Source organism: Pseudomonas sp. TE21435 (assembly GCF_056279265.1).
The window spans coordinates 393252-615830 of the sequence record NZ_JBWBQZ010000001.1 but is presented as its reverse complement, the minus strand read 5'-3'; the positions used below and the strand labels follow the sequence as shown (position 1 = coordinate 615830).

The following is a 222579-nucleotide window of genomic DNA, read 5'->3' as shown; positions in this document are numbered from 1 at the left end:
CGCCACTGTCCCGTTGTGCTGATGCTGTGGCAGCCTGGCCGCGCTCCACAGATCGGCCGTGCTGGTAGACTAGCCAGTACGAACCGACCATAGCCAGCAGCGCAATCACGCGCACGCCCCAGGTGTTCATGCCAGCGCCCTTCGTAAACCCTCAGCGAAAACCGTCGTGGGATACTCGTAGTTTGCGTTCTCGTGCTTGATGATCGCGTGCACCAGGCCGCTTAGGACCTGCTGGTTCTTGATATCCTTGATCGGCTCGCTCGAGGCAAGACCACAACGCTGCGCCACGGTGCGGATGTAGACATCGGTGTCGTTCTCTACCTCCGGTGCCCAGCGTTTGATGATCGCCGCCACAGTGCGCAGGCGGTGCTTGTTGTAGTAGGTCTGCAACAGCTTGCCGAGCGCACGAATGCCATTCTCCGGCGTGTCGAAGATGCAGAATCGGCCGCCGGGCTCTTTACCGATCTGGCCAACCCAGTTGTTGGAGGGGTTGAAATCGATGTTTCCCGGGTTGCGATTGCGCACGCCACGGGGAAGCAATTGAGTCATAGTTTTCTCCAGGCAAGAAAAAGCCCCGTCAGTGCGGGGCTTTATTGGATGAGGCTTGGCAGCCAGCTAGGTGTAGGGGGCCGATGCTCAGCGGTTGGGAAAGCGTCAGCAGCTGGCCAGTCGCGCAGCGCCCGGCGGTAGGCCTGCAACTCGGCGTACTGGTCCGGCGTGATGGAAGTCGCAGCCCCCTGCTCCACTTCGTCGCGGTGCCGGGCCACTACCCACTCATAGCGCGACAGCTCGGCGGTGCGCCAGGCTCGCTCCTGTTCGATTACAAACTCAGGGGATGGCTGTTGCCGCTCGCTCAGCGTGGGAGCGCCTTCGCCGTCGGGCGCAATCGCCTTGCCAGAGGCCTCGGCCGCCAGTAGCTCGGCATGCCGCTTGCGGGAAATCTTGGTGCCGCCGTTATCGCTGAGGTCGAACGAAAACCGGCCATCGGCCTCGACCCATTTAGCCCAAATGTCCATAACTGCCCTCAATAGCCAATGGCAATCCAGCGGATGTACGCGGTGCCGGAAAATGACGAACTGTTGATGACGTCTTCACGTCGAGATTGAAAGCCTGTCTCAGTGAGCAAGCGTGCCTGGGGGACCACCGTCGATTGGGTCATGGCACCATCATGCGTAAAGCCGCTGATGCACGCGGGAATGATGCTGAAGCTCAGGGGAAACGTAACGGTTGTCTCCGCGTCTGCCGCGTTGGCAATGTGAACGCCCCACTGGATCTTCAGTCCGCCCAACCAGGTTGGAAACACGATGGCGTTGTTTGCCCCGCCCCCACCCTTGATGAATGAAAAACCCCAGCGCAGCTTGAGCGGCGTCACCACGTTGGTATCGGTGCTGCCGTTATCGACTTCGGCCTGACTGGCAATGGCCCCGGCCAGCAGCGGCTGCCCGTTCCATTTCAACTTGCCGATGGAATCCATCACCAGCTTGCCGGCCACCTGCCCCAACCAGTGGAAGCCGATACCCGGCGCGAAAATTTCTCGGCCATCCGTAGCGCCCACCTCCAGCGCCTCGCGGATGATCAGGGCGCCAGAGCCATACTCCGACCCCGATGCAGGGGATGAAAGCACCGGCTGTTGCCGGCTGACGGCCCCCACCGTCAACCTGGCGGCCAAAGCGGTGTCGACCTCACCTTTCGTGTAGGCATCGGTGATGCCGTAGCCGCCGAGGGTAATAGCCCAGTTGGCCTTTTTGGATAAGAGCCCGTCGACCTGGGGGCGGGTGTAGTAACCCGCCGGATCAAAGTTGCCGCTGTGCCACAGGGTGCGTGTCTTGCCCCACTGCCCCGAGGTCTTGGCAGAGCGGGCCGCGATGATCGGTTCGTCGCCCGAATACATGAAGCCGATCTGGGCCGCGTAATCGTCCGTAATGTAAGGGATGTTCAACACCGAAGCGTAATTGCCGAAGGTCGTTTGCCCATCCGTGAACGAATAGAAACCGCCGTCCAGCCCGATGGTATCGATCGCTCCCGCCGGGGCGACCTTCCCGCCTAGCCCGAGGTGCCCTTTTTTCAGTCCATCGGTGATGCCATGCCCGGCCAGGGTCGTGGGGTTGCTGCCGCCGGTGACCCGCCCCCACGCGTCCACGCTCACTTGGTTGTAACTGCCGGCGGCCACACCGGTTTTACCCAGCAGCATCGCGAACGTCAGCGCCGTGGCGCCTACCTGCGGGGGCGTCGTGTTCGTCAGTTGCCACAGCGAACCGGCGTAACTCGCACCGGACTGGACGATGACCAGGTGGCCCGGTGTGCATTCGGCGTTCTCGTTCGCGTCCAGTGCACGCGACCATGCATTGGCCGAAGCCGTGTAGATCCAGTTTTGCGCGGCGTTGGCCTGATCCTTCACCAGCACCCGGTCACCGGCCAGCAGTGCCACGCCGTCAATCGTCTGCAGGCCAGACAGGGCAATCGGTCCCGTGGTGGTCACACGCACAGCGCGCTTGACGTCGCCTGCAGCGAGGCCCTGGATCGCCTGCAGCAGCTGGCTGGTGTCGTCTTCGCTCGGCGTGAAGCCGGCGGCCTCGATCACCGCCAACAGTTCATCGGTGACCGCGTTGCCCCATGCGGCCGGGATCAGCGAACCCGGCTGGCCGGTGCTGGGGTTTTCATCCGCGAACCTGCCGCCGATCAAGCCGACATTGGGGATGCGTTTCGGGTAGTCCATATCGCGTTATCCGTAGTTGATTGATTCAAGGGTGTGCGCCGGCGCGGCGCGGCTGACCAGGCATTCCAGCGCGCCGTTGGCGGCACCGCCGAAGGTCTGCCCCCAATGGCTGAAACCGAAGCGACTGCCCTGGGCCAGGCGCGGCCCCGTCTCCAGGGTCCACATGAATTGCGCGCCCCAGGTGCCGAAGCGGGCCGAGCCGAAGCGTGACCGGCCGAAGCGCGGCGCCCGGTGCTCGATCACGCGGGCATTGCGGTAGCCCAGCGAGAAAGCCAGCTCCACGAAGTAGGCCGGCGTCTGCCCGCCCACCTCCAGCAGCCGGCGGCGCACGGCCAATTGCCGGTCGGCGAACGCCGGCGACTCACCCATACAAGGGTCGGGCAGGTGCATAACCCGCTCCCAGTCGGGAACCAGCTCGCGCACCGTGGCGGGCTCACTCTCGGCCAGCAGGTCGGCGGCGCGGCGGTCCTCGGTGGCCAGCTCCTGGGCCGCCGCCTGCAGCACCTGGTCGACGCCTGGGTTGAACTCACGATCCCAGGCCGGCCCCGGCGGCAGCAGCGTGCACAAGTGGGCGTAGTAGTCCCGCTCCGTCCTCACAACCACAGCACACCCCCGTAGGTCAGCAGCTCATTGGGCGCGGCCTGCACATCGCCCACCGGGCTGACGACCTTGTGATCGCGCTCGCCCGTGGCACCGCTGATAGCTTCGGCAATGTGGGTGGCCAGCAGCGTGGCGCCCAGCTCCGATTCACGGTTGTGCAGGTCCACCAGGGCGGCTTCCACGGCGCGCCGTACCGCGCTGCTGTCCGGGGTGACTGATAGCTGGTACTGCACCGGCTTCTCTGCCGGCGGCAGCACGTACACCTCGGCCGTGACGGGCCGCTCCTGCTCGATGTAGGCGGCCACGGCGGCGATGGCCTCGGCGTTCGGAATGATGTCGATGTCGCCATCGCGCACGAAGAACACCCCCACCGTGCCCGGCCCCACCCAGCGCCGCACGACCCAGGCCCGGGTCACCCCGGCGACCTCCAGCGCCCAGGTCTCGTAATCGCTCTTGCTGCCACCGTGGGCAACAACGCGGTACGAGCGGATCACCCGCGCGCGCAGCGCCTCGATACTCTCCTGCTCGGTGCCGCCGGTCAGGCCCGGTGCCGTCACAGTGAACGTGTCATTGACGCCCAGCACCGGCGACACCAGGCGCAGCTGCGTGCCGGCGGGCGTATTGCCCAGCTCACCCGGCTCCAGGGCCTCGAGCTGGGCGACGCCGTCGGTGCCGGTCAGCTTGACCGAGGCCCGCACCCTGAACATCACCTGGTCATCGCGCTGCAGCAGCGTGCCGGCATCGAGCAGCGCCGAGACGGCGCCGGTGAAGCTGGCCGCCCCGCTCGCCTTCACGGCCTCCAGGCGCCCCCGCTTAAGCCGCGCCTGGGCCATGCGTAGCAGGGTTTCGTCGTCGGCCGTGTCGGGCAGGATCTGGTCGGCAATGTAGCGCTGATGGCCGTAGCGGCCGGACGACGCCGCGCCGAGCACGCGGGCCAGCACCTCGGCGTCAGAACGGACCAGGGAGCTCCCTCCGGCCAAGTCGGCCTGTGCCCTCGCCACCAGGGCGGGCAGTGTTGGGATTTCAAACGGCATTGATCACCTGCCACAGATTGTCTAGTTGAACATCGATCACTGGGCCGTCGCGCAGGCCCACCCGCACCTGCATGTCGAGGCGGTCGACCTTGCGCGACGCCGTTACCGTAACGGCGCTCACCCGGTCGTCATCCACCGCCCACTGCAGGGCCTCCCGGGCGAACGCCTCGGCCGTGCGCACCGTGTCGTCGGTCAGCGTGCGCCGGCGCAGCTGCCACAGGCGGGAGCCAATCCGGTCATTGGCAAGGGTCGGGAACGTGTCGCCCCACCAGCCGTAACGCTGGTCGTCGTCCAGCAGGTCGCCGGCCTCGGCACGCCGCCAGGTCAACAGGCTGATCACCACGGCGCGCTGCCAGGCGCGTTCGGACTCGGCATCAAGCAGCGTCATGCCGTCACCACCGGCTTACCGCTCTGCTGGGTACCCACTGTCACGCCGGTGTGCGGGTGGTTGACCTGGCTGACGCCGGCGGCGATCTGGTCGCCCTGCGACACGATCTGGCCCGTGGTGCGAATCACTGGCGTGTCGAACTCCACGGCCGTGTCGGCCTTGACCTTGAGCGTCAGCGTCTCGATCTCGATCACGCGGCCGCGCTTGAAGTGCAGGCGGTCGCCCTCGTCGGTGTAAATAGCCACCTCACCACTCTTGAGCGCCTGCAGGCGAAAGCGCCGGTCGGCGACGCAGACGACCACCCCATGGGAGCGATCGCCGCCCAGGAACGCCGCCAGGGCCTCGGCGCCGGGCAGCGGGTTGGACGTAAAGCCGTAGGGCTCGAAGTGCTCCATGCCGTCTTTCACTTCGTCGGCGGTCAGGCGCATCTGCAGGCCCTGCAGCTTGCGGCCAGCATCGACCAGGGCGACCACGCCTCGGGCGAGAAAATTTCTCATGGGTTTCATTGGCCAGGCTTCCAGTCGGCGGGGATCAGGTATTCGAAGTTGTCGGCCTTGCCGCCCTTCTTGAGCTTGCGCGACTTGTGCGGGTCTTTCGGCTCGGGGTCGAAGCCATCCGGCGGCCCTACCACGATGTTGGCCACGGTGCCGGCGTCATCGAGCACGTACTCGATTTCGCTGATGAGCATGTCGCGGTCGATGCCGATCAGCGGGTCGACCACGCGCACGATCATGTTCGGCACCCACAGGGCGCCGGTGGACTGCCGCCAACCCTGGATTTTGTAACGCAGGGTCAGCGCCTTACCCATCCGGCTGCCGCGCTCCCAGTTGGCCCGCGCCTGGGCCAGCTCCGGGGTCATCTGGCCGCTTTCGTGAATCAGCAGCACCCGGCGCCGTGAGGCACGCGGATCAGTGACGCCGGCCTTCACCTCGCTGGCCTTCTCGCCGTAGTCGGTGTCGGTGCCCGAGCGCTGGCCGGTGACGCGGTACTCGGAAAACACCCCCGAGAAATCCAGCTCGGCGCTACCGGTCAGCAGGTTCTGCCCCAGCTCCAGGCGGTCGACGGCGCGGCCGGCACTGCCCGGCTTGATGATCACCACCCGCCCCCGGGCGTCATCGGTCGACAGCAGCCGCGACAGCGTCAGCAGGCGGTCGATGGACTCGAAGGCGGTTTCGCCGGGCTCTATCTGGTGGTCGGCCAGCTTGGTGGTTTCCGCCACCTCGCTCAGCACCCGCACCCCGTAGGGCTCGGCCAGGGCCTGCACGATCTTCTGCACACTCTGCCCGCGCCATTGGCCGGGCTTGTTCACCGCCGAGCAGTCCACCAGGTCGGCAGTCAGCGAGCGGCCGGCGACCGACCGTTCGACGCTGCGGGCGTCGTAGCTGATCGGCGTGCCGAATACCCAGCCGGTCAGCACCAGGTCGGCGCCGATGCGCACTTCGCAGCGGTCGCCTTGGCGCACCGGGATTTCCTGCACCTGGCCCGGCCAGCTCCAGGTTACGCCCAGGCGGAAATCCCGGGCCTGGCGTTCGATGCCGGCACTGATGCTGACTTTCTTCCAGCCGCGATAATCCAGGCCGTTCACGCTCAGCGTGACAGCATTTTGGTTGTCCATGGGTTCACTCTCGAGCGATGGTCAGCGCCCCCACGGGCAGGAAGCCCGGGTGCTGCACCTTGTTACGCGTAACGATTTCCTCGGCGCGGGTCGCATCGCCGTAGCGCTGGTAAGCCAGCACCACCGCCGGCAGACTTTCCCGCGTGATTACCTCGCTCAGCCGCACGCCGGCGCGGGCCACTTCGGTCAGGTGCGCACGCACCTGGCTACGCACCGCCTCCAGCTGCTCGACGTGCTCGACGGGAGACGCCAGGGCGGCCAGCCACAGGGCGTCGCTGATGGCGTCACGCAGCGCGACCACGTCGGCCGTCACCGGCACCTCGGGGCGCTGGATCGGCGCCACTACCTGTTGTTCCAGGGTGGCGAAGCCGGTCAACGGTTCGGGCGCCTGCACCACCGGCATGGCCACCGCCTCGCGCACGGCCAGCACGATCAGCGCATCGCGCACCAGCTCGCGGGCAGCGGTGACCACGGCGGCGGTGTCGGTACCACCGGCCGGCGTCGGCGCGCTGGCCAACTGGCGGGCCTGCTCCACCTGGCCGGTGATGGCCCGGCCAGACTCCGCGAAGCTGGCAAACTCCGGCGTGGCCTCGGGCAGCGCCGCGACGGTGCGGGCAAACTCCGGGTCGGCCTCCAGGTTCGCCGACTCGCCGCCACTGGACGGCCCCCAGCGATAGCCCGACGACCGTGAACTGCCGCCGACACTGGCGAACTGCCCCCGGATCATTGCCGCGAAGTTGCCCGGGGCGTTAATCAGCATGTCGGCCAGCGCCTCCACCGAGCTGACCAAACCGGTCAGCTGGCGAAGCTCTGAGGCAATGGCCATCTGCACCCCGGCAATGCCATTTTGCAGCGCGGCCACCGCCAAGCGCGCCCGGTTGACAACCGCCATAGCGGCCTTATACCGGGCAATCGCCGACTCCAGCAGGCTTTCCGATGAGTCCTCCAGCTGCCGCGCCGTGTTCGGCACGCCGGCAGGGAAACCCTTCTCGCCGTCCTCCACGAACACCAGGTCAAAGCGGACCATGCCGCCCTCGCGGCGCTCATGGCTGACGCTACAGACCGTCGCGGTGGCCGTCAGCCGGCCATACCAGGGGTGGACCAGCTCCCCCGCCCCGGGCTTGTCCAGAGCATTGAGCAGGTTGTCACGCTGGAAATAGCAGTCCTCCCCGATCACGAAGGCGGCCAGCTTGATTTCCCGCGTGACGCGGCCCAGGTCTTCAACCAGGGGCTTGTCCCGCTGCGGGTATTCATGCGTCTGTGTACGCCGTCCCGCCGGCATGCTGTCGCTGTCGACATGGAACGGCACGCCCCGGAATGAGGCCGGGTGCAGCTGATCCCGCCAGGTACTCATGATGCCCTCCCCAAGGATCGGTAACCCACTTGTGGGCTGACCTGCAGCCCGGGTTGATTGGTGTCGGCCTGCTCCACCCGCATGCCGGGCGGGGCATTGTCGAAGCGCACGACCATTTGCCCTTCCAGCTGGGCTTTACTGGCCTGGGCCGCCTGCTGCACCAGGGAGCCCCGCGACGCAGCCAGGGCACCCGCTGCAGGTGCTGCCAGGCTGTTCTGCCCAGGCAGGCCCATTTCAGCGCGTTTCATCGCTTCACCCGGGGTCAGCCCCTTGGCCAGGCTTTCCTGCGCATGCTCGGCCATCTGCGAGGCCGACAGCGGCATCGCCGCCCATGGTCCTGGCTGGTCCGGCGCACGCATCAGGCTGGCCACGCTGGTGGCCTCGGGCATCAGTTGCACCGGCTGCGCCATCGGCTTGACCAGCGCCCCCCGCACCGGCTCGCCGGCGGCGTTGCGCGCCTTCTGCTGCTCGGCCCAGTCGTTGACCTTGGCCGTCGCCGCGCTGATCACGCCGTCACCGCTTGACTCGCTGTCGAAGCCCAGGAATTTCATCATGGGCTCGATGATGGGTCGCAGCTTGTCCCAGATCCCTTTGAAAAAGCCGGTGATGGGCTCCCAGTGCTTGATGATCAAGCCCAGCGGCGACCAGTCAAAGACCGCCTTGAGGAAGTCAAAGAACGGCACCGACAGGGCTTTGACCAGCTCCCACAGCGCGCCAAAGAACGCCGTCAGCGGCTCCCAGTTGGCGACGATCTGGCCCAGCGGCGACCAGGCGAAAGCGGTTTTCATCCACTCCCACACGGCCATCGCCGGGGCCTTGATCTTCTCCCATACCGCTTGGAAGTACGGCGCCACGGTCGACCAGTTACCGATCAGGATGCCGGCCGCGATGGCGATGCCACGGACGATCATGCCGACCGGGCTCATGCTCGCCACAGCGTTGACCAGCGTAAGCTTGGCCGCCGCACCTGCAGCAGCCAGACGCAGCACGGTGAAGCCCACCGCCGCACCCAGCAGCCCTTTGATCAGCCAGGGATGCGCCCCGGCCAAGTTGGTCACGCTGCTGATGATCGGCCCCACCGTCGCCATGAAGTCGTTGAGCGGCGGCAACAGCATGCTGCCGACCGTGATACCCAGTCGGGTCACTCGGTTCTGCAGCAGCTGCATGGCGTTCTGCGTGGTCGCGGCCCGTGCGGCATACTCGTTGTTCATCGACCCGGCATACTGACTTTCGTCGCCGACCGATTTGAAGTTCTTCTGCAGCGTGCCCAGGCTGGTCAGCAATGGCGCGATAGCCCCTACCGACTCCTTGCCAAACAGGTTGGTGAGTACCGCCGCCTGCTTGCTTTTCTCGACCTTGGCCAGCGTCTCCAGAACGCGGTTGATCGTCCCTTCACTGTCGGTCTGCATACCCTTGGCCAGCTCGTTGGCATCCAGGCGCAACGCCTTGTAGGCATCCTTCTGCGCCTTGGTAGCCGCCGTGCCAGCGGTCAGGCTCAGCATGAAGTTTTTGATGCCCGTGGCGGCCACATCCTGGGCGATGCCCACGCCGGCCAGGGTCGAGCCCATCGCGGCCAACTGCGCCGCGCTGACGCCCGCCACCTCACCCAGCGGACCGATGGCCGTCAGGATCGAGGAGATCTGCCCGGTGCTGGCCGCGCCGGTGTTGCCCAGGTAGTTGATCTGGTCGGCCAGCGTGACCACTTCGTCCTGGTTCATCTTGAAGGCCGTGCGCCACTTGGCCATCATCGAGCCCGACTCGGCGGCCGTCTGGTCGAAGGCAACTCCCATTTTCACGGCGTCTTCTGCGAAGCGGTTCAGCTCTTCCCGGGCAATACCGGACTGGCCGCCGGCGGCGACAATCTGCGCGATGCCCTCGGCCGCCATGGGCAGACGCTCGGACAAGCCCAGCACGTCGTCACTCATCGCCTTGAACTGCGCCGGCGACTCGAAGTTGACCACCTTCTTGACGTCGGCCATGGCGCTCTCAAAGCCCATAGCCGCTTTCACGCCCATGACGAACGGGGCGGCAATCGCCCCACCCTGCAGGGCCTCACCGAACGTGATCTTGCCCAGGCCCGAGCTGTTCAGCTGCTTGCGCAGCACCGCGGCGTTCTTGCGAACACCGTTAAGCACTGGCGACAGCTTGTCGACGCCGGTGATCAGCGCCTTGAGTTGGAATTTATCCGCCACCGCCTCCCCCATTTAGCGCATTGATGCGCCACGCGTTTTCCTCACTCTCGAACAGCGTGTCGAGGGTCCAGCCCAGCACCTCGCCCGGGGTGGCTTTCCACCACCAGGCAAGGTCGTAGGCCAGCTCGGTCAGGCCGCCGACTGCTTCGAATCTTGGGGCATGAAAAAACCGACGACGATCCAGGCCAGGGTGTTCAGGTCCGACAGCTCCAGCTGGTTGACCGAGCTGGCTGGAATCGCGGCGCACACGGCGATGTATTTGGCCGCCGCTTCAAGGTCGACCACCGGGTAACCGTCGCCGCCGAGGTTGTACGGCAGCACCTTGATCGCCCGGCACTCCTGCACGGTCGGGCGGCGCAAGTTCAGTTCTTTGACTTCCTCACCGTGGGCCTGGATCGGGGTTGCGAGTTCGTGGGTTGCGGTAGTCATTACTGCCAGTCTCCTTGGATGCCTTCGAATTTGAGCGAGACCTTGGCGTCATCGCCGGTCACTTTGGACTCATCCACTTGGTACGCGCCGCTCAGCACATACACCGAACCGTCGGCCAGCTCGGCGGTGATGGTCATATTGGTTCCGTTGGCCAGCTTGGCCCGGGGGAAGTTGGCGGTTTTCACCGCGTCGACCACCACATAGGGGATCAGGTCCTCTTCCTTGAAGTAGCCCCGCGTGATCGTTTCGCGTTTTGTGTCCGACAGCGGGCATTCCACGCCGCCGGTGATCACCAGCTGATCGCCGTCGACCTTCACAAAGCAGGTGCCCGCGACTTTCTGACCCATAAAGGGCACTCCCATAAAAAAGCCCGCACTGGGCGGGCTGGGGTTGAACGATGAGGGTTACGCCGCGTCCGGGTACTGCAGGCGGAACTGGTACAGCAGCGCGAACACGCGCAGCTGGTTCACCAGGTCCGGCGGGAACAGCACACTCAGGCGGTTCGGATTCTTCGGATCGCGCTCGACGATCAGGTACTGATTGAACGCCTCGGCGTTCTCGACAATGCCCTCACGCTCAAGCGCGCCATAAGCGGCGATCAGCTCGCCGCGAATCACCTTCGGCGTGACGATGGCCTGGCCGGGGCCAAAGCGCGTGCCGTCGTTGGCAAGTTTGTGGCGGCCGTACTTGCTGGTGATGATGCTGCGCAGATAGCGGATCACGTAGGCCGACTGGTGTAGCGTCTCGCTGTCCAGGTAGGAGTCATCCGGCTGGCCATAGGCGTTACGCTGGTAGGTCGTAACAGCCCGCTCGATGCGGTAGCTGCCGCCGTTGTAGACGGCGGTGGCCACGCCACTGGTCAGCAGCGATTGCCGCTCGGTCAGGGTGAAACGGTCACTCGCCTGCGCCGGGTCGATGCCAGTCAGCGCGCCGGTCTGCGTCGGTCGCGCCGGGTCGGCGCTGATGAACACGGCGGTACGTGCCGCCCAGGCCGCCGCCACTTCCCACGCCGGCTGCGGCACGCCGCGTTCGAAGCCATGCACGGAGACATGCGGGTCGTTGCGCAGGCGCCCGGCGGCGACCAGCTGGCCCAACGTGCCGCGCTGCGCGCTGTACACATGGCCGTAGAGCTGCTTCGCCCAGGACCAGCGCCCGGCACTGTCGTCCATGGCAGTTTTCCAAGCGCCCAGCGTGTCGGCATCGGTCCAGGGCTGGGCGATGAACTCGAATTCTTCGTCGCCCAGTGCAGCCAGCGCCGCCGACACGGCCGGGGTGCCGGCGCCGTTGGTCATGGCCGTGGCCACGACCGTCAGGCCGGCCGGCGTGGTTTCGCCATTGGCGCGCCCCAGGCGGTTCAGTTGCACTTGGATATCGTTGCCCAGCTCGCCCTTGAACTTGGCCTGCAGGGTGACCACGCCGGCGGCGGCGGTGGCCGTCACCGGCAGGTCAATGGCGGCATTGATGGCAGCCGCCAAGCTGGCCGTCACGGCCTCGGCCGAGGCGCCGACCACGGCATCGGCGCGCACGCGCTGGCCAGCCACGTACAGATTGACCAGGCCGGCGGTGGCGACGCTGCCCGTTACGGTAACGGTGGCCGTCGCGGCCGCGCCGGTGGCCACCTTGAGCGGCAGGCACCAGACCTCGCCGGCCACGTCGATGGCCCGCCAGCGTGCATGCATGGCGGCCAGCATCGAGCCGGTACCGCCGATGTCCATGGCGTCGCTGGTCTTCGACACCAGCACCAGGCGGCCGACTTCGTCGCTGTCGGCGTCGTCGTTGACCTGGCCGACGATCAGCCGGCGCAGGCTGGACCCGCCGCTGTTGGCCATGGAGTTGTCGACTTCGGCATAGAACAGCGGCACGCGAATGTCGCTCGGGATGTTGCTGAAACTGACGCTCATCGCGCTTTGCTCCCCCGGGTGGTGGTCTTCTGTTCCAGGGCGTCGCCGTCAAGTAGGCGGCGCTCCCAGTAGGCGTCACGAGGCACTGCGGCGCCCTCGGCGGGCAGGTACTGGCCCGGCTGGCTTGGCATCGGGCAATCGCGCCCCGGGGCCGGTTTGAGGTGAATGGTGGTCATGGGTTCAAGTCCTCGCGGGTAATGAATTCGACCTTCCCGTCTGGCCCCGAGGCCGTGACGTTGGGGTCCTTCAGGGGGTTGAGGAAATCCAAACGGGTGTCGATGCCTTCCAGGGCCGGCAGTCCGGCCAGCTGCCATTCCTGCCAGGTCTGCGGTTTGCCCTCGCCGGTTTGCTCCCAGCGGCCGAGCTGGAAATCGGCATAGAACCGATAGCGGTAGACCATGCGGTCGCGGTCGAGCAGCAGCAGCTGACCACCGTCGTACAGCAGCGGCCCCGACTCGTCGTCCGGTTCGAAGCCCACCAGGGCGCGCCACAGCTGGGCGCGCACGTCGTGCAGCACGTCGGCTACCGACTGCCCGCGTTCATCGTCGGTCGGCAGCACGACACACACGTCGATGACGTCGCGCACGGCCTGGGTGTAAACGTTCTGCGCTTGCGGCTCGTCGGCCGAGTCGCCAACCGCGATCACATAGGCCGCCGGCGGCTCCATCTTGGCGCTGTCGGCGGTCGGGTCCCAATCCAGACCGCCGGCCACGCGCCCTTCGAAGCCAGGCGCATAGGCGCGCAGCTGCTCGATCACAGGCGTGATTTTCATTTCAGGTACTCAGTTGAGCAGCGCGGCGGCAAAGGCCTGCTGCAGGATGCGTTGCACCTCGGCGCGGCTGTCGACCAGGGCGTCGGTCATGTAGTTGTCGCGGGGCTTGATCCGCCACCCGCCCCCACTCTTGCGGCGCACGCCGTAGTGCAGGTAAGCGGGATAAAAGGCCCTCATGCTCGCGGTCTTGCTGGGTGCGACACGCACCAGAAAGCCCGAGCGCGACACCTTGTAGCCGATGGAATCGGTGGTGGCCCCGCTGCGGTTGACTGGGTAGCCGTCCTGGCCACCGCCGAGCGCCAGATTCATCTGCGCCCGGCCGGTGATCAGCTGGCCAACCTTGCGCATGCCGGCGCGAATCTTTCGCTTGTTGAAGGCCTCTTGGTCGAACTTGTCGAAGCCCTCGACATGCAGGTAGCCGTCAATTGAAACGGAGTTGGCCACGGCCACCTCCCGCCGGCGCATTCGCCGCCTGCAGCTCCTCGACCTCAATCACCGACCACACCTGCCGCCCGCGCATCCCGGTAGCCCGCTTGACGCGAAACACCCGGCCGCCAGCGACCAGCTCATGCCGCGTGTCCAGGTCACGCACGAACCGGCAATAGATCCGATGCGTGATGGTCGTGCCAGTCTGCACCGACCCGGTGTAGGTGGCCGTGCCTAACGGCTCGATCTTGCACCAGCGTTTGGCTACCGGCTCGAAATTTGACTCAAGGCCTGCAGAGCCTTTTGGCGTGTCGCTGCGGATGCGCACCACCGCCCGGGTGCGCAGTTCGCCCGCTTCCGGCTCCCTCACAGCGTGAACCAGCGGTAAGGCTGCACCAGGGCGTCATAGGCCAGCGGTAGCGCCTTGGTGCCGTTGCTGGTCGACTCGGTGACCGGCTCGCGGTTGCGGTGCCAGTGGGCGACCAACAGCAGCATGGCCAGCTCTACGTCATCCGTTACGGGTAACGCGTTCTCCGGCGCATCGAGCGGCAACAGCCCACGCAGGTAGACTTCATCGCCGGTCGCGTCTGCCGGCGCGTCGGCCGGCAGCGTGACCCAGTACAACCGCCGGCCGCTGTCCTTCTCTACCTGGCGACGCGCTGCGCGGGCGTAGGCCTGCAGCAGCGTGTCTTCATCGGTTTCGTCCAGCTCCAGCTTGCAATGGCTCTTGATCTGCTCAAGCGTCAGCATGGGCAACCCTCCCGTCAGGCGGTCTTGCCCACCAGGTGCTTGATAGCGGCCGTGTCCTGCAGCACCAGGCCGAAGCGCACGAACGCCAGGAAGCCGACCTGGCCGTACTCGGCGTAACGCTCCACCAAGCGCTTGAGGGTCAGGCTACGCACCGCGCGCAGCACCAGTTCGTTGAAGTCGCCGGCATACATGAATTTCTTGCCGGCGCCGATATCGGCGATGGCCTGGTCGATCACGTACTGATGCTTGAGGATGGTGGCCGGACGGTCGCTGTCGATGCCGGGCAGCCACAGCGGGCGATTGTTGGCGTCCACCATTTCTTCCATCGCCTGCAGCGTCTTGTCGTTGAACGCCAAGCGGAACTTGGCGGCCGCACGATACGCCGGGTCAATGGAGTGAATCAGACTGTTGACCTCCTGCCAGGTGAAGGCGGTGGCCTTGGCGGTCATAGCTCCTTGCGGGGTCGAGTATTCCAGGCCTTTCGGCTGCGCCGGTGCATCGGCGGTTTCACCGGTACCGGTGCCCTGGACGATCAGGCGGTTACGGGTACGCGACACGCGCTTACCGATGCGGCCGGCCAGGTAGCCCTCCATATCAATGCCCGAGTCCTGCAGCAGCTGTTCAGAGACGCGGATGATCTTCGAGCTGATGGTGTGCGACCCCATGGTGCCCATCCCGAACTCGACATCCTTTTCGCCGGCGGCCTTGTTCTCGCCGATCAACTCGCCTTCTTCCTCGCCGCCGTTGCTGGTGGCCCAGGCGATGGGCGCGCCGTTGTCGGTCTGCAGCAGTTGGCACACCGAAGCAATACCGCCGTAGGTCACCAGCGATTCGATCACCTTGGCCTGCAGGGTGGTCGGCACGGTGAAACCGCCCGCTTCGTTCGGATTGGTACCCTGAGCACGCATTTCCAGGACCACGGAACGCTGCTCGGGAGTCAGATACTCCAGGCCGCGACGCACCCAGTTATCCCAGGCGCTGCGCTGCTCGGCCTCCGCCTCGTTCTTCGGTGCGCCGGCCGGACGCTCACGGTCCAGACCTTCGACAAAGCTTTGATCTTGGGCGCGCAGTTCTTCTTCACGCTCGATCTTCTCGCGCAGCCCCTTGAGGTCGGCTTTCATGCCTTCCCACTTGCTGCGGACTTCACCGGTCCAGCCGTCGTCCGGGGTGGTTTCGTGCAGCGAGCGCATTTCGGCCGACAGCTTGTTATAGGCTTCTTTCAGTTGTTGCAGGGTCATAGCTCCCCCTTGGGATCACAGTTCAGTTAGGTCAAGCAGGCGCTCGCGGGCCTCGCGCTCGAAATGTGCGCGGGCTTCGTCGCCTTCGGTTTGCGCCTGCTTCCAGGCAGTCAGGGAGCGCTGGGCAGCGCTGGAGTCGGGGTAAGCCGGGAACGCCACCGGCCCTACGTCGCGTAGCTCGGCGATCTTGAAGATCGTGCGCACGATCAGGCCGTCTTTCTCCTCGTGCCAGGTATCGCCGCCCTTGGCCACGCGCATGGCGAAGCTGCTGCCGCTCATGTCGCCACGGCGCAGCGGCTCGACCACCAGGTCGCGGATGGTCTGCGTGTTGGGCGTGTCGATTTCGTACGACAGGCCGCGCTCATCCACGGTCAGACGCAACGTGCCGCTGGCCGTGCGGCCCAGCAGATAGGTCGGGTCATGGTTGAACAGCGCCCGGGTGTCCTGATTCAGCACGTCATCGAACGCGCCCGGGGCGATGATCTCCACGAAGGTGCCGCCCAGCAGGTCGCTACGCTGGTTGAAGACAGCGGCATAGCCGGCGATCTTCGGCGCGCTGCCCTGCTCATCCGGCTGGACAGCACGAAGCTCGCAATGCTGCGCCTGCAGCATGCGTTGTTCGAATTCACTCATGGGTTATTCCTGCTTCGTTACGGGTAACGGCTTGCCGTCGGCGCCAAGCAACTGCGTGTTGACGTTGAGCAACATCGAGTCGAGGCCTTCCAGCTGGTTGAGGTCTTCCAGCACACGCACTTCGTTGCGGCTCATCCAGCCGTCTTGAATGGCGATGCGATAGAACTCGGCGCGCTCTTTCGGGGTACCGCGCAACAGGCCGGCCAGGTTGAACTTGACGTAGTAGCCGGCCATGCGCTCGGCGCGGGTGAAGACGCGGCGGTTAACTTCTTCCTCCCAGTTCTTCACCCACGGCATGACCGTGTGGCGCACGAACTGGATGGCCTGCTCGCTAATGTTGGAAAACGTGGCCTTTTCCAGGTCGTTGATCATGTGCGCCGGCACGTTGAAGATGCTGGCAATCTCGCTGCGGGTCAGCTTGCGAGTCTCGAGAAATTGCGCATCCTCGGGCGCGATGGTCAGCGCCTTGTAATCGAGGTCAGCGGGCAACAGCAGCGTCTTGTTGTCCGAACGCTTGAGCCGTTCCACGGCGGCGCGCCAGACCGTTTTCAAGCGCTCCCAGCTGGTGTTATCCAGCTTCCCGTCCTTGACGGTGACCAGGCCCGTAGGCCGGCCGCCGCCCTCGAAAAACTCCTTGCCGTAGCGCACCGTGGCCATGCCCAGGCCGATGGTGTCGGCGTTCTGCCGGATGGGGCTGATGCCCATGCGCCGGTGCGAGCCGATGGCGCGCAGGTGAATCATGTCCTCAGGCGACACCGCCAGCGGCGCGCCGTCTTCATCCTGGGTCGAATACACCCAGCGATTGCCGTTCTTCACCAGCTCGGTGTGTTGCGGCTCGTGCATTTCCAGCGACAGCAGTTCACCGCGCCGGCTGCGCACCGTGCGCGTGTAGCCGTTGCCCCAGCCGAGCACATGGGCTTGCTTGGTTTCCCGCCAGCGGTAGGAGGTCTGCCAGGTGTTCGGCTCATCGTGCAGCAGGTAATGGGCAGGATGGTCGGTGGCCACCTCGATCCGCCCGTTGACCTTGCGCAGCACGCTCAGCGGCAGCTGGGCCATGGAACTGGACAGCACGTAGATGCACGCATACACCGCCGTCAGACGCATGGCCGAAGCCGGGCTGACGCTGATCCCCTGTCCTTCAAACAGGTATTCGGTCAGTTCCTTGCTGTTCATCGGCGTGCTGGGCGCCTCCAGGCTGCTGCGCTGCTCGAACATCGCGCCCAGGATCATCGCCACACCGCCTTGGCGGCGCCGGCCACCAGCAGGCCGCCACCGACCATCAGGGCCATCCCCGCCCCGAACTGGACGTAGAGGCCCGCGACGAACAGGCAAAAGCCTGCCGTCCCGATAGATTCAGGAAGCCATTTCATCGTAGGGGCTCACATAGCTAATAGGTCGTCTTCGGTCAGGCTGGCCAACAGCCCTTCCGGCTCAAATTCGCTGACCATGGCGCGGTTCATCGCCATCAGCGCGGCGACAATGCCGTCGATTTTGCGCATGTCGGTCTTGCCTTCGTCGGCCTTCATCGGCGTGATGCAGCCCTTGAACGGACGCACTACGACGTTGCCGGCCTGCCAGGCCAATACCGGGTCACTGCAGTGGCGCACACGGCCAGACAGCAGCGCCGCTTCCAGCTCGCGCATGGGCAGGTTCATGCTGGCCACGCCGCCGCCCATTTCGACTACCTCGGCGCCGTCCTTCTGCAGCTGGTGGGCCAGCTGGGTGGCGCGCCATTTGTCGTAGGCCACTTCCTGCACGTCGAACATGCCAGCGAATTCGCCCACCATGTCGCGCACCAGGTCGAAGTCCATTTCCTCGCCGTCGCACACCTCCAGCAACCCAGCGTTGGCCCAGGCCTCGTATGCGGCCTTGTTCGGCCCGCCCCGCTCTATCGCGCCTTCAGGCAAGAATGACTTGCAGAAGATCGTCCAGCGGTTGACCCACTTACCGCTGCCCGAGACCAGCTCCACTTTGTCCAGGAACACCAGCGACACCGCGCAGATATCCGATTTGCTGGCCAGGTCAATGCCGATCCAACAGCGCTGGCCCAGGAACTGGTCCAGGGTCAGCGTAGGGTCGCCGCACGCCTCCCAGTCGGCCATGTTCAGCCAGGCCTCTTTGGCGCTGACCCAGATGTTGAGGTGCTTGGTCTTGAACGCGTTTTGCCGTGACGGGTAACGCGTCGCGTCGGCCTGGCGTTTCAGCAGGTACTCAGCCCCGACCGAGACGCCGTAGTTGGGGTTAGCCTTGCGCAGGACCGCCGGGTCTTTCCAGTCGTCGTCCTCGTCAATTGTGTAGATGATCCCGAACAACTCGTCGTTCGGTACCGTCCCTTCCAGCTTGTCGATCACCTGGGCGCGCTGCAGATAGCACGGCCCGGCGATGTTGTAGCCCGCCGTGGTGATGGCGAACATCATCGGCTGATCACGGGCGCCCATGCCGGTCAGCATGGTTTCGTAGAGCGCGGCCGAGGTGTGTTCGTGGAACTCGTCCACGATGGCGCAGCTCGGTGACTGGCCGTCGCCGGGGTCGCCGATCAGGGGTTCGAACTTGCTTTCGTCGCCGATCACCGACAGGTTTTTCGCCGCGACCTGGATGCCGAAGGCCTCGACCAGCTCGGGGGTGCGTCGCACCATCTGCCGCGCCGGCTTGAACACCTCCCAGGCCTGCCGCTCGGTGGTCGCACCGCAATACACCTCAGCGCCGAACTCTCCGTCCATGACCAGCATGTACAGGCCGACGCCGGCGGCCAGCACGCTCTTGCCGTTCTTGCGCGGCACCTCGATGTAAACCTCGCGGTACCGCCGGCGGCGGGTCTTCTTGTCGACCCAACCGAAGATGCTGCAGAAGATGAACAGCTGCCACGGCTCAAGCTTGATCAGCTCGCGCAGCGCCGCCCATTTGCCCTTGGCGTGCGGCAGCAGCTGGATGAACACCGCCACCTGCTCGGCCGTGTCGCGGTCGAAGGCCCAGCGAAAGCCGCGCTTCTTCGACTTGGCCAGGTCATCCAGGTGAAGCCGGCAGGCACGACGCACGTACTTGCATGCTGGGATCTTGCCGGCCACCACGTCGCGGGCGTACTTGTTCGCCGCGTTTACGTTCGGGTAGCTGGCCATGTCCTAACTCACTTCGAGGCCCGCCCTCCTTTGAGCACGATGAACGGGTTTTCTGGTTTCTCCGGCCCGCCACTGCCCATGAGACGCGCACGGCTGGCCGGGTCCAGCCCGAGGGCTGCCCCGAAGCTGGCCACCTGGCGTAGCGCCTCGTTGATCACGGTGCAGGCGGGGTTCTTCTTGAGCACACCTTTGGCGTCCACGACGGTGATGCCATTGCTGGCCACTTCTGCCTCAGCCAACCGCCACCGCTCATAGGCGGCGCAGAAGACCGCCAGGTTGTGGGTATCGGTGCGGGTCATGATCCCGGTCTGGGTCAACCAGGGCGAAATGGTGTCCCACATTTCAATGGCCCATTCCCCCAGCCACTCCGGGGCGTTTGGGGTTTCCGCCAGCGGCGCCGGCGCGGGGCCGTCCTTCTTGAGTTTTCGCTTGCCGGGGTTGCCCTGCAGCAGCTTGAGGGCGGTAGGTTTCGCGGGTCGCCCCATCGTTCAGGCCTCCCGATTTTCTGGAATGCGATTTTTTTTAATTTCGCGGGTGTGTGAAAAAGGCTGGGCGATCGGTGGAGAGAGACGAAAGCTGTAGAAATATTGCCCCACCCCCTCAATTGGCCGATTTTTGACCACTTTTCGCTAATTTTGCCCGCAGACTCTCGCCATCGATAAAGGCAGCCAGATGAGGAAACGGACGCTCTGGCACACCGTCAGCGGCATGCATGTATGCGTCAATTGCTGCCACTAACTCATGCAGAACACGCGAAATCAGCTCTGGAATTCCAAGCTTATGAATGTTTTTCCAGGAGTACAGCGCTCGATCCAGGTGCCAGTCACCATGGCGGATCAGCTCGGTACTTCGGCTGCGCTTAATCGCTTTTTCGCGCAAACGCATAGCTTCACGCGCCAGGCGAACGGCCTGACCGCGCCCGCGCCGACTCTGCCGCCGTTTTGAACTTGTGGCAGTTTTCATTGATGGCAAACAGGTTGGATGAGTCATTTCTTCCCCCTTCAAACTTGGGTGTGCGATGGTCAACCTCTGTAGCCGGCAGGCGCCGACCATTGCATTCAGGGCACTGGCACAGATAACGGTCACGTTTGAGCACTGCCTTAGCTAGCTTGCGCCATGCCCAGTCATAGCCGCGCTGCTCAGCAGTGCCACGACCCGGGTTGCTCCAACCAACTGCCAGCGAGGCATGCGCGCCGCAGTAACCATTGCTATCACTGGTTTTACCGGGACACATAGGTACACGACAAGGACGCTTGGCTTTCGGTGGCATGACATCAGCCGCCAATCTGTCGGGCGGCCACGCGATCATAGTAGCCGCGCACTTTCTCGACACCCAGGAAGCCCACAGCGCCACCGGCGAATGTGGCCATACTCTGCGGCAGGCCAAGCCATTCCAATAGCGGGACAAACGACAGCGTCACCAGTCCACACAAAGCGCCCTCCAGGTACATTTGACGGCGGCTACCACCGCCATACATAACACGCAGTACGGCGATACCAACGGACAAGCCTGCTGCATAAAGCTGTGGCTGATGTGCGATCAACCATGCGAGCACAGCGGCCCACAGGCCTGGGTCCTTTTCTGGCATGTTCGGCATCTCGATTCCTCCCGTTTCGGGGAGCTAAAATGAAAAAGGCCCGCCAATTGGCGAGCCTCTCGAAGGGTTCAATGCAAATTTCAAGCTTATGCGATCAGTACTAAGCAAGCTAATGCAATGAAAAAATACTTTATGCTACCGATCCATCTGCATTGAGGAAGTCCCACGAAACATGGCACTTATTAGTATACGAAGTCGTAAGTAGGAAATAAACTCCATTACCAGCCGGAACGAAGTAGTCGTCAAACTTAACGCAATCCGCCAAAAACCTAACGCAAGTAGTATCGTTTCGACCCAGTGGTTTGACTGGACCATAAACATAAGCGTAGTCGTAGATAGGATTATGCAAAGATCTAATCACTAGACCATGCAAATTCTGCTCCGGGGCAACGATAGTATGCACCTGATTTACGCTACCATTTACGTCTTCGTTCTTGAAATTTTTACCGAGAGTGCGAACTGTCATAGATTTACCTTAGAAAATGATTGAATAGATTCATTAGGCAGTATTAGCGCCTAACCACTATCGCTCGAGACTCAAAGGCCTTCTCTAGAAAAACCCAACATGCGCATTGCGCGCACCGCGTGGATCTGACAATGGAGCAGTCGTATTATCTCACCCGAATACTGTACATGCAACCAGTATTTTGACCTTGATTGATCCTACTCCCTGCAGTTACAGGGCACCGACTTACTTGAAATGGAGATTTGGAGGGTGGCGGGAATCGTGACCCTGTCAGGCCGCAGTTTTGGCGCCTCCCCCAGTCGCCACGCAGACTGTTACCCCTTCACGCGTCTACCGGGCTTTAAACATCTCCTGAAACGACAAAGCCCGACACACTGGCCGGGCTTTTGTTGAACAGTCCTAAACACATGCAGGAATGACAGGATGGCGATAATTTCTCTCACTCTATCACTGATGTCAACAGGCAATTACGCAGCATCCTTGATCAGCAGCCCTTCCGCCTCAAGGATGGTGCGCACCTCAACCAAAGCGTCGTCAATCATTCCGTCGAGCTTGTCCTTGATGCCGGCCCGCCAGCGGTACCGCGTCGGTTCGGGAGTAGCATCGGTATCCCAGGTGTTCATGTCGTAGAAGCTGGCCGGCAGGACGATCAGGTCCTCGGCCAGCGCCTCGGCCTTGGACCGCTCAGCCTGGCCAGCGGCGAGGGCCGCGTTGACCAGCCGCTCGCGTCTCCACTCTGGCGCATCCAGGGGGATGTCCACGACCACCGACCGCGGACCTTGGCGACGAGTGCCCTTGAGCTTCGGCACGGCCCAGGCAGTCACGGCCTTGTAGATGAACAGCTGCGGCGCTGGACTGGCGATCAGTGGCGCGATGCCTGAGATCCCGTGAAGCCGCTTGGCCTTGTTGGTGGCGTACTTGGCGTTGAGCGCGTTCCAGTGGCGCGGGATCAGCAAGTGGTGCAGCCGCGCTGACAGCCAGTAATCCACCTGAGCGCGGTCACAGCCGCCGCTGCTGCCGCCAAGTGAGGCGAGGCACCCACCCTCTTCTTCTGCCGACTTATAGAGCTTCTGCCATGCCTGGCCCTTAGCAGCACCCTTTTCTCCTGCCGCCAGAGCGGCAACTACTGCACCCGATACGCTGCTGTAGATCATTCCTTTCCCCTCAATCCCCGGTGTAGTTGGTGCCGCCGGCGCCGCGGCGATTGTTCTCGTGATACTGCCGCTCCGGCCCCTGCGAACTGCCCGCCCCAAGCAGTTCCCTGGCCTTTGCAATCTCGGCCAGAGCGTCCCTGAGACGACTGTTGAGCACCGGAACGATGTCGCTCGCCGCAAGAGGCTTGAGTGAGTGTCCGCAAAGCCATCCAGCCCCCAAGCAGTGCGGACAATCCATCTGATGGAACACACCAATGAAGAGTCCGCTTCCGCCGCAGGTGGTGCACTCGATGATGAACTTGAGCTCTCGCCGGAGAGATGGTCCATGGCGCTTCCCTGTCATTTCGAATCCTCGCTAGTAACAAATTCGGTAAGGTCGCTCGAAGCCGCGCCATTAGCGGGCTGAGCGCCGTTATGAGAAATCTCGGATAAGGCCTCTGTAAGGCCGTGAATGGCACCGAAGCCAATGCCGTCTAACCAGGTGTGCCACTTCTCCAGGGCTGCCCGGCGCTGCTGCATGGCCTGGGTGTGGATGTAGGTGCTGGCGATCTTGCCCAGCGAGTGATTCAGCAGCATCTCGCCGATGTGGCCGTCGATGCCGAGGTCGGTCCAGGTGCTGCGGGACACCTTGCGTAGGTCGTGACTGGTCCAGGCGCCCTGCCCCAACCGGGTGAACACGGCACTGGCCTGCGTCTCGCTCAGCGGCAGCCCGCGTCGACTCGGGAACAGGTAGGCGCCCTGATAACCCTGAGCCTGCTGAATCGCCCGGTACCGGGTCAGCATTGCTTGCAGTTGGGCGGTCAGAGGCAAGCGGTGCTCGGTGCGAGTCTTGGTGTTCGCCGCTGGGATGAACCACTCGGCCGCCGCCAACGAGACATCAGCCCACCGCGCCATACGGGTCTCGCCAATTCGGGTGCCGTGGGCCAGCATCATCAGGGCCAGCATCGCGTCACTGGGGGTCGAGTCGAAGGCGTGAGCCAGTTGCTGCATCAGCTCGGGTAGCTGCACGTCACGCAGGCGCGCCGCCTTCGGCAAGATCTTGGCCTTGGTGAAGTCATTGAAGCGCATCCCGGCCATGGGGTTCCCGTCGATCAGGCCCAGCTTCAGAGCCTGCCGGAAGGCGGTCAGCAACAAGGCGAACATCTGCCTCAGGTACGAGAGCGACACATCGGCCTGAGCCGGCCACATCATTTGCTTGTCGAGAGAGTCGGCACTCACTTCCGCTAGGGCCAGATCCGCCAAGCGTGGCTTTAGGTGCTGAGCGATGGCAGACCGTGCACCTGCCTTGCGCTTCGCCGACAACGAGCGGTCGCGGGTCATCCGATCGCCGTACCAGTCCAGCAGCTGGCCCACAGTACTCATGCCGGACGCCACGGGCGCGGTGGCCGGATTGCGCAACAGGCGCCGACGCAGCGCGGGCAGCTCGGCAATCACCGCTGCAACACCCAGCTCAGGCCAACGTGCGACCGGCACCCACTTCTTGCCACGCACGAGGTGCCACGTGCCGCGCTCGCGGGTAATCCAGAAGCGTAGGTACAGGCCTGGGTGACGAGGGTCGCGCAGGTCGCGTACGGCCTTGTCGGCAGCCTGCCGGCGAACTTCGGCCTCGCTGAACTTCACTTCCCGAGTCGCACTCATGCGGTCAGCACCCCCTCAAGGAGCAAGGTAGTTTGGGTGCGCATCACTCCCTCGGCGTGGTACTGCCGCGCTGTATCGCGGTCGATATCGCGACGACGGCCATCACAGACATCATGGCAGGCGCTGCACGCCCAAGCGCCCTGCATGTCGTGTGGCTTAAAGCCCACGCCGCAGGTGCCCGCCATACGGTAATGCGCAAGCACGGTAGTTTCTGGATTGCCGTTGCACACCCCGGGAATGCGCACTTGGCACTCCCGGCCGCGTGCGGCCTTGGTCAGCTTCGATTGCCGCATGGGCTGTCTTCTCCATGAAGGTCGATGACGGTGAAAGCGCTCGGCCACATGAGTTGGCCATGGGCGATGGCCACCGCCTCGTCGCGGTAGAGCGCAATGGGTGGATGCGAGGTACTGGAGAGCCCGAACAGGTCGGAGCGGCAGTACAGCGCGTATCGGTATTCAGTAAGGTCAGGTGCAGGAAGCTCGATCATCGGCCGAGCATCCTGGATCGGATCGCCGCCAGAGCTTCATTTCCAACTTTCGGCGTGCGCTGGCCTGGCACCTCTGCAGGGAGTGCCAACGGCATTTTCTGCAGCGGTTCACCTGCAACCAGGCGCCGAACGGCAATCGTGTAGTTGCGCTCGAACAGCTTGGCGCTCACGTCAGTAGCCAGCTTGTTCAGGTTCTCGAAACCACTTTCCTTGGCGGCGTGCCAGACCGCGTCGTGGGTCCACTTGCCCTTCCCTGCCATGGCGGGATGCGCGTTACGGCAAGCCTCGCGGAAGGCAGTAGCCAGCGGGGGAAGGCCCAGCATTTCCGGCGAAGGCTGGCACCACTCGATGAACGTCCCGGGGGCTGGGATGAATTCACGGCCGGACTGCCTGCAGCGCATCAAACCGAACTGCAGTTGCTCCGGAGTGTTGATACCGGCCTCGAGAAACGCAGTCAGCCATTGCTGCTTTGCGGCCTTGTACGTTGCTTCGTCGGGCCACGCTCGCTGCCAGGCGCTGCAGATCGTCCGCAGATCACGGAACAGGTCGTTGATCACCGCCGCAGTTTTGCGATTGAGCTCGGCCTTCACCTCGGCAGGCAACGAGTAATCCGAGGGCACGTATTGGCCAGCCTGGACCTTTGCCCACAAGCCATGGGCCACGGTTGCAACCTGATTCATTGGCCGCCCCCTTCCCCGATCCACGACGTGTCATCGTCATCGAAGCTGGAGCGCTGCGATCCGCCGGTCCGAACAACGGGCGAGCGGGCAGCACGGGCGAGATCGGATTTGACCCAGCTGACCAGAGCGGCCAGCCACTGCTTTTCGGTTTGGGCCAGGCCCTTGGCATCGTGGTGGAGTACAAAGCCGGATATGGCAACCGCGTTGAACTGATCCAGGGTCAGACCTGCCCGACGGGCGTAGGCTTTCAGCAGTTCCGGATTCGGTTCCCATTCGAGGGACATTGCGAACGGCTCGCGCTGAGAGAGAGTAGATTGGTTCAATGACGGATTGGGTGCAGCTCCTGCACCCCGTTCGGTCGTGAGCTGCACCCCGTTCTGCTGTGAGCTGCACCCCGTGCGGTTTCCTGCACCCCGTTCAGGACGAGGTGCAGCAGATGCACCCCGCTTAATCAGCAGGTCGTAAACGACGGGGCGACGGTCGCGGCGATCGATATGGGCAGCAGCAATTGCCTGGTTTCCCTCAGCGATCCAACCGGCCTGGGCGAGCTCATCTAGCTTCAGCCGTACTGTTCGCTCAGAAAGGCCGGTGTCGTCAGAGAGAGTCCCGGCAGAAGGGAATGCCCCTCTTCCATCGCTGCCTGCGTAGTTGGCGAGGCAGAGCAGGACATGACGGGCTGCAGGATTCTCAAGTGCAGCTTTGGGAATGGCGAGTGCCCAGGTCATAGCTTGTACGCTCACGCTTGCCACCGTTGCGATGTACATAGAGCGACAGGCGCAGCATTGCGCGCATCATTGGAGAAATGCATAATTGATCCCGATTCAGAAGTTGAGAAAGCCGGGCTGCCACCCGGTTTTTTTATGCCCGCGATTTGGGTACTGGATGAATTAGCAGGTGTTTTGGCCATCTACTCGCACAAGGCTGGCTAGATCAGAATCTGCACCACTTGGCGTCAGACCTCCGGCTGAAACAGGGAAAACATCATCCAGGGCGCAAGTCGCTCCAAGTTGATTTAGGGCCGAGACGATCCGTCTTGCCTCTTCCAGCCCTGGGGCCCTCCGCCCCGCCTCATAATTTGCGAGCCGTGATTGGTTCCAATCGAGCTTTCGCCGGAGACTGGCCTGACTGATACCCGCCCCCTTTCGGATCTGTCGAACGTGGTTCATAGGGGTTCCTCTTGACTGGGCCTCAGGATAAACACGTAACGTGTTATTTTCAATCACGAAGAGTGAAAGCGAGCTATTTCGTAACGTGATTACAATCACGGCTATGAAAGAGACCCTCGGACAACGCATCAAACGCCACCGCAAGGCTGCCGGGCTCTCCCAGGCCGCGCTGGCGACTGCCTGCGGCTGGAAATCCCAATCACGGGTGGGCAACTACGAAACTGATACGCGGGAGCCATCTCTCGCGGATCTGCGCCTAATCGCAAATGCGATTGGTGTGGATGAATCGGAAATCATCTTGGATTACAAACCGAGCGCCCCGGAAGCGGGCGCTGAGGCTGTCGAATCAAACGCGACGATGATTGGCCCATTTGATGTGTGGGATGACGAAACGCCATTGGATGGAGATGAGGTATACGTGCCCTACCTGAAAGAGGTCGAGCTTTCAGCAGGCCGAGGCCGCACGGTTGTTGAGCAATCACATACGCGCAAATTGCGGTTCGGCAAAATCACCCTTCGCCGACAGAACGTGCAACCCAGCGAAGCAGTTTGTGTGACCGTTGGCGGCAATAGCATGGAGCCCGTGCTACCCGATGGAAGTACAGTAGGCGTTGATCAGGGCGCCACTACCGTAATCGATGGCAAGATGTACGCAATCAACCATGGCGGCCAGCTGCGGGTGAAAACCCTATACCGCTTGCCTGGTGGTGGGATCAGGATGCGCAGCTTCAACCGTGATGAGCATCCTGACGAGGAATACAGCGCAGAAGAGATGGTCGCTAAAGAGATCGTCATTCTAGGGAAAGTCTTCTGGTCGTCGGTCCTCTGGTAACACTCCTTTCGCCAACCAAGCCCGGCTGAATGCCGGGCTTTTTGTTGCTCACCTGAAAAATAATCACGTTTCGTGTTGACATCAATTAACACAATACGTGATATTTGCCTTCGCCGGATCGACACCGGCCAGCAACGAAGGCAGCGATGAACAGGCCTCAACTGTTCAGAGGGGTGGCAACTGCCCTGGGCGTGCAGCGTAAAGCGCCAAATCAGTTTTCCAGCGGGCAAGCGCCGCGGCTGGAGACATCAACAGATTTCACTGACTGGCCTTCGACGTTGAGGGCCAAATAGGAAATCATCTTATGAGAGGCCCTATGAGCACCGACGACGTATTGATGAGAGATCTGCGCACTAGCTGCGCAGAAGAACAGAAAGCCGTTCAGCTAGTAGAGGATCTGGAAAATCGCCTCAAAACTGCGAGGGCGTGGCTGACGGCCAAAAGAGCTGAAGTCCACTTCGGGCTCGAAGCGTTGCGAGAGGCGGCAATGGGCGGGGCAAAGAATGAATAATCGAAAATCGTTAAGCAGGTCTTCTCTTCCTGCTCCCCTGACTATTGCAAAGCCCGTCACCTGGCATTGGTGAACAGCCGGGGCTGACCGGCTCCCTTCCCTTGACTGCCAGGAACAGACTGGCCCGATCACCTGGTCTTCCCCAGCACCAGGCTGCATCGGAGAGCCCTTCCCGACCCTACATCAACATGTTCAGGGAGACAGGCGGGATTGGCTCTCCAATGCAGCCCACCAAGGACCACTCATGGAAACGATCACCTGCGGTACATGGACAGGCCACCTTGGTAAGGGGCTGGCTCCACGCGAGCTAGAGGCCCTGCTCGGCGTCGCCCAGGGCATGACCGCCAAACAAATTGCCCAACAGATGCAGATCACTCCGGGCACAGTCGCCAACCGTATTGAAAACGCGATGTTCAAACTCGGCGTAGCGCGTCGAGCCGCCGCCGTGGCCGAAGCCATGCGACGGCAGATCATCAGCCCGTTGTGCATCGCTCTCGCCGGGCTGATCGCTATGCATGCGGTCATCGATAACAGCGATCCACTGCGCCGCGACCGGAGAGCGCCCGAGCGGCGCACTGCTCAGATTCGAATCGTTCGCAAGGCCGAGGCCTTCGAGCACTACGCCTGAATCCCCAGAGGATCATCTCATGCACCACTCCATGCAACAGCGCGTGGACGGCCTGGCCGCCCTGCGTGCACGCTCTCTCATGGCTACTGCCGAGTTCTACGAGCTGATTGGCCGCCCTGCCCCGACGCCCGAACCTCTATTCCAGGCAGTCGCCAAGGGCAAGGCTTGGCACATCATCGAGATTGCCACCGGCAAGACCAAAGGCTTCCGCTTCAGCCATCGGGCAGCCCTAAGCCACCTTGACGTCATGGAAGCAGTTGCAACGAGGTAGTGTCTGTCGACTACAGCTTCTCGAAAATTTGCACTACCAAGCCGTAGCTTGAATCTGCTTCATTTTATCAATCTCTTCCAAAGTAGGTTTTCTCTCTGCACTGGTCACATAACCAAATATATGCCTGAAATAATCCGTGATATTTATCAACTGGTCCTTTCCGTTGTCGTTACCCATCTTTCTAGACCTGACCAATATTTGCACTTCAGCTCCGGTCTTTTCATCACTAAACAAGAAATTCTTTTTTTGAGGAACAGGACTCTCTAAAACAAGAAACATCTCATCTTTTGATCTCTCAGCATAATCAAGCAACAAAAGCGCATTAGTAGTACGCCCCATCCAGCCTATATCCGCCGCCTCATACTTAAGCTGCCGACGAGTTGCAACATCATTATAAATGCACAGTATATCCGTAACAAATGACATCTCTTGCTTATCGGACGTCTGCACTATCACATAATTAACAAAGTAGTCATCCCCATGCATGCCATAATCGACAGACCAATCAAGATTCCCTTCAGCACTTTCAAGACGACTTTGATCTACATTTGAAAATTGCGCCACCGACTCAAGCAATGTATGCATGCCAGAATCGAAATCCGTTCGAAAGTCAGCGTACATCTTATCTCGCAAAAACATTGGTATCTTACAGTCTTCCAGCAAGACAGGAATTGTCACGACTCGCCGCTCTTCAAGTTCTCTCAGCAGGCCCGCAGTCAACTCTTTTTTACACCATTCCGACTCAACAGAAGCCTTAGATAGCATTATTAACAGCGCACTCGATCCTTCGACAGCTTCTTGAACTCTATTAATTATAGAATCACCCGCCCTTAGTTCCCACCTATCAATCCAAACGCTGGCCCGCTTTCTAAGCAAGTGCCCCGCTATCAGATCAATTTTATCTTTATCTGCATGAGAATAACTTACAAAAATTGGCATCACGACTCCTTTCTAGAATAGATCTGGTAGATCCGCTGCATTTATAGATAGCTGATCCATACACAAATTGCCACCATGCCGCCACCAACGCACCGGGTGGAGCATGCCCAGGAGATACGCCATGCAACTCGACATCAACATCGAAGGAATCGTAGCCGACTCGGTAGCCGCCGCACTGAGCCCGGAAAAGCTACAGCCCATCATCGACAAGAACGTTGAAAGCGCGGTCACGAGCGCGATCAAGGAGCAGTTCAGCTACAACTCGCCATTCAAGAAGCTGCTGGAAGAGAGCTTGGCGGGCGCCATGCCTACCAAGATTGCGGGCCTGGGCCGCTACGGGGATCTGGTGCTCAAGACAGTCTCCGCGATGGTCAATGACTACCAGGAACAGGCGCTACGCCAGACCATCACGGAAAAGCTCGCCAAGGTGCTTGAGCCACTGCCAGCGCGAATCAAGCTCTCGGAGCTGATCGACCAGCTGACCAGGGCCTTCGAAGACAGCCACCTCCGTGACAAGCACGGCAGCGAGGCCCCGACTTTCATTATCGAGAAAGGCACGGCCTACTCGTCCACCTCCGAATACTGGCATCTCTATGCTGATGCTAACGAGGGGGTGGACAAGTATTCCTGTCAGGTGCAGATGGCGTTCACCGGTGAGGGTGAATGCTACTCCCTACGAGTAGGTGAAACTGACATGAAGAAGTCGCTGATTCTGAGTAGCGCCTACGGCACTGAAGCGTTGGTATTGAACCTGTACGCTGGCGGCATCAAGGTCGAATACGAGCAGGTGTATGTAGGCGACATCCGCTACTGCCAATGAGACGATCCTGACCCGCCAGCGGCCTCCCCCCTCGGCTGGTGCCCTACCCTGTCGCTCGAAACTTTGCTCCAAGTATACTTCTTGAAATTAAATTCATTTCTTGCCAATTATAACAGGAAGATATTTTAATATCTCAGCAGAGCTTTTGTGCTCAAGCTTATGTTTTTCGAGCTCAATCGTAGTCTGCCCTTTATTCAGCACGTGATTCCTTTCCACAGCCAAAAGAGCTTTGCTAGCATCGCTGATCGACTCCCCTTCGCCTGAAATCACAGCAGATATCACACCAAGATATTTAGCTTCTAAATTGGTAAGCTCATTCTGAAAATATTTGATCTCTGACAACCCTGAACGATACAGGCGCAAGAAGAACAGAGAGAACACCTGGATAAAAATAGCGAGTGAAAGCTTCGGCACCAAAATCAATGCAAGCGCAAGCCCTTTTATTGAACCATCGGCAGAGACAAGCTTGTAGCTATTAAGATTTACGCTATCTAATGCCAGCGTCAGCAATATCCCCAGAGCCGCTAGGGTAGTGAGAACTCCAAAAATCAGATTGATAGTCCCCCGACGCCCAAGAGCCTCAACCTCATTCAAAAGCCTTTCTCGAGAGTTCTCATAAGCACTATTAATAGGGGAAATCGCCCTATCTCTTGAAGAAACCTCAGAAGATATCTCCTTTAGTTCTTGCCAGATTTTATCGTGGGCCTTTTGCTTAATCGCATTAGCAACTTCATCCACCACCGCCTCATTTACGGGCTTTAAGGTCTCAAGCTTGTCATCAAGGGCTAATAGGCTCTCTTCTACGCTGCCTAACCTAGCGGCTACAGCAGCCAAATCAGCATCCAGAGCATCATTTGGCTGCCGTATCTTATAACTCTCGATAAAGGGTTCGCCCTGGACGTAGAAATAGATCAATAATCCTACAACCACGAGCGCGAAAGATGCCGCTGCCAAATAGGAAAATACATCCGGAAAAAGAATTATTCCCAGGAAGCGATTAACCCCTAACTCAGCAGAAGCAAAAAACAGTCCAAATCCTAAGAGAGACAGAAAGAGCATCGCTTGGCGAGTCCGCGTGCGCTTGGCTTCTTCTCGCGATTCGCGAGACAGCTCCCCAACCACATTTTTTGAAGCGTCCGCCAGCAAATCAAAAAACCTCATGCCGCCCACTCCAGAATAGCTAATAAACGCAAAATAATGGCAAACCGCCCTAGATCTCTCACAACTAAAATTACGCACTATCCGACCAAAACAAGCCTCGCCCAAATCAAAAATTATAATTTGAGCTAACCCCGCGCAGGGTAGGCGCGTACATTTTTAGCCCAAGGCGGGCATAGCAACGGGATGTCTTTGTACAATTCAATCCTCCAAAATTTCCTCCTCCATCTTTGGTACAACATCGAATGTGCTACAGAACTCTCGACGATCTTCAGTGGATAGATAGTTCCACAGAGGCTCATCGTCGCCATCTTCGAAAACCCAGTCGTGAGGGACCCGATCATAGAACCCGCGCCAGTCTTTGATCAACATCCAATCTCTAACCAGGCCGTAAATTGTCGGTTCTTTGGACACATAAACATGATAGTCATCCGGCACGATAGCCATGAGCTGCTTCAGTGTGCGAACACCAAATAAATCCAACTCCTCAATAAGATCCTCATAACCAGCTTTTACATGCCCCAGGATAAGATCATGCGTGTCCGCCCAATCCTCTACGAAACGTACTAGACTTACCGAGTCGATTTCGACATCAAGTACCCCGGAGCTAATGTCCTTCTGCACCTTCTCGATATGAGCGTCCATCTCTCTCGAAAGCTCATCCAGTCCTTTGTCCGCAAGTTCCAGCATGCCCGCATAGAGATAAAGTTTCCTCTCGGCATCAGCAGGCAACTTTCCAGAGAATTTGTAGTTTCTATCATGCGCAAGCTCAGCCCAAGCATGCTGCAAAACCGTCCTAATTTGAAGCTCAAACCTTAAGCCAGCCAAGCTCTTATATTCGGGCAGAGAGTTTCTATCGACCCCCATATCACAAACATAATGCAAGGACCTATAGCCAGTCTGATTAACCGACATCTGCTTCATTTTATCGCTTGAGTTTTCACCATCAATCTCAAACGAGCGCTCTACAATTTCAGCGACACGGTGCAAATCGGACTCGAAAAACACTATTACCCGGATGCCGCCAAGATCAGTAATCTCAACTGCAGGGTTTTTGTATTTTTTTCGCTTAATTTTCTCAAGCACACTTGCCTCAGATTTTACTCTTGAGGTAATAGCGAGATAATCAATTTCATTCTCCCTTAGTAAATTACCAAGGATCGACTCAACCATAATGGTTAACGATTTATACTTAGGAAGTACCAAGCCCAGCCACTCTTCGGTTGTATGATGGTCCATTCATCACCCCAAAAAAATTTACACGTGAAGCCCGACAATGGCTCTGCGATCCTTTAATGCCGAACGCCCTGTTTCTTACAGACGATGATCTCTCAAGCGTAGCTATCGCGCTATCCCTTTGTGAAGTCAATCCTATTTCGAATTTTCGATATGACGCCCCTACCGAAGCTTGAGACCCGCCTGCGGGCGCATATGCGGCCAGGTCAATGATCGAACTGTCATCTATGCCGAAGTGAATGTGGTTCAGTACAACGGACCATCAGTGGCCCCTGGGCACCACTACCCGCGTGTACCGATGGGCAAGTTTCTTGAGTGGGTCGGCCATGACGTGACCGACGAGCTGCCGCCAGGGGAATACGTTCCTGGCCACCCGGCAAGCGCACCACACATGGAGAGCCGCCCAGCCAGGTTCACGTCGGTCTTGGACCCAAGACGACTGACTGAGCGACCAAACAAATCATGACGAACGCGCTGGGCGGGGTCTGTAGGAAAAGGCTGATCCCCACTAAGCCCGCTGGCGACTCGACCTATAGCCCGCACCGAGCAACAACAAGCCAGGCACCAGGAGCCCAACTGCGGTGTAGCCGAAGGCTTCCTGCCCCGACGCGCCTACAGCGGCAAAGGCGGCACCAATCGCAACGAGCGGTGCGCCCGCGAAGTAGAACAGTTTATTGGCTGTCTTGCCCATATCGATCCTCCTGATTGAGGCCCCATTTAATCACACCTGCCGCCACCAGCGGCGTGGAGACCATCCCATGCAAACCGAGATCCTTTCGGACGAAGAGCTGGCCGATCTAACCGGCTACAAAGCCAGGGGCTGGCAGCGCCGCTGGCTCAATGATCGCTCCTGGCATTTCGTCGAGAGCCGTGGCGGCCGCCCATTGGTGGGACGCCAGTACGCCCGGATGAAGTTGGGCGTAACCCTTGAAGTGGCGGCCCTCACTCCACCACCCCGACCACCGGCCGCCGCGTGGTCACCAGATTTTTCGAAAGTGAGATGACATGCGCCCGCGCAAGACTGAAAACCGCCACCTCCCGCCACGACTGTACGAACGAAAGCGCAAGCGCAAAAGTGGGAAGGTCTGGGTCAGCTACTACTACCTAGACAGATCGGGAAAAGAGATCACCCTAGGCGCCGACCTGAACATCGCCCGAATAAAATGGGCTGAGCTGGAAGCGAAAGACAAGCCTCTTGATCTGTTGCTGATGAAAGCGATCTTCGATAGGTACCAACGCGACGTAATCCCCAAGAAGGCAGAGCGAACACAAAAGGACAATCTGGCGGAGCTCCGCCAGCTTCGCCCCTTCTTCGACGAGGCGCCGATTGACGCAATAACGCCGGCTCTAGTCGCACAGTACCGGGATGCCAGATCAGCGCCCGTGAGGGCAAACCGGGAGATCGCGCTTCTGTCCCACGTATACAACCTGGCCCGAGAGTGGGGCTTCACCACGAAGGAGAACCCTTGCCAAGGTGTGCGTAAAAACAAGGAGACGCCGCGAGATTTCTACGCCAATGACGCGGTCTGGAGTGCGGTCTATGCGAAAGCGGTTGATGATTTGAGAGTCGCCATGGACTTGGCGTATTTGACAGGCCAGCGTCCTGCGGATGTGCTGGTGATGAGGAAAGATGACATCGAGGACAAAGCCCTCGGCGTCAAACAGAAGAAGACCCACAAGAAGCTGCGGATCATGCTGGAGGTGGACGGATTGGCCAGCGGTCTGGGCGTCTTGATCGAAAAGATCTTGAAACGCAATGAGGCTCACGGCTCGCCCTACTTGATACTCACCGAGGCGGGCAAACGGGTCACAGCCGCGATGCTACGACACCGCTGGGACGATGCACGAGAGCAAGCGGTGAAGGAAGCTGTAGCAGCCGGGGACCAGGTCCTAGCGGGCCGGATCAGCCAATTCCAGTTCCGCGACATTCGCCCGAAGGCAGCTTCGGAAATCACCGATGTCGACCATGCCAGCCTACTGCTTGGCCATACGAAAGGAGACATAACCGAGAGGGTTTATCGACGCGTCGGGGCACTCGCCAAGCCGACCAAATGAGCAAAGTATTAGGACGCGTCCTAATTCAAAGTACCTGGAGCCATTCCCAAGGGTGTTCCCATGGGCGGTTTTACTATGCCCCAAAAACGCAAAAAGCCCTGAAAAATCAGGGCTTTGAATGTGGCGGAAGCGTAGAGATTCGAACTCTAGGATAGTTGCCCATCGACGGTTTTCAAGACCGTTGCCTTAAACCACTCGGCCACGCTTCCAGCTGTTTTGCGGCGGCAATAATACCTTAATGTAACAAGCTGTCAAACTCTCTGTGTCGCGGCTTGCGACAGCTCTGATATGCTCTGCACCATACGTTCCATTACCGCAGGTCCCGGACCGCGGTCTCACCCCAAAGGAGTGCGCCATGCGCGAACAGGATTACGCCGTCCAACACGGCCAGCAGGTCGAGCAGCAGGAGGTCAGCAAGGTCCTGCGCAACACGTACAGCCTGCTGGCCCTCACCCTCGCCTTCAGCGGCATCATGGCCTTCGTCGCCCAGCAGATGCGTGTCGGCTACCCGAACATCTTCGTGGTGCTGATCGGCTTCTACGGCCTGTTCTTCCTCACCAACAAGCTGCGTGACTCGGCCTGGGGCCTGGTATCCACCTTCGCCCTCACCGGCTTCATGGGCTTCATCCTCGGCCCGATCCTCAACCGCTACCTGGGCATGGCCGGTGGCGCCGAGGTGGTCAGTTCGGCCTTCGCCATGACCGCCCTGGTGTTCGGCGGCCTGTCGGCCTACGTGCTGATCACCCGCAAGGACATGAGCTTCCTCAGCGGCTTCATCACCGCCGGCTTCTTCGTCCTGCTGGGTGCCGTGGTGGCTAGCTTCTTCTTCCAGATCAGCGGCCTGCAACTGGCGATCAGCGCTGGCTTCGTGCTGTTCTCGTCGGTCTGCATCCTGTTCCAGACCAGCGCCATCATCCATGGCGGCGAGCGCAACTACATCATGGCTACCATCAGCCTGTACGTGTCGATCTACAACCTGTTCGTCAGCCTGCTGCAGCTGTTCGGCATCATGGGCCGCGACGACTGATCGAATCGGTTGCCAGCGCTTAAGGAAAAGCCCGCTTCGGCGGGCTTTTTCATGCCCGTTGAACAGCGCCGGGAACCTCACAAACATTGACTTAAAAGTCAGCTTATTAGCACCTTCCTCCGCGATTGTGCACCCATCGTGCTTGCCTCTACCGCAATGGCCGTTCTGCCCGTAGAATGCGCTCCTTTTTTCTTCCGGGGCGGCATTTTCCCATGAGTTCACACGAACACGGCCCAGGCGCGGCGGCGCCTGCCAATGAACTGGTCCTTGGCCTCGAGGACAAGCCTCGCCTGCTGATCGGCCTGCTGGCGGCACTGCAGCACTTGCTGGCGATCATCGTGCCGATCGTCACGCCGGGTTTGCTGATCTGCCAGGCGCTGGGCGTGTCGGCGCGTGATACCAACCTGATCGTGTCGATGTCGCTGGTGATCTCGGGCATCGCCACCTTTGTCCAGTGCAAGCGCTTTGGGCCGTTCGGCGCCGGGCTGCTGATCGTGCAGGGCACCAGCTTCAACTTCGTTGGCCCGCTCATCGCCGGCGGCGCGCTGATGGTCAAGCAGGGCACGCCAGTTGAAGGCGTGATGGCGGCGATCTTCGGCGTGGTCATCGCCGGTTCGTTCGTGGAAATGGGCGTGTCGCGCATCCTGCCCTTCGTCAAGCGCCTGATCACCCCGCTGGTGACCGGCATCGTCGTGCTGATGATCGGCCTGACCTTGATCAAGGTCGGCCTGATCAGCATGGGCGGCGGCTTCGGCGCCATGGCCAACGGCACCTTCGCCGATGGCGAGAACCTGCTGCTGTCGGGCGTGGTGCTGGCGATCATCGTCATCCTCAACCGTGTCCCGGTGGTATGGATGCGCAGCTGCGCCATCGTCATCGCCCTGGCTGTGGGCTACGCCCTGGCCGGCTACCTGGGCCGCCTGGACTTCACTGGCATGCACCAGGCCGCACTGTTCCAGGTGCCGACGCCGTTGCACTTCGGCCTGGGCTTCTCCTGGTCGCTGTTCATCCCGATGCTGGTGATCTACCTGGTCACCTCGCTGGAGGCCATCGGTGACGTGACTGCGACCAGCAAGGTTTCACGCCAGCCGGTCGAAGGCCCGGTGTGGATGCAGCGGATCAAGGGTGGGGTGCTGGTCAACGGCGCCAACTCGCTGCTGGCCGGGCTGTTCAACACCTTCCCCAGCTCGATCTTCGCCCAGAACAACGGCGTGATTCAGCTGACCGGCATCGCCAGCCGCCATATCGGTATCTGGATCGCCGCCATGCTGGTCCTGCTGGGCCTGTTCCCGTCGGTTGCCGGGGTGATTCAGGCAGTGCCGGAGCCGGTGCTTGGCGGCGCGGCCATGGTGATGTTCGGCGCCGTCGCGGCCTCGGGTATCAATATCCTCGCCAGCACCCGCCTCGACCGCCGCGCCCTGCTGATCATCGCCGTGTCGCTGTCGCTGGGCCTGGGCGTGGCCCAGGTGCCGGAGTTCCTCGCGCATATGCCGTCGGCGCTGCGCAACGTACTGGAGTCGGGGGTTGCCACCGGCGGCATCTGTGCCCTGGTGCTCAACTGGTTCCTGCCAGAAAGCAAAGACCAGGCCTGAGCCCCGCCAGCCAGAGCAGAAGCCCGTGCCCACCCGCACGGGATTTTTGCTTTATCATGGCCGCATTCATTTGCTCGAGCCTTACATGAAATTCGCCATTGCGGTCTTTTCCCCGGCCCATGCGCCCTCCTCCCGCCGCGCCTTGCGCTTTGCCGAGGCGGTGCTGGCCGGCGGGCATGAAATTGCCCGGCTGTTCTTCTACCAGGACGGGGTACACAGCGCCTCGGCCAATATCGTCACGCCCCAGGATGAGCTGGACGTGGCCGCGCAGTGGCGCGCTTTCGTCAGCGATCACCGGCTCGACGCCGTGGTGTGCATTGCCGCCGCCCTGCGCCGGGGTGTGCTCGACGACACCGAGGCCAATCGCTACCAGCGCCCGGCGGTGAACCTGCCGATGCCGTGGGAGCTGTCCGGCCTGGGCCAGCTGCACGAAGCCGCGCAACTTGCCGACCGCCTGGTCTGCTTCGGGGGTGATTGAAATGGCCAAGTCCTTGCTGATCATCAGCCGCCAGGCGCCATGGAGCGGCCCGTCCGCTCGCGAGGCGCTGGACATCGCCCTGGCCGGTGGCGCCTTCGATTTGCCGATGGGCATGCTGTTCCTCGATGACGGTGTGTTCCAGCTCGCCGCCGCACAGCAGCCAGACGCCGTGCAACAGAAGAACCTGGCCGCCAACCTCCAGGCCCTGCCGATGTTCGGTGTCGAGGAGCTTTTCGCCTGTGGTCACAGCCTCGCCCGCCGAGGGCTGGACAACGACGCCCTGTCACTGCCGGTGGAAGTGCTCGATGACGCCGCGCTGACCGCGCTGATTGCCCGTTTCGACCAGGTAGTGACGCTCTGATGACGACCCTTCATGTAATCGCCCATTCGCCCTTCGGTGACGAGCGCCTGGCCAGTTGCCTGCGCCTGCTGGGCCCACAAGACGCATTGCTGCTGTGCGGTGACGCCACCTACGCGCTCAAGGCCGGCACCGAGCCCTTCGCTGCCCTGCAGGCCGCCAATCTCGGCGAGCGCCTGTTCGCCCTCGCCGAAGACCTGCAGGCCCGCGCCCTCGACAGCCAATTGGCCAAGGCAGTGGACTACCCTGCGTTCGTCGAGCTCACCCTGCACCACGACAAGGTCAACAGCTGGCTATGAGTACCCTGACTGTCGGCGAGCGCAGCATCGCCCTGGACAAGGACGGCTTTCTGGTCGAGCTGCAGGACTGGTCCCGCGAAGTTGCCGAAGCCCTCGCCGCCCGCGAGAGCATCATCCTGAGTGCGGACCACTGGGAAATCCTCGAATTGCTGCGTCAGTTCTACCAGGAGTACCAGCTGTCGCCGGCCACGCGCCCGCTGATCAAGTACACCGCGCTCAAGCTCGGTGCCGAGAAAGGCAACAGCCCGCACCTCAATCGCCTGTTCAACGGCACCCCCGCCAAACTCGCCGCCAAACTGGCGGGCCTGCCCAAGCCGACCAATTGCATATGACCGAGTCCCTGCTGAACGAAGCACGCCCACTAACCCTGCAAACCCCGGCCGAACACCCGTTCGCCGAGTTCGTGCGCATCCTCGGCAAGGGCAAGCGTGGCGCCCGCGGCCTGACCCGCGAGGAAGCCCGCGCCGCGATGACCCTGCTGCTCGAGGGCAAGGTCGAGGACACCCAGCTGGGCGCCTTCCTGATGCTGCTGCGGCACAAGGAAGAAAGCGCCGAGGAGCTGGCCGGCTTCACCGAGGCCCTGCGTACCCACCTGCACGCCCCCCGCATCGCCGTCGACCTCGACTGGCCCAGCTACGCCGGCAAGAAGCGCCACCTGCCGTGGTACCTGCTGGCGGCCACGTGCCTGGCGGGCAACGGCGTGCGTATCTTGATGCACGGCGGCGGTGCCCATACGGCGGGCAGGCTGTACACCGAGCAACTGCTCGACCTGCTGGGCATTCCGCTGTGTCGCAACTGGACGGCCGTGGAGCAAGCCCTGTCCAGCCATCGGCTGGCCTTCTTCCCGCTGCAGGACTGGGCGCCGCAGCTTCAACGCATGATCGACCTGCGCAACACCCTGGGCCTGCGCTCGCCCATCCACTCCCTCGCCCGGGTGCTCAACCCTCTCGGCGCCCGCTGCGGCCTGCAGAGCATCTTCCACCCTGGCTACCAGGCGGTGCACCGCGAGGCCAGCCGCCTGCTCGGCGACCACGCCGTGGTGATCAAGGGCGACGGTGGCGAGATCGAGGTCAACCCGGATGTCATCAGCCACCTGTATGGCACTTCGTCCGGCGAGGCCTGGGACGAGGAGTGGCCGGCCCTCAGCCCTCAGCGCCATGTGAAGCCAGCCAGCCTGCAGCCCGAGCACCTGCTGGCGGTATGGCGTGGCGAGGCACAGGACAGCTATGGCGAGCTGGCCGTGGTCGCCACTATGGCCCTCGCCCTGCGCGGGCTGGGCCAGGGCCGCGAGCAGGCGTTCAGCTGCGCTCGCGACTACTGGGCCAACCGTAGAAGCATCGATTAAGCCGATAGATACGACGCGGTCTTTGCGCTATTTATTCGAACGCTTTTCACTAGACTGAGCTCCAACGACAAACGACTTTGTTCCGAGGAGCTTTGCAATGGGCCTTTTGATCGATGGCCATTGGCATGACCAGTGGTACCAGACCAGCCAGGATGGCGCATTCAAGCGCGAGAACGCCCAGCGCCGCAATCAACTGCCCGCCGCCGAGGCCGACCGCTATCATCTGTATGTGTCGCTGGCCTGCCCCTGGGCGCATCGCACCCTGATCTTCCGCGCCATCAAGGGCCTGGAACCACTGATCGACGTCTCCGTGGTCAGCTGGCTGATGGGCGAGCACGGCTGGACCTTCGACCAGCAGCAGGGTTCGAGCGGCGATCATCTGGACGCATTGCAGTACCTGCACCAACGCTACACCCAGGACGATCCGCACTACACCGGGCGCGTAACCGTGCCGGTGCTGTGGGACAAGCAGGAGAAGCGCATCGTCAACAATGAGTCGGCCGAGATCATCCGCATCTTCAACAGCGCGTTCAACGAACTGACCGACAACACCCTGGACCTGTACCCCGAGCCGCTGCGCGCGACCATCGATGCGCTCAACGAACGTATCTACCCGGCCGTGAACAACGGCGTGTACCGCGCAGGCTTTGCCACCGCGCAAGAGGCTTACGAGGCCGCCTTCGACGATGTCTTCAACGAACTGGACCGCTTAGAGGCGCTACTGGGCCGCCAGCGTTACCTGGCCGGTGAGTACCTGACCGAAGCCGATGTGCGTCTGTTCACCACGCTGGTGCGTTTCGACGCGGTGTACCATGGGCACTTCAAGTGCAACCTGCGCCGCTTGAGCGACTACCCGAACCTGTCCAACTGGCTGCGTGAGCTGTATCAATGGCCGGGCGTGGCGGACACAGTGAACATGGAGCACATCCAGAAGCACTATTACATGAGCCACAAGACCATCAACCCGAACGGGATCGTGCCCAAGGGGCCGCTGCAGGATTTCGGCTTGCCGCATGATCGGGAGCGGTTAATGGGAAAAGGGATCTGGAAGGCTTGATAAAGCTGGGGCTGCTTTGCAGCCCATCGCCGCGGTTCGTCGCCACGGCAAGCCGGCTCCCACAGGGGCTTGTATGATCCTATGCGAGCCGGCTTATCGTGGCGATGGGCCGCAAGGCGGCCCCAGTCATTTCAGACGTCTTGCGAGCCTTCGAACCACGCCAGTTTCTCGCGCAACTGCACCACTTCCCCGACGATCACCAGGGTCGGCGCATGCACTTCGTGGCGTGCCACCAGCGCCGGCAGGTCGGCCAGGGTGCCGGTGAACACCCGCTGGTTGCGAGTGGTCCCCTGCTGCACCAGCGCGGCCGGCGTACTCGCCGCACGGCCATGGCGGATCAACTCGGCGCAGATGGTCGGCAAGCCGACCAGACCCATATAGAACACCAGGGTCTGGGCCGGAGCCACCAGGTCATTCCAGGGCAGGTTGCTGGTGCCATCCTTCAGGTGGCCAGTAACGAAGCGCACCGACTGGGCATAGTCCCGGTGGGTCAGCGGAATCCCGCCATAGGCCGAACAACCACTGGCTGCCGTGATGCCCGGTACCACCTGGAACGGAATACCCTCGTCGGCCAGCTCTTCGATCTCCTCGCCTCCCCGGCCAAAGATGAACGGATCGCCACCTTTGAGCCGTAGCACGCGCTTGCCCTGGCGAGCCAGGTCGACCAGCAGGCGGTTGATCTTATCCTGCGGCACGGCATGATCGGCGCGGCGCTTGCCGACATAGATGCGTTCGGCGTCACGCCGGCACATCTCGATGATGGCCGGGGCCACCAGACGGTCGTAAAGCACCACATCGGCTTGCTGCATCAGGCGCAGGGCGCGGAAGGTCAGCAGGTCCGGATCGCCCGGCCCCGCGCCCACCAGGTACACCTCGCCGCCCTGCTGCACCGGCGCGCCGTCGACCATCGCCTGCAACAGACGCTCGGCCTCGGCGCCCTGCCCGGCCAGCTGACGCTCGGCGATCGGGCCCTGGAACACGGTTTCCCAGAAGCCGCGACGCTGGTTGACGTCCGGATACAAGGCCTTGACCCGCTCACGGAAACGCGCGGCCAGGCCGGCGAGTTCGCCATAGGCGGATGGAATCCAGGCTTCCAGCTTGGCGCGGATCAGCCGCGCCAGCACCGGGGCGTCGCCACCGCTGGAAACCGCCACCACCAGTGGTGAACGGTCGACGATGGCCGGGAAGATCACCGTGCACAGGGCCGGGGCGTCCACCACGTTGACCGGCAGGCTGCGCGCCTGGGCCTCGGTCGAGACCTGGGCATTTAGCGCCGAGTCGTCGGTCGCCGCGATCACCAGCCGGCAGCCGTCCAGGTCCGAGGCCTGGTAGCCACGCACCAGGACCTCGCCCCCGCCCTCACGGGCCAGCGTGGCGAGCTGGCCGTCGACCTCAGGCGCCACCACCCGCAGCGCGGCGCCGGCGTCGGCCAGCAGGCGCGCCTTGCGCAAGGCGATCTCGCCGCCGCCGACGACCAGCACACGGCCACCCTGCAGCTTGTGGAACAGCGGCAGGTAGTCCATTCAGCGAATGACCTCGACGCCACCCATGTACGGCTTGAGCACTTCAGGCACACGGATCGAACCGTCAGCCTGCTGGTAGTTCTCCAGCACGGCGACCAAGGTACGGCCAACGGCCAGGCCCGACCCGTTGAGGGTGTGCACCAGCTCCGGCTTGCCGGTTTCCGGGTTGCGCCAGCGGGCTTGCATGCGACGTGCCTGGAAGTCACCGCAGTTGGAGCAGGAGCTGATTTCGCGGTACTTGTTCTGGCTTGGCACCCAGACTTCCAGGTCGTAGGTCTTCACCGCGCCGAAGCCCATGTCGCCGGTGCACAGCGCCAGTACGCGGTACGGCAGTTCAAGCAACTGGAGCACGCGCTCGGCGTTGGCGGTCAGGCCTTCCAGGGCTTCCATGGATTTCGCGGGTTCGACTACCTGGACCATCTCGACCTTGTCGAACTGGTGCTGGCGGATCATGCCGCGGGTATCACGGCCCGAGGCGCCGGCCTCGCTGCGGAAGCACGGGGTGTGGGCGACCAGCTTCAGCGGCAGCTGCTTGGCGTCGAGGATTTCACCCGCCACCAGGTTGGTCAGCGACACTTCGGCGGTCGGGATCAGGTAGAAATCGGCCTCGCCTTCGCGGGTGATCTTGAACAGGTCTTCCTCGAACTTCGGCAGCTGGCCGGTGCCCTGAAGGGCCGGGGCCTGCACCAGGTACGGGGTGTAGTGCTCCTCGTAGCCGTGCTCGCCGGTGTGCAGGTTGATCATGAACTGCGCCAGGGCGCGGTGCAGGCGGGCCACCGGGCCACGCAGCACGGCAAAGCGGGCGCCGGACAGCTTGGCCGCGGCCTCGAAGTCCAGGCCACCGCTGACCTCGCCCAGGGCGACGTGGTCCTTGATCTCGAAGTCGAAGGCCTTCGGCGTTCCCCAGCGGCGCACTTCGACGTTGTCGTCTTCGCTGGCGCCGACCGGCACGCTGGCGTCGGGCAGGTTGGGGATGGTTAGCAGGATGCCGTCCAGTTCCGCCTGGATGCCGTCCAGCTCGGTCTTGCCGGCGGCCAGCTCGTTGGCCATGCGCTCGACGTCGGCCATCAGCGGGGCGATGTCCTCACCCTTGGCCTTGGCCTGGCCGATGGACTTGGAGCGGGCGTTACGCTCAGCCTGCAGTTGCTCGGTGCGGGTCTGCACCGCCTTGCGGCGCTCTTCCAGCGATTCGATGCGCGCGACATCCAGGCTGAAGCCACGGGAGGCCAGGCGGTCAGCCACTTCCTGAAGTTGGCCGCGTAACAGTTTGGAATCGAGCATATCGTTCTCTCGTTATAAGTAGGTGTTGGTTCAGAATCGGGTCAGGGACAGGCCGGCCCAGGTCGCGAGCAGGCCGCCCACCACGCTGATAATGGTATAGCCCAAGGCCAGCGGGACCTGCCCGCTTTCCATCAGGCGCACGGTATCGAGCGAGAAGGAGGAAAAGGTGGTCAGGCCGCCGAGAAAGCCGACGATCAGCCCGGCGCGCAGCTCGACCGGCACCAGCGGCTTGTGCAGGAACAGCCCGTACAACAGGCCGATCAGCAGGCAGCCGACCAGATTGACCGCCAGCGTACCGGCATAGAAGTGCCGTGGCCAGTGGGCCGCGACCCAGTTGGCGGTGGCGAAGCGCAACAGCGTGCCGGCGATGCCGCCGGCGCTGACTGCGGCAATCAGTGCAATCACGGTTTTCTCCGCTGGCGCGGGCTGGCGCGATCGAGTTCGGCCAGGTGCTTGAGCTTCTCGCCGATCTTCAGTTCCAGGCCCCGGGGCACTGGCTGATAGTACTGGCGCGGTTCGAGCTGCTCGGGGAAATAGTCCTCACCGGCGGCATAGGCGTCCGGCTCGTCGTGGGCATAGCGGTACTCATCGCCATAGCCCAGTTGCTTCATCAGTTTAGTCGGCGCGTTGCGCAGGTGCAGCGGCACTTCCAGCGAGCCGTGCTCGGCCGCCTCGCGCATCGCCGCCTTGAAGCCCATGTACACCGCGTTGCTTTTTGGCGCGCAGGCGATGTAGGTGATGGCCTGGGCCACCGCCAGCTCGCCTTCTGGGCTGCCCAGGCGCTCCTGCACGTCCCAGGCTGCCAGGCACAGGCTCAGGGCGCGGGGGTCGGCGTTGCCGATGTCCTCGCTGGCCATGCGCACCACCCGCCGGGCGATGTACAACGGGTCGCAGCCACCGTCGAGCATACGTGCATACCAGTACAGCGCACCGTCCGGGTTGGAGCCGCGCACCGACTTGTGCAGCGCCGAGATCTGGTCATAGAACGCCTCGCCACCCTTGTCGAAGCGGCGGCGGCTGTCACCGAGCAGGCTCTGCAGCAGCTCGACGCCGATCTCGCCGCCATCTTCAGCCAGGTCCGAGGCGTTCTCGAGGAAGTTGAGCATGCGCCGGCCATCGCCGTCGGCGGCGGCCATGAGCATCTTGAAGGCTTCGTCACCCACCCGCAGGTTGCGCTTGCCCAGGCCGCGTTCCTCGCTCAGGGCGCGATCGACCAGTTTGCGCAGCGCGGCCTCGTCCAGGCTCTTGAGTACATAGACCCGCGCCCGCGACAGCAGCGCGTTGTTCAGTTCGAAGGACGGGTTCTCGGTAGTCGCGCCGATGAAGATCAGCGTGCCGTCTTCCACGTAGGGCAGGAAAGCGTCCTGTTGCGACTTGTTGAAACGATGCACTTCATCAACGAACAGGATGGTGCGCCGACCATACTGGCCGGCCTGCTGCTTGGCCACCTCGACGGCTTGGCGGATCTCCTTGACCCCGGCCAGCACCGCCGAGACCGTTTCGAAGTGGGCGTCGCAAAACTGCGCCAGCAGCCGCGCCAGGGTGGTCTTGCCCACCCCGGGCGGGCCCCCAGAAGATCATCGAGTGCAGCGCACCCTGCTCCAGCGCCTCGCGCAGCGGCTTGCCGCGCGCCAGCAGGTGCTCCTGGCCGACATACTCGTCCAGGTTCGACGGGCGCAGGCGGGCGGCCAGGGGCTGGGCGACGGGTTCGCTTCGAAACAGGTCCATCACAGGCTCCGCTTACTCCTTGATGACGTCCGCGCCTTTGGGGATGTCGAACTTGAACTTGCTGTCCGGCACCGCCTGGTTGGCCTTGACGCCATTGAACAGGATGTTGGTGCGCTGGCCGACGCTGTCGATCAGCTGCATGTCATTGATCAACCCCCGGCGGAACGACACGCGCAGCGAGTCGAACAGGGTGTCCTTGGTCTTGGGTTTCAAGGTGAAGTCCATGACCTCGCCCTGCTCCTTGGAGGTGATGTCGAAGCTCTGGCTGATCTTCGAGACGTCACCGGACAGCAGCAGCGCCGGCGTCTGGTTCAGGCGCACGTCGAGCTTCTTGACGGTGGCCTGCTCCAGGTCCGGGTCCCACAGGGTGACGTTCTTGCCGTCGGACACCACCACTTGCTCCTGGGGCGCGTCGGTATGCCAGTAGAACAGGCCCGGACGCTTGACGGTCATCTTGCCGCTGGTCTCCTGCAGACTGGTGCCACCAGCATCCAGGGTCAACTGGGAGAAATTGGCCTCGATGGTCTGCGACTTCTCCAGCAATTGCGTCAGGCGCTGGACGTCCTGTTCGCCGGCGTGGGCCGACAGGCTGGCCGTGGCCAGGGCAGAAACCAACAGCATGCGAATCGCGCGCATGGAAATCCTCATTGCACAGTGAAGGGGCCGGGCGCCGTCTATGGCGTCCGACAGGTTGTTCATCAATCGCGTGGGCCGCCCGGAGCAATCACTTCCCGCGAGCCGTTGCTGTTCATGGGGGTAACCACACCGGCCATCTCCATCGCCTCGATCATGCGCGCGGCGCGGTTGTAGCCGATCTTGAGCTTGCGCTGCACCGCCGAGATCGATGCCCGGCGGCTTTCCAGCACGAACTGCACCGCTTCGTCGTACAGGGCATCGCTTTCCGAGTCTTCGCCATCGCCGCCACCACCACCGCCGTCGAAGCCGCTGCCGGCCTCTTCGACACCATTGAGGATGTCGTCGTTGTAGTCCGGCGCGCCACGCAGCTTCCACGCTTCGACGGTGCGGTGCACTTCGTCGTCGGAGACGAAGGCGCCATGCACGCGGATCGGCAGGCTGGTGCCCGGCGGCATGTAGAGCATGTCACCGTGGCCCAGCAGCTGTTCGGCGCCGCCCTGATCGATGATGGTCCGCGAGTCGATCTTGCTCGACACCTGGAACGCCATGCGCGTGGGGATGTTGGCCTTGATCAGGCCGGTGATCACGTCCACCGATGGGCGCTGGGTGGCGAGGATCAGATGGATGCCGGCGGCACGGGCTTTTTGGGCGATACGGGCGATCAGCTCTTCGACCTTCTTGCCGACGATCATCATCATGTCGGCGAATTCGTCGACCACCACCACGATGGTCGGCAGGGTCTTCAGCGTCGGCGGCTCGTCGTCCATGCTCTCGCGACGGTACAGCGGGTCGTGGATGACTTCGCCAGCTTCCTGGGCATCCTTGATCTTGCGGTTGAAGCCCGCCAGGTTGCGCACGCCCATGGCCGCCATCAGCTTGTAGCGCCGCTCCATTTCGGCGACGCTCCAGCGCAGGGCGTTGGCGGCATCCTTCATGTCGGTGACCACCGGGCACAGCAGGTGCGGGATGCCTTCGTAGATCGACAGTTCGAGCATCTTCGGGTCGATCATGATCAGCCGCGCGTCTTCCGGGCCGGACTTGAACAGGATCGACAGGATCATCGCGTTCACACCCACCGACTTACCGGAGCCGGTGGTACCGGCCACCAGCAGGTGGGGCATCTTGGCCAGGTCGGTGATCACCGGCTTGCCGCCGATGTCATGGCCCAGGGCCAGGGTGACCGGCGACTTGTTCTCGTCGAACTGCGGCGACGACAACACCTCGGAGAAGCGCACCATCTGGCGGTTCTCGTTGGGGATCTCGATGCCCACGGTGGTCTTGCCGGGTATCACTTCGACCACGCGCACGCTGGTCACCGCCAGCGAACGCGCCAGGTCCTTGGCCAGGTTGGCGATGCGGCTGACCTTCACGCCTGCGGCCGGCTGGATTTCGTAACGGGTGATCACCGGCCCCGGATGGATCGAGTCCACCGCGACTTCCACGCCGAATTCCTTGAGCTTGATCTCCAGCAACTGACCGACACCGGCCAGGGACTCAGGCGAGTACTCGATCTTCTTCTGCTCGGCCGGGTCGAGGATGGAAATGGACGGCAATGTACCTTCCACCGCGCTGTCGATGAACAGCGGCGCCTGTTTTTCCTTCATGACCCGCTTGCTCGGTTCCGGCGCCTTGTCCGCGGTCGGCGGGATGATCACCGGGGCCGCGGGCTGGGTGCGAGCTACCACGGTTTCGCGCGGCACGACCGATTCGCGGGCCACGGCCACTTCGCGCGGCACCACTGGGCGGGCCGGCGGCTCGTCGCGCGTCATCACAGGCTCGGCGCGCTCGCGCAGCTGCGCCTTGGCCGGCTCGCGCCTGTCGCCTTTGCCGCCCAGGTCAAAGACCGGGTCGTCGACTTCACGCAGCTGGGCTTCCAGGCGCTTGCGCTCGTTGCGCGCCTCCCACCAGCGGCTGGCTGCGCCTTGCACCAGTTCGAACAGGTCGAGGGTGATCTTGCCCGTCAGGTCCATCACCTTGAACCAGGACAGGTCGGTGAACACCGTCAGGCCGAACAGGAACAGGGCAATGAACATCAGCGTGCTGCCCTGCACGTTCAGCAGGTTGCGCGCCAGATCGCCCAGGCTTTCGCCCAGTGCGCCGCCGGCGGAGAACGGGATGTTCGCCGAGGGATGGAAGTGGATATGCGCCAGCGCCGCGCCCGACAGCACCAGGAACACCAGGCCGATCAGACGCCAGGAGAACAGCCAGCCGCTCCACTGCCAGGGCTGATGCCGCTCGCGGAAGATCTGCCAGGTCTTGATTGCCAGCAGCAGCGGGAAGATGTAGGCGAAGTAGCCGAGCACCATGAACAGGATGTCGGCGAAATAGGCCCCGGCACGGCCAGCGGCGTTCTGTACCTGCTCGGCGTTGCTGGTGTGGCTGAAGCCCGGGTCAGCGGTGTCGTAGGTGACCAGTGCCATCCACAGGTACAGGCACAGGGCGCCAACGGCAATCAGCGCACCTTCCTTCAGGCGGTAGTGCAGCTGCTGCCGCCATAGGGGCACTGGCAAGGGGGCTGGAGTTGCGGTGGATTTCTTCAAAACGCGTCTATTCCTGCGCGTGCTGCGCGTCCAGTAGTGATTGGCCGGTCACCGGCCAATGAACCACTACTTTTAACATTACTGCCCACCCGCCGCCATGGCGGCACGCTGTATGGCGCGTGAACGGGGCGACTTTCATATGGATGCAATTTGAGCATGCATTTTCTTTTGTGACAAAGGCTTATGCCGTGTTTTTGCACAGGTGTGACAGCAAATGTGCCAGATGGTGCCGATGGCGGTGTGAATGCGTGAACTATCGGCAGTCGATTTTGCCTGGGCAGCCCCGTCGCTGGGCATGCCCCGAGATGACGGTCGTTGACCTCATCCACTAGCCACGCCATGCTGGGAGCTCTCCCCTCCCCCGCCGCCCAAGAACACCATGCTCACCTGGCTGACCCGCGACTCACTGACCTTCCCGCCTCTGGAAAAGGCCCTGCACGACCCCAACGGCCTGCTTGCCGCCGGCGGCGACCTGACCCCGGATCGCCTGGTCGCAGCCTACCGCCACGGCTGCTTCCCCTGGTATCAGGACGGCCAGCCGATCCTCTGGTGGTCGCCCGACCCGCGCACCGTTCTGCTTCCGGACGAACTGCATGTCTCGCGCTCGCTGGCCAAGCTGATCCGCCAAGGCCGCTACCAGGTGAGCTTCGACAGCGACTTCGCGGCGGTGATTGCCGCCTGCGCCGCGCCCCGGGATTACGCCGATGGCACCTGGATCACCGACACCATGCGCGCCGCCTACTGCGAGCTGCATCGGCGCGGCATCGCCCATTCGGTCGAGGTACGCCGGGAGGGTGAACTGGTCGGCGGCCTGTATGGCCTGGCCATGGGCCAGCTGTTCTTTGGCGAATCGATGTTCAGCCGCGCCGACAATGCCTCCAAGGTGGGATTCGTGACACTGGTCGAGCACCTGAAGCAGGCAGGCTTCGTGCTGATCGACTGCCAGATGCCGACCGACCATCTGCACAGCCTGGGTGCCCGCGCCATCAGCCGGGCCAGCTTCGCCGATTACCTGGCGCGCCATCTGGACCAGCCCAGTGCGGCCAGCTGGGTTGCCTAGGCGAGTTCCCGGAGCTGGCTTACACTTAGATACAACGTCTCACCTAAGGGGTTGATCATGACAGAGCTGGCGCGGTTGAAGTTCTATGCCACTCAACCCCACTCCTGCAGCTACCTGCCGGATGAGCAGGCGACCACACTGTTTCTCGACCCCAGCCAGCCGATGGATGTGCACGTCTACGCCGACCTGTCGGAAATGGGCTTTCGTCGCAGCGGTGACCACCTCTATCGCCCGCATTGCCAGCAGTGCAACGCCTGCGTGCCGGCGCGCATCCCCGCCGCGCGGTTCATTCCCAACCGCCAGCAGCGGCGCATCCTCAAGCGCAACGCCGACTTGACCGTCAGCGCCGCCCGCCCGGCGTACAAGGAAGAGTACTTCGACCTGTACCGGCGCTATATCGAACAGCGTCACGCCGACGGCGACATGTACCCGCCAAGCCGCGACCAGTTCTCCACCTTCCTGGTGCGCGACCTGCCGTTCTGCTGGTTCTACGAGTTCCGCCTGGAAGGCCGGCTGCTGGCCGTGGCGGTGTGCGACCTGCTGCCCAACGGCCTGTCGGCCGTCTACACCTTCTACGAGCCCGAGGAAGAGCGCCGCAGCCTTGGCCGCTACGCGATCCTCTGGCAGATCACCGAAGCCTTGCGCCAGAACCTCGAGGCCGTTTACCTCGGCTACTGGATCAAGAACTGCAAGAAGATGAACTACAAGACCCAGTACCGCCCCATCGAATTGCTGATCAACCAGCGCTGGGTCACCCTCAACTGAAAGGCATTGGCTTGAAACACAATTTTCGGGCATAATCCACGCCACTTTTTTGCCCGGTGCAGTTGCGCGTCGGGCCATCACTGGATACCGAGGGCTTTACTGCATGTCGAAAGAAGACAGCTTCGAAATGGAAGGCACTGTCGTCGACACCCTGCCCAACACCATGTTCCGCGTGGAGTTGGAAAACGGGCACGTCGTTACCGCGCACATCTCTGGCAAGATGCGCAAGAACTACATCCGTATTCTCACTGGCGACAAGGTCCGCGTCGAACTGACGCCGTACGACCTGAGCAAGGGCCGCATCACCTACCGTGCGCGCTAAGCTCAAGCCATGAAAAAGCCCGGCCATTGTGCCGGGCTTTTTTGTGCCTGGTGAAACGCATCGCGGCTAAAGCCGCTCCTACAGGCACCACGTATCCCTGTAGGAGCGGCTTTAGCCACGATGGGCCGCAAAGCGGCCCCAGCCTTACGCAACCTCAGCCGTGGTCTCGTAATCGAACACCAGCTCATCATCACGCAGGTCGATGTGCACCACACCGCCATGCTCGGCCAGCTCACCGAACAGGATCTCTTCGGCCAACGGCCGCTTGATCTTGTCCTGGATCAGCCGCGCCATTGGCCGCGCACCCATCTGCACGTCGTAGCCCGAGGCCGCCAGCCAGCCGCGCGCGGCGTCGGTGACCTCCAGCAGCACACGCTTGTCTTCCAGCTGCGCCTGCAGTTCGATAAGGAACTTGTCGACAATGCTCTTGATCGTCTCGTGGGACAGGCGGCCGAACTGGATGATGGTGTCCAGGCGGTTGCGGAACTCCGGCGTGAAGCTCTTGCGGATGACCTCCATGGCGTCGGAGGAGTGGTCCTGGTGGGTGAAGCCGATCGAGGCGCGCGCGGCGGTTTCTGCACCAGCGTTGGTGGTCATGATCAGGATCACGTTGCGAAAATCCGCCTTGCGCCCGTTGTTGTCGGTCAGGGTACCGTGGTCCATAACCTGCAACAGCAGGTTGAAGACTTCCGGGTGAGCCTTCTCGATTTCATCGAGCAACAACACGCAGTGCGGCTGCTTGGTGATGGCCTCGGTCAGCAGGCCACCCTGGTCGAACCCAACGTAGCCGGGCGGCGCACCGATCAACCGCGACACGGTGTGCCGCTCCATGTACTCGGACATGTCGAAGCGCACCAACTCGACACCCAAGGCCTTGGCCAGCTGGCGAGCCGCCTCGGTCTTGCCCACGCCGGTGGGGCCGGCGAACAGGAACGAGCCCACCGGCTTGTCCGGCGCCTTGAGGCCGGCACGGGACAGCTTGATGGCGGTGGCCAGCGAGTCGATCGCCGCATCCTGGCCGAACACGGTCAGCTTCAGGTCACGCTCGAGGTTGCGCAGCAGCTCCTTGTCGGAACTGGTGACGTGCTTCGGCGGGATCCGCGCGATCTTGGCGACGATATCCTCGACCTGCGGCACGTCGATACGCTTGACGCGATTGGCTTCAGGCTGCAGGCGCTGGTAGGCGCCGGCCTCGTCGATCACGTCGATGGCCTTGTCCGGCATGTGCCGGTCATTGATGTAGCGCGACGCCAGTTCGGCGGCGGCGCGCAGGGCCTCGTCGCTGTACTCGATGTTGTGGTGGCTTTCAAAGCGCCCTTTCAGGCCACGCAGGATGCCCACGGTGTCTTCCACCGACGGTTCGGTGACATCGACCTTCTGGAAGCGACGCGCCAGCGCACGATCCTTCTCGAAGATGCCGCGGAACTCCTGGAACGTGGTTGAGCCGATGCAGCGGATCTCACCAGACGACAACAGCGGCTTGAGCAGGTTGGACGCATCCATCACGCCACCCGAAGCCGCGCCGGCGCCGATGATGGTGTGAATCTCGTCGATGAACAGGATCGCCTGCGGGCGTTTGCGCAGCTCGCCGAGCAGCGCCTTGAAGCGCTTCTCGAAGTCGCCACGGTACTTGGTGCCGGCCAGCAGCGCGCCGAGGTCCAGGGAATAGACCACGCTCTGTGCCAGCAGGTCGGGCACCTGACCATCGACGATGCGCTTGGCCAGGCCTTCGGCGATGGCAGTCTTGCCCACGCCGGCCTCGCCGACCAGCAACGGGTTGTTCTTGCGCCGACGGGCAAGGATCTGTGCGACGCGCTCGACCTCCTGCTCCCGGCCAACCAGCGGATCGATACGACCGGCACGGGCCAGTTCGTTGAGGTTGCTGGCGTAGGCGTCCAGCGGGTTGCTGGAAGAGGAAGCCTCGCCGCCCTCCTCATCCTGCATGTCCTGGTCGCTGTCGGTGTTCGGACCATGGCCCGGCACCTTGCTGATGCCATGGGCGATGTAGTTGACGACGTCGATACGCGCCACGCTCTGCTGCTTGAGCAGGAACACCGCCTGGCTTTCCTGTTCGCTGAAGATCGCCACCAGCACGTTGGCGCCGGTCACTTCGCGCTTGCCGGAGCTCTGCACGTGGAACACGGCACGCTGCAGCACGCGCTGGAAGCCCAGCGTCGGTTGCGTCTCGCGGTCCTCGTCATGCACGGGGATCAGCGGGGTGGTGGAATCGATGAACTCCTGCAGGTCGTGCTTGAGCTTGTCGAGATTGGCGCCACAGGCGCGCAGAACGGTCGCGGCAGCCTCATTGTCAAGGAGTGCCAGCAGCAGGTGTTCGACGGTCATGAACTCATGACGTTTCGAACGGGCCTCCTTGAAGGCCAGATTGAGGGTGACTTCGAGCTCGCGGTTTAACATAGCTTCACCTCATACCCAAGTGGTCGGCGATTAACCGTCCTTCTCGATTTCACAGAGTAGCGGATGCTGGCTTTCCCTGGCGTATTGGTTGACCTGCATGGCCTTTGTCTCGGCGATGTCACGGGTAAACAATCCGCACACTGCCCGCCCTTCGGTATGGACGGTCAGCATGATCTTGGTCGCCAGCTCGCGGTTCAGATTGAAGAACGTCTCGAGCACTTCGACGACGAAATCCATTGGCGTGTAGTCATCGTTGAACAAAACCACCTTGTACATCGGTGGCGCCTGCAGGATCGGCTTGGCCTCCTGGACGGCAAGGCCCGCGCCATCGTCCTCATGCCCGTCCTCATGTGACTGCGGGCGATCCTGATTGAATGTTAGTCGAATCTCACTGAGTACATGCATGGAAAGAATTTCATCATGATCGACAGGTTAAGGTTGTGGGTTGACTGCGCAGGCCCCTCCCGGCGCGGGCGCCGGCTGACCTTGACTATCGGCAAAACGGTGTTACAACCAATAAGAACCCACCGTGGTCGATAAAGATCCGCGCAGTCAACCAGATTTTCTCGCAAGGTTCGTATGCGGATGAAGTGGATGATACTCCAGTGATGGAGTCCTTTGCAGAGGGACATAGGGATGGCAAGCGGTAAAGTCAAGTGGTTCAACAATGCCAAGGGCTACGGATTCATCAACGAGGACGGTAAGACCGATGATCTGTTCGCCCACTATTCAGCGATCCAGATGGACGGTTACAAGACGCTGAAAGCCGGCCAAACCGTGAACTTCGAGATCATCCAGGGCCCCAAAGGGCTGCATGCGACCGACATCAGAAGCGCCACCAGCAACGTCCAGGCCAGCGCCACGAACCCAGGCAGCACCGTCGAAGCCTGACCTCTGGCCTGTCTGCCGGTAAACGAAAAAACCGGTCGCTCCTTTAATTAAAGAGGCGACCGGTTTTTTTGCCACGCTTACATGTGCTTGATCAACGCCTCGCCAAAGCCCGAGCTGCCGACCAGGGTCGCGCCATCCATCAGGCGCTCGAAGTCGTAGGTCACGGTCTTGGCCGCAATGGCGCCATTGGTGCCCTTGATGATCAGGTCCGCCGCCTCGGTCCAGCCCATGTGCCGCAGCATCATCTCGGCCGACAGGATCACCGACCCTGGGTTGACCTGATCCTTGCCTGCGTACTTCGGCGCGGTACCGTGAGTGGCCTCGAACATGGCCACGGTGTCCGACAGGTTGGCCCCCGGCGCGATGCCGATACCGCCCACCTCCGCCGCCAGGGCGTCGGACAGGTAGTCACCATTGAGGTTGAGCGTGGCGATTACATCGTACTCAGCCGGGCGCAGCAGGATCTGCTGGAGCATGGCGTCGGCGATGGCATCCTTGACGATCACCTCGCGGCCGGTGCGCGGGTTCTTGAACTTCATCCACGGACCGCCATCGAGCAGTTCGGCGCCGAACTCGTCGCGGGCCACCTCATAGCCCCAGTCCTTGAAGGCACCTTCGGTGAACTTCATGATGTTGCCCTTGTGCACCAGGGTCAGCGACTTGCGGTCGTTATCCACGACATATTGCAGGGCCTTGCGCACCAGGCGCTTGGTGCCTTCCTTCGATACCGGCTTGACGCCGATGCCGCAGTCCTGGTCGAAGCGGATCTTGGTGACGCCCATCTCCTCCTTGAGAAACTTGATCACTTTGTTCGCCTCGGGCGAGCCGGCCTTCCACTCGATGCCGGCATAGATGTCCTCGGAGTTCTCGCGGAAGATCACCATGTCGACGTCGCCTGGCTTTTTCACCGGGCTCGGCACGCCCTGGAACCACACCACCGGACGCAGGCACACATACAGGTCGAGTTGCTGGCGCAACGCCACGTTGAGCGAACGGATGCCGCCACCGACCGGCGTGGTCAGCGGCCCCTTGATCGACACCACATAGTCTTTCACCGCATCCAGGGTTTCCTGGGGCAGCCAGGTGTCCTGGTCATAGACCTGGGTGGCCTTCTCGCCAGCGTACACCTCCATCCAGGCGATCTTGCGCTTGCCGCCATAGGCCTTCTCCACAGCGGCATCCACCACCTTGATCATCACCGGCGAGACGTCCACGCCGATGCCGTCGCCTTCGATGTAGGGAATGATGGGGTTGTCGGGAACATTGAGCGAATGGTCTGCATTGACGGTGATCTTGGCACCATCGGTCGGAACCTTGATTTTCTGGTATCCCATGCTGCACTACTCCGCTTTTCCTGGGTGATTGGAAATCGTGCGATCCACTGAGCCTAAACCACATCCGCCGACCTGCAAGGCAGGAGCCCGCCAACACCGGCAAACAGCTGGCAAATGCCTGCGGCAACACGCCACATTGCCCCTACGTCTTTGGTCTTATAAATGCGCTGATACCACTTCGCCTTGCTGATTAGCCCAAAGGGTTTGATATACTCCGGCGCGACCATAGGGTCATCGGGGCGAACCCTAGGAAAATGCGGCTCGCCCTTGGTCATGAATGGCCACAAAGCCTGGGTCGTTACCGCGGCCCAGCACTTGACGCTCGACTGATGCATCCACCATCACCGCTCGCAGCCTCTCGACTTTCCGCTCATGGCGTCGCCAGGGCGAAGCGCCTACCCTGCGCACCTCGAGACTCGAGTACGCTCAGCACATAGAGAGTTAACCCGCATGCCCACCCGTTCCAAGATCATCTACACCTTCACCGACGAAGCCCCCGCCCTCGCCACCTACTCGCTGCTGCCGATCGTCGAGGCGTTCACTGCCTCCGCCGACATCGCCGTCGAAACCCGCGACATCTCCCTGGCCGGCCGTATTCTCGCCGCCTTCCCGGAGCAACTGGGCGCCGAGAAGCAGGTAGGCGATCACCTGGCGGAACTGGGCCAGCTGGCCACCACCCCTGAAGCCAACATCATCAAGCTGCCGAATATTTCCGCTTCGGTTCCACAGCTGAAGGCCGCGATCAAGGAGCTGCAAGCCAAGGGCTTCAACATCCCCGACTACGCCGACGAGCCGGCCAGCGCCGAAGAGAAAGAATCGCGCGCCCGCTACGACCGCATCAAGGGCAGCGCCGTGAACCCGGTCCTGCGCGAAGGCAACTCTGACCGCCGCGCGCCGCTGTCGGTCAAGAACTACGCCCGTAAGCACCCACACAAGATGGGCGCCTGGGCCGCCGACTCCAAGTCGCACGTTGCCCACATGACCCAGGGCGACTTCTACGGCAGCGAGAAGGCCGCGCTGATCGAGGCTGACGACAGCCTGCGCATCGAGCTGGTCGGCAAGGACGGCAGCACCACCGTGCTGAAAGAAAAGACCGCCGTCAAAGCGGCCGAAGTGATCGACTGCGCGACCATGAGCCGCAAGGCCCTCAAAGCCTTCATCGCCGAGCAGATCGCCGATGCCAAGGCCTCCGGCGTGCTGCTGTCGGTGCACCTGAAAGCCACCATGATGAAGGTTTCCGACCCGATCATGTTCGGCGTGATCGTCGAAGAGTTCTACAACGACGTGCTCGCCAAGCACGCCGCCGCGCTGGCCGAAGTGGGCTTCAACGCCAACAACGGCATCGGCGACCTGTACGCCCGCATCAAGGACCTGCCTGCTGAAAAGCAAGCCGAGATCGAAGCCGACATCCAGGCCCTGTACGCCGTTCGCCCGGCCCTGGCCATGGTCAACTCGGACAAGGGCATCACCAACCTGCACGTACCGAGCGACGTCATCGTCGACGCCTCGATGCCGGCAATGATCCGCGACTCGGGCAAGATGTGGAACACCGCAGGTGAGCTGCAGGACGCCAAGGCCGTGATCCCGGACCGCTGCTACGCCGGCATCTACCAGGCTACCATCGAAGACTGCAAGGCCAACGGCGCCTTCGACCCGACCACCATGGGCAGCGTGCCGAACGTTGGCCTGATGGCGCAGAAAGCCGAAGAGTACGGCTCCCACGACAAGACCTTCCAGATCAAGGCCGACGGCGTCGTGCGTGTGGTTGACGGCAAGGGCAAGGTCGTCCTGGAGCAGAACGTCGAAGCCGGTGACATCTTCCGCATGTGCCAGACCAAGGACGCGCCGATCCAGGACTGGGTCAAGCTGGCCGTCAACCGTGCCCGCCTGAGCAACACCCCGGCGGTGTTCTGGCTGGACCCGGCCCGCGCCCACGACGGCGTGATGATCGAGAAGGTGCAGCAGTACCTGAAGGATCACGACACCGCCGGCCTGGATATCCGCATCCTGGCCCCGGTCGACGCCATCAAGTTCTCCCTGGCCCGCATCCGCGAAGGCAAGGACACCATCTCGGTGACCGGCAACGTGCTGCGCGACTACCTGACCGACCTGTTCCCGATCATGGAGCTGGGCACCAGCGCCAAGATGCTGTCGATCGTGCCGCTGATGAACGGCGGTGGCCTGTTCGAAACTGGCGCCGGTGGTTCGGCACCGAAGCACGTGCAGCAGCTGGTTGAAGAGAACTTCCTGCGTTGGGACTCGCTGGGTGAATTCCTGGCCCTGGCCGCTTCCCTGGAGCACCTGGGCAACACCTACGACAACCCGCGCGCCAAGGTCCTGGCCAACACCCTGGACCAGGCCACCGGCAAGTTCCTCGACACCAACAAGTCGCCTTCGCGCAAGGTTGGCGGTATCGACAACCGTGGCAGCCACTTCTACCTGACCCTGTACTGGGCAGAAGCACTGGCCGCCCAGTCCGACGACGCCGCCCTGCAGGCGCGCTTCGCCCCGCTGGCCAAGACCCTGAGCGAGAACGAAGCGACCATCGTCGCCGAGCTCAACGCTGTCCAGGGCAAGCCGGCCGACATCGGTGGCTACTACGCCCCGGATGCCGAGCTGACCGCCAAGGTGATGCGCCCAAGCCAGACCCTGAACAGCGCCATCGCCGCACTGTAAGGCTCGCTTGACGTAACAACACAAACCCCGGCCACGCACCGGGGTTTGTGCTTTCTGGGACTGGGACTGCTGCGCATCCCCCGCATGCAAAAGGACAACCCCAATGACCTGGCAACCCCACATCACTGTCGCCACCGTCGTCGAACACGAGGGCAAGTTCCTCTTCGTCGAGGAATTCAAGGCCGGCCAGCATGTCTTCAACCAGCCCGCCGGCCACCTCGAAGCCAATGAAACCATCACCCAGGCCGCCCTGCGCGAAACCCTCGAGGAAACCGCCTGGGAAGTCGAGCTCACCGGCGTGGTCGGGATCTACCTGTACACCGCCCCCAGCAACGGCGTCACCTACCAGCGCATCTGCTTCGCCGCCCGCCCCGTGCGCCACCAGCAGGACCGCGACCTGGACAGCGACATCGTCCGCGCCGTATGGCTGACCCGCGACGAACTGCTGGCCGAGCCGTCGCGCTGGCGCAGCGAGTTGGTGCCACGCTGCCTCGACGACTACCTCAAAGGCCCACTGCACAGCCTTGACCTGCTGCGCGACTGACGCCGGTTTGATAGAATCGGCGTTTTTCCCCTCTGATACACATCGGTAGCCATGACCAGCCCAGCACTCAAAGACCCCGCCAAGACCCGCGTCATCGTCGGCATGTCCGGCGGCGTGGACTCTTCCGTCTCCGCCCTTCTGCTCATGGAGCAGGGCTACCAGGTGGAAGGTCTGTTCATGAAGAACTGGGAAGAGGACGACGGCACCGAATACTGCACCGCCCGCGAAGACCTGGCCGACGCCCAGGCCGTGTGCGACCGCATCGGCATCAAGCTGCACACCGCCAACTTCGCCGCCGAGTACTGGGACAACGTGTTCGAGCACTTCCTCGAGGAGTACAAGGCCGGCCGCACGCCGAACCCGGATATCCTCTGCAACCGCGAAATCAAGTTCAAGGCCTTCCTCGACTACGCCCTGTCCCTGGGCGCCGACCTGATCGCCACCGGCCACTATGTGCGCCGCCGCGACACTGGCGAGCTGACCGAGCTGCTCAAGGGCCTGGACCCGAACAAGGACCAGAGCTACTTCCTGCACGCCGTCGGCGGCAAGGAAATCGCCCGCACCCTGTTCCCGGTAGGCGAACTGGAGAAACCCGAGGTACGCGCCATCGCCGAGAAACACGGCCTGGCCACGGCCAAGAAGAAGGACTCCACCGGTATCTGCTTCATCGGCGAGCGCCGTTTCAGCGACTTCCTCAAGCAGTACCTGCCGGCCCAGCCGGGCGAGATCCAGACCACCGAGGGTGAAGTGATCGGCCAGCACCACGGCCTGATGTACCACACCATCGGCCAGCGCCAGGGCCTGGGCATCGGCGGCCTGAAGGACGCCAGCGACGAGCCGTGGTACGTGCTGGAAAAAGACCTCACGCGCAATGTGCTGGTGGTCGGCCAGGGCAACGAGCATCCGTGGCTGTTCTCCCGCGCCCTGCTGGCCTCGGAAATTTTCTGGGTAAACCCGATCGACCTGTCCAGCCCGCGCAAGCTCACCGCCAAGGTGCGCTACCGCCAGGGCGACCAGCAGTGCACGCTGGAGCAGACCGCCAGCGGCTACCGCGCAGTGTTCGACGAGCCGCAGCGCGCTGTCACCCCGGGCCAGTCGGTGGTGTTCTACGACGGCGAGGTATGCCTGGGCGGCGGCGTGATCGAAATCGCCGAGCCATGGAGCCCGCGCCCATGAACAACCTCCAGGAGCAACTGATTGCCCTGGGCGGCGTGTTCCAGGCCGCCGTGCTGGTGGACCGCATCGCCCGCACCGGCCAGGCCAGTGAAGCCAATATCGGCTGCATGCTCGGCAGCCTGCTGGTGGTCGACCCCAAGGACACCCTGGAAGTGTTCGGCGGCGACGACCTCAACCTGCGCGACGGTTACCGGGCACTGGTCGGCGCCCTGGAGCGCGACCCCAGCAGCCTGCAACGCGAGCCGCTGCGCTACGCCCTGTCGATGCTGGGCCTTGAGCGCCAACTGAACAAGCGTGGCGACCTGCTCGACACAATCGGCAACCGCCTGCCGCAGATCCAGTCCCAGGCCGAGCATTTCGGCCTGGTTCATGAAAACGTCATCGCCTCCAGCGGCGCCTTGTACCAGGACACCCTGAGCACCCTGCGCCAACGTATCCAGGTGCATGGCGACATGCGCTTCCTGCAGCAGGCCAGCAACGCCTCGAAGATCCGCGCCCTGCTGCTGGCCGGCATCCGCGCCGCACGCCTGTGGCGCCAGCTGGGCGGACATCGCTGGCAGCTGGTGTTCAGCCGGCGCAAGCTGCTCAACGAGCTGTACGGCATGATGCGTACCGCCGATTGAAATGAACCGCGGGAGCGGCGGTGCGCCGCCGCTCCCGCGCCAGCCACCACACGCTTCGAAATGGCCCGACCTTTGGTCAGCCACCCGACCCGGGCGCGTTTTTCATGTATGATATGCGCCCTTCCAAAAGCCTGACTGTCCGAGAACACCCCATGCAGCTCTCCTCGCTCACTGCGGTTTCCCCTGTAGACGGCCGTTATGCCGGCAAAACCCAGGCCCTGCGCCCCATTTTCAGCGAATTCGGCCTGATCCGTTTTCGCGCCCTGGTCGAAGTGCGCTGGCTGCAGCGCCTGGCCGCCCACCCGCAGATCGGCGAAGTGCCGGCGTTCTCCGCCGAAGCCAACGCCGTGCTGGACAGCCTGGCCACCGACTTCAAGCTCGAGCACGCCGAACGCGTCAAGGAAATCGAGCGCACCACCAACCACGACGTCAAGGCCATCGAGTACCTGCTCAAGGAGCAGGCCGCGCAGTTGCCTGAGTTGGCCAAGGTCAGCGAGTTCATCCACTTCGCCTGCACCAGCGAGGACATCAACAACCTGTCCCACGCCCTGATGCTGCGCGCCGGCCGTGACGAAGTGCTGCTGCCACTGATGCGTCAGATCGCCGAAGCGATCCGCACCCTGGCCCACACCCACGCCGCCGTGCCGATGCTCTCGCGCACCCATGGCCAGCCAGCCTCGCCGACCACCCTGGGCAAGGAACTGGCCAACGTCGTCTACCGCCTGGAGCGCCAGATCGCGCAAGTGGCCGCCGTGCCGCTGCTGGGCAAGATCAACGGCGCCGTGGGCAACTACAACGCCCACCTGTCGGCCTACTCGCAGATCGACTGGGAAGCCAACGCCCGCGCCTTCATCGAAGACGAGCTGGGCCTGGTGTTCAACCCCTACACCACCCAGATCGAGCCGCACGACTACATTGCCGAGCTGTTCGACGCCATCGCCCGCTTCAACACCATCCTCATCGACTTCGACCGCGACGTCTGGGGCTACATCTCGCTGGGCTACTTCAAGCAGAAGACCGTTGCCGGCGAAATCGGCTCCTCGACCATGCCGCACAAGGTCAACCCGATCGACTTCGAGAACTCCGAAGGCAACCTGGGTATCGCCAATGCGCTGTTCCAGCACCTGGCCAGCAAGCTGCCGATCTCGCGCTGGCAGCGTGACCTGACCGACTCTACCGTGCTGCGCAACCTGGGCGTGGGCTTCGCCCACAGCGTCATCGCCTACGAGGCCAGCCTCAAGGGCATCGGCAAGCTGGAAGTCAACGAAGCCCGTATCGCCGCTGACCTGGACGCCTGCTGGGAAGTCCTGGCCGAGCCGATCCAGACCGTGATGCGCCGCTTCAACATCGAGAACCCCTACGAGAAGCTCAAGGAGCTGACCCGTGGCAAGGGCATCACCCCTGACGCGCTGCTGACCTTCATCGACGGCCTGGACATGCCGGCCGAAGCCAAGGCCGAGCTCAAGCAACTGACCCCGGCGACCTACATCGGCAACGCGGTGGCCCAGGCAAAACGCATCTAAGCTGACCGTCGCGTGCAACGCCCGGCCTGGCCGGGCGTTTTTATTCCCGTACGAAAATTACGTTTTTTCAATAGGTTGAACATGAATTCTGATACTCCACTGCAACTGTTGGGCGGCCTCACGGCCCGTGAATTCCTGCGCGACTACTGGCAGAAGAAGCCGCTGCTGGTACGTCAGGCCTTCCCTGACTTCGTCAGCCCCATCGACGCCGACGAGTTGGCCGGCCTGGCCCTGGAAGAAGAAGTCGAGTCGCGCCTGGTGCTCGAGCACGGCGAGCGCCCGTGGGAGCTGCGCCGCGGCCCGTTCGCCGAGGACGCTTTCAGCGACCTGCCCGAGCGTGACTGGACCCTGTTGGTGCAGGCCGTGGACCAATTCGTGCCGGAAGTGGCCGAGCTGCTGGAAGAGTTCCGCTTCCTGCCGAGCTGGCGCATCGACGACGTGATGATCAGCTATGCCGCGCCCGGCGGCAGCGTCGGCCCGCACTTCGACAACTACGATGTGTTCCTGCTGCAAGGCGACGGCACGCGCAACTGGAAAGTCGGGCAGATGTGCAACAGCGACAGTGCGCTGATCGACCACGCAGACCTGCGCATCCTCGCTGATTTCGAGCAGAGCGACGAGTGGACCCTGGAACCCGGCGACATGCTCTACCTGCCGCCGCGCCTGGCCCACTACGGCGTCGCCGAGAGCGAGTGCCTGACTTACTCGGTCGGTTTCCGCGCCCCGAGCGCCGCCGAAGTGCTGACCCACTTCACCGACTTCCTCGGCCAGTTCCTGCCGGATGAAGAGCGCTACAGCGATGCCGACGCCCAGCCGGTCAGCGACCCGCACCAGATCCAGCACGATGCCCTCGACCGCCTCAAGGCGCTGATCGACAAGCATATGTCCGACAAGGACCTGCTGCTGACCTGGTTCGGCCAGTTCATGACCGAGCCTCGCTATCCTGAGCAGGTGGTGGGCGAAGAGCTCAGCGAACAGGAGCTGCTCGACTATCTCGGCCAGGGCGCCATCCTGATTCGCAACCCGAGCGCACGCCTGGCCTGGTCGGAGTTCGGTGACGACCTGCTGCTGTTCGCCAGCGGTCGCAGCTGCCCGCTGCCAGGCAAACTGCGCGAACTGCTGAAGCTGATCTGCTCCGCCGACGCCCTGCACAGCGAAAACCTGGGGCAGTGGCTGCAGGACGAAGACGGCCTGATGCTGGTACAACAGCTGGTCATGCAAGGCAGCCTGGGATTTGCCGATGAATAAGATCAGTGTTCGACTGGCCGACTGGTACAAGGACAATGCCGACATCCACCGCATCCGCAGCGCCGTGTTCGTTGCCGAGCAGCACGTGCCGCCAGAGCTGGAGTTCGACGCCGAAGACCCAACCGCCGTGCACTTCCTGGCCATGGAGGGCGACTACCCGATCGGTACTGCCCGCCTGCTGCCTGACGGCACCATCGGCCGGGTTTCGGTGCTCAAGGACTGGCGTGGCTTGCACGTGGGCGATGCGCTGATGCGCGCGGTGATCATCGAGGCGCAGAACCGTGACCTCAGCCAGCAGATGCTCAGCGCCCAGGTGCATGCAACGCCGTTCTACGAGCGCCTGGGGTTCCGCGTGGTCAGCGAGGAATTCCTCGAGGCCGGCATCCCGCATGTGGACATGGTTCGGGATTCGCGCGAGATCGCCTGAGCAACGGGCCGGCTAGCGCCAGCCATCGCCGGCAAGCCGGCTCCCACACCGACCGCGCCGCTCTCAAGCCAAGCGCCGTCCCTGTGGGAGCTGGCTTGCCAGCGATGAGGCCCTTACAAACAGCACAAGACAATTGCTCCCACGCACAGCGCTTTGCCTGAGTGAGCCAGCTTGTCGTGCCGACGAACAGCAGCCCCAGGATCAGGCAATCACGATCTGCCCATCCCCAACGCCCTGCCCCGCAATCCCCACCAGCGTCACGCTGTCCCCGCCGAACTTCAGCACCAGGTCATCCCCCACCTGGCTGGCATGGGCACGCCAGTCCGGCGCGGCGGTGCCGCCGTCCACGCCAATGAACACCAGCCGGTCCTGGCCGGTGAAGTCCAGCACCCGGTCCTGGCCGAAATGGCCGCTGAACAGGAAGGTGTCGCGCCCCCCGCCACCCATCAGCACATCGTTGCCCGTGCCGCCGACCAGCACGTCATTGCCGGCGCCGCCCTGCAGTCGGTCGTCACCGCCCAGGCCGAACAGCCACTGCCCCTGATTACCCGCCACCAGCTGGTCGCCTGCCTGGGTGCCGTTGAGCGAGGACGCGTAGGGGGTGATCTTGCCGCTTTCGAACAACCCCTGCGCCGCCACCGCGTGACTGACTTCCTTGCTGAAGATCAGCAGGCTCGACTCTTTGCTCACCAAGCTCTCGACATTGCGCACCAGGCTGATGCCGCCCTCGGCGTCGCGCACGTACAGCGTGCCTTCGCCATCCCGGACGATGCTCAGGTTGGCCAAGGCATCCTGCAGCTTCAGGGTGTCATGGCCGGCGCCACCGTCGATCAGGTTGAAACCGCCGTCATCGCGGAAGGTATCGTTGCCGGCCCGGCCTTCGAGGTAGTCGTTGCCGCGCCCGCCATGGATCAGGTCGTCCTTGTCCGAGCCGATAATGAACGTGCTGCCCTTGTGCGGCTCCGCATTGCGGTTGAGGTCCTCGACCCAGGTCGAGCCACGGGTCACGTCCGACAGGTTGCTGACCAGGATGGTCGAGTCGCGGCTGGTCCACTGATAGAAGGACGAATCCAGCACACGCCCAAGGCCATCGGTGTAGGCCGTCGGCAGGTGCGACAGCCAGGTGGCGATGTTGCCGATGGAGAACGGCAGCAGGTTCCAGGCGTCGGACGCGTAGTGGTCATTGAAGTTGACGATATTGTTGGTGGCCGAGGCCTTGGCGCCGTCGTGCACGCCCAGGGTGCCCCAGGTCGCCGAGGTGCCATCGAGCGCGCGGAACACCGGGTCGTTCTCGTAGCCGATATTGAGCACCTTGTTGGCGTCGGCAGCCTGGGTCGGTGAGGCGAAGGCGACGTAGCGCGCATCCTGGTAGAAGCCGCCCCAGCGCGAACCGCTCAGGTCGGCCAGGCTGTTGACCGCCAGGCCACCAAGGCTGTGGCCGCTGACGGTGATATCCGCGCCGCTCAGGCCGTTGGCCTTGGCAAAGGCCGCGACATCGGCGAGCAGCTGCCCGAATGCGTTACCGGCGTAATCACGGGCATAGCCTGCCGGGCCGATCGCCGCCAGCAGGTCGTTGATGGCGTCACCGATGGTGTCGCCCAGCAGGTTCTCACGCGGACCGCTGGTGCCGCGAAAAGCGATGCCGATGCCGCTGAGCTGGCCGGCGGCATCGTAGCGGCCGAGGATCTCCACCTGCGCCGAGGTGTAGCCCTGCGCTTCGCCGTGGAAGGTGCCGCGGGCGTCGGTCTTGCCCTGGTAGCCCAATTGCGCCGCGCTGATCGGCGACCAGCCGGCGGCCTTCACCTGGGCCAGGGCCCTGGCTTCGGCGTCCGGGTTCCAGGGGATGCCGGGGATCACGCCCTGGCTGTCGGTACCGCCGATCAGTGCCTTGACCAGCGTGGCCGGCAGACCTAGACCGAAGCCGTACTTCTGGTAGCCGGCGCCGAAGCCATCGTCGATGCCATGGTAGGCGTAGGTGGCCAGCGCCATGGCGTCCTTGTAAAGCGCAGAGGAGGCAGTGCTGTCGAGCTGTCGGTAATCGAATACGGGCATTGGTTTACATCCCTGTTGTTCTTGTAGGAAGGACACCCCAGCGACATCGTCCGGTGACACGACTGACGGGCGAAAGGCAAAGCTGGCACGCATTTGCCACCTCGTCCAACCCGAAGGGATGACGTCCCTGCCAAAGATGCGGGCAAAAAACCTGTACATGCATACAGATAAAACTTGCCTGCGCGCCCTGGCTTGCGCATCCTAGGGGCCAACTTTCACGATGAAGCGTTTTCGGCCATGCGCCTCTTTCTCTGCGAAAAGCCCTCCCAGGCAAAAGACATCGCCAAGGTCCTCGGCGCCCAGCGCCGCGGCGATGGCTGCTGGCAGGGCACCGATGTCTGCGTGACCTGGTGCATCGGCCACCTGCTGGAGACCGCCCCGCCGGACAGCTACGACGAGCGCTACAAACGCTGGACCCTCGAAGACCTGCCGATCATCCCGCAAAAGTGGAAGATGACCGTCAAGCCCAAGACCGCCAGCCAGTACAAGGCGGTCAAGCGCCTGCTGGGCGAAGCCCGGGAACTGGTGATCGCCACCGATGCCGACCGCGAGGGCGAGATGATTGCCCGCGAACTGGTCGAGCACTGCCGCTACCGCGGGCCGATCCAGCGCCTGTGGCTGTCGGCGCTGGACGATGCCTCGATCCGCAAGGCGCTCGGGCGCCTGCTGCCCGGCCAGGAGACCTTCAGCCTCTACCATTCGGCCCTGGGCCGCTCGCGGGCCGACTGGCTGATCGGCATGAACATGAGCCGCCTGTTCACCCTGCTCGGCCGCCAGTCCGGCTACCAGGGCGTACTGCCAGTGGGCCGGGTGCAGACCCCGACACTGCGCCTGGTGGTGGACCGCGACCGCAGCATCGCCAACTTCGTGCCCGTACCGTTCTGGGCCATCGACGTGCAACTGGAAAGCGCGGGCGCCGTGTTCAACGCCCAGTGGCGCGCCCCCGAGGACGCCTGCGACGATCAGGGCCGCTGCCTGAAGCAGGACATGGCGCAACAAGCCGCGGCCGACATGCAGGCCGCGGGCAGCGCCCGGGTGCTGAAGATCGCCACCGAACGGGTGCGCGAGGCCGCGCCGCTGCCCTTCGACCTCGGCACCCTGCAGGAGGTGTGCTCGAAGAAGCTCGGCCTCGGCGCCCAGGAAACCCTGGATATCGCCCAAGCCCTGTACGAGACCCACAAGCTCATCACCTACCCGCGCAGCGACAGCGGTTACCTGCCCCTCAGCCAGCATGGCGAGGCCCCTGCCATCCTCGCCGCCTTGCATCGCGCCGACAGCAGCCTCGCGCCACTGCGGGACTACCTGGACCCACAGCGCCGTTCGCGGGCGTGGAACGACCAGAAGGTCAGCGCCCACCACGGCATCATCCCCACCGCCGCCGCCAGTGACCCGGCGCGCCTGCCACCCAAGCACAAGGCGGTGTATACCCTGATCCGCGCCCGCTACCTGGCGCAGTTCCTGCCCAACCACGAGTACGACCGCACCCAGGCCGAGTTCGATTGTGCCGGCCATGCGCTACGCGCGGTGGGCAAACAGATTATTGAGCCCGGCTGGCGCCGTGCGCTGCCCGAGGCATTGACTCCGGCCAAGGGTCGCGAGGCGCCACCGGCCCAGGTGCTGCCGGCGTTGCGCGAAAGCCAGGACTGCACCGTGCGGGACCTGCAACTGAAAGACCTGTGGACCCAGCCACCCAAGCCGTTCACCGAAGGCGACCTGATCAAGGCGATGAAAAACGTCGCCAAGCTGGTGGACGACCCCAGGCTCAAGCAGAAGCTCAAGGAAACCACCGGCATCGGCACCGAGGCGACTCGCGCCAGCATCATCCAGGGCTTGCTCGACCGTGGCTACCTGGTCAAGAACGGCAAGGCCCTCGCGGCCACACCCGCCGCCTTCAGCCTGATCGACGCCGTGCCCCGGGCCATCGCCGACCCCGGCACCACGGCGATCTGGGAACAGGCGCTGGACATGGTGCAGAGCGGGGAAATGAGCCTGGAGGAGTTCGTCGCCCGGCAATCGGCGTGGATGGGCAAGCTGGTGCAACGTTGCAGCGGCATGCGCCTGACCATCAGCGGGCCGGCGGCGGGCAAGGCTGCGACGCCATGGAAAAAGAAGCGTAAAAGCGCGGCCAAGGACAAAGCCGCAGCCAGCAAACCCAGGCAGACGCGCCGCAAGGCGGCGACCTAACGCCTCGCGGGGGCATCCCCGACTGGCGCCATGAAAATCCTCTGCTATTTTTTCATGAAAATAATCAGAAAAAATTTCACGAGGCCCCGACATGTTCAAGCAATCCGCCCAGCACGTCGCCAGCTACTACGCCCGCACCTACCCCGCCACTATCCCCTTGCGCCCCACCCTACAGGGCGCCCACGACACCGACGTCCTGATCGTCGGTGCCGGTTTCAGCGGCCTGCATACGGCCTTGCGCCTGGCATTGGCCGGCCAGCGCGTGACCCTGCTGGAAGCCAGCCGGGTGGCCTGGGCCGCCTCGGGCCGCAACGGTGGCCAGGCACTGCCGGGCTGGTCGTGCGACATGCCCCCGTTGGAGCGAGCCCTGGGCCTGGAGCGCAGCCGGCGCCTCTGGGACAGCATGTGCTGGGCCGCCCGCGAGCTGCACGAACTGCCCCAGCGCCATGGCTTCGACGTCGATTATCGCCTGGGAAGCCTGTGGACCGCCGTGTTGCCGCGCCGCGTAAAACTGCTGGAGGAGGCCCGGCGTGAAGCACAGGAGAAGTTCGACTACGACTGCCTGCGCCTGATCGGCCGCGAGGAACTGCCCGAGTGGATCGACAGCCCCCGCTACCAGGCCGCGCTGTACGATCCCAATGGCGCCCACCTCAACCCGCTGAAGCTGGCCCAGGGCCTGGCCGGCGTGATCGAAGCGAACGGCGGGCGGATCTACGAGCAGAGCCAGGTGATCGATTACCAGGAACACGCCGGCGGCTTCGTCGCCCGCACCGATCAGGGCGAGGTGCGCAGCCGCGTAATAGTGCTCGCCTGCAACGCCTACATCGACCGCCTCGACCGCGCGCTCTCGCGTCGCCTGCTGCCGGTGGGCTCCTACCAGGTGGCCACGGCGCCGCTGGACGCCGACTTCGCCGCCTCGCTGCTGCCGCGCAACAGCTGCGTGATCGACAACCAGTTCGTCCCCGACTATTTCCGCCTCACCCCCGACCACCGCCTGCTGTTCGGCGGTGGCTGCACGTACCTCGGTGGTATCCCCAAGGACGTCGCCGGCGCCACCCGGCCGTACCTGGAGCGGGTGTTCCCACAATTGCGAGGGGTAGCCATCGAGCATGCCTGGGGCGGCCACATCGATTGCAGCATCCAGCGCACGCCGGATATCGGTCGCCAGGGCCAACGTTACTGGCTGCAGGGTTTTTCCGGCCACGGCGTACTGCCGACCCTGGCTGGTGCACGCGCGGTCAGCGACGCAATCCTCGGTGACGACGAGCTGCTGAAGCTGTACCAGGCCATCGACAATGGCCGTTTCCCAGGCGGCGACCTGCTGGCCGCGCCGCTGGAAGCGGCTGCGAAGGCCTGGTACAGGATGCGCGATCATGTCTGACGATACCCACGCCCTCGCCCGTCAGGTGCGCGACCTGCGCAAGCACCGCGGCCTGACCCTTGACGAGCTGGCAACTCGGGTCAACCGCTCGCTGGGCTTCCTCTCCCAGGTCGAACGCGGCCTGTCGCGGCCCACGGTGGCTGACCTGACCGCCATCAGCGAAGCGCTGCACGTGCCTACCACCTATTTCTACCAGGCCGTGCCGCCCCGAGAGATCGACTGGGTGACCCGCCCCGGCGAGCGGCGCACCCTGTACTACGCCGCCGGGATCACCGACGTGCTGGTCTCGCCGACGCTAAGTGGCCGCTTCGCCATGCTCGAAAGCCACCTGGCGCCCGGCGCCAGCAGTGGCGAGGGGCATCTGGACGACAGCTCGGAACAAGGCGGTTTCGTCCTTGAGGGCGAGCTGACCTTGTGGCTCGAAGGCCAGGACGGCGCCGTCACCCTGATCCCCAACGACAGCTTCCAGCTGCCACCCCACAGCCAGTTCCGCTACGCCAACCTGACCGCCCGAACGACCCGGGTTCTCTGGGTCTTCCGTTGAGAGCATGCCAATGACAAGTACAACAGGCTTCCCCGATCTGCTCAGCGAAGTACGCGCCTTGCGCACCCGACACCCCGACGTGCGCTACGTCGACCTGATCAGCCTGGACATCCCCGGGCATTTCTACGGCAAGCGCTATCCCATCGACATGCTGGAAAAAGTCGCCGCCGGCAGCCCGCTCAAGCTGCCGCAGAACTGCGTACTGCTCGGCGTGCAGGGCGGGCTGTTCCCGATCGGCGACTACTGCTTCAACGACGGCGACCCGGACGCCCCGCGCCGCCTGGTCCCCGGTACGCTCAAGCCGGTGACCTGGGAGCGAGAGCCGCTGGGGCAGATGCTGATCACCTCGGACGGCACTGCGGCGCCCATCGAGTTCGAACCCCGCGAGGTGCTGGCCCGCGTCCTGCAACGCCTCGAACGTCGAGGCATCCGCCCGGTGGTGGCGTTCGAACTGGAGTTCTACCTGTTCGACCAAGCGTTGAAAGAGGGCTTGCCGCAGTTCCCCCGCGACCCGGTCAGTGGCGATGCCGACGACCAGCCGAACATGCATATCGAGCGCCTGTCGCGCTTTGCTGATGTGCTGCGCGAAATGGTCGAGACTGCCAACATCCAGGGGGTGGACGCCAACGTCATTACCGCCGAACTGGGTCCCGGCCAGTTCGAGATCAACTTCGGCCATTGCGACGATGGCCTGCGCGCCGCCGACTGGGCGGCACTGTTCTGCCGCAGCACCCGGGGCGTGGCGCGCAAGCACGGGCTGCGCGCCTCGTTCATGAGCAAACCCTATCTGCACGCGCCGGGTAGCGGCATGCATGTGCATGTCAGCCTGTACGACCCGGCGGGCAACAACCTGTTGTCCGCCGATAACCAGCGGCCGCTGCGCCACGCCGTGGCCGGTTGCCTGGCGCTGCTGCCGCATTGCATGCCGATCTTCGCCGCCAACCACAATGCGTTTCGCCGCTACGGGGCCATGGTCAACGCCGCAAGCCGCGCCAGCTGGGGCTTCGAGGATCGCGACGCCTGTATCCGTATCCCCGAGTCGGATGCGCGCAACCTGCGGATCGAGCACCGGCTGGCCGGGGCGGATGGCAATCCGTACCTGGTGCTGGCGGCGATCCTGTGCGGCATGGAGCACGGGCTGGATGCCGCGCAGGAACCCATTGCGCCGCTGAACGAGGACCGTGGCAGCGGGATCGATTTTCCCAAGGACATGCTCGGCGCGGTGGCAGCGATGCGTGGGCATCCGGCGGTCAACGAGGGATTGGGCGCGGAGTTCGTGATGGTCTATTGCGAGAACAAGCGCCAGGACCATCTGGCGTTTCTCCAGGAGGTCAGTGCCCGGGAGTATCGCTGGTTCCTGTAATCTTCACCGGACTCATCATTGCCAAGCCCCACAGATAGACCGCGATCCCTGTGGGAGCCGGCTTGCCGGCGATGAGGCCAAAACTGGTAACACCGACCACAGGGCATTACCATGCACCACCTCTAGCGCGGCCTTTTGCCGCACCCTCCCGTCCAGCCTGCCCGTGCCCTCATGCCTTTCGAACTCACCGTAGAACCGCTCACGCTGCTGATTCTCGCCCTGGTCGCCTTCGTCGCAGGCTTCATCGATGCCATCGCCGGCGGCGGCGGCCTGCTAACCACCCCGGCGCTGCTCACCGCAGGCATGCCACCGCACCTGGTGCTGGGCACCAACAAGCTCAGCTCGACCTTCGGCGCCGCCACGGCCAGCATCACCTACTACCGGCGCAAGCTGTTCCATCCGGCGCAGTGGCGCCTGGCGATTCTCGGCACGCTGGTGGGCGCGCTGATCGGTGCGGTGGTGGCTCACTACATGCCAGCCGAGTGGCTGAACAAGATGCTGCCGGTGATCGTGTTCGCTTGTGGCGTCTACCTGCTGTTCGGCGGTACACCGAAGGCGCCGGTGGACGCCGATGCGCCGATCAAAAGGAAGTGGCAGTTTCCGCAGGGCTTCACCCTGGGCTTCTACGACGGCGTTGCCGGGCCGGGTACCGGTGCCTTCTGGACCGTGAGCACGTTGCTGCTCTATCCCATCGACCTGGTTCGAGCCAGTGGCGTGGCGCGCAGCATGAATTTTGTCAGCAACATTGCGGCGCTGACGGTGTTTGTCATTTCCGGGCAGGTGGATTACATCGTTGGGTTGTGCATGGGGGTGTCGGTGATGGTCGGGGCGTTTTTCGGGGCTCGGACGGCGATCAGTGGGGGCAGCAAGTTCATTCGGCCGGTGTTTATTACTGTGGTGTTGGCGTTGACTGTGCGGTTGGCTTGGCAGCATTGGTTTGGGTAGGGATCTGGATTTGGCTCTGGCTCGATTGTTTTGATTTTGCATACATATTCTTGAAATATGTCGACATCTAGTCACCTTTTCGCCTTTACGGCGACCTACTTTTGCTCTTGGGCAAAAGTAGGCAAAAACCGCTGGCTCCATTCATACGGCCCCTGCGCTGCGCTCCGGGGTTCCCTCGCTCCGTTCTTGCTCCCGTGGGTACCGCGCTGTACGCCCCATCCTGGGGCGCAGCGCTCGACGGCCATCCATGGCCGTCGCCCCACTACGCAAGAACTCCACTCGGCCTCCTGAAGTCGCAATTGGCGGCGCCTGGACTATTGCGCTCTTAGAAGCAAAAGCAAGAGCAAGAGCAAGAGCAAGAGCAAGAGCAAGAGCAAGAGATGGAAATGCGAACTTAGTTAATTGACAGTTAGTTATATATTGGCTATTCCGGACTATCGCGGGGCAAGCCCGCTCCCACGTCAATTCCACGTCAAGCAGTGTTGCCTCTGTGGAAGCGGGCTTGCCCCGCGACAATCGATAGATTAACTAAGTTTTCAACTAGCGACAGCTGCGCCAGTCCAGGCGCCGCCCGTAACTTCGCGACTTCAGGAGGCCGAACGCAGGTCTTGCGGAGGGAGGTGACGGGCATGGATGCCCGTCAAGCGCTGCGCCCCAGGATGGGGCGTTCAGCGCGGCCCTCCCGGGAGCAAGGCCGGAGTGAGGGAACCCCGGAGCGAAGCGCAGGGGCCGTATGAATGGAGCGAGCGGCTTTGCCTACTTTGGCCAAGACCAAAGTAGGCCGCCGTAAGGGCGGAAAGGTGAATAAGCGTCGCCATCGCAAATGAATGCGCATACAACTTTCAAAACTAGCCACCCAACTAAAACCAGCAACCAGCAACCAGCAACCAGCAATCAGCAATCAGCAATCAGCAATCAGCAATCAGCAATCAGGCAGGCAAAACCGGTTCTGGCATCCCCAACCGCCGCGCCACATACAAATCAATCAGATACCGCGCAATCGAGCGCCCCGCCGGCAAAGGCGGCAACGCATGCACATCGAACCACCGCGCATCCTCGATCTCATCCGCCTGCATGACAATCTCCCCCCCAGCGTACTCAGCATGAAACCCCAGCATCATCGAATGCGGAAACGGCCAGCACTGGCTGCCGACGTACTGGATGTTCTTCACCTCCACCGCCACCTCCTCACGCACCTCGCGCACCAGGCAATCCTCGGCCGACTCTCCCGGCTCGGCGAAGCCCGCCAGGGTGCTGTAGACCCCACTGACGAAACGCGGCGAACGGGCCAGCAGCACCTCGTCCCCCCGAGTGATCAGCACGATCATGCTCGGTGAAATCCGCGGATAGCTGCGCAGGTCGCACGGCTGGCAATACATCGCCCGCTCCCAGCGGATCTGCGCCATCGGCTGGCCACAGCTGCCGCAAAAACGGTGCTCGCGAGCCCAGGTACCGATCTGCGCGGCGTAACCGAGCACCTTGTACGTATCGAAGTCGCCTTCGAGCATGAACCGCCGCAGCCCCTGCCAGCCGCAACCCGACACTTCGCTGGCACTGCGCAGCTCCAGCAGGAACACCGGCTCGCCGTCCAGGTGTCCGATGCCATGCTCGCACAACACGTCCAGGTCCTGGCGCTTGAGCCAGTCGCGAGGGAACAACGCGCCGTTGGCGTCCATCAGGAACCCGTCCGGGCTGCGGGCGACGGCCAGTCCGCCGGAGATCTGCGGGTCGAGTACTGCGGTTGTCCAGCGTGCTGACATGGTTTCGGGTCCCTAGATGGCGCCCGCCACTGTCAGTCAGTCGGCGAACGTCGGTTGCTGTTTGCTCATGTGGGCGGCCATGGCCACGCGCAGGTCTTCGGACTGCAGCATGGCGGCGTTCCAGGTGGCGATGTACTCCAGGCCATCGTCGATGCGATGGTCGCGCATGTAGCTGATCATCTCCTTGGTGCCGGCCACGGCGATCGGAGATTTTGCGGCGATCTCGCGGGCGATGGCAAAGACCCCGTCGAGCAGCGCCGCCTGGTCATCATAGACGCGGTTGACCAGGCCGATGCGCAACGCTTCCTGGGCGTCGACCATACGGCCGGTGTAGGCCAGCTCACGCATGATGCCGTCACCGATGATCCGCGGCAAACGTTGCAGGGTGCCGACATCGGCGGCCATGCCCATGTCGATCTCCTTGATCGAGAACTGCGCATCACCGGCGCAGTAGCGCATGTCGCAAGCCGAGACCAGGTCGATGGCGCCACCGATGCAGTAGCCCTGGATCGCCGCCAGCACCGGCTTGCGGCAGTTGTCCACGGCGTTGAACGAGCCCTGCAGGCGCAGGATGGTGCGACGCATCATCCGAGCGTTGCGGCCGACGTCCTTGCCCAGTTGCTGGGCCAGCGCGGCCAGCATCATCAGGTCGATACCGGAGGAGAAATGCTTGCCGGCGCCGCTGAGTACCACCACCCTCACCGCGTCGGTGTCGTCGATCCACTGGAAGATCTGGACCAGCTCCTCCCAGAAGGCGGCGTTCATCGCGTTGATCTTTTCCGGGCGGTTGATCTGCACGTGGGCGATGTGGTCGGTCAGTTCGACCTTGAACGCGGTGTATTCGGTCACGGACGGCACTCCTGTGGGGAAAGGATTCACAACGGCGGATCTTAGCGCACCCGCAAGGCGGTGCATGTGCCAAAAGCCGGACTGGACAACTTGCACCCTGACGCACGATCCGGCACCGTGCGCCACTGCTGAATCAAAAGGATACAAATTCATGTCCCGTTCCCTGACCGGCGCCCTCGCCCACAGCTTCCTGGGCCAGTCGCCGCGTTGGTACAAGGCCGTCATCTGCCTGTTCCTGCTGCTCAATCCCTTGCTACTGGCAACCCTCGGTCCGGTGGTCACCGGCTGGGTGCTGGTGATCCAGTTCATCTTCACCCTGGGCATGGCACTCAAATGCTACCCGTTGATGCCCGGTGGCCTGCTGCTGGTCGAGGCGCTGCTGCTGCGCTTGACCACGCCCGAAGCCCTGTACGAGGAGTTGCAGCACAACTTCCCGGTGATCCTGCTGCTGATGTTCATGGTCGCCGGCATCCATTTCATGAAGGAACTGCTGCTGTACCTGTTTTCGCGGATCCTGCTCGGCGTGCGCTCCAAGGCCGTGCTGAGCCTGCTGTTCTGCGTGTTGTCGGCGTTCCTCTCGGCGTTCCTCGATGCCCTGACCGTGACCGCGGTGATCATCAGCGCCGCTGTAGGCTTCTATGCCGTCTACCACCGGGTCGCCTCGGGTGCCAATCCTCGTGAGGAATCGGCGCTGGACAGCGACCATCAGGTCGAGCAGTTGCACCGCGAAGACCTCGAGCAGTTCCGCGCCTTCCTGCGCAGCCTGCTGATGCATGGCGCGGTGGGCACGGCGCTGGGTGGCGTGTGCACCTTGGTGGGCGAACCGCAGAACCTGCTGATCGGCCATGAAATGGGCTGGCATTTCGCCGACTTCTTCCTCAAGGTCGCGCCGGTGTCGATGCCGGTGCTGGCGGCGGGCCTGGTGACCTGCGTGCTGCTGGAGAAGCTGCGGCTGTTCGGCTACGGCACGCTGATGCCCGAGCGCGTGCGCCAGGTGCTGGCCAGCTACGCCGCCGAGGACGATGCCGCCCGCACCCAGGCGCAACGGGTGGCGCTGGTGGTCCAGGGCCTGGCCGCGCTGATCCTGATCGTCTGCCTTGGCCTGCACATCGCCGAGGTGGGCCTGATCGGCCTGCTGGTCATCGTGCTGATCACCGCCTTCACCGGCATCACCGACGAGCATCGCCTGGGCCGTGCGTTCCAGGACGCCATGCCGTTCACCTCGCTGCTGGTGGTGTTCTTCGCCGTGGTCGCGGTGATCCACCAGCAGCAACTGTTCAGCCCGCTGATCGCCTGGGTGCTGGCGCTGCCCAGCGAGCAGCAGCCGGGCATGCTGTACCTGGCCAACGGCCTGCTCTCGGCAATCAGCGACAACGTGTTCGTCGCCACCATCTACATCACCGAGGTCAAGCAGGCGTTCGTCAATGGCGCGATGAGCCGCGAGCATTTCGAGACCCTGGCGGTGGCGATCAACACCGGCACCAACCTGCCCAGCGTGGCCACGCCCAATGGCCAGGCGGCTTTCCTGTTCCTGCTGACCTCGGCAATCGCACCGCTGATTCGCCTGTCGTATGGGCGCATGGTGTGGATGGCGCTGCCCTATACCGTGGTCATGGGCGGCCTGGGCTGGTGGGCGGTGACCTACTGGCTGTAACCGGACCATCTGTAGGAGCGGCTTCAGCCGCGATCACCCGCAAAGCGGGTGCCAGATACAGCGGTGCCTGCATCGCGGCTGAAGCCGCTCCTACAGATGACCGCGTATCCCGCACCTGCTTTCTCTCCTCCCGTGCCCCCATCCGTCGAACCTGACTATCGTTCAGCACTGCTGTCGATTCTCGCCAACCCCGTTCGACTATCCAGCACACACCCGAGGAGGTTCACCCCATGCGCAAGCTCATCGTCGCCGCCTTCGTCACCCTCGACGGCGTCATGCAGGCCCCCGGCGGGCCGGAGGAAGACACCAGCGGCGGCTTCACCTTTGGTGGCTGGATCCCGCCCCTGGCCGACGAGGCCTTCGGCCAAGCCATGCAGACCTTGTTCAGCCAACCGTTCGAACTGCTGCTGGGGCGACGCACCTACGATATCTTCGCCGGGTTCTGGCCAAAGGTCGGGCCCGAGGCGCCGGACCGGCCCTTGGCCGACCTGTTCAATGGCGTGGCCAAGCATGTCGCCACGCACCATCCCGAATCCATCGACTGGCAAAACAGTCACCCGTTGGGCGCTGACGTGCCGGGCGCTGTCCGCGCCCTCAAACAAAAGGATGGCCCGACGCTGCTGACCCAAGGCAGCGGCGAACTGGTACGCCAACTGCTGGCGGCCGGCCTGGTGGATGAGCTGCGGTTGCTGATCCACCCCTTGCTGCTTGGGCGTGGCAAGCGCCTGTTCGGTGACGATGCCCAGGCCGCGGCCTTCACACTGGTGGAGTCGAGCAGCACGCCCAAGGGCGTATTGCTCGCTCACTACGTGCGCAGCGGCGAGGTGCAAACGGGATCGTTCTGACCAGTCAGTCGAGCAGGCGCTTGAAGGCGCTGGCGAGGCCTGCGTCCGTTTTCCCCGGCGCCTTGTTATCATCCAGACTCAATCGGGAGGGAACCCATGCTCGCCATACGCCGCGCCAGCCGTCACGACGCGCTGGACACGTACGCCATCCGCCGCCAGGCGATCCTGTGGCAGTGCACCGAAGCCTACGATGCCACCCTGGCCCAGGCCTGGGCCGACGTACCGTTCACAGAAGGCTACGCGGCCCTGGTCGCCGAGCATTTCCACCTTGCCTGCATCGACGACACGATCGTCGCCACTGGCATGCTCGACCGGCACAGCGGTGAACTGGGTGCCCTGTTCGTACTGCCGGCATTCATGGGCCGTGGCATCGCCCGGGCGATGGTCGAACACCTCGAAGGCATCGCCAGGGCCGAAGGTCTGGAAGATGTCCACCTGGACTCGACCTTGAACGCAGCGGCGTTCTATCGCCGCTGCGGCTACATCGGCGATGCGCTGTCGATCTACCAGTCACCATTCGGCCTCGAACTGTCCTGCATCCCCATGCGCAAGGTGCTGGCCGGGGTATAAGATCAAAGCCCCTGCGCCCCGGAGACTCGCCCCATGCTACCCACCGCCACCTCCCAGCACAGTGCCCGTCGGGTCCGCTTGCAGGCCCTGCGCGGCCGGGTCGGCCTGGGGCTGGTGGCCGGATTGTCGGTGCTGGCCGGCATGACCGACGCCATCGGCCTGCTGGCGTTGGGCGACTTCGTATCATTCATGAGCGGCAACACCACGCGCCTGGCGGTGGCCATCAGCCAGGCGGACCTGGCGCTGATGCTGCGCCTGGCCCTGGCGATCCTCAGTTTCGTGCTGGGCAACACCCTGGGTGTATTGCTGGCCCGCCGCTTGCGCCGCCGCGCCGCACCCTTGCTGCTGATTACCGCCAGCCTGCTGGCGTTTGCCGCAGCGTGGCCTGCGCCCACCACATTGCCCGCGTTGATCGCGGCCACCTTGGCCATGGGCATGCTCAACGCCGTGGTCGAACAGGTGAACGGCCTGCCGATCGGCCTGACCTACGTCACAGGCGCGCTGTCGCGCTTCGGCCGTGGCCTGGGGCGTTGGTTGCTGGGTGAGCGGCGCCATGGCTGGCGGGTACAACTGGTGCCCTGGAGCGGCATGCTGCTGGGTGCCGCGCTCGGGGCCTGGCTGCAGCAACGGCTGGGCTTGCAGGCGCTGGCGGCCAGTTGCGCCCTGGCCTGCTTGCTGGCGCTGGTGACGGTGTTCATCCCGCGTGCCTGGCAACTGGGCTACATGCCGCGCTGAGGGCCACGAGCATTACTTGAACGGCAGGCGCGCAGACGTCGATAGTCACTATCGAGCACAGCGATTTCCATCGTGCCACTGTGGCCAATAACCTGGGTTCATCGATCCGACAACCCACGGTATCATCCCGATGAACACCACCGCCCGCCTCCTCCTCGCCACCCTGGCCATCGCCGTGCTGGGCGGTTGCGCCAGCCATCCTGAGCTACGCCCCTACAGCGCCGAGGAAGCCCGTCAGCTGCAACTCGAGGCATTGCAACGCCAGGGTCTGAGCCAGGAAGAGTACGAGCGCCGCAAACTGGCCGTGTTGCGCGCCGATCACCAGCAAGCCGTGACCGACGCCGCCAGGGCCACGACCGCGATCAGCGGTTGACCTCGACCTCTTCCAGGAACGCCAGCAGGTGCTCGTTGAACGACACCGGCGCTTCCTCCATGACGAAGTGCCCGCAACCCGGCAGGATCACCCCGCGCACCGAGTCGGCATGCCCCTGCAGCGTACGCAGCGGCGCATCGCCCGTGGCGTGCTCGGCACCGATCGCCAGCACCGGCATGGGCAGCGGATGCCTGGCCCGTTCGCGGTTCTGCCTGATGGTCTCGGGAATCGCCCGGTAATAGGCGAAGCCCGCCCGCATCCCGCCCGGCGAGGCGTAGGCACGGATATAGACATCCGCCGCCACCGCATGCCGATGGATCGCCCATCGGTCGAACATGAAGTTGAGGTAGCCCTCCTCACGTCCGGCGATCAGGAACTCCGGCAGATCGCGTACCTGGTTGAACAGGAAGTGCCAAAGGAAGATGTTGTCCTGCGGCGCCACGAAGATCGACGGCGCCTCGGCAAGCCCCGGGATCACCGCCTCGGCCACCGTCAGCGAGCGCACCGCCTGTGGCCGATCACTGGCCAGGGCATAGGCCACCCACATCCCCACATCGTGACCGACCAGGTGATAGCGCTCATGCCCCAGCTGGGTCATCGCGGCATGCAGCACAGCGGCGACGCTGCCGGTGTCGTAGCCCTGCTCGGGGCGGTCCGAGTCCCCCAGGCCCGGCGGATCGATGGCGATGGCACGGAACCCGCGCGCGGCCAGGATCGGCAGCACATGGCGCCAGGCGTACCAGGTCTGTGGCCAGCCCGGCACCAGTAGCACCGGTTCGCCCGCGCCGGCCACTACACAGTGGATGCGCTGTCCCTGCACCTGCACATAGACATGCTCGAAGGCGTCAGCCAAAGACTCGATGGCCAGGTTCATACCCGAGCCCCCGTGTCGATGCCCAGCATGCGCTGGATCTGATGGGTGTCGATCGGTGCGCCGGCGAAATCGTCGAACACCTGGTCCGTGACCCGGATGATGTGGCGGTTGATGAACTCGACGCCTTCACGGGCGCCGTCCTCCTGATGCTTCAGGCAGCACTCCCACTCCAGGGTTGCCCACCCCGCGAAGTCGTATTGCGCCAGCCGCGAGAAGATGGCCTTGAAGTCCACTTGCCCGTCACCCAGCGATCGGAAGCGCCCGGCACGTTCGGTCCAGTCGCTGTAGCCGCCATACACGCCCTGTCGACCGCTCGGATTGAACTCGGCGTCCTTGACGTGAAACATGCGGATCAATGGGTGATAGAGATCCAGATAGGCCAGGTAGTCGAGTTGCTGCAGCACGAAATGGCTGGGGTCGAAGAGGATGCGGCAACGCACGTGCTCACCCACCAGGGCATGGAAACGCTCGAAGCTGGTGCCGTCATGCAGGTCCTCGGCAGGGTGGATCTCGAAGCACAGGTTGACGCCCTGTTCGTCACAGCAGTCGAGTATCGGCCGCCAGCGCCGCGCCAGCTCCTCGAAGGCAGCCTCCACCAGGCCCTGGGGACGTTGCGGGAACGGGAACAGGTAGGGCCAGGCCAGCGCGCCGGAAAAGGTCCCCATATCCTCCAGGCCCAGGTTGCGGCTGGCCCGAGCCGCCAGTGTCATCTGCTCGGTCGCCCAGGCGGTGCGTTCTGCCGGCCGCCCTGCCAGCGCGGCCGGGGCGAAGGCGTCGCACATCGAGTCGTAGGCCGGATGGACCGCGACCAATTGGCCGATCATGTGGGTGGTCAGCTCGCTGACCTGCAAGCCGTGCTCGGCCAGCCGCCCCTTGACCTCATCGCAGTAGCCGGTGCTCTGCGCGGCCAGTTCCAGGTCGAACAGCCGGGCGTCCCAGGCCGGGACCTGCAACCCCTTGAAGCCCAACTCTCCCGCCCACTCGGCGATCCTGTCGAGGCTGTCGAACGGTGGCTTGTCGGCGCTGAACTGCGCGAGGTGCAGACTGGGGCCTTTGAGTGTTCGCATGATGTCATCCTATTATTTGTTGATCGACAAACAATAGGATCGAATGGCGCTGCCCGTCAATCGCAAATTGGCTAGAATGCGCCTTTCACGTAATCAGGCAGACGAGCGATGGCAGGGCGACCTCGGGAATTCGACAAGCAACAGGCGCTGCGCAAGGCGATGCGGCTGTTCTGGGAACATGGCTACGAGGGCACCTCGATGTCGGCCCTGGTGTCTGCGCTGGGCATCGCCTCCGCGCGCATCTACGCGGCCTTCGGCAGCAAGCAGCAACTGTTCGAGGAAGCCGTGGCCCTGTACGAGTCGACCGAAGGCGGCTTCGCCGACCGCGCCCTGGCCCTGCCGGATATCCACCAGGCCCTGGCACGGATGCTCGAGGACGCCATCAGCACCTACACCCGCGCCAACGAGCCCAGGGGCTGCCTGGTGGTCAGCGCCGCCAGCGGCGTGGCACCGGACAACCTGGCCGTCCAGCAGTGGTTGTCCGGGCACCGCCGGCAGCGTACCGAGTCGATCATCGAGCGCCTGCGCCAAGCCCGTGACCAGGGGCAGTTGCCGGCCGACACGCAGGCCGAGGCCCTCGGCCACTTCTATGCCACCTTCCTCCACGGTATCTCCGTGCAGGCCCGCGACGGCGTGCCCGGAGAGGACCTGCGCAGCGCCAGCCGCCAGGCACTGACGCTGTTGCCAAGCCGGCAACCTTGACCTTATCGCCGCCCCGGCAAAGCTGTTAGCCTTGCCCTGTTCAGGTCACCACGGACAGCCCATGGCCAACCACAAGATCGAGATCCGCCGGCGCAACGTCGAAAAGATCCTGCAAGCCGCCGAGCAGGTGTTCGCCGACAAGGGCTACGCCGCCACCTCCATGGGCGATATCGCCGAACGGGCGCAACTGCCGCGCTCCAACCTGCACTACTACTTCAGCACCAAGGACGACCTGTACCGCGCCGTGTTGCAGGACCTGCTGGACGTCTGGAAACAGGATGCCCTGTGCTTCGAGCACTTCGACGACCCGCGGGTGGTGCTGACCAGCTACATCCGCGCCAAGATGGGCCATTCGCGCTCGCGGCCGCTGGGCTCGAAGATCTGGGCCGAGGAGATCCTCCACGGCGCCCCGCTGCTGGGCCCCAGCCTGGACGAAATCCTGGTGCCTTGGGCGCAGCTCAAGCAGGCGAAGATCCGCAGTTGGGTCGACGATGGGCGCATCCTGCCGGTGGAACCATCGGCGCTGCTGTACATGATCTGGGCGGCGACCCAGCACTACGCCGACTTCGGTTTCCAGGTCACCCTGCTCAATGACGGTGAGCCGCTGTCGGACATGGCGTTCGAGCAAGCGGTGCAGACCGTGACCGGCGTCATCCTGCGCGGCATCGGCCTGGAGCCGTGAGCGGCGCCCTTAGCGCCCCAGGTGCTCGCACAAAAAATCGATGAACACCCGGGTCTTGTGCGGCACATGGCTGCTGTTGGGGTACACCACGCTGATCGGCTGCCTCGGCAGGCTGTAGTCCGGCAGTACCCGCCGCAGGGTGCCGTCGGCCAGGTCTTGCTCGACCAGCCAAGCCGGCAGCACCGCTACGCCCAGGGCGGCGCAGGCCATCGCCCGGATGGCGTGGGATGCATTGGACTGGTAGGCCGCCCGGCCGACAACGCTTGCACTCCCCGCCTGCGCGCTGTGCAAGGTCCAGGCGGTCGGGCTCTGCAGGTTGCTGTTGGCAATCCAGGGTGTATCCGCCAGTTCCTCGGGCCGTTCAATGGCATGGCGAGCAAGAAAAGCCGGAGCAGCCACCAGCACAATGTCGTACTCGGCCAGCTGGCGACTGCGCAGGTTCGAGTCCGGCAACGCGCCAAGGCGCACCACCAGGTCGAGCCGCTCGGCAATCAGGTCGCTCAGCGACGAGTCGGTATCGTAGCTGAGCGACAACGCCGGGTAGCGCTCGGCGAACAGCGGGATCAGCGGCAGGATGAAGCGCTCGCCGTACTCCCCGGTGGTGCTGATGCGCAGTTTGCCCGATAGGCCGTTGTGCCGGCGCAGTACATTGGCGAAGGCGCCTTCGACATCGCTGACGATCACCTTGAAATCCTCATAGAAACTTTGGCCGGTTTCGGTCGGGGCGATAGCACGGGTGCTGCGCGCCAGCAGCGTCACCCCCAGGGCCCGCTCCAGCGCCTTGATGTGCTGGCTGGCCATGGCTTTGCTGATGCCGAGAAATTCCGCCGCCTTGGTGAAGGAGCCGAAGTCGACCACCGCCAGAAACGTCTGCACCCGGTTGAGCTGGGTGTGGAGAGCCGTGCGCGGCATTGTTCACTTCCATCAAACAGAGTTTCAAGGGTAGCGACATCGACAGGGGCAGTCCACGACACCTACTCTGCGCGTCGAAAAGGAGTGGCAATGACGTACCGGTATCGCGTGGCAACGATCTTCCTGATGGGGTTCTTCATCGACTGCATCAACCTGTTCATGCCGACCGTGGCGTTGCCACGGATCGCCGCCGAGTTCGCCATCGGCAACGCCAGCAGCGCGTGGGTTGGCAATGCCTACATGCTCGGGCTGACCCTGGCCGTGCCGGTGAGCACCTGGCTGGCCAATCGCTGGGGCGCGCGGCGGCTGTTGAGCGCCGCCATGCTGGCGTTCAGCGTGGCGGTGTGGGGCTGCGGCGAGGCGCAGAGCTTTGCCGCGTTGATTGCCTGGCGCCTGGTTCAGGGCATGGCCGGTGGCTTGCTGATCCCCGTGGGGCAGGCGCTGACCTTCGAACGCTTCCAGGGCCCGGAGCGCGCCCGTGTGTCCACCCTGGTGATGGCCGTTGCGCTGCTGGCGCCGGCGCTGTCACCCACCCTTGGCGGGTTGATCGTCGACCATGGCCGCTGGCCGTGGGTCTTCCACAGCAACATTCCGCTGGCCCTGCTGACGGCGGCGCTGGCCTGGGCTTGGCTTGACCAGGCACCGGGTCCGACAGCGCCACGCCCGGACTTCAAGGGATTGCTGCTGGTCAGCGCCGCCCTCGCCTGCCTGCTGCTGGGCCTGTCGCTGTATGGTGCCGGCCATGGCGCCCTACTGGCCATCGCCTGCCTGCTGGCGGGTGTGTCCTGCGCCTTGCTGTACCGCGCCCATTACCAACGCGCTGCGGCAGGCATCGTCGAGCTGAAGCTGCTCGCCAGCCCCCGCCTGCGAGTCTCGATGCAGGTCTACCATGCGATCCCCGGGGTGTTCACCGGGGTCAACCTGTTGAACATCTTCTATCTGCAGGATGTGCTGCAGCTGAGCGCCCAGGCCACCGGCCTGTTCATGCTGCTCTACGCCGCCGGGGCCTTCGCCGCCATGTTGCTGGCCGGCCGCCTGTACAACCGCGTCGGTGCCGCCCGCCTGTTGCTGCTCGGCATGCTCCTGCACAGCCAGGGTATCTGCCTGCTGGTCATGGTCGATACCCCGACGGACAACGCCGTACTGATGGCGGCCTACGGCCTCATGGGCATCGGCGGCGGCATCGGTGCCAACACCGCCCAGACCACCGCGCTGCTCGACTTCAGCGGCGAGCGGATGCAGCAGGCCAGCGTGCTGTGGAACCTCAATCGACAGATGGCCTTCAGCGTCGGCGCCGCCTTGCTGCTGATGATCTTCAACCTGTTGCTGGTGGGCCTGAGTACGCCGGACGCCTATCACCTGACCTTCACTCTGGCCGCGCTGCTCGGGCTGGCGCCACTGATGACACTGCACACACTACCCCCGGAGACCCCTCGCCATGCCTGACCACGCGATTGCCCGCGCCGAGCGCAGCATTCATCACGTTCATGAGCTGATCCACAGCATCTTCACCCGCCCAGCGGCCGAGACCCAGGCAGTGCTCGGCGGACTGATGGCGGTGTTCGCCGATGATTTCAGCATGGTCGGCACGGCGGGCACGGTGGTGACCCGCGCACAGGTGGAGCAACTGTTCAGCCGGGCGGCCGGCGCACGGCCAGGGCTGGAGATCGTCGTAAGCGACGTCCAGGTGGTATGGCAGGCCGGGGTGAACGTAGCAGTGCGCTACAAGGAAACCCATCGGTTGCAGGGTGTGGTGCAGGCACGCTGGTCACTGGCACTGCTGGAGTGCAGCAACCGCGGCGTGGTGTGGCGCTGCCTGCACGAGACCGCAATCAGCTAGCGCGGAGCTCGAGCAGGCATCACCGCTGCCGAGGCGTGTTTATCGACCGCCTCCTCAACCCGCCTCACGATAGGGATTGCGCGGATCCTGCGTCCAGTTCATGTACGGCTTGCCGGTGTCCTGCGCCTGCATGTCGATGCAACCTTCCACCGGGCAGGTGATCTGGCACAGGTTGCAACCCACGCACTCGGCCTCGATCACACTGTAGGCGTGAGTGCCGTCAGCCTTCAGGGTGCTGGCGATGGCCTGGTGCGAGGTGTCCTCGCAGGCGATGTGGCAGCGCCCGCAGCCGATGCAGGCGTCCGGGTCGATCTGCGCCACCGACTTGTAGTTGATGTCCAGGTACTTCCAGTCGGTGGTGTGCCCAACGGCCTGGCCACGAAACGCCTCGAGGTTGCGGTGGCCATGTTGGTCCATCCAGCGCGACAGGCCGTCCTGCATGTCGTCGACAATGCGAAAGCCGTGCAGCATCGCCGCCGTGCACACCTGTACCGCGCCGCTACCCAGGGCGATGAACTCGGCGGCGTCGCGCCAGGTGCCGATACCGCCGATGCCGCAGATCGGCAGCCCGCGGGTCTCGGGGTCACGGGCGATCTCGGCGACCATGTTCAGGGCGATCGGCTTGACCGCCGACCCGCAGTAGCCGCCATGGGTGCTCTGGTCGCCGACGATGGGGTGGGCGACCATGCGGTCCAGGTCGACACTGGTGATCGAGTTGATGGTGTTGATCAACGACACCGCGTCCGCCCCGCCCCGGTGTGCAGCGCGCGCCGACTGGCGGATGTCGGTGATATTGGGGGTGAGCTTGACGATCACCGGCAGCGTGCAATGGGTCTTGCACCAGCGGGTGACCATTTCCACATACTCGGGCACCTGGCCGACGGCGGCGCCCATGCCGCGCTCGGGCATGCCGTGGGGGCAGCCGAAGTTGAGTTCGATGCCGTCGGCGCCGGTGGCTTCCACCAGCGGCAGGATGAACTTCCAGGATTCTTCGACGCACGGCACCATCAGCGACACGATCAGCGCACGGTCGGGCCAGTCCTTCTTCACCTGGGTGATCTCGCGCAGGTTGATCTCCAGCGAGCGGTCGGTGATCAGCTCGATGTTGTTGATGCCCTGCACCTGGCGGTTGGCGCCGTAGTGCGCCGAGTAGCGCGACGACACGTTGACCGCCGCCGGGTCCTCGCCCAGGGTCTTCCACACCACCCCGCCCCAGCCGGCCTCGAAGGCGCGGATTACGTTGTAGGCCTTGTCGGTGGGGGGCGCGGAAGCCAACCAGAATGGATTGGGTGCCTTGATGCCGGCGAATACGATGGACAAGTCGGCCATTTACGCAGCCTCCACGTTGAGCATGAGTTGGGCATGGATGGCTTCGGCGGCCAGCTTGCCATGTTGCACGGCCTGGACGGTGAGGTCCTGGCCCAGCGCGGTACAGTCGCCGCCGGCATAGATGCCGGGGATGGAGGTGCGCATATGCGCGTCCACCTGGATGCGCTCGCCGTCGCGGGCCAGTTGCGCCGCCAGCGGATCGCCGAGGCTTTGCTCATCGAAGCGCTGGCCGATGGCCTTGAAGATCGCGTCGGCGGCCAGCTCGAAGGTTTCGCCGGTATCGCCCAGGCGTCCGTCGATCAATTGCGTGCGCGCGAAGCGCATGCCGCGCACGCGCCCGGCATCATCCAGCAGCACGGCATCGGGCCGGGCCCAGGTGTGCAGGCGTACCTGGTTGTGCTTGGCGATCTCCTGTTCGTGAACGGTGGCGCCCATGTCGGCCTCGCCGCGGCGGTACACCAGGTTGACGTCGCGGGCGCCCAGGCGGCTCATCTGCACGGCCATGTCGATGGCGGTGTTGCCGGCGCCGAGCACCAGGCAGCGGTCAGCCAGCGGCAGCTGGGTGAGGTCGTCAGCCTGGCGCAGTTCACGGATATAGTCGGTGGCGGCAAGCAGGCCCGGCGCGTCTTCGTCTGCCAGGCCCAGCTGGCGCACGGCCCCCAGGCCCAGGCCGAGGAACACCGCGTCGTACTGGCCATGCAGCTCGGCCAACGACAGGTTGCCGCCCAGGCGCTGGCCATGGCGGATCTCGATTCCGCCGATGCCCAGCAGGAACTCCAATTCACGCTGGGCGTAGTCGTCCACCAGCTTGTAGCGGGCGATGCCGTATTCGTTGAGACCACCGGCCTTTTCCCGCGCCTCGAAGATCACCACGTCGTGGCCGTGCATGGCCAACCGGTGCGCGCACGACAACCCGGCGGGGCCGGCGCCGACCACGGCGATGCGCTTGCCGCTGGCCGGCGAACGCTGGAACGGATGCTCGGTGAAGTCGGCATGGTCCAGGGCGTAGCGCTGCAATTGGCCGATCAGCACCGGGGCGCACTCCTGGGCGTTGTTGCGCACGCAGGCTTGCTGGCAAAGGATCTCCGTGGGGCAAACCCGGGCGCAGCTGCCGCCAAGGATGTTGGCCGAGAGAATGCGTTCGGCGGCGCCCTGCAGGTTCTCGTCACTGATGCGGTGGATGAACGAGGGGATGTCGATTTCACTGGGGCACGCATTGACGCACGGCGCGTCGTAGCAGTACAGGCAGCGCGCGCTCTCGACAGCGGCCTGGCGGGCGGTGAGCGGGGGCGCGAGGTCGCTGAAGGCCTCGGCCAGCTGGTCGGCGCCGGCGCGGGGGCGCGGCAAGTGGTTCAGGGCATCGATCACGGTTGTAGCCTCTCGCTTTTTTATGGGTTCAGGCGGCGGTCACTCGCCTGTCCGTTCTGGGGGATGGCAGTCAACAGGAGCATGTGTGTTGTAATCAGGGTGCGCTTTGCGCCCCTATCGCCGGCAAGCCGGCGATAGGGCTGCGCAGCAGCCCCAGCTGCTTCAGCGCTGAACCGGCGTCGGTTTCTGCCGTTCGGCACGCCGTTCCAGCACCTCGTACACCGAGGGATAGGCCGGTCGCTCCACATAACGCCCCGCGCCCGGCTCGGCACGCAGGTCGCCATCGGCCCAGAGCACCTTGCCCTGGCTGACGGTGTGGCTGGGGACGCCGCGCACTGTGCGGCCTTCGAAGATGTTGAAATCGACCCGCTGGTGGTGGGTCTGGGCGCTGATGGTACGGGTGCCCTGCGGGTCCCACAGCACCAGGTCGGCATCGGCGCCGACGCGGATCGCGCCCTTGCGCGGGAACAGGTTGAAGATCTTCGCGGTGTTGGTGGAGGTCAGCGCGACGAACTCGTGCATCGACAGGCGCCCGCTGTTCACCCCGGCGTCCCACAGCACCGCCATGCGGTCTTCGATGCCGGCGGTGCCGTTGGGGATCCGGCTGAAGTCGTTGCGGCCCATGGCCTTCTGCTCGGCGCAGAAGCAGCAATGATCAGTGGCCGTGGTGTGCAGGTTGCCCGACTGCAGGCCACCCCACAGCGCCTCTTGGTGCTCGCGCGGGCGGAACGGCGGGCTCATCACGTAGCCGGCGGCGGTGGCCCAGTCCGGATCACGGTAAACGCTGTCGTCGAGCAGCAGATGCCCCGGCAGCACCTCACCGTAAACCGGCTGGCCCTTGGCCCGGGCATAGGTGATCTCATCCAGCGCCTCGCGGCTGGAGACATGCACCAGATACAGCGGCGTGCCCAGGGTTTCGGCGATGCGGATGGCGCGGCTGGCGGCCTCCCCTTCGACCTGGGACGGACGCGACAGCGGGTGTGCCTCGGGGCCGGTCAGGCCCTGGGCGAGCAATTTTTGCTGCAGGTGATAGACCAGCTCGCCGTTTTCGGCGTGCACCGTGGGTACCGCGCCCAGTTGCAGGCAGCGTTCGAAGCTGGCCACCAGGGTGTCGTCGGCGGCCATGATCGCATTCTTGTAGGCCATGAAGTGCTTGAAGCTGTTCACTCCATGCTGGGCGACCAGTTCACCCATCTCCTCGGCGACCTGCTCGCTCCACCAGGTGATGGCGACGTGGAAGCCATAGTCGCTGGCACTCTTCTGCGCCCAGCCGCGCCAGGTATGGAAAGCCTCGAGCAGCGACTGCTGCGGGTTGGGGATGACGAAGTCGATGATCGAGGTGGTGCCCCCGGCCAGACCCGCGGCAGTGCCGCTGAAGAAGTCCTCGCTGGCCACCGTGCCCATGAACGGCAGCTGCATGTGGGTGTGCGGGTCGATGCCGCCGGGCATCAGGTACTGGCCACTGCCGTCGAGGATCTCACAGTCGGTGGGGGCTTCGAGGTCTTTGCCGATGGCGCGGATCAGGCCATCGGCACACAGGACATCGGCGGGGTAGCTCTCTTCATGGGTAACCACGGTGGCGCCACGGATCAACAGGGACATGCCGTTTTCCTCGCAGGCTGACCGGTCTTCTGGCCGGTTCTTGGAATTGTGTTGGCCGGGCGCTGGAGGTGATTTCATCAATCCTGTCAGGCCTGACAAGAATCGAGGCTAGTATCTGATCGGATATTCATCAAGAAAAAATATATACAACCATCAAAAACAATAACTAATTGATTTTTAAATATTTATTCACCAGCTCACCAAAAAGTGACACCCCTTCACCATTTTGACGCACTTGACAGGAAGCCAAATTGGTCAAGATTTTCTACGCAAAATCAGGTGTTTGTTTACTGGCTGGATGGCGCAGGCCGCGCCGGTGTTTTTCCAGGTTGCACCCGTTTGAACCACGCGGGTGCTGGACCGGCCAGACAGACGGCATGCCCAGGAGCTCCCGCTCTGCCTGCCGCCTTGATGAATGCCTTTGCAGGTCAGTGAGTTACCTCCGGTCGGCGGCGGCCTGCCGGGAAGGCGCGGGCTTTCCCGGCACGTTTGTTGAAAACGCAGGCCACAACCGCCTGGCCGGGCCGGAGGTGCAGTACTGGTGGTGTGTGTACTCCGGCCATCGCGTCAGCCCGATGAGCGACAACTACAAGAAAAAAGACCTGGAGAACCCCATGCAACAGAGCAGATCGCAAGTGGTCGAGCAGCATGGCCTGTACGAGCTCGACGCCGGCAGCGACGTCCTCGACAGCCCCCGCTACAACCACGACATCGCACCGACCAAGGTGCACCAGCGCACCTGGAACAAGTGGCACATCACTGCGTTATGGGTGGGCATGTCCATCTGCGTGCCTACCTACACCCTTGGCGGCGTGCTCACCGCCTACTTCGGCCTGAGCGTGGGCGAGGCGCTGCTGGCGATCCTGCTGGCCAACCTCATCGTGCTTATCCCGCTGACCCTCAACGCCTTCCCCGGGACCAAATACGGCATCCCGTTCCCGGTGCTGCTGCGCGCCTCGTTCGGTATCTTTGGTTCCAACGTGCCGTGCCTGATCCGCGCCGTGGTGGCCTGCGGCTGGTTCGGTATCCAGACGATGTTCGGCGGTCTGGCCATCCACCTGTTCCTGGGTTCGTTGTTCCCCGAGTGGAAGGCACTGGGTGGATCCGGCGAGGTGATCGGCTTCATGCTGTTCTGGTCGCTGAACCTGTGGGTGGTGCTGCGCGGCGCCGAGTCGATCAAATGGCTGGAGACGCTGTCGGCGCCGTTGCTGGTGGCGGTCGGTGTCGGCCTGTTGTTCTGGGCGCTGCCGCACATGTCGATGAGCGAGTTGCTGGCGCAGCCGCCCAAACGCCCCGAGGGCGCCAGCGTGGTCGGCTACTTTTGCGCCGGGCTCACCGCCATGGTCGGTTTCTGGGCCACGCTGTCGCTGAACATCCCCGATTTCAGCCGTTACGCGAAAAGCCAGAAGGACCAGATTCTCGGGCAGATCTTCGGCCTGCCGCTGACCATGTTCCTGTTCGCTTCGCTGGGCGTGATCATGACCGCTGCCTCCGCCTCGCTGGTGGGTCAGACGGTGTCCGACCCGGTGAGCCTGATCGGCCATATCCAGAGCCCCGGCTGGGTGGCCCTGGCCATGGCGCTGATCATCGTCGCAACGCTGTCGACCAACACCGCGGCCAACATCGTCTCGCCCACCAACGACTTCCAGAACATCGCCCCGCGCCTGATCGGGCGCAGCCGTGCCGTCTGGCTGACCGGCTTCATCGGCCTGGCGCTGATGGGCCACGAGCTGCTCAAGAAGCTCGGCTGGATCGTCTCCGACCTGAGCCTGGAGAGCCTGTACTCCAACTGGCTGCTGGGCTATTCCAGCCTGCTAGGGCCAATCGCCGGGATCATGGTGGTGGACTACTTCCTGGTCCGCCGCCAGCAGCTGGACCTCGCCGGGCTGTACCGCGACGACGTGTACCCGGCGTGGAACTGGGCCGGGTTCATTGCCTTCGGCGTGCCGGTGGCGCTGACCGTGATGGCGATTGGCAACAGCAGTTTCAGCTGGTTCTACGACTACGGCTGGTTCACCGGTTCGCTGCTCGGCGGCGGGCTCTACTACGCCCTCGGCGGCATCGCGGTGCGCGGCCCGGCGCGGCTGGCCAAGCCGATGCCCTGATGCGCCGCATCGCGGGGCAAGCCCGCTCCCACGTGATGGTAAAAATAACAGCCTGAGGAGACACCCCATGACCACCCCCGCCAAGGAAATCCTGCAATCCAGCCAACACCACATAGACAGTAACCGCCTGTGGCAATCGCTGATGGACCTGGCCCGCCTCGGCGCCACGCCAAAGGGCGGCGTATGCCGCCTGGCGCTGACCGATCTCGATCGCCAGGCTCGCGATCTGTTCGTGCAGTGGTGCGAAGCAGCCGGTTGCACGGTGAGCATCGACGCCGTAGGCAACATCTTCGCCCGCCGCCCAGGGCGCAACGCCAAGCTGCCACCCGTGATGACCGGCAGCCATATCGACACCCAGCCCACCGGCGGCAAGTTCGACGGCTGCTTCGGCGTGATGGCCGGGCTGGAGGTGATCCGCACCCTCAATGATCTCGGCGTGGAAACCGAAGCGCCGCTGGAGGTGGTGGTGTGGACCAACGAGGAAGGCTCACGCTTCGCCCCGTGCATGATGGGTTCTGGGGTGTTCGCCAACAAGTTCACCCTCGAGCACACCCTGGCCAAGCGCGATGCCCAGGGCGTGAGCGTCGGCGAGGCATTGAACGCAATCGGCTACGCCGGCAGCCGCACCGTGTCCGGCCACCCGGTCGGCGCCTACTTCGAGGCGCATATCGAACAGGGCCCGATCCTCGAGGACCAGCACAAGACCATCGGCGTGGTGCTCGGCGCCCTCGGCCAGAAGTGGTTCGACCTGACCCTGCGCGGCGTCGAGGCCCACGCAGGCCCCACGCCGATGCACCTGCGCAAGGACGCCCTGGTCGGTGCCGCCGCCGTGGTCGAGGCGGTCAACCGCACCGCCCTCGCCCACCAGCCACATGCCTGCGGCACGGTCGGTTGCCTGCAGGCCTACCCCGGCTCGCGCAACGTGATCCCCGGCGAAGTGCGCATGACCCTGGATTTTCGCCACCTGGAAGGCCAGCAACTGGAGTCGATGATCGCCGAGGTGCGCCAGGTGATCGAGGCCACCACGGCCAAGCACGGGCTGGACTACGAGCTGGTGCCCACCGCTGACTTCCCGGCCCTGTATTTCGACAAAGGTTGCGTCGAGGCGGTACGTGATTCGGCACGCAACCTGGGCCTGGCGCACATGGACATCGTCAGCGGCGCCGGGCACGACGCGATTTTCCTTGCCGAACTGGGCCCGGCGGGGATGATCTTCGTGCCGTGCGAGGGCGGGATCAGCCACAACGAAATCGAGAACGCCGCCCCCGAGGACCTCGCCGCCGGCTGCGCGGTGCTGCTGCGGGCGATGCTGGCCGCGTCGGAGGCGATTGCCAGCGGACGATTGGCGGCGTAGCGATGATCTTCTGGAGATCGCCCACCCCTTGGGCTGCGCTGTCGCGCAGGGAATAGCGTTCAAGCATCACCTGCGTGGGAGCGGCCGTGCGCCGCTGCCACGCAGCTCCACAACAAGGCCACCAACGACGGCAAATCACACCAACCTCTTCCCGACAGACGGCTTATCGCTATATATTCCGCACCATAACGATAATCCCTCAGGAGCCGTCTTCATGCGTATTCGCTTGTCCTATCTGGCCGCCAGTACCCTCGCCAGCCTGATCTTCCTCAACAGTGCCTGGGCCGATGAAGTCCAGGTCGCTGTCGCGGCCAACTTCACAGCGCCCATCCAGGCCATCGCCAAGGATTTCGAGAAGGATACCGGCCACAAGCTGGTCGCTGCCTACGGCGCCACCGGCCAGTTCTACGCACAGATCAAGAACGGCGCGCCATTCGAAGTGTTTCTCGCCGCCGACGACAGCACTCCGGCCAAGCTGGAACAGGAAAAGGAAATTGTTGCAGGCTCGCGCTTCACCTACGCCATCGGCACCCTGGCGCTGTGGTCGGCCAAGCCAGGCTATGTCGACGCCAAGGGTGATGTGCTGAAGAAGAACGAGTACAAGCACCTGTCCATCGCCAACCCCAAGGCCGCGCCCTATGGCCTGGCCGCCACCCAGGTACTGGACAAGCTGAAGCTGACCGAAGCCACCAAGGCGAAGATCGTCGAGGGCCAGAACATCACCCAAGCCTTCCAGTTCGTTTCCACCGGCAACGCCGAGCTGGGCTTCGTCGCGCTGTCGCAGATCTACAAGGATGGCAAGGTCAGCGAAGGCTCCGCCTGGATCGTGCCCGCCGAGCTGCATGACCCGATCCGCCAGGATGCGGTGATCCTCAACAAAGGCAAGGACAACCCGGCCGCCAAGGCCCTGGTCGATTACCTCAAGGGCCCGAAAGCCGCCGCGGTGATCAAGTCCTACGGCTATGAGCTCTGATGCCTCTCGACGCCAGTGACCTGGGCGCCATCTGGCTGACCATCAAGCTGGCCAGCCTGACCACCGCCATCCTCCTGGTGCTGGGCACGCCCATCGCCTGGTGGCTGGCGCGCACCCGTTCCTGGTTGCGCGGGCCGATCGGCGCGGTAGTGGCCCTGCCCCTGGTGCTGCCGCCAACGGTAATCGGCTTCTACCTGCTGCTGGCCCTCGGCCCCCATGGCTGGATCGGCCAGGCCACACAGGCTCTGGGCCTGGGCAGCGTGGTGTTCAGCTTCACCGGGCTGGTGATCGGCTCGGTGGTGTACTCGATGCCCTTCGTGGTGCAGCCATTACAGAACGCCTTCGGCGCTATCGGCCAGCGCCCGCTGGAGGTGGCAGCGACACTGCGCGCCAGCCCCTGGGACACCTTCGTCCACGTGGTGCTGCCCCTGGCTCGCCCCGGTTTCATTACCGCCAGCATCCTCGGCTTCGCCCATACCGTCGGCGAGTTCGGCGTGGTGCTGATGATCGGTGGCAACATTCCCGACAAGACCCGTGTGGTCTCGGTGCAGATCTTCGATCACGTCGAGGCCATGGAATATAGCCAGGCCCACTGGCTGGCCGGGGCCATGCTGGTGTTCTCGTTCCTGGTGCTGCTGATGCTCTATGCCGGCCGCCGTGGCAAGGCAGGCTGGAGCTGAAATGAGCGCATCGATACAGGCGCGCCTGAAACTGGCGCGTGACGATTTCACCTTGGACGTCGACCTTGACCTGCCCGGTCGCGGCATCAGCGCCCTGTTCGGTCACTCCGGCTCAGGCAAGACCTCGTGCCTGCGCTGCCTGGCCGGCCTGGAACGGGCCGCCAGCGCCTACATCGAAATCAATGGCGAGGTGTGGGAAGACAGCGCCCGCGGGCACTTCATCCCCCCGCACCGGCGCCCGGTCGGCTACGTGTTCCAGGAGGCCAGCCTGTTCCCGCACCTGTCGGTGCAAGGCAACCTTGAGTTCGGCTGGCGCCGTATCGCACCGCAGGCCCGCAAGATCAGCCAGGAACAGGCCTGCCAGCTGCTGGGCATCGGCCACCTGCTGGCGCGCAAGCCGGCGACACTGTCCGGCGGCGAGGCACAACGCGTCGGCATCGCCCGAGCCTTGCTCAGCAGCCCGCGACTGTTGCTGATGGACGAGCCACTGGCTGCCCTCGACAGCGCGCGCAAGCGTGAAATCCTCCCGTACCTGGAGCGCCTGCACGACGAACTGGATATCCCGCTGATCTATGTCAGCCATGCCCAGGACGAAGTGGCGCGCCTGGCCGACCACCTGGTGTTGCTCGAACAGGGCAAGGCAGTGGCCAGCGGGCCGATCGGCCAGACCCTGGCCCGCCTCGACCTGTCATTGGCCCAGGGCGAGGATGCCGGGGTGGTGCTCGAAGGCGTGGTGGTGGGCCACGACCCGCATTATGAGCTGTTCGACCTGCGCCTGTCCGGCACGGAGGGGCAATTGCTGCGTATCGCCCACCCCGCCTTGCAGGTGGGCAGCAGCCTGCGCCTGAAGGTCCAGGCCCGGGACGTCAGCCTGGCATTGGCCGCCGACGGCGCGTCGAGCATTCTCAACCGCCTGCCGGTGCGGGTCCGCGAATGCCGCCCGGCGGACAACCCGGCCCATGTGCTGGTCAGCCTGGATGCCGCCGGCAGTGCGCTGCTGGCACGCATCACGCGCTATTCGGCGGACCAGCTCGACGTGCGCGCGGGCCAGTTGCTGTGGGCGCAGATCAAGTCGGTGGCGCTGTTGGGCTGAGCAATGACGCGGCGGATGCTGTCCATTGCAGCATGAGTGCCCTCGATGGACTGCGCCGATGCCCGACTGCCCGTTGCCTGCCGCCCTGCATTATGTCGATGACAGCCAGCCCGGCCTGACCCGCCGGCGCTGGCGCGACCGCTTCCACTATTTCGACGCCGGCAACCAGCGGGTACGCGATAAAGAGACCCTGGCACGCATCGCCGCCCTGGTGATCCCGCCGGCCTACACCGACGTGTGGATCTGCGCCGACCCGCAAGGGCACTTGCAGGCCACCGGGCGCGACGCCCGGGGGCGCAAGCAGTACCGCTACCATACGCAATGGCGCGAGCTGCGCGACCAGCACAAGTACGCGCGCATGCTGGCCTTCGCCGAGGTGCTGCCGAAGCTGCGCAAGCAACTGGACACGCACCTGGCTTCCCCCGGACTGGGCCGGGAGAAGGTCATGGCGCTGGTGATCAGCCTGCTCGACACCACGCTGATCCGCATCGGCAACCGTCAGTACCTGCGCGACAACCGCTCCTACGGGCTGACCACCCTCGACACCCGCCATGTGCAGGTCAAGGGCAGCCGTATCCGCTTCCAGTTCCGCGGCAAACGCGGTGTCGAACACAACGTCACCCTGACCGACCGACGCCTGGCCGGCCTGGTCAAGCGCTGCATGGAACTGCCCGGCCAGGCTTTGTTCCAGTACCTGGACGAACAAGGACAGCGCCATGGCATCGGCTCGACCGAGGTCAACCAGTTCCTCCAGCAGCTGACCGGCGCCGACTTCACCGCCAAGGACTACCGCACCTGGGCCGGCAGCAGCCTGGCCCTGAGCCTGCTCAGGCCACAGGCCTGGGAGCCCGACAGCGAGGCGCGCCGGCAGGTCGCCGCCATCGTCCGCCAGGTGGCGACGCGCCTGGGCAACACTCCGGCTGTGTGCCGACGCTGCTACATCCATCCAGCCGTCCTTGAGCACTTCCACCTCGGCCGTCTTTCGGCATTGCCCCGTGTCCGTCCGCGCAAGGGATTGGAAACCGAGGAAGTGGCACTGCTACGTTTCCTGCAGATGTTGGAGCGCCAAGACGATCATTGACGGACACTATTTACTTCATCGAGTAGAGAAATTTCCCATATGGCGCCAAGCACCCTATCCTTGCCACCGAGCACCTTGCCGTGGAGTGGCCTCGCAGCCCTGCCGGCACCTGCAACTAAAGATCGACAACAGAATTTGTCTGTCGGGGAATTACTATCCGCCGAAAGCGTCTTTAATGAGAAGGAAGAGGGACAGGCTCCCACCGCAGAGCACCTGGCTCGGCGGTTTTCTACATCACCAAGGAGAACTACATGCTGATACTCACCCGCAAGGTTGGCGAAAGCATCGTCATCGACGATGACATCAAAGTCACCATTCTGGGCGTCAAGGGGATGCAAGTGAGGATCGGTATCGATGCACCGAAAGATGTCCAGGTGCACCGTGAAGAGATCTACAAGCGGATCCAGGCGGGCAGCCCGGCGCCCGAAAAAAGCAACGACGAGTAACCCGCAAGCCAACTGCATCATGCCGCACGGATGCGCCTGATCGATTGCCCGCCCATGCGGGGAGCCTCTCCTGAACCTCAGGTGCCCAGCAATTCGCGCACCGTGGCGATCATCCGGTCCATGTCGAATGGCTTGTCGAACACCGCCGCGAACCTCCCGGGGCAGGCCCGACCCTGGCTGGCCTGGGCGCCACTCATGAGAATGACCGGCAGGTCCGCCAGTTGCAGCTCTTCACGTATGGCTTGCAGCAGTTCTTCGCCATTGAGCACCGGCATCATGTAGTCGGTGATCACCAGGTCCACGCGCTTTTCCTTCAAAGCCTCCAGGGCCTTGCGCCCGTTGCTCGCCTTTTCAACCAGGTAGCCTTCGTCCTCCAGGGCAAAACCGAGGATATCGGCAATCAGGTACTCGTCGTCGACGATCAGGATGCTGTTCATCCCATCAACGATCTCCAGGCGGTGTCGCCGAGCCACTGAGCACGCCACTGGCACCGTCGAACGCCCGCGCCAGGCTGATGCCATGAGGCCCCAGATTCAGCGCCTGCAAAGCAGGGTCGTGGTCGCTGTCACGCACCTTGATCACCGACAGTGCGCGGTGCAGTTGCGCGTCGAGCTCGGCGAAGCGCATCAGTATCAGGTTGTCGACGATGCTCGACAGGTCGGGGGCCGGCGCGGTGATCTCCGCGCCGAAGATGTCACGCATCTCCCAGGTCAGCAGCACCGTCACGCCACGGGCGCGCAGCTCACCCGTCAGTGCGCGGAAGAAGGCATTCAGGCGGGCAGGCTCCAGCGCCAGGCGGCCGAAGGCTCCAAGGCTGTCGATTACCACGCGCCTGGCAGCGAGCGCCTCGACCTGTGCCAACAGCTGGGCGCCAAGTTGATCCAGCAAGCCTTCGCTGGTCGATTGCCAGCTCAGTTGCACGCTACCTTCACGCTCAAGTGCCTGCAGGTCGAAGCCCAGCGCACAGGCCTTCAACCGCAACCGCGCAGGCGTCTCGTAGAAACCGAAATGCAGACCCGGAGCAGCCTGGGTCGAAGCGGCCAGGAACGCGATGCCCAGCGCTGTCTTGCCTACGCCCGATGGCCCCATCAGCAGGGTCACCGACGCCTCGGCCAACCCGCCACCGAGCATGGCATCGAGGTCGGCAACACCCGTGGCGACCCTGCTCAGGGTTTGCGCTCCTGCCTGGCTGGGGCGACTGTACAGCGACTCCAGGCGCGGGTAGACCTGCAACCCGGCCTCCGTGATCAGGTATTCGTGGCGCCCGGACAACGCGCCACTGCCACGCGTCTTGCGCAACTGGACATGGCGCACCGCCGTGCTGCCGACCAGGTGTTCGCCGAGCTCGATCACGCCATCAACCATGGTGTGCTCGGGGCTGCCTTCATCCAATCGCGCACTGGTCAGCAACAACAGTGTGCAGCCGGCGAATGCCGCATGCCCCTGCAGCTCGGAAACGAATTTCTTGGTGTCGAGGCTGGTTTCCGCCCTGGAGCGGGCGTTGAGCAGCCCGTCGACGATCAGCAAGGTGGCCTGCTGCCGGGCAATTTCCTGTCGCAACAGCCTGACCACCGCATCCAGGCCCTCCTGCTCCAGGGTGTCGAATGCGCTGACGAACTGAATGGTGTCGCCCACCAGCGCCGGGTCGAAGAAGCTCAGGGTCGACAGGTACTGGAACAGCCGTTCATGGGACTCGCTGAGCAACGTCGCCACCAGTACCCGACCACCTTCACGCACATGGTTGCACGCCAGCTGGTTGGCCAGGATGGTCTTGCCCGAACCGGGATGCCCTTGAACGATATAGGAGGCGCCAACCACCACCCCCCCTTTGAGCAGCGCATCGAGCCCCGCGATGCCCGTGGCCAGTCGCTTTAGTTGCTCTACCATGGCTGTCTATCCGTCGGTCGAAAGCGAATCGGGGCCCGTCCGGGCTGGTAGGTACAGGCTCATGCAGGTGCCCTCGCCAAGCCGGCTGGACACCTCGATCGCACCATTGCTCTGCCGGGCGAAACCATAGGCCTGACTCAGGCCAAGGCCAGTGCCCTTGCCGAAGGCCTTGGTGGTGAAGAACGGCTCGAAGATCCGTGGCAGCACCTGCGGGTCAATGCCCTGGCCGTCATCACGTACATCGAAGCGCACGAAGTGCCCGCACAGCCCATCCACTTCGCCGGACAACTGCACGCATTCGACCACCAGACGGATCTGCCCGGTGGCGACAATGGCATCGCGGGCATTGAACACCAGGTTCAGCAAGACCATCTGCAACTGCCCGGCGTCCACCTCGATCAGCGGCAAGTCAGGCTGTACCTGGGGCAGCAATTCGATTTCCCGGGGCAATGCGTGCTCCGCCAGCCCGCAAATGATATCGATCGCCTCGGCAGGCACGATGCGCGTGATGCTCAGTTGCCGATGCCGGGCAAAGCTCAAAAGTTGCTGGGTCAGCTGGGTGCCGCGCTGGCCAGCATCGAGGATATGCTCGAGCAAGCGCCTCACACGTGCCGGATCCTGGCTGCTGCTGGCCAGCCGGGCTGAGCTGAGGATGATGGTCAGCAGGTTGTTGAAGTCATGGGCCAGGCCTCCGGTGAGTTGCCCCAGGGCCTCGAGCTTTTGCGCTTGGAACAATTGCGCACGCATGGCATCGAGCTGCTGGGCCGACTCGCGACGATCGGTGATGTCGCGGGTGACCTTGGCCAGGCCGATGACCTCGCCTTGCGCGTCGCGAATCACATCCAGCGCGGCGAGCGCCCAGAACTGCGTGCCGTCCTTGCGCACGCGCCAGCCTTCGTCCTGCGCCTTGCCTTCTTCCAGTGCCTGGCGCAGCAAGCGTTGCGGGCGGCCGTCGGCACAATCCTGGGCGTTGAAGAACAGCGAGAAATGCCGGCCGATCACCTCGTCGGCAACGTAGCCCTTGATCCGCTGCGCGCCAGCGTTCCAGGACACCACATGGCCGGTTGGGTCGAGCATATAGATGGCGTAGTCCACCACCGCCTGGACCAACTGCTCGTAGCGTGCCTCGGGCATCACCGAATGGGTGGGGCGGTCTGTCGAAACCATGTGAGCTCCACAAGCACCGCGAAAGGACATATTGAGCGTAGTCAAAAGTCCAGCATGCACTGCACCTTATGCGACGATCGTCAGCGCTCGCGCTCCACCACGGTCGGCACCAGCCTGCGCGGCATCGCCACCTTGAGCAGCCATACCCCCACCAGCAGGATCAGCGCGGCGCCTGCGAAGGCGAGCAAGCGCCTGGGCTGCGCAGCCTCCTGGTCGAAGCCGAGCATCAGCAGGTAACCACCCAGGCTGATGAAGCCTGCGTAAAGAAACGCCGCCAGCAGGCAGACCAGAAGGAACAGCAGGCGCCAGAACAACTTTGGGCGAACACGCCGCGTTGCGTCCGGGCCAGGGGGAAGCGATGACATGGCGACAGGCCTGGTTGGATCCAATGCGCGACAGTGGCGCAATGGCGGCATCCTGTCAATTGAACTATAGTGCCCGCGCCCCGGATCCCACAGGAACCATCATGACCTCCAACCTTCGCTTGCAAGGGCTGCAGGACGACCTGATGCGCAGCGCCAGCGAACTCGATGAACTGAGCCAGGCGCTGGACGGCCATGTCCGTTACCTGCGTCATTCGATTCATCAGGCAGATGCGCACACCATGGGCGGGCACGTTGATGACCTGCGCCATAGTGCCCGCGAGATGCGCGATATCGCGCGTGCCATCGCCCCCTGAACGCCTAGGCAGGTTGACGCATCTATAACGATAGGTTATAAAGCGCGCCTGATTGTCTGGTCCAGGCTGCCCTGCGGCGCGCCAGCCAATCGTGCGAGTGTGGTGGAATTGGTATACACAGCAGACTTAAAATCTGTCGGCGTGAGCCTTGCGGGTTCGAGTCCCGCCACTCGCACCATCTTCTGTCGATGAAGGCGCCCTTGCGGCGCCTTTTTCGTACCCGCCGGAAATCCGCCGCGCAGCTGCTAGAGTGGAACCTGTCCCTGTTCACTGGAGCGCCGCCATGCGCTATAGCCTGCTCGATGGTCAACGCGACTTCATTCTGCTGCTCGCCCGCATCCTGTTGATGATCCTGTTCGTGCTCTCCGGCTGGAGCAAGCTGACCGGGTTCGAAGGCACGGTCGGCTACATGACCTCCCTGGGCGCCCCCGCCCCGATGCTGGCTGCGGCCATCGCCGTGATCATGGAACTGCTGGTCGGCATCCTGTTGATCCTGGGGTTCTACACCCGCCCCCTGGCCTTGCTGTTCGCCCTGTTTGTGCTGGGTACCGCGCTGATCGGGCATCCGTTCTGGAACATGGTCGAACCCGAGCGCAGCGCCAACATGACCCAGTTCCTGAAGAACCTCAGCATCATTGGCGGCTTGCTGCTGCTGGCCGTCAGCGGTGCCGGGCGGTTCTCCCTCGACCGCCGCTGAGCAGCCGCGTCGACATCAGTCGTCGCAGTCGTCGTGCCAGGCCGGGTGGTCCTCTTCGTCATCGAAGTCGTCGAGCGACTCTTCGTCCTCCTCGACTTCGTCAAGGGCCCCGTATGCATCCGCCTCGGGGTCGTAGCCCTCGTGGAATTCAGGGTCGAGCAGATGGTCGTGCTCAGGTTCGTGCAGATCGTCTTCTTCGTGCATCACAGGCTCCGGTAACAACGGCAGGCCTATATAGGCGCATCGACGCACAGGGTCAATCCTCATGGCGCTTAACCCCGGCTTAACCGACCAGGCGCACAGTGCAGGCTCTCCCTTCAAAAACGCTCTTTGCCCGCCGCCCTGGCGGGCTTTTTTTGCCTGGACCTCCCTTGCCCGATGAACCGAGCGCCCTTTCAAGGCTCGCATGCGGTGCAGGATCTTTATCATCAAGGAGGTATCCACCATGACCGTGAACATCGACAACCTGATCATCACCACCCCAGTGGCAAAGTCGTCCAGCAACCCAGTGGCGCTGGAATTGACCGGCGCCCAGGCCCTCGCCACCCTGCCCCAGGTTGTCAGCCGCCTGGACGATGGTGCCGTGCGCATGACCGCCCCAACCAAAGGGGCGGCGAGCAAGAGCACCCACCGCACCCGCTGTGAGTGGAAGGAAGCGGTCTACTGGACGCTGGCCAGCGCCGGCCGGCATGTCAATCACCAACGCATGGTGCTGGAGCGGGTCAACTCGGCACAGAAGGTGGTGATCGCGCAGATGCATGTGAAAGATGACGACAGCCCGGTCATCAAGGTGTTCTGGAACAAAGGGAAGGTCACCCTTGGTTTTCGCCAGGACTTCAACCAGGGGATACCGACCAGTAGCACCATCCTGGCCGAGGTGCCGCTGGGCGCGCCTTTCGACATTACCATCGAGGTCACTGCGGCGGGCGCCGCCACGGTGTCGGCCGTTTGCGCCGGCCGCACCGGCAGCAGCGCAATGCTGAACATGACGTCAAGCTGGAATGGCCATACGTTCAACTTCCACGGCGGGGTTTACAACCAGTTGGATTTCAGCTCGACCACTCCGGCCTCGGATGGCTCGACATGCGTGATCAGCCAACTGGAACTCCTGCATGGCTGAGGGGCACGGCTGCACTGAAATCGCCATTTCGGACGTCTTTGAGCAAATAGGATGACAGCAATATGGCCAGCATCAGCGCAGCATGTGATCACCTCGCGTCCTACCTTGCGCGAGTAACTGCCTCGCAAGAAAGGATACACAATGCATTACCGCCCCCTACTCATTGCCGCACTCCTCATACTGACCAGCGGCTGCGCCTCCGGCCTGAACTCCATTCAGCAGGCCGAACTCGACCATTACCGTGCCAACAACCTGGCAGCCGAAGAAAAGAGCCCCACAGCCGCAATGCTATTAGGGCTGTTACCGGGTGGTGGATCGTTCTACGGACGAGCGTATGTTCCTGGTACGGTCAACCTGTTGCTCTGGCCAGTGTCTGTTCTATGGGACCCATTCAGTGGCTACAACGCAGCAGAGTCGATCAATTATCAGGTTACCCGGGCGCATGTCGCACGCCTGAAAAGAAACGAGATGGAGGAACTCGACAGCCAGTTACTGTTGAATGCCATCGATCAAAAGCACTACGCGGTCAAACGCCGCATGGTCAATGAAAAATTCAGTAACGGTTACTGAGCGCCTGCCAGAATGACATTCACGAAATTCTGACATTCTACAAGGCAGACTGGCCTGGCTTCGATACGTTCTGTTCAACCCGCCGATCTGGCGGGTTTTCTTTTTTCTGGGCTCTCCTTCCTGCGCAAGCCTCGGTCGTTGACAACATTTTCACGTCTGCTGTGGCAAGTTGACGACTCATCCGTGAAACACTTGGCCCGCCCTCCCCAGCGGGCCTTTCTTTGCCTGCAGCACAAGACCTCGCGCGATCTATGCTTCACCTGCGTACGCAGGAGAGGCTTACGATGTGCGGAAGGCTCAGCCAGTACCGTGGAATCCATGAATTCGTCAAAACGCTCAGCATGCCGGATGCCTGGCGTAACGCCGTGGGTGACCGGGCGTTGCTGCGCTACAACGTCGCCCCCGGCACGCCCGTGGCTGTACTGCGCCGGGAGGCTGCCGGCAGCAGGGCCGATCTGGTGAAATGGGGCTGGCGCCCACATTGGGCCACGGACCCTGTCACGCCGATCAATGCCAGGGCCGAGAAGGTCGCCCATGGGCCCTACTTTCGCTCGATCTGGCCCCACCGCGCCGTCGTGCCCGTGGATGGCTGGTTCGAATGGGTCGATGAGGGCGCGGCGAAGAAACAGCCGTATTTCATCCGCCGCCGCGATGGCCACCCTGCCCTCTGCGCGGCCATCGGCCAATTTTCCGACAATGAACGCGACGGCTTCGTCATCATCACCGCCGACGCTCAAGGCGGCCTGGTCGATGTCCACGACCGCAGGCCAGTGGTGCTGTCAGCGCAGCTGGCCGTGGCTTGGATGGCGCCCGACCTGCCCAGCGAAGCTGCCGAGCAGATGGCCCTAGGCCTGGGCGAGCCGGCCGAGCGCTTCGAGTGGTATCGGGTCGGCATGGCAGTGGGTAATGCACGCAACCAGGGCGCCAAGCTCATCCAGCCGCTACCATGAACGACTTACCCGCGGGCTCGGGGAGCAAGACATCCGCTCGAAAACCGCCAGCGTAGTGTGCAAAATTTCGTAACACTTACCCATCACCCATTCCATGAAACCGAACGGGATCAATGCTGTCCGATTGCCATCGGTAGCTGCAGAGGTCACCTCGAGTTGTCGCCGGACAACCCGATACATCCTCGACAAAACCGGCTTACCGGCGCGCGCACCCCACCTGCGAGGATGCCGCCCTTATTTTTCAAGGCTGAAAGAGCGAACCATGAAACAGAATATTCTCCTCGTCGCCGTCTGTGCCGCCCTGCTTCAGGCCTGCACCCCGGCTTCCACCTCCCATGAAGGATCGCCTTCCATGCCGGCCACCACCGCGTCTGCCGCAGCCCAGCCTGAGCTCTCGGCCTACTACTGGAACCTGGCATCGGCCACCGATGCAGCCGGCAAGCCCATCGCCGCCCTGACGACAGGCATCGAGCGCAAGTTGCGCCTGAATTTCGGTGACCAGCGCCTGAACATCAGCGGTGGCTGCAACAACCAGTTCGGTGGCTACAGCTTCCAGAACGGTGTCCTGCAGGTGCAGCAACTGGCTTCGACCATGATGGCCTGCGACAAGCGCCTGATGGACCTGGATGCCGAGATCGGACGCCTGTTGAAAGGTGATCTGCGCGCGGCCTTCAGCGGCGAAACCCACGCACCCATGCTGCAATTGACCACCCAGGACGGTTCGGTGCTGAAGTTTCAGGGCGAAGCCACTCCAGAAACCCGCTACGGCAGCAAGGGTGAGACCAAGTTCCTGGAAGTTGCCGCCAACACAGTCAAGTGCAGCCATCCGCTGATCCCCAACTACCAGTGCCTGCAAGTGCGCGAGCGCCGTTATGACGACGCTGGTCTGCAACTGCCGACCCAGGACAACTGGCACCCGCTGTACCAGTCCATCGAGGGCTACGAGCACCATGACGGCGTGCGTACCGTGGTGCGGGTAAAGCAGTACGAATGGAAGAACCCGCCAGCCGACGCCCCGTCGCAAGTCTATGTGCTGGACCTGGTGGTCGAGCAGGATGCTTCGGGCAAGTAATTGCCAGTCGGCGCAGGCCGCCCTGCAGCGGCCTGCGCCTGGAACCGACGCCGACCGTGAAACGGCTCAGGTAAGCGCCGCGTTGACCTGCGCACTGTCGACGTACTGCTCCATGCTGACGATCTTGCCGTTGTTCAGCCGGTACAGATGGGCAAAGGTAGCAGTCATCGCTTTCCCGGTCTTGCGATAGGTGCCCGAGTAGACGCCAAAGGCGGCAACCCGGTCGTGCTCGGCCACATAGGTATGCACCTTGGCCTGGTAGCCATCCCATTCGGTGGCCAGGCGATGGAAAACACCCTCCATGATCGCCTGGGGGCCGACATAGGTACCGGCATAAGGGAAGCCGGCCGCCTCGGTCCAGATCACGTCCGCAGCCAGCGCCGCCAGCAGATTCCGGCCATTCTGTTCGGCTGAGCCTTCGTACGAGGCTCGGATGATGTCCAGGTTGCTCCTGCTCATGGTTTTACCCCCACGTTCAGCTCGCGAATGAAAGCCTGCGGATCTGAAAAGATAGCGCTGGCAGGTAACAACTGCATGGCGTCGTCCGCTTGTTGCAGAACGAATGTCGGCACGCCTTGACCGCCCACGCGACGCAACAAGGCACGCCCCTGCCCCACACGATCATCGTTGGCCTGCAGCAAGGCCGAATCCGGACGCGTCAGCCGCTGCGCGGCGGCATCCAGCCCCAGGTCCACCAGCACTGCTCTCAACGTCTCCAGTCGAGTCACGTCCAGGCCATCGACATAGCGCGCCGCCTGAATCGCCTTGAGCGCTTCGAACTCGTGCTCTGGCGAAGTCAGGTTCACTGCGCTGAGCGCCAGGGTAGACGGACCACTATCGAACCCCTGAAGACGGTCGGCGAGTACCTGGTCACGATAGCGTTCACTGAAGACCTGCCCGGTCAGGCGCTCGATACGCTGGTCGTTGCTCCAGGCGTAGGCCGCAAAGTCATCATCCATGGCGCGAGCACCGCTGCCGGAAAACAGCCCCGTCGGTATCAGGCGCAACGCAAGGCCCGTGGATTCGAGAACCTGAGGCAGCGGTCCCCCTGCACCGTAGCACCAGCCGCACAGTGGATCGTAGAGGTAAACCAGGGTGTTGTTCATAGTGAAACGCCTTGAATGGAATGCCTCGAATCTTATAGCGCGCGAATTGACATTTAAACGCATACAAAATAAACACACTGTATGTTATTAGCATACATTAAGGACATACCAATGACCGGCGCTTCCAACCTGAACAGGCTTGCGTACTTCACCGCGGTGGTCGAAACCGGCTCCTTTACCGCCGCTGCCGAGCGCCTCGGCATCACCAAGGCCGTGGTCAGCCAGCAGGTGGCGCGACTGGAAAGCGACTGTCGCACCGCACTGCTGGTTCGCAGCACGCGGAAAGTCCGCACCACCGAGGCGGGCCAACAGTTCTATCACCGCTGTGCATTGATCCTCAAAGAGGCTGAAGAGGCTTTCGAGGAATTGTCCGAAGCCGCCAGCGAGCCGACAGGCACCCTACGCCTGACCGCCCCTTTCGATTACGGCATCGGTGTCGTGGTGCCGGCCATCACCGCATTCTCGCAGCGATATCCGCAGTGCAAGGTCGAAGCACACTTCAGCGACCAGACCCTGGATCTGGGCGCCAACGATCTGGACCTTTCCATTCGCGTTGGCTGGATAACCGAGCAACATCTGCAAGCCCGGCGAATCGGCGAGTTTGCGCAACGATTGGTGGCCGGCCCTCAGTGGCAAGCGCGAGTGGACAAACTGCAGGCCCCGGCGGATCTGGCCGAGTTGCCGATCGTGGCGAATCTGGCGCTGCGAGAACCGACCCGTTGGCTATTTGCCAAGGGTGCCTCGCAGCGCGAAACAGTGGAGATGAAAGCCAGCCTGTCGCTGAACGCCACCTTGGCAGTGCGCGAAGCCACGCTACTCGGGGCCGGGCTATCGGTCCTTCCGGACTATGTGGCTGAGCCTGACCTGCAAGCAGGCCGGCTGATCCAGGTGCTGCCGCAATGGTCGCTACCCCGAGGCGAGATCCATGCAGTCTTTCCAACGGCTCGCTTTCGACCGGTCAAAGTACGGGCGTTTGTCGAGCTTCTGGCAAGCCGCCTGGCTTAATTAGACGGCGCAGACCATCAGGTCAGGGCGCGTCCGCGCAGCCGCCGACAATACTACGCTCCTGGGATCACAGCCATCCAAGGGAATGAAGATGAGCTTCGACTGGCACGCTGGACCGATCACCCGCGCCACCCAGCTGGACAGGCACTACCGGAACACGCAGAAGGTCCGGCGGTTCTTGGTCGGTGAAAACTGTGCGGACTCCGGATCCTTCAAGTGATAGGCGGCAGCCTTACGCGCCCGATTGATATCGCTAGCCCCGCATCCCGCCAGGACGATTCCGGCCAAGGCCCCCAGTGCCATTCGCTAAGTCGTGATTAACCCCAAGCCGGGCCAAGCGCCGCTCATTCTTTAACCCACGATTTTTCGCGGGCTCGTCAATCTCAACTCGCAAGGACGCGAACAATGCCCTCACTCAAGAAGTATCTGGTCAGCAGCCTTCTGGCCTTATCCACTGCAGTCGGAGGCGCGCTACTAGAAGCCTCCACCGACCTTCTCAAGAAGAATTTCGAGCCGGCCCTGATCAGCACCAGGAACACGTTTGAAGACTGGCTCTCACCGCTACCAGCCAAAGCGCTGATAGGCATCAACCTGATGTTCTACATGCCATCTGCATATGGTGATGAGACTCGTTCAGAAGGGTTTTCAGCAACCATCCCAGCCAAGATCTGCCGCCAGACTGATAGGCACGACATCGTGCGTGTAGGACCACAATCTACCACAGCCAGGCAGCCGCCGACGCAAGCCGGAGTATGCCCAGCAAGTATCACTGGGCTTAACTGGTTCAGTCCGTTTCGGTCCAGACAGCCAACTCATACCCATCAGGATCAGTGAAGTGGAATCGCTTCCCGCCTGGGAACGAAAATACCTCTCGGCTGATTTTCCCTCCCGCAGCCAACACTCTGACCTGGGCGTCCACGAGGTCGTCCGAATACAAGATGACCAGCGGGCCACCGGGCCTGACAGGCTCATCCGTGGTGAAGCCGCCAGCAAGCCGGCTGTCGCTGAACTCGGTGTATGTGGGGCCGTAATCGACGAAGGTCCAACCGAACACAGCGCCGTAGAAAGCCTTGCTGCGGCTGATATCGCTAACGTTGAACTCGATGTTGTCGATCTGACGATCTGTTCCTCTGCTGCTCATTGGCACCTCCCTGTTGGAGGTCGGAATCTATCACAGCCAGTCATAGGTCCGCCGACAAGCGCCACCCGCCCACGTCCATTTGTTCTACCCTTACCCTCCCCAACCACTCACATGAAGGGTGCGAAGATGCCCGACGATGAGAAGCGGAGATTTGCCGAGGCGCTGGAGCACTGGACGGAGGCTGTGGATGCGATCCGCACCAGGGATCGGGCCGAGGCCATTGCCCAGGTCGAAGAGCTACGGAGCATGCGCCTTATGCGGCTTTCCACACCAGCGCGCTATGGGAGTACGATGCGTGGAAGCGCCGGGGCCTGGGGTGAGCCCAGATGCAAAAAGCCCAGCTCGGGGGCTGGGCTTCTAGCCAGTAGTGCTCGCCTTGAATCAGTGAGCCTTTAGACTTGGCAATTATTCCAGTGGGCGCTCGTGATGGCTATAGCGCTCGGCGTTGGATGCCCGCGATGGGTCCGGCGGACCTTGTCTCTGCCCGCCTCGAAAGGGCCGGTTTTCGATGTAATCGTCGCGATCCTCTGGGCGGGCCCTCTTGGCATCCTCGTCTCGACCGGCTGGCCAGCTACCATTACCGGCTGACTTGCCACCCTGTCCGTTATCCCTATCTCTGGTCATACGCACCTCTCAATGCTCAGAAGTTTCTGAGCTACATCGAGTGTGCTCCGACAACGACAAGAGAAGTTTTATATCAGACCGATGGTTGCAAGCGAAAACATCAATTACTCACAGCTGTCCACCCTGGACGGAAAGCCAGTAACCAATGATGGCGGGGCAGTAGTAGCCTCCAGATTCCAATCAGCCAAGGAGCACGGGGATTGTGTCCCAGGAAGTGGTGTAACTCATCATGGCTCTGGCCACTGAGTTTGCCGTTTAGTTGATCACGGCCGACAGCTTGGCCTGTGGATTATCGCTGACCGCTTCGAAGGCCTCCAACTGCATGTAGCGTCTTTGCAGGCACCACTCGTCGTTCTGCTCCAGCAGCATCGCGCCTACCAGCCGTGTGATGGCCGGATCGTTGGGAAAAATCCCCACGACATCGGTGCGGCGTTTGATTTCAGCGTTGAGCCGTTCAAGCGGGTTGGTGCTGTGTAACTGCTGTCGGTGGGCTTTTGGAAACGCCATGTGAGCCAGCACTTCATCCTCGCAGCCGTCCATGAGTGTCGCGATCTTGTCATCCTCGCAGCCGTCCATGAGTGTCGCGATCTTGGGGTATTTTTCGCGCAGTTGATCAGCGACCAAGCGCCATTGCTGATGGCATTCGGCACGGCTGTCCTGGGCGAAGACCGTGCGCAGCAGCGCCGCTACCATAGTGCGCTGGCCCTTGCCGACATGGGCCATGGCGTTGCGCATGAAGTGCACACGGCAGCGCTGCCAGGTCGCATTGAAGACCTTGGACACAGCTGCTTTCAGGCCTTCGTGGGCGTCAGAGATGACCAGCTTCACGCCCCGCAAGCCACGTCGCATGAGGCTGCGCAGGAAGTCTGTCCAGAACGGCTCGGCCTCAGACGGGCCGACCCGCATGCCCAGCACTTCGCGACCACCGTCAGTGTTTACGGCCACGGCAATTATTACGGCGACCGAGACGATCCGCCCGGCCTCCCGCACCTTGACGTAGGTGGCATCAATCCAGAGATAGGGCCAGTCACCTTCAAGCGGGCGATCAAGGAACGCGTGAACGCGTTCATCAATCTCGCCTGCCAGCCGTGACACCTGGCTTTTGGAAATGCCGGTCATGCCCATGGCCTTCACCAGCTCATCTACTGAACGCGTTGAAACGCCTTGAATGTAGGCCTCCTGAATGACCGCCGCCATGGCCTTCTCGGCGGTGCGTCGAGGTTCGAGGAAGCCCGGAAAGTAGCTGCCTTGGCGCAACTTGGGGATCTTCAGGTCGACGTCGCCGGCACGGGTTTGCCACAGACGGTCACGGTAGCCATTGCGGCTGTTTGTCCGGTCTGGGCTTTTGACATCGAAGCCGGCACCGCACAGGCCTTCGACATCGAACGCCATCATGCGCTGGGCAACGAACTGGATCATTTGCTTGAGCAGATCAGCATCTGCCCCTTTCTCAACCAACTCGGTCAATGCGATAGTGGGCTTGGTCATCGTGGTTTCTCTGGTGAAGGTTAAGTCCGCAAACTCAACGTTAGCCAAGAACCACGATGACCATCCTCTTTCGCCCGCAGGGCGCCTTCGGCTGGTTCAGTTACACCACTTCCCGGGACACGATCAGCACGGGAAGCGCATGAGCTGGGGGATGCTTTGCAACCGATAGGCCGAAGCCAGAGAGGCAGCCAGAAAGAAGGCTGAACTGGAGAAAAAAACCGACCTGGCCAACCGGATAGCGCACTTCCAGTTCAGGGACATCCGACCGAAGGCGGCGTCGGAGATCAATGATCTGAGTGATGCCAGCGTGCTGCTGGGCCACTCGAAAGAGGGAATTACAGAGCGCGTTTACCGGCGCGTCGGCGCCATCGCCAAGCCTTCCAAGTGATCAAGTTTTGGGACTGCGCGTAATTTGTTTTGGGACTTCGGTAGTTTCCTGCGCACAAAGAAAAACCCCGCAGACCTAGATCTGCGGGGTTTCGAATGGTGGAGGCCGAGGTCGGAATCGAACCGGCGTAGACGGATTTGCAATCCGGAGCATAACCACTTTGCTACTCGGCCTCAAAGTCGGAGTCAGCTTTCGCTATCTCCTTGAAACCGCTGGGCTTTTTCAAGCCAGCTGCGTTTCGATGGACGCCATTATGTCGGCATTCGATGCACCTTGCAACCCCCTTGAAGAAAAAAATCTTCAAGGGGTTCAAGGTGTTAGCGCAGACGCCCGAGCTTGCTCCACAAGCCTACCAGGGTATTCTCCACCGCCCCGCTGGCGGCCATGCCGATGCGCTCCTGCAGGCTCTTGCGCTCGGCGAAACGCAGATGGAACACGTTGGCCTCGCGTGCGCTGCGGCTCAGGTACTCGTCGCTGGTGCCCAGTTCGTCGACCAGTTGGCGATTGAGCGCAGCGATGCCGAGCCAGACCTCGCCGGTCGCCACTTCGTCTATATGAAGCTGCGGGCGGTAGCGGGCGACGAAATCCTTGAACAGCTGGTGGGTGATGTCCAGGTCTTCCTGAAACTTCTCCCGACCCTTCTCGGTGTTCTCGCCGAACACGGTCAGGGTGCGCTTGTATTCGCCGGCGGTGAGCACTTCGAAATCGATGTCATGCTTCTTCAACAGGCGATTGAGGTTGGGCATCTGCGCCACCACGCCAATCGAACCGAGCACGGCAAACGGTGCGCTGACGATCTTCTCGCCGATACAGGCCATCATGTAGCCGCCGCTGGCGGCGACCTTGTCGATGCAGATGGTCAGCGGGATGCCGGCCTCGCGGATGCGCGCCAGCTGCGAGGCCGCCAGGCCATAGCTGTGCACCAGGCCACCGCCGCTCTCCAGGCGCAGCACCACCTCGTCACGCGGGGTGGCCAGGGTCAGCAGCGCGGTGATCTCGTTGCGCAGGCTCTCGGTGGCCGAGGCCTTGATGTCGCCGTCGAAATCAAGGACGAACACCCGGCGCTTGTCCTCAGGCTTTTTCTTCTGCTGTTTTTCCGCCTTGGCCTGCTGCTTGCGCACGGCCTTGAGCTGGGCCTTGTCGAGCAGGCCCGACTCCAGGCGCTCGCGCAGTTCCTTGTAGAACTCGTTGAGGCGGGTGACCTGCAGTTGCCCGCCCGGCTTGCGCCGCCCTTTGCCACGCAGGCCGGCGATGGCCGACAGCACCACCAGGATGGCGATCACCAGGGTGGCGGTTTTGGCGAGAAAGCTTGCGTATTCGGCAAGAAACTCCACATTGACTCCTTGATAAACCAGCGCCGCAAGGGCGCGAACTGGATGCAAGCATACCGGGGCGCCAGAGCCGCTGCCAGCGGGTGAAAATGCTGGCAACACAGTTCAAACGACCTTTTCAAACGCTTGTATGTTTTTTCGTTGACAGCCCGCCTGGGGCAACCTAACCTCGCAGCAACCTCCAACCGGGCCGGACTTCAACGTGGGCAATCTCTACCTGATCCGACATGGCCAAGCCTCCTTTGGTGCCGCCGACTACGACGTGCTGTCGCCCGTGGGCGAACGTCAGAGCCAGGCGCTGGGTGAACACCTCGCCCAACTGGGCCTGCGCCTGGACCGCTGTGTGGCCGGTACCTTGCGTCGCCAGCAGGACACCGCCCGCCTGGCCCTGGACGCGCTGCATGCCCAGGGCAACCCGGTGCCGGCCATTGAGACCGATGCGGCCTTCAACGAGTTCGACGCCGATGGCGTGATCCGCGCCCTGCTCCCGCGCCTGCTGCCTGAAGAGCCTGAAGCCCTGCATGTACTGCGCAACGGTGCCCAGCACCGCAGCGAGTTCCAGCGCCTGTTCGCCCTGATGGTGCAGCGCTGGCACGACGGCGACCACGACCACGACGATCGCCTGGAAACCTGGCAGTCTTTCAGCGGCCGGGTCGGCGATGGCCTGGGGCGCCTGCTAGACAGCGCCGCCAGCGGAGACAACATTGCCCTGTTCACTTCCGGCGGCACCATTGCCGCCCTGCTCCACCTGGTGAGCGGAATCACGCCGGCTCAGGCATTTACCCTGAACTGGCAGATCATCAACACGTCGCTAAGCCACCTGAAATTCCGGGGCCGCGACGTCACCCTGGCTTCCTTCAACAGCCAAGCCCATGTGCGGCTGTTGCGGTTGCCGGAGCTCGTCACCTACCGATGAGCCCGGTCTGTTGTGTCCTTGCGGACGCGAATATCACTTAACAAGGAATACACCATGAGCGATGTAGCTAAAGCCGTCGAGGCGATGAAGGCAAAATTCAACCCTGCAGCTGCCGCCGGCCTGGACCTGGTGTTCGGCTTCAACATCACCGACGAAGACAAGCACTACGCCCTGCTGGTCAAGGACGGTACCTGCGAGATCCAGGAAGGCGAGAACGCCGACGCCAACTGCACCCTGGTAATGGACAGCGAAACCCTCAAGGGCATCGTCAGCGGTGACACCGACGGCATGCAGGCCTTCATGGGCGGCAAGCTGCGCGTCGAAGGCGACATGATGCTGTCGATGAAGCTCAGCGAGCTGTTCCCGGCCTGATTGGCGCGGTAGATCGCGAATGAAAAAGACCGAAGCCTGATGCGCTTCGGTTTTTTTTCGCCCGCGCAAAGCCGGTCCATCAGGGCCATTGATCGGCCGGCAACACCCAGGCCAATAAGCGTCTGGCACGCTTGTACCAGCTTCGACAGGAAATTAGATTAGCCAATAGTCCTTGCTATCGATCATAAGGAAATCGCATGACGCTCACCGACCAGTCCACCCAGGTACGCCCCGGCGAAGAACTCGACGCGGCCGTCATCGATCCGTACCTCAAGGGTCATATACCTGGCCTGCAGGGCAGCCCGACCATCAGCCAGTTTCCCGGTGGCGCCTCGAACCTGACCTACCTGGTGGCCTACCCGGGCAAGGAATTCGTCCTGCGCCGCCCACCGTTCGGCCACAAAGCCAAGTCGGCCCACGACATGGGCCGCGAGTTCCGTATCCTCAACCAGCTCAACGCCGGTTTCCCCTATTGCCCCAAGGCCTTCGTGCACTGCACCGATGAAGCCCTGATCGGCGGCGAGTTCTACGTGATGGAGCGGGTCAACGGCATCATCCTGCGCTCGGACATCCCTGCCGAACTCGACCTGGACGCCGGTCGCACCGAAGCGCTGTGCAAAAGCTTCATCGATCGCCTGGTCGAGCTGCACCAGGTGGACTACCAGGCGTGCGGCCTGGCCGACCTGGGCAAACCTGAAGGTTATGTGCAGCGCCAGATCGAAGGCTGGGCCAGCCGCTATGAAAAAGCCCTGACCCCCGACGCACCTCGCTGGGAGCAAGTGATCGCCTGGCTGCGCGAGAAGATGCCCGCCGACCACCCGCGCCCAGGCATCGTGCATAACGACTACCGCTTCGACAATGTCATCCTCGACAGCACCAACCCGATGCGCATCATCGGCGTGCTGGACTGGGAAATGGCCACCATCGGCGATCCGCTGATGGACCTGGGCAACAGCCTGGCCTACTGGATCGAGGCCGGCGACCCTGCGCCAGTACAGCTGATGCGTCGCCAGCCGAGCAATGCGCCGGGCATGCTGACCCGCAAGCAGTTTGTCGACTACTACGCCGAGCGCGCCGGCATTCGCATCGACAATTTCGACTTCTATTACTGCTATGGCCTGTTCCGCCTGGCCGGCATTGTCCAGCAGATCTACTACCGCTTCTTCCACGGCCAGACCCAGGACAAACGCTTCGCCCAGTTCATCCACATGAACAAGCTGCTGGAGCACATGAGCCTGCAACTGATCGGCAAATCCAGCCTGTAACCCGGCATACAACAAGGAATACCCGAATGTCCAAGACCCACCTGTTCGACCTCGACGGCAAGATCGCCTTCGTTTCCGGTGCCAGCCGTGGCATCGGTGAAGCCATTGCCCACCTGCTAGCCCAGCAGGGCGCCCATGTGATCGTCTCCAGCCGCAAACTCGACGGCTGCCAGCAGGTCGCCGAGGCGATCGTCGCCGCCGGCGGCAAGGCCACCGCGGTGGCCTGCCATATCGGCGAGATGGAGCAAATCCAGCAGGTGTTCGCCGGCATCCGCGAGCAGTTCGGGCGCCTCGACATCCTGGTCAATAACGCCGCCACCAACCCGCAGTTCTGCAACGTGCTGGACACCGACCTGGGCGCATTTCAGAAGACCGTCGACGTCAATATCCGCGGTTACTTCTTCATGTCGGTGGAAGCCGGCAAGCTGATGCGCGAGCACGGCGGTGGCAGCATCATCAATGTGGCCTCGATCAACGGAGTTTCACCGGGGCTGTTCCAGGGCATCTATTCGGTGACCAAGGCGGCCGTGATCAACATGACCAAGGTGTTTGCCAAGGAGTGCGCGCAGTTCGGTATCCGCTGCAACGCCCTGCTGCCCGGCCTGACCGACACCAAGTTCGCCTCGGCGCTGGTGAAGAACGACAGCATCCGCAATGCCGCGTTGCAGCAGATCCCGCTCAAGCGCGTGGCCGACCCGAGCGAAATGGCCGGGGCGGTGCTGTACCTGGCCAGCGACGCCTCCAGCTATACCACCGGCACCGCGCTCAATGTAGATGGCGGATTCCTGTCCTGAGTACACAGGTCCCTGGCTGAAATGGCGCGGATTTCGTGGGAGCGGGCTTGACCCGCGATTGCAATCGCGAACCTGTCGCGGGGCAAGCCCGCTCCCACGGCTCGCGTACATGCCAAGCCCTTGACCTACCCTTTGACCGCCTGCAACGTATAGCTCAGCGGCAGCCGCCAGGGTGCCTCGACCAGGCGCCACTCGCCGTCATCACCCAACGCCATCTGCCCAGGCAAGGCCTCCCAGGGAATGCTCTGGTGCTCCTCCAGGGCGGTGATGCGCAGGCCATTGCGCAACAGCGCGGTGATCACCTCGCCAAGGCCATGGTTCCATTCATGGGTTTCGATCTGCGTCAGGGCCTGGTCGGTATCGACGTAGGTCTGGTCGCTGATCCACACGGTCGGTGCCTCGCACTCGAAGTACGGATACTCCAGTTGCAAACGGTCCTCATGGTCTTCGTTGACCGCCATCAGCATCGGGTGGCCATCGCGCAGGAACAGGCGTCCGCCCGGCTTGAGCAATGCCGCCACCGCCTGCGCCCAGCGCTCGATGCTCGGCAGCCAGCACAACGCGCCGATACCGGTGTAGACCAGATCGAAACCAGCGGCCGGTAGTACCTGAGCAGCCTGGTAGACGTCCGCCTCGACATAGGCAATGCCAGCGCCGCAACGTTCGGCCAGGTCACGCGCCTGGGCCAGCGAGGCGGCGGAGAAGTCCAGGCCACAGATATCCGCACCCAGGCGCGCCAGCGACAAGGTGTCGGTACCGATATGGCATTGCAGGTGCACCGTGCGCAGGCCATGGATATCGCCCAGGCGTGGCAGGTCGAAACGCACCACTTCGGACAGGTGGCCGGCTTCGGCAACAAAGCGTTCGACCTCGTAGTCCTTTGAAGCGGCGTGCAGCGGCGCCCGTTCATTCCAACTGGCGCGGTTGAGTTCCAATGATCGGCTCATGCGGTGCATCCCTGTCCTTTACAAGTCAGGCGCCACGTTAACCGGCGCCGCCGGGCGCGGCAACCGAGCTGTCAACCTCAAGTTGACGGCTCAGGTATACTGGCTGCCTCGCCCACGCCCAAGGATCCAGCACCCATGACGGAAAACAGCTTCGCCTTTCGCCTCAAGGAACTGCTCGAACACCACAAGCTGACCCTGCAGGCGGTGGGCACGGCCTTGGGGATCTCGCGCACGGCGGTGCACAAGTGGACCCGCGGCGGCGAGATCGACTACGCCAATCTGCGCAAGCTGGCCGACCTGCTCAAGGTCAACTGGATCTGGCTGCGCTATGGCGAAGAGGCCCTGCACAGCATGCAGCAGGCCGAGGTGGTCGAGCTGCCGATGACCGACGTGCGCCGCCGCTATACTGCCGAGATAATGGAGAGCGAGACGCGCATGAAGCTGGCCCAGGAAGGTGCGCGCATCGTCACCTGGGAATGGAACCTGGTCACCGACGAAGTGACCTACTCGCCCAACGTCGAGGCGGTATATGGCTGGCCACTACGGCGCAATGAGGACTTCTGGGAGCACATCCATCCCGAGGACGCCAGCCACATGCAGGACATGTATGCCCAGGCCGTGGCTGACGGCACCGGTTGCGAATGCGACTTTCGCATCACCCGCCCCGACGGCGACCAACGCTGGATCGCCTCGCGCGCCACGGTGCTGAGCGACAGTGCCGGGCGCCCGGTAAAGATGGTCGGCATCAGCATGGACAACACCGAGCGCAAGGTGGCCGAAGAGGAATTGCGCCAGAGCGAGGCGCGCTTTCGCACCATCTTCGAACTGGCCTGGGGCGCGCTGGCCTACATCGACCCGGATGGCAGCTGGCAGCGGGTCAACGGCAGCCTCTGCGAACTGCTGGGTTACCGTGAGGACGAGCTGTACGGCACGACGTTCCAGCAGCTCACCCATCCCGACGATCTGCCGGACAACCTGGCACTGCTGCGGCGCATGCTGGCCGGCGAGATCGAGCGATACGAAGTGCAGAAGCGTGTGCGCCACAAGGACGGGCACTACCTCTGGGTGCGGGCACGTACCTCGCTGGAGCGCCGCGCCGACGGGCAGCCGGAGCATCTGATCAGCGTGTTCGAGGACATCGGCACCGAACGCGGGGCAAGCCCGCGTTCAATCTGATACCTGCCCAGCGTCCAAGCCTGGCAGGTACGGGTAAACGTCAGCGCTGGACGCCGTGCTGGATGACGATCGAGTCGGTGCCCAGCTTGGCCATCACTTCGGCCTTGCGCGCATCGGCCTCGACCTTGGCCGGGAACGGCCCCATCAGCACCACCGGCTTGCCGTCGCGGTATTCGACCCAGGACGGGATGCCCTTTTCGATCAGGCGTGCGGTCATGTCGGTCAGGGCGCCCATGTTCGGCCCCTGGATCACCTCCACGTCCCAGCCTTCCGGTGCCGGCTGGTCGGCCAGCGCCTCGGCGCTGCGCTGCAGGTCGGCGCCACCGCAGACTTCACGGATACGCAGGTTGTTGCCGGTCTCGTCGATGAGGATCTCGTACTGACCGTCGTGCTTGATCGCCACGTAGCTGCGATAAGGCTCGTACTGACCGGCGTCATCCTTGCCGCGCACCTGGCCACAGATGGAACCCTGGGTGTCGAAGCGCACGTTGGCGAACTTGGCCGTCTTGGGGTTGTGCAGGTGTTCGGCCACCTGCTTGTGCACGCCTTCGACCTCGTTGTTACAGCCCGCCAGGGCCAACACCGCCATTACCACCGCCAGTTTGCGCACGCCTGTACCTCCAGATTCGAAGGGGCGGATTCTAGCATGGCCCGGAACATCCCCTCATGGCACTTCTGTCGCAGGCTTTGTCTGTTGCCTTCGGTAATCGACCTGGCCGAAGATGTTGCCGCACCACAATGGACAGACAGCGATACAAGGACTCAGGTTGGAACCTTCAAACGCCACAGTCACCACCGCAAGCATGCCCGAACTGCCGCAGGAGTGGCCCTCGCACCTGCAACCCGAAGCCAGCATCACCCCCGACACGCGCATCTACCCGCGCACGACCTTCGTGCTTGATTACGCGATGCCGGCGGAATCCTTCGAACAGCTGTGCTGGTGGCTGCTGAGCAAGGAACAACCGCTTGGCGGCTGCCACCGCCTCGGGAAAAGCGGCACCCGGCAAGGCGGCATCGACCTGTTCGCCCAGGACGAGGAGAGCCCCGACCAGCTGAACGTCTTCGAATGCAAGGCCTGGAAGGACTTCACCGGCACCGAGCTGACGGGAGCAATCGATGCCTTCCTGAATGGCCCCTGGCCTTCGCTCACGCGCTCGTTCACCCTGATCCTCGCGCAGCGTGAGATCGGCACGCTGGCCAGTCGCTGGATCGGCGAGAAACAACGCCTGAAAGCGGCAGGTATCGAAGGGCAGCTGTGGACCGCCCACGACCTGACGCAGAGACTGCAGCAGCATCCCGACGTGCTGTCGAAGTTCTTCCCTGGCGCGCATATCGAGACGTTTGGCAACCTGTGGATGGAACGCGTGGGGTTCACCGAGCTGGTTGCCAAATCCATCTTCGACCCACGCCCCTACGTGGCACGCAAAGCCAGGGCATTCGTAGAACGCCCAGGCAGGCTGAGCGACCACCTGGCCGCCGCCAGGCATGCGCCCGACAGCGCCTGCAGCCCCGATGCCTTCACCCGCATCGGCCATCACGGCCGTCACTGGTACTACCGCGGGCCTTGGTTTTCGCTGAGCGTGTTCCTGCCGGACCTTACCGCGTCCCGCGCCACCGCCGCCTTCGACTTCCACCAGCACGACCTGCGCGGCGTGACGATCACCGTCAGCCACGAATGGCTGCTCGAGCGCTTTCTGTTCGCCAGCGGCGCGCCACTGGACAGCCAGTCGCGCCCGTTCATCGTCGGGCTGATGCCAGGCGACAAGGACCGTTACCTGATCGACCTGCCCAGCAGCCGGCTGATACTCGAAGAACCCGTGGTGCAGGCACTTGCAGATGTCGCCGACGCGCTCACCGTGGTGATGCGCGACACCTTGCAGGCACTGGAGCGCAGCCTGTCCGCCAGCGGATTTCCGTTTATCGCCCACGGTGGCTCGCACCGGGTGAAAATCGGCTCGCTGCGCAAGCGTGCCTGGAGCTACATCGCCCGCTTCTGCGAGGCGCACGACTACGCCGCAGGCACAAGCCCCTGGCACATGTTCGACGCCCACCCGAGCATGCTCAAGCCCTGCCACGCACAGGCAACCGACCGTCACGACAGCGGCTACCACGCGGTGATCACCACCCATGCGTCGACCGAGGCATTCTCCAGCGATTGGCTAGACCTGCTGTGGACGCCCCACGACCTCAGCGAACGCGAACCGTCAGCCAGAGGCTGGTGGCCTTGCCAGGACACACTGGACTGGCTCAACCAGGAACTGCTGCCACAGGTCAGGCGCTGGACCTGGGAGCGCGAATTCGGCTCACGCTGGCGTCGGTTGCGCTACGCCAGGGAAGCTCGGAGCTTCGCAGGCTATCTGGATTATCTGCTGACGATCGGGGATGTACGCGAACAAGCACTGGTAGCACAAGGCCGCTGGCAGGCGGACCTGCCGTACGCCATCAACCGACTCGAGCGTTACTATGCAAGCCGCTCGGCAGGGCACATCGACAAGGAAGATGTCGTCAACCTGTACCGCGCAGTCGCCATGATGGCAGGCCACAAGCGAGGGCTGCCCAGGTATCTTGCCCTGTCGCTGAGCCTCGAACCGACAGAGGATCACGACACGCTGATGGCATCGATTCACCACCACATCGAGACATCAAAAACAGTCGTCAACAATACAGTGGTCGAATATGCGCTAAGGGCCCTGGGCGCTCAGTTCGAGGGGGCAGACAGCCCTTTGCAGGCCAATGAACGCCAGCAGATGCTGGACTGGCTGCTGCCGTTGGCACATACGTGCGATGACGGTACGCTGGTGCGACGCCACAGCAGCAAGCGCTAAGGCCGTACCAGGGCGACCGAGGAAAAACACCGCAAGCGTCTTTTCTTGCGCAAACAAAAAGGGCGATCCTTGCGGATCGCCCCTTTCTGACTTGGTAGGCACAATTGGACTCGAACCAACGACCCCCACCATGTCAAGGTGGTGCTCTAACCAACTGAGCTATGTGCCTGTCGTGTGGTGCGCATATTAGTGATCGACTGCGCACCTGTAAAGCGTTTTTTTCAAAAAAATCAAAAACTTTGCGAAATTTATCCGAACCGCCCCAGTGACCTGCGGGCAAGGCTTTTACCGGCCGATCTCGCATACGGCTCGCCCGCTGGAAGCGACCAAAAGCAAAAAGGGCGATCCTTGCGGATCGCCCTCTTCTGATTTGGTAGGCACAATTGGACTCGAACCAACGACCCCCACCATGTCAAGGTGGTGCTCTAACCAACTGAGCTATGTGCCTGTCGTGTGGGGCGCATTCTACCCGATCCAGATACCCTGTCAACTGTTTTTTTCACGCTAAGCTACTGAATCTTAAACTATTTATAGAAAGGTCGAGGCTCAGGGGGGCGTAAAGGATTTTCACCGGACGACTAGCGGGTGTTTATTATTATTGATAGCATCGGTACATTCGTTAAAAATATAAAACACGAGGTCCCTCGAGCATGGCTAACACCCCCTACCCCCAGTCCTACTACGCCGCCTCGGCCAACCCGGTGCCGCCACGTCCGGCGCTGCAGGGTGAGGTGGAAACCGATGTATGCATCATCGGTGCCGGCTACACCGGCCTGTCCAGCGCCCTGTTCCTGCTGGAGAACGGCTTCAAGGTGAGCATCGTCGAGGCCGCCAAGGTCGGTTTCGGCGCCTCGGGCCGCAACGGTGGCCAGATCGTCAACAGCTATAGCCGCGACATCGATGTCATCGAGCGCACCGTCGGCCCTAAGCAGGCGCAACTGCTCGGTCAGATGGCCTTCGAGGGCGGGCGCATCATCCGTGAGCGCGTGGCCAAGTACAACATCCAGTGCGACCTGAAGGACGGCGGCGTGTTCGCCGCGCTGACCAGCAAGCAGATGGGCCACCTGGAATCGCAAAAACGCCTGTGGGAACGCTTCGGCCACAACCAGCTGGAGCTGATGGACCAGAAGCGCATCCGCGAAGTGGTGGCCTGCGACAGCTATATAGGCGGCATGCTCGACATGAGCGGCGGCCACATCCACCCGCTGAACCTGGCCCTGGGCGAAGCCGCCGCGGTCGAGTCGCTGGGTGGCATCATCTATGAGCAAACCCCGGCCGTGCGCATCGAGCGTGGCGCCAACCCGGTGGTACATACCCCGCAGGGCAAGGTGCGCGCCAAATTCATCATCGTCGCCGGCAACGCCTACCTGGGCAACCTGGTACCGGAGCTGGCTGCCAAGTCGATGCCCTGCGGCACACAGGTGATCACCACCGAGCCGCTGGGCGAAGAACTGGCCCGCACCCTGCTGCCGCAGGACTACTGCGTCGAGGACTGCAACTACCTGCTCGATTACTACCGCCTGACCAGCGACAAGCGCCTGATCTTCGGCGGTGGCGTGGTGTACGGTGCGCGTGACCCGGCAAATATCGAGGCGATCATCCGCCCGAAGATGCTCAAGGCCTTCCCGCAGCTCAAGGACGTCAAGATCGACTACGCCTGGACCGGCAACTTCCTGCTGACCCTGTCGCGCCTGCCGCAGGTCGGCCGCATCGGCGACAACATCTACTACTCGCAGGGTTGCTCGGGCCACGGAGTCACCTATACCCACCTGGCCGGCAAGGTCTTGGCCGAGGCCCTGCGCGGCCAGGCCGAGCGCTTCGACGCGTTCGCCGGCCTGCCGCACTACCCGTTCCCGGGTGGCCAGATGCTGCGTGTGCCGTTCAGCGCCATCGGTGCCTGGTACTACAGCCTGCGCGATCGCCTGGGCTTCTGATGTAAAGCCATCGCGGGGCAAGCCCGCTCCCACAAGGCCATCTTGTGGGAGCGGGCTTGCCCCGCGATCATTTCAGCCTCACCGTCCGAGGCTGATGACAGCCTGCTTCGCCGCGATCTCCTGCCCCGAACGGGCCAGTTCATCCGCTGCCTGCAGCCAGCGCTGGCGATCCACCTGGGCCGGCAACTGTCGCGGCGATTGCACCAGCACCGCCCAACGCCCCTCCTTGCCCCATGCCGACTCGAAATCGTCGAAAGCCATCAACTGGCGCCGGTGCATGCCCGAGCGCAGCAATACCCGCTGCTTGTAGCGGTCATAGCCAATCAGCACGGCATAACGCGGCTCGCTCCACCACGCCGAACCTTCCTGATAACGCAGCAGCACCGGGTAACCGGCCGCCACCTGGGCGAGCAAGGCATCCAGGTGTTTGTCCAGCGGGTAGACGACCCTGCCGTATTCACGGGCAACCCGAGGGATGCCGGCTTCCAACGAATCGGCGGCGGCAGGCAGGCCCAACGACTTGTCGAGCAGGCCCGGCGTGATCGGTGCGCCCTGCTGCGACAGCACGGCGGCCAGGGCCATCGAGCCACTGTGGTTGGCGTTGCCGCCGTAGAAGGGAACGCTGCTGATCTCGACCCGCTGCGGCAGGCCCTTGAGCGCGGCCGGTGGCGTGCCGGCGCAGCCGGACAGGGTCGCCGCCACCAGGCAGGCGGCCAGCAGGCGACGTGGGCCCTGGGCCCGAAACTTGGAGAGCTTTTGCAACGTGGACACTCGCTTGTTCCGCGGCCAGGCAGGCAGCGCCCGGCCAAGAAGCCGATCATAGGACGCCGGCGCCTGCGGGTATAGCCCGATGCGGGCTTGGAACGAAACGGCCCAAGGACTAGACCTTCGGTCAATGGAACGTCACAGCCGACAGGCTAGACTAAAGCAGTGTCTGGATGGCGAGCCTGGCTTGCCAGAGAGAAGGAGGCACGCATGAGCCTGACAATGGCGATTCTAATGCTGGTCGGCATGTGGCTGAGCGTCGCAGCCGCCATGCTCTGGGGCGTACTGCGCATCGTGCGCCGGCATGCACACCCACATCACCTGCCCCCTGAGGCCCTGGTCAAACCACAACCTGTGCGCCGTGCGCGTCGGCATGCCGGGGCCCATTGAGCTGAAGTTTTCCTGAAACGCATCGCGGGGCCAGCCCGCCACCACAAGATCCATGTCCTGTGGCGGCGGGCTGGCCCCGCGATGGTTCACGCCAGATCAGCCCTCGGTAGCCTCACGCTTCAAGCGCGCCCGGCGGGCCATGATGTTGAGGATCTCGATCGCGGTAGAGAACGCCATGGCAGCGTATACGTAGCCCTTCGGCACATGGGCACCGAAGCCTTCGGCTATCAGCGTCATGCCGATCATGATCAGGAAGCCCAGGGCCAGCATCACCACGGTCGGGTTGTCGTTGATGAACTTGGCCAGCGGGTCGGCGGCCACCAGCATCACGATCACGGCACTGATCACGGCGATGATCATGATTGGCAGGTGCTCGGTCATGCCCACGGCGGTGATGATGCTGTCGATCGAGAAGACGATGTCCAGCAGCAGGATCTGGAAGATCGCCGCAGTGAAGCCGATGGTCACGACGTGGCCGGCCTTGGACTCTTCCTTGGCGCCATGTGGGTCGACACTTTCATGGATCTCCTTGGTCGCCTTCCACAGCAGGAACAGGCCACCGGCAATGAGGATCATGTCCTTCCACGAGAACGTGTGGCCGAACACCTCGACCACAGGCTCGGTCAGCTGGACGATCCAGGCCACGGTGCTGAGCAGCGCCAGGCGCATGACCAGAGCCATGCTGATACCGATGCGCCGCGCCTTGGAACGATAGGCCTCGGGCAGCTTGTTGGTGAGGATGGAGATGAAGATCAGGTTGTCGATGCCCAGCACGACCTCCATGGCCACCAGGGTGGCGAGGGCTACCCAGGCGGTGGGGCTTGCGGCGAGTTCCAGCAAATATTCCATTGGTCAGTCCTGCTCTCAGATGTCCTGGGTGTCTTTCTTGTCGTCTTCGGCCTTGGCTTTCTCGCCATCGCCACCGATCGCGTCGCTCAAGGCCTGCTGGGCGGCGTCATTGGTCTTGTCGATGGCCTGCTTGGCCGTTTCAGCCGCCTGGTCAAGCATCTGCTGGGCGGATTTCTCGGCCTGGTCGCAACCGGACATGGCAAACAGGGCCAGTGCCAGTACCAGCGGTGTGCCAATGGATTTGAGTTGTAGCATGAGGTCCTCGCTTGTCGAATGCCGGGCGGCGCGTCATGCGCCTGATGGGGTGGCATTCTAGAGGGACTGAAACATCCGGAAAATTCGTATTTTCAGCGTGTATACTTCGATTTTTCCGAATCGAGGCAGGCATGCTCAACTATCGCCAGCTCCACTATTTCTGGGCTGTGGCCAAGACCGGCAGCATCGCCCGCGCCAGCGAACAGCTCAACCTGACGCCGCAGACCATCAGTGGCCAGATCAGCCTGTTCGAGCAGACCTGGAATCTGGAGCTGTTCCAGCGCGTCGGGCGCCAGCTGGAGCTGACCGAGACCGGGCGCCAGGCCCTGGCCTACGCCGAGCAGATGTTCCAGATCGGCGGCGAGCTGGAGGCCATGCTGCGCGCCGGGCCGCAGGAGCAGATCCTGTTTCGCGTGGGGGTGGCCGATGTGGTGCCCAAGTCCATCGTCTATCGCCTGCTGGCACCGACCATGGAGCTGGAGGAGGTATTGCGCATCAATTGCCGCGAGGACAAGCTCGAACGCCTGCTCGCGGACCTGGCGATCCAGCGTCTGGACCTGGTGATTTCCGACAGCCCCATGCCCAGCCACCTGGGCATCAAGGGCTACAGCCAGAAGCTCGGTGAGTGCGGCCTGAGCTTTTTTGCCACTCAGGCATTGGCCGAGCGCCTTGATCGCCCCTTCCCCGCCTGCCTGGACGACGCGCCGCTGTTGATCCCAGGCCAGGAAACCGTGCTGCGCAGCCGCCTGTTGCGCTGGCTGGCCGAGCAGCAGGTACAGCCGCGGATCGTCGGCGAATTCGACGACAGCGCGCTGATGCAGGCCTTCGGTCAATCGGGCAGCGGCATCTTCGTGGCCCCCAGCGTGATCGCCGAGGAGGTCTGCCGCCAGTACGGCGTGCGCCTGATCGGCCAGACCGAGGCGGTGAACGAGTCGTTCTACGCCATATCGGTGGAGCGCAAGGTCAAGCACCCGGGGATCCTGGCGATCACCGAAGGCGCGCGGCGGGAGTTGTTTCACTGGTAGGCCCGCGCCTACAGGAGCCAGCGCGGTCTGTGGTAAAGTCGCGCGCTTTCACGTAACTGGATTGCGCTGCACATGACCCCCATCCTCCGCCTCATCAACCGCACCGGCCTGGTGACGCAGATCTGCATCGGCCTGGTGGCCGGCATTGCCCTGGCCCTGCTCGCCCCCGCCGTGGCCCGCGACCTGGGGTTCCTCGGCAAGGTCTTCGTCAGCGCCCTGAAGGCCGTGGCGCCGATCCTGGTGTTCATCCTGGTGATGGCCTCGATCGCCAACCATCGCCATGGCCAGGAAACCCATATCCGCCCGATCCTCTGGCTGTACCTGCTGGGCACCTTCGCCGCTGCAGTAGTGGCCGTGGTGGCCAGCATGCTGTTCCCGTCGAACCTGGTGCTGAGCACCGGCGAGGCCACGCTGAGCGCGCCCGGCGGCATCACCGAGGTGCTGCAGAACCTGTTGCTCAGCGCCGTCGACAACCCGATAAACGCACTGCTCAATGCCAACTTCATCGGCGTGCTGACCTGGGCCATCGGCCTGGGCGTGGCCCTGCGCCATGCCGGTGACACCACCCGCACCGTGGTCGAGGACCTGTCCAACGGCGTGACCCTGATCGTGCGCGTGGTGATCCGCTTCGCCCCGCTGGGCATCTTCGGCCTGGTCAGCGCCACCCTGGCGCAGTCAGGGCTGGATGCACTACTTGGCTACCTGCACCTGCTGGCCGTGCTGATCGGCTGCATGCTGTTCGTGGCGCTGGTGATGAACCCGCTGATCGTATTCTGGAAGATCCGCCGCAACCCCTACCCGCTGACCCTGCTGTGCCTGCGCGAGAGCGGCATCACCGCGTTCTTCACCCGCAGCTCGGCAGCCAACATCCCGGTCAACCTGGCACTGTCGGAGAAACTCGGCCTGCACGAGGACACCTATTCGGTGTCGATCCCGCTGGGCGCGACCATCAACATGGCCGGTGCGGCAACCACCATCACCGTGCTCACCCTGGCCGCCGTGCACACTCTGGGCATCCCGGTCGACCTGCCGACCGCGGTGCTGCTCAGTGTGGTGGCCGCGGTCTGCGCCTGCGGCGCCTCGGGCGTGGCCGGTGGCTCGCTGCTGCTGATCCCGCTGGCCTGCAGCCTGTTCGGTATCCCCAGCGAGATTGCCATGCAGGTAGTGGCGGTCGGCTTCATCATCGGCGTGCTGCAGGATTCGGCCGAGACCGCGCTGAACTCCTCGACCGACGTGCTGTTCACCGCCGCGGCCTGCCAGGCCATGGAGCGGCCCAGCACCTGAAGCCCCAGCCGTGCCAGCTCCCATGCCACAGGGGAGCTGGCACGGCCGGCGACGCCAGCGGTGATTGCTTAAGCCCGGCGCTTTACCTAGGCTAGTGGCCTTTTCCTCGCAATGAGACAGGGCCATGTCAGAACACGAAACCACCCGCGAAGGCCGTTTCAACAGCATCGAGATCCGCGTGCTCGGCTCACTGATCGAGAAACAGGCCACCAGCCCGGAAACCTACCCCCTGACCCTCAATGCCCTGGTCCTGGCCTGCAACCAGAAGACCAGCCGTGAACCGGTGATGAACCTTTCCCCCGGCCAGGTCGGTCAGGCCCTGCGTGCCCTGGAGAACCAGGAAATGGCCCGCCTGCAGATGGGCAGCCGCGCCGACCGTTGGGAACAGCGAGTGGACAAGGGCCTGGAGCTGGTACCGGCGCAGCTGGTGCTGATGGGCTTGATGTTCCTGCGCGGCCCGCAGACCCTCAGCGAACTGCTGACGCGCAGCAACCGCCTGCATGAGTTCGAGGATGTCGATCAGGTCCAGCACCAGCTCGAGCGCCTGATCTCGCGTGGCCTGGCGTTGCACCTGCCGCGCCAGGCCGGCCAGCGCGAAGACCGCTACACCCACGCCCTGGGCGACCCGGCCGAGATCGAGGCGATTCTCGCTGCCCGCCAGCAGGAAGGCGGCACGCGCGCCAGCGCGGCGGACGAGCGCATCGAGGCGCTGGAAGCACGGGTGGCGGCGCTGGAGGCACGCCTGGCCCAGCTCGAAGGCTGACTCAGGGCTTTTCGGCGTCGGGGAAGTTACGGCAACTCTTGCGTTCGGCCAGCTCCCGCTCACTGGGTCGCTGGTCGACGAACACAGTACGGCCGTCGGCGTAGATTTCCAGGTAGCCCCAGTGCAGGTCCTGCTCGGTCTGCCCGGGCTTGGGCGGGACGAGCCACCAGGGTTCGCGGCTGATCAGGGTCATGGCGGGCTCCAGCGAATGTCTGGGGTAACTATAGACAGGCGTGCCAGGCGGGATTGTTCCTCCAAGAGCAATTATGAAGTGCCCAGGGCACCGATTCTCCCCGCCAGCCGACCGGACTACTCTCGGTTCTGCAAACCAAGCCCACCGACCTTGAGGATTGACCACGATGTCCCGCCCACCACTGCCCCCGTTCACCCGTGAAACCGCCATCGAGAAAGTCCGCCTTGCCGAAGACGGCTGGAACAGCCGCGACGCCGCCAAGGTGGCCCTGGCCTACACCACCGACACCCACTGGCGCAATCGCGCCGAATTCTGCAGCAGCCGCGAAGAGGCCCAGGCCTTCCTCACCCGCAAGTGGAACCGCGAGCTTGAATACCGCCTGATCAAGGAGCTCTGGGCCTTCACCGACAACCGCATTGCCGTGCGCTACGCCTATGAGTACCGCGACGACAGCGGCCAGTGGTACCGCGCCTACGGCAACGAGAACTGGGAGTTCGCCGAGGACGGCCTGATGCGCAATCGCCACGCCAGCATCAACGAACAACCCATCAGCGAAGCCGAGCGCAAGTTCCGCTGGCCACTGGGGCGCCGTCCGGACGATCACCCGGGCCTGAGCGACTTCGGTTTCTGAAGACCGACACCGGAGCAGCGGGGCCGCTCCACGGCCCCGTTTCAGGTTTGGGAAACGGACTACGCGGTCTGGGGAAACAGTGAGCCCCGTGCAGTGCCAGTGGACTCGTACTTCGCCTCGGTGATCGCCGACTTCATCCGCCAGCGTCTGCTGGAAGCGAAGCAGAGTTTCACCTTCGAAAGCGTCATGTCGCACCCAAGCAAGATCGAATTCATGCGCATGGCACAAGCCCAGGGCTATCGCACCTACCTCTATTTCGTCTCGACCGAAAACCCGCGGATCAATATCGAGCGGGTCGCCATTCGCGTGCGGGCTGGCGGCCATCCCGTCAGGGACGATCTGGTGCGCAGCCGTTACGAGCGCTCCCTCGACCTGCTCCCGGAGGCCATGCCGCCAGCCATCGTGCCTATGTGTTCGACAACTCCGGGCAGAGCGCGGTGTGGCTGGCGGAAATCACCGATGGCGTGCAACTGGAGTACCGCAATGAAGATATACCCGACTGGTTCTTCGAGGCCTACGTGGATGAAGTGGAGCAACCGGCGGACGTATAGTGATGTTGGCGGGCAAGGCGGATTGTTTCGTCGAGCAGTACGCTGATCTCACCGCAGCGCAGCGCTTGCCGGCCAGCGCTGCAACTCTTCCCACAGGCTGGCGTAGCGCGCCTGTACCGCAGGCGGGCAGGCCAAGGTGAACTCAGCGTTGTCCAGCACCGCCTGAGGGATATTCAGTTCGGGCGCTGTCTTCAGGTGCTCGGGCAGAAAAGCATCGGCGCCTTCGATGCCTGTGGCATAGCCGTGAAACGTCGAATTGAGCGCGGCATTGCGCGGCTCGAGCACAAAGTCCATGAACAACCGCGCATTCTCCACATTGCGCGCCTGCGCCAGCAGTACCAGGCTGTCGCTGAACACCTGTGTCCCCTCGCGCGGCAGGCCAAAATGAATGTGGGCATTGGCCAGGCGCTGGCGCAGGGCCGCGCCGTTCCAGTCGATGCTTGCCTGGAAATGCCCGCTGGCCATCATTGCCACGCTGCCGTAGTCCAGCGCCTTCCAGGCCGGCCTCGCCTTGAGCAAGGTCGTCCGCACCTTGGCCATCAGCACGGGATCGGCCTCGCACATGCGCCCGCCATGCAGGCGCACCGCGGCGTAGATCACTTCGTTGAGGTCGGCGCCGATATTGATGGTGCCGACCAAGGCCGTCGGTGGGTCCAGGACCACCGACCAGGTATCGATGTCACCGCTGTAGCGGTCGGCATGCACCGTCACACCCACCACACCCCAGGCCCATGGCAGCGAATGCTCGCGCCGTGGGTCGAATGGCGGATCGGCCCAGGCGGCCTGGACATGCCGGAAGTTGGCCAGGCTAGCCGCCTCGCTTGGCCGCAGCAGGCGCGCCTCGCGCCAGGCGGGCAGAAAGTTGCTGGCGACCACCGCCAGGTCCGCCTCTATCTTGCCCTCGCGCAACTCGGCCAGCGCCGCTTCACTGGTGCGGTACTCGATCAGCCGCACCTTGATGCCGTGGGTCTGCTCGAACCTGGCCAGCAACTCAGGGCTGGTGTAACTCTCCCAGTTGTACAGCGTCAGGCTACCGGCAGCACTGGCCAGTCCGGTCAGCAGCAGGTTGCACACACCAGCCAGCAGGCCAGTGCACAGTGTGTTGAGCATGGTGCGCTTCCTTAGCGGGGTTCATGGGTCAGGCCATGGGCAGCAGGATACGGCCCAGCGCCACCTGCTCGGCGCGCTCGTCCGTCCCGTCCAGCGTGGAGTAGGCGATCGAGGCAGAAAACAGCATCAGCATCACCGAGGCTGTGCGCAGGAAAGTGCCAGCATGCATAGACCAGGCGCTGCGCAAGGTCAGCAGGTGGCCGAGGCAGGTCCACAGGCTGCCGATCGGGACCAGCACCAGCAGGAACACCCCCATGAACCAGGCAAACTGCTGCACCGAATGGAACGCCGACAGCGGAAAGACGCTACTGGCGAACAGAAAGGCCTTGGGGTTGAGCAAGGTCGCCAGGAACACCTCGAAACGCCCCGCGCTGCGTCGCTCCGCCACCAGGCGTGCCGCGCCACAACGCCATAGCTTGATCGCCAGCCACAGCAGGTACAGCGCGCACAGCCATTTCATGCCACTCAGCAGCCAGGGCCGATCAGCCGCAACCACCAGCAGGACGCTGCCCCAGGCCAGTATCGACAGGCCATAGCCTGCCGCCTCCGCGCCGACCAGGGGCAAGGCGCGGCGCAGGCCAACCTGCAGGCCAGCCGAGAACAGCAAGGTATTGGTAGGCCCCGGCACCACCAGGATCAGCGCGGCAAGCAGCGCCATGGGTAACAGTTGTTCGAGCGTCGGCATCGCAAGTCCTCGCTGAACTGGCCTAGGGTGCGGTGAAAGGTAGTGAGGTGCGCAGCGGCTCGACGCTGTCCAGCCCCAACCCCATGCGACACAAGCGCTCGATCCCGATGCCGAAACCGGCGCTGCGTGGCGGTACGCTGCCGTCGCGCATCAAGGCGCACATGATCGCGTCCTCAGGGCCGAAACTGGCCAGGTGACGGGCTTGGGACTCGAAGCGGTCCGGGTCGTCCTCGTCGGTATAGCCGTGGACCACTTCCACGCAATCGATGAGTATCTCGAAACGCTCGACGATCGCGCCAGCGCCGTCACGCCGCCTGGCACGTACCTCCGGCAGCAGCGGGAAGTCGGTCACCACCATGCAGCAGCCACGCGACAAAGGCTCGATCTGCTCGGTGATGTAGCGGTCGATCAACCACAGCGGCGAGATATCCGGCTCGTCATACAGCTGGCGGAACGTTCGCACCAGCGCATCCCCGGCCGCCGGATCGGCGAACAAGTCGATGCCCAGGTCATCACGCAAGTGGCTGGCGAACGACAGCACCTGGATCGGCCCCGGATAGAAGGCTTGCACCAGCCGACAAGCCAGGTCCAACATTTCACCAAGGCTGGCATCCTGGCGATAGAGATCGAGCATGGTGAATTCGGGCAGGTGGGTGGCATCCAGCGCATCCGGCCGGAAGCACGCCGCCAGTTCGTAGACCGCCGGCGCGTATTGCAGGTTGCAACGCAAGGCAAAGGCCGAGGATTCCCGCAGCCAGCGACCATCGCTCAACTGCAGGCGAGGACGGTCGGCATCACCGGGATAACGCCGCAGGATGGGGGTCATGATCTCGAGGTAGCCTGCGCTGTCGAGCATCTGGCGGATACGCCGCAGCATCAGCGCCTTGTAGAGCACCGGATGGGTGTCGGGGGACATGCACACTCCTTGTGGCGGGCCGCACACGGCCCGCAGTCAGCTCAGGGTTGGGGGTCGATCTTCCACCAGCGTGGACGGGACGATGTGAACGAGTGGGAGGTCGGACGCAGCGCCTTGTCGCCCTTGGCGTCAAAGCAGCCCAGCAACAGGCCCACGGTGGGCGCGTCGTCGATGGCGCCGATGCTGCTACCGCACGTGGGGCAGAACGCCCGGCTCGAGTGCTCCGAAGAGCGGTACAGGGCCGGCATGCCACCCTCTCCCACCCACTCCACGGCGTCCTTGTCGTACTCCACCCAGCACAGCGTCAAGCTGCCCGAGTGGCGTTGGCACATGCTGCACGAACAGGTATGCGGAAAACGCGGCACGCCAGTGGCGATGAAGCGGATGCGGCCGCACAGGCAGCCGCCTTTGTAGACGGTGGTTTTCATCGGGCTACCGGCTCCTTGCCATCGCGTGCCGCGTCGACCATGGCACTGAGTTCCACCCACTGGTCGACGAAGGGGTTGAGCATCTGCAGGAAGCCGTCGATCACCTGCGGCTGAAGGAAGCCGAACAGCGGAGCCTGGCGAATGAAATGGGCAATGCCGTCCTGATGCCCCTGCTCCACCGCCACCTTGCCGTTGGCTGCGGCATGCTCTTCATCCAGGTGCATGCGGTAATAATCGTGCAACCGGGGGAGATCGGCGCCGCAGCCACGCCCCAGCACTAACCCGAGCCGGTCGGTGATGGCCTGCAGCAGGCGGGTCTCGGCGATAGCCACCGCCTCGGTGGCGTAGTACATGCCAAGGATGGTCGAGGGGCAGTGCGACCACGCCAGCACGTCGATCAACGAAACCAGGCTACGGGTGGAGGCCGCCCTGGGCATCCAGCCGTTGACACGCAGACCAAGGTCGGCGATCAACGCACCACTGAACACCACATAGTGTGCCGGCAGCTTGCCGCGCTCGCCGCCCTCCTCCAGGTAGTTGCGTGTCAGTTCCTGGGCCAGCTCCGGACAGAAGCCGCGCACTGTGTCGGCCGCCCGCAACAGCAAGGTCGAATTGTAGCGGGCGAACACCGACAGTTCGCCGATGTACAGGCGCGCCTCGTCCGCACTCAGTTGCAACGGGCCGACCCGCTGCCAGATCTGCTGGTAGACACGGGCAATCAATGGGTCGAAATGTTCGCTGATAAGGCTTTGCCCGGTGATGACTGCGTGGCCTTGGCCAATCGCTTGCTCGAACACCTGGCGGGTAGCGCTTGCCTGGTCGAGGTCATCATCCACCAGGCTGGGAAAGTCTCGGTACATGCTCAACGCTCCTTGTTCATGTTCAGAACGCTTCCAGGCAGCCGGTGCGCGAGAGCACCTGGCCGACCACACACTGCTGCTCGGTAAGCACCTGCAGGGCATCATGGTTGTTCAGTTGCTCCAGCCATGCCCCATGGCTGCCGTCAGGGTCGTCCAGCACCACGCTGCGCGCGGCAGCGAAGACCCGCCGCTGTCCAACAGCACAACCTAACGCCGCCTGCTGACTGATGCGGAACGGTTCGCGCAACCGAATATGCTGCCCTATCGTAAGCGCCAGCGGCTCGTGCAAAGGGCGTTCCTCGCGCACCTGGGCCGAGATGGCCCGCGGCAGCTCCCAACCACCATTGCTGACCAGGCGATGCCAGTGATAGCCGAGGTACTCCGGCAGCGCACCGTCGCTCCAGCGCCGCAATGTATCGTCGAGCAGTTGCCCGAGCGGTAACAGCAGCGGGTTGCGACTGCCGAATGGCAGCAGTGCCGAAATGCCTTCCTGATCGAACGGCAGGCTTTGCTCACTGAGGTCGGGGATCACCCGGCGAGCGAGAAACCGGGTCAGCGGATAGGTATAGAACGGCAGCGCCACCGACACGGAATACTGGTCCTGCCGGCCAATGTGATAGACCGAGGCAGGCAGATACAACACGTCACCAGGCTTGAGCACGAACAGCTTGCCGGTCTTGAGCAACGCCTCGTAGGCGCCGGCATCGGCAAAGGTCGGTGCACGCCCTCCGGCGAGGGCCAGGTATTCTTCACGGGTCCAGCAATAGAAGTCCTTCACCCCGGGGCCGAGGTGGCAAAGGAAGGCATGCTCGAAGCCTTCATGGATACCGAAGGCCGTGCCGGCATAGTTGCCACAGAATGCGGCCTGTTCCACGCCGCCAATCGGCATGCCGCGGAACTCGAAGAACGAGCGGATGAAGCGACCGAAGTCTGCCGCCAGTTGCGGGCTGATTTGTTCAAGGTTGTTGATCACCAGGCTGAAGCGTTGCTTGCCGGTGAGGCGCTGCATGAAGGCGACCAGCGACTCGTTGTCGAGGCGAGGCTGCTCATGGGCCTGGTCGATAAGTTCATCCCGGCGTGCTTCGCCATCATAGACCCGAATACGGCAGTCGGTACTTTCGCGCAAAGTCTGCTCGGCCAGGGCATAAAACGCTTGCTCTACTTTTTGCGGCCCGGCAAAGCCTTCACTCAATGGCAGGACCGATTCAAACAAGCAAGGCGCCCGCCCGTTTGCGGTCTTCTGGTCAAAACCATCCCACAACTTTACGTCAAACATAGACAGACATTCCCTTGCGCCAATGAATAACAACGTTACGGTTGCATAAGCCGGTCACCGGCGGTTCCCGGTGGCCGGCTCTGGCAGCAATCAGGCGTCAGGACGCACGCCTGCCTTCATCGCGTCTGGCCGAACACCAGCCTTCATGGCATCCGGCCGCTCCCCGGCCTTGAGCGCATCCGGACGAACACCGGCTTTCAGGGCATCAGGGCGTACACCAGCTTTCATCATGTCCATTTCGAAAGTCATCATGCATGTTCCTTCTTGATGATTGGCAAACTAAGGTTGCCCGCACGCACAGGTACAACACTGGCCCCGGCAAAACTTGGAAGTTGCATCCAGTTCCACCACGCCAACTTGCTCAGGCCATTTGTTTTTGTACTTGCTGGTACAGACAGTTGTTTCAAACACGCTGTCGAAGTGGGGTTCGGCGGCGTCGGAGAAAAACTACCTTTTGCGTAGGAAATTACCAGAGCGGAAAGTGTTTCGACTTGTTTTAAAGTGCTCAACACATTGATTCAGCATTGAAAAAAGTCAAAAAAAGATAAAAGTCGGCAGGGCATCGGCAGGTGTCGAAGATGAGCGTTGCAGGTCTGTTCCAGGGTTTGTACGCAAAGCCGCTCGGGCACTTTTCGTACAAACCCTGAAACGCGCCTGCTGTCACGGCATGCCTGGTCTTGCAGGAGCAGGCATGCCTGTGATGTGACACACCATCTTCAGGACGTCAGGATAAAGTCCGCCGCCGTCACGCTGGTCGCGTCCCCCACCCCAACCAGGCGGATGGAGTCAGGCCCACCGAAACTCACCAGCGTATCGGCACCCACATCGGCAATGCTGACACTGACGGCAAAGGTCGCCGCGGTAATGCTCAGTGCCGTGATATCCAGCCGGTCCTGGCCGCCTGCCGGGGCGGCGTCGAAACCGAACACCTGATCGGCGCCGAAGCCCGCCGCGAACTGGAAGATATCGTTGCCGTCGTTGGCGACCAGCGTGTCGTTGCCAGCCCCGCCACTGACGATGTCGTCACCGGCACCGCCATCGACGAAGTCATTGCCGTTGCCACCCTGCACCACATCGTTGCCGCCCCCGCCCAGCACCGTGTCGTCGCCATCGCCACCGGCCAGCACATCGATGCCGACGCCACCATCGAGGTTGTCGTTGCCGGCCCCGGCCTGCAGCGTATCGTTGCCAACGCCGCCATTGAGCGTGTCGTTGCCGTCACCGCCGTCGAGGCTGTCATCGCCACCACCACCGTTGAGGCTGTCCGCGCCAAGACCACCGATCAACTGGTCGTTGCCGGCATCGCCATTGAGCGTGTCGTTGCCCGCGTTGCCGATAAGGGTGTCGTTGCCGCCGTCGCCGGTGAGCGTGTCGTTGCCGCCACCGCCGGTGATGACGTTGTTCAGCCCGTTGCCGGTGCCGACGAAATTGCCGACGCCGGTGTAGGTCAGGTTCTCGACGTTGGCACCCAGGCTGTAGCTGGCCAGCGCGGTCAGCACGGTGTCGATGCCACCACCGCCCGCCTCGACCACCACATCCGAGGCTGAGTCGACAATGTAGGTGTCGTTGCCGGCACCGCCCACCATTCGGTCACCACCTGCCCCGCCATCGAGCCGGTCGTTGCCGGCAGCACCGGTGAGGGTGTTGGCCAGTGCGTTGCCGGTGCCGGTAAAGTTGCCGCTACCGGTGTAGGTGAGGTTTTCGACATCGGCGCCTAGCTGGTAGCTGAGCAGGCTGGTCTGCACCAGGTCGGTGCCGCCACCGGCCACCTCGATGACACTGTCGCCGGCATTGTCGACCACGAAGGTGTCGTTGCCGAGGCCGCCGTCCATGGCGTCCGCGCCAAGGCCACCGTTGAGGGTGTCGTTGCCGTCCTCGCCGAACAGGAAGTCACCATCATCGCCGCCGTTGAGGATGTCGTTGCCCGCCCCGCCGAACAGCTGGTCGACAGCGCCCAGGCCATTGAGCGTGTCGTTGCCGCCCAGGCCGCGCAGCACATCGTTGCCGGCGCCGCCGGTGAGGGTGTTCGCCGCGTTGGTGCCCACCAGCGTGACGCCGCTCAGCAGGCGCACCGCGGTGGTCGCCGCGGAGGTCACCGTCTCCTGCGCGCCAAAGCCGTCGGTGTAGCGCACGATCACCCGCAATTGCTGGTTGCCCTGAGCGAAGCCCGGGGTGTAGCTCGCTGCGGTGGCGCCGGCGATGTCAACAAAGTTGCCACCCACGCCCTGCTGCCACTGGAAGCTGAAGGCCCCCAGCCCGTCGAGGTCGGCGATGCCGGCGGTCGACGCAGTCAGCAGTTGCCCCTGGTCCGGCGTGGTGTCGCTGATCAGCACCGTGCCGGTCGGCGCGTCGTTGACGTTGGCCACCGGGCCGAGAATGTCGCTGGCGGCGCGCTCGGCCACGCCAAAGGTGTCCACGTAGCCCACCTGCACCCGCACATGCTGGCCGACCTGGGTCTGGCCAAGGGTGAAGGTGCTGGCGGTGGCACCGGCAATATCGACCCAGCCCCCACCGTTGTTCGTCTGCCACTGGAAGGTGAACGGCGCGCTGCCGATGCCGTCGGCGTCGACGATGGTCGCCGGGTTGGCGCTCAGCACCTGGTTCTGCACCAGCAGCCCGGCCACGGCGGGCCCGCTGCTGGGCGCGCTGTTGGTCGAGGAGTCGACGATTTCCAAGGTGCCCTTGGCGTCCTGGTACACCGCCCGCACACGGATGTTGAGGCCGGCGACATCGTCCGCCACTCGATAGGTGCTGCCAGTCGCCCGCGAGGCTTCGCCGGCGGCAACGAAGGTGATGTCCTCATAGACGCCCGTGCCGGGGATGGTCTCGACCTGCCAGTAATAAGTAACCGGCCCGTTCAGCGCACCGCTCGGGTTGGCCGCGCCCTGGTTGTCGGCATCGTGCACCGCCAGGTTGCTGACCCGCAGCAACTGCCCGGCCACGGGCGTGTCGTCGCGCAGACCGCTGGCATCGTCGACAATCGCCAGGTGACCGGTCGGGCCGTTGTTGACGGCGCTACCCACGCCCGAGGCCTGGGCCCCGTCGGCAAACTGCAGGCGCTCGATGCCGGTCAGGCGATCGACGCCGTCGCGTCCGACCACCGTGTCAGTGACGATCACCGTGTTGCCCTCGACGACGATGCGGTAGTCGGTGGCAATACCGGAGAACAGCGCGGTGTCATAGTTGTCGGTACCGCTGAGGATCTCCCGCACGATCACCAGCTGGCCGGGGTTGTAGGTGCCCTTGAGCATCAGCGGCACCATCGGTTCCATGCTGTCGAACGAAGCGATTTCCGCCCCGCTGCCGTCGTTGTTGGCACGCACGCTGATGCGCACGTTCAACCACTTGTCGCCATCGAGGATGTCGTCGCCGCCACGTCCTTCGATCAGGTCGCTGCCACTGCCGCCGAGGATGATGTTGCCGCCATCGTAGAAGGTCGCGCCGGCGGGCAGCAGCCCGGCAAGGCCGTTGATCAGGCTGATGTTGGTGAGCACGCTACCGGTGGCCCCGGCAGTCGGCAGCGAGGTGGAGTCCTCGTTGTCGCCGCGCAGGAAGTCGCCATGCGCCGAGCCCGACAGGCCTTCCATGATGTCGAAGCGCACCAGCGCCGAAGCCCCCGAGCCCGGAACCGGCGGCACATCGAAGAAGCGGTCGCTGTAGTCGATGCTCACGCCCTGGGCCAGGCCCTTGAAGGTTGCCCAGTCATAGCCCGAGCCGCCGATATAGCGATCGCCAAAGCCGAGGCTGCCGACCATGATGTCGTCGCCGCCCTCGCCGTTGAACTTGTCGTTCTCGTTGCCGCCGACGAACACGTCGTTGCCGATCACCGGATCGTTGCCGAGCGGGTCGAAGTTGTCGCCGGGCGCGCCGTCCGAGGTGCCCTTCTCGATCCAGTCGTCGCCTTCGTTGCCCATGTCCTGCTCGTTGGCCTTGCTGCCGAGGATAAAGTCGTTGCCCTGGCCGCCGATGGCTTCGGAGGCATCCTCGCCGGTGACGATGAAGTCGTTGCCGAAGCCGCCGATGATCAGGTTGACGCCATTGCCACCATGCAGCACATCGTTGCCGTCTCCGCCCTGGATGTTGTCGTCGCCGCCCATGTCGCTGATGATGTCGTCGCCGGCGCCACCGCGCAGCTGGTCGTTGCCGTAGCCCCCTTCGATACGGTCGTTGCCGCCATCACCCCAGACCGTGTCATCACCTTCGCTGGAAACGAGGATGTCATCGCCCTGGGTGCCGCCCAGCACGATGTGCTGGTCACCGGCATAGCGGATGTAGTTGCTGTCGGAGCCATCGGTCAGCGGGCTGTCGCGGAACACCACTTGCTGGCCGTTTTCACCCAGCGGGTCGGCGTTGCCCAGGCCATCGTTGTACTGCTTGCCGCGATCCAGTTCCAGGTAGAAACCGGGATCGGAGAACACCAGCCCCGGCAAGTGGGTGGCCGAGGTGTTGGCCATGATCAGCTTGGCGAACGAGTTGCTCTCAAGCTCCGCGTTCATCGACAGGCCGGCGGTGCGCTCCAGGTAGTAGAAACGGTCGCCGTCCTGGAGTTTCTCCAGCTGGTTCTCGAACACGAAATTGAAGGTGCTGCCGAGCATGCCGCCGAACGGCGTCTTGGCCTCGGCCAGACCGCCGATCCACAGGTCGATGGCATCGACGCCGGTCACCGTCACACCCTTGAGGTCATCGGCAGTGCCCATCACCGCATCCTTGCCGGCCAGGGTCACGTTGGCCCAGGTGCCGCTGCCGTTGAGGAAGTCCAGGCGGTCGCTCGGCGCGCCAGCGCCGCCGAATACCAGGGCCAGCGCCGCGGCACGCTTGTCGTCCAAGGTGGTGGCCGAGGTGATGCTGCCGTGGGTGCCATAGGCTGCAATGAAGTTGATCAGCGACTCCGGATGCTTCAAGTGCTGCACCAGGTCGACCCAGCTGGTATAGGGCTTGAGCTGGGTGTCTCCGGTCTGCCCGAAGATGTCGCGGCGCACGGCATTGAGCGAGGGGATGCCGACATCGCGGCCACGGGCGATGTTGATCGCCGGCAGGTCCAGTGGCAGCCCGAGCAGGTTGTTGCGCAGCGCCTCGGTGACGAACTCGTCGATCTCGTTGCCGGCCTGGCGGGTCACCCCACGCACGATGGCGCTGGTCGCCTCCTCCGGCGTCACGCCGCTGGCGGCATACGCCAACGGGTTGAGGAATGCCGCGATCAGGCCGAGCTGCTGCTCGGGGTTGGCGCTGGCCGGGTCACCGATCACTTTGAAGTCGATGTCGAAACGGTCGACGGTTTCGGTCAGCATCGAGTGACCGAAGCGGTACACGGTGTGCGCGAACTCGGCGACGATCGAGGCATCGAGGTCGACGTCGTAGACCTGGGTCGGGGCGAAGAACAAGTCCACGCGCGGCTGGATGGTACGGGCAAACTCCTCGAACACCAGGTGCTGGTACTGCATCTCGGTGCCGAACTTGGCCGCCTGGAACAACCGCTCGCCGTTCCACACCAGCGCATCGACCTCTGCCTGGCTGACAGGCAAGGCGCTGACCGGCGCGAGCAGCCATTCGTTGAGGAAGGCCAGGTCGCCCGAGTCGAGCACGGTGTCCTGGGTCTGCGCTACCAGCCGGTTGTGCTCGGCGTGGAAGATCGCATGCACCGCCGTCAGACCGATGTTCTCGTTGACCCGGCCATCGCCGGCGATGTAGTGGGCGTCCAGCAGTTCGTTGTCGTAGGCCAGGTTGGCGCCGGTGTGCGGGTTGACCGGCACGGCATTGCCGATGGCAGCGTCGGCGTCGGGAGCCAGCACTCCACCGGTGAACACTGGCACGGCATTGTGGGCGATATCGGCAAGGAACTGGTGGCCGGTGCGCACCGCGTTGGTCAGGTCGATCGGCGCCAGCGGGTTGCCTTCGACCAGCACGTCGTCAGCAGTGCCGCCCAGGCCGTCGGCGCCCTTCATCACCACCATCGGATAGCCATGCGGCCCTTTGATGAAGTTGCCATAGGCGTCAGTGGCCAGCAGCGGCACATTGTCGACGTCGGCGTCGGTCAGGCGGAGGCCGAGAATGTCGTTGGCCTGGGCCTTGACCACCTTCCAGGTGGCCATGCCACCGATCTCGCTGTCGTCGCCGGTACCGAACTTGCCGTCGCTACCCAGGTCGCGGTTGGTGATCAGCCGGCCAGTGGCGATGGGACCGCTGGCGGTGAGCTGGTAGCCACGCAGGAACACTTGGTGCGAGGGGTGCGAGCTGTAGGTCTGGTTCTGGTCCACGAACGGCGTGGTGGTGTTGCTGTGCTCATGGATGTCATCGGCGGTGCCGAGGATGCCGTCCGGCCCTGGCAGGTTGGTGGCTCGGGTCAGCACCATGAAGTTGGCGGCGCCGCCTGGCACGTACAGCGGATCGTCCGGCTGCAGGGGGATGAAGATGGTCCCCGAACCGCCCTTGGTGACCAGGTCCAGGCCATGGTCGAAGAACTGGCCGAAGAAGGTCATCCAGGCGTTGAACGGCGCCGACAGCCCGGCATCCGCCGAGGTGTTCTCGAACAGGAAGACATCATGGTCGTCGCTGGTGCCGAACTGGCCGTCCATGCCCGGGCTGGCGACCACCCGCACACCGTCCTTGAGCTGATCGTCATTGCCGGGGGTGCCGAAGTCCAGCACGCCGTTGGCGCCGGGGTCGTAGGCACTGGCGTATGCCGCCGGGTTGTTCGAGGTCTGGTCGACGATCAGGTTGCTGATGGTGCGTGGCTGCGAGTCGAACACGTAGCCGCTGGTCTGCTGGTAGGACGAGCCGGGAATGGCCGGCGAACCCGGACCGAAGAACCCGGCGGGCGCGCCCTCGGCAGCGTTGAACACAGGGTCGGTCAGACGCGGGAAGACATGGTCGGCGGCGCCGTAGCCGGTGTGGTCGTGGCCATTGAGGTTCATCAGGTTGTTGTTCGAGCCGTCGACCGCACGCAGGCCCAGGGGCGCGCGGATGTTGGGGATCAACGAGAGGATGTCGTGCCCGGCGGCGTCCGCCTCGGCGATCTTGATCTGGGCCAGGATGAAGTTGAGGTCGGAGCGGACCATGTGCAGGCCATCGCCCCCCGCACTGGCATCGACCACCGGCGTCGGCGCAGTCGGCACCACGGGGGCACCGGCCTCGACCACGCTGGTGGGCGCGCTGAACAGTACCTCGGTGGTGCCATGGCCATCCTGGTAGATCGCCTTGACCCGCAGCGACAGCCCCGCCAGGTCCGGCGACACCTTGAACGCGGTGCCATCGGCGCTCTGGAACGCCAGGTCGCCGGCCGGCAGCAGGATGATGTCCTGGAACACGCCGCTGCCGGGATCGGCCTCGAACTGCCAGTAGTAGGACACCGAGGCATTGGCCAGGGTGCCCAGCGGGTTGCCCGCCGTGACATTGTCGCCATCACGCACGCCGGCCATGCTCACGCTGAGGATATCGCCGACGGTGATCGCACCACCGTTGCCGTCGCTGAGGCTCGGGCTGCCGGTCGGCTGCGCGTTCAGCCCCGGCACCAGCACGCGCTGGGCATCGGCGAACTGCAGGCGCTCGATATGCAGCAGGGTATCGGTGCCGTCACGCCCGGCCACGGTGTCGGTGACGGTCCACACATCGTCCGCCAGGTCGGCGGTACCACGGGTGTCCTGGGTCACCGCGTACTCGGCCTGCACCCCGGAAAAGACCGCGGTGTCGAAGGCGGCGCCGCCGGTCGAGGTGCCGGGCAGGATCTCGCGGATGGCCTTGAGCTGGCCCGGGTTGTAGGTGCGATCGAGCATGAACGGGATCATCTCGACCATGCTGTCGAAGCTGGCGATCTCGGCCCCTGTGTGGTCGACGTCATCCGCGGCGTAGACCGCGATGCGCACGTTGAGCCACTTGTCACCATCGATCAGGTCGTCACCGCCACGGCCTTCGATCAAGTCGCTGCCATTGCCGCCCAGCAGGATGTTGCCGGTGGCGAAGCCGGTAGTCGGCAGCCCGGCGTCGGCAAGGAACTGCGCCAACCCGCGGATCAGCGCAACATTGCTCAGAGCACTGCCCGTCGTGCCGCCATGGTTGAGGATGGTCAGCGCATCGACGTCATCGCCCTTGAGCACGTCGGCGAAGCGCGAACCGGACAGGCCCTCGACCTCGGCGAAGCGGTCGAGGATCGACGCCGGCGAGGCGCCGACCGGGTTGAACACCCCGGCGTTCTGGTTCGGCGCGTTGCCATGGGGCTGCGCCAACGCGGCCAGGCTCAGGTCGGCGGTGACGCCGACCTGGTCGTTCTTGTAGGTGACCCAGTCGAAGCCGGACATGCCGTCCATCTTGTCCTGGGCATCGCTGCCGACGAAGATGTCGTCGCCGCCCTCACCGATCATTTCGTCGAATCCGCCGCCACCGACGAAGATATCGTTGCCCACCACTTCATCGGTGAGCAGCGGCGCAAAGTTATCGCCCGGTGCGCCGTCCTGGGTGCCCTTCTCGATCCAGTCGTCGCCCTCGTTGCCGGTGGGCGGCAGGTTGGTCTTGGCGCCAAGGATGAAGTCGTCGCCCTGGCCGCCGAAGGTGGTGCTGATGTCTTCGGTGGTGATGATGAAGTCCTGGCCATCGCCGCCAAGGATCAGGTTGCCGGCAGCAAGCATGCTGCCCGCCACGATTACATCGTTGCCGGCGTTGCCCTCCAGGCGGTTGTCGCCGAACGCATCGGTGATGATGTCGTCGCCTGCACCACCGAGGACGGCGTCGTTACCGGCGCCGCCCTCGAGATAGTCGTTGCCGCCATCGCCATACAGCGTGTCGTCGCCTTCGCCGGAGATGATGATGTCGTCGCCCGAAGTACCGCCGAGCACCACATGGTCTTCGCCGGTGTAGTGCAGGTAGTTGCCATCCGGCCCCACGGTATCTGGGTTGTCCCGAATCACCAGCGGCACGATCTCCACGCCGTTGATCTGCAGGCCGCCGGTAGGGTCGGCGCGACCGTCGCCGCCCAGCCCGGTGAACTGGTTGGCCTGGTTGACCTCGAGGGTGAAGGTCGGCGTCAGGAACACGGTGTTGGACAGGTGGGTGACATCCGAGTTGGCCATGATCAGCTTGGCGAACGAGTTGTTTTCCAGCTCCGCGCCGAAGTTCAGCCCGGCGGTGCGCGCCAGGTAGTAGAAGCGGTCGCCGTTCTGCAGGGCCTCCAGCTGGGTCTCGAAGACGAAGTTGAAGGACGAGCCGAGCATGCCGCCGAAAGGCATCTTCTGCTCGGCCAGGCCGCCGACCCAGAAGTCGATGGCGTCGACCCCCGTCACCGTCACCCCGGTCAGGTCGTCCGCGGTGCCCAGCACGCCGTCCTTGCCGGCCTTGGTGACGTTGGCCCAGGCACCGGTACCGTTGAGGAAGTCCAGGCGGTCGGAAGGCGCGGCGCTGCCGCCCAGCACCAGGGCCAGCGCTGCGGCGCGCTTGTCGACCAGGGTGGTCGCCGAGGTGATCGAGGCGTGAGTGCCATAGGCGGCGATGAAGTTGACCAGCGACGCCGGGTGCTTGAGGTGGTCGGCAAAGTCGACCCAGCTGATATAGGGCTTGAGCTGGCTGTCGCCGGTCATCGCGTAGAACTCGCGCCGCGCCTCGTTGAGCGAGGGGATACCGGTATCACGACCACGCGCCAGGTTCAGTGCCGGTAGGTCCAGGGGCAGGCCGAGCAGGTTGTTGCGCAGTGCCTCGGTGACGAACTCGTCGATCTCGTTGCCGAGCTGGCGGGTCACGCCGCGGATGATCGCCCCGGCCGCTTCATCAGCGGTGGCACCACTGCCGGCGAAGGCCAGCGGGTTGAGGAAGGCGGCGATCAGGCCCAGTTGCTGGTCCGGGTTGTCCGGGTCGCTGAGAATCGGGTTGAACGCCGGATCGAAGCGGTCGACGGTCTCGGTCAGCATCGAGTGGCCGAAGCGGTACACCACATGGGCGAACTCGGCGAGGATCGCCGGGTTGATCGAGGTGTCGTAGCCGTTGGGCGCGAGGAACTCGTCGATCTGCGGCTGGAGGGTGCGGGCGAACTCCTCGAACACCAGGTGCTGGTACTGCATCTCGGTACCGAACTTGGCGGCCTGGAACAGGCGCTCGCCGTTCCACACCAACGCGGCCACCTCGGCGGGCGTGGCGGGCAGTGCGACCACGTCGATGGCCAGCCACGCGTTGAGAAACGCCAGGTCGCCGGAGGCAAGCACAGTGTCCTTGGTCTGCTGGACCAGGCGGTTGTGCTCGGAGTGGAACACGTGGTGCACGGCGGTCAGGCCGATGTTCTCGTTGACCCGGCCGTCACCGGCGATGTAGTGGGCGTCGAGCAGTTCGTTGTCGTAGCTCAAGTTGTTGCCACCCGGGCCCATGGGCTGGGCATTGCCCACGGTAGTATCGACGTCGGCCTGCAACACTCCGCCCACCAGCACCGGCTCGGCGTTATGGGCGATGTCGTCGAGGAAGCCGTGGCCCGTGCTCACGGCATTGGCCAGGCTGATGGGCGCGGCGCGGTTGCCTTCGACCAGCTGGGTGACGTCGTCGGCGGTCCCGGCAATGCCGTCGGCACCATTGCCCACGCGGATCACCACCTGCGGCATGCCGTTGGGCCCGCGCAGGAAGTTGCCATAGGCGTCGGTGGCCAGCAGTGGCACCCGATGCACGTCGGCGTCGGTCAGGTTGATGCCGAGAATGTCGCGGGCCTGGGCCTTGACCACGGCCCAGGTAGCCATGCCGCCATTCTCGGCATTGCCGTCGTCGCTGGTGCCGAACTTGCCATCGGCGCCCAGGTCGCGATTGGTAATCAGACGCCCGGTCGCCACCGGATGGCCGCTCGCGTCGAGGGCGTACTCGCGCAGGAACACTTGGTGCGAGGGGTGCGAACTGTAGGTCTGGCTCTGGTCGACGAAGGGCGAGGTAGTGTTGGGCTGGCCATCGTCGGCGGTGCCGAGCACGCCATCGGCGCCAGCCGTGCGCACGGCACGCGACAGCACCATGAAATTGGTCGGACTGTTGGCCACGTATAGCGGATCATCAGGTTGCAACGGGATGAACACGATCTCGCTGCTGCTCTTGGTGACCAGGTCCAGGCCATGGTCGAAGAACTGGCCAAAAAAGGTCATCCAGGCGTTGAAACCGGCGGTCAGGCCAGCGTCCGGCGACTGGTTGGGGATGAAGAACACTGCTTTGTCGTCCGCGGTGCCGAACACCCCGTCGATGCCGGGGCTGAGCACCGGCGCAGCACCGCCGTTGGCCTCGACCGCGGCCGGGTTGCTGGCCGTCTGGTCGACGATCAGGTTGCTGATGATGCGTGGCTGGCTGTCGACCACCATGCCGGTGCCGGCATAGGCCGCCCGGTACTGGGCATCCATCAGGCGCAGGAAGGCGTTGTCGGCGGCGCCGAATTCGCTTTGCCCGGCCACCAGGTTGTTGTAGCTGCCATCGACGGTGCGCAGGCCAAACGGCACCTGGCTGTTGGGCAGCAGGTCGATGAGGTTGGCGCCGTTGGCATGGGCCTCGGCGATGAAGATCTGCTGGAGGATGAATTGCAGGTCGGACTTGCTGAAATTGGCCATGTTGGCTGACCTCGATCTGTCGGGCGGCGGGCAGGCGCAGGCGCTCGCCACGCCCGGTCATTGGCGTGCACGGTTATGCGGTTCGGTTGTCTAGTGGCGAACACGGGCTCAGCCCGCCGCGCGGGATGCGAACCTGGAATTCGCGGGGTTCAGGGCTCGCCGACGATCAGGCGCGGCGCTCCCGGGCGGTGGGTGGGCCATGGTTTCGCGAGTGGGAGGGGAACGTCCTGTAGAGCCCATTCACTCGGCACAAGAACAGGAAACGAGTCATGTTCTGCTCCTACAGGAATGTCGACGGAGGATTCGCGGAGGGGTCGGGGCGACAGCAGGCCTGCGGCGAAAGTTCCCACGAACTGATTAAGACTAAAGTTGCGCTGCAAAATCTTGTCAATATTTCGTCAGAAAAAAACCTTGCCAGCGATAATGGTTATCAACCCACTGTTTTTAATAGGAACTTGAAGGAATCCATAGAGCAAAAAGATATTACAAGATGTTTCTGAGGCGCCTACTCTGCTGCTTGTGGGCTGCTTGCACTGTATTCGGAAAACGCGCCAAAAGAGCGACCAACCTTTCTGCAAACCAGCAACCACAAGGCTTCTAGCCCGACCGCCGCAACGGCGGACGGCTTTTGCGCAGAGGGAGGCTCCCCCCGATGACCAGGCATCCAGGTACCCGCTCAGAGCTGGCCGAGGCAGTGTTTCATTTGCGACGCAGCTTCTATGCCCTGGCGGTGTTCAGTGGGGTGATAAACGTCATGATGTTGACACCTGCGGTGTACATGCTGCAGGTGTACGACCGCGCGTTGGTCAGCCGCAACCTCACCACCCTGGGCATGCTGACGGTGCTGGTGACGGGCCTGTTCCTGCTGATGACCGCTCTGGAGCTGCTGCGCAGCCGAGTACTGGTGCGGGTTGGCAATCGCCTGGACATGGCGCTGAACCGGCGCCTGTTCAGTGCCGCCTTCGAGCGCAACCTCAGCCGTGCCGGCGGCAGCCCCGGCCAGGCCCTGCAGGACCTGGCACAGGTGCGCCAGTTCCTCACCGGCAATGGCCTGTTCGCCTTCTTCGACGCGCCCTGGACACCGATCTACCTGCTGGTCGCCTACCTGATCCACCCATTGCTGGGGCTGGTCACGCTGGTCGGCTCGCTGATCCTCGCGGCCCTGGCCTGGCTCACCGAGAAAGCTACCAAGCAACCGCTGTCCGAGGCCAACCACGCCGCCCTCGCCTGCGCCCACTACGCCAACAACAACCTGCGCAATGCCGAAGTGATCGAGGCCATGGGCATGCTGCCGTCGATCAGCCAGCGCTGGTTCCAGAGCCACCTGCGCATCCTGCAGATGCAGACCCTGGCCTCCGACCGCGCCGCCGTCATCGGCAGCATCGGGCGCTTCGTGCGCATCACCTTGCAGTCGTTGATCCTCGGCACCGGCGCCCTGCTGGCCATCGAAGGCAAGATCACCCCCGGCATGATGATCGCCTGCTCGATCCTCACCGGCCGTGCGCTGGGCCCGGTGGAACAGGTGATCGCCGCGTGGAAACCGCTGCTCGGTTGCCGTCTGGCCTGGAGCCGCCTCAACGGCCTGCTGCAAGACTACCCGCAGCGCCCGCCGAGCATGTCGCTGCAACGGCCCGTGGGCATGCTTGCCGTGGAGAACGTCTACGCCGGGGCGCCCGGTACCAGCAACACCATCCTGCGCGGGGTCAGCCTGAGCCTGTTGCCGGGCGAAAGCCTCGGCGTCATCGGCCCCTCGGCGTCCGGCAAGTCGACCCTGGCCCGGCTGCTGGTCGGGGTATGGCCAGCCCAGGCCGGCAAGGTGCGCCTGGACGGCGCCGACATCTTCACCTGGAACAAACGCGAACTGGGCCCCTGGCTCGGCTACCTGCCCCAGGACGTGGAGCTGTTCGAAGGCAGCATCGCCGACAACATCGCCCGCTTTGGCGAGGTGGACAGCGACGCGGTCATCCGCGCCGCCAGGAGCGCCGGCGTGCACGACATGATCCTGCGCTTTGCGCAGGGCTACGACACCCGCCTGGACAGCGACGGCAGCCCGCTGTCCGGTGGCCAGAAGCAGCGCATCGCCCTGGCCCGTGCCTTGTACGGCGAACCCAACCTGATCGTGCTGGATGAACCGAACGCCAACCTCGACGACGTCGGCGAAAAAGCCCTGGTCGACGCCCTGGCCGAGCTCAAGGGCCGCGGCGCCACCGTGGTGCTGATCTCGCACCGCCCCAACGTGCTCTGCGCCGTCGACAAGGTACTGATGCTGCGCGATGGCGGCGTGCAGATGTTCGGCAGCCGCGACGAAGTGTTCGCCGCCCTGCGCACGGCCAGCGTCATCCCCGCTGGCACCGCGACCCCACTGGCCGCCGTCAAGGCAAGGGAGTGACCGATCATGTCCACCACCGCGCATACCGAACTGCTTGCCGCCAACACCGAGCTGCTCGACCTGGACGTTGGCAAACCCGTGCGCTGGGGCCTGTGGCTGGTGCTCGCCGGCTTCGGCGGCTTTCTCCTGTGGGCCTGGCTGGCGCCGCTGGACGCCGGCGTGGTCGCCACCGGCACGGTCAAGGTCACCAGCAACCGCAAGGCCGTGCAGCACCTGAGCGGCGGCACCGTGGAGGCGATTCTCGTGCACGAAGGCGAGCGGGTCGGCAAAGGCCAGCCGCTGGTACGTCTGGATGCCCTGCATGCGCAGGCCGAACAAGGCGCGGTCAGCGCCCAGTACATCGTCAGCAAGACCGTGGAAAACCGCCTGGAGGCCGAGCGGGACGGGCGCGACACGGTCATCTTCGCCCCCGAACTGCTCAGGCAATACGCAGGTGACCCGCGCCTGCTTTCAGCCATGGACCTGCAACAGCACCTGCTCGATACGCGCCGCGCGGGGCTCGCCGGAGAGATCAGCATCCTCGAAGAGAACCTCGCCGCCTCGGCGGCGCAGCTCAAGGGCCTGCAGCAGGTGTACGACGCACGCGCCTCGCAGATCGGCTTCCTCGGCCAGGAGCTGCAAGGCACTCGCATGCTCGCGGCCGAAGGTTACGTGCCGCGCAACCGCCTGCTCGAGCTCGAGCGCAGCAACGCAGAGCTCTCCGCCGGGCAAGCGGAGAACCTCAACAACATTGCCCGTGTGCGCAGCCAGGTCACCGAGCTCAAGTTGCGCGTGCTGCAACGTCGCCACGACTACCTCAAGGAAGTGCAGTCGCAGTTGACCGACACCGCCAAGGAGAGCACCACCCTGGCCGACCGCCTGCGCGCCCTGGACGACGAGGTGACTCACACAGTCATCCGCGCGCCCATCGACGGTATGGTCCAGGCCCTGGGCATCGCCACCGTTGGCGGGGTGGTGCAGCCCGGCGCGCGGATCATGGAGGTGGTCCCGCTCGACGAGCCGCTGCAGGTCGACGCGATGATCCCGGTGCAGGCTATCGACAAGATGACGCCGGGGCTGGCCGTGGACATCGCCTTCCCCGCTTTCAACCATGCCAGCACGCCGAACATCCCCGGGCGCGTGCTGACCGTCTCCGCCGACCGCCTGCTCGACGAGGAGAGCAAGCAGCCGTTCTACCTGGCCCAGGTGGAGGTCACGGCCGACGGCATGGACCTGCTCGGTAGCAACCATATCCGCCCGGGCATGCCGGCCACCGTCACCATCAAGACCGGCGAGCGCAACCTGCTCAGCTACCTGCTCAAGCCCCTGCTTGAACGCGTCGACGCTGCGTTCAAGGAGCAATGAGATGAATCGCCACTGCCTTGGCCTGTGCCTGCTGGCGCTGGCGTTGCCGGCCGCCGCCATGGACCTCAGGCAAGCTTGGGACCTGCTGCAGTACCAGGGTCCGATCTACCGCGCCGCGGTGCATGAACAGCAGGCCGGCCTGGAAAACCGCGCCCTCGGCCAGGCCGGCCTGCTGCCGCAGGTCAATGCCTCGGCCTACGCCAACCGCATCGACGGCAGCCAGCGTCAGCACGGCATCGACAATGACCTGGACTACGACGCCACCGGTGCCAACCTGCGCCTGCGCCAGCCGCTGTTCAACAAGCAGAAGATGGCCGAATACCGCCAGGGCCAGCAACGCGCCGACTACAGCGTGGCGGTGTTCGACGCCAAGAGCCAGGACGCCGCCGTGCGCCTGGCAGACAGCTACTTCGACGTGCTCCTGGCCAGCGAGACAATAACCCTGGCCCGGGCCAAGCTCGGCGCCTTCGAGGAGCAGCTCAGCTCGGCCAGGCGACGCATGCAGCTGGGTGCCGGCACCATCACCGACATCGACGAGTCCCTGGCCCGGCGCGACCTCGCCGAAGCCGAACTGATCGAGGCCCAGGACAACCTGGCCAATGCCAGCCGCAAACTGGCCGAATACATCGGCGAAACGCCCGCATCGCTGACCACCCTGCAAGCGGACTTCGCCACCCCGCCGCTGCTGCCGGACAACCTGCGCGACTGGCTGACCCGGGCCCAGGCCGACAGCCCCTTGATCCATGCGCGCCAGCACAGCTACGCGCTGGCTGAGGAAGAGGTCAAGCACGCCAAGGCTGGCCACTGGCCGACCCTGGACTTCGTTACCGGCTACACCGCCGGCAAGAGCCAGTCGATTTCCGAGCTCAACCAGCGTAACCACTACAGCTCGATCGGCCTGGAATTGAACATCCCGCTGTACAGCGGTGGCGGTGTCAGCGCACTGAGCCGCCAGGCCAGTGCCAACAGCGCCAAGGCCTTGGACGAACTGGACGCCACGCGCCAGGAGGTCATCACCGGCACCACCCGCGAGTTCCGCGGCGTACAGAGCGGCGCCCTGCGCGTGCACGCGCTGGAAAAGGCCGTGGCCTCAAACGAACGCTCGCTGCTGTCGGCACGCAAGGGTTTCAGTGCCGGCGGCACCAGCACCAATGCCGATGTGCTCAACGCCGAGGAGTTGCTGTTCGTGGCACGCCATGACCTGTTCGAGGCCAAGCTTCGCTACCTGATGTCGCGCCTGCGCCTGGCCTCGGCGGTGGGCAGCCTGGGGGACGACGACATCGACCAGATCAACCGGTACCTGGGGCCAGAGCTGTTGGTGAACAACTAGGTTGAGCTACAACCCCACGACATCCGCCCTCGGATTGGCGATACTACGCGGCCCTCATCCCTGAAAAGGACTTCGCTGATGAAGCGACTGCTTGCCCTCACCCTCCTCACCTTGGCCATCGCCGGCTGCGACAAGGCCGACCAGACCACCGCAGTGTCCGGCCAGTGCGCCAAGGACATCGACTGCAAGGGTGAGCGTATCTGTGACAGTGGCCAGTGCGTCAACCCGCAGCCTCAGGCCGCGCTACTGGCCAAGCCCGCCGTCACCGCGCCGCTGGCGCCGAGCATCGCCTATGAGCCGCTGCCGATCAGCGACGAAGGCGCCGGTCCGTTCACCGTCCAGAGCATGGAGCTGGGCACCGCGCTCAACTACCAGTCCCGGGCAGGGGTGATGAACGTCATGGAGTCCATCGTCGCCGACGCCGAAGGCACCGGCTACGTCGCCATAGAGAAGGCCTATGCCTTCGGCCCGAGCCGCTATGTGCTGGTGGTGTCCACGGGGGAAGGCGGCAATGCCTGCCCAGCGTCCACCTATGTCTTCAGCTTCGACACCAGCGGCGAGTACGTGGACGGCAAGACCGAGGTGGACGGTTGTTCGGAAATGGTCGAAAGCATGGCCGAGGGCAACAAGCTGACCATCAAGAAGGACGGCGCCGCGACCGTGGTGTACAACGGCCAGGTGAAGTGATCAAGGGCGGTCAGGTGGCCCGGCTCGCGCCAGCCGCAACGCACTGAAGTCGTTGATGATTCCGGCATGGACCCGGCAGAACTTTTTCCGTTTTGCCGGTCTATTGAGTGAGTGCGCCACGCAGTTGTCCTGGCAATCGCTGGCCACACGCTCAATTGCCCACAGAGGTTGTCTTCACTGATGAAAATCCCTGCCCCATGCATGCTGCTCGCTGGCCTGTTCGCGCTCGCGGCAGCCGGCTCGGCATCCGCCGCACCGATGAAGACGTCGACACCTCCCGCCCAGGTCCTCGACACGGCGAGCCACCACTCGCCGGAAAACCCCTGGCCAAGCCTGGCAACCGCACCAACGGCACCGCTACTAGCCCATGACGACCGCTACCGCCACGACGAGCGCTGGCATGATCACCGTGACGACTGGCGCCGGGAGCAGTGGCGCCGCGAACAATGGCGCCGGGAGCAGCACCGCCGGGCAATGGAGCGGCAACGCTACTGGGACCGCCACCATGATCGCGCCCAGCACCATCGCTATGACGACGACCGCCGCTACTATCGCCGTTGAGCAGCAGCCCTGTGTATTCAGCCCCGCGCTAAAGCTCCACTGGGGCTGGAGGCCATCGCGACGCTTCGCTAGAACATCTTGAAAAATCCTGCAGGCCCGACCGGTTGGTGGCAATCTATGGCGCGCAGCAAACCCTCTTCAGGATATTCAAGGGAGTCATGCACTCATGCCTGCAATGGATCGCATTTTTCATGACCTTCACCAGCAAGAGCTGTTGATGCTGGCCAATGTGGCGGACGCCGGCGGTGCACGCCTGGTCGGGAGCGTTCGAGTAGCCGCCTTCGATATCCACGGTTTCCTCCACGGTGCCATGCGCGGCCTGATCCAGCGCTTCCTGCAGAGCGGGCAGCTCGAGACCAGCGGGTTGAAGGCCCACAGCAATGCAGAACTCAACGCACTGATGGCACCTCCCCAACGGTAGGGAAAGCCTGTAAATGCTGAAAAGCACCTGACCCTCATGGGTTCGTGTGAGCTGGTCAAGGCCTTGCTCTACCTGGACGGTGGCGGATGTTCTAAACGGAAGAGCAAGCGCTCCACTACCGTGGGCTGTTCACCTTCGGTCCCCTGGACGAATAGCCGGAATCGCCCTAGCATCGGCGCCCCCACGGCTTCACTCACGGACGATCATGCCCCCCATCGCTCACCTGCTTGCCCTGTTCGCACTGTCCGCCCTGGTCAGCGCCTGCAGTATCAATGGCACCTACATCGACAGCACCCGCCCGGATGCCGCCAAGCTGCGTTACATCTCGGGCAATGGCAGCGCCACCCTCGACCTGTTCGACAGCGCGCGCTGTGAAGCCCGAACCACCGGCATGCTCAACAACCTGTTCGTGCCCGACTCGCGTCGGCGGGCCGACATGAGCGTGCCGCCACCGGCAAACAGCAACAGCTACTACGAGATCCGCCTCGAACCCGGCCAGCCGGTACATGTTCGCGCCAACACCCAGGGCGCCACTACGGTCTGCTCGGCCTCGTTCACCCTGACACCGCAGGCAGGCTCCGAATATGAACTGCGCTTCGACCAGTCACCTGGCTACTGCCAAGCGGCACTGGTGCGTCTGCAACGCGTCGAGGGCAAGGACCAGCGCCAGCCCTATCCGATGATCGACACCATCCCAAGCGCCTGCCGGGGTACCTCAGCGTTGTTCCCGAAACAACCCACACCGCTGCCCGATACCCCCCGGCGCACCGCGTTGATCGATAGCATCATCCACGACAGCGTCACCCCGGAGATGGAGCAACTGACCACGTTGCGCACTGCCGTCGCCATCACTCGTCAAACCTCTCCCGAAGCCCAGGTAGCGGCACGCAAGCGGGAACTGGGCCTCGATCTTCCAGAGGCCTACTGGCAGCAGTACCAGCAGAATCTGCAGAGGCTCGCCGAGGCGCTCGCCAACCTCAAGGCACGTACGCTGGAGCGCTACGACGCCGACAGCCGCGCCTACCTGCGTAGCGTGCGCGACGAGCAGTTGCAGGTCTGGGCCGGTGGCAACAACGACGTAGGCCTGCGCAGCAAGGCCCAGCGCATGCGCGACATGGCGTACTACTACAACTATGTCCTGCAGGAGACGGTCGCGCAGATCAGCCTCGAACACTTGCGCAGCATGGCTGAACTGGATCAACGCGAAGGGGTTTGCAAGCGCTTCGCCGGATGCTGGAGGCTGTAGGCAGTCACCCGAGCGCAAGTCTGTCCCATGCTAGTGATCGCCGCCCCCTTGAACCTCGGCCTCAGCTCCCTGAGGCCAGCCACCAACCCGCCGGCTCCATCAGCCTAGGCGCAGCCCGGCACTTGCCTGCGCAAAGGCCACGCCCTGCGCCCGGTCACTCTCGCCTTGGGGGACAGGGTACGCGCCGCCAGACTGCACCATGCAGGCTTTGCTTGCTCACAGGTAGTGTGCCCCGCCCCCGACCCTGTGTATGCTGCACGGGCGCGGCAAGCGGCCCACGGCGGCTTGCAGGACATCGCGCGGCCGCCCTGCGTGATCGGACCATGACCGGGCTACCCGTATCGGATACCCCCGCCCTATGCCCGTCGACCTGCAAGCGCTGTACCCCAGGCTGATCCACCTGATGCTGGACACCGTGTTCGTGGTCGACCAAGACGACACCATCGTGTTCGTGAGCGATGCCTGCGAGGCCTTGCTCGGCTACCGCGCCGACGAGCTGACCGGCACCCCGATCACCCGCTACATGCACCCGGATGATCTGGAGGCCACCCGCGCCTCGATCGTGCGGGTGATGAACGGCAACGCCCACTGTGACTTTCGCAACCGCTATGTGCGCAAGGATGGCGAGATCGTGCACATTCTCTGGGCGGCCTCCTGGTCCGATGAAGTCGGCGCGCGGATCGGCGTGGCCCGCAACATCACCGCCCTCACCCAGGCCGAGCAGGAACTGCGTTTCCTGGCCCATCACGACCCGCTGACCAAGCTGACCAACCGCTCGCTGTTCAACGACCGCCTCGCCACGGCCCTGCGCATGGCTCGCCAGCAGCAGCGGCGGCTCGCCTTGCTGTTTCTCGACGTCAATGATTTCAAGGGTATCAACGATGTGCATGGTCATGCTGCTGGCGACCGCGTGCTGTGCACCATCGCCCGCCGGCTGCAGGACAGCGTGCAGGCGGCGGACACCGTGGCGCGGATCGGCGGCGACGAGTTCATCGTGCTGCTGACTGACGTGCCCTCGGAGGATGACGTGTACGAGATGGTCGAGCAGATCGCCAGGGTCATGGAGCAACCGCTCGGCGCCGAATTCGGTGAGGTCAGGATGCCCTCCTGCAGCATTGGCGTGGCCTGCTACCCCAGCGATGGCGAGGATGCCGACACCTTGCTCAGCCATGCCGATGGCCAGATGTACCTCAAGAAACGGCGGCGCGTACGCGTGGGGTGAGCCGACCTCATCGCGGGGCAAGCCCGCTCCCACGCGTTCGGATAATGGTCCGAGCGATTGCTCAGCCCTGCCAGGCGTCCACCACCACCCGCGTGGCTGCCGCGATCGTCTCGCTGTTCCAGGGCGCATCCGCCTTGGCTCCACGGCTGAACACCACCAGGATCCACGGCGCCCGGCCTTTGGGCCAGATGACCGCGACATCGTTGGCCACACCGTAGTCACCCGACCCGGTCTTGTCGCCCACCACCCAATCCTTCGGCACGCCGGCGCGGATACGGGCATCGCCCGTGGTGTTGCCCTTGAGCCAATCCTGCAGCTGTTGACGCTCGGCAGCAGCCAGGCCGTCGCCCAGCAACAGGCGCTGCAGAGTCACGCCCATGGCCAGGGGCGTCGTAGTGTCACGCGGATCGCCTGGCAAGGCGGTATTGAGCGTCGGTTCGTTGCGGTCGAGGCGGAACGTCGGGTCACCCAGGCTGCGGGCAAACGCCGTAAGCCCCGGCGGGCCACCGACCAGCTCGAGCAACAGGTTGCCGGCGGTGTTGTCGCTGTACTGCACCGCGGCGGCGCAGAGCCCGGCGACGGTCATGCCGGCGCCCACGTGCTTTTCAGTGACCGGGGAATACACCACCAGCTGTTCGGCGCCGTAGGCGATGCGCCGCTTCAGCAAGCCCGGCTCGGCCTGGCTGCGGTGCAGGATGGCGCCGGCGAGGACGGCCTTGAAGGTGCTGCAGAACGCGAAGCGCTCCTCGGCGCGCCAGGCCAGTTGCTGGCCGCTGCCGGTGTCCAGGGCCCACAGGCCGATCGTGCTGCCGGTGGTGGCCTCCATTTGCTGCAATGGCTTGCGCAGCGGGTCATCCGCCCAGGTTGGCAGGGCCAGCAGGGCCGAGCAGCCGAGCGCGCCCTGGAGCACGCGACGGCGGCTGAGGGTGGGAGTCATGCGGGTATTCCTTACGCCAATGAGCAAAACGCGAAGGCTAGAACGTTTTAGCATGCACGCCAAGCAGAGGAAGCGGCCAGGCCTGCCTGCGCGGCGCATGGCACGCGCTTGTGCTGCGAGCGAGCCTGGCCAACTGTTTTTCGCGCCACCGCCCTGACTACCCTTGCGCTGACCGGCAAAAGGCAGGACAGTAACCGGGTATTCCCGCAAAGAAACGGAGATTCGCCTTGACTACCGATCGCCTGAGCCTGCTCCAGTTCGAGCACCTCAGCCTGAAACCCGCCGCCGCCAGCCAGTTCGCCCTCTCGTTGAAGGAGCTTGAACAGCTGACCCTCCCCGAGCGCTACGCCTTCCGCGCAGCCCACTACCTCGGCGACCTGGCCGAAGCGGAGAACAGCCAGCAGCTGGCGGTTGCCAAGGACCAGGGCATCGGCTTTACCCAGGGCCTGCTCACTGCCGCGGCAATCGAAGACGCACTGGCGAAAAGACTGATCGAGGTCTTCAATAACGCCAGCGAACGCGCCCACAAGCTGTTGCCTCAGTAATACCTTCAAGAGCCCGGCGCCATGCCGGGCTCTGCCCTGCCCCGATCTTGCACTAGTGTGGTGTTTTGCAAATACGACCAATAAATCGCGAGCGTTTTTTGCGCTCAGGCAAGGCGTCGCGACGAGTCGTAGCCCAGCTACGGCGAGGAGCGACAACGCCGCATGAGCGCAAAAAGCGCCGCGAGTTATGGTCGTTATTTGTGAAACACCACACTAGCGATCAACATCTGCCCCAGTAACTGACGTCACCGTGCAGAAAGAACGTCCTGTTTGGGCATGAGGAACCGGGCGAACAATTCCGATTGTGAACGGACATTCAACTTGGCATAGAGGTTACGCCGATGAACCTTGATGGTCTCCACCGAGAGCGCCAGCTTGCCGGCCACTTCCTTGTTGGAATAGCCACTGAGCAACAACCTGAGCACATCGCTTTCGCGCGAGGTGATCTGCGTGGCCAGCTGAGCAACCGTTTCAGGCCATGACAGTGGCTCGGCGAGGTGTTCGTTCGCGTCGACTTCAAAGGCCATGCGCTGGTGCATGAGCGCAGTTACCCAGGGCTTGATGATATCGAGCAGGGTAATTTGCTCCTGGCTGAAACGTACCTTGCTCCCGATGGACATGCACAATGTTCTATCGGGGTCGAGCTGGACATTGTATTGGACTTCATCCGCCGAAATATAATGAGCGAAATACTGCTGATAGTATTCAGTTTCGACGAAGTATTCCGGCGCTATGTCCAGCAGATGAAAGAAGCCACTCTGCGGGTTTTCCCGATTGGCGATATAAAACGGGTCCAGCAGGTAAAGCCCCTTCACATAGCGATGAATGAACGCATCGACCTCCTGCGCATCCGCCACCTCAGGAAGAGCCACCACGTCCACCTGCTGCTGGCTGAAGATCAACACCACCCAGTTGTCGATCTGCACGTACTCATTCAATACCCGCACCAACGAACTCCAGAACGCGGGGCGGTCCAGCTGCATGATCAGCTTGCCGATCGAACGGTGCCACGCCAGGCCATGAAGGTCGAACGGCATTTTCTACCCCTTTTGGGTTAGGAATCAGCAGGTCAGCGCTACGTAATCGGAGGTATTTACTATCCGGGCCTGCCCGGTATAGTCGCTGTCTGGGCTCAGGACGGGCCAGAAGATACATCGTTTCGATAAGGATGTTGCATGAGAACGTCACGTTTGCGAACCCTTTTTGCCGCCTCGCTGCTCGGTGCGGCAATCAGCACCTCGGTGGCCGCGGCCCAGCCCGGCATGCACCTGTACAACTGGTTCGGGCTGCTCGCGCCAGAGACCCCCAAGGCCTTCGAGCAGGCAACTGGCACGCGGATGCGCATGGATGCGTTCGACAGCGCCGACATCATGCAGAGCAAGGTAATGGCCGGGCGCACGGGGTATGACGTGGTCGTGGCCACCTCCAACGTATTGCCCAGCCTGATCCAGGCGGGCGTGCTGCAGCCCTTGGACCGTGAGCAACTGAGCAACCTGGCACATATCGACCCGGCGCTGCTGGCCCAGGTCGCGGTCAATGACCCTGGCAATCGTTACGCGGTGCCCTACCTGTGGGGCACCACCGGCATCGGCTATGACGTCGACAAAGTCAAAGCGGCATTGGGTGAACAGGCGCCGCGTGGACAGCTGGGACCTGATCTTCAAGGAAGAGAACATCAGCAAGCTGCAATCCTGCGGGGTGGCGATGCTGGATTCCCCGAGCGAGATCATCTCGATTGCCTTGCATTACCTGGGGCTGCCCAGCAACAGCAAGAACCCGGACGACTACCAGAAGGCCCAGGCGCTGCTGTTGAAGATACGCCCCTACGTCCTCTACTTCGATTCCTCGCGAATCGACACCGACCTGGCTGACGGTAATATCTGCGCGGTTGTCGGTTGGGCCAATGGTGCCCTTGCGGCACAGGCCCTGAACGAAAAGACCAACACCGGGCGCCGGATTTCCTACAGCCTGCCGCGCGAGGGCGCGCTGGTCTGGTCGGAGAACCTGGTACTGCTCAAAGACGCCCCTCACCCCAAGGAAGGCATGGCGTTCATCAACTACATGCTTCGGCCAGAAGTCATTGCCAAGACCTCGAACCACACGCTGTACCCCAACGCCAACAAAGACGCCACCGCGTTTGTCGAGCAGAAGCTGCGCGACAATCCCTGGATCTACCCGGACGCCACGACGATATCCACGCTGATCCCACTCGAGCCACTGCCGTTGAAACTGGAGCGGATCCGCACCCGGGTCTGGACCAAAGTGAAGAGCGGTGTTTGACCTGAGGTAATGGGGTGTCTGCTGCCCCCTGCCAGCCCTTGATCGTGTCCATTGGCGTGCAGCGCGCTGCGCGCCAATGCCTGTTGCTCAATTGAGTCCGACCTTGAAAAGAGAACAGTGGATGTTCAGCCCAGCCCAACAAACTCGATTCAGTTTGACGATCGACGGTATCGATCACGCTTTCCACGTGCTCGCATTCAATGGGGAGGAAGCGCTCGGCAGGCCGTACTACTTCAATGTGGAGCTTGTCGGCGAGCGGGCTGACATGGATCTCGAGTGCCTTTTCGACCGTGAGGCTTTCCTGTCCTTCGACAACAATGGCAACGGCATCCATGGCCGCGTCTACCACATCGCTCAAAGCGGTAATGCACAGTGCTCGAAGCACTACAGCATGACCCTGGTACCGCACCTCTCCTACTTGCGCCATCGCATCAACCAGAGAATCTATGAACAGTTCTCGGTACCGAATATCGTTGCCTTGATCCTGGAAGAGCACGGAATCGTCGGCGACGCTTATCGGTTTCATCTAGGCTCGACCTACCCCGAGCGCGACTACTGCACCCAGTACCACGAAACGGATTTGCACTTCATTCAGCGCCTGTGCGAGGAAGAAGGCATCCACTTCCATTTCCAGCACAGTGCCCAGGGCCATGTGCTGGTGTTCGGTGATGACCAGGCGGTGTTCCCCAGGTTGGGGCAACCTGCCGCCTGCAACCAGGACGGCGACAATCCGCTCGATTTTCGTGGCCTGGCAGATCATCAAGCTGAAGGGCACAGTGACCAGACCCATTTGGCCAGTGGCCATGTGCTGGACGTTTGCGGGCATCCGCGCCAGGCGTTGAACGCTCCGTGGCTCCTGACGCGGGTCATTCACCAGGGCAGGCAACCACGGATAGCCGGTGAGCGCGGCGCCACTGACCACATTGCTCGGGGATACCGCAACCACTTCATGGCTATTCCCTGGGAAGCGCCCTACCGCCTGCCTCTGACTCACCGCAAACCTGAGCTACCCGGCAACCAGACCGCTGTCGTCATCGCGGTGGAAGACGAGATGTCCCAGCGTGACCGGCGCCTGGCAAAGATACAGGTCAAGTTCCCCTGGGACCGCGAAGACTGGTTCGACGACAAGAGCAGTTGCTGGCTGAGCGCGTCCTCCAGTTGGAGCTGTGCGAGCACGCCACCGCACACGGGCATGGAAGTCATGGTCACCTTCGTGGAAAACGACCCCGATCAACCGCTGATCAGCGGTTGCCTGTGTTGCCGCTGACCGCACGCCTGCCCGAGCCAGCGACGATTGGTGTACCGTTGCCGCGCCGAACCGATGTTCAGCCCTTACCCTGATCGATGGAGCACGCTCGATGGCCAACGCGCCGTTCTTTCCCCTGCAGCCCCTGGCGGACGAACTGCTGCCCTGCCTGCCCGGCGCCTGTACCGACGGCTCCCACGACCTCGCCCATGTGCAGCGGGTGTGGAGTAACGTCCGGCGCATCCAGGCCAAGGAAGGTGGCGACCTTGAAGTGCTGCTCGCCGCCACCGTGCTGCACGACTGCGTGGCGGTGGAGAAGAACTCGCCTCTGCGTAGCCAGGCCTCGACGCTCTCGGCCAAGCGGGCCGCCGCGATCCTCACCGACAAGGGCTGGCCATCGGCACGCGTCGAGCAAGCGGCCCATGCGGTGCAGGCCCACAGTTACTCGGCGGGCATCGCGCCGCTGAGCCTGGAGGCGAGGATCCTCCAGGACAGCGACCGCCTCGATGCCCTCGGCGCGGTGGGCGTCGCCCGTTGTTTCTATGTCGCAGGGCGCATGGGCTCGTCACTGTACGACTTCGAGAATCCCACTGCCGAAGGGCGGGACCACCAGGACAACCGGTACGCCATCGAGCATTTCCACACCAAGCTGCTAAAGCTCGCCTCGGGGTTCCAGACCACCGAGGGGGCTCGCCTGGCGACGCTCCGGCATGAACGGCTGGCGTCGTTCCTGGACGACTTCATGGATGAGATCGGCGTCGCCTGAGCTCGTCTCAGGTCGCCGGCACCTGCAACCCGGTCTTCACATTGCTCATCGACACCAGCGTCTTGAAGCGCTTCACATTGTTGCTCTGGAAGAACAGCTCCCGCGTCAGCTGGGTGTACTGCGCCATGTCCCGCACCAGCAGGATCAGCACGAAGTCGCATGCCCCCGCCACGTGATAGCACTGCTGAACCTGCGGGCAGGCCATGAAGGTGCGCTGCATGGCGTCGAGCAGTGCGCGGTCGAAGGGGTCAAGGGTCATGGGAGTGGGCCCTGTCAGGCGTGTGTCAGCGCCACCGACGGCAACAATGGCCGCGCCCTGGCCGCCGCCGCGCAGAGCGTGGGTTGTCGCTGCGTCAGCGTCCTGCACGCCCACGTCAGCGTGGAGCGCGGTCACGGCAGCAGGCGTGGAATTGAGTATCCCAGGCATGCAAACGTCAGAACCATGAAGGCCGGCAGTCGTCTGGGGTTATCATGCCGACACGCTGAACCCGCCCCAGGACATGGAGTCGCCATGAACATCGAAAAACTGCAGAACCGCCTGGACTTCCTGCGCCAGGCCGAACAACTCAAGAGTGTGCTGCGCAGCGCCCATACCTCCACCGGCCGTGCCGAAAGCACCGCCGAGCACACCTGGCGGCTGTGCCTGATGGCCATCACCTTCGCCGACGAACTGGGCGACCTCGACCTGCTCAAGGTCCTGAAAATGTGCCTGGTCCACGACCTCGGCGAGGCCATCAGTGGCGACGTGCCCGCCGTCAGCAAGCAGGGCTTCCCCGACAAGAGCCAGCAGGAGCGCGACGACCTGCTGCAATTGATGGCGAGCCTGGATGCGCCCCTGCGCGAGGAGATCATGGGGCTGTGGGAAGACTACGAAGCCGCGACGTCCGCAGAGGCCCAGGCGGTCAAGGCCCTGGACAAGCTGGAGACCCTGTTGCAGCACAACCAGGGCCGCAATCCGCCGGGCTTCGACTATGCCTTCAACCTCAACTACGGCAAGCGCTACACTGCCGCCACACCGCTGTTCGAGGCCCTGCGCGACCTGATTGACGCCGACACGCGCAGGCACCTGGACAATGGCATCGCCCTGCGCGACGAGCGCCCCGAAGACATCGACGCCATCGGCCAATTGACCGAAGCCGCCTTCGCCGACGCCGAACACAGCAGCCACACCGAGCAGTTCATCGTCACGGCGCTGCGTCGGGCGGGGCAGCTGACGGTTTCGCTGGTGGCCGTGGAGGCCGGCGCTGTCGTCGGCCATGTGGCGATTTCCCCGGTCACCCTGGCGTCGGGCGCCAGCGGCTGGTTCGGCCTCGGGCCGGTTTCGGTGTCGCCGGCACGCCAGGGGCAAGGCATCGGCTCGGCGCTGATCAATGCCGCGCTGGCCCGGTTGCATGGGTTGGCCGGCCAGGGCTGCGTGGTGCTGGGCGACCCGCGCTACTATGCCCGCTTCGGCTTCAAGGCCCAGCCGGGCCTGACCTTGCCGGGCGTGCCTGCCGAGTACTTCCAGGCCCTGGCCTTCACTGGGGACGTACCGCAAGGCGACGTGCAATACCACGCCGCGTTCGAGGCAACCTCCAACGCGTAAAACGCGGTCACTGCAGGCGCGGGGCAAGCCTGCGCCTGCAGGTCACGCATCATCACAGGAATCAACGCCGGCAGATGTGCTCCGCAGCCAGCGACCATCGTCTACCTGAACGTTTTCGACCGCGTCTTTCCTCCGCACCAGGTTTTCCGATGCAAGCACTCCTGCAAGAGATCCTCGACCACGTCCGCCCCCTGCTCGTCCAGGGCCAGGTGGCGCAGTACATTCCCGCCCTCGCCCAGGTCGACCCCAACCAGCTGGGCATCGCCGTGCAGAGCCTGGACGGCCAGTTGCACTGCGCCGGGGATGCGCGCACGGCGTTCTCGATCCAGAGCATCTCCAAGGTGTTCAGCCTGGTGCAAGCGATCAACCACAGCGGCGAAGACATCTGGTCGCGGCTGGGCTACGAGCCTTCGGGGCAGGCGTTCAACTCGCTGGTGCAGCTGGAGGTGGAAAAGGGCCGGCCGCGCAACCCGTTCATCAATGCCGGGGCGCTGGTGATCTGCGACATCAACCAGTCGCGCTATGCCACCCCCACCCTGTCGATGCGCGACTTCGTCCGCCGCCTGGCGGCCAATCCGCGTATCGTCAGCGACACGGTGGTGGCCGAGTCGGAGTACCAGCACCGCGCACGCAATGCGGCCATGGCCTACCTGATGCAGGCCTTCGGCAACTTCCACAATGATGTCGACGCGGTGCTGCGCAGCTACTTCCACCACTGCGCGCTGTCGATGAGCTGCGCCGACGTCGCCCGTGGCTTCGCCTTCCTGGCCAACAGCGGCTACTGCCCGCACAGCGGCGAACAAGTGCTCAGCCCGCGCCAGGCGCAGCAAGTGAATGCGATCATGGCCACCAGCGGGCTGTATGACGAGGCCGGCAATTTCGCCTACCGCGTCGGGCTGCCGGGCAAGAGCGGCGTGGGCGGCGGCATCGTCGCGGTGGTGCCGGGGCGCTACAGCATCTGCGTGTGGTCGCCGGCGCTGAACGCCTCGGGCAACTCGCTGGCGGGGTTGCGGGTTCTGGAGCTGTTGAGCGAACGGATTACCGGGTCGGTGTTTTCGGCGGTCTGAACGTTCGCGGGGCAAGCCCGCGCCTACAGGGATAGCAATCGCCTGTAGGCGCGGGCTTGCCCCGCGATGGGCCGCAGAGCGGCCCCGTCAGCCTTTGTTGGTCAGATCATCAAGCTGCCCCTCGACCGTCACCGGCCCGACCTTCAGCTTGCCGTCATCCAGCGACACGCTGGGCAGGCCGGCTTCAGGCAGCTTGGGCAGGTCGAGGGTGGCCTTGACCTGGTAACCGAGTGGTTTCACCTCGGCCCCGACCGTGTTCCCGCCCTGCTCCACGCCCTTGACCTGCAGCCCCAGCTCGCGCTGCGCCGTGATCTGCGACGTTTCCTGGACCCCGGCCTTGCGCACGAACTCGCCCTGGGCATTGAACGACGGCGTGTAGCCGAAGGCGGGCTTGGCTTCGCCGTCCTTGGCCTCGCCTGGTTTGCCGACAAGGCCGGCGCCCAGGTCGAGACGTACCGAGGTGGTGGTGTCCTGACGCTCCTGGATACTGAGCCCGCCGTCGAGCTTGCCGCCGATGTGCTGGCCTTCGACACGGGCGCCGCTCAGTTGCGCCGCGCCCGTGCTGTTCAACGCCACCGTGTCGGCGGCGATCCGGCTGTTCTGCTGGGTGGTGCCCTGCAGATGATCCACGTGCACCTTGCCGCCGAGGTCGAAGTCTTGGGACGCAGTGGCCTGCTTGCCGGCGTCGACCGGGGATATTGCGGCTCAGGTTGCCGCCGGCCTTCAGCTCGACGCCCCAGTTGTTGCGGCTCTGGGTGGACTGCGCCGACTCCAGCGCCAGGCCACCCTCGCCTGCGCCGACGTTGACGCCCGCAGCAGCGACCTGCGTGCCCTGCAGATGCACCGACTGGCCGGCCAGGTCCACATTGGCGCGGCTGTTCAGCTGGCCGCCGCTCAGGGTCTGCGAGCGTTCGTTGGTCTGGCCCACATTGAAGTTGCCGCCCAGCTTGCCGCTCAGGTCGCGGCCCTGCTCACCGGTGGCTACCTTGCCGCCGAGGTTGAGACCGCCGCCCAGGTGGCTGCCGCTGACAGTCCGGGTGTCGCTGGCGGCCTGCAGGTCAAGAGCGCCACCGGCCTTGAGTTCGACCGGGCCCGTCGCGTCGATGCGCGTACCTTGCAAGGTCTGGTCGCCACCGCTGCCCAACCGCACCGGGCCGCTGCCGCTGATGCTCGCCACCTGGGCCTTGCTGTCGGCACTGTGTTCGCCGGCATGGTCGAGTTGCAACCCGGCGCCCAGGTCGACCTTGTCACCCACCGGCAAGGTGCCCACGGTCAGCGAAGCGCTGCCACCGAGGCTGCGGGTGTCGCGACGCTCATGGTTGCTGGCCTGCTCCAGGGCCAGCTTGCCGCCAGTGTTGACGGCCACCGCGCCCTGGCCACCGTCGAGGCGGCTGCCTTCGAAGCGGGCATCGCCGCCGACCTGGATGTTAAGGCCCTGATTGCCACTGAAGGTGCCGACCACGGCAGTGGAACGGTCTTCGGCCAGGCTCTTGCTTCCCCCCGAACCACTGGCGGTCACATTCAGGTCCTCGCCGGTCTTGGTGTAGACCCGGGCGGATACATCGGCATTCACCTGCTGCTCGCTGCGGCTGTGGGTGTTGCTGGCGGCCTCGGCCTGCAACGCGCCGGCCTTGACGTTCAGCGCGCCGCCGTTGGCGTTGTACTGGGTGCCCTGGTCCTTCAGCGCACCAGCCACATCCAGCTGGACGCCCTGGCCGTTGAACTGGCTGACCACCGCGGTGCCGGTCTGCTCACCCTGCTGCTGGCTGGCATGGCCCACGGCCAGGTCGACGCCCAGGTTCGGCGTGCCGAGCTTGCCCAGGGCGTCGGTCAGCGAGGTCTTGCCGGCAAGCACGTCCTTGACATCGCCCAGCGGCAGCTTGCCGTCGAGCGCGTCCTTCACCGACACCTTGCCGTCCACCACATCCTTGACCACCCCGGCGATCGGCCGGGCGATGTCCTTGTATTCGACATTGACGCCGACATCCGCCGTCCAGTTGCTCTGCTGGTGGCTGCTGCTGGTGGTGTCGCGAGCCGCGCGGTTGTCCACCTGGTTGGCGCTGACGCTCAGGGTGCCGGCGCTGTTGACCTGGGCGCCTTCGCTGGCCAGGGTGTCGGCCTTGATGGTCAAGCTGCCGGCGCTGTCGATGCCGGTGGTCTTGGCAGTGCTGCTGCTTGCGGTGTCCTGCTGGGTGCCATGGGCGAAGTCGACCCCGGCGCCGGCACGGTCGAGGCCGGCGGTGAGGTAGACGCCACCCCCGGTGTGGCTGCTGTCGCGGGACTCGCTGCGGCTGTCCTGCTCGGCCAGCAACGACACCTGCTTGCCGGCCAGGGTGGTGTCGCCTGCCGTGGACTTCACCGCTGCGCCCTTGACGGTCAGGTCAGCGCCGGCGGTCAGCTGAACCTCGCTGCCGCTGAGGCTGGAACCCTGCTGGCTGACCTGGCTGCCAGTGGCGCTCTGGCGATCGCTCGCATAGCCGACGCCGGCGCGATACTGCCCCGAGCCCGGCGCGGTCTCCTTGGCCGAGGCCACGAAACCACGGCTGCTGCTGGCGCTGCCGTGCTCGCGGGTGTCCTGGGCCGAGGCGACCTTCAGGTTGCCCGCCGCGTCGGCGTTCAACGCGCCGGTGGCCTTGACCGTGGAGCCGACCACCTCGATGCCTTCGGCGCTGTTCAGGCCAACGCTGCCACCGGCCCACCAGCTCGCTGCGCACGGCGGTGCTTTCCCGGCTGTTCTGCTTGGCTTCGTTGTGGCTGACGCCGAAGAACTTGCTCTGCTGGTTCTGGCTGTCGCGCTGGTCGGTGCGCGAGGCGTTGCTGATCTGCACCTGCTTGCCGGCAATGCGGATGTCCTGGCCGCTGGTCAGCTGGGCACCTTCGGCCAGCACCGAAGCCTTGGCCCGCAGTTCGATATTGCCGCCCTTGAGCTGGCTGGTGACGCTGCGCTGGGTTTCGCTGCGATTGTCCCAGTCGGCCTTCCAGAAGCCCTTGGTGTGCTTGCCCTGGTCGCTGTTGACCTGGCGTTCGGTGGCAGCGGTCAGGCGCAGGTCGCCCCCGCTGTTCAGGCTCAGTTGGCCGGGCGCCTCGATGCTGGCGGCATTGACGGTGACATCCTGGCCGGCGTTCGCCCGAGCATCACGCTGGGCCACGACCTGCACCCCATGCTCGCGGGTATCGCTGTCGGTCTGGGTGCGCTGGTAGGTTTCCCAATCGATGCCCAGTGCACCGCTGCGCCAGCTCTCGCGTTTTTCCTGGAGCTTGCGGCTTTGCACGGTGCTCAGGGTGAGGTTGCGCCCGGCGTCGAGCTTGACGTCGCGCCCGGCCACGTCGGCGGCGGCCAGGGTCAGGTCCTGGGCACCATGCAGTTGCACATCGCCCTGGCTGCTGCGCACGCCCGCACGGGTCGCTTGCAGCGAGTCGGCCACGGCGGCGCCGCTGATGTTCAGGTTACCCGCCGAGTCGATGCGCACGCCGTCGCGGCCTTCGATCTGCCCTGGCCCGACCCGCACCCCGGCACCCTGCGCGGTGCTGACGATATTGATGCGCCCGGCCTGCATTGCGCCGAACAGGCTGGCGTCGATACGCTGCTCGCCGCTGGCCGCGCCGCCGTCGAGCACCTTGACCTGGCCGCTGGCGTAATCCACCTGGTTGCGGCCCACGGTGAGGTTGAGCTGGTCCCGGGCATCCAGTCGGCCCTGGCTGTCGATGCGCGGGGCGATCAGGTTGACCGAACCGCCGTCGTTGCGCAGGCCGGCGCCCTGCACCTGCAACTGGCCGTTGGCGTCCTGGGTGCCCAGGGCCTTGAGCCGGCCCGCGTCCAGCTCGGGTCGGCCCACCACCAGGCTGGCATTGGGCGCGTTGATGAAGCTGGCACCATTGACCGAGATGCCGTTGGGGTTGGCCAGCACGTAGTCGGCGGCACGGCCGAAGATTTCCTGGGCGCCATTGATGGCGGAGGCATTGCGGCTGACCACTTCATTGAGGATCACGCTCGCCGCCTGGCCCTGGAACTGCGGGTTGGCCGCCAGCTCGCCGGCCAGCTGCGAGTGCCCGGCCTGCAGGGCGTTGTTCAGTACCAGACCCTGGCGGTCGACGTTGTAGTCGAGGAACTGGTTATGCGACAGGCCCGCGCCGTTGGGGGCGACGATATTGACGATGGGCACGCCGCCCTGGGTCTGCAGTTGCGCCGTGCCCCCGGGCCCGGGGGCGACCACCACACCGCCGGCCAGCGCCTGGGGCAGGCTGGTGGCCAGCAGCAGGCTGGCGATCGCCCAGCGCAGCTTGCCTTGCGGGGACAAATTGAAGGTAAAGGGGGTCTTGGGCATAGGTCACTCTCCATGTAGGTACTGCTAAATCGGTGCGCTCAGATCTGCACGGCGGCCCTGAACAGCCAGACTTCAGGCTCGCGCTGGTAACCGCGGGGAGTGTTGAGGCTGCGCTGGTAGTCGAGGTCCAGCTGCAGCGCCTTCCAGCCCAGGTTCACGCCCAGGCTCGCGCCGCTCAGGCGCTGGCTGGCGGCGCCGTGGTCGGCCTTGATCCAGCCGTGGTCCAGGCCCAGCCGTGGGGTGACGCTCAACGGCCCCTGCGCCCGCCACGGCAGGCGGAGGGTGTTGCGCCATACCGCCCCACTGGCCCCGGACAGGCTGCTGATGCGGTAGCCGCGCACGGCCGAATCGTCGGTGCCGAGCAACTGCTCGATGGCCGGCAGCGGGTCGGGGCTGTACTGCAGGTTGAGCTGGCTCTGCCACTGCCAGGCCTGACCCAGCAGCTGGCCATTGCGCCACTGGCTGAGCCCGGCGCGGTACCTGTGGAACTGCGCCCTGGGCAGGTCGGGCACCGGGCGATCGGCGTCATCGTCGGCACCGAACCAATGCAGCCCCTGGGCATAGTTGAGGTCCAGGTTCCACACCGCGTGGTCGAGCCAGAACAGGTTGAGCCCGGCCTCGGCCACGGTCAGCGTCGGGCTCTGCACGTCCAGGCGCACCTTGGCGAACTCGCTGTCGACATCCTTGTGCGCCAGTTGCAGGCTGGCGCTCAGTTGATGGCGCTGGTCACGCCACAGCACGCGCTCGCCGCGCAGGCTGAGCTGGTCGGTGATGCCGCGGCTATGCAAGGTCAGCGTGCTGAGCTTGACCGGCGAGCGGTACTCGGCATGGCTGGCGAACAGGCTGAAGGTCCAGTAGCCATAGGGGATCGCGTAGTACAGGCTGGCGTTGCGGCTGTAACGGTCGCCCTGGTTGAGGGTATCGCTGGCCGACAGGCTGAGCAGGTCGTTGAGTGCCAGCGGGTTGTCCAGGCCCAGGCTGAGCACGCGACGATCGCGCCCGGTGCTGGCGCTGCCGAAGTTGTCCAGGCCCAGGCCCACGGCCACCCGTGGCTGGCCGGCGCTGCGCGGGCGCAGGATGATCCGCGAGGCGCCCGGCTGGCTGCCGGGGGCGATGTCGGCGGTCAGGTCGACCGAGCGCAGGCGGTTAAGCTGGTCCAGGCCCTGCTCCAGGTCACGCAGGTTCAGCGGCTCGCCGAGCATGCCGGGGAAGGCCCCGGCCAGCGACACCGGCAGGCGCTGGTCGGCCAGTTCGATGGCCTCCAGGTAGCCCTCGTCCACCAGGATGTCCAGCGACTGCCCGGCTGTCGGGGCGCTGCTCAGGTAGGGCCGGCTGGCGATATAGCCCTTTTCCAGGTACAGCGCGGTGATACTCGCCAGCAGCTGGTTGATCTGCCCCACGCCCATGCACGCCGCCACCAGCGGATCGATGCGCGCATCGAGGGTGGCACGGTCGATCAGGGTGACGCCGCCCACCCGCACCCCGGCCAGCGGCCAGCAGTGCGTATCCGGAGCCGCGGCCTGAGGGACCTGCGCGGATGTATCGGGCCCTGTGAACGCACCGCGCTGTAGTTGGCGGCGGCGTTGCTCCAGTTGCAGTTGCTGCAGGTCCTGTTGTTGCTGTTGCTGTTGGCGCAACACTTCCTGGCCAGGCACGAACGTCTCAGCCCGCACGTTGCCCAGGGACAGGCAAGCCAATACGACACACAGCGATACGCGACGGCAATCAATAGCAGACAGGTACGACATACAACACCCATTCGCAGGCAAAGGCACAGCGAGAATCGCAGCACTTGGAACTTCCCGGCACGGTTACCGAGAGTTATCGGCACACGTGCAATAACTTTAGAAAGTTGAGCGTTATTCACTGAAACGCTCACGGAAAAGTTAATGACTGCCAATTACCACCCGAAGCCTGGCATGACCACCTGGTCACCCGACACCCCGTATTGCAGAGGCTAGAGGGACTGACGCGCGAGATCGTCCAACAATCAAACTTGCCGACTGTTTGAGCCAACGGTACTTCTAGACACGAGCGGGAGACACCGGACTTTAGTCGCATGCCGCCTACGTACAGCAACTTGGAAACACACAAGAGGATTCTACCTCGGTGAAACGCGCCGAAACTAAGCCGAATAATTGGCCCGTGCGGCGACGATTCGTGCTGAACTTTCGACTCTATTGAAGCGACTGCCCTCGAATGCACTTGCAACTCGAGTACGCGTTAGAGGCCTGGTGTATGCTCGCGACATCACAGCCCACCGCACTGAAATGCCCCTCGACAAGGACAACAGCATGCCCCGCCTGGACTGGCTTGAACACCACATGGCCCACAGCGATACCCTCGCCCAGTGGCTGCACCAACAGTTCCACTACGAGTACGCGGACGTGCCGATTAGCGACTGGCAACGCGAGTTCGCCGAAGGCCAGCGCAACGGCCAATGGCGATGCCTGGTCGCCCTCGACGGCGACCGCCTGCTGGGCAGCACCGCCCTGGCCAGCGACGACCTGCCCGGGCGCAGCGACCTTGGTCCGTGGCTGGCCTGCGTGTTCGTCACCCCGCAAGCACGAGGGCAAGGCCTGGCGGAGCAACTGATCGAAGGCATCTGCGACCATGCACGCAGCAGCGGAGTCTCCACGCTCTACCTGCACACCCACGACCAGAGCGCCTACTACGCCAAGCGTGGCTGGGCACCGCTGGAACCCTTCGAGGCCTGGGGGCAGCAGCACTGGCTGATGTCACGCACGCTCTGATCGCTTGCCCGATGGCCTCTGTAGAAGCGGGCTTGCCCCGCGCCAGGGCCATCCATGCCGCACACAAATGATCCAGCAGGGAATTATTTAGCGCGCCGTTGTATCTGACCCTAGGTACAAGGCTGGCCAAACCATGGCCATGCCCCCAAGCCTTCAAGGACAACGGCCCATGAAATCACGCAGAAAACCCGTCAAGCCCATCGGCTTGAAGGACATCACCATCGTCGACGACGCCAAGATGCGCAAGGCCATCACCGCCGCCGCCCTGGGCAACGCGATGGAATGGTTCGACTTTGGCGTCTACGGCTTCGTCGCCTATGCCCTTGGCAAGGTGTTCTTCCCCAACGCCAGCCCCGGCGTGCAGATGATCGCGGCGCTGGCCACCTTCTCCGTGCCCTTCCTGATCCGCCCGCTGGGCGGGCTGTTCTTCGGCGCCCTGGGCGACCGCTACGGGCGCCAGAAAGTGCTGGCCGCGACCATCGTGATCATGTCCCTGAGCACCTTCGCCATCGGTCTGATCCCCTCCTACGCCAGCATCGGCATCTGGGCGCCGATCCTGCTGTTGCTGGCGAAGATGGCCCAGGGCTTCTCGGTGGGCGGTGAATACACCGGCGCCTCGATCTTCGTCGCCGAGTACGCCCCGGACCGCAAGCGCGGCTTCCTCGGCAGCTGGCTGGACTTCGGCTCGATCGCCGGCTTTGTCCTCGGCGCCGGCGTGGTGGTGCTGATCTCGACGCTCCTCGGCGAGGAACAGTTCCTCGAATGGGGCTGGCGCCTGCCGTTCTTCCTGGCCCTGCCGCTGGGCCTGATCGGCCTGTACCTGCGCCACGCGCTGGAAGAAACCCCGGCCTTCCAGCAACACGTCGAAAAACTCGAGCAAGGTGACCGCGAAGGCCTGGCCAGCGGCCCGAAAGTGTCGTTCAAGGAGGTGGCGACCCAGCACTGGCGCAGCCTGCTGACCTGCATCGGCGTGGTGATCGCCACCAACGTCACCTACTACATGCTGCTCACCTACATGCCCAGCTACCTCTCGCACAACCTGCACTACAGCGAAGACCACGGCGTGCTGATCATCATCGCGATCATGGTCGGCATGCTGTTCGTGCAGCCGATCATCGGCCTGCTCAGCGACAAGTGGGGGCGCAAGCCATTCATCATCATCGGCAGCGTCGGCCTGTTCGCCCTGGCGATCCCGGCGTTCATGCTGATCACCAGCGGCAAGCTGGCGGTGATCTTCGCCGGCCTGTTGATCCTCGCCGTGCTGCTGAACTTCTTCATCGGCGTGATGGCCTCGACCCTGCCGGCGATGTTTCCCACGCATATCCGCTACAGCGCCCTGGCCAGCGCCTTCAACATTTCGGTGCTGATCGCCGGTCTGACCCCGACCCTCGCCGCCTGGCTGGTGGAAACCACCGAGAACCTGTACATGCCGGCTTATTACCTGATGGTGATCGCCGTGATCGGCCTGCTCACCGGCCTGACCATGAAGGAGACCGCCAACCGTCCGTTACGCGGCGCCGCCCCGGCGGCCTCGGATATCGACGAAGCCCGCGAACTGCTGCAGGAGCACCACGACAACATCGAACAGAAGATCGAGGACATCGACGCGCAGATCGCCGAGCTGGAGGCCAAGCGCAAGACCCTGGCCCAGCAGCACCCGCGCATCGATTGAGGAGGCTTGCGCATTCCACCGGATTGCTTGCCTGATCCTCTGAACCTGCGGGGTGCATCGATTGCGCAACGGGGCCATGTGCTAGCGTTTCTGGATTGGGGAACAGCGTATTCCCCACTTCCAGAACCGATGATCAGCAGGTGAGCCCATGGAACTAAGAATCAACCAGCAGACCTACCAGGTCGAGGCTGACGCCGACACGCCCTTGCTCTGGGTGATCCGCGATGACCTGGGCCTGACCGGCACCAAGTACGGTTGCGGCCTAGCCCAATGCGGCGCCTGCTCGGTGCTGGTGGACGGCAATGTGGTGCGCGCCTGCGTCACCCCGGTGGCCGGCGTGGTCGGTCGTGAAGTCACCACCATCGAGGCCATCGAAGCCGACGCCGTGGGCAAGCGCGTGGTCGCCGCCTGGGTCGAGCACCAGGTGGCCCAGTGCGGCTACTGCCAGTCCGGCCAGGTGATGGCGGCCACCGCGCTGCTCAAGCACACCCCCAAACCCAGCACCGAACAGATCGACGCGGCCATGGTCAACCTGTGCCGCTGCGGCACCTACAACGCCATCCATGCCGCCGTGCACGAACTGACCCAAGGGGAGCACGCCTGATGAACGCGCGTATCGACACCCCTGACGACCTGGCACGGCTGCGCAGCGGCGAAACGGTCAACCTGTCGCGTCGGCGCTTTCTTGCCGGCAGCGCCATCGGCGCACTGGTGCTGGGCTTCGGCCTGCCGCTGGGCTCGGCGCGGGTACAGGCCGCAGCCGCGACCACTGAGCGCGGCACCCAGGTGCCGGCCTTCCTGGAAATCCGCGCGGACGGCAGCGTGCACCTGCTCAGCCCGTTCATGGAGGGCGGGCAAGGGGTCAACACGGCCATGGCGCAGATCATCGGCGAGGAACTGGACGCCGACCCGGCCACCTTCGTGGTCGAAAGCGCGCCAGCGGGCGAGGCCTACGTGGTGATGGAGAACGGCCTGCGCATCACCGGCGGCAGCATGTCGGTGCGCATGAGCTACCCGACCATGCGCCGCCTCGGCGCCCTGGCCCGCGCCATGCTGCTGCAGGCCGGCGCCGAGCAGTTGGGGGTGCCAGTTGGTGAATTGAGCACCGAGCCTGGCAAGGTGGTGCACGCGGCCTCGGGCCGTGCGCTGGGCTACGGCGAACTGGCCGCCAAGGCCATGGACCTGCCGGTGCCCGACCCTGCCAGCGTCAAGCTGCGCGACCCCAGCCAGTTCCGCTGGATCGGCAAGCCGGTGCAGCGCCTCGACGCCTACGACAAGTCCACCGGCAAGGCCGTCTACAGCATCGACGTCAAGGTCGACGGCATGCTCCACGCCGCCGTGCAGCATGCCCCGCGCCTGGGCATGACCGTAGGCAACCTGCGCAACGAGGAACAGGTCAAGGCCATGAAGGGCGTGCACTCGGTGCATCAACTGCCCGGTGCGGTCGCCGTGGTCGCCGAACGCTGGTGGCACGCCAAGCGCGCGGTGGAAGCGCTGCAGGTGGACTGGAAGGAAGTGGCCGCCGACAGCCAGGTGCGGCCTATGCCTGCCGATTTTTCCAGCGATGGCTGGCGCGAACACCTGGCCGCCCAGACCGGGCCGAGCCGCGACGAGGAAAACCAGGGCGATGTCGCCAGCGCCCTGGCCGGGGCCAAGACCAAGGTCGAGGCCACCTACCACAACCAGTTCCTCAACCACGCGCAGTTGGAGCCGCCCTCCGCCACCGCCCGTTTCAACCCCGACGGCTCGCTGGAAGTGTGGCTGCCCAACCAGGCCCAGGACATGTTCCGCGACGATATCGCCAAGCGCACCGGCCTGGACCCGGCGCGGATCACCCTGCATTCGCCCCTGCTCGGCGGTTTCTTCGGCCGGCACTTCCTGTACGACTCGGCCAACCCCTACCCGCAGGCCATCGCCCTGGCCAAGGCGGTCGGCAGGCCGGTGAAACTGATCTGGAGCCGCGAGGAGGAGTTCCTGCGCGATGCCATGCGCCCCATGGCCGTGGTCAAGTTCCGCGCCGCGCTGGACGAGAAAGGCCTGCCGGTGGCCATCGAGGCGATCAGCGCCACCGAAGGCCCGACCGAGGCCATTGCTGGCAAGCAGGGCGACACGGTCGATCCCACAGCCCTGGAAGGGCTGTCGGGCAAGGCCTACGCCATCGCCAACAAACGCATCGCGCAGATCTATGTCAAAGGCCCGGCCATGCTCGGCTACTGGCGCTCGGTGGGCAATTCGCTGAACGACTTCTTCTACGAGTCGTTCCTCGACGAGCTGGCCGACAAGGGCGGCCACGATCCCTTCGAGCTGCGCCTGCAGCTACTGCGGGACAACCCACGCCTGACCGCCCTGCTGCAGGCGGTGGGCGAGCTGTCCGGCGGCTGGAAGCGCGGCCCGTTCACCGCCGAGGACGGCAGCAAGCGCGCCCGCGGCGTGGCCATGGCCTCGCCGTTCGGCTCGGAGGCGGCGGTCATCGCCGAAGTGTCGCTGGAGGGTGGCCAGGTCAAGGTGCACGACATCTGGCAGGCCATCGACCCGGGCAGCATCGTCAACCCGGCGATCATCGAGGCCCAGGTCAACGGCGCGGTATCCCTGGGCCTGTCCCAGGTGCTGCTGGAAGAATCGGTGTGGCTGAACGGCATGCCACGGGCGCGCAACTACGACCTGTACCCGATGCTGCCGCCATCGCGCATGGCCCGGGTGCATGTGCGCATCGTCGAGAGCGGGGCGAAGATGGGCGGCATCGGTGAACCGCCGCTGCCGGCGGTGGCGCCCGCGGTGGCCAACGCCGTGGCGCAGCTTACCGGCCAGCGCGTGCGCAGTATGCCCCTGAGCCGCCATACCTTCAGCTGACACGACAAGGACAGCCCATGAACAACAGCCGATTCGCAAGAACCGCAGGCTGGCTGGCCTTGCCGTGCCTGGTCGCGGCAGGCCTGCTGGCCTGGTACGTCACCCGCGAGCCTGCCTCGCCCTTCAGCGCCTCGGACAGCGCCGACGCCGCCCTGGTCAGCCGCGGCGAATACGTCGCCCGCCTCAGCGACTGCGTGGCCTGCCACAGCCTGCCGGGCAAGGCGCCCTTTGCCGGAGGCCTGGAAATGGCCACGCCGCTGGGGGCGATCCATGCCACCAACATCACCCCGGATCGCGACCACGGCATCGGCGCCTACAGCCTGGCCGACTTCGACCGTGCCGTGCGCCAGGGCGTCGCGCCGGGAGGGCGACGGCTGTACCCGGCCATGCCCTACCCGTCCTATGCCAAGCTCAGCGATGACGATGTGCGGGCGCTCTACGCGTTCTTCATGAAGGGCGTGCAACCGGCAGCCGAAGCCAATATACCCAGCAGCATTCCCTGGCCATTGAACCTGCGCTGGCCCATCGCCCTGTGGAACGGCCTCTTCGCACCGACCACCGCCTATGCGCAGAAACCCGACCAGGATCCGCTGTGGAATCGCGGCGCCTACATCGTCCAGGGCCCCGGCCACTGCGGCAGTTGCCATACGCCTCGGGGCCTGGCCTTCAACGAGAAAGCCCTGGACGAAAGCGGCGCGCCGTTCCTCGCCGGGGCCCTGCTCGATGGCTGGTACGCGCCGAGCCTGCGCCAGGACCACAACACCGGGCTCGGGCGCTGGAGCGAAGCCGAGATCGTGCAGTTCCTCAAGAGCGGGCGCAATCGCCATGCGGTGGTGTACGGCTCGATGACCGAGGCGTTCAACAATTCCACGCAGTTCATGAGCGACGACGACCTGGGCGCGATCGCCCGCTACCTCAAGGCATTGCCCGGTGACCCTCGGCGTGATGGTGCGCCCTGGCAGTACCAGGCGACGGCCACCGCACCTGATGCGCCCGGCGCGCACACCTACGCGACCCGTTGCGCCAGCTGCCATGGCGCGGATGGCAAGGGCCAGGCCGAGTGGATGCCGCCGCTGGCGGGGGCCACCTCGATGCTGGCCGCAGAGAATGCCTCGGCGATCAACATCACCCTCAACGGCTCGCAGCGCATCGTCGCCGCCGGGGTGCCGGACGCCTACCGCATGCCGGCGTTCCGCGAGCAGCTGTCGGACCGGGAGATCGCCGAGGTGCTGAGTTTCGCCCGCAGTGCCTGGGGCAATCAGGGTGGCGCGGTGCAGGCCAAGGCGGTGGGCGAACTGCGCGGGCATACCGACCCTGCCAGCAGCAGCCCGATCATCCTGCATATGCGCTGATACCGCCATCGCGGGGCAAGCCCGCTCCCACGTGTGAAGCGTGGAGCACAGACAACCGAGGACACCATGGAAAGCATCGACCTGCTGGTCCTGCGCACCACCCACGACTGGCTCCAGGCCGGGCACCGCGTGCTGCTCGCCACTGTCGCCCGCACCTGGGGCTCCTCCCCTCGCCCGGTCGGCTCGATGATGGCGCTGCGCAACGATGGCCGGGTGGTTGGCAGCGTGTCCGGCGGCTGCATCGAAGACGACCTGATTCATCGCTACACCACCGCCTATGGCGGCCCCGGCCTGCCTCAGGGCAGGCCCGAGGTGATTCGCTATGGCGTCAGCGCCGACGAGGCCCACCGCTTCGGCCTGCCCTGTGGCGGCACCCTGGAGCTGATCCTGGAATTCGAACCGGCCGCGTTGCCCCTGCTACAACTGCTGGAGCACCTCGACCAGGGCCGGCTGATGCGCCGCCGACTGGCCCTGCAAAGCGGCGCGGTGAGCCTGGCAGCCACCGCCACCCCCGAGCAGTTCAGCTTCGACGGCCAGCACATGGTCAACACCCTCGGCCCCGGCTACCGCATGCTGCTGATCGGCGCCGGGGCCCTGGCCGAGTACCTGGCGACCATGGCCTTGTTCAACGGCTTCCGGGTGGCGGTGTGCGACCCTCGCCCCGAACACATGGCCACCTGGGCGGTGGCCGGCGTCGAGCACCTCAAGGGCATGCCGGACGATGCGGTACGCGCCTTCAACGCAGACCTGCGTACCTGCATCATCGCCGTCAGCCATGACCCCAAGCTCGACGACCTGGCGCTGCTCGAGGCCCTGCACAGCCCGGCGTTCTACATTGGCGCCATCGGCTCGCGGCGCAACAGCCAGCTGCGCCGCGAGCGCTTGATTGAACATTTCGGCGAGAGCGAGGTTTCGCTGCAACGCCTGCATGGCCCCATCGGCATCTACATCGGCAGCAAGACCCCGGCGGAGATCGCGGTGAGCGTGATGGCCGAAGTGCTGGCCGCCAAGAATGCCGTGAGCTTGCCGGGGGCGGTGAGCGTATCCGGGGCCAAGCGCGAGCGTGACCATCAACCTTCGTAATGCCTGAACCGGCCTCATCGCGGGGCAAGCCCGCTCCCACGTTGGTACTGCTCGCAACTCTGCTGGCTGACGATCGTGGGAGCAACTGTCTTGAGGGGATTTTTTTAGAAAGATCCTTTCAGACATAGCTTCGCCAGCGACACCCTGCAGATGGAGTCGCTGGCGAAGCCCCGCTATCGGCAATACCCCCGAGAGATCAGGCTGCGGGCGCCTGGGTTTTATGGTCCTTCCATGGCGTACCGTCCCTCAGCATGGCATTCAGCCGCACCAGCAACACGCGCATGCAAGCCACCACGGCTACTTTGGGGCGCTTACCACGCGCTACCAGTGCGTCATACCGGGTCTTGAACTCAGGGACGTGCCTGATCATCACCCAAGCCGCCATGTAGATAACGCCACGAACTTTGTAGCGCCCGCCCTCGATCTTGCGTGGGCCGCTCTTGCTCCCACTGTCCTTGTTATAGGGCGCCAGCCCCACCAGGGCGGTGATCTTCCGTCCGCTCAGCGTGCCCAGTTCGGGCAAATAGGCCATCAGCTTGGCAGTCGTAATCAGGCCTACGCCTTTGACTGATGCCAAGTGCTTGGCTTTCTCGCTGTTCAGCGCCTTTGAGGCCTGCGCAAGGTGTTTATCCAATGCCTTGATCTGAGCGTTGAGAGACGCAATGTGCTCAGTGAAGAAGGTGATTGCTACAGGGGAAGTCGCTTGCTTGATTCGACGCCTGTCATCGTCGCGATGCTCAACGATCTGATCCCGTAGCTTGACCAGCTCGCTCAGCTCATCACGTGCCTGACTGGGCTCGATCTTTGAGGGAGATGCAAGATGCTGGGCGAACTTGGCCAGCATCAAGGCATCGATCCTGTCGGTTTTGGCCAGTTGACCAATTGCTTGGGCATAGTCATGAGAGCGTTTGGGGTTGACGCGAACGACATCCAAATCAGCGATGCGTAACGCCTTGAAAACCGCTTTCTCATAGCCCCCCGTAGCCTCGAGCACGATCCGCTCGACCTCAAGCTCGTTCAAGCAGGCAATCAGCTGGGCAATCCCCTCAGGGTCATTCCTCAGCTGGAATGGCTTGGAAAGTTCAGGCCAGAACCCCACGTCCAGGGTCGCCTTCGAAACATCGATACCAACGAAACAGGAAATCATGGCCAAGCCCTCTTACACTGGGAAGTGAGAGCGCTCTGACCTATCCCACGCTTGTGATTTCGAGCTCGCACCTCATCCAACTGTTCGGGCTTCAGGTCAGAGTGAGGGGTGGATGGCGACTATGCTCCCACACGTGCTCTAGGGCACCGCCGGCTTGCAGTCTGCCATCCACCGCTCTCACCCCTTCAGTCTAAGAGCCTTTCAAGACACAAGCGGGCTTGCCCCGCGATGAGGCCGACACGCTCCACACATCTGCCAACCTGTGTCTATGCTTCTTCTCGCATACATCCACCGGTATCGACCACAAGGCAGACAGGCCAATGACTGCCACCCTCGCACGCGCTGTTGCTTTCGCCTCGTTATTGTCCGCCGCCAGCCTCGCCGCCCACGCGGCCGAACTGCCCATCGCCAGCGAGGCGCTGGAAAGCCATATCACCACCGAAGTGACCAAGATCGACCTGCCCAACCGCCAGGTCACGGTCAAGGGTCCCCACGACAAGGACGTGACCTTCCAGCTCACCGAACAGGCCAAGGCCCTGCCCAACCTCAAGGTCGGCGACCAGGTCGACATCAAAGTCACCCGTGCCATCGCCTATGTACTGAACACCAATGTCGGCGGCGCGCCCAAGGCCTCCGAGGAATCGGGCACCATCCGCGCCACCGCGGCCAACCCCAACCCAGGTGGCGAGGCTTTCCGCCAGGTCAAGGTCACCTCGCAGATCAAGAAGATCGACCTGAACACTCATGAAGTCACCCTGCTGCCGCCCGAAGGCAAACTGCAGGTGGTCAAGGTCGAGAATCCCGAACTGCAGGCACGGATGAAAAACCTCAAGGTCGACCAGACCGTCGAAGCCATCTTTACCGAAGTACTGAGCGTGGAAACTTCCCGCCCAGCCCAGTAAAACCTTTGGCCGGCCCGCGCATCGAAAGCCATGTGAGCCTTTCCCCCCTTCAGGAGGTTTCCCATGGCGATGCGCCTGGCCGTGCCGTTTTGCTGCTGCCTTACCCTCGCGCTCACGGGCTGCACCAGCGCCCGCGACGAGCAGCCACCGCCCACCACGCAACAGGTCGAGCTCCAGCGCTATCAGGGCACCTGGTATGAACTGGCGCGCCTGCCGATGTTCTTCCAGCGCAATTGCGTGCAGTCCGAGGCCCGTTATGGCCTGCGCGAGGACGGGCGCATCGACGTCACCAACCGCTGCCTGGAAAAGGACGGCCAATGGAACCAGGCCAATGGCATCGCCGAGGCGCAGGTGCCCGGCCGCACCGACAAGCTCTGGGTGCGCTTCGACAACTGGTTCAGCCGCCTGGCACCGAACCTGACCAAAGGCGAGTATTGGGTGCTGTACCACGATGCGGATTACCGCGTGGCACTGGTCGGCCACCCGAACCGCGAATACCTGTGGCTGCTGTCGCGCACCGCGACCGTCAGCGACCAGACCCGCGACCAGCTACTGGCGCTGGCGCGCAAGCAGGGGTATCCCACCGAGCAATTGATCTGGCGCCAGGCCAGGCCCTAGCCGCCCACTCCCGTGCACGGTAAGGTGAGCCTCCCCGGCTCACCCAAAGGATTGCGTGCAATGATCACCTGCCACCTCAAGTACATCATCGACCCCTACCAGGTCCCCGCCTTCGAAGCCTATGGCAAGCTGTGGATCGGCCTGGTCAACCGCATGGGCGGCAGCCACCATGGCTACTTCCTGCCCAGCGAAGGCGCCAACAATGTCGCCTATGCCCTGTTCAGCTTCCCCAGCCTGGCGGCCTACGAGCAGTACCGCAAAGCTTCGGAAACCGACCCCGAGTGCATCGCCGCCTTTGCCCTGGCCACCGAGCAGCGTTTCATCCTCAGCTATGAGCGCAGCTTCCTGCGGCCCGTGCTCGACTGAATTTCCCAGGCAAGACCCAGGCTCCTGCAGGCGCCCGTAAAGCCAACGGCAAACGCCACTGAACTATTGCACCTCGATCACGATCCTCACCTAAGCACCCTCGACCCAGGATCGTCGATCGACAAGGAGCCTAGCCAGTGACCACTACCACCCTCCCCCGTTGCACCCCAGGGCCGCTGCACGCGACCCTGCTCGCCGGCAGCGTGCCGCTGTTTCTCGGCGCCCTGCTCAGCGACATTGCCTACTACCAGAGCTACCAGATCCAGTGGAGCAACTTCGCCGCCTGGCTGATCGCCGGGGCCCTGCTATCCAGTGGCCTGGCGCTGCTGTTTGCCCTGGCCAACCTGATCCGGGCGCCACGCAAGGCCGGTCGCCCGCTGCTGTACGTGCTGTTGCTGCTGGTCACCTGGGTACTGGGCCTGGTCAACGCCTTCGAGCACGCCAAGGACGCCTGGGCCGTGATGCCCGCAGGCCTGGTGCTGTCAGTAGTGGTCACGGTGCTGGCCATGATCGCCACCTGGGCCGGCCTGACCCGCCTGCGCACGGAGGGCGAAGCATGAAGCACGCATTGAGCGCCCTGAGCATGGCCCTGCTGCTCAGCGCCTGTGGCGGCGACGGCGAGAAGACCCAGGCCCATGGTCCGGACCCGAAATTGCCGGCCCCCGAACGCGGGCTGCTGCCAAGCATGAAGATCGCCCAGCCGGCCGCCTGGGGTGAGCAAAAACCCCAGGTGCCCCAGGGCTACCGCATCAGCGCCATCGCCACCGACCTGAAGATCCCGCGCCAGACCCTGGTGTTGCCCAATGGCGACATCCTCGTTGCCGAAGGCCGTGGCGGCAACGCCGCCAAGCTCAAGCCCAAGGACGTGATCGCCAGCCAGATCAAGGCCAAGGGCAACACCCAGGTCAAGGGCGGCAACCGCCTTACCCTGCTGCGCGACGCCGACGGTGATGGCCGCTACGAACTGCAGACGGTATTCGCCGAACACCTCAATGCCCCCTATGGCCTGGCCTATGCCGACGGCAAGCTGTACGTGGCCAACCAGGACGCGCTGGTGCGCTTCGATTACCAGGACGGCCAGACCCAGGCCGGTGGCCCGCCGACCAAGGTCACCGACCTGCCCGCCGAGATCAACCACCACTGGACCAAGTCGCTGGCCATCAGCCCCGACGGCCGCTACCTGTACGTCGGCATCGGCTCCAACAGCAATATCACCGAGCGCGGCATGGAGGCGGAGGTCGACCGCGCCATGGTCTGGCAGGTGGACGCTGCGACCGGTGCCCACCGGCCTTATGCCACCGGCCTGCGCAACCCGACCGCGCTGGCCATCCAACCACGCGACGGCAAACTGTGGGCAGTGGTCAACGAGCGCGACGAGCTGGGCCCGGACCTGGTGCCGGACTACCTGACCTCGGTGCAGGAAGGCGCGTTCTATGGCTGGCCATACAGCTACTGGGGCCAGAACGTCGATGACCGCGTGCGGCCGCAGAACCCGGACAAGGTGAAAGCCGCGATCAAGCCCGACTACAGCCTCGGCTCGCATGTGGCGGCGCTGGGCGTGGCCTTCTCCAACCCGGCCATGGGCGACACCTTCGCCGACGGTGTGTTCGTGGGTGAACACGGCAGCTGGAACCGGCCGAACCCGGTGGGCTACAAGGTGATCTTCGTGCCGTTTCGCGACGGCAAGCCGGCCGGCAAGCCGGTGGATTTCGCCACGGGCTTTCTTGGCGGGGACGGCAAGACCCGTGGCCGGCCCGTGGGGGTGACCGTCGACCCGAAGGGGGCGTTGATCATTGCCGACGACCTGGCCAACACCCTGTGGCGGGTGACTCGCGAGCCGTAGGGGCGCCAGGGCTTTTCAGGTGCTCAACACGAGCGTGCAGCGCTCGCGTTGAGCACCTGGCTAGCGCCATGCACATTTTGCAAGGCGCGTTCAGGCCTTGCCTGCAAACGACTCCAAGGCTTTGATGAAATCCTGCAACGGCAGGTGTACGGCCGGCCAGCCTTCGATGTAATAGTGCTCGATCACCACCGTGTCCTCTTCGAACGCAACATGGTAGGCATTGCCACTGTAGGGCTCCACCACTCGGTTGAGGCGCGCGGCAAGGGCCTTTTCCAGCAAATGCTCGCGTGCCACGGCCGTCACCTCATCGTCCAGGAACTGCTGCAGACTGCTGGATGGGATGTTGGACATCAGCAAACTCCTTTGTTGTGCTGACGAAAAGAGCCGGGCATCACGCCCGGCCCTGCAGAGAGTGACGCAGAATCAGTAGTCAGGATAGGCGGTGGTCACCACCGTGCCACTGGCGTTCATATAGCCGACGATGTTGAAGGACGCCGCCGGGTTGCCCGCCTGGCAACTCGCCCCCGACGGCCCGTGGAACTCGCCGTTTACCAGCCCGGTGCGGTTGTTGTACGCGTTCTGGATGGCCGCCACCACGTTGGCTTGTGAGCAAGTGTCAGGAAACATCGTGGAGACGGTCTTGGTGCCGGTCGCGCCATTTTGGGTGATGTTGAAGTTGCGCAGCACGTAGATCCCGGCCGGACCACGCGGGGTATTGGTGGTGGCAGCGGTAAAGGTCACGGTGGCAGGCGACTGGCCGTTCGGCCTGCTGTGAAAGCCCTTGGCCCGGTTGCCGGCAGCCTGCACCTGAACCTCACCACAGAACACATGCTGCTGGTTGACCGCGGGCGCGCCGCCCGAGTTGGGTTGCGGGCATTGCACGGCGGCCTGGGCAGGCGCCATCGGCACCAGGGTGAAGGCCAAGCTGCCGATAATCGCCAGACCAGCCAGCACGGCACGTGCAGGGGTTGCTACGAAAGTCTTTTTCATCTTGAAGCTCCTTTTTGCAGTGACAGGACGTTGTTGTCCTCTGGCTCCGCCGCTGCCGGCGGAAAGCGGGAGTGGGGTCAGCCGAGCAGCAGCCACTTGGCCCGGGCTAGATAAGCGGCACGATCATCGAGGCCGTTGAAGCCGCCGTTGACGCGCCGGGTGACTTCGCGCAGGTCATCCTTGTCGGCCCAGTCGTTGAGCTTGCGGTTGGCCCAGAACCAGCCGGCGACATCCACCGCCAGGGCCGGGTCGCTGCTCACCAGGGCGGGGTCGTCCTTGTTCTCGAAGTCGCGCGTGCAGTACTGGCCGTACTGGCGATAGTTGGCGCGGCCGGTGAGCTGAATCAGGCCACGACCCTTGAAGCGCGGGCCGTCGCCCGGCTGCAGGTTGCCGAGGTCCTTGCGCCCTTCGTAGGCACTCCCGCTGGCCAGCTCTTCGGTGTATCGAAGGCAGCCACTCTCATGGGCGATCTGGGCGAGGAAGTGAGCAATACGCAGTGGCGTGTCGATGCGGTAGCGGGTCAGCACCTCCAGCAACGGCTGATGGAACGCCGTGATGCGTGCGCTGCTGGCATTGATCAGCGCCAACCACAGCTTGGCCACGCCGAGCCCGCCGGGCAGCCCGACCCGCAAGGCGGCCAGGGTCGTGTCGCCCGGCGCTACCGGTTTGCCGGCCGGGCTGCCGATGATTTGCTGGAAGCTCTCAAGGGCGCTGCGCGTGCCTGCGCCCCAGAGGCCATCGGTGCCGAGCGCGCAACTGAAGCCGCGTTGCCCGCTGTTGAGGTTGAGCAGCAGTTGCAGGCTGCGCACATCGGCGGGCGCATTGCTACCGCCGGTTCCTACGGTGTTGGTGATGCACATGGTCTGCTCCTTTTTCGGGCAAGCCGCTCCCCGTGGGGCAGCGGGCAGGCCGTGCCTTGGTGTCGAAGCGAGAGGTGTCGTGGGGGTTGGCGCTACTTACCGGATGGCAAGAGCGTCAGGCTGTAAGCCAGCTTGTTGCGTTGGGTAAACAGTTGCACCTGCAAGCCACCGCCACCCTGGCTGCTCTGCAGGTAGCCCTGCGCCAGTTGCCCGCACAGGCCAGCGCCTGCGCCATCCAGGCCATAGCTGTTGACCTGCCCGTTGGCCCCGCTGTACTCCAGGTCGAAGCCGCATTTCCAATTGCCGTTGAAACGCACCTTGCCGGCGCGATCCCCCAACCCGGCGGCGGGTTCAATGTCCAGGACGACGGGGATGTCGCGGCCATCGTCCTTGAAGGTGCCGCGGTACTCGACGGCCCAGGCCGTTGCCAGGCTGGTGAGGGCCAACGCCCCCACCAGTGCAGTTGACAACTGTTTCATGGTGACTCTCCTTGTTGGTTGAATGCAGGGTTCAGAACGCCAGCACCAGCCCCGCCCACTTGGCGATGCTCAGGGCCAGGTCAGGCTGGATCGCGCCCAGAGCCACCAGCGCAGACAGCACCGCAGCACCGATGGCGCACAGCACGCGTCTGGTGGTGGACATACGCGCCGGTTGCGCGGTTTTTTTCTTCAGGATCGTGCGCATGGTTCGAGTCTCCTGGGTTGACAGCAGCAGCCGCATCGAGCGGTCAGTTCGCCTGGCCATCAGCGGGCCTCCGGTAGTGCCCGAACAGCTCGCCATCGAGGCGCACGACGATCGCCGCATGGGCATCGCCGGGCACGACAATGCTCAGTTCATGCAAGGTCTGCTTACCGCGTGGCGGGCGGCCGACCCGCAACGCCAGGCAGCCCGAGACATCGCCTGGCTCGACGGTCGCGGCCAGCGACACCTCCATCTGGGCGATGCGGATGCCCGGCCAACGCGCCCCTGTGACCTGCTGGGCGCCGGCCATGGCACCGCCGAGGGCCTGGACGAATTCTTCGAGGTGGTTCATCACGAGGCCTCCTGCTCGTCAGGCAGCCAGAACGGCCGACGGGCGAAGCCCACGTGGTAGATGAGCGACTGCAGCACCACCTGGTGCTCGCCGATGTTGAGCAGGTTGAAGCTCTTCTCGATGCCGACGATGCGCCCCTTCGGCGGCTCGCAGAGACAGCGGTTGAGCAGCGCGGTCTGCGCCTGGATCACATCCTGCGACGTCAGCTTCTCCGGATCGGTGCTGCCGACGACGATGCGTTTCACATATCCCACGTCCGTTAGATCGAACATCACGGAACTCCTTTCCGGAAAAGACTGACGGCCAACCCCCGGTCAAGGCTCAGGCGAACCCAGGGCTGACGCTGGGCCGCTCACCCTTTACTGCTGGGTGATGGCTTTTGGCGCAACCGACTGCGAGATCATGTCCAGCACCCGGGCCAGCCCTTCCGGCATTCCGTCGTCGGCGGCGTGCACCTCGACGTGGTACTTGGCCGACTGGTCGGTGGAACGGGTGTTCTCCTTGTGCGAGGACACCGAGCCTGAGATGTTGACTTTGGCGCTGAACGGCCCCCAGCCCACACTGGCCTCGGCCGACATCGCCGCCTGGGCGTCGGTGGCTTCGCGCGATTGCTCGGAGTTCTTCACCTCCATGTCGAAGGTGATGTCGACCTTGTTGATCGACAGGTTCGGCACCTTGACCACCGCCAGCAGCGGTACTTCCAACTCGACCCGTTCCATGGGGATGGTGCCGTCGTCGGGCTTGCTGGTGGAGGGACGGTCGAAGCGGAAGCTGACCGTACGCACATCACCCACCCGGTTGGGGTCGGTGTTGTTCGGGTCAGGCGCCGGTGGCAGGAAGCCGATCACCTTGATGAAGTCGGCGGTAGCGTTGGCCAGGCGGACCTGGGCGTCGCAGGCGGCGGTCAGCGGACCACCGATCAGGTCGCCCATGGGCAGGCCGCGGAACTGGTCACCCATCGAGAAGTTAGCCATTTCTGTGTCTCCTAGATCAATTTATCGAGGTTTTGCAGCAGCCGAGCCATCCCCTCCGACGGGGGCTGGGTTTCGACTTTGAGGGTGACGCGCGCCAGTGGCCCGCCTTCACCATTGCGGCGAACGCCCAGGTCGACGTTCAGAGCCTTGTGGTTCTCGCTCGGCCAGCCCGAGCCATCGGCGCCGGCATTGGCCGGCCCGACGTTCGCAGCCGAGCCGTCATCGGCGTTCAGCCCTACCTCGAACGAGATTTCCATGTCCTTGACGGCCATCAGCCGTGCCCCCACCAGCGACAGCAGCGGCACACGCACCACGCGCTCCTCGCCTTCGCGCGCTTCGGGCGAATGGGACGGCAGGCGCACATCGATGCTCACCGGTCGGTTGTCTTCGTCGAAGTACTGGCGCACGGTCGATACCTGAAAACGCTGGATCTTGTCCTGCGCCTCTGCGACCGCGCCGGCGATGCTCTGGATGAGGTGGTGGAGGGATTGATTCGCCACGTCCGACGCTCCTTGTCTGTTGCGGTGCCGATGCCGTCCGGGTGGCTTCGCAGTTCGTGCGTTGCAGGTTCAGGCCCTGACGACGGCACCGGATTGAAGGGTGGTTGGGTTACCCGTTGAATCCAGATTACGGTCAGGGCCACGCACTGTCCGGGGCTGGGCGTCCCAAAAACCTGGTCAGCCGTCCCAGGATGCGGGGGTTACTGGCCAGCCAGTTCATGCAGCCAACGGGCCAGTGAAGGCGGGGCGTGCGCGCCGCTCGCCGCGGCGTAACTGGCACTCAGCTCACCGCGCTGCAGCGCCCTCCGGGCGGCACGGGGCGACAGGCCGAAGGCCTTGCGAAACGCTTTGCTGAAATGCCCTTCGTCGGTGAACCCGTAGACATAAGCCAGGTCGCCGATACGCCGCCCGGCATTGGCGGGCTCGCCCAACGCCAGCAGGCAACGCCGCAGACGCCGTTGCAGCAGATAGCGCGCTACCCCGCCGAACGGTTCGAACGCCCGGTACAACTGGCTGCGCGAGGTACCCAGTGCCTTGGCCACAACGGCCGGGGTAAGGTCGTCACGCTGCAGGTTGCCCTCGATGTAACGACGGGCGCGCCGCCCCAAGGTCTCGGCGTCCGGTACGACAAGCGCAGGGTCGGTCACCGCGCTGGCCAGGCACGCGGCGATCACATGGAGCAAGGGCTCGGTCAGCCGTGTGCAGTCATCCTCGGTCAGGCGCGGTGCGGCCACCGCCAGCGACGCCAGCAGGCGCCCCAGAAGGCCGCCCATCGTGCTTTGCCGGCACAATCGCAGGCCATGGAGTTGCCCCTTGGCATGGGGCACCACTACGCGTGGGATGACCAGGCTCAGCCCCTCGCCTGCGGCCATGCCGAATGCCGCCGGCTGGGCCAGGTCCAGCACCACTACATCCTGCACGCGCACGCGTAGGCCATTGCCGCCGGCCAGCCCACGTTGCAGCGGCAGGTACAACACATAGTGATCCAGGTCACACCAGGCCAGACGCGCTCGATCACGCACATAGCGGGCAGCGTCCAGGCGACCGCTACACAACAGGAACCGCTTGAAATGAAAGACCGCGAGCGAGGCGTCAACCGAGGTCCCGGCACGGGCCGTGGTGCCGAACAGCACCGAGGGCCAGCCGGGATGATTTTCCTGACCGAGGTGCAGGTGGGGCAGCAGCGTGGCGCGGTCGATTGGCGTTGCGTGAATATCCATGGGATTGGCTCTTCCGTCCGTAGTAGAGCCGGAAAAGTGGTCCACAACTGACCAGTTCGTAGCCAATCGCCATCATCAATGTCAGAGGATGCCTTGCGCTGCCGTAATCACCCATGCGCAGGCTTTCACAAAAGAACAACCACCCGGCCTAAAACCGAGATTTTTTCCGTAACGAAAATGTAATATTCGCTTTCGCATACCTATAACAAGCTGGGAGCTTCACATGTTTGCCTTCTTCCGCCCTGCCGCGCACCAGGCGCCGCTGCCCGACGAGCGCGTCGACAGCACCTATCGCCGCCTGCGCTGGCAAATCTTCGCCGGGATCTTTTTCGGCTATGCCGGCTACTACCTGCTGCGCAAGAACTTCTCCCTGGCCATGCCCTACCTCATCGAGGAAGAGGGCTACACCCGCGGCCAGCTGGGCCTGGCGATCTCCGCCATCGCCATCGCCTACGGTTTGTCCAAGTTCCTCATGGGCCTGGTTTCGGACCGCTCCAACCCACGCTACTTCCTGCCCTTCGGCCTGCTGATCTCGGCCGGGGTAATGTTCATTTTCGGTTTCGCGCATTGGGCCACGTCCAGCGTGACGATCATGTTCGTGCTGCTGTTCATCAACGGCTGGGCCCAGGGCATGGGCTGGCCGCCAAGCGGCCGGACCATGGTGCACTGGTGGTCGCAGAAGGAGCGCGGCAGCGTGGTGTCGGTGTGGAACGTCGCCCATAACGTCGGCGGCGGCCTGATCGGCCCGCTGTTCCTGCTGGGCCTGGCCTGGACCAACGACTGGCACGCGGCCTTCTACGTGCCTGCCACGGTCGCCGTGCTGGTGGCCGTGTTCGCCTTCGCCACCATGCGCGACACTCCGCAGTCGGTCGGCCTGCCACCGGTCGAGCAGTACAAGAACGACTACCCCGAAGGCTACGATGAGAGCCACGAGCAGGAGTTCAGCGCCAAGCAGATCTTCGTCCAGTACGTGCTGTGCAACAAACTGCTGTGGTACATCGCCCTGGCCAACGTATTCGTCTACCTGCTGCGCTACGGCGTGCTGGACTGGGCGCCAACCTACCTGAAGGAAGCCAAGCACTTCAGCGTCGACACCACCTCGTGGGCCTACTTCTTCTACGAGTGGGCCGGCATTCCCGGCACCCTGCTGTGCGGCTGGATGTCCGACAAGATCTTCCGCGGCAACCGTGGCCTGACCGGCATCGTGTTCATGGCCCTGGTGACCGTGGCCACCCTGGTGTACTGGCTCAACCCGCCGGGCAACCCGACCATCGACATGATCGCGTTGTTTGCCATCGGCTTCCTGATCTACGGTCCGGTGATGCTGATCGGCCTGCAGGCGCTGGAACTGGCGCCGAAGAAAGCCGCCGGTACCGCGGCGGGCTTCACCGGATTGTTCGGCTACCTGGGCGGCTCGGTCGCGGCCAGCGCGGCGATGGGCTACACCGTCGACCACTTCGGCTGGGACGGCGGCTTCGTGATGCTGGTCAGCGCGTGCGTGCTGGCGATTGCGTTCCTGATTCCGACCTTGCGCCATACCAAGGTCGCCAGCAACGGGCGTGAAGCTCTGGCGTGACGCGCAAGGCAGGTGTAAATGACAAAGCCCGGGGTTTCGCCCCGGGCTTTGTGTTTTCAGGCAGTCTGCAACAGCTGTGTGATGTTGATGCCGCAAAGAATTGATCAGCCTGTGGAATCCCTCATAATCGCCTGCCATTTCATGGCCCCGAGAAGGACCTCTCTTGCGACGACTCAGCCTGAGCAACAAGAAACTGCGCAACATCCCGCGCCATCTGCGGGCCCTGGAGTATTGGGCGTCAACCTTCGAGGGCGAATTCCATCCTCGCCCGGTATGCAGCGCTACTGGAACTGGAAGATCCCGGTGATCGATTCGCTGGTTCAGGGCCCTCAGGCGCGTGTCGAAGTACAGGCCCTGTGCGTGCAGCAACTACTGGAGGCGGCGCGCCACCTGGCCGAGGCGGCCGACCACAGTCACGGCTACTACCGTGTCGCCTGCCTGCTGGTCTGGCCGTGGCTGCACCAGAGCGAGGTGACGGTCTTCTACGACCGTGATTACTACTTGTCTTTCCTCGGCCAGCACAACGCCCTGGCCCCATTACGCCTGAGCGACACCCTCGCATTGGCCCTGCCTGACGGTTTCATCGAGCATGGGCACCCGGTCATTGACGACGAAGGCGAGACACAGCACTGGTGGTGCATCGCAGAGCCGGCCTGAACGCTCATGGTTGTTGCGGGCCGACCAGCGACTTGCACATGAACACCCGAGCGAAACCATCCTCCACCGCACGGTGAGTCTCGCGGTAGCCGCGCGTACGGTAGATCTCGATGTTCTCTGTCATACGCTCGTGGGTGTACAACCTGATCGCCGCACACCCGAGCGCACGGGCGTGGGCCTCGGCGAAGTCGAGCATGTGCCGCCCTATACCCTGCCCTTTGCAGGCAGTGCGCACGGCAACGTTTTCCAATAGCAGTTCACCCGTCTCACGGCGCAGCACAAGCACACCGGCAATGCCGTTACCCAACTGAGCCACGAACACCTCGTCGTCACGCACGACTCGCGTGTAGTCAACCAGCATGGGGGCTGGCTTACGGCCTATTCTCGCGATGTAGGGGGTATACGCCTCAGCAACCAGTGCGGCAATCTCACCCGCCTCCTCGACCCTGGCCGGGCGCAGAGCGATGTCCATTCCCATGATGTCAGCTCCGGGTGGCGGCACCGTGAACGGGCCACAACACCGCTTGCGCGGCCACCACATGCCCCTTGCTGCTGTCGAAGGTCACGCTGGGCGAACCATGAAGCTGATAGCCCAAGGCCAGAATCTCGGAAATGCGCTGGCAGAAACTGGCGTCGTCCTTGCCGGTGATCAGGCGATAGACCGGCAGGTCGTTGGGTGGGGACGAGGGCATTTGAGTTCTCCTTTCAAGACCGACGTCAATCGCGTGCGGCACCGAGCATCATGCCATAGCTGATGCGCCGTTCGCCTCGACGTGTCTGACGCAGCTCCCAACGGTATAAATACCCTGCTTGCCATCTGGAGTAACGGGCTTGCGCGCAATGGCGCCAACAGTGATACAGAAATGACCTACACCAAACACAGCCATTCTGACGTTCAGATCAGCAGCTGGCTCCTCAATTTGCATCTACAGTCAGGTCCGATGCAGCAAGTGCGCAAAAAAGCACTCCGGTAAAAACACTGCCCGCTTGCAAGCCATCATCGAACGCCAAGTCATGCCACATGGACGCACCACGACCATGGACCTAGAATGCCAGACACGACAAGGATGCACCGATGACCTTTCCTGATGGGCTGCCCGACAACTGTCCGCTACCAGCGGCTGTGAGCTGTTCCGGTATGATCTATATGGTTTCACTCAACAACCCCGTGCACGAACAGGATTGCCTCTCGCAGGCGGAGCGTGGCCGGGCCGCTGACGCAACCGGCGAAAATGCCTGCATTCGCCATGGGTTGTCCGTATTTCCCGACCGTGCCAGTTGCAGCCATCAGCAATCATTGTTCCCAAGACTTGGGAAGTACATCGCTACCGCCAGGCTCGAGCCAAGCCACGGAAAGATTCTGAAGACACCGGCAAAGCGCAACCCTCTCCATATGACGTGGTGGCCATGCAAGGACGTCGAGCGCAAGCTTCTGTTCTCGATGGCGGAGGTTTGAGCATGCTGTGGCCCGTTACCTCTAACCCCATCAGCCCCCAGCCCTTTGAGACGCTGCATATCGCGGAGGTCCTTTACGAGTTCGACGGCCCCAAGATATTCACCACCTTGGGCAGCGATTCCCTCCTGCGTTTCTGGTACGAAAGCGAGGAAGACCGCGAAGAGAAGTTGATTCGCTATCTGGTTACCCCTACCAGCCCCTCGCTGATACAACAGTTAAAAACTGGGCACAAAACTGTCCATGACCTGCTCAAACAGAGTTGGCTCTGGGTGGTCGATATGCACTACGACATGTCCCCCGCCATGGCCTGGAGCCTGGAAAGCCTGGATGACGTACCCCAGCAGTTCAAGCCAGAACCCCATGCCACCCTTTGCCCAGAGCATATGCCGCTGCTTTCCTATCGCCTCATCGGGCCGGGTCTGAAGGAAGGCGCAGTACCCGCCAGCGTGATTGCACGAGCGGTCAACAGCCCGGCAAGCGCGCTCAAGAAAATCCTCGAAGTCGTCACGCAAAACGTCTCGCAAGGGAGGCCGGAAGAGAGTTTCAGGAAATCATACGATCTTCCTGCCACACGCTTTGCCTACAACAGCTTCGAAGTTTCGTTCAGCATCCCCAACTCCGACGAACTGGATCTGCAGACCTCTCCCATAGACACTTATGCCCAAAGTGCGCGCGTGCTCGAGTCGGGTTTGAGCTGGCTTGTCGAGCGGTCAGGCAACGAGCCTGAGATTTCCATACTGGAAGCACTGAGGGACCTGACACCACCGACTCACGGCCAGGTGGAGTCTGCCGAGATCCGCGGGCAGTTGATCAAGAACAATCAAGTCATCCGCCTGAACCGCCACCACCGAAAGTTCATCAGTGAAACGCTCGCCCGGCACCTTACGCAAAAGCACCAACTCGTGAAGACCAGCGGCCAGATCCGAGAACTGGACAAGGACAACCTGACCTTCATCCTCCGTGGCCGCCCCAACGGCGAGGCCGAGCTGAAATGTGCTTTCAACGACAGCCTCTACGATGACGTCGTCGAGCACTTCGCCAGCGAAGTGAACATCAGCGTCACCGGCAGGCTCCGTCAAACCAAGGCAGTGCTGGAGATCAGCGATATTGAAGCCATACCGGATGATGCTGTTTAGCACTCTTGCAGTATCTATCCGTCTCAAAGTCGCTTAGCTGAACTACCGCTCAGGGAGCACAGTGGCAGGCATCACCAACGCGGGAGCGGGCTTGCCCCGCGATAGCGCCAGCGCGGCCATCCACGCAGCCAATGTCAATCATCGCCAAACATGCCCACTTCTACTACTGCATCCCGCGCAGGATGCGCCACCTCAATGCCGTGTCTGCGGCTCACCTGGTATCTGTACCTGCGCCAACGCCGAGTCCAGCAGTGCGCGTACGGTTTCCATCTCGTGCACCGCCGTCAGCGCCAGTGTTGCTCCGAGCGAATGCGGATGCGAGACCAATACCGACTGATGGGCCACGACAAGGGCGCAGCGCACGTATTCCGCCGCCTGAATCAGGGTGTCTTCGAGGTGATGAGGGGAAGGATTGGATGGGGGTGGATCGGGGACGATCTTCAACATTTCGACTTCTCCTGCAGTTAAAGATAGGTCGCCATCCTTCCTTTGCAGTGGAGGGGTGGCGACTACGTACAGGCTGCAAAAACCGGGGCAGAAGAAGGTAACCCGGCAGGTCTGAAGACCTCCCGTACGCAGCCACCATGAAACAAACCTCACAGTGCGGTGATGCACCTGAAGCCTGGCAACGGCGTCCTTCTTCTTTGGCACGGGTTTGCAGACCCGGTCGCTGAATTGGCAACGACCAGGGGAGCCTAGGTTGCAAGGAGGACCGTAGCAATGGCTTAAAGATGGCAAAAGAATGATTCGGAAATGGACTACAAGCAATGAGGAAAAGCTGATAGCCCAGTGTCAGAAGTCGCAGGCTCAATCACCGCATTTCGCCCGATCCCGCACCGGACACTGCGCCCGGTGCAGGTTCAGCGCCGTATTGATGATGCCGATATGGCTGAACGCCTGCGGGAAATTCCCCAGCATCCGTTTGCCCACCGGGTCGTACTGCTCGGCCAGCAATCCCACGTCATTGCACAAGCCTGTCAGCCGCTCATAAAGCGCCTGCGCCTCCTCCTGCCGCCCCAGCAGCACATAGACATCCGCCAACCAGAACGAACACACCAGGAACGTCCCCTCACCTGGCGTCAGGCCGTCGCTGCAACTGTCGCTGTCGTAGCGCAGCAGCAGGCCGTTGCGCAGCAGGCGGGTTTCGATCTGTTCGAGGGTGCGCAGGAAGCGTGGATCGTCGGCGGGCAGAAAGCCGGTCAGGGCGATCTGCAGCAGGCTCGCGTCCAGCTCGGTCGAACCGTAGGCCTGGACGAAGTGGCGCCCGTCGGCATCCAGCCCGCGGCGGCAGACCTCGTCACGGATCTGGTCCGCCACCTGACGGTAATGTCGCCCCCGCTCACGCCCTTCCTCGGTGGTGTCGGCCAGGCTCGCCGAGCGGTCGAAGGCAACCCAGGCCATGACCTTGGAGTGCACGAAGTGCTGGCGACCGCCGCGCACCTCCCACAGCCCCTCGTCGGGCTCGCGCCAGATGCTTTCAAGGTACGGCAGGATCGAGCGGGCGATGGCGGCGCTGCGCGGATGCCGCGGCAGCCCGCCCTTAATGGCCTGGGTCATGGCGTCGGCCAGTTCGCCGTAGATATCCAGCTGCAACTGCTCGGAAGCGGCATTGCCGACCCGCACCGGCTGCGAATGCTCGTAACCGGCCAGCCAGGGCAGGCTGAACTCCGGCAGGTCGCGCTCCCCCGCCAGCCCATACATGATCTGCATCTGCTCGGGGTTGCCCGCCACCGAGCGCAGCAACCACTCGCGCCAGGCCTGGGCTTCGTCGAAGTAGCCGAGGTTCATCAGCGCCAGCAAGGTCATGGTGGCGTCGCGCAGCCAGCAGTAGCGATAGTCCCAGTTGCGCTCGCCGCCGACACGCTCGGGCAGCGAGGTGGTGACGGCGGCGACCATGCCCCCGGTGGGCGCGTAGGTCATGGCCTTGAGGGTCAACAGCGAGCGGCGTACCCGCTCGGTGTACGGGCCAACGTCGGGGCAGCGGGCGGCGAAGGCCTGCCATTGGTTGATGGTCTGCTCGAGGTCGTGGTCGACATCGCAACCGGGCTGCACAGGCAGGTGCGAGGGCTGGTGGCAAAGGCTGAACACCTGGCGCTCACCGGCGCGCACGCGAAACCGGGCGACGCTGTGGTGGTCCCGGCCATGGGTCTCGGTGCTGCTGCGCAGGATCAGGCGATCGGGGCCGGCAACCGCGCTAAGGGTCAGCGGGTCGAGTTTCTCCACCCAGGGCACGCTGCGGCCATAGTCGAAGCGCAGCACCAGGTCCATCTCGAACGCCGTCTCGCCGGCCAGGCCCTCGACAATGCGCAGCACAGCATTGGATTCGCCCAGGGGCATGCAGTCGAGCACACGGGCGCGACCGCTGGCGGTGGTCCAGGTGGTTTCCAGTACCAGGGTGTCGTCGAGGTAGCGGCGGGCGCTGTGTTCGACCGGGTCGCTGGGGGCGATGCGCCAACGGCCGTTTTCCTCGTTGCCCAGCAATGCGGCGAATACCGCGGGAGCATCGAAGCGTGGCAGGCACAGCCAGTCGAGGGCGCCGTCGCGGTTGATCAGGGCGGCACTGCGACAGTTGCCGATGAGGGCGTAGTCTTCGATCAGGGCGGGCATCTCGGATCCTCAGGCGGTGGGCGTGAGTTTGGATGCCGAAGCGGGATTGCCGGTTCCGTTGCGATGCACTCGGTGCAGGTTACGAGGCGTTCGAATCGATGCGCAAGAACATTGATCCACGGCACAGACCCACTGTTGCGCTGTGTTAGAAATACCGGGCCAGTGGTTGCTTTTCAGGATGAATAAGCTTCTACCCGTGCGCAACCAGTGCGCTGAGTCTCTACTATCAACAAGGACGTTATATGAAGATTGTCGGTTTATCCGGAATACTGCCCTCACGCTGCGTCAGCAACCAGGACGTGATCAACCTGGTGGAAGAACACTCCCGGGACACCTTCCAGGAAGACTTGCCGAAAACACTGAAGACCATCGGCAAGTTGCTGGAAAAAAGCGGCAGCGACACACGCCATTGGCTGGCGGCTGACGAGACGCCGATGCAATTGATGGAGGCGGCGTTCGATGCGGCGCTGGCCCAGGCCAATATCGGCAAGGGCGACCTGGACCTGCTGATCTATCCCAATGTCACCCGTGGCTTCATCGAGCCGGCCAACAGTACCTTCATCGCCAAGGCGCTGGGCCTGAACTGCCGCAACTTCGATGTGGTCGACGCCTGCAACGGCTGGGTGACGGCCATGGACGTCATCAACAGCAAGATGCAAGCGGGTGAAATCCGCTACGCCGCCATCGTCAACATGGAGTTCGGCATGTCGGCGGGCGGGCCGGTGATGCCCAAGAACTTCTCGCTGCAGTCGCCGGCCGAACTGGCCTACAAATTCCCGAGCTTTACCATCGGTGAAGCCGCCGTTGTCACCATCCTCAGTAACGAGGCAGCGGATAACTTCAAGTTCTCGTACATCAACCGACCTGACCTGAGTGACTTGTCGACGATCTCGTTGCCGGACTGGAAACTGTTCTGCAACGAGGAGGATATTGCCAGGATCGAACCTACCGGCGGCCAGTATCAGTTCAACTCCTATGCCGCCGCCTTGCACGAAGACGGTCGCAACGAAGCGATAAAAGTCTTCAACCTGCAGAAGCTTACTGCGGACGACGTGCACAAAGTGTTCATCCATACCGGTTCGCCAAAGATGTGGGAACATATTGGCCAGATGATCGGCGTCGATCACAAGTTGCATCACGTCGGGCACAAGACCGGCAACATCATTACCGCATCGATTCCCTTCGGCATCTTTGATGCGATGAGCCGGGGCGAAGCCGAGCAAGGTCAGTTCTGCATGGGCTGGGCGGGCAGTGGCGGGATGGTGTTCTCGGCCCTGTCGTTCACCTTGTAGGGCACACCTGCGCACCTACCGCCAACGGCGGTAGGTCGCTGCAGGCTCACCCCAGCTTATGCCACTCGCGCTTGTCCCGCGCCAGCAGCTCGTCGCCGGCCTCGGGGCCATCCTCTCCCGCCGCATACTCATGCACCTCGCCCCCCTCGGCCGCCCAGGCATCGAGGAACGGCTGCACGGCACGCCAACCGTTCTCGATATTGTCGGCGCGCTGGAACAGGGTCTGGTCACCGGTAAGGCAGTCGTAGATCAATGTCTCGTAACCGGTCGCCGGGGTCATCTTGAAGAAGTCCTTGTAGGCGAAACCCAGCTCGACATTCTCCATCACCAGCTCCGGCCCCGGGCGCTTGGCCTGCAGGTCGAACCACATGCCTTCGTTGGGCTGGATCTGGATCTTCAGGTAGTTGGGCTTGGGCCGCTCCAGTTCGCTTTCGCGGAACTGCGCGTAGGGCGCCGGCTTGAAGCAGATGGCGATCTCGGTGTCGCGCACGCTCATGCGCTTGCCGGTACGCAGGTAGAACGGCACCCCCGCCCAGCGCCAGTTATCGATCATCACCTTGAGGGCGACATAGGTCTCGGTCTGGCTGTGCGGGGCGACATTGGCCTCCTCGCGGTAGCCGGGGAGTTTCTTGCGGCCCTGCTTGCCGGCGCCGTACTGGCCACGCACGGAATTGCGCAGGGCCATTTTCTGCGACCAAGGGCGAATGGCGCCGATCACCTTGGCCTTTTCACCGCGTACCGCATCGGCGCCGAAGGCCGCCGGCGGCTCCATGGCGACCATCGCCAGCAGCTGGAACAGGTGGTTGGGCACCATGTCGCGCAGGGCGCCGGTATTGTCGTAGAACGCCCCGCGCGTCTCGACGCCGACGGTTTCGGCGGCGGTGATCTGCACGTGGTCGATGTAATGGTTGTTCCAGAACGATTCGAACAGGCCGTTGGAGAAACGGCTGACCAGGATGTTCTGCACGGTTTCCTTGCCCAGGTAATGGTCGATGCGGTAGATCTGCCGCTCGTTCATCACTTTGAGCAGGCAAGCGTTCAGCGCTTCGGCGCTGGCAAGGTCAGTGCCGAAGGGTTTCTCCACCACCACCCGGCGAAAGCCGCCGCCCGACTCGTCGAGCAGGCCGGCGTCGCCCAGGCGCTGGGCCACCTCGGGGAAGAAGCGTGGCGAGGTGGCCAGGTAGAAAATGGCATTGCCATGGCCGGTTTTAGCGATGCGCCGAGCCAGGGCCTGGTAAGTCTCGGGGTCGAGGAAGTCGCCGGTCTGATAGTCCAGGCGCTTGGCCAGTCGCGCCCAGCGCTTCTCGTCCAGGCACTTGGCACGCCCTTCCACGCCCTTGTCCCGCGCCTGCATGAACGCATGCAGGCGCGCGGCAAAGTCCTCGGCCGTGGCCGGGTTGTGGTCGACCCCGACGATACGCAGGTTGCGGTCGAGCAGGCCGTCACGGCTGAGGTTGTACAGCGCCGGCATCAACAGGCGCTTGACCAGGTCGCCGTTGGCGCCGAACAGGAACAAGGTGCATGGCGGCGCCGCGGGGATGGTCGTTCTAGTCATCTAGTCCTTCTTTTTCTCGACGTGGCCGCCGAAGCCCAGGCGCATGGCGGAGAGGATCTTGTCACCGTAGGTGCCCTGCTGCTGGCGCGAGCGGAAGCGGGCAAACAGCGCGCTGGACAGCACCGGCACCGGCACGGCCTGTTCGACGGCGGCGTCGATGGTCCAGCGCCCTTCGCCGCTGTCCGATACCGAGCCGCTGAATTCGGTCAGTTGCGGGTCGGCGACCAGCGCGTCGGCGGTCAGGTCCAGCAGCCAGGAGGTGACCACGCTGCCGCGGCGCCACACTTCGGCGATCTCGGCGACATTGAGGTCGAAGCGCTGTTCTTCCGGCAGTTCCGGGCCACCCTTGCTGCGCAGCAGGTCGAAACCTTCGGCGTAGGCCTGCATCAGGCCGTACTCGATGCCGTTGTGCACCATCTTCACGTAGTGACCGGCGCCGGGCGGGCCGGCGTGGATATAGCCATGCTCGGCGCGCTCGTGCTCGCCGCTGCGGCCCTGGGTGCGCGGAATGTCGCCGACGCCCGGGGCGAGGGCCTTGAACAGCGGCTCCAGGCGCTCGAACACCGCCTTCTCGCCCCCGATCATCATGCAGTAGCCACGGTCCAGGCCCCACACGCCGCCCGAGGTGCCGACGTCGAGGTAGTGCAGGCCACGCTTGCCCAGCTCGGCGGCGCGGCGCACGTCGTCCTTGTAAAAGGTGTTGCCACCATCGATGATGGCGTCGCCCGGCTCGAGCAGGTCGGCCAGTTGCGCGATGGTCTGCTCGGTGATTTCGCCCGCGGGCAGCATGACCCACACCGCGCGCGGCGCCTTGAGTTTCTGCACCAGCGCACCGAGGTCGTGGGCGCCGACGGCCCCCTCGCCTTCCAGGGTGGTGATGGCTTCGCGGTTGCGATCGTGGACCACAGTGCTGTGACCTGCGCGCATCAGGCGCCTTGCGATATTGCCGCCCATGCGGCCAAGCCCGATGATTCCCAGTTGCATGTGCCGACGCTCCCGTTGGTTTTGCTTTACAACAATTGAAGATTTCAGATTAGTCCAGCGTTCTGGCGTAGGGTTCACCGACGAACGGGGCGACAACGATAAACAAAAAAGTTCCCAAGGGCCTGCAAAGAATTCAGAATGCGCGCCGCGTGAAGCGTCTACGCTTCAAAATGTCACCAGCCATGCGAGGTGTGCCCATGGGAACCCTGATGCCTGCCACTCCCACCCAGACCCTCTATGTCACCGTGCGCCGCGATGAGCTGCGCCAGTTGAAGGATGAGCGCGATCACCTGCGCCAGCAGGTCGCCCAACTGAACCTGCTGCTCGAACAGGCCCGTTTGCAAGGCAAGGCCGCTGGCCTCTGACTCACCGCCCCTCTGCGTGGGAGCTGCCAGGCTCCCACCTCGCCTCAGCTTCCCTTCCTGATTACGTTGTGCCGCGTCTGTCGCGAATCCGCTGCGCCTACGCTGGCTAGCCTCATATTTTGCAACAACTCGCCAACGTTTGCGCGTCTAAACAGTCGCGACAAAAATGACCAACGGGTCACTTTCATGCCGCTTCGTCTCCTACACTCCAGATTCGGCCCGCGTTTTGCTCGGAAAAAGTGACGTAAAAAAGTCGAACTTTCCAAAACACGGGCAGGTCAGGACTTTAAGTAGGGCCGACGCAAAAGGACTGCCTGACGCCAGGCCCGCACACCCCAACCAGTCCATACGTCTTTTGGCGGGAATGCCGAGCGTGCCGTGCCTGCGCGCACGAATCTGGGGCAAGGAACGCACTACGAAGATGCAACAACGATCAGAGAGCAGACCCACGAGCCAACGCCAAGCAAACAGAACAAGGGACGGAGAGAAGTATGATCAGTGCCGCTGTCGAACCTCACGTAGAGTCATTCAACCCGGATAACCGCGAGCCGCTGCCATCGGCACTCGCCCCGACAGTCAAGGCACCCGGCGCGCAGCGCCAGCACAACCCGAACAAGCGCAAGATCCTGTTCGTCACCTCGGAGATCGCCGACCTGGTCAAGACCGGCGGCCTGGGCGACGTGTCCGCTGCCCTGCCCCGTGCCCTGGCGCACCTGCACGATGTGCGCGTGCTGATCCCCGGCTACCGCCAGGTGGTCGAGAGCGACAACCCCATTCACATCGTCGGCGAGCTGGGCGGCCACGCCGCGCTGCCGCCGTGCAAGATCGGCCGCATGGATCTGGCCGACGGCCTGGTGATCTATGTGCTGATCTGTCCCGAGCTGTACCAGCGCGACGGCACGCCCTACGGCGCCAATAACGGTCGCGACTGGCCCGACAACCACATCCGCTTCGCCCGCCTGGGCCTGGCCGCCGCGGAAATCGCCGCCGGCGAAGGCATGGCTCACTGGCGCCCCGACCTGGTGCACGCCCACGACTGGCCGGCCGGGCTGGCCCCGGCCTACATGCACTGGCGCGGCCTGAGCACCCCGACCTTGTTCACCATCCACAACCTGGCCTACCAGGGCGTGTACAGCCGCGGCTGCAGCCCGGAACTGGCGATCCCCGACCACGCCATGCAGCAGGAAGGCATGGAGTTCTACGGCAAGCTGTCGTTCCTCAAGGCGGGGCTTGCCTACGCCAGCCACATCACCACGGTCAGCGCCACCTATGCCCGGGAAATCACTACCCCCGAGTTCGGCTGCGGCCTGGATGGTTTCCTCGCCAGCAAGGCCCAGCAGGGACTGCTCGGCGGCATCCCCAACGGTATCGACGAAAGCTGGGACTCGGCCACCGACCAGCACCTGGACCACAACTTCAGCATCAACGACTGGGAGGGCAAGGCGCGCAATGCCGACCAGGTACGCGCGCTGTTCGGCCTGCAAGCAAGCGAGGGGCCGCTGTTCGCCGTGGTTTCGCGGTTGGTCTACCAGAAAGGCCTGGACCTGACCCTGGGGGTGGCCGACTACATCGTCGAACAAGGCGGCCAGATCGCCATCATCGGCCGTGGCGAACCGGAGGAAGAGCAGGCCATGCGCGAACTGGCCCTGCGTCACCCCGGCCGCATCGGCGTGCGCATCGGTTTCAACGAGACCGACGCCCGGCGCATGTTCGCAGGCAGCGACTTCCTGCTGATGCCGTCGCGCTACGAGCCCTGCGGCCTGAGCCAGATGTACGCCCAGCGCTTCGGCTCGCTGCCGGTGGCGCGCAACACCGGCGGGCTGGCCGACACCATCGAGAACGGCGTGACCGGTTTCCTGTTCAACGACTCCACCGAGGACAGCTATCGCGAAGCCCTGGGCCGCGCCTTCTATGTGTACGGCAAGAAGCACCTGCTCAATGCCATGCGCTGCCTGTCGATGACCCAGCCATTCAACTGGTGCCAGGCGGTGGAACCCTATGCGCGCCTGTACGAAGACCTGGTGAAGCAGACGCAGCACGCCCATTACTGAGCGGAGAGCCGACGATGCACAAGCATGGCGCACAGTTGCTGGACGCCACGTCGGCGCGCTTCGCCCTGTGGGCGCCGGATGCGCGCAGCGTGAGCGTGGCGATCGGCCAGCAGCCGCCCGTGGCACTGCTGCCCGACGACGATGGCTGGTACACAGGCGTCGCCCCCTGCCAGGCGGGCGAGCGCTATCAGTTCGTGATCGACGATGAACAGCGGGTGGCCGACCCGGCCTCGCGCTGCCAGCCCGAGGGCGTGCATGGGCCCAGCGAGCTGGTGGACATCAGCCGCTACCCGTGGCGCCACGCGTGGCAAGGCCGTCCGTGGCACGAGGCGGTGATCCAGGAGCTGCACGTGGGCCTGTTTGATGGCTACCACGGCGTGGCCCAGGTGCTGCCACGCCTGGCCGGGCTGGGCATCAGCGCCATCGAGCTGATGCCGCTGGGGCAGTTCCCCGGTGAGCGCAACTGGGGCTATGACGGCGTGCTGCCGTTTGCCCCCCAGCACAGCTATGGCCGCCCCCAGGACCTGTGCGCGCTGGTCGACGCCGCCCATGGCCAGCGCTTGATGGTACTGGTGGACGTGGTCTACAACCACTTCGGCCCGGACGGCAACTACCTGCACCGCTACGCCAGCCCGTTCTTCCGTGAAGACCGCCAGACACCGTGGGGCGCGGCCATCGACTTCCGCCGCGCCGAGGTGCGCGAGTTCTTCATCCAGAACGCCCTGATGTGGTTGTGCGACTACCGCTGCGACGGCCTGCGCCTGGACGCGGTGCACGCCATCGACCAGCCGGACTTTCTCGTCGAGCTGGCCCAGCGGGTACGCGCCACGGTCGAGCCTGGGCGGCAGGTCTGGCTGGTGCTGGAGAACGAGCACAATCAGGCCATGCTGCTCGAGCAAGGCTTCGACGCGCAGTGGAACGACGATGGCCACAACGCCCTGCACGTACTGCTGACAGGCGAAACCGAAGGCTACTACGCCGACTACAAGGACCGGCCGATCGACCAGCTGGCACGCTGCCTGGCCGAGGGTTTCGTGTTCCAGGGCCAGCCCGACCGCCACGGCAAGCCCCGCGGCGAGCCCAGCGGCCATCTGCCGCCCAGCGCCTTCGTGCTGTTCCTGCAAAACCACGACCAGGTCGGCAACCGCGCCCTGGGCGAACGGCTGTCCCGGCTCTGTCCGCCGCAGGCCCTGAAGGCCGCCACCACCCTGCTGCTGCTGGCACCGATGATCCCGCTGCTGTTCATGGGCGACGACGACGGCAGCCGCAAGCCGTTCCTGTTCTTCACCGACTTCCACGACGCGCTGGCCGACGCCGTGCGTGAAGGTCGCCGGGGTGAGTTCGCTCATTTCGAGGCCTTCGCCGACCCGCAGAAGCGCGAGCAGATACCCGACCCCAACGCCGAGGCCACCTTCGAGACCTCCAAACCTCGGCAACAGGAGGTACTGGCCGGCTGGCACGGCCTGTACCAGCAGTTGCTCGCACTGCGCAGGCGCCATGTCATCCCGCATCTGCCTGGCACCCGCGCCGAGGGCTGCGAGGTGCTCGGCGCCAAGGCGCTGACCGCCCGCTGGCGCCTGGGCGACGGCCAGCAGCTGCGCATCGACCTGAACCTCGATGCCCAACCCCAGCCGGTCACCTTGCCGGCACTGCCCCGCCGCCTGTTCGACAGCAGCGACAACGCCCACCCCGACTCTAGCCTCGCCGCGCACAGCTGCGTGGTGAGCCTGCTGCCCCCCGACCAGGAGACGCCATGAGCGCAGAGCCCCTTCACCGCCTGGCCGCCCGGGCAGGCCTGGCCCGCGACTGGATAGACGCCAATAACCGCCCGCAGCAGGTCAGCGATGACGTGCTGCGCCTGGTGCTCGCCGGCCTTGGCCACCCGGCCGGCAACGCCGCCGACATCGACGCCAGCCTGCGCGCCGTGGAGCAGGCCGAAGACAGCGAGCACCTGCCACCGCTGCTGACCGTGGACATCGACCAGCCCCTCGACCTGCAGCGTTACTTCAGCGCCGCCAGCCAGGTGCGCTGCAGCCTGGAAGACGGCAGCCAGCGCAGCCTGACCCTGGACGCCCAGGCGCGGCTGCCGGCCGGGTTGCCCCTGGGCTATCACCGCCTGGATATCGATGGCCGGACCTGCACCGTGGCCGTGGCACCGGCGCGTTGCCATGCCCTGCAAGACTGCGTGGAGCAACCCCCGCCCCGTTGCTGGGGCCTGGCCGTGCAGCTGTACAGCCTGCGGCGCCCCGGCGATGGCGGCTTTGGCGACTGCCTGGCACTGGAACAACTGGCACGCCACGCCGCCGAGCGCGGCGCCGATGCCCTGGCCATCAGCCCGATCCACACCCTGTCGGCCTTCGACCAACACCACTACAGCCCCTATTCGCCGTCCAGCCGCCTGCTGCTCAATGTGCTCTATGCCAGCCCCGGCGTGGTCTTCGGCGAACGCGAAGTGCGCATGGCCATCGAGGCCTGTGGCCTGGAGGCGACCCTCGAAGCGCTGGAGCAGCATACGCTGGTGGACTGGCCCAGGGCCGCCGAGGCCCGTCTGCGCCTGCTCGAAGCGCTCTACCGGCACTTCAGCCAGGGTGAGCACCCCTTGCGCGCGGACTTCGACAGTTTCCGCGCCAGTGCCGGCGAGCAACTGGAACACCACTGCCGCTTCGAAGTACTGCAGGCCGAAGCAGTGAGCAGCGGCCTGGGCGCGGACTGGCGCAACTGGCCCAAGGCCTGGCACAACCCCTACGACCCCGAGGTCGAGGCCTTCGCCAACGCCTACCCGGCCCGGGTCGAGTTCCATGCCTTCTGCCAGTGGCTGGCCGAGCGCAGCCTGCAACGGGCCCAGGACGCGGCGCGCGGCAACGGCATGGCCGTGGGCCTGATCGCCGACCTGGCAGTGGGCGCCGACGGTGCCGGCAGCCAGGCCTGGAGCCGCCAGGACGAACTGCTGGCCGAACTCAACGTCGGCGCCCCGCCCGATATCCTCAACCGCGCCGGGCAAGACTGGGGCATCTGCGCGTTCTCTCCCGAAGGCCTGCGGCGCAACGGCTACCGCGCCTTCATCGAAATGCTGCGGGCCAACCTGGCCCATGCCGGCGGCCTGCGCATCGATCATGTGATGGGCCTGCGCCGCCTGTGGCTGATCCCCCGTGGTGCCCGGCCCAGCGAAGGCGCCTACCTGAATTACCCGCTGGACGACCTGCTGCGCCTGCTGGCGCTGGAGTCGGCGCGACACCAGGCGATCATCCTTGGCGAGGACCTGGGCACCGTGCCCGAGGGCCTGCGCGAGCGCCTGGCCGACAAGGCCGTGCTGGGCATGCGCGTGCTGCCGTTCGAGCAGCAGCCGCCCGGGCGCTTCACGCCGATCCTCGACTGGCCGGACAACGCCCTGGCCACCACCGGCACCCATGACCTGGCCCCACTCGCCGGCTGGCTGGCCAGCCGTGACATCGACTGGAGCCATCGCCTGCAACTGATCGACGCCGCCACAGAGCTGCACTGGCGCCATACCCGGGCCCTGGAGCGCGACGGCCTGCGCCGAACCCTGGAGCAGAACTACGGGCCACTGCGCGACGATTCGGCGCTGATCGACGCGGCGATCCGCTACGTCGGCCATACCCGCGCACCGCTGGTGCTGGTGCCGCTGGAGGACCTGCTGGGCAGCGACGAGCAACCCAACCTGCCCGGCACCACCACCGGCCATCCCAACTGGCGCCGCCGCTTCAAGGCGCCAGTACGCGAACTGCTGGACGACGAGGACGCCGCCCGGCGCCTGGAACTGCTGGCCCAGGCCCGCGAACAAGCCTGGGAGCGTGACCGATGAAACCCTTGACCGCCACTCTGCGCCTGCAACTGCACAGCGACTTCACCCTCGACCACGCGGTACCGCTGGTGCCTTATTTCGCCCGGCTGGGTATCAGCCACCTTTACGCCTCGCCCATCCTCACCGCCCGCGCAGGCTCGCGCCACGGCTATGACGTGGTCGACCCGACCCGGGTCAGTCCCGAACTCGGCGGCGAGGCGGCGCTCGAACGCCTGGTGGCCGCCTTGCGCCAGCATGGCATGGGGCTGATCGTCGACACTGTGTCCAACCACATGGCCGTGGGCGGCGCCGACAACCCGTGGTGGCAGAGCCTGCTGGCCTGGGGCCGGCGCAGCCCCTACGCGGAATTCTTCGATATCCAGTGGCATTCCAGCGACCCGTTGCTGGCCGGGCAACTGTTGCTGCCGTTTCTCGGCAGCGACTATGGCGCCGCCCTGCACAACGGCGAGATCCCGCTGACCTTCGATGCGCAGCACGGGCGCTTCGAAGTCGCCCACCATGAGCACCGTTTCCCGATCTGCCCACTGGACTACCCACGCATCCTCGGCCAGGCCGAGGACCCGCGCCTGCAAACACTGGCCGCGCACTTCAGCGCCCTCGGCGAGGCGGCCGACCCTCTGGCCGCGGCCCAGCCGCTACACCGCGAACTGGCGCGCCTGGCCGCCGCCGGCGCGGATCCGCAATCGGCCCTCGCCGCCTTCGACAGCCGCGGCGAAGCAGGCTTCAAGCGCCTGCACCTGCTGCTCGAGCGCCAGACCTACCGCCTGGCCAGCTGGCGCACCGCCGCCGACGACATCAACTGGCGGCGCTTCTTCGACATCAACGAACTCGGCGGCCTGCGCGTGGAGCGTGCCGTGGTGTTCGAGGCCACCCACGCCAAGCTGTTCGAGCTGATCCAGCGCGGCCTGGTCGATGGCCTGCGCATCGACCACATCGACGGCCTCGCCGATCCGCGCCGCTACTGCCGCAACCTGCGCCGCCGGGTAGATTCACTGCTGGCGCGACGCCCCGTCGATGCCGCGCTGGCGCACTTCCCGATCTACGTGGAAAAGATCCTCGGCGCGGGCGAACACCTGCACCGCGACTGGCTCACCGACGGCACCACCGGCTACGAGTTCATGAACCAGGTGTCGCTGCTGCAGCACGACCCTGCGGGCCAGCCCGCCTTGGACGAACTATGGCGCAACACCAGCGAGCGTCCCGATTTCCCCGAGGAGGTGCGCATCGCCCGGCACCTGGTACTCAACGCCAGCCTGGCCGGCGACTGCGAGTCGGTGGCCCAGGCCCTGCTGCAGGTGGCCCGCGACGACCTGATGACCCGCGACCTCACCCTCGGCGCCATTCGCCGGGCGCTGCAGGCGCTGGTCGAGCACTACCCGGTGTACCGCACCTACATCAATGCCTGCGGCCGGCCCGCCGAGGACGAGGCGTTCTTCCAGCAGGCGCTGGCCGGGGCGCGCCAGTCGCTGGGGGAGGCCGACTGGCCGCTGCTCGGTCAGCTCGAACGCTGGCTCGGCGGCCAACCCTGGCGGCACCTGCCGCCGGGCCGGCCGCGCAAGCACCTGCGCCACGCCTGCGTGCGCTTCCAGCAACTGACCGCTCCCAGCGCCGCCAAGGCCGTGGAGGACACCGGCTTCTATCGATCCGCCCGGCTGCTGTCGCGCAACGACGTGGGCTTCGACGCCGAGCGTTTCGGTGCCGATACGGCCTGGTTCCACAACGAAGCCCAGCGCCGCCTGCGCGACTTTCCCGACAACCTGCTGGCCACCGCCACCCACGACCACAAACGCGGCGAGGACTGCCGCGCGCGGCTGGCCGTGCTCAGCGAACGCGCGCCCTGGCTGGCCAGCCGTGTCGAGCACTGGCGCGAGCTTGCCGCGCCGTTGCGTGAGGAACTGGACGATGGGCGGGCGCCAAGCCCCGGCGACGAGCTGCTGCTGTTGCAGACGCTGCTCGGCAGCTGGCCGCTGGACCTCGACCTGCATGACCCGCAAGCCCTGAAACGCTACGCCGAACGCCTTCGCCAATGGCAATGCAAGGCCCTGCGCGAAGCCAAGCTGCGCAGTAGCTGGGCGGCCCCCAACGAACGCTACGAGCGTGCTTGCGCGGCCTACGTCGACGGCCTGCTGCTGGACGGGGAAAACCAGCAGCTGCGCCAGTCCCTGCATGAGACCGCGCAGCGCCTGGCCTGCCCCGGCGCCTTGAACGGCCTGGCGCAGTGCCTGCTGCGCATGACCACCCCCGGCGTGCCGGACCTGTACCAGGGCAACGAGTACTGGGACCTCTCGCTGGTCGACCCGGACAACCGCCGCCCGGTGGACTACCCGGCCAGGCGCGCCAGCCTCGACGACGGCACGCCACTCGCCGAGCTGCTCGCCCACTGGCGCGATGGCCGCATCAAGCAGGCCCTGGTGGCCCGCGTGCTGGACGCCCGCCAGGCCCATCCCGAGCTGTTCCAGCGCGGCGCCTATCTGCCACTGACCGCGCAGGGCCGCCACGCCGACCAGGTGCTGGCCTTTGCCCGCCTGGGCCAGGGCGAACGCGCCATCATTGTCGTGCCACGGTTGGCCAGCGCCCTGCTGGGCCCGGCCGCCACCCCGTTGATCCCGGCACAGAACTGGGACGATACCCGGCTTGTACTGCCGTTTGCCTTGTCGCCTGCCAACTGTTCGGGACTTTTCGGCGGCGGTGCTGTCACCCCTTCAAGGGAGCTGATGTTGAGCACCGTGCTGGCAGAGTTTCCGGTCAATGTGTTGATTGATCATGCCTAACTGTATTCAGGAGCGTCGTGATGAGTGTCGATGAAAAGCGTATTCGCGAGTTCGCGTATCAGATCTGGGAGTCGGAGGGTAAGCCCGAGGGGCGCGAGGCGGAGCATTGGGACAAGGCGCGCAAGCTGGCCGAGGCCGAGGCGCTGGCCCCCAAGGCGCCACCACGCAAGAAGGCAGCGGCCAAGCCCAAGCCACCGGCTGACCCCAAGGTGGCGGCGTTGCCGGGCGTGAAGCCGGCTGCGGCGGCTAAAAAACCGCGTGCGGCGAAGAAACCTGCCGCTGGTTGAGCCTTTTGCAAGCCTGTACCGGCCTTATCGCGGGGCAAGTCGCATCGGCGCACCGCCGCTCCCACGCCTCAGTCACTGAGTGCACGTGGGTGTGAGCGGGCTTGCCTCGCGATAGCCCCTCCCCCCGGACCATGAGGACCGCCATGAGCCCCCGCACCCCGAAGAAAACCCGCTCCGTCGCCCCGTCGCGCATTCGCGAAGGCCTGCCCTTCCCCCTCGGCGCCACCTGGGACGGCCTTGGGGTCAACTTCGCCCTGTTCTCGGCCAACGCCACCAAGGTCGAGCTGTGCCTGTTCGACGCCACGGGCGAGACCGAAATCGAGCGCATCGAGCTGCCCGAGTACACCGACGAGATCTACCACGGCTACCTGCCCGACGCCCACCCGGGCCTGGTCTACGGCTACCGGGTACACGGCCCCTACGAGCCCGAGAACGGCCACCGCTTCAACCCCAACAAGCTGCTGATCGACCCCTACGCCAAGCAATTGGTGGGCACGCTGAAATGGTCCGAGGCACTGTTCGGCTACACCATCGGCCACCCCGACGGCGACCTGTCGTTCGACGAGCGTGACAGCGCGGCGTTCGTGCCCAAGTGCAAGGTCATCGACCCGGCCTTCACCTGGGGCCGCGACCAGCGCGTGTCGATCCCGTGGGAGCGCACCATCCTCTACGAGGCCCACACCCGCGGCATCAGCATGCGCCACCCGGCGGTGCCCGAGCACCTGCGCGGCACCTTCGCAGGCCTGGCCAACGACGAGCTGCTGGGCCATATCAAGGAGCTGGGCGTGTCGAGCATCGAGCTGCTGCCGATCCACGCCTTCGTCAACGACCAGCACCTGCTGGACAAGGGCCTGAACAACTATTGGGGCTACAACAGCATCGCCTTCTTCGCCCCCCACCCGCGCTACCTGGCCAGCGGCAAGATCGCCGAGTTCAAGGAGATGGTCGCGCACCTGCACGACGCAGGCCTGGAGGTGATCCTCGACGTGGTCTACAACCACACCGCCGAAGGCAACGAGCGCGGCCCGACGCTGTCGATGCGCGGTATCGACAACGCCTCGTACTACCGCCTGATGCCTGACGACAAGCGCTTCTACATCAACGACTCCGGCACCGGCAACACTCTCGACCTGAGCCACCCCTGCGCTGCTGCAGCTGGTCACCGACTCGTTGCGCTACTGGGCCGGCGAGATGCATGTCGACGGTTTCCGCTTCGACCTGGCGACCATTCTCGGCCGCTACCACGACGGCTACAGCGAGCGCCACGGCTTCCTCGTGGCCTGCCGCCAGGACCCGATGCTTAGCCAGGTCAAGCTGATCGCCGAGCCCTGGGACTGTGGCCCAGGCGGCTACCAGGTGGGCAATTTCGCCCCGGGCTGGGCGGAATGGAACGACCGCTTCCGCGACACCGTGCGCAGCTTCTGGAAAGGCGATGAAGGCATGCTCGCCGACTTTGCCGCGCGCATCACCGCCTCGGGCGACCTGTTCAACAACCGCGGCCGGCGCCCCTACGCCTCGGTCAACTTCGTCACCGCCCACGACGGCTTCACCCTGCGCGACCTGGTGTCGTACAACGACAAGCACAACGAGGACAACGACGAGAACAACCAGGATGGCACCGACAACAACCTGTCGTGGAACTGCGGCGTCGAAGGCCCCACCGACGACCCGGCGATCAACGCCCTGCGCATGCGCCAGATGCGCAACTACTTCGCCACCCTGCTGCTGGCCCAGGGCACGCCGATGATCGTCGCCGGCGACGAGTTCAGCCGCACCCAGCACGGCAACAACAACGCCTATTGCCAGGACAGCGAGATCGGCTGGGTGAACTGGGACCTGGACGAGGACGGCCAGGCGCTGATGGCCTTCGTCAAGCGCCTGACCCGGCTGCGCCTGGCCTATCCGATCCTGCGCCGCTCGCGCTTCCTGGTCGGCGACTACAACGAGGCAATCGGGGTCAAGGACGTCACCTGGCTGGCCCCGGACGCCAGCGAGATGACCGTCGAGCAGTGGGAAGATCCGCACGGGCGTTGCCTGGGCATGCTGATGGATGGCCGCGCCCAGGTCAGCGGCATCGCCCGGCCCGGCGCCGAGGCGACCATGCTGCTGATCGTCAACGCCTACCACGACGTGGTGCCCTTCACCCTGCCGGCGGTGCCGGAGGGCGACTACTGGAGCTGCCTGGTCGACACCGACCGGCCCGAGCTGCGCAAGGCGCAGCATCTGGCGTTCGATACGGTGTTCGAGGTCAAGGGGCGGTCGTTGCTGCTGATGGTGTTGCAGCGGGAGGAGGACTGAACCTGCAATGGGCCTTTTAGGTCCTACACTGTAGCTTTGATCGCCAACGCTGCCCCCTGTAAGAGCGGCTTTAGCCGCGATCCAGACGCCGCGATGCAGGGCACCCGCTTCGCGGGTGATCGCGGATGAATCCGCTCCTACAGGGACGTGTCAACAGGAGCCGTCGTGAGCAGTCCAGGTTTCGCCAGCGTCAGCCAGGCCCCGGCCGTGCACCGGGTCAAGGTGCTGACGGTCAACACCCACAAGGGCTTCACCGCCTTCAACCGACGCTTCATCCTGCCGGAGCTGCGCGAGGCGGTGCGCAGCACCGGGGCCGATGTCGTGTTCCTCCAGGAGGTGCTCGGCAGCCACGACCGCCACGCCGCGCGCTACCCCGGCTGGCCCCAGACCTCACAGTACGAGTTCCTCGCCGACAGCATGTGGAGCGACTTCGCCTACGGCCGCAACGCGGTCTACCCCGACGGCCACCACGGCAACGCGCTGCTGTCCAAATACCCGATCATCGAGCACCGCAACCTCGACGTGTCGATCACCGGCCCCGAGCGCCGCGGCCTGTTGCACTGCGTACTGGACGTCCCCGGCCAGCAGCAGGTGCATGCCATCTGCGTGCACCTGTCATTGCTCGAGCGGCACCGGCAGCAGCAGCTGCACCTGCTGCGCCAGTTGCTCGACGCCCTGCCCACCGACGCCCCGGTGATCATCGCCGGCGACTTCAACGACTGGCGGCTGCGCGGCAACCGCACCCTGCGCCTGCACCGCGACCTGCACGAGGCCTTCGAGCGCCACCATGGCTTGCTCGCCCGCACCTACCCCGCCCGCCTGCCCCTGTTGCGCCTGGACCGCGTGTACCTGCGCAATGCCGACAGCCACGCGCCGAGAATCCTCGGCAACAAGCCCTGGACCCACCTGTCCGATCACTTGCCGCTGGCGGTGGAGGTACGCTTGTAGCAACGATTCGGCATAGCGGCGTGGCGGCAAATCACCATTGTCGATATGCGTGAATCAATTTCCAATTGATTCAATAAGTTGTGTATCCAAACAGGCATTTCGCGATCATTTCACGCTTTCTTGACGCAAGCGCCGTCCTCTCCTTAGCTGAACAGTAATCACCAGATGGAAAATCTCGTGCCGGGCCTCTAGCTCGCGCCCTCGTGTGCGTTCCAAGAGGCTGGCGCGCTGGTTTGGGTCGCCCCTGTTCTTGTCGTACAGCTCGTGACATCAGGCCAGGTATCGGGCTGTTCACTTCACACACAACAGGAGATCCGCCATGAAAAGCACCTCGAATCCCTCGCGCTTCGACGCTTTTTTCTGTGCGGTTTCCACGTCGCTGCTCCTGGCAACCCCGGTGGAAACCTTCGCGTTCGAACTGCAGGAGGGCGAGCCCTTCGCCCCCTTCCTGGCGCAACCCGAGGTGCCGCGACTATCGCTTGATCCAGTCAGCGCCAGCGGCCTGAGCCAGGGCATGCTCAGCGCCTTTTCCGAGCGCATGGGTGGGCGCCACGGCCAGCCCGACAGCGATCATATTGCCAGCCAGTGGGCGCAGTTCTTCCCCGGCGCGCCGCGCCCGGGCGCCCAGCCACCGGCGCAGGTGGAGGCGCCGAGCCAGCAGATGATGATCGGCCCGGACCTGTTCGTGCGTGAAACCAGCGCCGGCAACGTGCACCGCGCCGGCATCTTCGTCGGCCACAACAACCTGCAGAGCAGCTTCAATGGCATGCGCCCGCTGCTCGGCGACAAGCAGCGCGACGCGGTCAACCTCAGCGGCGAGAGCCTGGGCGTGTACTGGAGCATGACCCACGAACAGGGCTGGCACGTGGACGCCGTGGCCATGGGCACGCGCATCGACGTCAACGGCCGTTCCCAGGCCGGCCAGCGCCTTGACGACAGTGGCCACGCGATGACCTTCTCGGTGGAGGGCGGCTACCCCATTGGCCTGGGCGCCGGCTGGGTGATCGAGCCCCAGGCGCAGTTGATCAACCAGCAGTTCTTCCCCGGCAGCCAGGTGCAGGAAGAGACCCTGCAGGCCTTTGACAGCCAACCCAGCTGGAGCGGCCGGGTCGGCGCCAAGCTGTCGGCGCGCTACGAGGTGCGTGGCATGCCCATCGAACCCTATGTGCGCACCAACGTCTGGTACGACTTCAGCAACGCCGACCCGGTGAAGCTGGACCAGGTGGACAAGATCTCCAGCTCGCGCAGCGCCGCCACAGTGGAACTGGGGTTGGGCCTGGTGGCCCGGGTGACGCCGAACGTGGCGCTGTTCGTCAGCGCCGACTACAGCTCCGATGTGGATGACAATGACCTCAATGGGCTGATCGGCAGCCTGGGGGTCAGGATGCGCTGGTAAGCAGGCTCGGCCTCATCGCCGGCAAGCCGGCTCCCACAGGGATGGCACTCTGTGGGAGCCGGCTTGCCGGCGATGAGGCCAGGACAGTCGACACATCAGGCCGGCTTCATCACCAATACCCCCAGCGGCGGCAGGTTCAGCGCCAGCGACAATGGCTGGCCATGGCTGGCGACCTCATCGGCCACCACCGCCCCGAGATTGCCCACGTTCGACCCGGCATACAGCTCGGCGTCGCTGTTGAGCAGTTCCACCCAGTGCTCACCAAACGGCACGCCGATGCGGTAGCCCTCCCGCGGCACCGGGGTGAAGTTGGCCACCACCAGCAGCGGCTCGCCCTGGCTGCTCCAGCGCAACCAGGCATACACGCTGTTGTGCGCATCGTCGCCGATCAGCCACTGGAAACCCTGGGGCTGGCAGTCCTGCTCGTGCAGCGCGGGCAGTTCGCGGTACAGGCGGTTGAGGTCGGCGACCAGCTTCTGCACGCCCTGGTGCTCGGAGTACTGCAGCAGGTACCAGTCCAGCTGCTGGTCGTGGTTCCACTCGCGCCACTGGCCGAACTCGCAGCCCATGAACAGCAGCTTCTTGCCCGGATGGGTCCACATGAACGCCAGGTAGGCGCGCAGGTTGGCGAACTTCTGCCAGCGATCGCCGGGCATCTTGTCGATAAGCGAATGCTTGCCGTGCACCACTTCGTCGTGGGAAATGGGCAGGATGAAATGCTCGGAATAGGCGTAGATCAGCCCGAAGCTCATCTCGTTATGGTGATAGGTGCGGTGGATCGGGTCGTTCTGGATGTAGTGCAGGGTGTCGTGCATCCAGCCCATGTTCCACTTGTAGGCAAAGCCCAGGCCGCCCTGCTGCACCGGCTGGCTGACGCCGGGCCAGGCGGTGGACTCCTCGGCGATGATCAGCGCGCCCGGCGCTTCATGTGCGGCGACGTTGTTGAGATGGCGGATGAAGTCGATGGCCTCGAGGTTCTCGCGCCCGCCGTGGCGGTTGGGCACCCATTCACCGGCCTTGCGCGAATAGTCGCGGTAGAGCATCGAGGCCACCGCGTCCACGCGCAGGCCATCGATGTGGAAGTGCTTGAGCCAGTGCAGCGCCGAGGCCAGCATGAACCCGCGTACCTCGTTGCGGCCGAGGTTGTAGATCAGCGTGTTCCAGTCCTGGTGGAAACCTTCCAGCGGGTTTTCGTATTCGTACAGGGCAGTGCCGTCGAAACGCGCCAGGCCATGCTCGTCGGTGGGGAAGTGCGCCGGCACCCAGTCCAGCAGCACGCCGATGCCGCCCTGGTGGCAGGCATCGACGAAGAAGGCGAAGTCCTCGGCGCTGCCATAGCGTGAGGTCGGCGCGAACAGCGACAGCGGCTGGTAGCCCCACGAGCCGCCGAAGGGGTGCTCCATGATCGGCATCAGCTCGATATGGGTGAAACCCAGCTCCTGCACATATGGCACCAGGCGCTCGGCCAGTTCGCGCCAGTTGTAGTAACGGGCGACTTCGCCGGCATCGTCCAGCTCGCAGCGCCAGGAGCCGACGTGCAGCTCGTAGATCGACAGCGGCGCGCTGTAGGCGTGGCGCTGGGCCCTGTGTTCCAGCCACTGGCCATCGCGCCATTCATGGGCCAGGGCGCCGGCCACCTTGGAGGCGGTGCTCGGCGGCAGTTCGGTGGCGCGGGCCAGGGGGTCGGCCTTGAGGGGCAGCACGCCATCATGGCCGAGCACTTCGAACTTGTAGGTCTCGCCCACGCCAAGGCGCGGCACGAACAGCTCCCACACCCCGGCGCCATGGCGCAGGCGCATGGGGTGGCGGCGGCCATCCCAGTTGTTGAAATCGCCCACCACCGACACCCGCCGGGCATTCGGCGCCCATACCGAAAAGCACACGCCGGCGACCCCATCCACCTCGGTCGGCTGGGCGCCGAAACGCCCGGGCAGGTCGCGGTGGTTGCCCTCGGCAAACAGGTACATGTCCATCTCGCCCAACTGCGGGCCGAAGCTGTAGGGGTCCTCGGTGACCTGCTCGCCACCGGCCCAGCCGATCTGCAGCAGGTAGGGGACCGCCTGGTCCAGGTGCGCGGTGTACAGACCGGGCACGCCGCCCTGGCGCATCTCGGCGAGTACCCTGCCGTCGTCGCGGGCCAGCACGCGCACGCTCAGGGCACTGGGCAGGAAGGCCCGGATGAACTGGCCGCCCGCACCATCGGGGTGCGGGCCGAGTACGGCGAACGGGTCGGCGTGCTCGGCGCGGGCCAGGGCATCGAGGTCCCTTTGCCGAAGGCCGCCGTTATCACGCGTGGTTGCATTCATCTATGACTCTCCCCAGGTACTGATCAGTCCATGCAGGCCATGCAAAGGCACGGCCAGCCAACTTGGCCGGTTCTCGGCTTCATAGGTAATTTCGTAGGCGGCCTTCTCCAGGCAGAACAGCTCCAGCGCGGCGCGCTCGCCCTCGGCCTGCTGCCAGGCGTGGGGCATGGCGGCGGTGGCCAACCCGTAGGCTTCGACGAAGGCATGGCGCGACTGGTGCAGGTACTGCCGGGCGACCCGCTGCCGGGCCTGGCGCGCCGCCTCGGAGAGGTCTACCGCCGAGGCGCTGCGCAGGATCATCGCAGCAGCATAGTCGAAGGATCGCAGCACACCGCTGACATCCTTGTACGGGCTGTGTTTGGCCCTGCGTTCATCCAGCGGTCGCGCCGGCTCGCCCTCGAAATCGATCAGGTAGGCGTCGCCCTGCACCACCAGCACCTGGCCCAGGTGCAGGTCGCCGTGCACCCGCATCAGCAGCCCGCCCTGGGCCTGGTGTGCGAGATTGTCGACATGCTGCTGCAGGCCTTCGCGCTGTTGCTGCAGGTCGTCGACCAGGGCCTGGCTGTCGCTGTCCAGGGTGTCACGGTGCTGGGCGAGCAAGTCGAGGGCATGGCTCAGTTCGGCACTGATCTGGCGGCTCCAACGCTCGCTGTCGCGGGCGTCGCTCGGGCGTGAACGGAACGCTTCGTCGTCGCTCGGCGCGGCCAGCAACAGGTGCATCTCGCCCAGGCGCTGGCCAAGCAAGGCGGCAAAGCCGGTCAGCTCGGCCAGGGCATCGGTGTGCGCCTCCTGCTCGACGCTGGTGGGCTCCATCTGGTCGCGGATCGCCCGTTCCAGGGTGTTCTGCGTCCAATCCCAGGCGTCGCCCTGATTGCTCAGGTAGCCCTGGGCGATCATCAGCAGATGCGGCTGCTCGCTGTCGTCCTCGCGGCTGACCCAGGCCAGCAGCGGCGAGATGTTGGCAAAGCCGGCGGCGGTCAGGTAGGCGCTCATCTCCAACTCCGGGTGAATGCCCGGATTGACCCGGCGAATCAATTTGAGCACCAGGCTGCCGCCGACCACCACCGAGCTGTTGGACTGCTCGGCGCTCAGGTAGCGCACCTCGCTGTGCTCATCGAGCTGCAACGCAGCCAACTGTTCGGTGCTGTGGAAGCGCAACTCGCCCAGGTCCTCGCCACAGGCCAGCCGCAGGCCATCCTGGCAGCCCTGGAGCACGGCGCGAATAAAGGGCTCGAGCACGAAAGCATCGGTGATCAACCCCACCTGACGGCCACGGCGCACCCGCGACAGCGCCAGCTGCTGGGGCAGCGCGGCATTGATCTGCTCCTCCGGCAACAATCCGAAGGGCAGCTGGTAGTGGGTGACCACGCCCTCGCTGTACACCTCCAGCTCGCCAAGCAGCACCGGCAACGCCGGGGTGGCCATGCGCACACCGTAGCGCAGGCGGACCTGGTCGATCGGCCCTTCCTTGCCAGCGAACCAGCGGCGCTTGGGCAGGTACTGTGGCAGGATCGCCGCCTGCAACGTCTCGCGGGCCGGTGATTCGAGCAGCTCCTCCATGCGCTTGCGCAACACCAGGGTGGTCAGCTCGGGCAGGCCCTCGCTGGGCTGGATATGCCAGCTGGGCATGCGGTCGTGGCTGGCCAGCAGGAACCAGTAGAAGCCGTAGGGTGGCAACGTCAGCAGGAACGGCAGCTGGCCGATGGGGGGGAAGGCGCTGCCGCCGAGCATCTCCACCGGCACCTTGTCGGCGTACTGCGACAATTCCAGCTCGGCGGCCTGGGCGGCCCGCGAGACGTTGGCCACGCACAGCACGATCTCGACATTGCCCTCGGCATCGGTGTACTCGCGGATGTAGGCCAGCACCCGCCGGTTGCTCGGCGTGAGCATCTTCAGGCTGCCGCGGCCGAAGGCCTTCTGCTGCTTGCGCACCGCCAGCAGCCGACGGTTCCAGTTGAGCAGCGAATGCGGGTCGTGGGCCTGGGCCTCGACGTTGATCGTCTGGTAGCCGTACAGCGGATCCATGATCGGCGGCAGCACCAGACGCTGCGGCTCGGCCCGCGAGAAGCCGCCGTTGCGATCCGGCGACCATTGCATGGGGGTGCGCACGCCATCGCGGTCGCCCAGGTAGATGTTGTCGCCCATGCCCAGTTCGTCACCGTAGTACAGCGTCGGCGTGCCGGGCATCGACAGCAGCAGGCTGGTGAGCAGCTCGATACGCCGCCGGTCGCGCTGCAGCAGCGGCGCCAGGCGCCGGCGAATCCCTAAGTTGATGCGGGCGCGGCGGTCCTCGGCGTAGTAGTTCCACAGATAGTCGCGCTCGCGGTCGGTGACCATCTCCAGGGTCAGCTCATCGTGGTTGCGCAGGAAGATCGCCCACTGGCAGTTGGCCGGGATCTCCGGGGTCTGGCGCAGGATGTCGGTGATCGGGAAGCGGTCTTCCATGGCCAGGGCCATGTACATGCGCGGCATCAACGGGAAGTGGAAGGCCATGTGGCATTCGTCGCCGTCGCCCTCGCCGAAGTACGGGCGGGTGTCCTCGGGCCACTGGTTGGCCTCGGCCAGGAGCATGCGGTCGGGGTAGTTGGCATCGATTTCGGCGCGGATCGCCTTGAGCACCACATGGGTCTCGGGGAGGTTCTCGTTGTTGGTGCCGTCGCGCTCGATGAGGTAGGGAATGGCGTCCAGGCGCAGGCCGTCGACGCCGATGTCGAGCCAGAAGCGCATCACCCCGATGACGGCCTTGAGCACCTGCGGGTTGTCGAAGTTGAGGTCCGGCTGGTGCGAGTAGAAGCGGTGCCAGAAGTACTGGCCGGCCACCGGGTCCCAGGTCCAGTTGGACTTCTCGGTATCGAGGAAGATGATCCGCGTGCCGTCGTACTTCTGGTCATCGTCCGACCACACGTAGAAGTCCCGAGCCTTGCTGCCGGGCTTGGCATGCCGGGCGCGCTGGAACCAGGGGTGCTGGTCGGAGGTGTGGTTGATGACCAGCTCGGTGATCACCCGCAGGCCGCGCTTGTGCGCCTCGGCGATGAAGCGCCTGGCGTCGGCCATGCTGCCGTAGTCCGGGTGCACGGCCTTGTACTCGGCTATGTCGTAGCCATCGTCGCGCCGTGGCGAGGGGTAGAACGGCAGCAGCCAGAGGGTGTTGACGCCAAGTTCCGCGATGTAGTCGAGCTTGCCGATCAGACCTGCGAAATCGCCGATGCCGTCGTTGTTCGCATCGAAGAACGATTTCACGTGCAGTTGGTAGATCACCGCGTCCTTGTACCACAGCGGATCGTCGATGAAGGCTGCCGGGCGGGAACGCTTGGCCATTGGGGACTCCTTTGTGTCCGAGGGTTCAGCTTGAAGCCCATCGCGGGCTAGCGCGATTTCTCGATGCGCCAGATACCGAACGGCTGGTGCCAAGGCTCGATGCGCATCCACTGGGTCTTGCCATGCCAGGTCCAGCGCTGGCCATTCATCAGGTCTTCCCCTTGGGTGTCGGCGCTGTCGTCCAGCCCCAGCTCCCACAGTGGCAACTCAAAGCTGGCCTCCTGGGCGTTGTGCGGGTCGAGGCTGATGGCCACGAGGATGAAGTTGTCGCGCTCGGGGGTGCGCTTGGCGAAGTAGAGAATGTTGTCGTTCCAGCAGTTGAGGAACACCACCCCCAGGTGGGTCTGCAGGGCGCGGTTGTGCCGGCGGATGCGGTTGAGCTGGGCGATCTCGGCGACGATGTTGCCAGGCTGGATGAAGTCCCGGGGGCGGATCTCGTATTTCTCCGAGTCCAGGTACTCCTCCTTGCCCGGCAGCGGCGTGCCCTCGCACAGCTCGAAGCCCGAGTACATGCCCCACAATCCCGAACCCATGGTCGCCAGCGCCGCACGGATCAGAAAGCCCGCCCTTCCGGAGGTCTGCAGGAAGAAGGGGTTGATGTCCGGGGTGTTGACGAAGAAATTGGGTCGGTAGCACTGGCTCCACGGCGGCTGGTTGAGCTCCTCGAAGTAGTCGCGCAGCTCCTGCTTGGTATTGCGCCAGGTGAAGTACGTGTAGCTCTGCGCGTAGCCGACCTTGCCCAGGCGCGCCATCATCGCCGGGCGGGTGAACGCTTCGGCGAGGAAGATCACCTCGGGGTGCTGGCTGCGCACATTGCCGATCAGCCATTGCCAGAACGGCAGCGGCTTGGTGTGCGGGTTATCGACGCGGAAGGTCTTCACCCCCTCCTCGACCCAGCCGACCACCACGTCGCGCAGCGCCAGCCACAGGCTCGGCACCGCCTCGGGGGCGTAGAAGTCGACGTTGACGATGTCCTGGTATTTCTTCGGCGGGTTTTCCGCGTAGCGGATACTGCCGTCGGGGCGCCAGCTGAACCAGCCGGGGTGCTCCTGCAGCCAGGGGTGGTCCTGGGAGCACTGGATGGCGAAGTCCAGGGCGATCTCCAGGCCATGCTCGGCGGCGGCGGCGACCAGTCGGCGGAAGTCCTCGCGGCTGCCCAGCTGCGGGTGGATGGCATCGTGCCCGCCCTCGGGGCTGCCGATGGCATAAGGGCTGCCGGGGTCGCCGGGCTCGGCCTGCAAGGCGTTGTTGCGGCCTTTGCGGTGCTTCATGCCGATGGGGTGGATCGGCGGGAAGTACAGCACGTCGAAGCCCATGTCGCGGATCATCGGCAGGCGCTGGTGCACGTCATCGAAGGTGCCGTGGCGTTCGGGGTCGTCGGTGACCGAGCGCGGGAACAGCTCATACCAGCTGGCAAACTGGGCCGCCTCGCGGTCCACGTCCAGCGGGAATTCGCGGCTGCGGGTGAGGTAGCTGCGGTGCTCGGCCTCCCCCATCAAACGGGCGGCCTCAGGGTGCAGCAACGTCTTCACCTGTTCTTCCACCGGCAATCCCGGCAAGCGCTGCTGCAGCTGCGCCAGTTGCTCGCGCAGCAGCCCGTCGCTGCGTTCGATGCCCTTGCCCAGCAGCAAGCGGCCCTCCTCCAGCTCCAGCTTCACCTCCACGCCGGCGGCGTACTTCTTCTCCAGGTCGTGGCAATAGGTGGCCCAGGGGTCGATCCAGGCCTCGATGCTGAACAGATGCAGGCCCAGCTCGGCAGGCGTGAATTCGGCCAGCCACAGGTCGTTGCCCGGCGAATGCATGGCCACGCAGTGCCAGCGCCGGCTGTGGGCCTGGCGCCAGTGCAGGGTCACGGCCAGGCGGTCATGACCGTCGGTGTAGACCTTGGCGCCCACTTCGACCTTGTGACCGCGCACGGCCTTGGCGGCGAAGGTGCCGCCGTCGAGCACCGGGCTTGCGTCCTCGATCACGATGCGCGGCGCCAGCAGGGCCTGGGACAGGCTGATGGCCTGGTCCGGGTGATCACCTGCCATCGGCACGCTTTCGAACGGCTCGTTACCAGACATCGACCTTGCTCCCCTGGGCTGGTGGCGGTAAGGGTTCAGAGCCGTGCGCAAGCGCGAGGGTTCAAAAAAAATGAGCGCAGGGCGCAGGCTTGGGTCAAAGCCTGCGACACCTCTTCATTCATCCCGCGAGGCCAGGCCCATGAACATTCCCATTCCACCGGAGACACCCGACCCGAACATCGACGACCCGACCTTGCCGCCGCCGGTGCCCGAGGAGGACCCGGACGAGCTGCCGATCAAGCCGACCGTGCCGCCGACCGTGGGCGACCCGCCAAGCCAGGAGCCGCCGGTGAAAGCTTGAGGATAGACAAGGCTGCGCAAATCTGAACGCCTTGGCCGGCCTCGTCGCGGGGCCGGCATTCACAGCACAAAACCTGGCTCAACCGCACCTGGCATTTCTACCAGTAGCACCTGCCCGCAAAGCCACGTACAGAGAAGCCTCACTCTCTGACGATCCTTCCGGCATGCACTCACGCCTCTACATCGCCTTCCACCTGCAATGGATCCTCGCAAGCTTCCTGGAGCAGAGCCTGCACCAGATCCGCCCCGACATCTCCCTGGACGAGCTGGGCGCCGACAGCTTCGACCTGATGGAGCTGCAGGCGATCATGGAGGAAACCTTCGGCATCTTCATCGCCGAGCCCCTGCGTACCTATACCACCTTCGCCGAACTGGTCGAGCTGGTCTACACGACCATGGCTAACCCCCCAGCTCCTCCACACTGATCTCGCGCATGCGAAACTTCTGCACCTTCCCCGTCACCGTCATCGGAAACTCTTCGACGAAGCGGAAATGCCGCGGTGTCTTGAAATGCGCCAATCGCGCCTTGCACCACTGCTGCAATTCCTCGGCCGTGGCATGGTGCCCAGGGTGCAGGCGAATCCACGCCACCACCTCCTCGCCGTACTTGCTGCACGGAATCCCCACCACCTGCGCCTCGGCCACGGCCGGATGGGTATGGAAGAACTCCTCCAGCTCGCGCGGATAGATGTTCTCGCCGCCGCGAATGATCATGTCCTTGTTGCGCCCGACAATGCGTACATAACCCTCGTCGTCCATCACCGCCAGGTCGCCGCTGTGCATCCAGCCGGCCGGGTCGATGGCGTCATGGGTGGCCTGCAGGTTGTCCCAGTAACCAAGCATCACGCTGTAACCACGAGTGCACAGCTCGCCGATCTCACCCTGTGCGACGATGCGCCCGTCGGCGTCCACCAGCTTGGTCTCCAGGTGCGGATGGGTACGGCCCACGGTGGTCACGCGCAGCTCCAGGCCATCGTCGGGACCGGTCTGCAGCGACACCGGGCTGGTCTCGGTCATGCCGTAGGCGATCTGCACCTCGGCCATGTGCAACTGGTCGATCACCTTGCGCATCACCTCGATCGGGCAGGTGGCGCCGGCCATGATGCCGCTGCGCAGGGTGGACAGGTCCAGTTGCGTGCGTGCGGGGTGGTCGAGCATGGCGATGAACATGGTCGGCACGCCATAGAGGATGCTGGCGCGCTCCTCGGCCACGGCACGCAGGGTGAGCTCCGGGTCGAAGGCATCGTTGGGGTAGATCATG

The 222579-nt window shown here is 64.1% G+C and carries 212 protein-coding genes, 5 tRNA genes and 10 pseudogenes (2 of these 227 running past the window's edge); 114 read left to right on the top strand and 113 right to left on the bottom strand.

The features are described from left to right. From ACZ9C1_RS02925 to ACZ9C1_RS02750, 36 genes are all read right to left on the bottom strand, one after another. Nucleotides 1–91: the start of a DUF2514 domain-containing protein gene (locus ACZ9C1_RS02925; protein ID WP_476254553.1), read on the bottom strand. Its footprint begins 377 nt before the window's first position; only the first 91 of its 468 coding nucleotides appear in the window; its start codon is at nt 89–91; its stop codon lies off the left edge, out of view. A gap of 35 nt (nt 92–126) precedes the next feature. Beyond that, a complete protein-coding gene (locus ACZ9C1_RS02920) occupies nt 127–549 on the bottom strand; it encodes a structural protein (protein WP_476253549.1) in 423 nt (140 codons plus the stop codon). Nucleotides 550–590: 41 nt separating this feature from the next. Then, nucleotides 591–1016 (bottom strand): tail fiber assembly protein, encoded by a 426-nt coding sequence (locus ACZ9C1_RS02915; protein WP_476253548.1) that lies wholly within the window; start codon nt 1014–1016, stop codon nt 591–593. 8 nt (nt 1017–1024) lie between these two features. Continuing rightward, nucleotides 1025–2716, bottom strand: a complete 1692-nt coding sequence (locus tag ACZ9C1_RS02910; protein WP_476253547.1) for a gp53-like domain-containing protein — start codon at nt 2714–2716, stop codon at nt 1025–1027. 6 nt (nt 2717–2722) lie between these two features. After that, a complete protein-coding gene (locus ACZ9C1_RS02905; RefSeq protein ID WP_236180435.1) occupies nt 2723–3319 on the bottom strand; it encodes a YmfQ family protein in 597 nt (198 codons plus the stop codon). After that, entirely contained in the window at nt 3310–4350 is a 1041-nt protein-coding gene (locus ACZ9C1_RS02900) for a baseplate J/gp47 family protein (protein ID WP_476253546.1), read from the bottom strand. Before ACZ9C1_RS02900 ends, ACZ9C1_RS02905 begins: the two co-directional genes overlap by 10 nt. Further along, nucleotides 4340–4738: a phage GP46 family protein gene (locus ACZ9C1_RS02895; RefSeq protein ID WP_104444098.1), complete on the bottom strand. Its 399-nt coding sequence runs from the start codon at nt 4736–4738 to the stop codon at nt 4340–4342. Before ACZ9C1_RS02895 ends, ACZ9C1_RS02900 begins: the two co-directional genes overlap by 11 nt. Beyond that, on the bottom strand, nt 4735–5244 hold the full coding sequence (locus ACZ9C1_RS02890) for a phage baseplate assembly protein V (protein WP_476253545.1): 510 nt from the start codon (nt 5242–5244) through the stop codon (nt 4735–4737). Before ACZ9C1_RS02890 ends, ACZ9C1_RS02895 begins: the two co-directional genes overlap by 4 nt. Then, the gene (locus ACZ9C1_RS02885; RefSeq protein WP_476253544.1) at nt 5241–6353 is read right to left on the bottom strand and encodes a phage baseplate assembly protein; all 1113 of its coding nucleotides are present in this window, start codon (nt 6351–6353) and stop codon (nt 5241–5243) included. Before ACZ9C1_RS02885 ends, ACZ9C1_RS02890 begins: the two co-directional genes overlap by 4 nt. 4 nt (nt 6354–6357) lie before the next feature. Next, a complete protein-coding gene (locus ACZ9C1_RS02880; RefSeq protein ID WP_476253543.1) occupies nt 6358–7707 on the bottom strand; it encodes a DNA circularization protein in 1350 nt (449 codons plus the stop codon). After that, nucleotides 7704–9899 carry a phage tail tape measure protein gene (locus tag ACZ9C1_RS02875; protein ID WP_476253542.1) on the bottom strand — a complete coding sequence of 732 codons (2196 nt, stop codon included), beginning with the start codon at nt 9897–9899 and terminating at the stop codon, nt 7704–7706. Before ACZ9C1_RS02875 ends, ACZ9C1_RS02880 begins: the two co-directional genes overlap by 4 nt. 129 nt (nt 9900–10028) lie before the next feature. Continuing rightward, nucleotides 10029–10328 carry a phage tail assembly protein gene (locus ACZ9C1_RS02870; RefSeq protein WP_476253541.1) on the bottom strand — a complete coding sequence of 100 codons (300 nt, stop codon included), beginning with the start codon at nt 10326–10328 and terminating at the stop codon, nt 10029–10031. Further along, the gene (locus ACZ9C1_RS02865) at nt 10328–10675 is read right to left on the bottom strand and encodes a phage tail tube protein (protein ID WP_186733650.1); all 348 of its coding nucleotides are present in this window, start codon (nt 10673–10675) and stop codon (nt 10328–10330) included. The genes ACZ9C1_RS02870 and ACZ9C1_RS02865 overlap by 1 nt, the downstream gene beginning before the upstream one ends. 57 nt (nt 10676–10732) lie before the next feature. After that, complete coding sequence (locus ACZ9C1_RS02860) at nt 10733–12229, bottom strand: phage tail sheath subtilisin-like domain-containing protein (RefSeq protein ID WP_476253540.1); 1497 nt, start codon at nt 12227–12229, stop codon at nt 10733–10735. Next, nucleotides 12226–12405 carry a DUF2635 domain-containing protein gene (locus tag ACZ9C1_RS02855; protein WP_476253539.1) on the bottom strand — a complete coding sequence of 60 codons (180 nt, stop codon included), beginning with the start codon at nt 12403–12405 and terminating at the stop codon, nt 12226–12228. The genes ACZ9C1_RS02860 and ACZ9C1_RS02855 overlap by 4 nt, the downstream gene beginning before the upstream one ends. After that, complete coding sequence (locus tag ACZ9C1_RS02850; protein WP_476253538.1) at nt 12402–13001, bottom strand: phage tail terminator protein; 600 nt, start codon at nt 12999–13001, stop codon at nt 12402–12404. The genes ACZ9C1_RS02855 and ACZ9C1_RS02850 overlap by 4 nt, the downstream gene beginning before the upstream one ends. A 9-nt stretch (nt 13002–13010) precedes the next feature. Next, nucleotides 13011–13445, bottom strand: a complete 435-nt coding sequence (locus ACZ9C1_RS02845; RefSeq protein ID WP_476253537.1) for a hypothetical protein — start codon at nt 13443–13445, stop codon at nt 13011–13013. Continuing rightward, the gene (locus ACZ9C1_RS02840) at nt 13423–13797 is read right to left on the bottom strand and encodes a head-tail adaptor protein (protein ID WP_460418780.1); all 375 of its coding nucleotides are present in this window, start codon (nt 13795–13797) and stop codon (nt 13423–13425) included. The genes ACZ9C1_RS02845 and ACZ9C1_RS02840 overlap by 23 nt, the downstream gene beginning before the upstream one ends. Continuing rightward, nucleotides 13794–14177 carry a head-tail connector protein gene (locus ACZ9C1_RS02835; protein WP_476253536.1) on the bottom strand — a complete coding sequence of 128 codons (384 nt, stop codon included), beginning with the start codon at nt 14175–14177 and terminating at the stop codon, nt 13794–13796. Before ACZ9C1_RS02835 ends, ACZ9C1_RS02840 begins: the two co-directional genes overlap by 4 nt. A 14-nt stretch (nt 14178–14191) precedes the next feature. Next, nucleotides 14192–15415 (bottom strand): phage major capsid protein, encoded by a 1224-nt coding sequence (locus ACZ9C1_RS02830; RefSeq protein ID WP_476253535.1) that lies wholly within the window; start codon nt 15413–15415, stop codon nt 14192–14194. Between the two features lie 15 nt (nt 15416–15430). Beyond that, a complete protein-coding gene (locus tag ACZ9C1_RS02825; RefSeq protein WP_111533075.1) occupies nt 15431–16048 on the bottom strand; it encodes an HK97 family phage prohead protease in 618 nt (205 codons plus the stop codon). Between the two features lie 3 nt (nt 16049–16051). Then, the gene (locus ACZ9C1_RS02820; protein ID WP_214501395.1) at nt 16052–17278 is read right to left on the bottom strand and encodes a phage portal protein; all 1227 of its coding nucleotides are present in this window, start codon (nt 17276–17278) and stop codon (nt 16052–16054) included. Further along, on the bottom strand, nt 17275–17418 hold the full coding sequence (locus ACZ9C1_RS02815) for a hypothetical protein (RefSeq protein WP_476253534.1): 144 nt from the start codon (nt 17416–17418) through the stop codon (nt 17275–17277). Before ACZ9C1_RS02815 ends, ACZ9C1_RS02820 begins: the two co-directional genes overlap by 4 nt. Nucleotides 17419–17427: 9 nt before the next feature. Then, on the bottom strand, nt 17428–19164 hold the full coding sequence (locus tag ACZ9C1_RS02810; protein ID WP_476253533.1) for a terminase large subunit: 1737 nt from the start codon (nt 19162–19164) through the stop codon (nt 17428–17430). A gap of 8 nt (nt 19165–19172) precedes the next feature. Next, nucleotides 19173–19649 carry a phage terminase small subunit P27 family gene (locus tag ACZ9C1_RS02805; RefSeq protein ID WP_476253532.1) on the bottom strand — a complete coding sequence of 159 codons (477 nt, stop codon included), beginning with the start codon at nt 19647–19649 and terminating at the stop codon, nt 19173–19175. 115 nt (nt 19650–19764) lie between these two features. Next, nucleotides 19765–20154 (bottom strand): hypothetical protein, encoded by a 390-nt coding sequence (locus ACZ9C1_RS02800; protein WP_258598403.1) that lies wholly within the window; start codon nt 20152–20154, stop codon nt 19765–19767. Next, nucleotides 20054–20398, bottom strand: coding sequence for an HNH endonuclease (locus ACZ9C1_RS02795; protein ID WP_476254552.1), 345 nt, complete (start codon nt 20396–20398; stop codon nt 20054–20056). The genes ACZ9C1_RS02800 and ACZ9C1_RS02795 overlap by 101 nt, the downstream gene beginning before the upstream one ends. Before the next feature lie 40 nt (nt 20399–20438). Next, nucleotides 20439–20762, bottom strand: coding sequence for a phage holin, lambda family (locus tag ACZ9C1_RS02790; RefSeq protein WP_476253531.1), 324 nt, complete (start codon nt 20760–20762; stop codon nt 20439–20441). Between the two features lie 933 nt (nt 20763–21695). After that, nucleotides 21696–22382, bottom strand: a complete 687-nt coding sequence (locus ACZ9C1_RS02785; protein WP_476253530.1) for a hypothetical protein — start codon at nt 22380–22382, stop codon at nt 21696–21698. A 10-nt stretch (nt 22383–22392) separates the two neighbouring features. Beyond that, nucleotides 22393–22725 carry a hypothetical protein gene (locus ACZ9C1_RS02780; protein WP_258598409.1) on the bottom strand — a complete coding sequence of 111 codons (333 nt, stop codon included), beginning with the start codon at nt 22723–22725 and terminating at the stop codon, nt 22393–22395. Then, nucleotides 22722–24020, bottom strand: a complete 1299-nt coding sequence (locus tag ACZ9C1_RS02775; protein WP_476253529.1) for a tyrosine-type recombinase/integrase — start codon at nt 24018–24020, stop codon at nt 22722–22724. The genes ACZ9C1_RS02780 and ACZ9C1_RS02775 overlap by 4 nt, the downstream gene beginning before the upstream one ends. Continuing rightward, nucleotides 24017–24313, bottom strand: a complete 297-nt coding sequence (locus ACZ9C1_RS02770; RefSeq protein ID WP_476253528.1) for a DUF1364 domain-containing protein — start codon at nt 24311–24313, stop codon at nt 24017–24019. The genes ACZ9C1_RS02775 and ACZ9C1_RS02770 overlap by 4 nt, the downstream gene beginning before the upstream one ends. Next, a complete protein-coding gene (locus ACZ9C1_RS02765) occupies nt 24295–24507 on the bottom strand; it encodes a hypothetical protein (RefSeq protein ID WP_476253527.1) in 213 nt (70 codons plus the stop codon). Before ACZ9C1_RS02765 ends, ACZ9C1_RS02770 begins: the two co-directional genes overlap by 19 nt. After that, on the bottom strand, nt 24504–25187 hold the full coding sequence (locus ACZ9C1_RS02760; protein ID WP_476253526.1) for a replication protein P: 684 nt from the start codon (nt 25185–25187) through the stop codon (nt 24504–24506). Before ACZ9C1_RS02760 ends, ACZ9C1_RS02765 begins: the two co-directional genes overlap by 4 nt. Then, the gene (locus ACZ9C1_RS02755; RefSeq protein ID WP_476253525.1) at nt 25184–25927 is read right to left on the bottom strand and encodes a helix-turn-helix domain-containing protein; all 744 of its coding nucleotides are present in this window, start codon (nt 25925–25927) and stop codon (nt 25184–25186) included. Before ACZ9C1_RS02755 ends, ACZ9C1_RS02760 begins: the two co-directional genes overlap by 4 nt. 147 nt (nt 25928–26074) lie before the next feature. Continuing rightward, nucleotides 26075–26353 carry a helix-turn-helix transcriptional regulator gene (locus tag ACZ9C1_RS02750; protein WP_476253524.1) on the bottom strand — a complete coding sequence of 93 codons (279 nt, stop codon included), beginning with the start codon at nt 26351–26353 and terminating at the stop codon, nt 26075–26077. A 103-nt stretch (nt 26354–26456) separates the two neighbouring features. On the opposite strand from ACZ9C1_RS02750, the gene ACZ9C1_RS02745 reads away from it, so the two are divergent. From ACZ9C1_RS02745 to ACZ9C1_RS02730, 4 genes are all read left to right on the top strand, one after another. Further along, on the top strand, nt 26457–27185 hold the full coding sequence (locus tag ACZ9C1_RS02745) for an XRE family transcriptional regulator (RefSeq protein WP_050706358.1): 729 nt from the start codon (nt 26457–26459) through the stop codon (nt 27183–27185). Between the two features lie 316 nt (nt 27186–27501). Then, nucleotides 27502–27696, top strand: coding sequence for a hypothetical protein (locus tag ACZ9C1_RS02740; RefSeq protein ID WP_476253523.1), 195 nt, complete (start codon nt 27502–27504; stop codon nt 27694–27696). A gap of 244 nt (nt 27697–27940) precedes the next feature. Further along, nucleotides 27941–28324: a helix-turn-helix domain-containing protein gene (locus ACZ9C1_RS02735; protein ID WP_476253522.1), complete on the top strand. Its 384-nt coding sequence runs from the start codon at nt 27941–27943 to the stop codon at nt 28322–28324. A 19-nt stretch (nt 28325–28343) separates the two neighbouring features. Continuing rightward, the gene (locus tag ACZ9C1_RS02730) at nt 28344–28595 is read left to right on the top strand and encodes a hypothetical protein (RefSeq protein WP_476253521.1); all 252 of its coding nucleotides are present in this window, start codon (nt 28344–28346) and stop codon (nt 28593–28595) included. A gap of 33 nt (nt 28596–28628) precedes the next feature. On the opposite strand, the gene ACZ9C1_RS02725 is transcribed toward ACZ9C1_RS02730, so the two are convergent. After that, entirely contained in the window at nt 28629–29534 is a 906-nt protein-coding gene (locus ACZ9C1_RS02725) for a toll/interleukin-1 receptor domain-containing protein (RefSeq protein WP_476253520.1), read from the bottom strand. A gap of 121 nt (nt 29535–29655) precedes the next feature. Between ACZ9C1_RS02725 and ACZ9C1_RS02720 the strand changes: the two genes are divergently transcribed. Beyond that, nucleotides 29656–30354: a hypothetical protein gene (locus ACZ9C1_RS02720; protein WP_476253519.1), complete on the top strand. Its 699-nt coding sequence runs from the start codon at nt 29656–29658 to the stop codon at nt 30352–30354. A gap of 93 nt (nt 30355–30447) precedes the next feature. Here the strand turns inward: ACZ9C1_RS02720 and ACZ9C1_RS02715 are convergent, their stop codons facing one another. From ACZ9C1_RS02715 to ACZ9C1_RS02705, 3 genes are all read right to left on the bottom strand, one after another. Beyond that, nucleotides 30448–31515 (bottom strand): hypothetical protein, encoded by a 1068-nt coding sequence (locus ACZ9C1_RS02715; protein ID WP_476253518.1) that lies wholly within the window; start codon nt 31513–31515, stop codon nt 30448–30450. 198 nt (nt 31516–31713) lie between these two features. After that, nucleotides 31714–32751, bottom strand: coding sequence for a GTP pyrophosphokinase (locus tag ACZ9C1_RS02710; protein WP_476253517.1), 1038 nt, complete (start codon nt 32749–32751; stop codon nt 31714–31716). A gap of 505 nt (nt 32752–33256) precedes the next feature. Further along, entirely contained in the window at nt 33257–33439 is a 183-nt protein-coding gene (locus ACZ9C1_RS02705; protein ID WP_476253516.1) for a hypothetical protein, read from the bottom strand. 67 nt (nt 33440–33506) lie between these two features. Between ACZ9C1_RS02705 and ACZ9C1_RS02700 the strand changes: the two genes are divergently transcribed. Together ACZ9C1_RS02700 and ACZ9C1_RS02695 are read left to right on the top strand one after the other, a co-directional pair. Next, nucleotides 33507–33752 (top strand): DUF4224 domain-containing protein, encoded by a 246-nt coding sequence (locus ACZ9C1_RS02700; protein ID WP_476253515.1) that lies wholly within the window; start codon nt 33507–33509, stop codon nt 33750–33752. 1 nt (nt 33753) lies between these two features. Beyond that, entirely contained in the window at nt 33754–34803 is a 1050-nt protein-coding gene (locus tag ACZ9C1_RS02695; RefSeq protein WP_236180515.1) for a tyrosine-type recombinase/integrase, read from the top strand. A 121-nt stretch (nt 34804–34924) separates the two neighbouring features. On the opposite strand, the gene ACZ9C1_RS02690 is transcribed toward ACZ9C1_RS02695, so the two are convergent. Further along, a tRNA-Ser gene (locus ACZ9C1_RS02690) sits at nt 34925–35012 on the bottom strand. Nucleotides 35013–35158: 146 nt separating this feature from the next. On the opposite strand from ACZ9C1_RS02690, the gene ACZ9C1_RS02685 reads away from it, so the two are divergent. The 8 genes from ACZ9C1_RS02685 (at nt 35159) to ACZ9C1_RS02650 (ending at nt 40959) form a co-directional block, all read left to right on the top strand. Further along, nucleotides 35159–35830: a Bax inhibitor-1/YccA family protein gene (locus ACZ9C1_RS02685; RefSeq protein WP_028692373.1), complete on the top strand. Its 672-nt coding sequence runs from the start codon at nt 35159–35161 to the stop codon at nt 35828–35830. Nucleotides 35831–36042: 212 nt separating this feature from the next. After that, nucleotides 36043–37422 carry a nucleobase:cation symporter-2 family protein gene (locus tag ACZ9C1_RS02680; RefSeq protein WP_110698403.1) on the top strand — a complete coding sequence of 460 codons (1380 nt, stop codon included), beginning with the start codon at nt 36043–36045 and terminating at the stop codon, nt 37420–37422. 85 nt (nt 37423–37507) lie between these two features. Continuing rightward, nucleotides 37508–37900 (top strand): sulfurtransferase complex subunit TusD, encoded by a 393-nt coding sequence (gene tusD, locus ACZ9C1_RS02675; RefSeq protein ID WP_028692375.1) that lies wholly within the window; start codon nt 37508–37510, stop codon nt 37898–37900. A 1-nt stretch (nt 37901) separates the two neighbouring features. After that, the gene (gene tusC, locus ACZ9C1_RS02670; RefSeq protein ID WP_476253514.1) at nt 37902–38261 is read left to right on the top strand and encodes a sulfurtransferase complex subunit TusC; all 360 of its coding nucleotides are present in this window, start codon (nt 37902–37904) and stop codon (nt 38259–38261) included. Beyond that, complete coding sequence (gene tusB, locus ACZ9C1_RS02665) at nt 38261–38557, top strand: sulfurtransferase complex subunit TusB (protein WP_476253513.1); 297 nt, start codon at nt 38261–38263, stop codon at nt 38555–38557. Before tusC ends, tusB begins: the two co-directional genes overlap by 1 nt. Continuing rightward, nucleotides 38554–38889, top strand: coding sequence for a TusE/DsrC/DsvC family sulfur relay protein (locus ACZ9C1_RS02660; protein ID WP_476253512.1), 336 nt, complete (start codon nt 38554–38556; stop codon nt 38887–38889). The genes tusB and ACZ9C1_RS02660 overlap by 4 nt, the downstream gene beginning before the upstream one ends. After that, nucleotides 38886–39902, top strand: coding sequence for a glycosyl transferase family protein (locus tag ACZ9C1_RS02655; protein WP_476253511.1), 1017 nt, complete (start codon nt 38886–38888; stop codon nt 39900–39902). Before ACZ9C1_RS02660 ends, ACZ9C1_RS02655 begins: the two co-directional genes overlap by 4 nt. Before the next feature lie 97 nt (nt 39903–39999). Next, nucleotides 40000–40959 (top strand): glutathione S-transferase family protein, encoded by a 960-nt coding sequence (locus tag ACZ9C1_RS02650; RefSeq protein ID WP_277503444.1) that lies wholly within the window; start codon nt 40000–40002, stop codon nt 40957–40959. A 131-nt stretch (nt 40960–41090) separates the two neighbouring features. Here the strand turns inward: ACZ9C1_RS02650 and cysG are convergent, their stop codons facing one another. The 6 genes and pseudogenes from cysG to ACZ9C1_RS02620 form a co-directional block, all read right to left on the bottom strand. Next, nucleotides 41091–42482 (bottom strand): siroheme synthase CysG, encoded by a 1392-nt coding sequence (cysG, locus tag ACZ9C1_RS02645; RefSeq protein WP_102682640.1) that lies wholly within the window; start codon nt 42480–42482, stop codon nt 41091–41093. Further along, the gene (serS, locus tag ACZ9C1_RS02640; RefSeq protein ID WP_476253510.1) at nt 42483–43763 is read right to left on the bottom strand and encodes a serine--tRNA ligase; all 1281 of its coding nucleotides are present in this window, start codon (nt 43761–43763) and stop codon (nt 42483–42485) included. 30 nt (nt 43764–43793) lie between these two features. After that, nucleotides 43794–44168, bottom strand: coding sequence for a fluoride efflux transporter CrcB (crcB, locus tag ACZ9C1_RS02635; protein ID WP_102682642.1), 375 nt, complete (start codon nt 44166–44168; stop codon nt 43794–43796). Continuing rightward, a pseudogene (locus ACZ9C1_RS02630) lies at nt 44165–45491 on the bottom strand (replication-associated recombination protein A). Before ACZ9C1_RS02630 ends, crcB begins: the two are co-directional and overlap by 4 nt. Nucleotides 45492–45503: 12 nt before the next feature. After that, the gene (gene lolA / locus ACZ9C1_RS02625; protein WP_102682644.1) at nt 45504–46127 is read right to left on the bottom strand and encodes an outer membrane lipoprotein periplasmic chaperone LolA; all 624 of its coding nucleotides are present in this window, start codon (nt 46125–46127) and stop codon (nt 45504–45506) included. Between the two features lie 62 nt (nt 46128–46189). Next, on the bottom strand, nt 46190–48667 hold the full coding sequence (locus ACZ9C1_RS02620) for a DNA translocase FtsK (RefSeq protein WP_139671871.1): 2478 nt from the start codon (nt 48665–48667) through the stop codon (nt 46190–46192). Between the two features lie 379 nt (nt 48668–49046). Here ACZ9C1_RS02620 and aat point away from each other — a divergent pair, with 379 nt between their 5' ends. The 3 genes from aat to infA all read left to right on the top strand — a co-directional run bounded on the left by aat (nt 49047) and on the right by infA (nt 50814). Further along, nucleotides 49047–49727: a leucyl/phenylalanyl-tRNA--protein transferase gene (gene aat, locus ACZ9C1_RS02615; protein WP_102682646.1), complete on the top strand. Its 681-nt coding sequence runs from the start codon at nt 49047–49049 to the stop codon at nt 49725–49727. A 57-nt stretch (nt 49728–49784) separates the two neighbouring features. Further along, entirely contained in the window at nt 49785–50492 is a 708-nt protein-coding gene (locus ACZ9C1_RS02610) for an arginyltransferase (protein WP_102682647.1), read from the top strand. Between the two features lie 103 nt (nt 50493–50595). Further along, nucleotides 50596–50814: a translation initiation factor IF-1 gene (gene infA, locus ACZ9C1_RS02605; RefSeq protein ID WP_002553999.1), complete on the top strand. Its 219-nt coding sequence runs from the start codon at nt 50596–50598 to the stop codon at nt 50812–50814. Nucleotides 50815–50958: 144 nt separating this feature from the next. On the opposite strand, the gene clpA is transcribed toward infA, so the two are convergent. Next, a complete protein-coding gene (gene clpA, locus ACZ9C1_RS02600; protein WP_038705843.1) occupies nt 50959–53229 on the bottom strand; it encodes an ATP-dependent Clp protease ATP-binding subunit ClpA in 2271 nt (756 codons plus the stop codon). Between the two features lie 30 nt (nt 53230–53259). After that, the gene (gene clpS / locus ACZ9C1_RS02595) at nt 53260–53634 is read right to left on the bottom strand and encodes an ATP-dependent Clp protease adapter ClpS (protein ID WP_023630410.1); all 375 of its coding nucleotides are present in this window, start codon (nt 53632–53634) and stop codon (nt 53260–53262) included. Nucleotides 53635–53865: 231 nt separating this feature from the next. Here clpS and cspD point away from each other — a divergent pair, with 231 nt between their 5' ends. Beyond that, nucleotides 53866–54120 (top strand): cold shock domain-containing protein CspD, encoded by a 255-nt coding sequence (cspD, locus tag ACZ9C1_RS02590; RefSeq protein ID WP_102682648.1) that lies wholly within the window; start codon nt 53866–53868, stop codon nt 54118–54120. 77 nt (nt 54121–54197) lie between these two features. On the opposite strand, the gene icd is transcribed toward cspD, so the two are convergent. Beyond that, nucleotides 54198–55454, bottom strand: a complete 1257-nt coding sequence (gene icd / locus ACZ9C1_RS02585; protein WP_102682649.1) for an NADP-dependent isocitrate dehydrogenase — start codon at nt 55452–55454, stop codon at nt 54198–54200. A gap of 450 nt (nt 55455–55904) precedes the next feature. On the opposite strand from icd, the gene ACZ9C1_RS02580 reads away from it, so the two are divergent. From ACZ9C1_RS02580 to ACZ9C1_RS02550, 7 genes are all read left to right on the top strand, one after another. Then, nucleotides 55905–58130 carry an NADP-dependent isocitrate dehydrogenase gene (locus ACZ9C1_RS02580; RefSeq protein ID WP_046856175.1) on the top strand — a complete coding sequence of 742 codons (2226 nt, stop codon included), beginning with the start codon at nt 55905–55907 and terminating at the stop codon, nt 58128–58130. A gap of 103 nt (nt 58131–58233) precedes the next feature. After that, nucleotides 58234–58674: an NUDIX hydrolase gene (locus tag ACZ9C1_RS02575; RefSeq protein ID WP_476253509.1), complete on the top strand. Its 441-nt coding sequence runs from the start codon at nt 58234–58236 to the stop codon at nt 58672–58674. A 51-nt stretch (nt 58675–58725) separates the two neighbouring features. Then, nucleotides 58726–59850, top strand: coding sequence for a tRNA 2-thiouridine(34) synthase MnmA (gene mnmA / locus ACZ9C1_RS02570; protein ID WP_102682653.1), 1125 nt, complete (start codon nt 58726–58728; stop codon nt 59848–59850). Continuing rightward, nucleotides 59847–60473: a high frequency lysogenization protein HflD gene (gene hflD / locus ACZ9C1_RS02565; RefSeq protein ID WP_102682654.1), complete on the top strand. Its 627-nt coding sequence runs from the start codon at nt 59847–59849 to the stop codon at nt 60471–60473. Before mnmA ends, hflD begins: the two co-directional genes overlap by 4 nt. Before the next feature lie 152 nt (nt 60474–60625). Beyond that, nucleotides 60626–61996, top strand: a complete 1371-nt coding sequence (purB, locus tag ACZ9C1_RS02560) for an adenylosuccinate lyase (RefSeq protein ID WP_046856178.1) — start codon at nt 60626–60628, stop codon at nt 61994–61996. An 81-nt stretch (nt 61997–62077) separates the two neighbouring features. Beyond that, on the top strand, nt 62078–63244 hold the full coding sequence (locus tag ACZ9C1_RS02555) for a ribosomal protein uL16 3-hydroxylase (RefSeq protein ID WP_102682655.1): 1167 nt from the start codon (nt 62078–62080) through the stop codon (nt 63242–63244). Further along, the gene (locus ACZ9C1_RS02550) at nt 63237–63671 is read left to right on the top strand and encodes a GNAT family N-acetyltransferase (RefSeq protein WP_102682656.1); all 435 of its coding nucleotides are present in this window, start codon (nt 63237–63239) and stop codon (nt 63669–63671) included. The genes ACZ9C1_RS02555 and ACZ9C1_RS02550 overlap by 8 nt, the downstream gene beginning before the upstream one ends. A gap of 201 nt (nt 63672–63872) precedes the next feature. Here ACZ9C1_RS02550 and ACZ9C1_RS02545 read toward each other — a convergent pair whose 3' ends face one another. Further along, nucleotides 63873–65723: a polyurethane esterase gene (locus ACZ9C1_RS02545; RefSeq protein ID WP_476253508.1), complete on the bottom strand. Its 1851-nt coding sequence runs from the start codon at nt 65721–65723 to the stop codon at nt 63873–63875. Nucleotides 65724–65960: 237 nt separating this feature from the next. On the opposite strand from ACZ9C1_RS02545, the gene ACZ9C1_RS02540 reads away from it, so the two are divergent. The 5 genes from ACZ9C1_RS02540 to ACZ9C1_RS02520 all read left to right on the top strand — a co-directional run bounded on the left by ACZ9C1_RS02540 (nt 65961) and on the right by ACZ9C1_RS02520 (nt 72140). Then, the gene (locus ACZ9C1_RS02540) at nt 65961–67907 is read left to right on the top strand and encodes a DNA topoisomerase III (protein WP_457378305.1); all 1947 of its coding nucleotides are present in this window, start codon (nt 65961–65963) and stop codon (nt 67905–67907) included. 91 nt (nt 67908–67998) lie between these two features. Beyond that, entirely contained in the window at nt 67999–69288 is a 1290-nt protein-coding gene (locus tag ACZ9C1_RS02535) for an NAD(P)/FAD-dependent oxidoreductase (RefSeq protein WP_457378304.1), read from the top strand. Further along, nucleotides 69281–69832 carry a helix-turn-helix domain-containing protein gene (locus ACZ9C1_RS02530; RefSeq protein WP_277503436.1) on the top strand — a complete coding sequence of 184 codons (552 nt, stop codon included), beginning with the start codon at nt 69281–69283 and terminating at the stop codon, nt 69830–69832. Before ACZ9C1_RS02535 ends, ACZ9C1_RS02530 begins: the two co-directional genes overlap by 8 nt. A 10-nt stretch (nt 69833–69842) precedes the next feature. Next, on the top strand, nt 69843–71195 hold the full coding sequence (locus ACZ9C1_RS02525) for a glutamine synthetase family protein (RefSeq protein ID WP_102685481.1): 1353 nt from the start codon (nt 69843–69845) through the stop codon (nt 71193–71195). A 171-nt stretch (nt 71196–71366) separates the two neighbouring features. Further along, nucleotides 71367–72140, top strand: a complete 774-nt coding sequence (locus tag ACZ9C1_RS02520) for a TSUP family transporter (protein WP_102685482.1) — start codon at nt 71367–71369, stop codon at nt 72138–72140. A 929-nt stretch (nt 72141–73069) separates the two neighbouring features. On the opposite strand, the gene nudC is transcribed toward ACZ9C1_RS02520, so the two are convergent. Further along, nucleotides 73070–73900: an NAD(+) diphosphatase gene (nudC, locus tag ACZ9C1_RS02515; RefSeq protein ID WP_476253507.1), complete on the bottom strand. Its 831-nt coding sequence runs from the start codon at nt 73898–73900 to the stop codon at nt 73070–73072. A 36-nt stretch (nt 73901–73936) separates the two neighbouring features. Then, nucleotides 73937–74749, bottom strand: coding sequence for a crotonase/enoyl-CoA hydratase family protein (locus ACZ9C1_RS02510; protein ID WP_102683290.1), 813 nt, complete (start codon nt 74747–74749; stop codon nt 73937–73939). A 151-nt stretch (nt 74750–74900) separates the two neighbouring features. On the opposite strand from ACZ9C1_RS02510, the gene nhaB reads away from it, so the two are divergent. From nhaB to ACZ9C1_RS02485, 5 genes are all read left to right on the top strand, one after another. Then, nucleotides 74901–76403, top strand: coding sequence for a sodium/proton antiporter NhaB (gene nhaB, locus ACZ9C1_RS02505; protein ID WP_139671902.1), 1503 nt, complete (start codon nt 74901–74903; stop codon nt 76401–76403). A gap of 230 nt (nt 76404–76633) precedes the next feature. Next, the gene (locus tag ACZ9C1_RS02500) at nt 76634–77248 is read left to right on the top strand and encodes a dihydrofolate reductase family protein (RefSeq protein ID WP_102683293.1); all 615 of its coding nucleotides are present in this window, start codon (nt 76634–76636) and stop codon (nt 77246–77248) included. A 96-nt stretch (nt 77249–77344) separates the two neighbouring features. After that, nucleotides 77345–77818: a GNAT family N-acetyltransferase gene (locus ACZ9C1_RS02495; RefSeq protein WP_139671911.1), complete on the top strand. Its 474-nt coding sequence runs from the start codon at nt 77345–77347 to the stop codon at nt 77816–77818. A 33-nt stretch (nt 77819–77851) separates the two neighbouring features. Continuing rightward, a complete protein-coding gene (locus ACZ9C1_RS02490) occupies nt 77852–78553 on the top strand; it encodes a YoaK family protein (RefSeq protein WP_139671914.1) in 702 nt (233 codons plus the stop codon). 130 nt (nt 78554–78683) lie between these two features. Next, complete coding sequence (locus tag ACZ9C1_RS02485) at nt 78684–78926, top strand: hypothetical protein (protein ID WP_102683296.1); 243 nt, start codon at nt 78684–78686, stop codon at nt 78924–78926. Here ACZ9C1_RS02485 and ACZ9C1_RS02480 read toward each other — a convergent pair. Then, nucleotides 78916–79800, bottom strand: coding sequence for an alpha/beta fold hydrolase (locus ACZ9C1_RS02480; RefSeq protein WP_102683297.1), 885 nt, complete (start codon nt 79798–79800; stop codon nt 78916–78918). The two genes, ACZ9C1_RS02485 and ACZ9C1_RS02480, sit on opposite strands and share 11 nt — an antisense overlap. Beyond that, nucleotides 79797–80867, bottom strand: a complete 1071-nt coding sequence (locus ACZ9C1_RS02475; RefSeq protein ID WP_476253506.1) for a sugar phosphate isomerase/epimerase family protein — start codon at nt 80865–80867, stop codon at nt 79797–79799. Before ACZ9C1_RS02475 ends, ACZ9C1_RS02480 begins: the two co-directional genes overlap by 4 nt. A gap of 108 nt (nt 80868–80975) precedes the next feature. Here ACZ9C1_RS02475 and ACZ9C1_RS02470 point away from each other — a divergent pair, with 108 nt between their 5' ends. Beyond that, the gene (locus tag ACZ9C1_RS02470; protein WP_476253505.1) at nt 80976–81569 is read left to right on the top strand and encodes a TetR/AcrR family transcriptional regulator; all 594 of its coding nucleotides are present in this window, start codon (nt 80976–80978) and stop codon (nt 81567–81569) included. Nucleotides 81570–81630: 61 nt separating this feature from the next. Further along, nucleotides 81631–82251, top strand: coding sequence for a TetR/AcrR family transcriptional regulator (locus ACZ9C1_RS02465; protein WP_110698456.1), 621 nt, complete (start codon nt 81631–81633; stop codon nt 82249–82251). Nucleotides 82252–82260: 9 nt separating this feature from the next. On the opposite strand, the gene ACZ9C1_RS02460 is transcribed toward ACZ9C1_RS02465, so the two are convergent. Further along, nucleotides 82261–83163: a LysR family transcriptional regulator gene (locus ACZ9C1_RS02460; RefSeq protein WP_476253504.1), complete on the bottom strand. Its 903-nt coding sequence runs from the start codon at nt 83161–83163 to the stop codon at nt 82261–82263. Nucleotides 83164–83253: 90 nt separating this feature from the next. On the opposite strand from ACZ9C1_RS02460, the gene ACZ9C1_RS02455 reads away from it, so the two are divergent. Both ACZ9C1_RS02455 and ACZ9C1_RS02450 read left to right on the top strand, forming a co-directional pair. Then, nucleotides 83254–84609 carry an MFS transporter gene (locus ACZ9C1_RS02455; RefSeq protein WP_277503426.1) on the top strand — a complete coding sequence of 452 codons (1356 nt, stop codon included), beginning with the start codon at nt 83254–83256 and terminating at the stop codon, nt 84607–84609. Next, the gene (locus ACZ9C1_RS02450; protein ID WP_102683303.1) at nt 84602–85003 is read left to right on the top strand and encodes a DUF4440 domain-containing protein; all 402 of its coding nucleotides are present in this window, start codon (nt 84602–84604) and stop codon (nt 85001–85003) included. Before ACZ9C1_RS02455 ends, ACZ9C1_RS02450 begins: the two co-directional genes overlap by 8 nt. A 54-nt stretch (nt 85004–85057) precedes the next feature. Here the strand turns inward: ACZ9C1_RS02450 and preA are convergent, their stop codons facing one another. The 3 genes from preA to hydA all read right to left on the bottom strand — a co-directional run bounded on the left by preA (nt 85058) and on the right by hydA (nt 89302). After that, complete coding sequence (gene preA, locus ACZ9C1_RS02445; RefSeq protein ID WP_277503425.1) at nt 85058–86332, bottom strand: NAD-dependent dihydropyrimidine dehydrogenase subunit PreA; 1275 nt, start codon at nt 86330–86332, stop codon at nt 85058–85060. Next, nucleotides 86333–87700, bottom strand: coding sequence for an NAD(P)-dependent oxidoreductase (locus ACZ9C1_RS02440; RefSeq protein ID WP_476253503.1), 1368 nt, complete (start codon nt 87698–87700; stop codon nt 86333–86335). Nucleotides 87701–87862: 162 nt separating this feature from the next. Next, entirely contained in the window at nt 87863–89302 is a 1440-nt protein-coding gene (hydA, locus tag ACZ9C1_RS02435; RefSeq protein WP_139671940.1) for a dihydropyrimidinase, read from the bottom strand. Nucleotides 89303–89916: 614 nt separating this feature from the next. Here hydA and ACZ9C1_RS02430 point away from each other — a divergent pair. The 7 genes from ACZ9C1_RS02430 to csrA all read left to right on the top strand — a co-directional run bounded on the left by ACZ9C1_RS02430 (nt 89917) and on the right by csrA (nt 97034). After that, the gene (locus ACZ9C1_RS02430) at nt 89917–91407 is read left to right on the top strand and encodes an NCS1 family nucleobase:cation symporter-1 (RefSeq protein WP_139673165.1); all 1491 of its coding nucleotides are present in this window, start codon (nt 89917–89919) and stop codon (nt 91405–91407) included. A gap of 67 nt (nt 91408–91474) precedes the next feature. Beyond that, nucleotides 91475–92761 carry a Zn-dependent hydrolase gene (locus tag ACZ9C1_RS02425; RefSeq protein WP_277503423.1) on the top strand — a complete coding sequence of 429 codons (1287 nt, stop codon included), beginning with the start codon at nt 91475–91477 and terminating at the stop codon, nt 92759–92761. A 214-nt stretch (nt 92762–92975) separates the two neighbouring features. Continuing rightward, nucleotides 92976–93734: a molybdate ABC transporter substrate-binding protein gene (gene modA, locus ACZ9C1_RS02420; protein ID WP_277503422.1), complete on the top strand. Its 759-nt coding sequence runs from the start codon at nt 92976–92978 to the stop codon at nt 93732–93734. Further along, a complete protein-coding gene (modB, locus tag ACZ9C1_RS02415) occupies nt 93734–94414 on the top strand; it encodes a molybdate ABC transporter permease subunit (RefSeq protein ID WP_102683308.1) in 681 nt (226 codons plus the stop codon). The genes modA and modB overlap by 1 nt, the downstream gene beginning before the upstream one ends. 1 nt (nt 94415) lies before the next feature. Beyond that, nucleotides 94416–95507 (top strand): molybdenum ABC transporter ATP-binding protein, encoded by a 1092-nt coding sequence (gene modC / locus ACZ9C1_RS02410; RefSeq protein ID WP_277503421.1) that lies wholly within the window; start codon nt 94416–94418, stop codon nt 95505–95507. A 58-nt stretch (nt 95508–95565) separates the two neighbouring features. Beyond that, on the top strand, nt 95566–96588 hold the full coding sequence (locus ACZ9C1_RS02405; RefSeq protein ID WP_102683310.1) for a DNA topoisomerase IB: 1023 nt from the start codon (nt 95566–95568) through the stop codon (nt 96586–96588). A gap of 251 nt (nt 96589–96839) precedes the next feature. Then, nucleotides 96840–97034, top strand: coding sequence for a carbon storage regulator CsrA (csrA, locus tag ACZ9C1_RS02400; RefSeq protein ID WP_023628788.1), 195 nt, complete (start codon nt 96840–96842; stop codon nt 97032–97034). A 77-nt stretch (nt 97035–97111) separates the two neighbouring features. Here csrA and ACZ9C1_RS02395 read toward each other — a convergent pair whose 3' ends face one another. The 4 genes from ACZ9C1_RS02395 to ACZ9C1_RS02380 all read right to left on the bottom strand — a co-directional run bounded on the left by ACZ9C1_RS02395 (nt 97112) and on the right by ACZ9C1_RS02380 (nt 100453). Beyond that, nucleotides 97112–97471, bottom strand: coding sequence for a response regulator (locus ACZ9C1_RS02395; protein ID WP_102683311.1), 360 nt, complete (start codon nt 97469–97471; stop codon nt 97112–97114). Between the two features lie 4 nt (nt 97472–97475). Further along, nucleotides 97476–98921, bottom strand: coding sequence for an ATPase domain-containing protein (locus ACZ9C1_RS02390; RefSeq protein ID WP_476253502.1), 1446 nt, complete (start codon nt 98919–98921; stop codon nt 97476–97478). A 6-nt stretch (nt 98922–98927) separates the two neighbouring features. Continuing rightward, complete coding sequence (locus tag ACZ9C1_RS02385; protein ID WP_277503419.1) at nt 98928–100088, bottom strand: two-component system sensor histidine kinase NtrB; 1161 nt, start codon at nt 100086–100088, stop codon at nt 98928–98930. A gap of 80 nt (nt 100089–100168) precedes the next feature. Continuing rightward, nucleotides 100169–100453 (bottom strand): hypothetical protein, encoded by a 285-nt coding sequence (locus ACZ9C1_RS02380; protein WP_173862438.1) that lies wholly within the window; start codon nt 100451–100453, stop codon nt 100169–100171. 101 nt (nt 100454–100554) lie between these two features. On the opposite strand from ACZ9C1_RS02380, the gene ACZ9C1_RS02375 reads away from it, so the two are divergent. The 3 genes from ACZ9C1_RS02375 to ACZ9C1_RS02365 all read left to right on the top strand — a co-directional run bounded on the left by ACZ9C1_RS02375 (nt 100555) and on the right by ACZ9C1_RS02365 (nt 101464). Further along, nucleotides 100555–100767: a hypothetical protein gene (locus ACZ9C1_RS02375; RefSeq protein ID WP_277503418.1), complete on the top strand. Its 213-nt coding sequence runs from the start codon at nt 100555–100557 to the stop codon at nt 100765–100767. 93 nt (nt 100768–100860) lie between these two features. Then, nucleotides 100861–100945: transfer RNA gene (locus ACZ9C1_RS02370), tRNA-Leu, on the top strand. Nucleotides 100946–101050: 105 nt separating this feature from the next. Then, entirely contained in the window at nt 101051–101464 is a 414-nt protein-coding gene (locus tag ACZ9C1_RS02365; RefSeq protein WP_102683315.1) for a DoxX family protein, read from the top strand. A 15-nt stretch (nt 101465–101479) separates the two neighbouring features. On the opposite strand, the gene ACZ9C1_RS02360 is transcribed toward ACZ9C1_RS02365, so the two are convergent. After that, a complete protein-coding gene (locus ACZ9C1_RS02360) occupies nt 101480–101668 on the bottom strand; it encodes a hypothetical protein (RefSeq protein ID WP_277503417.1) in 189 nt (62 codons plus the stop codon). 241 nt (nt 101669–101909) lie between these two features. Here ACZ9C1_RS02360 and ACZ9C1_RS02355 point away from each other — a divergent pair, with 241 nt between their 5' ends. The 4 genes from ACZ9C1_RS02355 to ACZ9C1_RS02340 all read left to right on the top strand — a co-directional run bounded on the left by ACZ9C1_RS02355 (nt 101910) and on the right by ACZ9C1_RS02340 (nt 105176). Continuing rightward, a complete protein-coding gene (locus ACZ9C1_RS02355; RefSeq protein WP_198755381.1) occupies nt 101910–102584 on the top strand; it encodes a polysaccharide lyase family 7 protein in 675 nt (224 codons plus the stop codon). Nucleotides 102585–102725: 141 nt separating this feature from the next. After that, nucleotides 102726–103154: a hypothetical protein gene (locus ACZ9C1_RS02350; RefSeq protein ID WP_476253501.1), complete on the top strand. Its 429-nt coding sequence runs from the start codon at nt 102726–102728 to the stop codon at nt 103152–103154. Nucleotides 103155–103438: 284 nt separating this feature from the next. Beyond that, nucleotides 103439–104104: an SOS response-associated peptidase gene (locus ACZ9C1_RS02345; RefSeq protein WP_476253500.1), complete on the top strand. Its 666-nt coding sequence runs from the start codon at nt 103439–103441 to the stop codon at nt 104102–104104. A gap of 262 nt (nt 104105–104366) precedes the next feature. Further along, nucleotides 104367–105176: a DUF4377 domain-containing protein gene (locus tag ACZ9C1_RS02340; RefSeq protein WP_476253499.1), complete on the top strand. Its 810-nt coding sequence runs from the start codon at nt 104367–104369 to the stop codon at nt 105174–105176. Between the two features lie 66 nt (nt 105177–105242). Here the strand turns inward: ACZ9C1_RS02340 and ACZ9C1_RS02335 are convergent, their stop codons facing one another. Further along, complete coding sequence (locus tag ACZ9C1_RS02335; RefSeq protein WP_476253498.1) at nt 105243–105635, bottom strand: nuclear transport factor 2 family protein; 393 nt, start codon at nt 105633–105635, stop codon at nt 105243–105245. Beyond that, nucleotides 105632–106282 (bottom strand): DsbA family protein, encoded by a 651-nt coding sequence (locus ACZ9C1_RS02330; RefSeq protein WP_476253497.1) that lies wholly within the window; start codon nt 106280–106282, stop codon nt 105632–105634. The genes ACZ9C1_RS02335 and ACZ9C1_RS02330 overlap by 4 nt, the downstream gene beginning before the upstream one ends. A 111-nt stretch (nt 106283–106393) precedes the next feature. On the opposite strand from ACZ9C1_RS02330, the gene ACZ9C1_RS02325 reads away from it, so the two are divergent. Further along, the gene (locus tag ACZ9C1_RS02325; RefSeq protein WP_476253496.1) at nt 106394–107287 is read left to right on the top strand and encodes a LysR family transcriptional regulator; all 894 of its coding nucleotides are present in this window, start codon (nt 106394–106396) and stop codon (nt 107285–107287) included. Nucleotides 107288–107378: 91 nt separating this feature from the next. After that, nucleotides 107379–107477, top strand: a pseudogene (locus ACZ9C1_RS02320) (DUF6434 domain-containing protein); the annotation flags it as partial. 594 nt (nt 107478–108071) lie between these two features. On the opposite strand, the gene ACZ9C1_RS02315 reads toward ACZ9C1_RS02320, so the two are convergent. Together ACZ9C1_RS02315 and ACZ9C1_RS02310 are read right to left on the bottom strand one after the other, a co-directional pair. Continuing rightward, nucleotides 108072–108428 carry a VOC family protein gene (locus ACZ9C1_RS02315; protein ID WP_476253495.1) on the bottom strand — a complete coding sequence of 119 codons (357 nt, stop codon included), beginning with the start codon at nt 108426–108428 and terminating at the stop codon, nt 108072–108074. Nucleotides 108429–109307: 879 nt separating this feature from the next. After that, nucleotides 109308–110540, bottom strand: a complete 1233-nt coding sequence (locus ACZ9C1_RS02310) for an IS256 family transposase (protein WP_476254551.1) — start codon at nt 110538–110540, stop codon at nt 109308–109310. Nucleotides 110541–110670: 130 nt separating this feature from the next. Here ACZ9C1_RS02310 and ACZ9C1_RS02305 point away from each other — a divergent pair. Beyond that, nucleotides 110671–110928, top strand: a pseudogene (locus ACZ9C1_RS02305) (integrase); the annotation flags it as partial. 99 nt (nt 110929–111027) lie between these two features. On the opposite strand, the gene ACZ9C1_RS02300 reads toward ACZ9C1_RS02305, so the two are convergent. Further along, nucleotides 111028–111101: transfer RNA gene (locus tag ACZ9C1_RS02300), tRNA-Cys, on the bottom strand. Between the two features lie 144 nt (nt 111102–111245). After that, complete coding sequence (gene sohB, locus ACZ9C1_RS02295; protein ID WP_102683324.1) at nt 111246–112262, bottom strand: protease SohB; 1017 nt, start codon at nt 112260–112262, stop codon at nt 111246–111248. A 199-nt stretch (nt 112263–112461) separates the two neighbouring features. Between sohB and ACZ9C1_RS02290 the strand changes: the two genes are divergently transcribed. From ACZ9C1_RS02290 to ACZ9C1_RS02275, 4 genes are all read left to right on the top strand, one after another. After that, on the top strand, nt 112462–113175 hold the full coding sequence (locus tag ACZ9C1_RS02290; RefSeq protein ID WP_277503413.1) for a histidine phosphatase family protein: 714 nt from the start codon (nt 112462–112464) through the stop codon (nt 113173–113175). A 54-nt stretch (nt 113176–113229) separates the two neighbouring features. Beyond that, the gene (locus ACZ9C1_RS02285) at nt 113230–113547 is read left to right on the top strand and encodes an SCP2 sterol-binding domain-containing protein (protein WP_023630010.1); all 318 of its coding nucleotides are present in this window, start codon (nt 113230–113232) and stop codon (nt 113545–113547) included. Nucleotides 113548–113744: 197 nt separating this feature from the next. Then, a complete protein-coding gene (locus tag ACZ9C1_RS02280) occupies nt 113745–114812 on the top strand; it encodes a phosphotransferase family protein (RefSeq protein ID WP_457377869.1) in 1068 nt (355 codons plus the stop codon). A gap of 26 nt (nt 114813–114838) precedes the next feature. Further along, a complete protein-coding gene (locus ACZ9C1_RS02275; RefSeq protein WP_046856224.1) occupies nt 114839–115606 on the top strand; it encodes an SDR family oxidoreductase in 768 nt (255 codons plus the stop codon). Between the two features lie 125 nt (nt 115607–115731). On the opposite strand, the gene ACZ9C1_RS02270 is transcribed toward ACZ9C1_RS02275, so the two are convergent. Further along, on the bottom strand, nt 115732–116553 hold the full coding sequence (locus tag ACZ9C1_RS02270; protein WP_457377870.1) for a class I SAM-dependent methyltransferase: 822 nt from the start codon (nt 116551–116553) through the stop codon (nt 115732–115734). Between the two features lie 135 nt (nt 116554–116688). Between ACZ9C1_RS02270 and ACZ9C1_RS02265 the strand changes: the two genes are divergently transcribed. Further along, on the top strand, nt 116689–117729 hold the full coding sequence (locus ACZ9C1_RS02265; RefSeq protein WP_277503410.1) for a PAS domain-containing protein: 1041 nt from the start codon (nt 116689–116691) through the stop codon (nt 117727–117729). Between the two features lie 40 nt (nt 117730–117769). Here ACZ9C1_RS02265 and ACZ9C1_RS02260 read toward each other — a convergent pair whose 3' ends face one another. Beyond that, on the bottom strand, nt 117770–118339 hold the full coding sequence (locus ACZ9C1_RS02260) for an SPOR domain-containing protein (RefSeq protein ID WP_476253494.1): 570 nt from the start codon (nt 118337–118339) through the stop codon (nt 117770–117772). 193 nt (nt 118340–118532) lie between these two features. Here ACZ9C1_RS02260 and ACZ9C1_RS02255 point away from each other — a divergent pair, with 193 nt between their 5' ends. Continuing rightward, nucleotides 118533–120554, top strand: a complete 2022-nt coding sequence (locus ACZ9C1_RS02255) for a hypothetical protein (RefSeq protein WP_277503408.1) — start codon at nt 118533–118535, stop codon at nt 120552–120554. A gap of 92 nt (nt 120555–120646) precedes the next feature. Here ACZ9C1_RS02255 and ACZ9C1_RS02250 read toward each other — a convergent pair. Both ACZ9C1_RS02250 and ACZ9C1_RS02245 read right to left on the bottom strand, forming a co-directional pair. After that, a tRNA-Val gene (locus ACZ9C1_RS02250) sits at nt 120647–120723 on the bottom strand. A 202-nt stretch (nt 120724–120925) separates the two neighbouring features. Continuing rightward, nucleotides 120926–121002: transfer RNA gene (locus ACZ9C1_RS02245), tRNA-Val, on the bottom strand. A 202-nt stretch (nt 121003–121204) separates the two neighbouring features. On the opposite strand from ACZ9C1_RS02245, the gene ACZ9C1_RS02240 reads away from it, so the two are divergent. Next, entirely contained in the window at nt 121205–122488 is a 1284-nt protein-coding gene (locus tag ACZ9C1_RS02240) for an NAD(P)/FAD-dependent oxidoreductase (RefSeq protein WP_102719452.1), read from the top strand. A 78-nt stretch (nt 122489–122566) separates the two neighbouring features. Here ACZ9C1_RS02240 and ACZ9C1_RS02235 read toward each other — a convergent pair whose 3' ends face one another. Continuing rightward, on the bottom strand, nt 122567–123259 hold the full coding sequence (locus tag ACZ9C1_RS02235; protein ID WP_476253493.1) for a peptidase C39 family protein: 693 nt from the start codon (nt 123257–123259) through the stop codon (nt 122567–122569). Nucleotides 123260–123463: 204 nt separating this feature from the next. Between ACZ9C1_RS02235 and ACZ9C1_RS02230 the strand changes: the two genes are divergently transcribed. Next, nucleotides 123464–123643, top strand: coding sequence for a hypothetical protein (locus ACZ9C1_RS02230; RefSeq protein ID WP_277503406.1), 180 nt, complete (start codon nt 123464–123466; stop codon nt 123641–123643). 96 nt (nt 123644–123739) lie between these two features. On the opposite strand, the gene ACZ9C1_RS02225 is transcribed toward ACZ9C1_RS02230, so the two are convergent. Continuing rightward, a complete protein-coding gene (locus ACZ9C1_RS02225) occupies nt 123740–124492 on the bottom strand; it encodes a TerC family protein (RefSeq protein ID WP_277503405.1) in 753 nt (250 codons plus the stop codon). Nucleotides 124493–124507: 15 nt separating this feature from the next. Beyond that, entirely contained in the window at nt 124508–124747 is a 240-nt protein-coding gene (locus ACZ9C1_RS02220; RefSeq protein ID WP_102683333.1) for a hypothetical protein, read from the bottom strand. Between the two features lie 131 nt (nt 124748–124878). Between ACZ9C1_RS02220 and nhaR the strand changes: the two genes are divergently transcribed. The 3 genes from nhaR (at nt 124879) to ACZ9C1_RS02205 (ending at nt 127819) form a co-directional block, all read left to right on the top strand. Next, nucleotides 124879–125772, top strand: a complete 894-nt coding sequence (gene nhaR / locus ACZ9C1_RS02215; RefSeq protein WP_110698522.1) for a transcriptional activator NhaR — start codon at nt 124879–124881, stop codon at nt 125770–125772. A 72-nt stretch (nt 125773–125844) separates the two neighbouring features. Continuing rightward, nucleotides 125845–127056 (top strand): serine/threonine transporter SstT, encoded by a 1212-nt coding sequence (sstT, locus tag ACZ9C1_RS02210; protein ID WP_476253492.1) that lies wholly within the window; start codon nt 125845–125847, stop codon nt 127054–127056. Nucleotides 127057–127180: 124 nt separating this feature from the next. Further along, nucleotides 127181–127819: a YceH family protein gene (locus ACZ9C1_RS02205; protein ID WP_476253491.1), complete on the top strand. Its 639-nt coding sequence runs from the start codon at nt 127181–127183 to the stop codon at nt 127817–127819. Between the two features lies 1 nt (nt 127820). On the opposite strand, the gene ACZ9C1_RS02200 is transcribed toward ACZ9C1_RS02205, so the two are convergent. After that, nucleotides 127821–128012, bottom strand: coding sequence for a hypothetical protein (locus ACZ9C1_RS02200; protein ID WP_023631521.1), 192 nt, complete (start codon nt 128010–128012; stop codon nt 127821–127823). Nucleotides 128013–128178: 166 nt separating this feature from the next. On the opposite strand from ACZ9C1_RS02200, the gene ACZ9C1_RS02195 reads away from it, so the two are divergent. The 3 genes and pseudogenes from ACZ9C1_RS02195 to ACZ9C1_RS02185 all read left to right on the top strand — a co-directional run bounded on the left by ACZ9C1_RS02195 (nt 128179) and on the right by ACZ9C1_RS02185 (nt 129194). Beyond that, nucleotides 128179–128643 carry a nuclear transport factor 2 family protein gene (locus ACZ9C1_RS02195; protein ID WP_046856235.1) on the top strand — a complete coding sequence of 155 codons (465 nt, stop codon included), beginning with the start codon at nt 128179–128181 and terminating at the stop codon, nt 128641–128643. A 93-nt stretch (nt 128644–128736) separates the two neighbouring features. Further along, a pseudogene (locus tag ACZ9C1_RS02190) lies at nt 128737–128904 on the top strand (zeta toxin family protein); the annotation flags it as partial. Between the two features lie 149 nt (nt 128905–129053). Continuing rightward, nucleotides 129054–129194: a hypothetical protein gene (locus tag ACZ9C1_RS02185; protein ID WP_457377974.1), complete on the top strand. Its 141-nt coding sequence runs from the start codon at nt 129054–129056 to the stop codon at nt 129192–129194. A gap of 48 nt (nt 129195–129242) precedes the next feature. Here ACZ9C1_RS02185 and ACZ9C1_RS02180 read toward each other — a convergent pair whose 3' ends face one another. The 8 genes from ACZ9C1_RS02180 to ACZ9C1_RS02145 form a co-directional block, all read right to left on the bottom strand. Continuing rightward, a complete protein-coding gene (locus ACZ9C1_RS02180) occupies nt 129243–130304 on the bottom strand; it encodes an extracellular solute-binding protein (protein WP_457377874.1) in 1062 nt (353 codons plus the stop codon). 28 nt (nt 130305–130332) lie between these two features. Continuing rightward, complete coding sequence (locus tag ACZ9C1_RS02175) at nt 130333–130989, bottom strand: LysE family translocator (RefSeq protein ID WP_457377875.1); 657 nt, start codon at nt 130987–130989, stop codon at nt 130333–130335. Nucleotides 130990–131011: 22 nt separating this feature from the next. Continuing rightward, nucleotides 131012–131905, bottom strand: a complete 894-nt coding sequence (locus tag ACZ9C1_RS02170; protein WP_277503401.1) for an amino acid--tRNA ligase-related protein — start codon at nt 131903–131905, stop codon at nt 131012–131014. 41 nt (nt 131906–131946) lie between these two features. After that, nucleotides 131947–132333 carry a GFA family protein gene (locus ACZ9C1_RS02165; protein ID WP_102683342.1) on the bottom strand — a complete coding sequence of 129 codons (387 nt, stop codon included), beginning with the start codon at nt 132331–132333 and terminating at the stop codon, nt 131947–131949. After that, nucleotides 132330–133193, bottom strand: coding sequence for a DUF3865 domain-containing protein (locus ACZ9C1_RS02160; protein WP_277503400.1), 864 nt, complete (start codon nt 133191–133193; stop codon nt 132330–132332). The genes ACZ9C1_RS02165 and ACZ9C1_RS02160 overlap by 4 nt, the downstream gene beginning before the upstream one ends. A gap of 22 nt (nt 133194–133215) precedes the next feature. After that, entirely contained in the window at nt 133216–134406 is a 1191-nt protein-coding gene (locus ACZ9C1_RS02155; protein ID WP_277503399.1) for a cupin domain-containing protein, read from the bottom strand. Nucleotides 134407–134559: 153 nt separating this feature from the next. Next, nucleotides 134560–134721 carry a hypothetical protein gene (locus ACZ9C1_RS02150; protein ID WP_173862437.1) on the bottom strand — a complete coding sequence of 54 codons (162 nt, stop codon included), beginning with the start codon at nt 134719–134721 and terminating at the stop codon, nt 134560–134562. A 464-nt stretch (nt 134722–135185) separates the two neighbouring features. Beyond that, entirely contained in the window at nt 135186–146012 is a 10827-nt protein-coding gene (locus ACZ9C1_RS02145) for a peroxidase family protein (RefSeq protein ID WP_476253490.1), read from the bottom strand. A 269-nt stretch (nt 146013–146281) separates the two neighbouring features. Here ACZ9C1_RS02145 and ACZ9C1_RS02140 point away from each other — a divergent pair, with 269 nt between their 5' ends. The 9 genes and pseudogenes from ACZ9C1_RS02140 (at nt 146282) to ACZ9C1_RS02100 (ending at nt 155212) form a co-directional block, all read left to right on the top strand. Beyond that, nucleotides 146282–146512: a hypothetical protein gene (locus ACZ9C1_RS02140; protein WP_457377878.1), complete on the top strand. Its 231-nt coding sequence runs from the start codon at nt 146282–146284 to the stop codon at nt 146510–146512. A 152-nt stretch (nt 146513–146664) separates the two neighbouring features. Next, nucleotides 146665–148401, top strand: coding sequence for a type I secretion system permease/ATPase (locus ACZ9C1_RS02135; protein ID WP_258598518.1), 1737 nt, complete (start codon nt 146665–146667; stop codon nt 148399–148401). A 6-nt stretch (nt 148402–148407) separates the two neighbouring features. Beyond that, nucleotides 148408–149745, top strand: coding sequence for an HlyD family type I secretion periplasmic adaptor subunit (locus ACZ9C1_RS02130; protein ID WP_476253489.1), 1338 nt, complete (start codon nt 148408–148410; stop codon nt 149743–149745). Nucleotide 149746: 1 nt separating this feature from the next. Beyond that, nucleotides 149747–151075, top strand: coding sequence for a TolC family outer membrane protein (locus ACZ9C1_RS02125; RefSeq protein WP_277503395.1), 1329 nt, complete (start codon nt 149747–149749; stop codon nt 151073–151075). A gap of 78 nt (nt 151076–151153) precedes the next feature. Then, nucleotides 151154–151762, top strand: a complete 609-nt coding sequence (locus ACZ9C1_RS02120) for a hypothetical protein (protein ID WP_102683350.1) — start codon at nt 151154–151156, stop codon at nt 151760–151762. A gap of 180 nt (nt 151763–151942) precedes the next feature. Then, nucleotides 151943–152323 carry a hypothetical protein gene (locus ACZ9C1_RS02115; RefSeq protein WP_457377881.1) on the top strand — a complete coding sequence of 127 codons (381 nt, stop codon included), beginning with the start codon at nt 151943–151945 and terminating at the stop codon, nt 152321–152323. 166 nt (nt 152324–152489) lie between these two features. After that, nucleotides 152490–152582: pseudogene (locus ACZ9C1_RS02110) on the top strand (isocitrate lyase/PEP mutase family protein); the annotation flags it as partial. Nucleotides 152583–152949: 367 nt separating this feature from the next. Then, nucleotides 152950–153990, top strand: a complete 1041-nt coding sequence (locus tag ACZ9C1_RS02105) for a hypothetical protein (protein ID WP_111532975.1) — start codon at nt 152950–152952, stop codon at nt 153988–153990. Nucleotides 153991–154348: 358 nt separating this feature from the next. Further along, nucleotides 154349–155212 carry a sensor domain-containing diguanylate cyclase gene (locus ACZ9C1_RS02100; RefSeq protein ID WP_110698535.1) on the top strand — a complete coding sequence of 288 codons (864 nt, stop codon included), beginning with the start codon at nt 154349–154351 and terminating at the stop codon, nt 155210–155212. A gap of 61 nt (nt 155213–155273) precedes the next feature. On the opposite strand, the gene bla is transcribed toward ACZ9C1_RS02100, so the two are convergent. Continuing rightward, complete coding sequence (gene bla / locus ACZ9C1_RS02095) at nt 155274–156149, bottom strand: class A beta-lactamase (protein WP_457377883.1); 876 nt, start codon at nt 156147–156149, stop codon at nt 155274–155276. Between the two features lie 227 nt (nt 156150–156376). Between bla and ACZ9C1_RS02090 the strand changes: the two genes are divergently transcribed. Beyond that, a complete protein-coding gene (locus tag ACZ9C1_RS02090) occupies nt 156377–156694 on the top strand; it encodes a hypothetical protein (RefSeq protein WP_046856247.1) in 318 nt (105 codons plus the stop codon). Nucleotides 156695–156939: 245 nt separating this feature from the next. On the opposite strand, the gene ACZ9C1_RS02085 is transcribed toward ACZ9C1_RS02090, so the two are convergent. Continuing rightward, nucleotides 156940–157731, bottom strand: coding sequence for a response regulator transcription factor (locus ACZ9C1_RS02085; protein WP_102683356.1), 792 nt, complete (start codon nt 157729–157731; stop codon nt 156940–156942). A 138-nt stretch (nt 157732–157869) separates the two neighbouring features. Between ACZ9C1_RS02085 and ACZ9C1_RS02080 the strand changes: the two are divergent. The 3 genes and pseudogenes from ACZ9C1_RS02080 (at nt 157870) to ACZ9C1_RS02070 (ending at nt 160986) form a co-directional block, all read left to right on the top strand. Beyond that, nucleotides 157870–158974, top strand: a pseudogene (locus ACZ9C1_RS02080) (polyamine ABC transporter substrate-binding protein). A 121-nt stretch (nt 158975–159095) separates the two neighbouring features. Further along, on the top strand, nt 159096–160241 hold the full coding sequence (gene tssI / locus ACZ9C1_RS02075; RefSeq protein ID WP_476253488.1) for a type VI secretion system tip protein TssI/VgrG: 1146 nt from the start codon (nt 159096–159098) through the stop codon (nt 160239–160241). Nucleotides 160242–160332: 91 nt separating this feature from the next. After that, complete coding sequence (locus ACZ9C1_RS02070; RefSeq protein ID WP_139672032.1) at nt 160333–160986, top strand: HD domain-containing protein; 654 nt, start codon at nt 160333–160335, stop codon at nt 160984–160986. Between the two features lie 7 nt (nt 160987–160993). Here the strand turns inward: ACZ9C1_RS02070 and ACZ9C1_RS02065 are convergent. After that, nucleotides 160994–161215: pseudogene (locus ACZ9C1_RS02065) on the bottom strand (Lrp/AsnC ligand binding domain-containing protein); the annotation flags it as partial. A 282-nt stretch (nt 161216–161497) separates the two neighbouring features. Here ACZ9C1_RS02065 and ACZ9C1_RS02060 point away from each other — a divergent pair. From ACZ9C1_RS02060 to glsB, 3 genes and pseudogenes are all read left to right on the top strand, one after another. Further along, a pseudogene (locus tag ACZ9C1_RS02060) lies at nt 161498–162055 on the top strand (HD domain-containing protein); the annotation flags it as partial. 9 nt (nt 162056–162064) lie between these two features. After that, nucleotides 162065–162571, top strand: coding sequence for a GNAT family N-acetyltransferase (locus tag ACZ9C1_RS02055; RefSeq protein WP_277505584.1), 507 nt, complete (start codon nt 162065–162067; stop codon nt 162569–162571). Between the two features lie 149 nt (nt 162572–162720). Then, nucleotides 162721–163638: a glutaminase B gene (glsB, locus tag ACZ9C1_RS02050; RefSeq protein WP_476253487.1), complete on the top strand. Its 918-nt coding sequence runs from the start codon at nt 162721–162723 to the stop codon at nt 163636–163638. A gap of 87 nt (nt 163639–163725) precedes the next feature. Here glsB and ACZ9C1_RS02045 read toward each other — a convergent pair whose 3' ends face one another. The 3 genes and pseudogenes from ACZ9C1_RS02045 to ACZ9C1_RS02035 form a co-directional block, all read right to left on the bottom strand. Beyond that, nucleotides 163726–163878, bottom strand: a complete 153-nt coding sequence (locus tag ACZ9C1_RS02045) for a hypothetical protein (RefSeq protein ID WP_476254599.1) — start codon at nt 163876–163878, stop codon at nt 163726–163728. A gap of 24 nt (nt 163879–163902) precedes the next feature. Further along, a pseudogene (locus tag ACZ9C1_RS02040) lies at nt 163903–167963 on the bottom strand (hemagglutinin repeat-containing protein); the annotation flags it as partial. Between the two features lie 38 nt (nt 167964–168001). After that, entirely contained in the window at nt 168002–169711 is a 1710-nt protein-coding gene (locus ACZ9C1_RS02035) for a ShlB/FhaC/HecB family hemolysin secretion/activation protein (protein WP_457377887.1), read from the bottom strand. Nucleotides 169712–170257: 546 nt separating this feature from the next. On the opposite strand from ACZ9C1_RS02035, the gene ACZ9C1_RS02030 reads away from it, so the two are divergent. The 6 genes from ACZ9C1_RS02030 to ACZ9C1_RS02005 all read left to right on the top strand — a co-directional run bounded on the left by ACZ9C1_RS02030 (nt 170258) and on the right by ACZ9C1_RS02005 (nt 177673). Then, on the top strand, nt 170258–170716 hold the full coding sequence (locus tag ACZ9C1_RS02030; protein ID WP_476253486.1) for a GNAT family N-acetyltransferase: 459 nt from the start codon (nt 170258–170260) through the stop codon (nt 170714–170716). Between the two features lie 169 nt (nt 170717–170885). Further along, nucleotides 170886–172388, top strand: a complete 1503-nt coding sequence (gene proP / locus ACZ9C1_RS02025) for a glycine betaine/L-proline transporter ProP (protein WP_476253485.1) — start codon at nt 170886–170888, stop codon at nt 172386–172388. A 148-nt stretch (nt 172389–172536) separates the two neighbouring features. After that, nucleotides 172537–172992 carry a (2Fe-2S)-binding protein gene (locus ACZ9C1_RS02020; protein ID WP_476253484.1) on the top strand — a complete coding sequence of 152 codons (456 nt, stop codon included), beginning with the start codon at nt 172537–172539 and terminating at the stop codon, nt 172990–172992. Continuing rightward, entirely contained in the window at nt 172992–175238 is a 2247-nt protein-coding gene (locus ACZ9C1_RS02015) for a xanthine dehydrogenase family protein molybdopterin-binding subunit (protein ID WP_476253483.1), read from the top strand. Before ACZ9C1_RS02020 ends, ACZ9C1_RS02015 begins: the two co-directional genes overlap by 1 nt. Before the next feature lie 17 nt (nt 175239–175255). Then, nucleotides 175256–176590 (top strand): c-type cytochrome, encoded by a 1335-nt coding sequence (locus ACZ9C1_RS02010; protein ID WP_476253482.1) that lies wholly within the window; start codon nt 175256–175258, stop codon nt 176588–176590. A 66-nt stretch (nt 176591–176656) separates the two neighbouring features. Then, nucleotides 176657–177673: an XdhC family protein gene (locus tag ACZ9C1_RS02005; protein ID WP_476253481.1), complete on the top strand. Its 1017-nt coding sequence runs from the start codon at nt 176657–176659 to the stop codon at nt 177671–177673. A gap of 196 nt (nt 177674–177869) precedes the next feature. Here ACZ9C1_RS02005 and ACZ9C1_RS02000 read toward each other — a convergent pair whose 3' ends face one another. Beyond that, complete coding sequence (locus tag ACZ9C1_RS02000; RefSeq protein ID WP_111533460.1) at nt 177870–178820, bottom strand: IS110 family transposase; 951 nt, start codon at nt 178818–178820, stop codon at nt 177870–177872. A gap of 320 nt (nt 178821–179140) precedes the next feature. Between ACZ9C1_RS02000 and ACZ9C1_RS01995 the strand changes: the two genes are divergently transcribed. From ACZ9C1_RS01995 to ACZ9C1_RS01975, 5 genes are all read left to right on the top strand, one after another. Further along, nucleotides 179141–179722 carry a hypothetical protein gene (locus tag ACZ9C1_RS01995; RefSeq protein WP_476253480.1) on the top strand — a complete coding sequence of 194 codons (582 nt, stop codon included), beginning with the start codon at nt 179141–179143 and terminating at the stop codon, nt 179720–179722. A gap of 63 nt (nt 179723–179785) precedes the next feature. Continuing rightward, on the top strand, nt 179786–180340 hold the full coding sequence (locus ACZ9C1_RS01990; protein ID WP_457377893.1) for a lipocalin family protein: 555 nt from the start codon (nt 179786–179788) through the stop codon (nt 180338–180340). Nucleotides 180341–180400: 60 nt separating this feature from the next. Further along, nucleotides 180401–180706, top strand: a complete 306-nt coding sequence (locus ACZ9C1_RS01985) for an NIPSNAP family protein (RefSeq protein WP_110698570.1) — start codon at nt 180401–180403, stop codon at nt 180704–180706. A gap of 137 nt (nt 180707–180843) precedes the next feature. After that, a complete protein-coding gene (locus ACZ9C1_RS01980) occupies nt 180844–181266 on the top strand; it encodes a DUF2231 domain-containing protein (RefSeq protein WP_102684433.1) in 423 nt (140 codons plus the stop codon). Further along, complete coding sequence (locus ACZ9C1_RS01975; protein ID WP_457377894.1) at nt 181263–182549, top strand: PQQ-dependent sugar dehydrogenase; 1287 nt, start codon at nt 181263–181265, stop codon at nt 182547–182549. Before ACZ9C1_RS01980 ends, ACZ9C1_RS01975 begins: the two co-directional genes overlap by 4 nt. A gap of 90 nt (nt 182550–182639) precedes the next feature. On the opposite strand, the gene ACZ9C1_RS01970 is transcribed toward ACZ9C1_RS01975, so the two are convergent. The 10 genes from ACZ9C1_RS01970 to ACZ9C1_RS01925 form a co-directional block, all read right to left on the bottom strand. Then, a complete protein-coding gene (locus tag ACZ9C1_RS01970) occupies nt 182640–182900 on the bottom strand; it encodes a hypothetical protein (protein ID WP_110698574.1) in 261 nt (86 codons plus the stop codon). 72 nt (nt 182901–182972) lie between these two features. Then, nucleotides 182973–183539: an EndoU domain-containing protein gene (locus tag ACZ9C1_RS01965; RefSeq protein WP_110698576.1), complete on the bottom strand. Its 567-nt coding sequence runs from the start codon at nt 183537–183539 to the stop codon at nt 182973–182975. A gap of 77 nt (nt 183540–183616) precedes the next feature. After that, nucleotides 183617–184399, bottom strand: a complete 783-nt coding sequence (locus tag ACZ9C1_RS01960) for a glycoside hydrolase family 19 protein (RefSeq protein ID WP_139672073.1) — start codon at nt 184397–184399, stop codon at nt 183617–183619. A 92-nt stretch (nt 184400–184491) separates the two neighbouring features. Then, nucleotides 184492–184878 carry a hypothetical protein gene (locus ACZ9C1_RS01955; protein ID WP_476253479.1) on the bottom strand — a complete coding sequence of 129 codons (387 nt, stop codon included), beginning with the start codon at nt 184876–184878 and terminating at the stop codon, nt 184492–184494. A gap of 31 nt (nt 184879–184909) precedes the next feature. Then, entirely contained in the window at nt 184910–185083 is a 174-nt protein-coding gene (locus ACZ9C1_RS01950; protein WP_250888410.1) for a hypothetical protein, read from the bottom strand. A 43-nt stretch (nt 185084–185126) separates the two neighbouring features. After that, complete coding sequence (locus tag ACZ9C1_RS01945; RefSeq protein ID WP_110698584.1) at nt 185127–185432, bottom strand: hypothetical protein; 306 nt, start codon at nt 185430–185432, stop codon at nt 185127–185129. After that, nucleotides 185432–185704 carry a hypothetical protein gene (locus ACZ9C1_RS01940; RefSeq protein ID WP_110698586.1) on the bottom strand — a complete coding sequence of 91 codons (273 nt, stop codon included), beginning with the start codon at nt 185702–185704 and terminating at the stop codon, nt 185432–185434. The genes ACZ9C1_RS01945 and ACZ9C1_RS01940 overlap by 1 nt, the downstream gene beginning before the upstream one ends. Before the next feature lie 87 nt (nt 185705–185791). After that, nucleotides 185792–186406 (bottom strand): DUF2589 domain-containing protein, encoded by a 615-nt coding sequence (locus ACZ9C1_RS01935; protein ID WP_110698588.1) that lies wholly within the window; start codon nt 186404–186406, stop codon nt 185792–185794. 11 nt (nt 186407–186417) lie between these two features. After that, on the bottom strand, nt 186418–186906 hold the full coding sequence (locus ACZ9C1_RS01930) for a DUF2589 domain-containing protein (RefSeq protein WP_110698590.1): 489 nt from the start codon (nt 186904–186906) through the stop codon (nt 186418–186420). Between the two features lie 200 nt (nt 186907–187106). Next, on the bottom strand, nt 187107–188126 hold the full coding sequence (locus ACZ9C1_RS01925; RefSeq protein ID WP_110698592.1) for a helix-turn-helix domain-containing protein: 1020 nt from the start codon (nt 188124–188126) through the stop codon (nt 187107–187109). Between the two features lie 223 nt (nt 188127–188349). Between ACZ9C1_RS01925 and glpT the strand changes: the two genes are divergently transcribed. After that, nucleotides 188350–189702 carry a glycerol-3-phosphate transporter gene (gene glpT / locus ACZ9C1_RS01920; RefSeq protein ID WP_476253478.1) on the top strand — a complete coding sequence of 451 codons (1353 nt, stop codon included), beginning with the start codon at nt 188350–188352 and terminating at the stop codon, nt 189700–189702. Between the two features lie 303 nt (nt 189703–190005). Beyond that, entirely contained in the window at nt 190006–190359 is a 354-nt protein-coding gene (locus tag ACZ9C1_RS01915; RefSeq protein ID WP_476253477.1) for a DUF3916 domain-containing protein, read from the top strand. Between the two features lie 4 nt (nt 190360–190363). Here ACZ9C1_RS01915 and ACZ9C1_RS01910 read toward each other — a convergent pair whose 3' ends face one another. Together ACZ9C1_RS01910 and ACZ9C1_RS01905 are read right to left on the bottom strand one after the other, a co-directional pair. Further along, nucleotides 190364–190720 (bottom strand): GNAT family N-acetyltransferase, encoded by a 357-nt coding sequence (locus tag ACZ9C1_RS01910; RefSeq protein WP_476253476.1) that lies wholly within the window; start codon nt 190718–190720, stop codon nt 190364–190366. A gap of 121 nt (nt 190721–190841) precedes the next feature. Continuing rightward, on the bottom strand, nt 190842–191051 hold the full coding sequence (locus ACZ9C1_RS01905; RefSeq protein ID WP_476253475.1) for a DUF1737 domain-containing protein: 210 nt from the start codon (nt 191049–191051) through the stop codon (nt 190842–190844). Between the two features lie 383 nt (nt 191052–191434). Between ACZ9C1_RS01905 and ACZ9C1_RS01900 the strand changes: the two genes are divergently transcribed. Continuing rightward, the gene (locus ACZ9C1_RS01900) at nt 191435–191815 is read left to right on the top strand and encodes a hypothetical protein (RefSeq protein ID WP_476253474.1); all 381 of its coding nucleotides are present in this window, start codon (nt 191435–191437) and stop codon (nt 191813–191815) included. 2 nt (nt 191816–191817) lie between these two features. Further along, on the top strand, nt 191818–192951 hold the full coding sequence (locus ACZ9C1_RS01895; RefSeq protein WP_476253473.1) for a hypothetical protein: 1134 nt from the start codon (nt 191818–191820) through the stop codon (nt 192949–192951). Nucleotides 192952–193143: 192 nt separating this feature from the next. On the opposite strand, the gene ACZ9C1_RS01890 is transcribed toward ACZ9C1_RS01895, so the two are convergent. Both ACZ9C1_RS01890 and ACZ9C1_RS01885 read right to left on the bottom strand, forming a co-directional pair. Continuing rightward, the gene (locus ACZ9C1_RS01890) at nt 193144–193398 is read right to left on the bottom strand and encodes a hypothetical protein (RefSeq protein ID WP_476253472.1); all 255 of its coding nucleotides are present in this window, start codon (nt 193396–193398) and stop codon (nt 193144–193146) included. A gap of 360 nt (nt 193399–193758) precedes the next feature. Further along, on the bottom strand, nt 193759–195558 hold the full coding sequence (locus ACZ9C1_RS01885) for a glycoside hydrolase family 15 protein (RefSeq protein WP_476253471.1): 1800 nt from the start codon (nt 195556–195558) through the stop codon (nt 193759–193761). Between the two features lie 242 nt (nt 195559–195800). Between ACZ9C1_RS01885 and ACZ9C1_RS01880 the strand changes: the two genes are divergently transcribed. Continuing rightward, nucleotides 195801–196850 (top strand): 3-oxoacyl-[acyl-carrier-protein] synthase III C-terminal domain-containing protein, encoded by a 1050-nt coding sequence (locus ACZ9C1_RS01880; RefSeq protein ID WP_476253470.1) that lies wholly within the window; start codon nt 195801–195803, stop codon nt 196848–196850. Nucleotides 196851–196896: 46 nt separating this feature from the next. Here ACZ9C1_RS01880 and zwf read toward each other — a convergent pair whose 3' ends face one another. Together zwf and gnd are read right to left on the bottom strand one after the other, a co-directional pair. Next, nucleotides 196897–198405, bottom strand: a complete 1509-nt coding sequence (gene zwf / locus ACZ9C1_RS01875; RefSeq protein WP_476253469.1) for a glucose-6-phosphate dehydrogenase — start codon at nt 198403–198405, stop codon at nt 196897–196899. Next, complete coding sequence (gene gnd, locus ACZ9C1_RS01870; protein WP_256591471.1) at nt 198406–199425, bottom strand: phosphogluconate dehydrogenase (NAD(+)-dependent, decarboxylating); 1020 nt, start codon at nt 199423–199425, stop codon at nt 198406–198408. 161 nt (nt 199426–199586) lie between these two features. On the opposite strand from gnd, the gene ACZ9C1_RS01865 reads away from it, so the two are divergent. From ACZ9C1_RS01865 to ACZ9C1_RS01825, 9 genes and pseudogenes are all read left to right on the top strand, one after another. Continuing rightward, on the top strand, nt 199587–199754 hold the full coding sequence (locus ACZ9C1_RS01865) for a DUF6026 family protein (protein WP_219730232.1): 168 nt from the start codon (nt 199587–199589) through the stop codon (nt 199752–199754). Between the two features lie 491 nt (nt 199755–200245). Then, nucleotides 200246–201805 carry a glycogen synthase GlgA gene (gene glgA, locus ACZ9C1_RS01860; RefSeq protein WP_102684443.1) on the top strand — a complete coding sequence of 520 codons (1560 nt, stop codon included), beginning with the start codon at nt 200246–200248 and terminating at the stop codon, nt 201803–201805. 14 nt (nt 201806–201819) lie between these two features. Further along, complete coding sequence (gene treZ / locus ACZ9C1_RS01855) at nt 201820–203562, top strand: malto-oligosyltrehalose trehalohydrolase (RefSeq protein ID WP_277503376.1); 1743 nt, start codon at nt 201820–201822, stop codon at nt 203560–203562. Continuing rightward, a complete protein-coding gene (gene malQ / locus ACZ9C1_RS01850; RefSeq protein ID WP_198755839.1) occupies nt 203559–205628 on the top strand; it encodes a 4-alpha-glucanotransferase in 2070 nt (689 codons plus the stop codon). The genes treZ and malQ overlap by 4 nt, the downstream gene beginning before the upstream one ends. Next, nucleotides 205625–208399: a malto-oligosyltrehalose synthase gene (locus tag ACZ9C1_RS01845; protein ID WP_476253468.1), complete on the top strand. Its 2775-nt coding sequence runs from the start codon at nt 205625–205627 to the stop codon at nt 208397–208399. The genes malQ and ACZ9C1_RS01845 overlap by 4 nt, the downstream gene beginning before the upstream one ends. A gap of 17 nt (nt 208400–208416) precedes the next feature. Then, entirely contained in the window at nt 208417–208686 is a 270-nt protein-coding gene (locus ACZ9C1_RS01840; RefSeq protein ID WP_277503373.1) for a DUF2934 domain-containing protein, read from the top strand. Between the two features lie 143 nt (nt 208687–208829). After that, nucleotides 208830–210984 (top strand): annotated as a pseudogene (gene glgX / locus ACZ9C1_RS01835) (glycogen debranching protein GlgX). A 165-nt stretch (nt 210985–211149) separates the two neighbouring features. Further along, entirely contained in the window at nt 211150–211932 is a 783-nt protein-coding gene (locus ACZ9C1_RS01830) for an endonuclease/exonuclease/phosphatase family protein (protein ID WP_476253467.1), read from the top strand. Between the two features lie 319 nt (nt 211933–212251). Beyond that, nucleotides 212252–213328 (top strand): autotransporter domain-containing protein, encoded by a 1077-nt coding sequence (locus tag ACZ9C1_RS01825; protein WP_476253466.1) that lies wholly within the window; start codon nt 212252–212254, stop codon nt 213326–213328. Between the two features lie 95 nt (nt 213329–213423). Here ACZ9C1_RS01825 and glgB read toward each other — a convergent pair whose 3' ends face one another. Genes glgB through ACZ9C1_RS01810 form a run of 3 tightly spaced genes read right to left on the bottom strand, consistent with a single transcriptional unit; the run spans nt 213424 to nt 221018 of the window. After that, nucleotides 213424–215634, bottom strand: coding sequence for a 1,4-alpha-glucan branching protein GlgB (gene glgB / locus ACZ9C1_RS01820; protein WP_476253465.1), 2211 nt, complete (start codon nt 215632–215634; stop codon nt 213424–213426). After that, the gene (treS, locus tag ACZ9C1_RS01815; RefSeq protein ID WP_277503370.1) at nt 215635–218952 is read right to left on the bottom strand and encodes a maltose alpha-D-glucosyltransferase; all 3318 of its coding nucleotides are present in this window, start codon (nt 218950–218952) and stop codon (nt 215635–215637) included. A 47-nt stretch (nt 218953–218999) separates the two neighbouring features. Beyond that, nucleotides 219000–221018, bottom strand: a complete 2019-nt coding sequence (locus ACZ9C1_RS01810; RefSeq protein ID WP_476253464.1) for an alpha-1,4-glucan--maltose-1-phosphate maltosyltransferase — start codon at nt 221016–221018, stop codon at nt 219000–219002. A 139-nt stretch (nt 221019–221157) separates the two neighbouring features. Between ACZ9C1_RS01810 and ACZ9C1_RS01805 the strand changes: the two genes are divergently transcribed. Further along, complete coding sequence (locus tag ACZ9C1_RS01805; protein WP_167388392.1) at nt 221158–221319, top strand: hypothetical protein; 162 nt, start codon at nt 221158–221160, stop codon at nt 221317–221319. Between the two features lie 163 nt (nt 221320–221482). Next, nucleotides 221483–221743 (top strand): acyl carrier protein, encoded by a 261-nt coding sequence (locus ACZ9C1_RS01800; RefSeq protein ID WP_102684454.1) that lies wholly within the window; start codon nt 221483–221485, stop codon nt 221741–221743. Here ACZ9C1_RS01800 and ACZ9C1_RS01795 read toward each other — a convergent pair. Beyond that, on the bottom strand, nt 221718–222579 hold the 3' portion of the coding sequence (locus ACZ9C1_RS01795; RefSeq protein ID WP_277503368.1) for an AMP-binding protein. The gene runs 809 nt beyond the window's last position; the window shows 862 of its 1671 coding nt (coding positions 810–1671); its start codon lies beyond the right edge, outside the window; its stop codon occupies nt 221718–221720. The two genes, ACZ9C1_RS01800 and ACZ9C1_RS01795, sit on opposite strands and share 26 nt — an antisense overlap.

Excerpts from the sequence above, each read along its gene's own strand:
- proP (WP_476253485.1), top strand. The coding sequence starts at position 170,886 with ATGAAATCACGCAGAAAACCCGTCAAGCCCATCGGCTTGAAGGACATC.
- ACZ9C1_RS02345 (WP_476253500.1), top strand. The coding sequence starts at position 103,439 with ATGTGCGGAAGGCTCAGCCAGTACCGTGGAATCCATGAATTCGTCAAA.
- ACZ9C1_RS02135 (WP_258598518.1), top strand. The coding sequence starts at position 146,665 with ATGACCAGGCATCCAGGTACCCGCTCAGAGCTGGCCGAGGCAGTGTTT.
- lolA (WP_102682644.1), bottom strand. The coding sequence starts at position 46,127 with ATGCGCGCGATTCGCATGCTGTTGGTTTCTGCCCTGGCCACGGCCAGC.
- nudC (WP_476253507.1), bottom strand. The coding sequence starts at position 73,900 with ATGTCAGCACGCTGGACAACCGCAGTACTCGACCCGCAGATCTCCGGC.
- ACZ9C1_RS02760 (WP_476253526.1), bottom strand. The coding sequence starts at position 25,187 with ATGAATCAGGTTGCAACCGTGGCCCATGGCTTGTGGGCAAAGGTCCAG.
- mnmA (WP_102682653.1), top strand. The coding sequence starts at position 58,726 with ATGACCAGCCCAGCACTCAAAGACCCCGCCAAGACCCGCGTCATCGTC.
- ACZ9C1_RS01900 (WP_476253474.1), top strand. The coding sequence starts at position 191,435 with ATGACCTTTCCTGATGGGCTGCCCGACAACTGTCCGCTACCAGCGGCT.
- ACZ9C1_RS02890 (WP_476253545.1), bottom strand. The coding sequence starts at position 5,244 with ATGAAACCCATGAGAAATTTTCTCGCCCGAGGCGTGGTCGCCCTGGTC.
- ACZ9C1_RS02130 (WP_476253489.1), top strand. The coding sequence starts at position 148,408 with ATGTCCACCACCGCGCATACCGAACTGCTTGCCGCCAACACCGAGCTG.
- ACZ9C1_RS01885 (WP_476253471.1), bottom strand. The coding sequence starts at position 195,558 with ATGCCCGCCCTGATCGAAGACTACGCCCTCATCGGCAACTGTCGCAGT.
- ACZ9C1_RS02525 (WP_102685481.1), top strand. The coding sequence starts at position 69,843 with ATGACAAGTACAACAGGCTTCCCCGATCTGCTCAGCGAAGTACGCGCC.
- ACZ9C1_RS02375 (WP_277503418.1), top strand. The coding sequence starts at position 100,555 with ATGACCTCCAACCTTCGCTTGCAAGGGCTGCAGGACGACCTGATGCGC.
- ACZ9C1_RS02030 (WP_476253486.1), top strand. The coding sequence starts at position 170,258 with ATGCCCCGCCTGGACTGGCTTGAACACCACATGGCCCACAGCGATACC.
- ACZ9C1_RS02070 (WP_139672032.1), top strand. The coding sequence starts at position 160,333 with ATGGCCAACGCGCCGTTCTTTCCCCTGCAGCCCCTGGCGGACGAACTG.
- ACZ9C1_RS02125 (WP_277503395.1), top strand. The coding sequence starts at position 149,747 with ATGAATCGCCACTGCCTTGGCCTGTGCCTGCTGGCGCTGGCGTTGCCG.
- treZ (WP_277503376.1), top strand. The coding sequence starts at position 201,820 with ATGCACAAGCATGGCGCACAGTTGCTGGACGCCACGTCGGCGCGCTTC.
- ACZ9C1_RS02555 (WP_102682655.1), top strand. The coding sequence starts at position 62,078 with ATGAATTCTGATACTCCACTGCAACTGTTGGGCGGCCTCACGGCCCGT.
- ACZ9C1_RS01945 (WP_110698584.1), bottom strand. The coding sequence starts at position 185,432 with ATGAACCACCTCGAAGAATTCGTCCAGGCCCTCGGCGGTGCCATGGCC.
- ACZ9C1_RS02390 (WP_476253502.1), bottom strand. The coding sequence starts at position 98,921 with ATGGTAGAGCAACTAAAGCGACTGGCCACGGGCATCGCGGGGCTCGAT.
- ACZ9C1_RS02360 (WP_277503417.1), bottom strand. The coding sequence starts at position 101,668 with ATGCACGAAGAAGACGATCTGCACGAACCTGAGCACGACCATCTGCTC.
- ACZ9C1_RS02800 (WP_258598403.1), bottom strand. The coding sequence starts at position 20,154 with ATGACTCATCCAACCTGTTTGCCATCAATGAAAACTGCCACAAGTTCA.
- tusC (WP_476253514.1), top strand. The coding sequence starts at position 37,902 with ATGGCCAAGTCCTTGCTGATCATCAGCCGCCAGGCGCCATGGAGCGGC.
- ACZ9C1_RS02395 (WP_102683311.1), bottom strand. The coding sequence starts at position 97,471 with ATGAACAGCATCCTGATCGTCGACGACGAGTACCTGATTGCCGATATC.
- ACZ9C1_RS02230 (WP_277503406.1), top strand. The coding sequence starts at position 123,464 with ATGAGCCTGACAATGGCGATTCTAATGCTGGTCGGCATGTGGCTGAGC.
- ACZ9C1_RS02535 (WP_457378304.1), top strand. The coding sequence starts at position 67,999 with ATGTTCAAGCAATCCGCCCAGCACGTCGCCAGCTACTACGCCCGCACC.
- ACZ9C1_RS02330 (WP_476253497.1), bottom strand. The coding sequence starts at position 106,282 with ATGAACAACACCCTGGTTTACCTCTACGATCCACTGTGCGGCTGGTGC.
- ACZ9C1_RS02035 (WP_457377887.1), bottom strand. The coding sequence starts at position 169,711 with ATGTCGTACCTGTCTGCTATTGATTGCCGTCGCGTATCGCTGTGTGTC.
- ACZ9C1_RS02180 (WP_457377874.1), bottom strand. The coding sequence starts at position 130,304 with ATGCTCAACACACTGTGCACTGGCCTGCTGGCTGGTGTGTGCAACCTG.
- ACZ9C1_RS01965 (WP_110698576.1), bottom strand. The coding sequence starts at position 183,539 with ATGAAAAAGACTTTCGTAGCAACCCCTGCACGTGCCGTGCTGGCTGGT.
- ACZ9C1_RS01960 (WP_139672073.1), bottom strand. The coding sequence starts at position 184,399 with ATGTGCATCACCAACACCGTAGGAACCGGCGGTAGCAATGCGCCCGCC.
- tusD (WP_028692375.1), top strand. The coding sequence starts at position 37,508 with ATGAAATTCGCCATTGCGGTCTTTTCCCCGGCCCATGCGCCCTCCTCC.
- glgA (WP_102684443.1), top strand. The coding sequence starts at position 200,246 with ATGATCAGTGCCGCTGTCGAACCTCACGTAGAGTCATTCAACCCGGAT.
- nhaR (WP_110698522.1), top strand. The coding sequence starts at position 124,879 with ATGCTCAACTATCGCCAGCTCCACTATTTCTGGGCTGTGGCCAAGACC.
- ACZ9C1_RS02745 (WP_050706358.1), top strand. The coding sequence starts at position 26,457 with ATGAAAGAGACCCTCGGACAACGCATCAAACGCCACCGCAAGGCTGCC.
- ACZ9C1_RS02010 (WP_476253482.1), top strand. The coding sequence starts at position 175,256 with ATGAACAACAGCCGATTCGCAAGAACCGCAGGCTGGCTGGCCTTGCCG.
- clpA (WP_038705843.1), bottom strand. The coding sequence starts at position 53,229 with ATGTTAAACCGCGAGCTCGAAGTCACCCTCAATCTGGCCTTCAAGGAG.
- ACZ9C1_RS02340 (WP_476253499.1), top strand. The coding sequence starts at position 104,367 with ATGAAACAGAATATTCTCCTCGTCGCCGTCTGTGCCGCCCTGCTTCAG.
- ACZ9C1_RS02140 (WP_457377878.1), top strand. The coding sequence starts at position 146,282 with ATGTTCTGCTCCTACAGGAATGTCGACGGAGGATTCGCGGAGGGGTCG.
- bla (WP_457377883.1), bottom strand. The coding sequence starts at position 156,149 with ATGACTCCCACCCTCAGCCGCCGTCGCGTGCTCCAGGGCGCGCTCGGC.
- ACZ9C1_RS02825 (WP_111533075.1), bottom strand. The coding sequence starts at position 16,048 with ATGAGTGAATTCGAACAACGCATGCTGCAGGCGCAGCATTGCGAGCTT.
- ACZ9C1_RS02405 (WP_102683310.1), top strand. The coding sequence starts at position 95,566 with ATGCCCGACTGCCCGTTGCCTGCCGCCCTGCATTATGTCGATGACAGC.
- ACZ9C1_RS02865 (WP_186733650.1), bottom strand. The coding sequence starts at position 10,675 with ATGGGTCAGAAAGTCGCGGGCACCTGCTTTGTGAAGGTCGACGGCGAT.
- ACZ9C1_RS02450 (WP_102683303.1), top strand. The coding sequence starts at position 84,602 with ATGCCTGACCACGCGATTGCCCGCGCCGAGCGCAGCATTCATCACGTT.
- ACZ9C1_RS02120 (WP_102683350.1), top strand. The coding sequence starts at position 151,154 with ATGAAGCGACTGCTTGCCCTCACCCTCCTCACCTTGGCCATCGCCGGC.
- ACZ9C1_RS02780 (WP_258598409.1), bottom strand. The coding sequence starts at position 22,725 with ATGACAGGGAAGCGCCATGGACCATCTCTCCGGCGAGAGCTCAAGTTC.
- ACZ9C1_RS01995 (WP_476253480.1), top strand. The coding sequence starts at position 179,141 with ATGACTGCCACCCTCGCACGCGCTGTTGCTTTCGCCTCGTTATTGTCC.
- hflD (WP_102682654.1), top strand. The coding sequence starts at position 59,847 with ATGAACAACCTCCAGGAGCAACTGATTGCCCTGGGCGGCGTGTTCCAG.
- ACZ9C1_RS02105 (WP_111532975.1), top strand. The coding sequence starts at position 152,950 with ATGCCCCCCATCGCTCACCTGCTTGCCCTGTTCGCACTGTCCGCCCTG.
- ACZ9C1_RS02150 (WP_173862437.1), bottom strand. The coding sequence starts at position 134,721 with ATGATGACTTTCGAAATGGACATGATGAAAGCTGGTGTACGCCCTGAT.
- ACZ9C1_RS02520 (WP_102685482.1), top strand. The coding sequence starts at position 71,367 with ATGCCTTTCGAACTCACCGTAGAACCGCTCACGCTGCTGATTCTCGCC.
- modA (WP_277503422.1), top strand. The coding sequence starts at position 92,976 with ATGCGTATTCGCTTGTCCTATCTGGCCGCCAGTACCCTCGCCAGCCTG.
- ACZ9C1_RS02725 (WP_476253520.1), bottom strand. The coding sequence starts at position 29,534 with ATGCCAATTTTTGTAAGTTATTCTCATGCAGATAAAGATAAAATTGAT.
- ACZ9C1_RS02775 (WP_476253529.1), bottom strand. The coding sequence starts at position 24,020 with ATGAGTGCGACTCGGGAAGTGAAGTTCAGCGAGGCCGAAGTTCGCCGG.
- ACZ9C1_RS02200 (WP_023631521.1), bottom strand. The coding sequence starts at position 128,012 with ATGACCCTGATCAGCCGCGAACCCTGGTGGCTCGTCCCGCCCAAGCCC.
- ACZ9C1_RS02575 (WP_476253509.1), top strand. The coding sequence starts at position 58,234 with ATGACCTGGCAACCCCACATCACTGTCGCCACCGTCGTCGAACACGAG.
- ACZ9C1_RS02175 (WP_457377875.1), bottom strand. The coding sequence starts at position 130,989 with ATGCCGACGCTCGAACAACTGTTACCCATGGCGCTGCTTGCCGCGCTG.
- ACZ9C1_RS02165 (WP_102683342.1), bottom strand. The coding sequence starts at position 132,333 with ATGAAAACCACCGTCTACAAAGGCGGCTGCCTGTGCGGCCGCATCCGC.
- ACZ9C1_RS02455 (WP_277503426.1), top strand. The coding sequence starts at position 83,254 with ATGACGTACCGGTATCGCGTGGCAACGATCTTCCTGATGGGGTTCTTC.
- ACZ9C1_RS02870 (WP_476253541.1), bottom strand. The coding sequence starts at position 10,328 with ATGACTACCGCAACCCACGAACTCGCAACCCCGATCCAGGCCCACGGT.
- ACZ9C1_RS01905 (WP_476253475.1), bottom strand. The coding sequence starts at position 191,051 with ATGCCCTCGTCCCCACCCAACGACCTGCCGGTCTATCGCCTGATCACC.
- ACZ9C1_RS02860 (WP_476253540.1), bottom strand. The coding sequence starts at position 12,229 with ATGAGCGTCAGTTTCAGCAACATCCCGAGCGACATTCGCGTGCCGCTG.
- ACZ9C1_RS02830 (WP_476253535.1), bottom strand. The coding sequence starts at position 15,415 with ATGACCCTGCAACAACTGAAAGAAGCCTATAACAAGCTGTCGGCCGAA.
- ACZ9C1_RS02490 (WP_139671914.1), top strand. The coding sequence starts at position 77,852 with ATGCTACCCACCGCCACCTCCCAGCACAGTGCCCGTCGGGTCCGCTTG.
- ACZ9C1_RS02695 (WP_236180515.1), top strand. The coding sequence starts at position 33,754 with ATGCGCCCGCGCAAGACTGAAAACCGCCACCTCCCGCCACGACTGTAC.
- ACZ9C1_RS02910 (WP_476253547.1), bottom strand. The coding sequence starts at position 2,716 with ATGGACTACCCGAAACGCATCCCCAATGTCGGCTTGATCGGCGGCAGG.
- ACZ9C1_RS02335 (WP_476253498.1), bottom strand. The coding sequence starts at position 105,635 with ATGAGCAGGAGCAACCTGGACATCATCCGAGCCTCGTACGAAGGCTCA.
- ACZ9C1_RS02100 (WP_110698535.1), top strand. The coding sequence starts at position 154,349 with ATGCCCGTCGACCTGCAAGCGCTGTACCCCAGGCTGATCCACCTGATG.
- ACZ9C1_RS01895 (WP_476253473.1), top strand. The coding sequence starts at position 191,818 with ATGCTGTGGCCCGTTACCTCTAACCCCATCAGCCCCCAGCCCTTTGAG.
- ACZ9C1_RS01950 (WP_250888410.1), bottom strand. The coding sequence starts at position 185,083 with ATGCGCACGATCCTGAAGAAAAAAACCGCGCAACCGGCGCGTATGTCC.
- sstT (WP_476253492.1), top strand. The coding sequence starts at position 125,845 with ATGACCCCCATCCTCCGCCTCATCAACCGCACCGGCCTGGTGACGCAG.
- ACZ9C1_RS02465 (WP_110698456.1), top strand. The coding sequence starts at position 81,631 with ATGGCCAACCACAAGATCGAGATCCGCCGGCGCAACGTCGAAAAGATC.
- ACZ9C1_RS02915 (WP_476253548.1), bottom strand. The coding sequence starts at position 1,016 with ATGGACATTTGGGCTAAATGGGTCGAGGCCGATGGCCGGTTTTCGTTC.
- ACZ9C1_RS02740 (WP_476253523.1), top strand. The coding sequence starts at position 27,502 with ATGAGCACCGACGACGTATTGATGAGAGATCTGCGCACTAGCTGCGCA.
- ACZ9C1_RS02805 (WP_476253532.1), bottom strand. The coding sequence starts at position 19,649 with ATGGGGCGACCCGCGAAACCTACCGCCCTCAAGCTGCTGCAGGGCAAC.
- ACZ9C1_RS02255 (WP_277503408.1), top strand. The coding sequence starts at position 118,533 with ATGCCCGAACTGCCGCAGGAGTGGCCCTCGCACCTGCAACCCGAAGCC.
- purB (WP_046856178.1), top strand. The coding sequence starts at position 60,626 with ATGCAGCTCTCCTCGCTCACTGCGGTTTCCCCTGTAGACGGCCGTTAT.
- ACZ9C1_RS02810 (WP_476253533.1), bottom strand. The coding sequence starts at position 19,164 with ATGGCCAGCTACCCGAACGTAAACGCGGCGAACAAGTACGCCCGCGAC.
- ACZ9C1_RS01810 (WP_476253464.1), bottom strand. The coding sequence starts at position 221,018 with ATGTCTGGTAACGAGCCGTTCGAAAGCGTGCCGATGGCAGGTGATCAC.
- ACZ9C1_RS02900 (WP_476253546.1), bottom strand. The coding sequence starts at position 4,350 with ATGCCGTTTGAAATCCCAACACTGCCCGCCCTGGTGGCGAGGGCACAG.
- ACZ9C1_RS02815 (WP_476253534.1), bottom strand. The coding sequence starts at position 17,418 with ATGAAATGGCTTCCTGAATCTATCGGGACGGCAGGCTTTTGCCTGTTC.
- ACZ9C1_RS02820 (WP_214501395.1), bottom strand. The coding sequence starts at position 17,278 with ATGATCCTGGGCGCGATGTTCGAGCAGCGCAGCAGCCTGGAGGCGCCC.
- glgB (WP_476253465.1), bottom strand. The coding sequence starts at position 215,634 with ATGAATGCAACCACGCGTGATAACGGCGGCCTTCGGCAAAGGGACCTC.
- ACZ9C1_RS01890 (WP_476253472.1), bottom strand. The coding sequence starts at position 193,398 with ATGTTGAAGATCGTCCCCGATCCACCCCCATCCAATCCTTCCCCTCAT.
- ACZ9C1_RS02920 (WP_476253549.1), bottom strand. The coding sequence starts at position 549 with ATGACTCAATTGCTTCCCCGTGGCGTGCGCAATCGCAACCCGGGAAAC.
- ACZ9C1_RS02580 (WP_046856175.1), top strand. The coding sequence starts at position 55,905 with ATGCCCACCCGTTCCAAGATCATCTACACCTTCACCGACGAAGCCCCC.
- ACZ9C1_RS01865 (WP_219730232.1), top strand. The coding sequence starts at position 199,587 with ATGGGAACCCTGATGCCTGCCACTCCCACCCAGACCCTCTATGTCACC.
- tusB (WP_476253513.1), top strand. The coding sequence starts at position 38,261 with ATGACGACCCTTCATGTAATCGCCCATTCGCCCTTCGGTGACGAGCGC.
- ACZ9C1_RS01805 (WP_167388392.1), top strand. The coding sequence starts at position 221,158 with ATGAACATTCCCATTCCACCGGAGACACCCGACCCGAACATCGACGAC.
- ACZ9C1_RS01800 (WP_102684454.1), top strand. The coding sequence starts at position 221,483 with ATGCACTCACGCCTCTACATCGCCTTCCACCTGCAATGGATCCTCGCA.
- ACZ9C1_RS02785 (WP_476253530.1), bottom strand. The coding sequence starts at position 22,382 with ATGATCTACAGCAGCGTATCGGGTGCAGTAGTTGCCGCTCTGGCGGCA.
- ACZ9C1_RS02705 (WP_476253516.1), bottom strand. The coding sequence starts at position 33,439 with ATGGGCAAGACAGCCAATAAACTGTTCTACTTCGCGGGCGCACCGCTC.
- glsB (WP_476253487.1), top strand. The coding sequence starts at position 162,721 with ATGCAAGCACTCCTGCAAGAGATCCTCGACCACGTCCGCCCCCTGCTC.
- ACZ9C1_RS01880 (WP_476253470.1), top strand. The coding sequence starts at position 195,801 with ATGAAGATTGTCGGTTTATCCGGAATACTGCCCTCACGCTGCGTCAGC.
- cysG (WP_102682640.1), bottom strand. The coding sequence starts at position 42,482 with ATGGACTACCTGCCGCTGTTCCACAAGCTGCAGGGTGGCCGTGTGCTG.
- ACZ9C1_RS02895 (WP_104444098.1), bottom strand. The coding sequence starts at position 4,738 with ATGACGCTGCTTGATGCCGAGTCCGAACGCGCCTGGCAGCGCGCCGTG.
- ACZ9C1_RS02650 (WP_277503444.1), top strand. The coding sequence starts at position 40,000 with ATGGGCCTTTTGATCGATGGCCATTGGCATGACCAGTGGTACCAGACC.
- ACZ9C1_RS01990 (WP_457377893.1), top strand. The coding sequence starts at position 179,786 with ATGGCGATGCGCCTGGCCGTGCCGTTTTGCTGCTGCCTTACCCTCGCG.
- ACZ9C1_RS02270 (WP_457377870.1), bottom strand. The coding sequence starts at position 116,553 with ATGAGCCGATCATTGGAACTCAACCGCGCCAGTTGGAATGAACGGGCG.
- ACZ9C1_RS02880 (WP_476253543.1), bottom strand. The coding sequence starts at position 7,707 with ATGAGTACCTGGCGGGATCAGCTGCACCCGGCCTCATTCCGGGGCGTG.
- ACZ9C1_RS02285 (WP_023630010.1), top strand. The coding sequence starts at position 113,230 with ATGAGCGATGTAGCTAAAGCCGTCGAGGCGATGAAGGCAAAATTCAAC.
- aat (WP_102682646.1), top strand. The coding sequence starts at position 49,047 with ATGCTCACCTGGCTGACCCGCGACTCACTGACCTTCCCGCCTCTGGAA.
- ACZ9C1_RS02280 (WP_457377869.1), top strand. The coding sequence starts at position 113,745 with ATGACGCTCACCGACCAGTCCACCCAGGTACGCCCCGGCGAAGAACTC.
- treS (WP_277503370.1), bottom strand. The coding sequence starts at position 218,952 with ATGGCCAAGCGTTCCCGCCCGGCAGCCTTCATCGACGATCCGCTGTGG.
- ACZ9C1_RS01925 (WP_110698592.1), bottom strand. The coding sequence starts at position 188,126 with ATGGATATTCACGCAACGCCAATCGACCGCGCCACGCTGCTGCCCCAC.
- ACZ9C1_RS02275 (WP_046856224.1), top strand. The coding sequence starts at position 114,839 with ATGTCCAAGACCCACCTGTTCGACCTCGACGGCAAGATCGCCTTCGTT.
- ACZ9C1_RS02355 (WP_198755381.1), top strand. The coding sequence starts at position 101,910 with ATGACCGTGAACATCGACAACCTGATCATCACCACCCCAGTGGCAAAG.
- ACZ9C1_RS02735 (WP_476253522.1), top strand. The coding sequence starts at position 27,941 with ATGGAAACGATCACCTGCGGTACATGGACAGGCCACCTTGGTAAGGGG.
- ACZ9C1_RS02710 (WP_476253517.1), bottom strand. The coding sequence starts at position 32,751 with ATGGACCATCATACAACCGAAGAGTGGCTGGGCTTGGTACTTCCTAAG.
- infA (WP_002553999.1), top strand. The coding sequence starts at position 50,596 with ATGTCGAAAGAAGACAGCTTCGAAATGGAAGGCACTGTCGTCGACACC.
- ACZ9C1_RS02380 (WP_173862438.1), bottom strand. The coding sequence starts at position 100,453 with ATGTCATCGCTTCCCCCTGGCCCGGACGCAACGCGGCGTGTTCGCCCA.
- ACZ9C1_RS02550 (WP_102682656.1), top strand. The coding sequence starts at position 63,237 with ATGAATAAGATCAGTGTTCGACTGGCCGACTGGTACAAGGACAATGCC.
- ACZ9C1_RS01975 (WP_457377894.1), top strand. The coding sequence starts at position 181,263 with ATGAAGCACGCATTGAGCGCCCTGAGCATGGCCCTGCTGCTCAGCGCC.
- modB (WP_102683308.1), top strand. The coding sequence starts at position 93,734 with ATGCCTCTCGACGCCAGTGACCTGGGCGCCATCTGGCTGACCATCAAG.
- cspD (WP_102682648.1), top strand. The coding sequence starts at position 53,866 with ATGGCAAGCGGTAAAGTCAAGTGGTTCAACAATGCCAAGGGCTACGGA.
- hydA (WP_139671940.1), bottom strand. The coding sequence starts at position 89,302 with ATGTCCCTGTTGATCCGTGGCGCCACCGTGGTTACCCATGAAGAGAGC.
- tssI (WP_476253488.1), top strand. The coding sequence starts at position 159,096 with ATGTTCAGCCCAGCCCAACAAACTCGATTCAGTTTGACGATCGACGGT.
- ACZ9C1_RS02015 (WP_476253483.1), top strand. The coding sequence starts at position 172,992 with ATGAACGCGCGTATCGACACCCCTGACGACCTGGCACGGCTGCGCAGC.
- ACZ9C1_RS02485 (WP_102683296.1), top strand. The coding sequence starts at position 78,684 with ATGAACACCACCGCCCGCCTCCTCCTCGCCACCCTGGCCATCGCCGTG.
- glpT (WP_476253478.1), top strand. The coding sequence starts at position 188,350 with ATGTTTGCCTTCTTCCGCCCTGCCGCGCACCAGGCGCCGCTGCCCGAC.
- ACZ9C1_RS02850 (WP_476253538.1), bottom strand. The coding sequence starts at position 13,001 with ATGAAAATCACGCCTGTGATCGAGCAGCTGCGCGCCTATGCGCCTGGC.
- ACZ9C1_RS02480 (WP_102683297.1), bottom strand. The coding sequence starts at position 79,800 with ATGAACCTGGCCATCGAGTCTTTGGCTGACGCCTTCGAGCATGTCTAT.
- ACZ9C1_RS02685 (WP_028692373.1), top strand. The coding sequence starts at position 35,159 with ATGCGCGAACAGGATTACGCCGTCCAACACGGCCAGCAGGTCGAGCAG.
- ACZ9C1_RS02680 (WP_110698403.1), top strand. The coding sequence starts at position 36,043 with ATGAGTTCACACGAACACGGCCCAGGCGCGGCGGCGCCTGCCAATGAA.
- ACZ9C1_RS02770 (WP_476253528.1), bottom strand. The coding sequence starts at position 24,313 with ATGCGGCAATCGAAGCTGACCAAGGCCGCACGCGGCCGGGAGTGCCAA.
- ACZ9C1_RS02195 (WP_046856235.1), top strand. The coding sequence starts at position 128,179 with ATGTCCCGCCCACCACTGCCCCCGTTCACCCGTGAAACCGCCATCGAG.
- ACZ9C1_RS02085 (WP_102683356.1), bottom strand. The coding sequence starts at position 157,731 with ATGCCGTTCGACCTTCATGGCCTGGCGTGGCACCGTTCGATCGGCAAG.
- ACZ9C1_RS02655 (WP_476253511.1), top strand. The coding sequence starts at position 38,886 with ATGACCGAGTCCCTGCTGAACGAAGCACGCCCACTAACCCTGCAAACC.
- clpS (WP_023630410.1), bottom strand. The coding sequence starts at position 53,634 with ATGCATGTACTCAGTGAGATTCGACTAACATTCAATCAGGATCGCCCG.
- ACZ9C1_RS02660 (WP_476253512.1), top strand. The coding sequence starts at position 38,554 with ATGAGTACCCTGACTGTCGGCGAGCGCAGCATCGCCCTGGACAAGGAC.
- ACZ9C1_RS02170 (WP_277503401.1), bottom strand. The coding sequence starts at position 131,905 with ATGTCCCCCGACACCCATCCGGTGCTCTACAAGGCGCTGATGCTGCGG.
- ACZ9C1_RS02500 (WP_102683293.1), top strand. The coding sequence starts at position 76,634 with ATGCGCAAGCTCATCGTCGCCGCCTTCGTCACCCTCGACGGCGTCATG.
- ACZ9C1_RS01910 (WP_476253476.1), bottom strand. The coding sequence starts at position 190,720 with ATGCTGGTTGACTACACGCGAGTCGTGCGTGACGACGAGGTGTTCGTG.
- ACZ9C1_RS02730 (WP_476253521.1), top strand. The coding sequence starts at position 28,344 with ATGCACCACTCCATGCAACAGCGCGTGGACGGCCTGGCCGCCCTGCGT.
- ACZ9C1_RS02160 (WP_277503400.1), bottom strand. The coding sequence starts at position 133,193 with ATGTACCGAGACTTTCCCAGCCTGGTGGATGATGACCTCGACCAGGCA.
- ACZ9C1_RS02315 (WP_476253495.1), bottom strand. The coding sequence starts at position 108,428 with ATGAGCAGCAGAGGAACAGATCGTCAGATCGACAACATCGAGTTCAAC.
- ACZ9C1_RS02545 (WP_476253508.1), bottom strand. The coding sequence starts at position 65,723 with ATGCCCGTATTCGATTACCGACAGCTCGACAGCACTGCCTCCTCTGCG.
- ACZ9C1_RS02225 (WP_277503405.1), bottom strand. The coding sequence starts at position 124,492 with ATGGAATATTTGCTGGAACTCGCCGCAAGCCCCACCGCCTGGGTAGCC.
- ACZ9C1_RS01845 (WP_476253468.1), top strand. The coding sequence starts at position 205,625 with ATGAAACCCTTGACCGCCACTCTGCGCCTGCAACTGCACAGCGACTTC.
- preA (WP_277503425.1), bottom strand. The coding sequence starts at position 86,332 with ATGGCCGACTTGTCCATCGTATTCGCCGGCATCAAGGCACCCAATCCA.
- ACZ9C1_RS02425 (WP_277503423.1), top strand. The coding sequence starts at position 91,475 with ATGACCACCCCCGCCAAGGAAATCCTGCAATCCAGCCAACACCACATA.
- nhaB (WP_139671902.1), top strand. The coding sequence starts at position 74,901 with ATGTCCCGTTCCCTGACCGGCGCCCTCGCCCACAGCTTCCTGGGCCAG.
- ACZ9C1_RS02365 (WP_102683315.1), top strand. The coding sequence starts at position 101,051 with ATGCGCTATAGCCTGCTCGATGGTCAACGCGACTTCATTCTGCTGCTC.
- csrA (WP_023628788.1), top strand. The coding sequence starts at position 96,840 with ATGCTGATACTCACCCGCAAGGTTGGCGAAAGCATCGTCATCGACGAT.
- ACZ9C1_RS02610 (WP_102682647.1), top strand. The coding sequence starts at position 49,785 with ATGACAGAGCTGGCGCGGTTGAAGTTCTATGCCACTCAACCCCACTCC.
- ACZ9C1_RS02765 (WP_476253527.1), bottom strand. The coding sequence starts at position 24,507 with ATGATCGAGCTTCCTGCACCTGACCTTACTGAATACCGATACGCGCTG.
- ACZ9C1_RS02460 (WP_476253504.1), bottom strand. The coding sequence starts at position 83,163 with ATGCCGCGCACGGCTCTCCACACCCAGCTCAACCGGGTGCAGACGTTT.
- ACZ9C1_RS02325 (WP_476253496.1), top strand. The coding sequence starts at position 106,394 with ATGACCGGCGCTTCCAACCTGAACAGGCTTGCGTACTTCACCGCGGTG.
- ACZ9C1_RS02145 (WP_476253490.1), bottom strand. The coding sequence starts at position 146,012 with ATGGCCAATTTCAGCAAGTCCGACCTGCAATTCATCCTCCAGCAGATC.
- serS (WP_476253510.1), bottom strand. The coding sequence starts at position 43,763 with ATGCTCGATTCCAAACTGTTACGCGGCCAACTTCAGGAAGTGGCTGAC.
- ACZ9C1_RS02020 (WP_476253484.1), top strand. The coding sequence starts at position 172,537 with ATGGAACTAAGAATCAACCAGCAGACCTACCAGGTCGAGGCTGACGCC.
- ACZ9C1_RS01985 (WP_110698570.1), top strand. The coding sequence starts at position 180,401 with ATGATCACCTGCCACCTCAAGTACATCATCGACCCCTACCAGGTCCCC.
- ACZ9C1_RS02885 (WP_476253544.1), bottom strand. The coding sequence starts at position 6,353 with ATGGACAACCAAAATGCTGTCACGCTGAGCGTGAACGGCCTGGATTAT.
- ACZ9C1_RS02240 (WP_102719452.1), top strand. The coding sequence starts at position 121,205 with ATGGCTAACACCCCCTACCCCCAGTCCTACTACGCCGCCTCGGCCAAC.
- ACZ9C1_RS02220 (WP_102683333.1), bottom strand. The coding sequence starts at position 124,747 with ATGCTACAACTCAAATCCATTGGCACACCGCTGGTACTGGCACTGGCC.
- ACZ9C1_RS02530 (WP_277503436.1), top strand. The coding sequence starts at position 69,281 with ATGTCTGACGATACCCACGCCCTCGCCCGTCAGGTGCGCGACCTGCGC.
- ACZ9C1_RS02000 (WP_111533460.1), bottom strand. The coding sequence starts at position 178,820 with ATGATTTCCTGTTTCGTTGGTATCGATGTTTCGAAGGCGACCCTGGAC.
- ACZ9C1_RS01940 (WP_110698586.1), bottom strand. The coding sequence starts at position 185,704 with ATGTTCGATCTAACGGACGTGGGATATGTGAAACGCATCGTCGTCGGC.
- ACZ9C1_RS02855 (WP_476253539.1), bottom strand. The coding sequence starts at position 12,405 with ATGACCACCATTCACCTCAAACCGGCCCCGGGGCGCGATTGCCCGATG.
- zwf (WP_476253469.1), bottom strand. The coding sequence starts at position 198,405 with ATGACTAGAACGACCATCCCCGCGGCGCCGCCATGCACCTTGTTCCTG.
- ACZ9C1_RS01825 (WP_476253466.1), top strand. The coding sequence starts at position 212,252 with ATGAAAAGCACCTCGAATCCCTCGCGCTTCGACGCTTTTTTCTGTGCG.
- ACZ9C1_RS02265 (WP_277503410.1), top strand. The coding sequence starts at position 116,689 with ATGACGGAAAACAGCTTCGCCTTTCGCCTCAAGGAACTGCTCGAACAC.
- ACZ9C1_RS01955 (WP_476253479.1), bottom strand. The coding sequence starts at position 184,878 with ATGAAACAGTTGTCAACTGCACTGGTGGGGGCGTTGGCCCTCACCAGC.
- ACZ9C1_RS02790 (WP_476253531.1), bottom strand. The coding sequence starts at position 20,762 with ATGCCGAACATGCCAGAAAAGGACCCAGGCCTGTGGGCCGCTGTGCTC.
- icd (WP_102682649.1), bottom strand. The coding sequence starts at position 55,454 with ATGGGATACCAGAAAATCAAGGTTCCGACCGATGGTGCCAAGATCACC.
- malQ (WP_198755839.1), top strand. The coding sequence starts at position 203,559 with ATGAGCGCAGAGCCCCTTCACCGCCTGGCCGCCCGGGCAGGCCTGGCC.
- ACZ9C1_RS01970 (WP_110698574.1), bottom strand. The coding sequence starts at position 182,900 with ATGTCCAACATCCCATCCAGCAGTCTGCAGCAGTTCCTGGACGATGAG.
- ACZ9C1_RS02715 (WP_476253518.1), bottom strand. The coding sequence starts at position 31,515 with ATGAGGTTTTTTGATTTGCTGGCGGACGCTTCAAAAAATGTGGTTGGG.
- ACZ9C1_RS02005 (WP_476253481.1), top strand. The coding sequence starts at position 176,657 with ATGGAAAGCATCGACCTGCTGGTCCTGCGCACCACCCACGACTGGCTC.
- ACZ9C1_RS02835 (WP_476253536.1), bottom strand. The coding sequence starts at position 14,177 with ATGCTGACGCTTGAGCAGATCAAGAGCCATTGCAAGCTGGAGCTGGAC.
- ACZ9C1_RS02475 (WP_476253506.1), bottom strand. The coding sequence starts at position 80,867 with ATGCGAACACTCAAAGGCCCCAGTCTGCACCTCGCGCAGTTCAGCGCC.
- ACZ9C1_RS02750 (WP_476253524.1), bottom strand. The coding sequence starts at position 26,353 with ATGAACCACGTTCGACAGATCCGAAAGGGGGCGGGTATCAGTCAGGCC.
- ACZ9C1_RS02350 (WP_476253501.1), top strand. The coding sequence starts at position 102,726 with ATGCATTACCGCCCCCTACTCATTGCCGCACTCCTCATACTGACCAGC.
- ACZ9C1_RS01935 (WP_110698588.1), bottom strand. The coding sequence starts at position 186,406 with ATGGCTAACTTCTCGATGGGTGACCAGTTCCGCGGCCTGCCCATGGGC.
- ACZ9C1_RS02430 (WP_139673165.1), top strand. The coding sequence starts at position 89,917 with ATGCAACAGAGCAGATCGCAAGTGGTCGAGCAGCATGGCCTGTACGAG.
- ACZ9C1_RS02700 (WP_476253515.1), top strand. The coding sequence starts at position 33,507 with ATGCAAACCGAGATCCTTTCGGACGAAGAGCTGGCCGATCTAACCGGC.
- ACZ9C1_RS02115 (WP_457377881.1), top strand. The coding sequence starts at position 151,943 with ATGAAAATCCCTGCCCCATGCATGCTGCTCGCTGGCCTGTTCGCGCTC.
- ACZ9C1_RS02540 (WP_457378305.1), top strand. The coding sequence starts at position 65,961 with ATGCGCCTCTTTCTCTGCGAAAAGCCCTCCCAGGCAAAAGACATCGCC.
- ACZ9C1_RS02470 (WP_476253505.1), top strand. The coding sequence starts at position 80,976 with ATGGCAGGGCGACCTCGGGAATTCGACAAGCAACAGGCGCTGCGCAAG.
- modC (WP_277503421.1), top strand. The coding sequence starts at position 94,416 with ATGAGCGCATCGATACAGGCGCGCCTGAAACTGGCGCGTGACGATTTC.
- ACZ9C1_RS02205 (WP_476253491.1), top strand. The coding sequence starts at position 127,181 with ATGTCAGAACACGAAACCACCCGCGAAGGCCGTTTCAACAGCATCGAG.
- ACZ9C1_RS02495 (WP_139671911.1), top strand. The coding sequence starts at position 77,345 with ATGCTCGCCATACGCCGCGCCAGCCGTCACGACGCGCTGGACACGTAC.
- ACZ9C1_RS02310 (WP_476254551.1), bottom strand. The coding sequence starts at position 110,540 with ATGACCAAGCCCACTATCGCATTGACCGAGTTGGTTGAGAAAGGGGCA.
- ACZ9C1_RS02795 (WP_476254552.1), bottom strand. The coding sequence starts at position 20,398 with ATGTGTCCCGGTAAAACCAGTGATAGCAATGGTTACTGCGGCGCGCAT.
- ACZ9C1_RS02720 (WP_476253519.1), top strand. The coding sequence starts at position 29,656 with ATGCAACTCGACATCAACATCGAAGGAATCGTAGCCGACTCGGTAGCC.
- ACZ9C1_RS02385 (WP_277503419.1), bottom strand. The coding sequence starts at position 100,088 with ATGGTTTCGACAGACCGCCCCACCCATTCGGTGATGCCCGAGGCACGC.